Annotated in this window: 209 protein-coding genes, 9 tRNA genes and 1 pseudogene (1 of these 219 cut by a window edge); 129 read left to right on the top strand and 90 right to left on the bottom strand. The window is 59.8% G+C overall.

Annotated features, from left to right (window positions below; genetic code table 11):
• Positions 1 to 1,185: the 5' portion of a helix-turn-helix domain-containing protein gene (locus KTJ78_RS03020; protein WP_217132471.1), read on the bottom strand. It extends 399 nt beyond the left edge of the window; the window shows 1,185 of its 1,584 coding nt (coding positions 1–1,185); the start codon lies at positions 1,183 to 1,185; the stop codon falls past the left edge of the window.
• Positions 1,186 to 1,348: 163 nt separating this feature from the next.
• Here KTJ78_RS03020 and KTJ78_RS03015 point away from each other — a divergent pair, with 163 nt between their 5' ends.
• The 9 genes from KTJ78_RS03015 (at position 1,349) to KTJ78_RS02975 (ending at position 14,733) form a co-directional block, all read left to right on the top strand.
• Positions 1,349 to 2,161: a siderophore-interacting protein gene (locus tag KTJ78_RS03015; RefSeq protein WP_369807951.1), complete on the top strand. Its 813-nt coding sequence runs from the start codon at positions 1,349 to 1,351 to the stop codon at positions 2,159 to 2,161.
• A gap of 3 nt (positions 2,162 to 2,164) precedes the next feature.
• The gene (locus KTJ78_RS03010; protein WP_217132467.1) at positions 2,165 to 3,229 is read left to right on the top strand and encodes an ABC transporter substrate-binding protein; all 1,065 of its coding nucleotides are present in this window, start codon (positions 2,165 to 2,167) and stop codon (positions 3,227 to 3,229) included.
• Positions 3,230 to 3,330: 101 nt separating this feature from the next.
• Positions 3,331 to 4,422 carry a FecCD family ABC transporter permease gene (locus KTJ78_RS03005; protein WP_369807950.1) on the top strand — a complete coding sequence of 364 codons (1,092 nt, stop codon included), beginning with the start codon at positions 3,331 to 3,333 and terminating at the stop codon, positions 4,420 to 4,422.
• Positions 4,419 to 5,495, top strand: a complete 1,077-nt coding sequence (locus KTJ78_RS03000; RefSeq protein WP_217132466.1) for a FecCD family ABC transporter permease — start codon at positions 4,419 to 4,421, stop codon at positions 5,493 to 5,495. Before KTJ78_RS03005 ends, KTJ78_RS03000 begins: the two co-directional genes overlap by 4 nt.
• Positions 5,492 to 6,409, top strand: a complete 918-nt coding sequence (locus KTJ78_RS02995; RefSeq protein ID WP_217132465.1) for an ABC transporter ATP-binding protein — start codon at positions 5,492 to 5,494, stop codon at positions 6,407 to 6,409. The genes KTJ78_RS03000 and KTJ78_RS02995 overlap by 4 nt, the downstream gene beginning before the upstream one ends.
• Positions 6,406 to 8,097 (top strand): ATP-binding cassette domain-containing protein, encoded by a 1,692-nt coding sequence (locus KTJ78_RS02990; RefSeq protein ID WP_217132464.1) that lies wholly within the window; start codon positions 6,406 to 6,408, stop codon positions 8,095 to 8,097. Before KTJ78_RS02995 ends, KTJ78_RS02990 begins: the two co-directional genes overlap by 4 nt.
• Complete coding sequence (locus tag KTJ78_RS02985) at positions 8,087 to 9,709, top strand: ABC transporter ATP-binding protein (protein WP_217132463.1); 1,623 nt, start codon at positions 8,087 to 8,089, stop codon at positions 9,707 to 9,709. Before KTJ78_RS02990 ends, KTJ78_RS02985 begins: the two co-directional genes overlap by 11 nt.
• 105 nt (positions 9,710 to 9,814) lie before the next feature.
• Positions 9,815 to 12,553, top strand: a complete 2,739-nt coding sequence (locus KTJ78_RS02980; protein WP_217132462.1) for a YhgE/Pip domain-containing protein — start codon at positions 9,815 to 9,817, stop codon at positions 12,551 to 12,553.
• Entirely contained in the window at positions 12,550 to 14,733 is a 2,184-nt protein-coding gene (locus KTJ78_RS02975; protein WP_217132460.1) for a YhgE/Pip domain-containing protein, read from the top strand. Before KTJ78_RS02980 ends, KTJ78_RS02975 begins: the two co-directional genes overlap by 4 nt.
• Here the strand turns inward: KTJ78_RS02975 and KTJ78_RS02970 are convergent.
• Positions 14,726 to 15,493, bottom strand: a complete 768-nt coding sequence (locus tag KTJ78_RS02970) for a Pr6Pr family membrane protein (RefSeq protein ID WP_217132458.1) — start codon at positions 15,491 to 15,493, stop codon at positions 14,726 to 14,728. The genes KTJ78_RS02975 and KTJ78_RS02970 overlap by 8 nt on opposite strands.
• A 27-nt stretch (positions 15,494 to 15,520) precedes the next feature.
• Positions 15,521 to 16,918 (bottom strand): aminotransferase-like domain-containing protein, encoded by a 1,398-nt coding sequence (locus KTJ78_RS02965; protein ID WP_217132457.1) that lies wholly within the window; start codon positions 16,916 to 16,918, stop codon positions 15,521 to 15,523.
• Between the two features lie 157 nt (positions 16,919 to 17,075).
• Between KTJ78_RS02965 and KTJ78_RS02960 the strand changes: the two genes are divergently transcribed.
• Positions 17,076 to 17,543: a GNAT family N-acetyltransferase gene (locus tag KTJ78_RS02960; RefSeq protein WP_217132456.1), complete on the top strand. Its 468-nt coding sequence runs from the start codon at positions 17,076 to 17,078 to the stop codon at positions 17,541 to 17,543.
• Between the two features lie 52 nt (positions 17,544 to 17,595).
• On the opposite strand, the gene KTJ78_RS02955 is transcribed toward KTJ78_RS02960, so the two are convergent.
• Together KTJ78_RS02955 and KTJ78_RS02950 are read right to left on the bottom strand one after the other, a co-directional pair.
• Positions 17,596 to 17,931: a metal-sensitive transcriptional regulator gene (locus tag KTJ78_RS02955; protein ID WP_217132455.1), complete on the bottom strand. Its 336-nt coding sequence runs from the start codon at positions 17,929 to 17,931 to the stop codon at positions 17,596 to 17,598.
• Positions 17,928 to 20,120 carry a heavy metal translocating P-type ATPase gene (locus tag KTJ78_RS02950; protein WP_217132454.1) on the bottom strand — a complete coding sequence of 731 codons (2,193 nt, stop codon included), beginning with the start codon at positions 20,118 to 20,120 and terminating at the stop codon, positions 17,928 to 17,930. Before KTJ78_RS02950 ends, KTJ78_RS02955 begins: the two co-directional genes overlap by 4 nt.
• Positions 20,121 to 20,304: 184 nt before the next feature.
• Here KTJ78_RS02950 and KTJ78_RS02945 point away from each other — a divergent pair, with 184 nt between their 5' ends.
• The 3 genes from KTJ78_RS02945 (at position 20,305) to KTJ78_RS02935 (ending at position 23,008) form a co-directional block, all read left to right on the top strand.
• Positions 20,305 to 20,514 carry a heavy-metal-associated domain-containing protein gene (locus KTJ78_RS02945; RefSeq protein ID WP_217132453.1) on the top strand — a complete coding sequence of 70 codons (210 nt, stop codon included), beginning with the start codon at positions 20,305 to 20,307 and terminating at the stop codon, positions 20,512 to 20,514.
• Positions 20,514 to 20,669: a hypothetical protein gene (locus KTJ78_RS02940; protein WP_217132452.1), complete on the top strand. Its 156-nt coding sequence runs from the start codon at positions 20,514 to 20,516 to the stop codon at positions 20,667 to 20,669. Before KTJ78_RS02945 ends, KTJ78_RS02940 begins: the two co-directional genes overlap by 1 nt.
• 68 nt (positions 20,670 to 20,737) lie before the next feature.
• Positions 20,738 to 23,008 (top strand): heavy metal translocating P-type ATPase, encoded by a 2,271-nt coding sequence (locus KTJ78_RS02935; protein ID WP_217132451.1) that lies wholly within the window; start codon positions 20,738 to 20,740, stop codon positions 23,006 to 23,008.
• Here KTJ78_RS02935 and KTJ78_RS02930 read toward each other — a convergent pair.
• Positions 22,998 to 24,893 carry an anthranilate synthase family protein gene (locus KTJ78_RS02930; RefSeq protein WP_217132449.1) on the bottom strand — a complete coding sequence of 632 codons (1,896 nt, stop codon included), beginning with the start codon at positions 24,891 to 24,893 and terminating at the stop codon, positions 22,998 to 23,000. The genes KTJ78_RS02935 and KTJ78_RS02930 overlap by 11 nt on opposite strands.
• A 276-nt stretch (positions 24,894 to 25,169) precedes the next feature.
• On the opposite strand from KTJ78_RS02930, the gene KTJ78_RS02925 reads away from it, so the two are divergent.
• A complete protein-coding gene (locus KTJ78_RS02925) occupies positions 25,170 to 26,717 on the top strand; it encodes an MFS transporter (RefSeq protein ID WP_217132448.1) in 1,548 nt (515 codons plus the stop codon).
• Complete coding sequence (locus tag KTJ78_RS13845; RefSeq protein WP_217132447.1) at positions 26,714 to 27,310, top strand: TetR/AcrR family transcriptional regulator; 597 nt, start codon at positions 26,714 to 26,716, stop codon at positions 27,308 to 27,310. Before KTJ78_RS02925 ends, KTJ78_RS13845 begins: the two co-directional genes overlap by 4 nt.
• On the opposite strand, the gene KTJ78_RS02915 is transcribed toward KTJ78_RS13845, so the two are convergent.
• Positions 27,307 to 27,828: a hypothetical protein gene (locus tag KTJ78_RS02915; protein WP_217132446.1), complete on the bottom strand. Its 522-nt coding sequence runs from the start codon at positions 27,826 to 27,828 to the stop codon at positions 27,307 to 27,309. The genes KTJ78_RS13845 and KTJ78_RS02915 overlap by 4 nt on opposite strands.
• A gap of 4 nt (positions 27,829 to 27,832) precedes the next feature.
• Positions 27,833 to 29,257, bottom strand: a complete 1,425-nt coding sequence (gene glnA, locus KTJ78_RS02910) for a type I glutamate--ammonia ligase (RefSeq protein WP_217132444.1) — start codon at positions 29,255 to 29,257, stop codon at positions 27,833 to 27,835.
• Positions 29,258 to 29,396: 139 nt separating this feature from the next.
• Between glnA and KTJ78_RS02905 the strand changes: the two genes are divergently transcribed.
• Complete coding sequence (locus KTJ78_RS02905) at positions 29,397 to 29,831, top strand: RDD family protein (protein WP_217132442.1); 435 nt, start codon at positions 29,397 to 29,399, stop codon at positions 29,829 to 29,831.
• Between the two features lie 196 nt (positions 29,832 to 30,027).
• Here the strand turns inward: KTJ78_RS02905 and KTJ78_RS02900 are convergent, their stop codons facing one another.
• On the bottom strand, positions 30,028 to 30,735 hold the full coding sequence (locus tag KTJ78_RS02900) for a DUF4191 domain-containing protein (protein WP_217132441.1): 708 nt from the start codon (positions 30,733 to 30,735) through the stop codon (positions 30,028 to 30,030).
• A 125-nt stretch (positions 30,736 to 30,860) separates the two neighbouring features.
• Between KTJ78_RS02900 and KTJ78_RS02895 the strand changes: the two genes are divergently transcribed.
• Positions 30,861 to 31,412 (top strand): hypothetical protein, encoded by a 552-nt coding sequence (locus tag KTJ78_RS02895; RefSeq protein WP_217132438.1) that lies wholly within the window; start codon positions 30,861 to 30,863, stop codon positions 31,410 to 31,412.
• Here KTJ78_RS02895 and sucB read toward each other — a convergent pair.
• Positions 31,409 to 33,175 (bottom strand): 2-oxoglutarate dehydrogenase, E2 component, dihydrolipoamide succinyltransferase, encoded by a 1,767-nt coding sequence (sucB, locus tag KTJ78_RS02890; protein ID WP_217132436.1) that lies wholly within the window; start codon positions 33,173 to 33,175, stop codon positions 31,409 to 31,411. The genes KTJ78_RS02895 and sucB overlap by 4 nt on opposite strands.
• 29 nt (positions 33,176 to 33,204) lie before the next feature.
• On the bottom strand, positions 33,205 to 34,578 hold the full coding sequence (gene lpdA, locus KTJ78_RS02885) for a dihydrolipoyl dehydrogenase (protein ID WP_217132435.1): 1,374 nt from the start codon (positions 34,576 to 34,578) through the stop codon (positions 33,205 to 33,207).
• Positions 34,579 to 34,768: 190 nt separating this feature from the next.
• Between lpdA and KTJ78_RS02880 the strand changes: the two genes are divergently transcribed.
• Together KTJ78_RS02880 and KTJ78_RS02875 are read left to right on the top strand one after the other, a co-directional pair.
• Positions 34,769 to 35,731, top strand: coding sequence for a PAC2 family protein (locus KTJ78_RS02880; protein WP_369807949.1), 963 nt, complete (start codon positions 34,769 to 34,771; stop codon positions 35,729 to 35,731).
• A gap of 208 nt (positions 35,732 to 35,939) precedes the next feature.
• Complete coding sequence (locus KTJ78_RS02875) at positions 35,940 to 37,265, top strand: RNA polymerase sigma factor (protein ID WP_217132718.1); 1,326 nt, start codon at positions 35,940 to 35,942, stop codon at positions 37,263 to 37,265.
• A 95-nt stretch (positions 37,266 to 37,360) separates the two neighbouring features.
• Here KTJ78_RS02875 and KTJ78_RS02870 read toward each other — a convergent pair whose 3' ends face one another.
• Positions 37,361 to 37,585 carry a DUF7455 domain-containing protein gene (locus tag KTJ78_RS02870; RefSeq protein ID WP_217132716.1) on the bottom strand — a complete coding sequence of 75 codons (225 nt, stop codon included), beginning with the start codon at positions 37,583 to 37,585 and terminating at the stop codon, positions 37,361 to 37,363.
• 203 nt (positions 37,586 to 37,788) lie between these two features.
• On the opposite strand from KTJ78_RS02870, the gene KTJ78_RS02865 reads away from it, so the two are divergent.
• The 7 genes from KTJ78_RS02865 to KTJ78_RS02835 are packed head-to-tail and all read left to right on the top strand — an operon-like array spanning position 37,789 to position 46,199.
• Complete coding sequence (locus tag KTJ78_RS02865) at positions 37,789 to 39,864, top strand: DNA gyrase/topoisomerase IV subunit B (protein ID WP_217132430.1); 2,076 nt, start codon at positions 37,789 to 37,791, stop codon at positions 39,862 to 39,864.
• A gap of 8 nt (positions 39,865 to 39,872) precedes the next feature.
• Complete coding sequence (gene mvk / locus KTJ78_RS02860) at positions 39,873 to 40,835, top strand: mevalonate kinase (protein WP_217132429.1); 963 nt, start codon at positions 39,873 to 39,875, stop codon at positions 40,833 to 40,835.
• Complete coding sequence (gene mvaD / locus KTJ78_RS02855) at positions 40,832 to 41,806, top strand: diphosphomevalonate decarboxylase (RefSeq protein WP_217132428.1); 975 nt, start codon at positions 40,832 to 40,834, stop codon at positions 41,804 to 41,806. Before mvk ends, mvaD begins: the two co-directional genes overlap by 4 nt.
• Complete coding sequence (locus KTJ78_RS02850) at positions 41,803 to 42,891, top strand: phosphomevalonate kinase (RefSeq protein WP_217132426.1); 1,089 nt, start codon at positions 41,803 to 41,805, stop codon at positions 42,889 to 42,891. Before mvaD ends, KTJ78_RS02850 begins: the two co-directional genes overlap by 4 nt.
• Complete coding sequence (fni, locus tag KTJ78_RS02845) at positions 42,888 to 44,000, top strand: type 2 isopentenyl-diphosphate Delta-isomerase (RefSeq protein ID WP_217132424.1); 1,113 nt, start codon at positions 42,888 to 42,890, stop codon at positions 43,998 to 44,000. The genes KTJ78_RS02850 and fni overlap by 4 nt, the downstream gene beginning before the upstream one ends.
• The gene (locus KTJ78_RS02840; RefSeq protein WP_217132422.1) at positions 43,990 to 45,042 is read left to right on the top strand and encodes a hydroxymethylglutaryl-coenzyme A reductase family protein; all 1,053 of its coding nucleotides are present in this window, start codon (positions 43,990 to 43,992) and stop codon (positions 45,040 to 45,042) included. Before fni ends, KTJ78_RS02840 begins: the two co-directional genes overlap by 11 nt.
• A complete protein-coding gene (locus KTJ78_RS02835; protein ID WP_217132420.1) occupies positions 45,039 to 46,199 on the top strand; it encodes a hydroxymethylglutaryl-CoA synthase in 1,161 nt (386 codons plus the stop codon). The genes KTJ78_RS02840 and KTJ78_RS02835 overlap by 4 nt, the downstream gene beginning before the upstream one ends.
• Positions 46,200 to 46,350: 151 nt before the next feature.
• Here KTJ78_RS02835 and KTJ78_RS02830 read toward each other — a convergent pair whose 3' ends face one another.
• The gene (locus KTJ78_RS02830) at positions 46,351 to 48,834 is read right to left on the bottom strand and encodes a DNA gyrase/topoisomerase IV subunit A (RefSeq protein ID WP_369807948.1); all 2,484 of its coding nucleotides are present in this window, start codon (positions 48,832 to 48,834) and stop codon (positions 46,351 to 46,353) included.
• A gap of 40 nt (positions 48,835 to 48,874) precedes the next feature.
• Here KTJ78_RS02830 and KTJ78_RS02825 point away from each other — a divergent pair, with 40 nt between their 5' ends.
• On the top strand, positions 48,875 to 50,065 hold the full coding sequence (locus KTJ78_RS02825) for an alkaline phosphatase family protein (RefSeq protein ID WP_254259307.1): 1,191 nt from the start codon (positions 48,875 to 48,877) through the stop codon (positions 50,063 to 50,065).
• A gap of 41 nt (positions 50,066 to 50,106) precedes the next feature.
• Here the strand turns inward: KTJ78_RS02825 and sepH are convergent, their stop codons facing one another.
• Positions 50,107 to 51,309: a septation protein SepH gene (sepH, locus tag KTJ78_RS02820; protein WP_217132417.1), complete on the bottom strand. Its 1,203-nt coding sequence runs from the start codon at positions 51,307 to 51,309 to the stop codon at positions 50,107 to 50,109.
• A gap of 213 nt (positions 51,310 to 51,522) precedes the next feature.
• On the opposite strand from sepH, the gene KTJ78_RS02815 reads away from it, so the two are divergent.
• The gene (locus tag KTJ78_RS02815) at positions 51,523 to 51,816 is read left to right on the top strand and encodes a DUF4193 domain-containing protein (RefSeq protein WP_217132415.1); all 294 of its coding nucleotides are present in this window, start codon (positions 51,523 to 51,525) and stop codon (positions 51,814 to 51,816) included.
• An 82-nt stretch (positions 51,817 to 51,898) separates the two neighbouring features.
• On the opposite strand, the gene KTJ78_RS02810 is transcribed toward KTJ78_RS02815, so the two are convergent.
• Complete coding sequence (locus tag KTJ78_RS02810) at positions 51,899 to 52,372, bottom strand: DUF3093 domain-containing protein (RefSeq protein ID WP_217132414.1); 474 nt, start codon at positions 52,370 to 52,372, stop codon at positions 51,899 to 51,901.
• 90 nt (positions 52,373 to 52,462) lie between these two features.
• Between KTJ78_RS02810 and dut the strand changes: the two genes are divergently transcribed.
• From dut to acnA, 4 genes are all read left to right on the top strand, one after another.
• Positions 52,463 to 52,912, top strand: coding sequence for a dUTP diphosphatase (gene dut / locus KTJ78_RS02805; RefSeq protein WP_217132413.1), 450 nt, complete (start codon positions 52,463 to 52,465; stop codon positions 52,910 to 52,912).
• Between the two features lie 4 nt (positions 52,913 to 52,916).
• Positions 52,917 to 53,555, top strand: a complete 639-nt coding sequence (locus KTJ78_RS02800; RefSeq protein ID WP_217132412.1) for a DUF3710 domain-containing protein — start codon at positions 52,917 to 52,919, stop codon at positions 53,553 to 53,555.
• Between the two features lie 3 nt (positions 53,556 to 53,558).
• Positions 53,559 to 54,320 (top strand): DUF3159 domain-containing protein, encoded by a 762-nt coding sequence (locus tag KTJ78_RS02795; RefSeq protein ID WP_217132411.1) that lies wholly within the window; start codon positions 53,559 to 53,561, stop codon positions 54,318 to 54,320.
• 128 nt (positions 54,321 to 54,448) lie between these two features.
• Positions 54,449 to 57,118 carry an aconitate hydratase AcnA gene (gene acnA / locus KTJ78_RS02790; protein WP_217132410.1) on the top strand — a complete coding sequence of 890 codons (2,670 nt, stop codon included), beginning with the start codon at positions 54,449 to 54,451 and terminating at the stop codon, positions 57,116 to 57,118.
• A 553-nt stretch (positions 57,119 to 57,671) separates the two neighbouring features.
• Here the strand turns inward: acnA and KTJ78_RS02785 are convergent.
• The 4 genes from KTJ78_RS02785 to KTJ78_RS02770 all read right to left on the bottom strand — a co-directional run bounded on the left by KTJ78_RS02785 (position 57,672) and on the right by KTJ78_RS02770 (position 62,937).
• A complete protein-coding gene (locus KTJ78_RS02785; RefSeq protein ID WP_217132409.1) occupies positions 57,672 to 59,807 on the bottom strand; it encodes a 3-hydroxyacyl-CoA dehydrogenase NAD-binding domain-containing protein in 2,136 nt (711 codons plus the stop codon).
• Between the two features lie 2 nt (positions 59,808 to 59,809).
• Positions 59,810 to 61,003, bottom strand: a complete 1,194-nt coding sequence (locus tag KTJ78_RS02780; protein ID WP_254259335.1) for a thiolase family protein — start codon at positions 61,001 to 61,003, stop codon at positions 59,810 to 59,812.
• 124 nt (positions 61,004 to 61,127) lie between these two features.
• Positions 61,128 to 62,315 (bottom strand): HRDC domain-containing protein, encoded by a 1,188-nt coding sequence (locus tag KTJ78_RS02775; RefSeq protein WP_369807947.1) that lies wholly within the window; start codon positions 62,313 to 62,315, stop codon positions 61,128 to 61,130.
• A 22-nt stretch (positions 62,316 to 62,337) separates the two neighbouring features.
• Entirely contained in the window at positions 62,338 to 62,937 is a 600-nt protein-coding gene (locus tag KTJ78_RS02770) for a DUF3000 domain-containing protein (protein ID WP_217132402.1), read from the bottom strand.
• A 63-nt stretch (positions 62,938 to 63,000) separates the two neighbouring features.
• Here KTJ78_RS02770 and KTJ78_RS02765 point away from each other — a divergent pair, with 63 nt between their 5' ends.
• Positions 63,001 to 64,176, top strand: a complete 1,176-nt coding sequence (locus tag KTJ78_RS02765; protein WP_217132400.1) for an alpha/beta hydrolase family protein — start codon at positions 63,001 to 63,003, stop codon at positions 64,174 to 64,176.
• Between the two features lie 140 nt (positions 64,177 to 64,316).
• Here KTJ78_RS02765 and KTJ78_RS02760 read toward each other — a convergent pair whose 3' ends face one another.
• Positions 64,317 to 65,798: a dicarboxylate/amino acid:cation symporter gene (locus tag KTJ78_RS02760; RefSeq protein ID WP_217132398.1), complete on the bottom strand. Its 1,482-nt coding sequence runs from the start codon at positions 65,796 to 65,798 to the stop codon at positions 64,317 to 64,319.
• A gap of 160 nt (positions 65,799 to 65,958) precedes the next feature.
• On the opposite strand from KTJ78_RS02760, the gene zapE reads away from it, so the two are divergent.
• Both zapE and KTJ78_RS02750 read left to right on the top strand, forming a co-directional pair.
• Positions 65,959 to 67,020, top strand: coding sequence for a cell division protein ZapE (gene zapE / locus KTJ78_RS02755; RefSeq protein WP_217132396.1), 1,062 nt, complete (start codon positions 65,959 to 65,961; stop codon positions 67,018 to 67,020).
• 4 nt (positions 67,021 to 67,024) lie between these two features.
• Positions 67,025 to 67,594, top strand: coding sequence for a type II toxin-antitoxin system PemK/MazF family toxin (locus KTJ78_RS02750; RefSeq protein ID WP_217132394.1), 570 nt, complete (start codon positions 67,025 to 67,027; stop codon positions 67,592 to 67,594).
• Between the two features lie 61 nt (positions 67,595 to 67,655).
• Here KTJ78_RS02750 and KTJ78_RS02745 read toward each other — a convergent pair.
• Together KTJ78_RS02745 and KTJ78_RS02740 are read right to left on the bottom strand one after the other, a co-directional pair.
• Positions 67,656 to 67,729, bottom strand: a tRNA-Val gene (locus tag KTJ78_RS02745).
• Positions 67,730 to 67,790: 61 nt separating this feature from the next.
• A complete protein-coding gene (locus tag KTJ78_RS02740) occupies positions 67,791 to 68,795 on the bottom strand; it encodes a hypothetical protein (RefSeq protein ID WP_217132393.1) in 1,005 nt (334 codons plus the stop codon).
• Between the two features lie 177 nt (positions 68,796 to 68,972).
• Here KTJ78_RS02740 and KTJ78_RS02735 point away from each other — a divergent pair.
• The 8 genes from KTJ78_RS02735 (at position 68,973) to ruvC (ending at position 75,026) form a co-directional block, all read left to right on the top strand.
• Positions 68,973 to 69,045, top strand: a tRNA-Gly gene (locus KTJ78_RS02735).
• Positions 69,046 to 69,090: 45 nt separating this feature from the next.
• A tRNA-Cys gene (locus tag KTJ78_RS02730) sits at positions 69,091 to 69,161 on the top strand.
• Between the two features lie 18 nt (positions 69,162 to 69,179).
• Positions 69,180 to 69,256 (top strand) — tRNA-Val (locus KTJ78_RS02725).
• Between the two features lie 158 nt (positions 69,257 to 69,414).
• Complete coding sequence (locus KTJ78_RS02720; protein ID WP_217132391.1) at positions 69,415 to 70,989, top strand: fatty acyl-CoA synthetase; 1,575 nt, start codon at positions 69,415 to 69,417, stop codon at positions 70,987 to 70,989.
• Positions 70,990 to 71,096: 107 nt separating this feature from the next.
• Positions 71,097 to 73,055, top strand: a complete 1,959-nt coding sequence (gene thrS, locus KTJ78_RS02715) for a threonine--tRNA ligase (RefSeq protein WP_369807946.1) — start codon at positions 71,097 to 71,099, stop codon at positions 73,053 to 73,055.
• Positions 73,043 to 73,600, top strand: a complete 558-nt coding sequence (locus tag KTJ78_RS02710) for an HIT family protein (RefSeq protein ID WP_254259305.1) — start codon at positions 73,043 to 73,045, stop codon at positions 73,598 to 73,600. The genes thrS and KTJ78_RS02710 overlap by 13 nt, the downstream gene beginning before the upstream one ends.
• A gap of 37 nt (positions 73,601 to 73,637) precedes the next feature.
• The gene (locus tag KTJ78_RS02705; RefSeq protein WP_217132389.1) at positions 73,638 to 74,402 is read left to right on the top strand and encodes a YebC/PmpR family DNA-binding transcriptional regulator; all 765 of its coding nucleotides are present in this window, start codon (positions 73,638 to 73,640) and stop codon (positions 74,400 to 74,402) included.
• Between the two features lie 12 nt (positions 74,403 to 74,414).
• On the top strand, positions 74,415 to 75,026 hold the full coding sequence (gene ruvC / locus KTJ78_RS02700; RefSeq protein WP_217132387.1) for a crossover junction endodeoxyribonuclease RuvC: 612 nt from the start codon (positions 74,415 to 74,417) through the stop codon (positions 75,024 to 75,026).
• 412 nt (positions 75,027 to 75,438) lie between these two features.
• Here ruvC and KTJ78_RS02695 read toward each other — a convergent pair whose 3' ends face one another.
• Positions 75,439 to 76,317: a trimeric intracellular cation channel family protein gene (locus tag KTJ78_RS02695; RefSeq protein ID WP_369807945.1), complete on the bottom strand. Its 879-nt coding sequence runs from the start codon at positions 76,315 to 76,317 to the stop codon at positions 75,439 to 75,441.
• Between the two features lie 63 nt (positions 76,318 to 76,380).
• On the opposite strand from KTJ78_RS02695, the gene recO reads away from it, so the two are divergent.
• The 15 genes from recO to KTJ78_RS02620 all read left to right on the top strand — a co-directional run bounded on the left by recO (position 76,381) and on the right by KTJ78_RS02620 (position 89,273).
• Positions 76,381 to 77,112, top strand: a complete 732-nt coding sequence (recO, locus tag KTJ78_RS02690; protein WP_217132385.1) for a DNA repair protein RecO — start codon at positions 76,381 to 76,383, stop codon at positions 77,110 to 77,112.
• A gap of 15 nt (positions 77,113 to 77,127) precedes the next feature.
• The gene (locus KTJ78_RS02685; protein WP_217132382.1) at positions 77,128 to 77,982 is read left to right on the top strand and encodes an isoprenyl transferase; all 855 of its coding nucleotides are present in this window, start codon (positions 77,128 to 77,130) and stop codon (positions 77,980 to 77,982) included.
• Positions 77,979 to 79,163 carry a tRNA dihydrouridine synthase DusB gene (dusB, locus tag KTJ78_RS13490; RefSeq protein ID WP_369807944.1) on the top strand — a complete coding sequence of 395 codons (1,185 nt, stop codon included), beginning with the start codon at positions 77,979 to 77,981 and terminating at the stop codon, positions 79,161 to 79,163. The genes KTJ78_RS02685 and dusB overlap by 4 nt, the downstream gene beginning before the upstream one ends.
• Complete coding sequence (locus KTJ78_RS02680; protein WP_369807943.1) at positions 79,156 to 80,424, top strand: deoxyguanosinetriphosphate triphosphohydrolase; 1,269 nt, start codon at positions 79,156 to 79,158, stop codon at positions 80,422 to 80,424. The genes dusB and KTJ78_RS02680 overlap by 8 nt, the downstream gene beginning before the upstream one ends.
• 16 nt (positions 80,425 to 80,440) lie before the next feature.
• Positions 80,441 to 82,297, top strand: coding sequence for a DNA primase (gene dnaG / locus KTJ78_RS02675; RefSeq protein WP_217132379.1), 1,857 nt, complete (start codon positions 80,441 to 80,443; stop codon positions 82,295 to 82,297).
• A 64-nt stretch (positions 82,298 to 82,361) separates the two neighbouring features.
• Positions 82,362 to 83,207 (top strand): ATP-binding cassette domain-containing protein, encoded by an 846-nt coding sequence (locus KTJ78_RS02670; protein ID WP_217132377.1) that lies wholly within the window; start codon positions 82,362 to 82,364, stop codon positions 83,205 to 83,207.
• A 197-nt stretch (positions 83,208 to 83,404) separates the two neighbouring features.
• A tRNA-Gly gene (locus KTJ78_RS02665) sits at positions 83,405 to 83,478 on the top strand.
• A gap of 375 nt (positions 83,479 to 83,853) precedes the next feature.
• Positions 83,854 to 83,925: transfer RNA gene (locus KTJ78_RS02660), tRNA-Asn, on the top strand.
• A 636-nt stretch (positions 83,926 to 84,561) separates the two neighbouring features.
• Positions 84,562 to 84,873, top strand: a complete 312-nt coding sequence (locus KTJ78_RS02650) for a hypothetical protein (protein WP_217132375.1) — start codon at positions 84,562 to 84,564, stop codon at positions 84,871 to 84,873.
• On the top strand, positions 84,870 to 85,142 hold the full coding sequence (locus tag KTJ78_RS02645) for a hypothetical protein (protein WP_217132373.1): 273 nt from the start codon (positions 84,870 to 84,872) through the stop codon (positions 85,140 to 85,142). Before KTJ78_RS02650 ends, KTJ78_RS02645 begins: the two co-directional genes overlap by 4 nt.
• 119 nt (positions 85,143 to 85,261) lie before the next feature.
• Positions 85,262 to 86,221: a hypothetical protein gene (locus KTJ78_RS02640; protein ID WP_217132371.1), complete on the top strand. Its 960-nt coding sequence runs from the start codon at positions 85,262 to 85,264 to the stop codon at positions 86,219 to 86,221.
• Positions 86,222 to 86,569, top strand: a complete 348-nt coding sequence (locus KTJ78_RS02635) for a hypothetical protein (protein WP_217132370.1) — start codon at positions 86,222 to 86,224, stop codon at positions 86,567 to 86,569.
• Entirely contained in the window at positions 86,566 to 87,576 is a 1,011-nt protein-coding gene (locus tag KTJ78_RS02630; protein ID WP_254259304.1) for a ParB N-terminal domain-containing protein, read from the top strand. The genes KTJ78_RS02635 and KTJ78_RS02630 overlap by 4 nt, the downstream gene beginning before the upstream one ends.
• Entirely contained in the window at positions 87,512 to 88,357 is an 846-nt protein-coding gene (locus KTJ78_RS02625; protein WP_217132368.1) for a hypothetical protein, read from the top strand. Before KTJ78_RS02630 ends, KTJ78_RS02625 begins: the two co-directional genes overlap by 65 nt.
• A gap of 130 nt (positions 88,358 to 88,487) precedes the next feature.
• Positions 88,488 to 89,273: a hypothetical protein gene (locus tag KTJ78_RS02620; RefSeq protein WP_217132367.1), complete on the top strand. Its 786-nt coding sequence runs from the start codon at positions 88,488 to 88,490 to the stop codon at positions 89,271 to 89,273.
• A gap of 227 nt (positions 89,274 to 89,500) precedes the next feature.
• On the opposite strand, the gene KTJ78_RS02615 is transcribed toward KTJ78_RS02620, so the two are convergent.
• Positions 89,501 to 91,141: an FG-GAP repeat domain-containing protein gene (locus tag KTJ78_RS02615; protein WP_217132366.1), complete on the bottom strand. Its 1,641-nt coding sequence runs from the start codon at positions 91,139 to 91,141 to the stop codon at positions 89,501 to 89,503.
• Positions 91,142 to 91,255: 114 nt separating this feature from the next.
• Between KTJ78_RS02615 and KTJ78_RS02610 the strand changes: the two genes are divergently transcribed.
• Positions 91,256 to 93,214, top strand: coding sequence for a CLIPPER-2 domain-containing protein (locus KTJ78_RS02610; RefSeq protein WP_217132365.1), 1,959 nt, complete (start codon positions 91,256 to 91,258; stop codon positions 93,212 to 93,214).
• Positions 93,215 to 93,542: 328 nt separating this feature from the next.
• On the opposite strand, the gene KTJ78_RS02605 is transcribed toward KTJ78_RS02610, so the two are convergent.
• A complete protein-coding gene (locus tag KTJ78_RS02605; RefSeq protein ID WP_217132364.1) occupies positions 93,543 to 94,025 on the bottom strand; it encodes a hypothetical protein in 483 nt (160 codons plus the stop codon).
• Between the two features lie 350 nt (positions 94,026 to 94,375).
• On the opposite strand from KTJ78_RS02605, the gene KTJ78_RS02600 reads away from it, so the two are divergent.
• From KTJ78_RS02600 to KTJ78_RS02545, 12 genes are all read left to right on the top strand, one after another.
• On the top strand, positions 94,376 to 95,149 hold the full coding sequence (locus KTJ78_RS02600) for a DNA/RNA non-specific endonuclease (RefSeq protein WP_217132363.1): 774 nt from the start codon (positions 94,376 to 94,378) through the stop codon (positions 95,147 to 95,149).
• A gap of 429 nt (positions 95,150 to 95,578) precedes the next feature.
• The gene (locus KTJ78_RS02595) at positions 95,579 to 96,145 is read left to right on the top strand and encodes a hypothetical protein (RefSeq protein WP_217132362.1); all 567 of its coding nucleotides are present in this window, start codon (positions 95,579 to 95,581) and stop codon (positions 96,143 to 96,145) included.
• The gene (locus KTJ78_RS02590; protein ID WP_217132361.1) at positions 96,142 to 97,056 is read left to right on the top strand and encodes a hypothetical protein; all 915 of its coding nucleotides are present in this window, start codon (positions 96,142 to 96,144) and stop codon (positions 97,054 to 97,056) included. Before KTJ78_RS02595 ends, KTJ78_RS02590 begins: the two co-directional genes overlap by 4 nt.
• On the top strand, positions 97,041 to 97,712 hold the full coding sequence (locus KTJ78_RS02585; protein ID WP_217132360.1) for a hypothetical protein: 672 nt from the start codon (positions 97,041 to 97,043) through the stop codon (positions 97,710 to 97,712). Before KTJ78_RS02590 ends, KTJ78_RS02585 begins: the two co-directional genes overlap by 16 nt.
• Before the next feature lie 127 nt (positions 97,713 to 97,839).
• Positions 97,840 to 98,160 (top strand): hypothetical protein, encoded by a 321-nt coding sequence (locus KTJ78_RS02580; RefSeq protein WP_217132359.1) that lies wholly within the window; start codon positions 97,840 to 97,842, stop codon positions 98,158 to 98,160.
• 75 nt (positions 98,161 to 98,235) lie between these two features.
• Complete coding sequence (locus tag KTJ78_RS02575) at positions 98,236 to 99,516, top strand: hypothetical protein (protein ID WP_217132358.1); 1,281 nt, start codon at positions 98,236 to 98,238, stop codon at positions 99,514 to 99,516.
• The gene (locus KTJ78_RS02570; protein ID WP_217132357.1) at positions 99,513 to 101,015 is read left to right on the top strand and encodes an SCO6880 family protein; all 1,503 of its coding nucleotides are present in this window, start codon (positions 99,513 to 99,515) and stop codon (positions 101,013 to 101,015) included. Before KTJ78_RS02575 ends, KTJ78_RS02570 begins: the two co-directional genes overlap by 4 nt.
• A 2-nt stretch (positions 101,016 to 101,017) precedes the next feature.
• Complete coding sequence (locus KTJ78_RS02565) at positions 101,018 to 102,502, top strand: putative type IV secretion/conjugal transfer ATPase (RefSeq protein WP_217132356.1); 1,485 nt, start codon at positions 101,018 to 101,020, stop codon at positions 102,500 to 102,502.
• Entirely contained in the window at positions 102,499 to 102,993 is a 495-nt protein-coding gene (locus KTJ78_RS02560) for a hypothetical protein (protein WP_217132354.1), read from the top strand. The genes KTJ78_RS02565 and KTJ78_RS02560 overlap by 4 nt, the downstream gene beginning before the upstream one ends.
• On the top strand, positions 102,990 to 104,777 hold the full coding sequence (locus KTJ78_RS02555; protein ID WP_217132352.1) for a type IV secretory system conjugative DNA transfer family protein: 1,788 nt from the start codon (positions 102,990 to 102,992) through the stop codon (positions 104,775 to 104,777). The genes KTJ78_RS02560 and KTJ78_RS02555 overlap by 4 nt, the downstream gene beginning before the upstream one ends.
• 402 nt (positions 104,778 to 105,179) lie before the next feature.
• Positions 105,180 to 105,419, top strand: a complete 240-nt coding sequence (locus tag KTJ78_RS02550) for a hypothetical protein (RefSeq protein ID WP_217132350.1) — start codon at positions 105,180 to 105,182, stop codon at positions 105,417 to 105,419.
• Between the two features lie 42 nt (positions 105,420 to 105,461).
• A complete protein-coding gene (locus KTJ78_RS02545; RefSeq protein WP_217132348.1) occupies positions 105,462 to 106,262 on the top strand; it encodes a single-stranded DNA-binding protein in 801 nt (266 codons plus the stop codon).
• 112 nt (positions 106,263 to 106,374) lie between these two features.
• Here KTJ78_RS02545 and KTJ78_RS02540 read toward each other — a convergent pair whose 3' ends face one another.
• A complete protein-coding gene (locus tag KTJ78_RS02540) occupies positions 106,375 to 106,743 on the bottom strand; it encodes a MerR family transcriptional regulator (RefSeq protein WP_254259303.1) in 369 nt (122 codons plus the stop codon).
• A 201-nt stretch (positions 106,744 to 106,944) separates the two neighbouring features.
• Here KTJ78_RS02540 and KTJ78_RS02535 point away from each other — a divergent pair.
• The 3 genes and pseudogenes from KTJ78_RS02535 (at position 106,945) to KTJ78_RS02525 (ending at position 110,122) form a co-directional block, all read left to right on the top strand.
• Positions 106,945 to 108,457: pseudogene (locus KTJ78_RS02535) on the top strand (SulP family inorganic anion transporter).
• A 536-nt stretch (positions 108,458 to 108,993) separates the two neighbouring features.
• Positions 108,994 to 109,683 (top strand): CatA-like O-acetyltransferase, encoded by a 690-nt coding sequence (locus KTJ78_RS02530; protein WP_369807942.1) that lies wholly within the window; start codon positions 108,994 to 108,996, stop codon positions 109,681 to 109,683.
• A 1-nt stretch (position 109,684) separates the two neighbouring features.
• Positions 109,685 to 110,122 (top strand): carboxymuconolactone decarboxylase family protein, encoded by a 438-nt coding sequence (locus KTJ78_RS02525; protein WP_217132346.1) that lies wholly within the window; start codon positions 109,685 to 109,687, stop codon positions 110,120 to 110,122.
• A 158-nt stretch (positions 110,123 to 110,280) separates the two neighbouring features.
• Here KTJ78_RS02525 and mobF read toward each other — a convergent pair whose 3' ends face one another.
• Positions 110,281 to 114,210 (bottom strand): MobF family relaxase, encoded by a 3,930-nt coding sequence (gene mobF, locus KTJ78_RS02520; RefSeq protein WP_217132344.1) that lies wholly within the window; start codon positions 114,208 to 114,210, stop codon positions 110,281 to 110,283.
• Between the two features lie 1,164 nt (positions 114,211 to 115,374).
• On the opposite strand from mobF, the gene KTJ78_RS02515 reads away from it, so the two are divergent.
• From KTJ78_RS02515 to KTJ78_RS02485, 7 genes are all read left to right on the top strand, one after another.
• Entirely contained in the window at positions 115,375 to 116,349 is a 975-nt protein-coding gene (locus KTJ78_RS02515) for a hypothetical protein (protein WP_217132342.1), read from the top strand.
• Complete coding sequence (locus tag KTJ78_RS02510; RefSeq protein WP_217132340.1) at positions 116,346 to 116,837, top strand: hypothetical protein; 492 nt, start codon at positions 116,346 to 116,348, stop codon at positions 116,835 to 116,837. Before KTJ78_RS02515 ends, KTJ78_RS02510 begins: the two co-directional genes overlap by 4 nt.
• On the top strand, positions 116,837 to 117,964 hold the full coding sequence (locus KTJ78_RS02505) for a hypothetical protein (RefSeq protein ID WP_217132338.1): 1,128 nt from the start codon (positions 116,837 to 116,839) through the stop codon (positions 117,962 to 117,964). The genes KTJ78_RS02510 and KTJ78_RS02505 overlap by 1 nt, the downstream gene beginning before the upstream one ends.
• Before the next feature lie 53 nt (positions 117,965 to 118,017).
• Entirely contained in the window at positions 118,018 to 118,728 is a 711-nt protein-coding gene (locus KTJ78_RS02500; RefSeq protein WP_217132335.1) for a hypothetical protein, read from the top strand.
• A 97-nt stretch (positions 118,729 to 118,825) separates the two neighbouring features.
• Complete coding sequence (locus KTJ78_RS02495; RefSeq protein ID WP_217132334.1) at positions 118,826 to 119,176, top strand: hypothetical protein; 351 nt, start codon at positions 118,826 to 118,828, stop codon at positions 119,174 to 119,176.
• A 14-nt stretch (positions 119,177 to 119,190) separates the two neighbouring features.
• Positions 119,191 to 120,015 carry a hypothetical protein gene (locus KTJ78_RS02490; protein WP_217132332.1) on the top strand — a complete coding sequence of 275 codons (825 nt, stop codon included), beginning with the start codon at positions 119,191 to 119,193 and terminating at the stop codon, positions 120,013 to 120,015.
• Between the two features lie 56 nt (positions 120,016 to 120,071).
• On the top strand, positions 120,072 to 120,755 hold the full coding sequence (locus KTJ78_RS02485) for an SOS response-associated peptidase (protein WP_256448957.1): 684 nt from the start codon (positions 120,072 to 120,074) through the stop codon (positions 120,753 to 120,755).
• A 991-nt stretch (positions 120,756 to 121,746) separates the two neighbouring features.
• Here the strand turns inward: KTJ78_RS02485 and KTJ78_RS02480 are convergent.
• Positions 121,747 to 122,289 (bottom strand): hypothetical protein, encoded by a 543-nt coding sequence (locus tag KTJ78_RS02480; protein WP_217132328.1) that lies wholly within the window; start codon positions 122,287 to 122,289, stop codon positions 121,747 to 121,749.
• A 122-nt stretch (positions 122,290 to 122,411) separates the two neighbouring features.
• Positions 122,412 to 123,092, bottom strand: a complete 681-nt coding sequence (locus KTJ78_RS02475) for a response regulator (protein WP_217132326.1) — start codon at positions 123,090 to 123,092, stop codon at positions 122,412 to 122,414.
• 348 nt (positions 123,093 to 123,440) lie between these two features.
• On the opposite strand from KTJ78_RS02475, the gene KTJ78_RS02470 reads away from it, so the two are divergent.
• Positions 123,441 to 124,562: a sensor histidine kinase gene (locus KTJ78_RS02470; RefSeq protein ID WP_217132325.1), complete on the top strand. Its 1,122-nt coding sequence runs from the start codon at positions 123,441 to 123,443 to the stop codon at positions 124,560 to 124,562.
• Between the two features lie 103 nt (positions 124,563 to 124,665).
• Here KTJ78_RS02470 and nrdH read toward each other — a convergent pair whose 3' ends face one another.
• The 4 genes from nrdH to KTJ78_RS02450 form a co-directional block, all read right to left on the bottom strand.
• On the bottom strand, positions 124,666 to 124,896 hold the full coding sequence (gene nrdH / locus KTJ78_RS02465; protein WP_217132323.1) for a glutaredoxin-like protein NrdH: 231 nt from the start codon (positions 124,894 to 124,896) through the stop codon (positions 124,666 to 124,668).
• 209 nt (positions 124,897 to 125,105) lie between these two features.
• Positions 125,106 to 125,885 carry a tyrosine-type recombinase/integrase gene (locus tag KTJ78_RS02460; protein ID WP_217132321.1) on the bottom strand — a complete coding sequence of 260 codons (780 nt, stop codon included), beginning with the start codon at positions 125,883 to 125,885 and terminating at the stop codon, positions 125,106 to 125,108.
• A gap of 453 nt (positions 125,886 to 126,338) precedes the next feature.
• Positions 126,339 to 126,638 (bottom strand): putative quinol monooxygenase, encoded by a 300-nt coding sequence (locus KTJ78_RS02455; protein WP_217132319.1) that lies wholly within the window; start codon positions 126,636 to 126,638, stop codon positions 126,339 to 126,341.
• Between the two features lies 1 nt (position 126,639).
• Positions 126,640 to 126,903, bottom strand: a complete 264-nt coding sequence (locus KTJ78_RS02450) for a hypothetical protein (RefSeq protein WP_217132317.1) — start codon at positions 126,901 to 126,903, stop codon at positions 126,640 to 126,642.
• A 208-nt stretch (positions 126,904 to 127,111) separates the two neighbouring features.
• Here KTJ78_RS02450 and KTJ78_RS02445 point away from each other — a divergent pair, with 208 nt between their 5' ends.
• Positions 127,112 to 127,393 (top strand): hypothetical protein, encoded by a 282-nt coding sequence (locus KTJ78_RS02445; protein WP_217132315.1) that lies wholly within the window; start codon positions 127,112 to 127,114, stop codon positions 127,391 to 127,393.
• Positions 127,394 to 127,481: 88 nt separating this feature from the next.
• Here KTJ78_RS02445 and KTJ78_RS02440 read toward each other — a convergent pair whose 3' ends face one another.
• The 4 genes from KTJ78_RS02440 to KTJ78_RS13485 form a co-directional block, all read right to left on the bottom strand.
• On the bottom strand, positions 127,482 to 127,658 hold the full coding sequence (locus tag KTJ78_RS02440; protein WP_217132313.1) for a hypothetical protein: 177 nt from the start codon (positions 127,656 to 127,658) through the stop codon (positions 127,482 to 127,484).
• Between the two features lie 50 nt (positions 127,659 to 127,708).
• Positions 127,709 to 127,882 carry a hypothetical protein gene (locus tag KTJ78_RS02435; protein ID WP_217132311.1) on the bottom strand — a complete coding sequence of 58 codons (174 nt, stop codon included), beginning with the start codon at positions 127,880 to 127,882 and terminating at the stop codon, positions 127,709 to 127,711.
• Between the two features lie 117 nt (positions 127,883 to 127,999).
• Positions 128,000 to 128,311, bottom strand: coding sequence for a hypothetical protein (locus tag KTJ78_RS02430; protein WP_217132310.1), 312 nt, complete (start codon positions 128,309 to 128,311; stop codon positions 128,000 to 128,002).
• Between the two features lie 139 nt (positions 128,312 to 128,450).
• On the bottom strand, positions 128,451 to 129,149 hold the full coding sequence (locus KTJ78_RS13485; RefSeq protein ID WP_254259302.1) for an excalibur calcium-binding domain-containing protein: 699 nt from the start codon (positions 129,147 to 129,149) through the stop codon (positions 128,451 to 128,453).
• A gap of 436 nt (positions 129,150 to 129,585) precedes the next feature.
• On the opposite strand from KTJ78_RS13485, the gene KTJ78_RS02420 reads away from it, so the two are divergent.
• The 5 genes from KTJ78_RS02420 (at position 129,586) to clpX (ending at position 133,831) form a co-directional block, all read left to right on the top strand.
• Positions 129,586 to 129,660: transfer RNA gene (locus tag KTJ78_RS02420), tRNA-Pro, on the top strand.
• Between the two features lie 60 nt (positions 129,661 to 129,720).
• Positions 129,721 to 131,052: a trigger factor gene (tig, locus tag KTJ78_RS02415; protein ID WP_217132308.1), complete on the top strand. Its 1,332-nt coding sequence runs from the start codon at positions 129,721 to 129,723 to the stop codon at positions 131,050 to 131,052.
• A 141-nt stretch (positions 131,053 to 131,193) separates the two neighbouring features.
• The gene (locus KTJ78_RS02410) at positions 131,194 to 131,781 is read left to right on the top strand and encodes an ATP-dependent Clp protease proteolytic subunit (RefSeq protein ID WP_254259301.1); all 588 of its coding nucleotides are present in this window, start codon (positions 131,194 to 131,196) and stop codon (positions 131,779 to 131,781) included.
• Positions 131,782 to 131,805: 24 nt separating this feature from the next.
• A complete protein-coding gene (locus KTJ78_RS02405) occupies positions 131,806 to 132,432 on the top strand; it encodes an ATP-dependent Clp protease proteolytic subunit (RefSeq protein WP_217132304.1) in 627 nt (208 codons plus the stop codon).
• Between the two features lie 115 nt (positions 132,433 to 132,547).
• Positions 132,548 to 133,831: an ATP-dependent Clp protease ATP-binding subunit ClpX gene (gene clpX / locus KTJ78_RS02400; protein WP_217132302.1), complete on the top strand. Its 1,284-nt coding sequence runs from the start codon at positions 132,548 to 132,550 to the stop codon at positions 133,829 to 133,831.
• 51 nt (positions 133,832 to 133,882) lie between these two features.
• Here clpX and KTJ78_RS02395 read toward each other — a convergent pair whose 3' ends face one another.
• The 4 genes from KTJ78_RS02395 to mgtE form a co-directional block, all read right to left on the bottom strand.
• On the bottom strand, positions 133,883 to 134,476 hold the full coding sequence (locus KTJ78_RS02395) for a hypothetical protein (protein ID WP_217132300.1): 594 nt from the start codon (positions 134,474 to 134,476) through the stop codon (positions 133,883 to 133,885).
• Positions 134,477 to 134,743 (bottom strand): Fe-S oxidoreductase, encoded by a 267-nt coding sequence (locus KTJ78_RS02390; RefSeq protein WP_217132298.1) that lies wholly within the window; start codon positions 134,741 to 134,743, stop codon positions 134,477 to 134,479.
• A gap of 3 nt (positions 134,744 to 134,746) precedes the next feature.
• On the bottom strand, positions 134,747 to 137,332 hold the full coding sequence (gene valS, locus KTJ78_RS02385; RefSeq protein WP_217132296.1) for a valine--tRNA ligase: 2,586 nt from the start codon (positions 137,330 to 137,332) through the stop codon (positions 134,747 to 134,749).
• Between the two features lie 138 nt (positions 137,333 to 137,470).
• Positions 137,471 to 138,832: a magnesium transporter gene (mgtE, locus tag KTJ78_RS02380; RefSeq protein WP_217132293.1), complete on the bottom strand. Its 1,362-nt coding sequence runs from the start codon at positions 138,830 to 138,832 to the stop codon at positions 137,471 to 137,473.
• A gap of 590 nt (positions 138,833 to 139,422) precedes the next feature.
• Between mgtE and ileS the strand changes: the two genes are divergently transcribed.
• From ileS to uvrB, 5 genes are read left to right on the top strand one after another with little or no spacing between them, the layout of a single operon-like run.
• Complete coding sequence (gene ileS, locus KTJ78_RS02375; RefSeq protein ID WP_217132292.1) at positions 139,423 to 142,779, top strand: isoleucine--tRNA ligase; 3,357 nt, start codon at positions 139,423 to 139,425, stop codon at positions 142,777 to 142,779.
• Positions 142,779 to 144,128, top strand: coding sequence for a bifunctional folylpolyglutamate synthase/dihydrofolate synthase (locus KTJ78_RS02370; protein WP_217132291.1), 1,350 nt, complete (start codon positions 142,779 to 142,781; stop codon positions 144,126 to 144,128). The genes ileS and KTJ78_RS02370 overlap by 1 nt, the downstream gene beginning before the upstream one ends.
• The gene (locus KTJ78_RS02365; RefSeq protein ID WP_217132290.1) at positions 144,125 to 144,562 is read left to right on the top strand and encodes a DUF4233 domain-containing protein; all 438 of its coding nucleotides are present in this window, start codon (positions 144,125 to 144,127) and stop codon (positions 144,560 to 144,562) included. Before KTJ78_RS02370 ends, KTJ78_RS02365 begins: the two co-directional genes overlap by 4 nt.
• Before the next feature lie 32 nt (positions 144,563 to 144,594).
• The gene (gene ndk / locus KTJ78_RS02360; protein ID WP_369807941.1) at positions 144,595 to 145,011 is read left to right on the top strand and encodes a nucleoside-diphosphate kinase; all 417 of its coding nucleotides are present in this window, start codon (positions 144,595 to 144,597) and stop codon (positions 145,009 to 145,011) included.
• A gap of 54 nt (positions 145,012 to 145,065) precedes the next feature.
• Complete coding sequence (gene uvrB / locus KTJ78_RS02355) at positions 145,066 to 147,132, top strand: excinuclease ABC subunit UvrB (RefSeq protein WP_217132288.1); 2,067 nt, start codon at positions 145,066 to 145,068, stop codon at positions 147,130 to 147,132.
• A gap of 31 nt (positions 147,133 to 147,163) precedes the next feature.
• Here uvrB and KTJ78_RS02350 read toward each other — a convergent pair whose 3' ends face one another.
• Together KTJ78_RS02350 and KTJ78_RS02345 are read right to left on the bottom strand one after the other, a co-directional pair.
• Positions 147,164 to 147,874, bottom strand: coding sequence for a hypothetical protein (locus tag KTJ78_RS02350; RefSeq protein WP_217132286.1), 711 nt, complete (start codon positions 147,872 to 147,874; stop codon positions 147,164 to 147,166).
• A 5-nt stretch (positions 147,875 to 147,879) separates the two neighbouring features.
• Entirely contained in the window at positions 147,880 to 148,485 is a 606-nt protein-coding gene (locus tag KTJ78_RS02345) for a hypothetical protein (RefSeq protein WP_217132284.1), read from the bottom strand.
• A 127-nt stretch (positions 148,486 to 148,612) separates the two neighbouring features.
• Here KTJ78_RS02345 and uvrA point away from each other — a divergent pair, with 127 nt between their 5' ends.
• The 9 genes from uvrA (at position 148,613) to KTJ78_RS02300 (ending at position 158,790) form a co-directional block, all read left to right on the top strand.
• Positions 148,613 to 151,519, top strand: a complete 2,907-nt coding sequence (gene uvrA, locus KTJ78_RS02340) for an excinuclease ABC subunit UvrA (RefSeq protein WP_369807939.1) — start codon at positions 148,613 to 148,615, stop codon at positions 151,517 to 151,519.
• Complete coding sequence (uvrC, locus tag KTJ78_RS02335) at positions 151,519 to 153,450, top strand: excinuclease ABC subunit UvrC (protein ID WP_217132280.1); 1,932 nt, start codon at positions 151,519 to 151,521, stop codon at positions 153,448 to 153,450. Before uvrA ends, uvrC begins: the two co-directional genes overlap by 1 nt.
• Positions 153,451 to 153,454: 4 nt before the next feature.
• Complete coding sequence (rapZ, locus tag KTJ78_RS02330; RefSeq protein WP_217132279.1) at positions 153,455 to 154,327, top strand: RNase adapter RapZ; 873 nt, start codon at positions 153,455 to 153,457, stop codon at positions 154,325 to 154,327.
• A 59-nt stretch (positions 154,328 to 154,386) separates the two neighbouring features.
• The gene (gene whiA / locus KTJ78_RS02325; protein ID WP_217132277.1) at positions 154,387 to 155,361 is read left to right on the top strand and encodes a DNA-binding protein WhiA; all 975 of its coding nucleotides are present in this window, start codon (positions 154,387 to 154,389) and stop codon (positions 155,359 to 155,361) included.
• Positions 155,362 to 155,409: 48 nt separating this feature from the next.
• The gene (locus KTJ78_RS02320) at positions 155,410 to 156,027 is read left to right on the top strand and encodes a superoxide dismutase (protein ID WP_270912065.1); all 618 of its coding nucleotides are present in this window, start codon (positions 155,410 to 155,412) and stop codon (positions 156,025 to 156,027) included.
• 85 nt (positions 156,028 to 156,112) lie between these two features.
• Positions 156,113 to 157,315, top strand: coding sequence for a phosphoglycerate kinase (locus KTJ78_RS02315; protein ID WP_217132276.1), 1,203 nt, complete (start codon positions 156,113 to 156,115; stop codon positions 157,313 to 157,315).
• A complete protein-coding gene (gene tpiA, locus KTJ78_RS02310; RefSeq protein WP_217132275.1) occupies positions 157,312 to 158,106 on the top strand; it encodes a triose-phosphate isomerase in 795 nt (264 codons plus the stop codon). The genes KTJ78_RS02315 and tpiA overlap by 4 nt, the downstream gene beginning before the upstream one ends.
• 64 nt (positions 158,107 to 158,170) lie before the next feature.
• Positions 158,171 to 158,419 carry a preprotein translocase subunit SecG gene (gene secG / locus KTJ78_RS02305; protein WP_217132695.1) on the top strand — a complete coding sequence of 83 codons (249 nt, stop codon included), beginning with the start codon at positions 158,171 to 158,173 and terminating at the stop codon, positions 158,417 to 158,419.
• Positions 158,420 to 158,433: 14 nt separating this feature from the next.
• Positions 158,434 to 158,790 (top strand): RNA polymerase-binding protein RbpA, encoded by a 357-nt coding sequence (locus KTJ78_RS02300; RefSeq protein WP_217132273.1) that lies wholly within the window; start codon positions 158,434 to 158,436, stop codon positions 158,788 to 158,790.
• A 24-nt stretch (positions 158,791 to 158,814) separates the two neighbouring features.
• On the opposite strand, the gene KTJ78_RS02295 is transcribed toward KTJ78_RS02300, so the two are convergent.
• From KTJ78_RS02295 to tkt, 3 genes are read right to left on the bottom strand one after another with little or no spacing between them, the layout of a single operon-like run.
• On the bottom strand, positions 158,815 to 160,395 hold the full coding sequence (locus KTJ78_RS02295; protein ID WP_217132272.1) for a hypothetical protein: 1,581 nt from the start codon (positions 160,393 to 160,395) through the stop codon (positions 158,815 to 158,817).
• Positions 160,392 to 161,498, bottom strand: coding sequence for a transaldolase (tal, locus tag KTJ78_RS02290; RefSeq protein ID WP_217132270.1), 1,107 nt, complete (start codon positions 161,496 to 161,498; stop codon positions 160,392 to 160,394). Before tal ends, KTJ78_RS02295 begins: the two co-directional genes overlap by 4 nt.
• A complete protein-coding gene (gene tkt / locus KTJ78_RS02285; RefSeq protein WP_369807938.1) occupies positions 161,495 to 163,597 on the bottom strand; it encodes a transketolase in 2,103 nt (700 codons plus the stop codon). The genes tal and tkt overlap by 4 nt, the downstream gene beginning before the upstream one ends.
• 221 nt (positions 163,598 to 163,818) lie before the next feature.
• Between tkt and KTJ78_RS02280 the strand changes: the two genes are divergently transcribed.
• Positions 163,819 to 164,751 (top strand): heme o synthase, encoded by a 933-nt coding sequence (locus tag KTJ78_RS02280; RefSeq protein WP_217132692.1) that lies wholly within the window; start codon positions 163,819 to 163,821, stop codon positions 164,749 to 164,751.
• A gap of 23 nt (positions 164,752 to 164,774) precedes the next feature.
• Positions 164,775 to 165,149 (top strand): antibiotic biosynthesis monooxygenase family protein, encoded by a 375-nt coding sequence (locus tag KTJ78_RS02275; RefSeq protein ID WP_217132266.1) that lies wholly within the window; start codon positions 164,775 to 164,777, stop codon positions 165,147 to 165,149.
• A gap of 487 nt (positions 165,150 to 165,636) precedes the next feature.
• Here the strand turns inward: KTJ78_RS02275 and KTJ78_RS02270 are convergent, their stop codons facing one another.
• Entirely contained in the window at positions 165,637 to 166,572 is a 936-nt protein-coding gene (locus KTJ78_RS02270) for a COX15/CtaA family protein (protein WP_254259300.1), read from the bottom strand.
• Positions 166,573 to 166,835: 263 nt separating this feature from the next.
• Here KTJ78_RS02270 and sufB point away from each other — a divergent pair, with 263 nt between their 5' ends.
• From sufB to KTJ78_RS02240, 6 genes are all read left to right on the top strand, one after another.
• Positions 166,836 to 168,254, top strand: a complete 1,419-nt coding sequence (sufB, locus tag KTJ78_RS02265) for a Fe-S cluster assembly protein SufB (protein WP_217132264.1) — start codon at positions 166,836 to 166,838, stop codon at positions 168,252 to 168,254.
• Positions 168,255 to 168,256: 2 nt separating this feature from the next.
• A complete protein-coding gene (sufD, locus tag KTJ78_RS02260; RefSeq protein ID WP_217132262.1) occupies positions 168,257 to 169,435 on the top strand; it encodes a Fe-S cluster assembly protein SufD in 1,179 nt (392 codons plus the stop codon).
• Entirely contained in the window at positions 169,435 to 169,764 is a 330-nt protein-coding gene (locus tag KTJ78_RS02255; RefSeq protein WP_217132260.1) for a non-heme iron oxygenase ferredoxin subunit, read from the top strand. Before sufD ends, KTJ78_RS02255 begins: the two co-directional genes overlap by 1 nt.
• Positions 169,764 to 170,519, top strand: a complete 756-nt coding sequence (sufC, locus tag KTJ78_RS02250) for a Fe-S cluster assembly ATPase SufC (protein WP_217132258.1) — start codon at positions 169,764 to 169,766, stop codon at positions 170,517 to 170,519. The genes KTJ78_RS02255 and sufC overlap by 1 nt, the downstream gene beginning before the upstream one ends.
• Positions 170,520 to 170,539: 20 nt before the next feature.
• Positions 170,540 to 170,878, top strand: a complete 339-nt coding sequence (locus tag KTJ78_RS02245) for a metal-sulfur cluster assembly factor (RefSeq protein ID WP_217132257.1) — start codon at positions 170,540 to 170,542, stop codon at positions 170,876 to 170,878.
• A gap of 206 nt (positions 170,879 to 171,084) precedes the next feature.
• Positions 171,085 to 172,683, top strand: a complete 1,599-nt coding sequence (locus tag KTJ78_RS02240; RefSeq protein WP_217132255.1) for an ABC-F family ATP-binding cassette domain-containing protein — start codon at positions 171,085 to 171,087, stop codon at positions 172,681 to 172,683.
• An 80-nt stretch (positions 172,684 to 172,763) separates the two neighbouring features.
• Here KTJ78_RS02240 and KTJ78_RS02235 read toward each other — a convergent pair whose 3' ends face one another.
• The 5 genes from KTJ78_RS02235 to KTJ78_RS02215 all read right to left on the bottom strand — a co-directional run bounded on the left by KTJ78_RS02235 (position 172,764) and on the right by KTJ78_RS02215 (position 176,415).
• Positions 172,764 to 173,675, bottom strand: a complete 912-nt coding sequence (locus KTJ78_RS02235; RefSeq protein ID WP_217132253.1) for a hypothetical protein — start codon at positions 173,673 to 173,675, stop codon at positions 172,764 to 172,766.
• Entirely contained in the window at positions 173,672 to 174,733 is a 1,062-nt protein-coding gene (locus tag KTJ78_RS02230) for a hypothetical protein (RefSeq protein WP_217132251.1), read from the bottom strand. Before KTJ78_RS02230 ends, KTJ78_RS02235 begins: the two co-directional genes overlap by 4 nt.
• A gap of 91 nt (positions 174,734 to 174,824) precedes the next feature.
• Positions 174,825 to 175,706 carry an SURF1 family cytochrome oxidase biogenesis protein gene (locus tag KTJ78_RS02225; protein WP_369807937.1) on the bottom strand — a complete coding sequence of 294 codons (882 nt, stop codon included), beginning with the start codon at positions 175,704 to 175,706 and terminating at the stop codon, positions 174,825 to 174,827.
• A gap of 8 nt (positions 175,707 to 175,714) precedes the next feature.
• Entirely contained in the window at positions 175,715 to 175,936 is a 222-nt protein-coding gene (locus KTJ78_RS02220) for a hypothetical protein (RefSeq protein WP_369807936.1), read from the bottom strand.
• Positions 175,933 to 176,415, bottom strand: a complete 483-nt coding sequence (locus tag KTJ78_RS02215; RefSeq protein WP_369807935.1) for a DUF3099 domain-containing protein — start codon at positions 176,413 to 176,415, stop codon at positions 175,933 to 175,935. The genes KTJ78_RS02220 and KTJ78_RS02215 overlap by 4 nt, the downstream gene beginning before the upstream one ends.
• A 111-nt stretch (positions 176,416 to 176,526) precedes the next feature.
• Here KTJ78_RS02215 and fabG point away from each other — a divergent pair, with 111 nt between their 5' ends.
• Entirely contained in the window at positions 176,527 to 177,237 is a 711-nt protein-coding gene (gene fabG / locus KTJ78_RS02210) for a 3-oxoacyl-ACP reductase FabG (protein ID WP_217132249.1), read from the top strand.
• Between the two features lie 75 nt (positions 177,238 to 177,312).
• Here the strand turns inward: fabG and serB are convergent, their stop codons facing one another.
• Positions 177,313 to 177,978, bottom strand: coding sequence for a phosphoserine phosphatase SerB (gene serB, locus KTJ78_RS02205; protein WP_217132247.1), 666 nt, complete (start codon positions 177,976 to 177,978; stop codon positions 177,313 to 177,315).
• Positions 177,979 to 178,068: 90 nt separating this feature from the next.
• On the opposite strand from serB, the gene KTJ78_RS02200 reads away from it, so the two are divergent.
• Entirely contained in the window at positions 178,069 to 178,857 is a 789-nt protein-coding gene (locus tag KTJ78_RS02200; RefSeq protein ID WP_217132245.1) for an ABC transporter ATP-binding protein, read from the top strand.
• A gap of 84 nt (positions 178,858 to 178,941) precedes the next feature.
• Positions 178,942 to 179,190: a type B 50S ribosomal protein L31 gene (locus KTJ78_RS02195; RefSeq protein ID WP_217132243.1), complete on the top strand. Its 249-nt coding sequence runs from the start codon at positions 178,942 to 178,944 to the stop codon at positions 179,188 to 179,190.
• An 80-nt stretch (positions 179,191 to 179,270) separates the two neighbouring features.
• On the opposite strand, the gene KTJ78_RS02190 is transcribed toward KTJ78_RS02195, so the two are convergent.
• Entirely contained in the window at positions 179,271 to 179,969 is a 699-nt protein-coding gene (locus KTJ78_RS02190) for an exonuclease domain-containing protein (RefSeq protein WP_217132241.1), read from the bottom strand.
• A gap of 99 nt (positions 179,970 to 180,068) precedes the next feature.
• Between KTJ78_RS02190 and KTJ78_RS02185 the strand changes: the two genes are divergently transcribed.
• Positions 180,069 to 180,935 carry an alpha/beta fold hydrolase gene (locus KTJ78_RS02185; RefSeq protein ID WP_217132239.1) on the top strand — a complete coding sequence of 289 codons (867 nt, stop codon included), beginning with the start codon at positions 180,069 to 180,071 and terminating at the stop codon, positions 180,933 to 180,935.
• Position 180,936: 1 nt separating this feature from the next.
• The gene (locus KTJ78_RS02180; protein ID WP_217132236.1) at positions 180,937 to 181,782 is read left to right on the top strand and encodes a TrmH family RNA methyltransferase; all 846 of its coding nucleotides are present in this window, start codon (positions 180,937 to 180,939) and stop codon (positions 181,780 to 181,782) included.
• Between the two features lie 245 nt (positions 181,783 to 182,027).
• Here the strand turns inward: KTJ78_RS02180 and ilvD are convergent, their stop codons facing one another.
• Together ilvD and KTJ78_RS02170 are read right to left on the bottom strand one after the other, a co-directional pair.
• Positions 182,028 to 183,878 (bottom strand): dihydroxy-acid dehydratase, encoded by a 1,851-nt coding sequence (ilvD, locus tag KTJ78_RS02175; RefSeq protein WP_217132234.1) that lies wholly within the window; start codon positions 183,876 to 183,878, stop codon positions 182,028 to 182,030.
• 175 nt (positions 183,879 to 184,053) lie between these two features.
• A complete protein-coding gene (locus KTJ78_RS02170) occupies positions 184,054 to 184,812 on the bottom strand; it encodes an SDR family NAD(P)-dependent oxidoreductase (RefSeq protein WP_217132233.1) in 759 nt (252 codons plus the stop codon).
• Between the two features lie 185 nt (positions 184,813 to 184,997).
• Between KTJ78_RS02170 and KTJ78_RS02165 the strand changes: the two genes are divergently transcribed.
• Together KTJ78_RS02165 and KTJ78_RS02160 are read left to right on the top strand one after the other, a co-directional pair.
• Positions 184,998 to 185,399 (top strand): hypothetical protein, encoded by a 402-nt coding sequence (locus KTJ78_RS02165; RefSeq protein ID WP_217132232.1) that lies wholly within the window; start codon positions 184,998 to 185,000, stop codon positions 185,397 to 185,399.
• Between the two features lie 175 nt (positions 185,400 to 185,574).
• Positions 185,575 to 186,159, top strand: a complete 585-nt coding sequence (locus KTJ78_RS02160; RefSeq protein WP_217132231.1) for a hypothetical protein — start codon at positions 185,575 to 185,577, stop codon at positions 186,157 to 186,159.
• Here KTJ78_RS02160 and KTJ78_RS02155 read toward each other — a convergent pair.
• Both KTJ78_RS02155 and KTJ78_RS02150 read right to left on the bottom strand, forming a co-directional pair.
• Positions 186,141 to 186,650 (bottom strand): DUF7832 domain-containing protein, encoded by a 510-nt coding sequence (locus KTJ78_RS02155; RefSeq protein WP_217132230.1) that lies wholly within the window; start codon positions 186,648 to 186,650, stop codon positions 186,141 to 186,143. The genes KTJ78_RS02160 and KTJ78_RS02155 overlap by 19 nt on opposite strands.
• 30 nt (positions 186,651 to 186,680) lie before the next feature.
• Positions 186,681 to 186,911, bottom strand: a complete 231-nt coding sequence (locus KTJ78_RS02150) for a hypothetical protein (protein WP_217132229.1) — start codon at positions 186,909 to 186,911, stop codon at positions 186,681 to 186,683.
• Here KTJ78_RS02150 and KTJ78_RS02145 point away from each other — a divergent pair.
• Positions 186,910 to 187,179: a hypothetical protein gene (locus KTJ78_RS02145; RefSeq protein WP_217132228.1), complete on the top strand. Its 270-nt coding sequence runs from the start codon at positions 186,910 to 186,912 to the stop codon at positions 187,177 to 187,179. The two genes, KTJ78_RS02150 and KTJ78_RS02145, sit on opposite strands and share 2 nt — an antisense overlap.
• An 82-nt stretch (positions 187,180 to 187,261) precedes the next feature.
• The gene (locus KTJ78_RS02140) at positions 187,262 to 187,627 is read left to right on the top strand and encodes a LysR substrate-binding domain-containing protein (protein ID WP_217132226.1); all 366 of its coding nucleotides are present in this window, start codon (positions 187,262 to 187,264) and stop codon (positions 187,625 to 187,627) included.
• A 29-nt stretch (positions 187,628 to 187,656) separates the two neighbouring features.
• On the opposite strand, the gene KTJ78_RS02135 is transcribed toward KTJ78_RS02140, so the two are convergent.
• From KTJ78_RS02135 to KTJ78_RS02115, 5 genes are read right to left on the bottom strand one after another with little or no spacing between them, the layout of a single operon-like run.
• Positions 187,657 to 188,889 carry an alpha-hydroxy acid oxidase gene (locus KTJ78_RS02135; RefSeq protein WP_217132224.1) on the bottom strand — a complete coding sequence of 411 codons (1,233 nt, stop codon included), beginning with the start codon at positions 188,887 to 188,889 and terminating at the stop codon, positions 187,657 to 187,659.
• Positions 188,886 to 189,614 (bottom strand): ABC transporter ATP-binding protein, encoded by a 729-nt coding sequence (locus KTJ78_RS02130; protein WP_217132223.1) that lies wholly within the window; start codon positions 189,612 to 189,614, stop codon positions 188,886 to 188,888. Before KTJ78_RS02130 ends, KTJ78_RS02135 begins: the two co-directional genes overlap by 4 nt.
• The gene (locus tag KTJ78_RS02125; RefSeq protein WP_217132222.1) at positions 189,611 to 191,323 is read right to left on the bottom strand and encodes a branched-chain amino acid ABC transporter ATP-binding protein/permease; all 1,713 of its coding nucleotides are present in this window, start codon (positions 191,321 to 191,323) and stop codon (positions 189,611 to 189,613) included. Before KTJ78_RS02125 ends, KTJ78_RS02130 begins: the two co-directional genes overlap by 4 nt.
• Positions 191,323 to 192,198 (bottom strand): branched-chain amino acid ABC transporter permease, encoded by an 876-nt coding sequence (locus KTJ78_RS02120; protein WP_217132221.1) that lies wholly within the window; start codon positions 192,196 to 192,198, stop codon positions 191,323 to 191,325. Before KTJ78_RS02120 ends, KTJ78_RS02125 begins: the two co-directional genes overlap by 1 nt.
• A gap of 28 nt (positions 192,199 to 192,226) precedes the next feature.
• Positions 192,227 to 193,396, bottom strand: a complete 1,170-nt coding sequence (locus KTJ78_RS02115) for an ABC transporter substrate-binding protein (protein ID WP_254259299.1) — start codon at positions 193,394 to 193,396, stop codon at positions 192,227 to 192,229.
• 256 nt (positions 193,397 to 193,652) lie between these two features.
• Here KTJ78_RS02115 and KTJ78_RS02110 point away from each other — a divergent pair, with 256 nt between their 5' ends.
• Entirely contained in the window at positions 193,653 to 194,114 is a 462-nt protein-coding gene (locus KTJ78_RS02110) for an OsmC family protein (RefSeq protein WP_217132220.1), read from the top strand.
• Between the two features lie 32 nt (positions 194,115 to 194,146).
• Here the strand turns inward: KTJ78_RS02110 and ybaK are convergent, their stop codons facing one another.
• Together ybaK and trpD are read right to left on the bottom strand one after the other, a co-directional pair.
• Positions 194,147 to 194,638 carry a Cys-tRNA(Pro) deacylase gene (gene ybaK, locus KTJ78_RS02105; protein ID WP_217132219.1) on the bottom strand — a complete coding sequence of 164 codons (492 nt, stop codon included), beginning with the start codon at positions 194,636 to 194,638 and terminating at the stop codon, positions 194,147 to 194,149.
• 10 nt (positions 194,639 to 194,648) lie between these two features.
• A complete protein-coding gene (trpD, locus tag KTJ78_RS02100) occupies positions 194,649 to 195,710 on the bottom strand; it encodes an anthranilate phosphoribosyltransferase (protein ID WP_217132218.1) in 1,062 nt (353 codons plus the stop codon).
• Between the two features lie 203 nt (positions 195,711 to 195,913).
• Between trpD and ctaE the strand changes: the two genes are divergently transcribed.
• Genes ctaE through qcrB form a run of 4 tightly spaced genes read left to right on the top strand, consistent with a single transcriptional unit; the run spans position 195,914 to position 200,089 of the window.
• A complete protein-coding gene (gene ctaE / locus KTJ78_RS02095) occupies positions 195,914 to 196,528 on the top strand; it encodes an aa3-type cytochrome oxidase subunit III (RefSeq protein WP_217132216.1) in 615 nt (204 codons plus the stop codon).
• 17 nt (positions 196,529 to 196,545) lie between these two features.
• Entirely contained in the window at positions 196,546 to 197,364 is an 819-nt protein-coding gene (gene qcrC / locus KTJ78_RS02090; protein WP_217132214.1) for a cytochrome bc1 complex diheme cytochrome c subunit, read from the top strand.
• Between the two features lie 47 nt (positions 197,365 to 197,411).
• Positions 197,412 to 198,482 carry a cytochrome bc1 complex Rieske iron-sulfur subunit gene (gene qcrA / locus KTJ78_RS02085; protein WP_217132212.1) on the top strand — a complete coding sequence of 357 codons (1,071 nt, stop codon included), beginning with the start codon at positions 197,412 to 197,414 and terminating at the stop codon, positions 198,480 to 198,482.
• Entirely contained in the window at positions 198,479 to 200,089 is a 1,611-nt protein-coding gene (qcrB, locus tag KTJ78_RS02080) for a cytochrome bc1 complex cytochrome b subunit (protein ID WP_217132210.1), read from the top strand. Before qcrA ends, qcrB begins: the two co-directional genes overlap by 4 nt.
• A gap of 226 nt (positions 200,090 to 200,315) precedes the next feature.
• Here qcrB and KTJ78_RS02075 read toward each other — a convergent pair whose 3' ends face one another.
• From KTJ78_RS02075 to erpA, 11 genes are all read right to left on the bottom strand, one after another.
• Entirely contained in the window at positions 200,316 to 201,335 is a 1,020-nt protein-coding gene (locus KTJ78_RS02075) for a hypothetical protein (RefSeq protein WP_217132209.1), read from the bottom strand.
• A 477-nt stretch (positions 201,336 to 201,812) separates the two neighbouring features.
• On the bottom strand, positions 201,813 to 203,072 hold the full coding sequence (locus KTJ78_RS02070) for a hypothetical protein (protein ID WP_217132207.1): 1,260 nt from the start codon (positions 203,070 to 203,072) through the stop codon (positions 201,813 to 201,815).
• A gap of 5 nt (positions 203,073 to 203,077) precedes the next feature.
• On the bottom strand, positions 203,078 to 203,869 hold the full coding sequence (locus KTJ78_RS02065; protein ID WP_217132205.1) for an ABC transporter ATP-binding protein: 792 nt from the start codon (positions 203,867 to 203,869) through the stop codon (positions 203,078 to 203,080).
• Positions 203,862 to 204,776: an ABC transporter permease gene (locus KTJ78_RS02060; RefSeq protein ID WP_254259298.1), complete on the bottom strand. Its 915-nt coding sequence runs from the start codon at positions 204,774 to 204,776 to the stop codon at positions 203,862 to 203,864. Before KTJ78_RS02060 ends, KTJ78_RS02065 begins: the two co-directional genes overlap by 8 nt.
• Positions 204,773 to 206,191 carry a sugar transferase gene (locus tag KTJ78_RS02055; protein ID WP_369807961.1) on the bottom strand — a complete coding sequence of 473 codons (1,419 nt, stop codon included), beginning with the start codon at positions 206,189 to 206,191 and terminating at the stop codon, positions 204,773 to 204,775. Before KTJ78_RS02055 ends, KTJ78_RS02060 begins: the two co-directional genes overlap by 4 nt.
• A gap of 83 nt (positions 206,192 to 206,274) precedes the next feature.
• Positions 206,275 to 207,318 (bottom strand): LCP family protein, encoded by a 1,044-nt coding sequence (locus KTJ78_RS13735; RefSeq protein WP_217132202.1) that lies wholly within the window; start codon positions 207,316 to 207,318, stop codon positions 206,275 to 206,277.
• 179 nt (positions 207,319 to 207,497) lie between these two features.
• On the bottom strand, positions 207,498 to 208,004 hold the full coding sequence (locus tag KTJ78_RS02045) for a GNAT family N-acetyltransferase (RefSeq protein ID WP_217132199.1): 507 nt from the start codon (positions 208,002 to 208,004) through the stop codon (positions 207,498 to 207,500).
• A 2-nt stretch (positions 208,005 to 208,006) separates the two neighbouring features.
• Positions 208,007 to 208,429 carry an aa3-type cytochrome oxidase subunit IV gene (gene ctaF / locus KTJ78_RS02040; protein WP_217132197.1) on the bottom strand — a complete coding sequence of 141 codons (423 nt, stop codon included), beginning with the start codon at positions 208,427 to 208,429 and terminating at the stop codon, positions 208,007 to 208,009.
• A gap of 14 nt (positions 208,430 to 208,443) precedes the next feature.
• Positions 208,444 to 210,102, bottom strand: a complete 1,659-nt coding sequence (gene ctaD, locus KTJ78_RS02035; RefSeq protein ID WP_217132195.1) for an aa3-type cytochrome oxidase subunit I — start codon at positions 210,100 to 210,102, stop codon at positions 208,444 to 208,446.
• Between the two features lie 14 nt (positions 210,103 to 210,116).
• Complete coding sequence (gene ctaC, locus KTJ78_RS02030; RefSeq protein ID WP_217132194.1) at positions 210,117 to 210,974, bottom strand: aa3-type cytochrome oxidase subunit II; 858 nt, start codon at positions 210,972 to 210,974, stop codon at positions 210,117 to 210,119.
• A 167-nt stretch (positions 210,975 to 211,141) separates the two neighbouring features.
• Entirely contained in the window at positions 211,142 to 211,510 is a 369-nt protein-coding gene (gene erpA / locus KTJ78_RS02025) for an iron-sulfur cluster insertion protein ErpA (protein WP_217132192.1), read from the bottom strand.
• Between the two features lie 143 nt (positions 211,511 to 211,653).
• On the opposite strand from erpA, the gene KTJ78_RS02020 reads away from it, so the two are divergent.
• Entirely contained in the window at positions 211,654 to 212,235 is a 582-nt protein-coding gene (locus tag KTJ78_RS02020) for a DUF3043 domain-containing protein (RefSeq protein ID WP_217132190.1), read from the top strand.
• A 65-nt stretch (positions 212,236 to 212,300) separates the two neighbouring features.
• Here the strand turns inward: KTJ78_RS02020 and KTJ78_RS02015 are convergent, their stop codons facing one another.
• The 12 genes from KTJ78_RS02015 to KTJ78_RS01960 form a co-directional block, all read right to left on the bottom strand.
• Positions 212,301 to 213,344, bottom strand: coding sequence for a quinone-dependent dihydroorotate dehydrogenase (locus KTJ78_RS02015; protein WP_369807960.1), 1,044 nt, complete (start codon positions 213,342 to 213,344; stop codon positions 212,301 to 212,303).
• Between the two features lie 9 nt (positions 213,345 to 213,353).
• Positions 213,354 to 213,809: a transcriptional regulator NrdR gene (nrdR, locus tag KTJ78_RS02010; RefSeq protein ID WP_217132186.1), complete on the bottom strand. Its 456-nt coding sequence runs from the start codon at positions 213,807 to 213,809 to the stop codon at positions 213,354 to 213,356.
• 106 nt (positions 213,810 to 213,915) lie between these two features.
• Positions 213,916 to 215,460, bottom strand: a complete 1,545-nt coding sequence (locus KTJ78_RS02005) for a methyltransferase (protein WP_217132185.1) — start codon at positions 215,458 to 215,460, stop codon at positions 213,916 to 213,918.
• A gap of 4 nt (positions 215,461 to 215,464) precedes the next feature.
• A complete protein-coding gene (locus KTJ78_RS02000; RefSeq protein ID WP_217132184.1) occupies positions 215,465 to 216,235 on the bottom strand; it encodes an SDR family oxidoreductase in 771 nt (256 codons plus the stop codon).
• Positions 216,236 to 216,250: 15 nt separating this feature from the next.
• Positions 216,251 to 217,798, bottom strand: coding sequence for an apolipoprotein N-acyltransferase (lnt, locus tag KTJ78_RS01995; RefSeq protein WP_217132183.1), 1,548 nt, complete (start codon positions 217,796 to 217,798; stop codon positions 216,251 to 216,253).
• Positions 217,795 to 219,993 (bottom strand): DEAD/DEAH box helicase, encoded by a 2,199-nt coding sequence (locus KTJ78_RS01990; protein WP_217132182.1) that lies wholly within the window; start codon positions 219,991 to 219,993, stop codon positions 217,795 to 217,797. Before KTJ78_RS01990 ends, lnt begins: the two co-directional genes overlap by 4 nt.
• Entirely contained in the window at positions 219,990 to 220,742 is a 753-nt protein-coding gene (gene tatC / locus KTJ78_RS01985) for a twin-arginine translocase subunit TatC (RefSeq protein ID WP_217132181.1), read from the bottom strand. Before tatC ends, KTJ78_RS01990 begins: the two co-directional genes overlap by 4 nt.
• Before the next feature lie 46 nt (positions 220,743 to 220,788).
• The gene (locus KTJ78_RS01980; protein ID WP_217132180.1) at positions 220,789 to 221,793 is read right to left on the bottom strand and encodes a helix-turn-helix transcriptional regulator; all 1,005 of its coding nucleotides are present in this window, start codon (positions 221,791 to 221,793) and stop codon (positions 220,789 to 220,791) included.
• Positions 221,790 to 222,779 (bottom strand): helix-turn-helix transcriptional regulator, encoded by a 990-nt coding sequence (locus KTJ78_RS13840; protein WP_217132178.1) that lies wholly within the window; start codon positions 222,777 to 222,779, stop codon positions 221,790 to 221,792. The genes KTJ78_RS01980 and KTJ78_RS13840 overlap by 4 nt, the downstream gene beginning before the upstream one ends.
• A 17-nt stretch (positions 222,780 to 222,796) precedes the next feature.
• Positions 222,797 to 223,762, bottom strand: coding sequence for a hypothetical protein (locus KTJ78_RS01970; protein WP_217132176.1), 966 nt, complete (start codon positions 223,760 to 223,762; stop codon positions 222,797 to 222,799).
• Between the two features lie 60 nt (positions 223,763 to 223,822).
• Entirely contained in the window at positions 223,823 to 224,803 is a 981-nt protein-coding gene (locus tag KTJ78_RS01965; protein WP_217132679.1) for a tRNA (adenine-N1)-methyltransferase, read from the bottom strand.
• Positions 224,804 to 224,823: 20 nt separating this feature from the next.
• Positions 224,824 to 225,495 carry an HAD family hydrolase gene (locus KTJ78_RS01960; RefSeq protein WP_217132174.1) on the bottom strand — a complete coding sequence of 224 codons (672 nt, stop codon included), beginning with the start codon at positions 225,493 to 225,495 and terminating at the stop codon, positions 224,824 to 224,826.
• A gap of 38 nt (positions 225,496 to 225,533) precedes the next feature.
• Between KTJ78_RS01960 and KTJ78_RS01955 the strand changes: the two genes are divergently transcribed.
• Positions 225,534 to 226,664, top strand: coding sequence for a proteasome assembly chaperone family protein (locus KTJ78_RS01955; protein WP_217132172.1), 1,131 nt, complete (start codon positions 225,534 to 225,536; stop codon positions 226,662 to 226,664).
• On the opposite strand, the gene mshC is transcribed toward KTJ78_RS01955, so the two are convergent.
• Positions 226,661 to 227,929: a cysteine--1-D-myo-inosityl 2-amino-2-deoxy-alpha-D-glucopyranoside ligase gene (gene mshC / locus KTJ78_RS01950; RefSeq protein WP_217132171.1), complete on the bottom strand. Its 1,269-nt coding sequence runs from the start codon at positions 227,927 to 227,929 to the stop codon at positions 226,661 to 226,663. The genes KTJ78_RS01955 and mshC overlap by 4 nt on opposite strands.
• Before the next feature lie 77 nt (positions 227,930 to 228,006).
• Entirely contained in the window at positions 228,007 to 229,326 is a 1,320-nt protein-coding gene (locus KTJ78_RS01945) for a M20/M25/M40 family metallo-hydrolase (RefSeq protein WP_217132170.1), read from the bottom strand.
• Positions 229,327 to 229,431: 105 nt separating this feature from the next.
• Between KTJ78_RS01945 and KTJ78_RS01940 the strand changes: the two genes are divergently transcribed.
• The 3 genes from KTJ78_RS01940 to KTJ78_RS01930 all read left to right on the top strand — a co-directional run.
• Positions 229,432 to 229,518, top strand: a tRNA-Leu gene (locus KTJ78_RS01940).
• 436 nt (positions 229,519 to 229,954) lie between these two features.
• Positions 229,955 to 230,041, top strand: a tRNA-Leu gene (locus tag KTJ78_RS01935).
• A gap of 165 nt (positions 230,042 to 230,206) precedes the next feature.
• Positions 230,207 to 230,686: hypothetical protein (locus KTJ78_RS01930; RefSeq protein ID WP_217132169.1), on the top strand; the 480-nt coding region annotated here is incomplete at its 3' end.

The raw sequence follows: 230,686 nt of genomic DNA, 5'->3' as shown, positions 1-230,686 counted from the left end.
GAAATGCTTGGCGATGAGTGAGCGGCTGTGGTGTCGCGGGGCGAGCCTTGTGTAGTTTGCGACGATCGTGCGCAACAGCGCGGGCTCGCAGGAACGCGCAAAGCCGAGCGTCGCACCTGGCTCAATGTCGGTGCACTGTGCCGCCGGCAGCGAGCCCAGGGGGAGTACGATGGCGCCCGGTTCGAGATCAAGCGTGTTCGCGATGCCAGCCGGTAACCACACGGCTTCTCCCTCGGTGAGGCGCTGCTCTCGGCTGCCAACGGTAACGCGAGCCCCGCCCCGGTAGGCCCACAGGAGTACGTGAAAGGGGTTGATTCGGCTCCACGTTGAACAGCCCTGGTGTGGTGCGGGCGGCGGTTGTTCTGCGGGGGTGTGGAGCGTCACGCTCGGCGTGCGGGGCTGCGTTGCTTCAGCCGCTTCATCGAGGCGGGAGCGGTAGGTGCTCGGGAGCATGCCCGTACGGGCCGAAAATGCTTTCGTGAACCCGGCGAGGGTTGAGAAGCCGACCCTCGCCGCAGCGTCTTTGACGAGCAAGCCCTCGGTCATGAGCTGGGCCGCAATGCTCACGCGCGTAGCCGTGTGCCACTGACCTATCGCAAGCCCTGTCTCGTCGGCGAACTGCTGCTGCAGTGCGCGGGACGAAAGATTTGCGAGCGAGGCAAGTGAGCGCACATCGCCCTCGTGCTCAGGGTGTGCAATGAGGTGGGCGGCAATGAAGCGGGCCTCGGGCGAGAAGGGGAGCTTCGGCGAGCTGACGGCTGCCGCTGCGGTTCGTGGGTGCGGCTTCGTGGGCCGCTTGGCTCGGAGAGCCTCGAACAGGGTGTTCGTGCGGGCGGGCCCGCGCAGATAGCCGAGGCTCAGGGCGAACTGATGCAGCAGCGCCGTGTGCCACTCGGGCCCCACCGTGATGCTCAGCGTGTGGGCGAAGGGCGTCGAACCCTGCGATTCAGGGGTGAAAGCGATGGGCACGATGGTGCTTTCTGGGCCAGGGTAGATCGAGTAAGGAACCCCTGGGGGTACGAGCAGAACGGTGCCGGTGGTGAGCAGGTGCCGCTCAGTTCCAGTGCGAACGGTCGCGGTGCCCGAGTGTGCCCAGAGGGCGGCGGTGTCGTGCGCGTTGGTGAAGGTTGTTGGCCCGGCAAATTGGGTCTCGGTGCCGGGCACCGTCGTCATGGTCGTATCCAAGCCTCGCCCTCCGTTTGCTCGCAGGGTACGACTCGTGCACCCCGGGATAACTGATCTGTTGTGGGTAAGGCTAGCCTAACTCGGTGGGTTGCCGCTTGGCGCCCTGGAGCCAGCGAAGCGTGTTGCAGGAAGTGGGAAACGGGTGTCTCAAACGGGTCGACGAGTGAGCCTGATCGATGTCGCGGTGCGCGAGCTCGAGGTGGTGCGGGTGAGCGACGTGAGCCCCGCCATGAAGCGGGTGACTCTCGCGGGCAAGGCGTTGCGTGCAGAAGCGTTCCCGCCGTTTGTCTCAACGGGTTTCGACGATGACGTTCGGATGCTCTTTCCGTATCCAGGCGAGACGTTGCCGGTCTTGCCTGAAACTGACGAGAGCGGGCGAGTGCAGTTCGCTCCCGGCCGGCGACCTATTGCCAGGGCATACACGGTGCGCAAGCACGATGCCGAGGCTGGTGAGATTGATCTCGACGTTGTACTGCACGGCGACGACGGTGTGGCCTCGCAGTGGGCACAGGCAGTGCTGCCGGGCGCACCGATGCACATCGTTGGCCCAGGACAGACGAAAAGCCTGCCCGAAAGCCCAGACTGGTGGCTCATGTACGGCGATGACACGGCGCTTCCCGCGATCGCGAGACTGCTCGAAGAACTTCAGCCCGGTTCGCGTGGCCTCGCGGTCATCTCGGTCGCCGAACGGGCACACCGCATCGAGCTCACGCATCCCGACACGATCACCGTGCACTGGGTCGACCGTGCCGAGCACGTGGCTGAGCAAGGCTCGTTGCCCGAGCCGAGCGATCTCTTGCGCGTCGCCGAGTGGCCCGAGGGTGAACCCTTCGTGTGGCTCGCGGGTGAACAGTCTGAGGTGCAGGCGCTCAGAAGGTTCGTGCACCAGACGCAAGGGGTGCCGAAAACGGCCATCGACTTTACGGGCTACTGGAAACACCACCGGCACGATACCGATGCCGCAAACGAAAGGTAATCATTGACCACCACAACCAAACGACTCCTGGGCTCAGTTGGCGTCGCCCTGAGCCTCGCCCTCGTCGTGAGCGGCTGCTCGAACAACGCTGATGACGGGGCCGACACCCCAGCCGCGAGCGACCAGGCAACTGAGTCACTCCTGCCCGCCGCTGAAGGAAACACTGAATACCCGCTCACCCTCGAAACACCCTACGGCGAGACGGTGCTTGAAGAGCGGCCAGAGCGCGTGGCAGCGATTGTGCCAAACGCGATCGACACCGAACTGCTGCTCTCGCTCGGCGTCACCCCGGTGCTCAGCTCGAACTTCGTAAGCGAGGGCGGCTATCTTGCAGAGCACGGCGCCGAAGAGCTCACGACCTACGAGTACATGATGGGCGAAGACATACCGATCGAGGCGATTGCCGCGAGCGAACCCGACGTCATCATCGCGGTCGGCTGGGTGCCAGGCTTCGGCGATCTGGGCGACTACTACGACCAGCTCACGAGCATCGCGCCCGTTGCCGCGAGCCCGGCCTCAGACCAACGCATGATCCGCTGGCAGGACTCGATCGAGATCATAGGTGAGGCGCTCGACTTGAGCGACACTGCCAACTCGGTCATTGAGCAGCACGATGAGCGCTTCGCCGAGATTCGCGAAGAGCACCCCGAGTTCGCTGGCAAAACCGCGACCTGGGCCATTTACTACGGCCCCGCGAACGGTTTGCAGTACTTCTCGCAGGAGGGTTCAGCACCAGAGGGCTTTCTCACCGACCTCGGCCTCGAGAAGAATCCAGAGGCAGCATCATTCACGGGCGATACAACCGTGAGCGACGAACTCGTTGGCAAGATTGATGCCGATGTGCTGCTACTCGGTCAGAGCGCCGCGGCAAGCGATGCCGAACTCGAAGCGCTCACGGGGCGCGACCTCTTCCAAAACCTCGGGGCGGTCACCTCGGGTCGCTTCATTCAGCTACCGCCAAAAACCGACGATGGCGGCGACCTGCTCTGGGCCATCACGAGTGGTGGGCCCATTGGCAACGCCTGGGCGGCAGACCACCTCGTGCCGTTGCTTGCCGACACCCTATAGGTCGGTACAAGACCCATGACCCGCTCTGGGAGGGGCGGCGCCGCGCTCGTGCCGTCGTCCCGCCCAGAGAGGTTGCCCGAAAGCCCATTCAAGGAGAACCCGTGACCGCACTCGGTCAAGCGGGCACCTCACCAGGTGAAGTGCCCGATCACCCCCAAACCGTGAGCGCGCTCGAAAGCAGGGGCGCTCGCCGCAGTCTCGATGCACGCCGCGCTCTCGGTGCAGTCGTGCTGCTCGCGTTGCTGGCGCTCGCTATCGCGCTGAGCCTGAGTGTCGGTGCCAACCCGCTCAGCCTGAGTGAGGTATGGCGCAGTATCGCGAGCCCCGATGGCTCTGAGACCTCGCCAATTGTGTGGGGCCTGCGGGTGCCGCGAACCCTGGTAGCGGTAGTCTCGGGCGCTGCCTTTGGCGTTGCCGGCGCCCTTATTCAAGCGATGACGAGAAACCCCCTCGCCGACCCCGGCATTCTCGGGGTGAACGCGGGCGCAGGGTTCGCCGTCGTGCTCGGGGTCGGGTTCTTCGGCGTGGCCGACATCTTGGGGTACGTCTGGTGCGCGATGATCGGTGCCGTTGTCGCCACCGTTATCGTTTACCTCGTGGGGGCCGCTGGCTCATCGTCACCATCGCCGGTCACGCTCGTGCTCGCCGGTATCGCGCTCACCGCGGTGCTCATGGCCTTCACCACGTTTCTCACGCTCATCGATGAGCAAACCTTTCAATCGTTTCGCCGCTGGGGCTTGGGGTCAGTCGCCCGCACCACCGTTGCTGAGACACTCACCGTTGTGCCATTCATCGTGGTGGGGCTCATGATCGCGCTCATGATCGCGTCATCGCTCAACGCCGTCGCGCTCGGTGACGACCAAGCCGTAGCGCTCGGAGCGAACGTGATGCGCACCCGGGTGCTCGGTATCGTCGCGGTGACACTGCTCGCGGGTGCGGGAACAGCCCTGACGGGAGGCATCGCCTTCATCGGTCTTGCCGTGCCTCACCTCGTGCGCTGGTTCACGGGGCCCGATCAGCGGTGGATCATCGTCTACACAGCGCTCGCCGCGGGCGTGCTCGTTCTCGCCGCAGACGTGCTCGGAAGAATCATCGTGCGGCCAGGAGAGATGGAGGCCGGTGTCTTGACCGCGCTCGTTGGAGCACCCGTGTTGATCGCGCTCGTGCGCCGGAAGAAAGCGAGTGGCCTATGAGCGCGGCTGTTGAAACGCAGCAGCCCGTTCGCTTCGGGTACCGGGCGGCTACGCTGCGGCGTGGTTCGCTCTCACTGCGCATTGTCACGAGAAACATCGTCGTGTGCACGGTGCTCACGCTACTCGCCGTCACCATGGCGTTTCTCTCGCTTGGCTTTGGCGACTACCCGCTGAGCCCGGGGCAGGTGCTTGCAACACTGAACGGAGGGGGCGAGAGCTTTCACCGCATGGTCGTCACCGAGTGGCGGCTCCCGGTAGCGGTCGCAAGCGTGCTCTTTGGTGCACTGCTCGCAACCGGGGGAGCGGTGTTTCAATCGCTCACCAAAAACCCACTGGGCTCACCCGACGTTATCGGGTTTGACGCGGGCTCGTATACCGCGGTCGTTCTCGTGGTGCTCATCGCCGGCAAGAACAACTACTGGTCGGTGGCGCTCGCCGCAATGGTCGGCGGGCTCACCACCGCGCTCATCGTGTATGCGCTGTCGTATCGGGGTGGCACACAGAGCTTTCGCCTCATCATCGTGGGCATCGGCGTTTCAGCAATGCTCGGTTCGATCAACTCGTATCTCATTACGAGGGCCGACATCGAAGACGCGATGAGCGTTGGCTTCTGGAATGCGGGATCGCTGGGCCGGGTCAGTTGGCAGGCGCTCTTCCCGGCACTGCTGCTCGCTTGCGGGTTGCTTGTGGCGCTCGCCGCACTCGCGCCAGCCCTCAGGCAGCTTGAGCTGGGCGACGACACGGCGGTCTCGCAGGGGGTGCGCGCGGTGACCGCGAAACCGCTGCTGCTCGTCTTGGGTGTTGCCGCCACGGCGATCGTGACGGCCGCGGCTGGCCCCATTCCTTTCATCGCACTCTCTGCGCCGCAACTGGCGAAACGACTCACGAAGAGCGAGGGGGTGACGCTCGGGGCCTCGGCGTGCATGGGCGCCGCGCTGCTCGCGGCGGCACAGTTGCTCGCACTCACGATCGCCCATTTCTTTCGCACGGTGCCCGTTGGCCTCATCACCGTGTGCCTTGGCGGCCTCTACCTCATGTGGTTGCTCATTCGAGAGACAAGGAAGCACTCATGACCAACGCGCATGTAAACGGCGCACGTGTTGAAGCAGCGAGTAGTCAGACCTCGCGACTGCGCGCTGAAGCCGTGAGCATCGGCTACGACCGGGTGCTCATCAGCGAGAACCTTTCGGTGTCGATTCCCGACAACTCGTTCACCGTCATTGTCGGCCCAAACGGCTGCGGCAAGTCGACGCTTTTGCGCGCACTCGCGAGGCTCATGAAGCCGAGCCGCGGTGAGGTGTTGCTCGATGACAAGCCCCTGCGGCAGTACGCACCCAAAGAAGCGGCGAAGAAGCTCGGGCTCTTGCCACAGAGCCAGGTCACCCCCGACGGCATTCGCGTCGCCGATCTCGTCTCTCGGGGGCGCTTCGCCCATCAGGGGCTCGTGCGGCAGTGGTCGCGTGACGATGAGGGGGCGGTGCGGGAGGCAATGCGGCTCACCGGCGTGACCGAGCTGTCTGACCGCTTCGTCGCCGAGCTCTCGGGTGGCCAGCGCCAGCGGGTCTCGATCGCGATGGCCCTGGCGCAGCAAACCGACATCCTGTTGCTCGACGAACCGACCACCTTTCTTGATCTCACCCATCAGCTCGAGGTACTTGAGCTGTGCACCGACCTGCACGAACAGGGGCACACGCTCGTCGCGGTACTGCACGACCTCAACCAGGCCGCTCGGTATGCGACGCACCTCATCGTCATGAACGAGGGGTGCATCGTAGCCGAAGGCCCGCCTACCGAGATTCTGACGGTCGACCTTGTTGAGCGGGTGTTTCGAGTTCGCTGTCTCATCACCACCGACCCCGCCGTGGGCACCCCGCAGGTCGTTCCGCTTGGCCGTGAGCGAGGCCGTGAACGCGACGCCAAACACCAGCGGGCAACCGAGCAACCGCTCAATATCGAACGCATCACAACCGAGGGAGCACTGCAGTGACACGACAACGAACCTCATGCCGCGGTAGAACGGGGCGAGGCATGATCGCCCGTGCTCTGCGGCCGAGCCGTGCTGGGCTCGTGGGGGCCGTGCTCTGCGCCTCGCTTTCAGGGCTTCTTTCGCTCGCAGCACTCTGGGCACTCATCGACGTGATCGTTCAGCCAAGTACACGGCAGGTTGTTGTGGTCGCGACACTGTGGGCCGCGGCCGCGGTGAGCGCCTCGCTCGCGAGCTGGCTCGCGCACCATGCCGAGGCCAGGTTCTCGGCCAGGCTGAGCGAATCGGTGGTCGATCACCTGATGCGGCTGCCAGAGAGTGCCGTCGCGCGCTACAGCGGCAACGACCTGCGCAGGCTCGTGACCGATAACATCACGGCGCTGCACCACATGGTCGCGCACCTACCCGCAGAGATTGCCGCTCTCGTGATCGTGCCGGCGGCTTCGATCGTTGTGCTCGTCTCGGTTGCTGGCCCGCTCTCGTTGCTCGCGCTGATTCCAGGGCTCATTGCCTCGTGCTACTACCTCTGGGTCGTACCCAAAACCTCGGCAAAGCACGGGGCCGAGAGCATGCGGGTCATGGGCGACATCGTCACGGCGGTCGATGATTACACGCGCGGCATCGCGACCTGCAGGCTCTACAGTGCAGAGGCCGGTGCCCGCGCCGACTACGAACGCGAGAGCCGGGCTTTTACCAGTGGCATGGTGACGTGGATCAAACGGGTTGCGACCCTCGGCAGCGTTGCGGTGGCAGCGTTGCAGGCGGCCGCAACCTACGCGGTTGCCTATCTCGTGGGCTACGGGAGCAGCATTGAAGTGCTCTCGGTGCTGCTCATGTTCAGCCTCGCGGTCGTTACCCCCGCGCTCAGGCTCGGTCACGGTCTCGACTATGTTCGTGCGGGGCGCATCGCCGCCGACGAGCTGAACGCCTTTGCGGCGGAGGCCGAGACGCGGGGCCCAACACATTCGCAGGGTGAAGGTCTCGACGACGCGGTGATCTCGCTCGACCAGGTCTCGTTGCAGGCAGAGCAGCGTGTGCTCTGGCGCGACCTCAGCCACGGCTTTCGCCCGGCAACGATGACGGTCATTCGCGGCGCCTCAGGAACGGGCAAAACAACGCTTCTTCGCTGCATGGCCGGCCACGAAGACCCAACGTGCGGCACCGTCGTGCTGCATGGCGGCTCGCGAGGAGCAGCGGGTGAGCGCCCACTTCACGAGCGGGTGATGCTCATCACGCAGGGCTCTGACGTGCTCGCGGGAACCGTGCGTGAGAATCTCGCGGTGGCTCACCCTGACGCGAGTGATGCCTCGATGCTTGAGGCCCTTGACCGAGCCCAGCTGAAGGTTGCACTTGACGCCGATGCCGCCGTGCTCTCTGGCGGTGAGAAGCAACGGCTTGGCCTCGCGAGGGTCTTTGTGGGCGACGCGCGGGTGGTGCTGTGCGATGAACCAACGAGTGCGCTCGATCGAGACACCGCACAAAAGGTCATGCGGGAGTTACTCATTGAGTGCGAGCGCGCCGAGATCGCGCTCATCGTGGTCACTCACGATGACGAAGTCGCACGCTTGGCGCACGAGACCCTGCTGCTCGGAGACGACGCGGGGAAGAGCGAAGACGAAACTCGCGAGCTGAGCCATGGAGCGCACCCACCGCGCCTAGAGACAACAGAAGGAGCGCACGATGCTCGCTAAGACACGTAACAGATTGACCGTTATCGCACTCGGGTGGGTATTCGTCGCTCTCAGCGAGGCTGCGGCCTATACCGTTCTCGCGCTCTGCATCGTGCAGAGTCGGGGGCCGGGCATGGTGATTGCGATGAGCCTCATCGCCCTGATGATCACGGTGCTGGTGCAGCGGTCGGGGTACCTGACTGGAGCGAAACTCGCGGGCGATCTCTTCGAGAGGCTCGGTGAAGCGCTTGCTGAAACGAGGCTTTCTTGGTTTACCGAGCGCAACAGGTCGCTCGTGACCGGCGTCGCGTCGCGGGTCATTCCCTCGATGATGAGCGTTCCAGCACACACGCTCCAAACCTTTATCGTTGCCCCGCTCGTTCCGCTGCTGCTTGTCGGAGGCATCGCGTTCACTGTGCGACCGTCGGCAGCGCTTTGGGTTGGTACGGGGCTCCTTGTCGCCCTCGGCGCGCAATACGTGGCACAGCGCTCACTGGCTCGGGCCGACCGGGGGCGAGCGGCCTGCGATGAGGCGGTTGCTATGAGCGCCGCAGAGCTGCTTGAGCACCGAGAACTCCTTCGCGCGATGGCCGGGCCTGAACGCGCGAGCGAGCGGTTGCACGCCGCACAGCACGATCAGCGGGAGCTCCTGCGCCGAGTCAATCGTGCCTCGGCGCTCGCGACCGGAGCCGCAAGCGTTGCAACCGTGGTGCCGCTCGCGGCCGCGATGCTCACCCTGGTCTGGGGCCCCGACAGTAGCCCCGCCGAGGCGCTCGCCCTCGTGCTCCTCACGATGCGAGCCGCAGCCCCACTCGAAACGCTCGTGACCGCGGGACTTTCGCTGCGTGACCTCAAGACCTCGCTTGGGCAGTTCCGTGAGGTGACCCATGCTCCCGTGCTCGCTGAGCCGGAACAGCCTCGCACTCCGGCGTCGGCCGAACTCGGCATCGCGGTGCAGTCGCACCGGGGAGTGCTGGGGCCGCTCGAAGCGACAATCGGCGCGGGGGAGCGCGTCGTCATTTCAGGCCCCACCGGAAGCGGCAAGAGCACACTACTCGGGCTTCTCCTGCGGTTTGAAGACCCCGACGAGGGGTCGGTGACGCTCGGTGGGGTGCCGCTCACCGACCTGCGCTACTCTGAACTCGCCACACGCATCGCATACGTCGCGCAAGACCCCGTCATCTTCTCGACGAGCCTTGCCGACAACATTCGCCTCGGCGATCCGCTTGCGAGCGACGAAGACGTCTTGCGTGTTGCGCGTCTCGCGGCGCTTGAGGGAGTGCTCGGGCGCGATCCGCAGGGAATTCATCAGCGGGTCGGGCATCGGGGCAGCACGCTCTCGGGAGGCGAGAAGCAGCGCGTTGCGATCGCCCGCGCCATGCTCAAGGGTGCCCCCGTCATGGTGCTTGACGAGGCAACCTCGGCGCTTGATGCGGTGACCGAACAGCGCGTCGTGAACGCTCTCAGTAAACATCCAGAGACGACAATGCTGATTGTGGCCCACGGCGATGTTCAGGTATGGCGCCCCACAAGAGGGATAACATTGGAGTTTGGTCGTGAGATCGCAGAAACGCCTAATTCCCTGACGAATGGGGGTAGCGCTTCGCTAGGGGCGAGCCGCGTGCAGCACTAACGCCAGCTCCCAGAACGCTTGTAGCGGTATCAACGACAGTGGCGCGGTGAAATTGTATGTTCTCACCATGCGCATATACTCGATGATGCTAGGAAAAGGGGTGCGATGCGTAACGCTTGGCGAGTTTTTACTCGCGACTTCAAGAGAGTCGCACGCGTACCCAAAGCGTGGATCATTATTGTTGGCGTAATTGTGACTCCGTCGCTCTACGCCTGGTTCAATATCGCCGCGTTTTGGGATCCATACTCAAACACTGAAAATATCGCCGTCGCCGTGGTGAACCTCGATGAGGGGGCAACCTCAGAGGCGACGGGTGACATCAATATCGGCGAAGAACTTGAGACACAACTGCGCGATAATGACGATCTCGGGTGGCAGTTTCTCGGTGAAAAAGAGGCCCTAGAGTCAGTGCGCAAGGGCGACACGTACGCCGCGATCATCATTCCGGCCGAGTTCAGCGAAGACTTCGCGGGGCTGGCCGATGGCAAGATCGAACGCCCGACGCTGCAGTACTACGTCAACGAAAAAGAAAACGCGATCGCCCCCAAAATCACCGACGTCGGCGCATCAACGCTCGATGCCCAGGTGAATAGCGCGTTTATCGCTGAGGTTGCCAAAGCCGTCACCGAGGCGCTCAAGGGTGCCGGTGAGGATCTCACCGACAAGCTCACGAGCTCGCAGCAGGGCACGAGCGACGCGCTTCGCGAAACGGCCGACAAAGTCGATGAGACGCGCGAACGCATCGCCTCGCTGCAGGGCACGATGGACGGTTTCTCTGGCAAGATCGCCACGGCCCAGCGCACGATCGATTCGATCGACGCGACGCTTGGCGACCTGAAGAGCGCTGTCGCGCAAATTCAGACGCTCTCGGTCGAACTGCAGAGTGAGGTCGTGAAGTTCACCGACACGGTGCTCAACGCCTACGTGACCGCAACGGGCCGCATTGCCGACGCGTCATCGAAGGTGAACGACACGGTCGTGAAACTCACGACGAGTGTGCACCAGGCAAACGGTGAGGTCGCGACGGCGATCGACACCGTCGAGGCGAGCGTGGCGGCCCACGGGGCGGTGCTCCGCGACCTGCAGAGCATGCTCGACGATGCCGACCCCAGCTCAGACCTCGCCGATAAGCTTTCGAAGGCGATTGCTTCGGTCGAGGCGAGTAACGCAGCGCATCAAGACATGCTGAAGAGCCTGAAAGGCTTGAACGGTGACCTCGATTCAACGATGGCCGCGACACAGGCGACGGCCGATTCGCTGAACGACGCTGTGCAACAGGCAGCCTCATCATCGGCAAAGACCCGCGATAGTCTCGCGCAGGTGGTGCCAGACTTGAACCGTGCAATCTCGCTGTTGGGTTCGAGTGCCGAGGCTTTCTCTGCCACGATCGACGGCCAGCGCACGCAGCTCGTGCAGGTCTCGAATCTGCTCGACAACTTCGAGACGCAGCTGGGCGGCACGAATGATGCCCTCGCAGCGCTCGATAAGAACCTTGCTGCGACCCAGAAGAGCCTCGAGACGATTCGCACTGATGTGCTCGCGCTCAGCAGCGCCGACACCTGGAATAAGCTGCAAACCCTCACCGGGCTGAATGCCGAGCGCATCGCGCACTTCATGGCATCACCCGTCGAGGTCAACGAGCACGTACTCTTTCCCGTCGAGGCATACGGCGACGCTATGGCGCCGCTCTTCATGAACCTTTCGTTGTGGATCGGGGCCTTCGTGCTCATGGTTATTTTCAGGCTCGAGGTTGACCGCGATGAGGTCGGCGATATTACCGTGCGCGAAGCGTACGTTGGTCGCTGGCTGTTCCTCGCCGTGTTGAGCGTGCTGCAGGCGGTGCTCCTGTGCGTCGGCACGCTCATGCTCGGGGTGCAAACGGTCAATCCCGTCGTGTTCATAACGACGGGTGTGCTTATCGGTCTCGCCTACTTCAGCATCATCTACGCCCTCTCGGTGTCGTTTGGCTACGTGGGCAAGGGGCTCTGCATCATTCTCGTGATCATGCAGATTCCTGGCGCGGCGGGTCTCTACCCGATTGAGATGATGCCCGAGTTCTTCAAGATGTTGAACCCGTACCTGCCGTTTACCTACGGCATCGACGCCATTCGTGAAACCGTGAGCGGCTTCTACGGCGGCGAGTACTGGCGCTGCATGGGCATTCTCGCGATCTTCTTCGCGCTTGCTGGGGTGCTCGGTCTCGTCTTGCGTCAGTACCTCGGCCACTTCACCCTCTTCTTCAACCGCAATATCGCCGCGACGCACCTGCTCGTGAGCGAAGACGTGCAGGTAGTCGGCAGCCGCTACCGCTTTGGGCGGGTGATTCAGGCCCTCTCGAACCAAGAAGGCTACCGACGAGAGGTTGTTCCCAAAGCCCTCAATTTCTTACGGCGCTACCCGATGATTGTGCGCGTGGTCATTAGCGCAGGTATCGCGATTCTCGTGCTGCTCGGCTTTGCTGCGTGGCTGAACCCCGAAAATGCGGCGACCTACCTGGGTCTCTGGGTTGGCGTGTGCCTGTTCATTATCGCGAGCCTCATCATGCTTGAGTACCTGAGGCAGGCGCTTCGCTCGGCGAGCGAGCTTGGTGACATGAGCGAGGCAGAGCTTCGTGAGAAGCTCATCCTCTCGGCCCCCATGGGCGCCGGTTGGGGTGGCACGCTGCCAGACGCTGAGCCGACCGCAACAGCGGTGTTGCCGAAGCAAGATACCGCAGAGGCCACCGTCACCGATGAAGCTTACCCAGACGGGCTTGCGGTGCTTGAAGCGATGCTCGAGCGTGAGAACGAGCGAGTAGAACGTGAGCGTGAGCGCAACGATCAAGACCGGGGTGAGCGAGAATGAAAAATATCGCACAGGTTTTTCTGCAAGATATGCGACGTGTTTCGCAGAACATGACGGCCATGATCGTCGTGTTTGGTCTCATCGTCATCCCCTCACTCTTCACCTGGTTCAACGTAATTGCGAGCTGGAACCCGTTTGAGAACACGAAGGGGCTCACCGTTGCCGTTGCGAACTCTGACGAGGGGCACGAGAGCGAGCTCTTTCCGTTGCGCATCAACGTGGGTGAGCAGGTGCTCTCAGCGCTGCGTGCAAACGATGACCTCGACTGGGTGGTAACGACCGAGGAAGAGGCTATTGAGGGCACACAAACGGGCGAGTACTACGCCGCGATCGTGATGCCGAAAGACTTCAGTACCCGCATGCTCTCGTTCTATGCTCATGGCAGCGAACGAACCGAGATCGAGTACTACACGAACGAGAAGAAGAACGCGCTCGCGCCGAAGATCACCGAGCAGGGTGCTGGAACGGTCTCGCGACAAATCAACGAGGCCTTTACGAAGACTCTGAACGAGGTCGGGCTCACCGTCATCAACTCGCTCTCGTCGTACATCGACGCCGCCGACACGCAAATTGCGCTGTCGAAAATGCAAGCGCACGTGGGCGAAATCTCGGCGCAGCTTAAAGCCGGGGCAGAGACCGCGCAGATGTTCAGCACCCTCATCGGCGCGAGTACCTCGCTCGTGACGAGCGCTGCAGACATTGCTGAGGCCGCAGGCTCGTCGTTGCGGGAGGTAGCCGATGCTTCTGGCACGGCCGTGCAGGGCGCCAACGAGCTCAAGAACACGGTTGACGTGGCGCTTTCAGCGCTCGGCCAAGCCTTTACATCGAGTGCCGAGAGTTACGGCGCGGTTGCCGACAAGCTCAACACGCTCTACGGTGCTGCCGACCAGCAGGCAGGTAGCCTCGCATCGACGACCACCGCGGCTGCGAAGAGTATCGACACGCACATCGCGAACTTTACGTCGGTGCGCAACGAGCTCGTGAACACCGTCGGGCCGATCTTGCCGCCCGACAGTAAACCTGGCTTTGACGCGGTCGTCAAGAGCATGGATCGAGCGATCGATCGGCAGCAAGCTGCGAGCGACCGCCTGCATGCTGCTGCCAAGAGCATCACCGACTCGCGTGCCTCGCAGCAGCAGACGAAGCAGGACATTCTTGCCCTCGTCAATGAGGCGAAGGGCGCCGTGCAAGACGCGGCAGATGCGTACTCGAAGAGCCTCGAACCGAAACTTCAGCAGCTCGCCTCAACCCTCACCGATGTGAAGGCGGGTGTATCGAGCGTTGGTGCCGACCTTTCAAGTCTCACCAACGGACTCTCTGGTGCCGGCTCGCTCGTCGAAGCGCTCACGAGTGCCGAAGAGACGACGGCCGAGGCCGCCGAGAATCTCACCGAGGTAGCCGAGCGCTTCGACAAGCTTTCGAAGGCCCTCGAGAAGAGCCTCAACTCGGGCGATCTCACGGCTATCTCAGACGTCATCGGTGCGAACCCAGAAATGCTCGCTGCTGTGCTCTCAGAACCGGCCAGCTTCAATCGCATTCCGGTGTTCGAGGTTGCGAGCTTTGGTACGGCGATGGCTCCGCTCTACACGGTGCTCGCGCTGTGGGTCGGTGCGTTGCTTGCCGCCGTGTCGATTCGTGTTGGGGTTTCGCGCCACGGCATGAACCTCGAAACGCCGCTCACACCCACGCAAACGTATATTGGTCGCTACGGCATCTTTGCCCTCGTCGGTCTCTTCCAAAGCACGGTTCTCTGCCTGGGGCTCATGCTCTTTGTGCAGGTACAGCCCGCGCACCCATTCCTGCTCGTGTTTGCAGGCTGGGTGATCTCAACGGTCTTCACCATGCTCATCTACACGCTCGTTGTCGCCTTCGGCAACGCCGGTAAGGCGATCGCGGTGCTCTTGCTCGTGATTCAGATCTCGAGTTCTGGCGGTGCCTACCCACTGCAGCTCCTACCGCAGTGGTTCCAGAACATCAGCCCATTCCTTCCAGCAACACATGCGGTGAGTGCGTTGCGTTCAGCGCTTGCCGGCACCTACGAGGGTGACTTCTGGATCTCGATTGGTTCGCTCGCGCTGTTTATCGTACCCACGCTGCTGCTCGGGCTTGTACTGCGCAGGCCACTCATGAAGGGCAACCAGAAGCTCATCGAGGCGATCGAGTCGACCAGGCTTATGTAACGGGCTTGCCGACCCACGAGAGCAGCCGGTCGACCACGACGTACACGTAGCCGAAACCAATGAGTGCGACGCTGAGGGCAATGATCCACAGTGCAACACCACCGACGCCCAGTTCGGCGACGTTCATGAACGGGTAGGGGTAGGTCTGGCCGGGGTTAAACTCGACCCCGGCAGCGCCCGCAGTAAAAGCAAAGACGAGATACGCGTAGGGAATGAGTGCCCAGAGGGGCGGCTCGATCCAGCGAAACGACCCCTTCGGTACGAAGAGTAGCCAGTCAACGATCACGAGGCACGGGGTAATGATGTGCACGAGGTTGTCGGTGAGTGAGAACACCTCGTAGTCACCCGCCTGCTCGAAGGTCGTGGGAACGAGCACGACGAGGTAAATGAGCATCGTTACGGTGATGGCCATCATCACGGCGCCGCTCAGGCGTGCTGAGGGTGTCGAGGTGCCGTGTGCGCCAGAAGCAGCGAGATCGCTAAGCGTCACAACGATAAGGGCTGCGACCCACAGCAGGCACAGGATGTTGCTCTGCACCGTGAAAAAGAGCAGGCTGTCCCACGAGGGCGATCCGCTCAGAAGCCCGGTGATGCGCGCGATACCCATCGCGATCGCGATAATCGCCCCGGCCCGGTACGCGAGGGCGATCCAGCGGTTGGCGATCGCTCCGCGTTCGATAAACCTGCCTGAAGCATCAGGTGCCGGGCTTGGCAAACGGTGAGCGGTGGCCTGAGTCTCGTTTCGCTGCGTCACGTGCATACCCCTCACTGTATCGCGTTGCGGAGCCTACTCTGTGCTCGTGAGGCCTCTCAGCGCGGCGCCGAGCTCGCGAACGCCCTCGGCGATTTGTGCTGGTGTTGCCGCGCCGAACGAGAGCCGTACGAATGGTGCCGGGGGTTCGTTCACGAAGAAATGCCTGCCGTCGCCTACGAGGAGGCCAGCGCGATACGCGGCATCGGTGAGCTGCGAGGTGCTTGTGCCAGTCGGCAATTTCGCCCAGAGGTGCAAACCGCCAGTGGGTCTCGTGGCGACCGTGGCCTCGGGAAGCGAGGCTTCGAGGCTCGCGAGCAGTGCATTGCGTCGTTCGGTGAGCGCAGCGCGCAAGCGCCCCAGGTGCCTCGGCCAGGCTTGAGAAGTGAGCAGTGCCGCACCGATCTCCTGCGTGAGCGGAGAGACGCATAGGTCGTCGGCGGTGCGCGATGCTCGAAGCCGCTCGCCGGCCGGCCCGCGTGCGATGATCGCGCCGAGCCGCAGGCCTGGCGAAGCGGGCTTTGAAAAGGTCGTCACCGTGACGACATGGCCGTGCGGATCGTCGCCAAAGAGCGGCGGCGGAGGCTGCTGCGCGAACGCAAGATGTCTTGCCCAGTCGTCTTCGATAATGAATGCGCCGTGTGTCGCCGCGAGCTCAATGACGGCCGCCCGACGCGAGGCGCTGAGTACGGCTCCGGTCGGGTTTGCGAAGCTTGGCTGGAGATAGATAATGCGGGCCTTGGTGCGCTCGAGCTCTCCCGCGAGTCGCTCGACGATGATTCCGTCGGCGTCGGCCGGAACAGACGCGATCGAGAGCCCTGCGCTCTGGGCAGCGAGAATCGCGCCGGGGTAGCTGGGGCTCTCGGTGATGACCGTTGCGCCGGGTTCAGCGAGGGTGCGCATCGCGAACACGAGCCCTTGTTGGCCGCCAGAGACGACAAGCACATCGGCGGGGTCAGCTCGATACTGTGCAGCGATGACGCGGCGGAGCTCTGGCGAGCCCGCAGGGGCCGTCATACTCCACGAACGAGGGTTCTTTGCCGCTCTGGAGGTGATGCGTTGCAGGTCTTCTTGCGGGAGAATATCGCTCGAAAGGTAGCCCCACGAGAGAGGCAGGTGCTCGCCCGAACCGTAGCTGCCGAGCCTGCTTGCCCGCTCAGCATCGACACGAGCTGGTCCGAGCGTTTGTGACTGCCACGAATAGTCGGGCTCACTCGTGCGTTTGGGACCTGACGCGAAGGTGCCGCGGCCCGGCTCAGTGCGCACGAGCCCGTGGGAGGCGAGTCGAGCGAGCGCATCAGAAACCGTCGCCGCGCTCGCCTGAAACCGCTTTGAGAGTTCCCGTACTCCGGGAAGTCTCTCACCAGCACGCATACGAGCGACTTCATTGGCGAGAGTCGCGGCGATTGCGTCTGCTCTGTTATCGTGGATCATGAAGCTATTAGATAACGTTACTCTCTATTTTGCAAGAGCGTTACTGGGTGCTCTTCGGTGAGGGGGCGCTTTCAGGGCCGCGCCCCGCCCTCACTCGGCGCACTGGCGCGTCGCCCGAGAGGCGAGCACAATTGAACTCACCAAACGAAAGACACCCATGACTGAACAGAACACCCTTACCGTACGCCCTCTTGACATGGCCGACGAGGCCCGCTGGCGCGAACTCTTTCGCGCATACCGCGAGTTCTATGAGCTCGAGCCATCAGAAGCCGTCGTCTCGACCGCTTGGGGGTGGATGATGGACCCGACACACGAGTGCAAGGCGCTCGTCGCCGAGCAGCAGGGCACACTCCTAGGCATCGCGCACCATCGCCGACTCTCATCGCCCTACACGGCAACTACGAGCATCTTCCTTGACGACCTCTTTACCGACCCTGCAGCGCGTGGCCGCGGTGTCGGGCGGGCGCTCATCGAACGGCTCCAAACCATGGCCGCAGCCGAGGGGCGTTCAGGGGTTGAGTGGGTCACCGCCGACGACAACCTTCAGGCCCAGGCTCTCTACGACACGCTCGCGACGCGGGCGAGGTGGGTGACGTACGAGGCTGATCCGCTGCCATCGGCCTAACCTCGAGACGCGCGGTTGCTCGCAGAATGCTCGCAGGCAACCGCGCGACACCCTACGACTTCACAAGCCGCGCGATGGCGTCAGAAGCCTCTTTGAGTTTGGCCTCAGCCTCAGGGCCTCCCTGTTTCGCGGCATCGACGACGCAGTGCCCGAGATGGTCGCTGAGGAGGCCTAAAGCGACGTTTTCGAGGGCCGAGGTGATCGCGCTGATTTGCGTGAGGATGTCGATGCAGTAAGCCTCTTCATCAACCATACGATGCACGCCGCGCGCCTGTCCCTCGATGCGCTTGAGGCGCGCGAGGTAGCGGTCTTTGTCGCTAATGTATCCGTGATGTGCGTGCTCATGCTGGGGCTCTGTCGGTGGCGTTGCCTGGGGTTCGAGGGTCATGATGCGGCTCCTGATCGTGCTGGTGTGGGCGACGGGTTCTGTGAGGCAGGGCCGTCGAGAATGCGGGCGACACTCTTTTCTGGTGTGAGGTCGAGGCGCCGCAGCAGCTGTGCATTGGCGGCGACCACAATTGTAGACGCTGACATGAGTATCGCGCCGACGCTCATTGGCAAAACGAACCCTATGGGAGCGAGCACGCCCGCAGCAAGCGGGACTGAGAGCAGGTTATAGCCTGCGGCCCACCAGAGGTTCTGCGTCATCTTGAGGAACGTTGCGCGCGAGAGCTCGATGATCGACAGTATTGATCGCGGGTCAGAAGAGGCGAGGATCACGCCCGCTGATCCAATGGCCACGTCGGTTCCGGCGCCAATCGCGATGCCAACATCGGCCTGTGCGAGAGCCGGGGCGTCGTTGACGCCGTCGCCGACCATGGCGACCCGACGCCCCTCGGCCTGGAGTTCGGCGACCTTCGCGGCCTTGTCTTCAGGGCGCACGCCAGCGTAGACCCGGTCGACACCGAGCGCTTCGGCGACGGTATCGGCGACCGCCTGGGCGTCGCCCGTGATCATAACGACCTGCACGCCTGAACGGTGCAGTGCTCTGACCGTATCGAATGACTCTGCTCTGATTTCATCGGCGAGTCGCAGGGCTCCGATGACGACCCCCTCTTGCAGTACGTGCAGAATGATCGCTCCTTCAGCGCGCCACTCGTCGGCGATGGGAAGCTCGTTCGTCGAATGTTGCTCAAGCAGGTAGGGGCCGCCGACCTCGATCGTGTTGCCCGCGACCGTTGCGCGAACTCCGACTGCGGGCGATGACGAGAAATCGCTCGCGTTGGGAACGCTGAGTCCCTTCGACTCGGCAACGCTGACGATGGCCTGAGCTAAGGGGTGCTCGCTGCTGCGCTCTGCCGCCGCGGCGAGCTCAAGTATCCGCTCCTCAGTGAAGCCCCGGGCAGGCTCGACCGCGGTAACGGTTGGCTCGCCTTTCGTGAGCGTTCCGGTCTTGTCAAAGAGCACGGTGTCGACCAGGCGCATCGACTCGAGTGCGAGGCGATCTTTCACGAGCACCCCGGCGCGAGCTGCTCGTTCGGTTGCGATCGAGACGACGAGCGGAATCGCGAGACCGAGGGCGTGGGGGCAGGCAATCACGAGCACCGTGATGGTGCGCACCACGGCTGCGTCGGGTAACCCAACGAGAGACCAGGCGATCGCCGTGATGACCGCGGCAGTAAGCGCGAACCAGAAGAGCCAGCCAGCGGCGGTGTCTGCGATGCGTTGGGCACGAGAAGACGAAGCCTGAGCGGTGGCAACGAGCTGCTGAATTCCCGCGAGCGCCGTGTCGGCGCCTGTTGCGGTCACCTCGACCCGAAGGCCTGAGTCGGTCGCGATCGTGCCCGCGACAACGTGCTGGCCGACCCCACGCTGCACCGTCTGAGACTCGCCCGTAACCATTGACTCGTCCATGCTCGCTGTGCCCTCAATGATGCGGCCGTCGGCGGGCACGGCTGCTCCGGGGCGCACCACAACCGTGTCGCCAACGAAGAGATCGGATGGGGAGACGGTGATGATCTCGTCTCCCACGACCTTTTCGGCTTCGTCGGGCAGCAATGTTGCAAGCGAATCGAGTGCCGAGGTGGTTTGGGCGAGCGAGCGCATCTCAATCCAGTGCCCGAGCAACATGATGACGACGAGCAGGGCAAGTTCCCACCAGAAGTCGAGTTCGTGGCTCAAAAGGCCGAGGCTTGCGCCCCATGATGAGAGAAATGCGACGGTGATGGCGAGGCTAATGAGGAGCATCATGCCTGGCTTGTGATCCCGGAGTTCTCCTGCGGCGCCCCTCAGGAATGGCCAACCGCCAAGGGCGTACATGAGGGTGCCGATGACTGGCGAGACCCATGCGACCCAGGAGGCATTGGGGAGTGAGTAGCCGAGCAGGCTCGCAAACATGGCGTTGAAACTCACGACGGGAATGGCCAGCACGAGCATTGCCCAGAAGAGTCGCCTGAACTGGCCGACATGGTCGGCGTGCCCGCTGTGTCCGCCGTTGCCGCCGTGCTCGGTATGGCCCGCGTGGTGGTCGCTATGGTTTGCGTGCGGATCGAGCCCCGTTGGCGCTTCGTGGCTGCTGTGATCACCCATCGCTGCCTGATGGGCCTCGGGATCGTGATGATGGTGATTGCTCTGCATGTGCCCACCATATACCCCCGCGGGGTATATTTCTAGCGTGGGGTGCGAATGCTTTTGGCTGTCGGTATGGGGCAGTGCTGTGAAGCACATTGTTTGAAATTGCCATTGACGGGAATACCCCCAATGGGTATATCGTTACAGGTGAACATACCCCCTCGGGGTATCTGATGAGAGGATAAAGACAATGACAACGACCGAGTACACCGTCACCGGAATGACCTGTGGGCACTGCGAGATGTCAGTTCGTGAAGAGGTTTCAGAGATCGCTGGCGTTGAGAGTGTGCAGGTAAGTCACGCCGACGGCAAGCTGGTTGTGAACGCAACGACTGAGGTGAGCGACGAGCAGGTCTTTGCCGCCGTTACCGAAGCCGGATACTCAGCGGTGAGGGCCTAATGCGGGCCGGCACGAAGCTCGCCCTGTACGGGGCGGGGCTTGTCGTCGCCTTTGCGGCCTCATACGGCCTCGCAGGAGTGCTCGTGCCTGACTCGGTCGTGCATGACTGGAACGAGCGAGCCTCCATGACTGAAGAACACGGCGACCGCCACTAACACCACCACCCGTTGTATGCCTCACTACTGACCTGCAGAAGCGACGTTGGGGCCGAGAGGAAGACATCATGACCGCACCGGCAGAGGCCGCCGGCGTCACCGGTATCGAACTTGAGATCGGTGGCATGACATGCGCTTCGTGCGCAAACCGCATCGAGCGTAAGCTCAACAAGCTCGACGGCGTTGAAGCAACCGTGAACTATGCAACCGAAAAGGCTCGGGTCACGGTTCCGGCTGGCTATGACCCGGGGTTGCTCGTTGCCGAGGTTGAAAAAACCGGCTATACCGCGGCGCTTCCCAAGCCCCCGGAGACGCCGGGCGCGAGCTCGGCCGATGATGATGGCGAGACCACCGATGACCGCGAGCTCACTGCACTGCGGCATCGGCTGATCGGGTCGGTCTGGCTGACGGTTCCCGTCATCGCGATGGCCATGGTTCCCGCGCTGCAGTTCACCTACTGGCAGTGGGCGTCACTCGCGCTCGCTGCGCCAGTCATCGTGTGGGCCGCCTGGCCGTTCCACAAGGCTGCGTGGGTCAATCTCAAGCACGGCACCGCGACCATGGACACGCTCATCTCGATGGGAACCAGTGCCGCGTTTCTCTGGTCGCTCTACGCGCTCTTCTTCGGCACAGCGGGTGAGCCCGGGCTGACGCACGCCTTCGAGTTCACGATCGCACCTTCTGACGGGGCATCGAATATCTACCTCGAGGTTGGTGCTGGCGTCACCATGTTTATTCTCGCGGGCCGCTACTTCGAAAAACGCTCGAAACGCCAAGCCGGGGCAGCGCTACGCGCCCTGCTCGAGTTGGGGGCGAAAGAGGTGGCGGTGATCCGCAACGGGGCAGAAGTGCTCATTGCGATCGCCGAGCTGCAGGTCGGCGACGAGTTCGTCGTGCGGCCGGGCGAGAAGATTGCAACCGATGGTCTCGTTGTTTCGGGCAGTTCGGCCGTCGACGAGTCAATGCTCACGGGTGAATCAGTTCCCGTCGAGGTCGTTGAGGGCGACACCGTCACGGGAGCTACCGTGAACGCCGGGGGGCGTCTCGTCGTGCGCGCAACGCGCGTGGGAGAAGACACCCAGCTCGCGCAGATGGCGAAGCTCGTCGAAGACGCGCAAACGGGCAAGGCTGAGGTGCAGCGCCTTGCCGACCGCATCTCGGGCATCTTCGTACCCATCGTGATCGTGATTGCGGTCGTCACCCTCGGCGCGTGGCTCGGGGCAGGTTTTCCCGTCTCGGCTGCGTTCACCGCGGCGGTCGCGGTGCTCGTCATCGCCTGCCCGTGTGCGCTGGGTCTCGCGACGCCCACCGCACTGCTCGTGGGCACCGGGCGCGGCGCACAGATGGGCATTCTTATCAAGGGGCCTGAGGTGCTCGAGTCGACTCGCAAGGTCGACACCATTGTGCTTGACAAGACAGGCACCGTGACGACGGGCAAGATGTCGCTCGTCGACGTCATCACCGAGCCCGGAACCGAGCGTGCCCAGCTCTTACTGCTCGCGGGTGCCATTGAGCATGCCTCAGAGCACCCGATTGCGCAGGCGATTGCCGTAGCGGCCACCGCCGAGGTCGGTGAGCTACCCGTGCCCGAAGACTTTGCAAACGTCGTGGGCAAGGGGGTTCAGGGTGTCGTCTCGGGGCACTCGATTGTCGTTGGCCGCGAAACGTTGCTCGAAGACTGGGCGCAGCGCCTCACCCCCGAGGTTGCAGCGGCGAAGGCGAAGGCCGAGAGCGAAGGCAAGACAGCGGTCGCGGTTGGCTGGGATGGTGCGGCGCGCGGTGTGCTCGTCGTCGCTGACACTGTCAAGCCGACGAGCGCGGCCGCGATCGCAAAGCTTCGCGAGATCGGTCTCACCCCCATGTTGCTCACGGGCGATAACGAGGCCGTCGCACGTCATATCGCTCACGAGGTGGGCATCGACGAGGTGATCGCTGAGGTGCTTCCGGGTGAAAAGGTCGACGTTGTGACGAGGCTGCAGGCCGAGGGCAAGATCGTAGCGATGGTGGGTGACGGCGTGAACGACGCTCCGGCTCTCGCGCAGGCTGATCTGGGCCTGGCGATGGGAACAGGAACCGACGTCGCGATCGAAGCCTCTGACATTACCCTCGTGAGGGGCGATCTCATGGGTGCCGTTGACGCGATTCGGCTCTCGCGCAAGACGCTCAGCACCATCAAGACGAACCTGTTTTGGGCCTTCGCCTACAACACCGCAGCGATTCCTGTCGCCGCGCTCGGCATGCTGAACCCCATGCTCGCCGGTGCCGCGATGGCCTTCTCAAGCGTGTTTGTCGTGGGTAACAGCCTGCGGTTGCGCGGCTTCAAGAGCGTTACCCCCTAAGCGCGCTGTGCACGAGCCGCCCGAGGCTCTCGATCCCGTCTCGCGAGAGGATCGACTCGAGGTGCCCCTGCACTGAGGCAAAGCCAGGACCCCGCAACGCGTGCACATCGCCAGTTGCGGGGTCGCTCGCGACCTCGGGCCCGCCGAGCGGTACTCCTCCTGCCGCGATGCGCGCCGTAAACGTGTTGTAAAAACCGATCGTTGCGGGCTTCCCGAAGAGGTCTACCGTGAGCTGCACACCCTGCCTCGGCTCGGGTAGCCGTGCGAGTGAGAAGCCGTTCAGGTGCGCAAGAATCTGGTGACTGAGGCACACAGCGAGTAGCGGCAGCCCGGCCTTGATTCGCCCAGCGATGATCTCGTGCATGCGGGCGATGCGTGGGTCGGTCATATCGAGTGGATCGCCGGGCCCAGGCCCCGCAACCACGAGATCGGCTCCAAGCGATTCGGTGCTTGCGTCAACCCACGGGACCACGGTGACCGTGAAACCGAGGTGGCGCAGCTGGTGGGCAAGCATCGTCGTGAAGCGATCTTCGGCGTCGACCACCACGGCGGTCATGCCCACGTATGGTGCGCTTGGGGCGACGCTCTGCGGGTTGAGCCAGAACGGGGTGAGTCGCTCGTTGCGGGCGTGCAGCAGCGCCTGCTCGTCAGCAGTGCTGAGGCGTGGCTCGTGGTCGTCATGTGCTTGGCCGTGGTCTTCGGGCGTGCCATCGGTATGGCGACCGGCATCGTCGAGCACCCCGAGTGCCCGCAAGACCCCGGCGGCCTTGCCGTGTGTCTCGCTCACCTCGCCGGCTGGATCAGAGTGCCGCACGAGCGTTGCCCCGACCGGCACCCGAACCGTGCCGTCAGCGAAGTACGCGGTTCGAATGAGAATGGGTGCGTCAAGGTCGTGACCGCTCCCGTCTGCCGCGGGCGTGAAGAGCGCGGCGATTCCCGAATAGTAGCCTCGGGGGCGTGCCTCGTGCTTGGCAATGATCGAGCACGCGTTCTGCATGGGAGAGCCGGTCACGGTCGGGGCAAACATGGTCGCGCGAACAATGTCTCGCGGATCGAGCGAGCTCGTGCCCTGCAGCCGGTACTCGGTATGGGTGAGCTGCGACATGCGCTTCAGCGAGGGGCCGGTCACCTGGCCTCCAGAAGAGCACACCTCGGCCATCATCTTGAGCTCTTCATCGACGACCATGAAGAGCTCTTCGGTTTCTTTCGTGTTGTCGAGAAAAGCGGTGAGCGCTTGTGCCGTGGGGCCAGAGATGCCGTGCCTCAGCGTTCCCGAGATGGGGTTCATCGTCACTGTTCCGTCGTGCACGGTCACATGAGCCTCGGGGCTCGCGCCAACGGCCAAAAGGTCGGGGGTGACGATCATGAAGGTCCAGTACGCGCCGCGCTCCTGAGCGATGAGCGATGCGAAAGCGTTGCGAGCGGCCGCGAAATCGCCACCCTGTACCGTGCCGACGTAGTCGCGGCGTATGACGAAGTTCGCGCCTTGGCCGCTGCCGATCTCGTCGTTGATGACCCGGCGAACCGTCTCGGCGTATTGCTCGTCGCTCTGATCGAAGGCGCCGCCCTCGATGATCGTTGGGGTTTTCATCTGTGCGTGGGCATCAAGAAATGCTTGTGTGGTGACGGTGCTGCGGTCGGTGATGACGAGGCAGCGCAGCGGAGCACCGTCGTCGATGCACTCGAAGCCACGTTCTGTCACCTGTCGGTATGGCACGAGGCTCAGGACCTCTTGCGGGCTACCGTCGGCGGCGTTGAGCGGAATCTCTGCGATGGTCGCCACGTCTTCAAGCGTGCCCTGCAGCACCTCGATGGAGCCTGGCGCGCGGCTGATAAGCGCATACGGATGTTGCTGGGTGAGCAGCTCGGTGAGGGTAAGGGCCATGATGTTCTCTCTCTTGGCGAAGAGACGGCCCATGCTCTGGTGCAAAGAAAAAGACCGTCTCGTGCGACGGTCTGTGAAGGGTTTGCAAACACACCGCCTAGAAGGCGGGCCACCAGAAACGGATTGCAAACATAGCCGTAATCGTAGCAGGCAAAACCCTGGCAGTGCGAGCCCTCGGCGGGAATGGCGAACATTTTTTGCGACCAAACAGCCGAGTGAACAAATGTTCAGGTTCTGTTAAGCGACCAAACGGTCGGTTCAGGGTAGGCTAATCGGGTGAGTTCAGACATTCGTAAGCATGCGGGCCCCCGCGAGTGGGGTGCCCTCGTCGTATTAACCCTCGCGGTCGGGCTGATCGCCATTGACGGCACCGTACTCGGTCTCGCCGTGCCAGCGCTCTCGGCCGACCTGAAACCGACGGCAACCCAGATTCTGTGGATCGGCGACATCTATTCCTTTGTGATCGCGGGTCTGCTCGTGACGATGGGCAATGTGGCCGACCTCATCGGCCGTAAACGACTGCTGCTCATCGGCAGTGTTGGCTTTGGCCTCGCTTCGGTGCTCGCCGCGTACTCGCAAAGCGCAGAGATGCTCATTGCCGCACGCGTGCTGCTCGGCGTGAGCGGCGCGACGCTCATGCCATCGACGCTCTCGCTGATCCGCAATATTTTTACCGTGCCAAAGGAACGTACCCGGGCTATCGCGGTGTGGTCAGTCGGCGCGACCGCCGGCTCGGCGCTCGGGCCGCTCGTCGGCGGAGCGCTGCTCGAACACTTCTGGTGGGGCTCGGTGTTTCTCATCAACGTGCCGGTCATGCTCGTGCTCGTGATCTTTGGTGCGTGGCTGCTGCCCGAGTCGAAGAACCCGAACGCGCAGCCGCTCGACTTCATCTCTTCGCTGCTCTCGATCGTCGCGATCGTGCCCATCATCTACGTGATGAAGCAGCTCTTTGGCAGGGGGCTCAGCCCCGTGCTGGTGCCGCTCCTGCTCATCGGGCTGCTCGCCGGTTGGGCCTTCGTGCGCAGGCAGAAGCGGCTCCCGGTGCCGCTCGTTGACATCACGCTCTTTAAGATTCCCGCGTTCTCGGGAGCGATCTTCTCGAACATGATCGCGATCTTCGCCTTCAGCGGGCTGCTTTTCTTCTTCTCGCAGTACCTGCAGCTCGTGCGCGGCTTCTCGCCCTTGCAGGCAGGGCTTGCCGAGCTACCACTGACGATCGCCGCGATCACCGTCGTCTTTCTTATCGGGTTCTTCATGCGCTCGCTCGGGCTTGGCCGCTCGATCGCCGTTGGGCTGTGGCTCGGCGGCATCGGGCTCTTTGCCCTGGCTGTTGCTGAAGGACTCAGCGACTACGTCTGGATGGCTGCCGTGCTCGTCGTGATCGGCCTCGGCGTTGGGGTTGCCTCGACGCTCTCGACCGACGCGGTGGTGGGCTCGGTGCCGCGTGAGCGTGCGGGTGCGGCCTCGTCGGTGTCTGAAACCGCCTTCGAGCTTGGCGTAGCGCTTGGTATCGCGGTGCTCGGCTCGCTCCAAACGGTCTTCTACCGTGCCCACCTTGTAGTGCCTGAAGGGACCCCGAAGGGTGCCGCTGATGCGCTGAACGAGTCGCTCGCGACTGCTGACGGCGTACTGCACGGTCAGGGTGGCGGGGCAGAGGCACTGCTTGAGATGGCGCGCGCCGCCTTCACCGACGCGATGCAGTTCACCTCGGTCATTGCAGGAGTGATCACCCTCGTAGCCGGCTTTATCGCCTGGAAGCTTATTCCCTCGTCGGTCGATGACATCACTGGCCCCGTCGAGGTCGTCAGCGAGGAGCAAGGGTGAGCCAGGTGAATCAGGTCAGAGACGCCGAGCGCACAAAACGCCACATTCTCGACAGCACCGTTCGGCTGCTCTCGGCCGAGGGCACGGGAGTCACGCTCGCGCGCATCGCGCAAGACGCGGGAGTCTCGAAGGGCGGGCTGCTGCACCACTTCGAGAACCGCGACCACCTGCTCTACGCGGCGCTCATCGACGCGAACGAACGCTTTCGCGAAGAGGTTATGCAGTTCGTTGACCTTGCCGAGAACGTTCCCGGCAAGGTGCTGCGCGCCTACGTGCGTGCCCTCTGCGGCGGCAGCGAGTTCGTGATGCGGGCGTTCTCAAGCTCGGGCTTGTGGACCCAATTGCAGAGCTACGAGGGCGCCAAAGAGATCTTTCAGAGCGACTCGGTGCAGTGGGAGACCGACCTCGCCGCCGACGGGCTCGACGACGACGTCATTCTCATCGTTCGCCTCGCCGCTGAGGGCGCCGTGGGGGCATGGCTCGTCGAGTCAACCTTCAGCGACGATCACCTGGTGCGGGCGAGGGACCGGCTCGTTGAACTGACGTTGCCCGATGGCGACCAGCCCGCGAGCTTGAGGGCGCCCAGAAGCTAGGCGCCGCCGTGCTCGATGCGCAGCGAGACCTGCTCGCGCAGGTAGCGGTCGAAGGGCACGAGATTTGCGCCCACCATGCGTGGGTTCCAGCGAATCATGAGGGTGTCGCCCTCGGTGCTCAGGAGCGATCCGCCTGCAAATGCTTCGCCGGGTTCAAGCGTGATCGGCTCAGAATCGAAATAGATGACTTCGCCCGGCGTGAAGCCGCTCTCTGACGCGACGCGCGTGAGCTCGCGGCGTCGCTCGCGCTCGGCTGAGACGTGGCCGGGGTAGCCGGGGGCAACCGCGCGCGTCGTCTCGCCAATGGTCATGAGCGTCTGCTCGGGGGTCAGCAAAAGAACACCCAGCGGCCAGGCCCACGCAACGTCTTCGAAACGCGCCTTCTGCGTGAGCAGCAACCGTTTTCTTGGTGCGACGTACTGCGCGACCCGAACGGTTGGCAAATCGGCCTCGGTGAGCGCCTCAACGGCCCAGGCGAGTGACGCCTGGGCCGCAGCGCAGTGTTCTTCGGTGAGCAACTGGTTACACCCCGTAGTACAGATCGAACTCGTAGGGGTGCGGGCGTAGCGACATGGGTTCAAGCTCGAGCGTGCGCTTCATCTCGACCCAGCTCTCGATGAGCGCGGGCGTGAACACCTCGCCCCGCGTCAAGAACTCATGATCGGCCTCGAGACAGGTGAGCGCCTCCTCGAGATTTGCCGGCAGCATACGAATATCGCGCGCCTCTTCTGCGCTCAGCGAGTACAGATCTTTATCGACGGGGGCTGGCGGCTCGATGCGGTTTTCAATGCCGTCGATGCCAGCCATCAGCTGTGCGGCGAACGCGAGGTAGGGGTTACCCGAGGCGTCTGGCGCGCGAAATTCGATGCGCTTAGCCTTGGGGTTTGAGCCCGTGATGGGAACGCGGATCGCTGCCGAGCGGTTGCCCTCTGAATACACGAGGTTAATGGGAGCTTCGAAACCCTTCACGAGGCGGCGATAGCTGTTCGTTGTGGGGTTCGTGAAGGCGAGCAAGGCGGGCGCGTGGTGCAGAATGCCGCCAACGAACCAGCGGGCCGTGTCAGAGAGCCCTGCGTAGCCCTCGGCGTCGTAGAAGAGCGGCTCGCCACCCTTCCAGAGTGACATGTGGGTGTGCATGCCCGAACCATTGTCGCCGAAGACGGGCTTTGGCATGAATGTCGCGGTTTTGCCGTGCTGGTCGGCGGTGTTCTTGACGATGTACTTGAACTTTTGCATGTCATCGGCTGCCTGCACGAGGGTACCGAAGCGGTAGTTGATCTCGGCCTGCCCGGGCGCACCGACCTCGTGGTGCGCGCGCTCTACCGTCATGCCCGCTTCAATAAGGTGCAGAGAGATCGCGTCGCGCAGGTCGGCCTGCTTGTCCTGTGGTGAGACGGGGAAGTAGCCGCCCTTTTCGTTGATCGTGTGGGCGAGGTTGTGGCCGTCACGGGTCGCGCCTGAGTTCCAGTAGGCCTCGTTCGAGTCGATCTCGACCAGCGAGCGGCGGGGCGTTACCTCGTGGCGCACGTGATCGAAGATGTAAAACTCGGCCTCAGCGCCGAAAAATGCGGTGTCGGCGATACCCGTCTTAGTGAGGTATGACTCAGCGCGCTTCGCTACCTGGCGCGGGTCACGCTCATACATTGCTCCCGTGCGGGGGTTTCTGATGTCGCACACGACAACGAGGGTACGGGCGACGCGAAAAGGGTCGATGTACGCGCTCGTGACGTCGGGAATGAGCTGCATGTCTGACTCGTGAATACCGGCGAAGCCTCGCAACGATGACCCGTCAAACATCTGGCCGGTGTCGAAGAAGTCGTCATCAACCGTCTGCGCAGGCACATTAAAGTGGTGCTGGCCGCCAGGCAAATCTGAGAGGCGGATGTCAAGAAACTTGACGTCGGTTTCCTTGATAAAGCGAATAACTTCGGCTGGGCTGTGAAACATTGAGTTTCCTTAACTGTTTGACCGCGTACGGATCAGCGGTACAGCCATAATTCTAAGCACGAAAGGCGTGCGGGCGCTGAAAGAAACGCACGCACGCCTTTCACAAGTGGGCATCGCCGGGTTCGATAGAATCGAGCACATGGCCAACCCACGTACCCCTCAGAAGTTCGGTGACCTTGAACCCAGCGCATGGCCGGGTGAACGACTTGGGCTTCCCAACGAGGGTCAGTTCTCGATCGGTCGCGTCGGCAGGCGCGTCGGAGCGATCATTATTGACTGGGTCGCAGCCCTCATGATCACGATGCTTATTCCTGTCTCGGGCTCAGCCGAGGGCTTTGTGACTGGCGCGATTTTCGCCGTCATGCAGATCATCTTCATCCCGACCATTGGCGGATCGGTGGGACACCGCGCTATGGGCATGCGCGTCATCAAGCTCGGTGGCGGCTGGGTCGGAGTGTGGCGGCCCGCCGTGCGCACGCTGCTGCTCATGCTCATTCTGCCGGTTATCGTCTGGGATTCAGACCAGCGCGGCTTTCACGACAAGATCGCCGGCACGGTGCTCGTTCGCGCTTAAATCGCGAGGTGCCGCTGAGTGGTGGCCGCACGCCACGTTGGCGCGTTCCACGTTGGCGCGCATCGTATTACCGCGAACAACCGCTCTGAGCGTGGCCCCCTCGCGAGTACCCAAAGCGAAAGCCCCGATCTCTACGGTGAGACCGGGGCTTTCGCTTTGCCCTGCGGCCATGGGAGCCAAGCAGGGTGGGTGGTTGTTAGCGTGGGCGCTGGGCGCGCGCACGCATGGGGTCGATGCCCTTGGGAATGCCCATGGGGCCGTTCTGCTGCAGCGACATGAGTCGGTTCTGAATCTGCGTGACCTGAGCTCGCTTGAGTGTCTTCGGCATCTTCACGAGCGTGCGTGACAGACGCTCGAGCGGCACCTGGCCCTCTTCAACGCCGACGGTGAGGTGTGTGACCTTCACGTTCGGGAGAATGCGCTTGACCTTGCGCTCTTCGTCACCCCGCAGTCGCTGCATACGTGACTCTGAACCCTCGGTGATGAGCACGATGCCACCGCGGCCAACCACACGATAAATCGCTTCTTGGGTGCGCGGGTTCACGGCGACGGGCATTTCGGTGCCCTGCCAGCCGCGACGGAGGGCGTTTTGAATCACGGCCCCAACAGCGCCAGTTTGCCCAGCGATTTGGCGGTATGCGGTTCGCTCTGCGCGCCGACCAAGCACGATCATCGCGAGCAGAACGCCCACGAGAATGCCCGTGATCGGCCAGAGGATCATCGAAGCGATACCGCCCTTGAGCAGGACCGCGACGAGAACACCAGCGAGAATCGGCAGAATCAACGAGAGCAGTACGAGAGCGGTGAGTTGCTTATCGTGCTTGCGCGTGGTCTGAAAGACCTGCCACATCTGCTTAATGCGGCCCGGTTCTTTCGGCGCGCTCGTCTTCTTGTCTTTAGCCATACCTTATAGGATACCGGTTCTCACGGCCTCGTATGTTCACCGTTCACCACCGACGTAAAAACCTGTGTGGGGCTTCGCTTGTGAGTGGTGACCGCAAGAGCTTCTCGAACCGACATGCTGGCGGTATGAACAGCAAAGATTTGAGGGTAGAGAGGCTCTCGCATCTCGTCTGGCTCCTCACTGAAGTGCTCCATATTGGTGCAGTGATGCGGTCTGAAGGGAAATGCCTTGGCAACCTGCGGTTGCGACACCTGGAGGTTGCCGGTCAGCAGCTTCGCCGTGCGCGGTCGACGCCTCTCGACACCGCACGAGATTGGCTCGCTTCACGGCGTCACGAGGCGGCATTGTGGCCACGCGTGAGCCATGACATTGGCTGTGGGGTGTTGGGCGTCTCGCAACGAACGTTGCTCGGGCTCGCGAAGGCCTGCGATGGTGTGCACGGGCGGCTGCTCGTTGAAGAGGCCATCGTGCGTGGTGTTCACGATGCGGTGACCGGGGCAGAGGGACGCATCATTGCCTTTGAGCAATGGCGCAGCGTGCATGCTGAGGTTGCGGCCGAGAAACTCATCATCGATGAACTAGCGGCTGTCGTTAAGCCCCGCCCACCTCACGATACAGCGGAGCCCCGGCAGTCGAAACTGCCGGGGCTCCGTGAAGCGAAACTCGGGAGGTCTTAGATTCCCAGGTTTGCTGCGAAGTTACCCTCTTCGAGGCGGTTCTTCAGCTGGGTCAAGAACCGTGCTGCGTCTGCGCCATCGATGATGCGGTGGTCGTACGAGATCGCGAGGAACACGGTCGAGCGGATCGCGATAGCGTCGCCCTCGGGGCCGCTCACGACGGCGGGCTTCTTCACGACCGCGCCAGTGCCAAGAATGGCGGTCTGGGGCAGGAACACGAGGGGCGTGTCGAAGAGCGCGCCGCGTGAACCAGTGTTCGTGAGGGTGAAGGTGCCGCCCGCAAGCTCATCTGGGCTGAGCTTGTTGTCGCGGGTACGGGCCGCGAGGTCGGCGATCTCAACCGCGATCTCGGCGAGGTTCTTGTCACCCGCGTTGCGCAGAACGGGGGTAAGCAGGCCACGCTCGGTGTCTACCGCGATGCTGAGGTTCTCAGTCTCGGGGTACACGATGTTCGTGCCGTCTACCGTTGAATTGATGATCGGGTAGGTGCGCAAGCCCTCTGCCGCAGCCAGTGCGAAGAAGGGCAGGAACGAGAGCTTTGCGCCGGTCTTGGCGAGGAACTCGTCTTTGTGAGCCTGGCGGAAGGCCGCCACGCGAGTCACATCGACCTCAACCATGGTGGTCAGCTGAGCGGTCGTGTTGAGTGATTCAACCGCGCGCTCTGAGATCACGCGGCGAAGACGGCTCATGCGCGCCGTTGTGCCACGAAGCTCTGAAACCTCGACCTTGGTTGCCGCTGCCGGTGCTGACGCGCCAGCTGCTGCGGGAGCTGAGGTCTGTGCCGCCTGAACGTCTTCCTTGCGAATGCGGCCGCCGGTTCCGGTGCCCTTCACGGTTGAAAGGTCAACGCCGAGCTCGCGTGCAAGCTTGCGCACGATCGGGGTGACGTAGCCGGCGGTCGTGGCGGCGCCTGCGGGTGCCTGCGCTGCAGCAGGAGCAGGTGCGGCTGGAGCAGCAGGTGCGGCTGGGGCCACTGGCGCTGCGGGAACGGCAGTAGCAACGGGGGCTGCAGGGGCAGCCGGAGCTGCGGGTGCAGCGGTAGGTGCTGCCGGCACCGCCGGTGCTGGCTCTGCTGCAGGGGCGGGCTCTGACACTGGTGCTGCGGGAGCCGCTGCGGGTGCCTGGCCACTGCCAACACGGGCAAGCACGGCGCCAACCTCAGCGGTCTCGTCTTCGCCAACGAGGATCTGGGCGAGAATGCCCGCGACGGGTGAGGGGATCTCGGTGTCGACCTTGTCGGTTGAGACCTCGAGCAACGGTTCGTCGACCGCGACCTCTTCGCCTACCTGCTTGAGCCAGCGGGTAACGGTGCCCTCGGTGACGCTTTCACCCAGTGCGGGAAGAACGATGTCTTCGGCTGCGCCAGCAGCGGGTGCTGACGAAGCCGCGGGGGCAGCCGCCTCGGGGGCGGGCGCCACGGCTGGAGCCTCTGCAGCGGGCGCAGCCGCTGGCTCTGCAGCGGGCGCAGCCGCTGGCTCTGCAGCAGGTTCTGCTGCTGGAGCCGCGGGCGCAGCGCCCTGGCCTGAACCATCGCCGACAACAGCGAGCACGGCGCCAACCTCGGCGGTCTCGTCTTCGTCTACGAGAATCTGCTCAAGAACGCCTGCGACGGGTGAGGGGATCTCGGTGTCGACCTTGTCGGTTGAGACCTCGAGCAACGGTTCGTCGACCGCGACCTCTTCGCCTACCTGCTTGAGCCAGCGGGTAACGGTGCCCTCGGTGACGCTTTCACCCAGTGCGGGAAGAACAATGTTCTCACTCATAAAAATTTCTCCTAGAAAAGTGCGGCGACTTACATCGTGTGCAGGGGCTTGCCTGCAAGGTTGAGCATTGCCTCGGCGATGGCTTCGTTCTGGCTCGGGTGCGCGTGAATGAGCGGTGCCATGTCCTCTGGCGTCGCCTCCCAGTTCACAATGAGCTGTGCTTCACCAATGAGTTCACCAACGCGGCCGCCGATCATGTGCACGCCGACGACAGGGCCGTCGTTCTCGCGCACGACCTTGACGATGCCGCCGGTGCCAATGATTTCGCTTCGTGCGTTACCCGCGAGGTTGTACTCGAAAGCGGTAACGTTCTCAGCACCGTACAGCTCTTCGGCCTTCGCCTGGCTGAGGCCGACCGAGGCAACCTCGGGCTCGCAGTAGGTGATCTTCGGAATGTTGACGTCTTCGATGATGACGGGGTTCAGTCCGGCGATCTCTTCAGCGACGAAGATGCCCTGCTGGTAGCTGCGGTGCGCGAGCTGGAGGCCGGGAACAATGTCGCCGATGGCCCAGACGCCGGGAAGGTTGGTTTGCAGGCGCTCGTTCGTGAGAACAAAGCCGCGATCCATCGTGATACCGGCTTCTTCGAAACCGTTGCCCGCGGTCGCAGGGCCGCGCCCAACAGCGACGAGCAGGTAATCTGCCTCGATTGTCGTGCCGTCTTCGAGCGTGATGACAACGCCGTTCTCGTCTTGCGTAACGCCCTGGAAACGAACGCCGAGCTTGTAGTTGATCTTGCGCTTGCGGAAGGCGCGCTCGAGCTGCTTTGAGAGCGTCGCGTCTTCATTGGGGACGAGGTTGGGCAGGCCTTCGATGATCGTGACCTCTGCGCCGAATGACTTCCAAACGCTCGCGAACTCGACGCCGATAACGCCACCACCGAGAATGGCAACGCTGCCGGGAATCTCTTGCATCTGGAGCGCATGCTCACTGGTGATCACGCGGCCGCCAATTTCGAGGCCGGGGAGCGAGCGTGAGTATGAGCCAGTGGCGAGAACGACGTTCTTGCCGACGTACTGATCGTCGCCAACCTGTACGGTGTTGGGCGCGACAAGCTTGCCCTCGCCGTCAACGACGGTGATGTTGCGAGCCTTGATGAGGCCCTGCAGTCCCTTGAACTTCTTCGAGACGATGCCATCGCGAAACGCACCAACGGCTTCAATGTCAACGCCCTTGAACTCTGAAACGACGCCCCAGTGTGCGCTGTCGCGTGCAACCTCGGCGACCTCTGCAGCCTGCAGCATCGCTTTGGTGGGAACGCAGCCACGGTGAAGGCAAGTGCCTCCGAGCTTGTCCTTTTCAATAACGACAGCGGTCATGCCGAGTTCAACAGCGCGGATCGCTGTTGCGTAACCGGCGCTTCCGCCACCTAAAACAACAATGTCAAAGTTTTGAACGGCCAAGTGTGTTCTCCCTAGCTGGTGGTAGTTGCATCGAGATGCGGGTGGGTCCGTGTCGGATTGTGGTCGAACACGTTTCACTCCTTCGACAAGCCTACTACTCTGAGCAGTCCGATAGGGCACGGTAATGCGCCATGAGCGAAACTCATCCATCCCTGCATGTGAATTCAGGAGCGCTCTTTAGAATATGGGTGTGGATAAGTCACTGTACTCAGTAGTTCATGCCGAGCGGCTCGAGCGCGCGCCCAGAGGCCTACCGCTGATTATTTCACTCGAGGGTTTTAGCGACGCGGGCAACGCGGTCGATCAGCTCATGGACCATATCTTGAGCGACGAATCGATGACGCTTCTCGCAGAGTTTTCGAACGATGTCTTTCTCGATTATCGAGCGAGGCGCCCGACGATTACGTTCATCAAGGATCACCTTGCCGACTACCAGCCCAAAAAGCTTTCGCTGTATCTTGGCGAAGATGAGATCGGTGAGCCGTTCCTGTTTCTTGCCGGCTACGAACCCGATTTTCGCTGGGAGACGTTCGTACGTGAGGTCTCCTGGATCGTGCAAGAGTTCCGTGTAACCGTTACGACCTGGGTGCACGCGATTCCGATGCCTGTTCCTCACACGAGGCCCATTGGCGCAACCGTGAGCGGATCGAAGCAATCGCTCATCGACGCAACGAGCATTTGGCAGCCTACGACGCAACTTTCGGCTTCGGTGGGTCACGCGATTGAGTATGCGCTCTTTCGTGCAGGGCACGAGGTTGTGGCATTCGTGCTACTCGTCCCTCACTACCTTGCCAACACGCAGTATCCGCACACCCTCACCGCGAGCCTCAAGAACATTATGAATGCGACAGGGCTGCTCTTTTCAACGGCAGAAGTTGAAGCCAGAGAAGACGCGTTTGCTCGTCAGGTAACCGAGCAAATTCGCGAGAACGAAGAGTCACTTGAGATGGTCGAAGCGCTCGAGCAGCGGTACGACGACTTCGTGCGTGAGCGTGTTCGAGAGGCGAGCGAGACCGACGAGCCTGATTCGCTTGGAGAAGCTGAAGAGTTGCCAACCGCAGACCAATTGGCGACGCAGCTCGAAGAGTATCTGGCACGATACTGGGGTGAGAACCCACAGGAGGGCAACGGCCCCGGCATCGCAGGAATGTAGCACTCGGTCACGCTCCCTGTGAGCCGTCACGGGGTCTTCAAGCTTTCTCGGCTATAATGAAAGGGAAACCTGTGCCAACTGCTGTTGAAAAACACCAGACTTGACACGGGCTTTAGGAGTTTATGCGCGTTTCGCTGGTCTACGGTGAAGCGCTTGGCACGTACTAACACAGAGAGGCGGCTGCGTGGCCACTGAAACCTCAGCGAAGGTGTCTGAAGAGACCCCCGCCAAGAAGACCACGGCTAAGAAGACCACCACGACCGCGGCAAAGAAGACGACCGCGGCAAAGAAAACAACAGCCACCGCAACACAAAAGGCAGCCGAAGAGAAGGCAGAGAAGAAGCCTGCAGCGAAGAAACCCGCCGCAAAGAAGGCTCCTGCCGCGAAAGCGAAGCCGAAGACTACTAAGTCGAAGAAGGCTGCAGAGGCTGAAGAGTTCGAAGAGCTTGAAGATGACGCCGAAGGCACCGAGGTTGACGAAGACCTCGATGCGAGCGACGAAGAAGAAGCCGAGACTGAAGAGAAGGCAAAACCCGAGTCGGTTGAGCCGCTGCCTACCGGTGCCATTGTTCTGAAGGCATCTGATGAGGTCGATGTTCCCACCGTTACGACGGCGATCCCAGGAGCAACCGCCGACCCGGTGAAGGATTACCTCAAACAGATCGGTAAGGTCGCACTTCTGAACGCGGCTGAAGAAGTTGAGCTTGCGATGCGTATCGAAGCTGGACTCTTTGCCGAAGAGAAGCTCGCAACCGAGCCAGATCTTTCGAAGAAGCTCACGCGTGAGCTGAAGTGGGTTGCTCGTGATGGCCGCAAGGCGAAGAGCCACCTGCTCGGTGCCAACCTGCGACTCGTTGTTTCGCTCGCGAAGCGCTACACGGGCCGCGGTATGCAGTTCCTCGACCTCATTCAAGAGGGAAACCTCGGCCTCATTCGAGCGGTTGAGAAGTTTGACTACACCAAGGGCTTTAAGTTCTCGACCTACGCAACCTGGTGGATTCGTCAGGCGATTACGAGGGCAATGGCTGACCAGGCCCGCACGATTCGTATTCCTGTGCACATGGTTGAGGTCATCAACAAGCTCGCGCGCGTACAGCGCCAGATGCTCCAGGACCTTGGTCGTGAACCAACCCCTGAAGAGTTGAGCCAGGAGCTCGATATGACCCCTGAAAAGGTCATTGAGGTGCAGAAATATGGCCGCGAGCCCATTTCGCTGCACACTCCGCTTGGTGAAGACGGCGATAGCGAATTCGGCGACCTCATCGAAGACACCGAGGCGGTTGTTCCAGCCGACGCGGTTGGATTTACGATGTTGCAGCAACAGCTGGAGTCGCTGCTTGACTCGCTCTCGGAGCGTGAGGCGGGCGTGATCCGCATGCGTTTCGGCCTGGGTGACGGGATGCCGAAAACGCTCGACCAGATCGGTGACACCTTCGGAGTGACCCGTGAACGTATTCGTCAGATTGAGTCGAAGACGATGGCGAAGCTGCGCCACCCGTCACGCTCACAGCAGTTGAAAGATTACCTCGAGTAGTAACTCGGGGCACAGAGAAAGGGCCTGGTCGTTTTACCGGCCAGGCCCTTTTTGCTGATCATCGCACCGTGGCGATAACCGAGTGATGCGTCTCGTTACGATTCGAGCTTGTGCGTCTCGTCGTGCCAGAAGTCTGCAATTGATTTGAGCTTTGCTTCATGCTGTTTGGCGTGATGGCCGCAGAAGAGGAGCTCGCTTCCGCCGAGCATCGCGCGCACGTAAGCCTGCGCCCCGCAGCTGTCACAGCGATCGAGGCCACTGAGCGTGCGCGTCGCAAGCTGCGCATCATCGGTCGCAGTTTCAACGCCGGTGTGCTCCATCGTGGGTTGTTCTGTTGTAGTCATGATCGAACTCCCTCCTCTTGTGTGTGACCCTATCCAAGCACAGAAAACCTATAGATATGAGAATAACGTGGTGTATTTCGCGGGGAGCGTACTGCTTCGCGCGATACTCGCCGCTCGCCTGTGCAGAGATGTCTGGGGTGTGAAGTACGCTATGTGGATAGTCTCAGAAAGGTACTAATGTGGCTGAATCAAGCTATTCCGCGCGACACCTAACCGTGCTCGAGGGGCTCGAAGCGGTTCGCAAACGACCCGGTATGTATATCGGGTCGACCGATTCGCGCGGCCTCATGCACTGCCTCTGGGAAATTATTGATAACTCGGTTGATGAGGCGCTCGGCGGCTACGGCGATCGTATTGAGGTGCGTCTTCACGCTGATGGGAGCGTGACCGTCACCGACGAGGGGCGTGGCGTTCCCGTCGACATTGAACCCAAATCGGGGCTCTCTGGCGTCGAGCTCGTATTCACCAAGCTGCACGCCGGAGGCAAATTCGGCGGGGGTGGCTACTCGAGTTCGGGTGGTCTGCACGGCGTCGGTGCTTCGGTCGTGAACGCACTTTCCGCAAGGCTCGACGTTGAAGTTGACCGCGACGGTAAGAGTTGGGGCATGTCGTTTCGGCACGGCGAGCCGGGTACCTTCGCCGGTGACGAGCCGACGAGTGCTTTCTCACCCTTCACTGATGCATCAAAGCTCACTGCGAAGGGCAAGGTAAAGAAGGGCGTTACCGGCACCAGAGTTCGCTATTGGGCCGACCCAGAAATCTTCCTGCCGACCGCGCAGTTCGAGCTTGACGCGCTCAAAGAGCGTGCACGACAGACCGCATTTCTTGTGCCGGGGCTCGAGATTATTATCGCTGACGAGCGCGGTGAAGAACCGGTGGTTGACAGCTTCAAGTTCGATGGCGGCATCTCTGAGTTTGTCGAGTACCTCGCCGTTGACGGCCCGGTGACCGACGTCTGGCGCGTGACCGGTTCAGATACCTTCAGTGAGAAGATTCCCGTGCTCAACGAAGCGACGGGCCACATGGACCTGCAAGAGGTCGAGCGAGAGTGCGAGGTCGACATCGCACTGCGCTGGGGTACTGGCTACGAGACCGAAATTCGAAGCTTCGTGAACATTATCGCGACGCCGAAGGGCGGCACGCACCTTGCCGGTTTTGAGCAAGGCCTCGTGCGATTCTTCCGCAAAGAGATCGAGAAAAACGCTCGCCGGTTGAAAGCCGGCAGCGATAAGCCAGAAAAAGACGATCTGCTCGCGGGCCTCACCGCAGTAGTGACGGTGCGCTTTCCCGAACCCCAATTCGAAGGGCAGACGAAAGAGGTCTTGGGCACGGCAGCGATCCGTTCGATCGTGCAAAAACAGCTGACGAACCATCTCTCAACACTCTTCGAATCGGCGAAACGAACCGATAAGGCTCAGTGTGCGCTGTTGCTCGAGAAGATGGTTTCAGAGATGAAGTCGCGCATCTCGCTTCGTGCGCAGCGCGACACGCAGCGGCGCAAATCGTCGCTTGAAAGCTCGAGTTTGCCAGCCAAACTCATTGACTGCCGTTCGCGAGACGTTGAGGGCACCGAGCTCTTCATCGTCGAGGGTGACAGCGCCCTCGGTACGGCGCGCCCCGCTCGTGACAGCGAGTTTCAGGCTCTGCTGCCCATTCGCGGCAAGATTCTCAACGTGCAGAAAGCCTCACTCGCCGACATGCTGTCGAACGCTGAGTGCAGCGCGATCATCAAGGTGATCGGTGCCGGCTCTGGTCGCGACTTCGACCTTGACGCGGCCAGGTACGGGCGAGTGATCCTCATGAGCGACGCCGACGTCGACGGAGCGCACATTCGAACGCTCCTGCTCACCCTCTTCTTCCGGTACATGCGACCCATGCTCGAGGCAGGGCGTGTGTTTGCGGCGGTTCCGCCGCTTCACCGGGTGGTCGTGCAAAATAGCGGGCGTAAACCGAACGACCTTATTTACACCTACAGTGAGCGCGAACTCGAGGTGCTCTTGAAAGACCTCAAGAAGCGAGGCAAGAAGTACCAGGAGCCAATTCAGCGATACAAGGGTCTCGGTGAGATGGACGCTGATCAGCTGGCCGAGACGACCATGGATCGCGACAAGCGCACGCTGCGACGCGTTGGCGTTGCTGACGCACAGCAAGCGTCGCGCGTTTTTGAGCTCCTCATGGGCAACGAGGTGGCCCCTCGAAAAGAATTTATTATCGACCACGCCGACGACCTCGACCAAGAGCGAATCGACGCGTAGGCAGGATCATGCAAACGCACACTATTCAGGCGGCCCCTGCGGGCAGCGGCAAGACTCACGCGAAGGTCATCGTGCTTGGCGAGCACTCGGTTGTTTACGGCAAACCCGCCATCGCGTTTCCGGTGCTTTCGCTCGAGCTTGAGGCCAAGGTAACGGTCTCGGGAGAAGGGCACCGGGTGATCACCCCGTTTCACTCGCTCGACCGCGAGACGGCTCAAACCGTCGAACTTGAGCGCAAGCTTTCAGAGATCGCGCTGAGCAACACGCTCGAGTTTCTTGAAGAAGCTCCGAACGGTATTGAGGTGCGAGTGAGCGGGCTCATTCCTCCCGCTCGCGGTCTCGGGTCAAGCGCAGCGGTTGCGGGCGCGATCGCCCAGGCGGTTTCGCGTGCGTACGGACGTGAACTGAGTCGTGACGAACGTTTTGAACTCGTGCAGTCGGTCGAACGGGTAGCTCATGGTACCCCGAGCGGACTTGATGCCTACGCGACAACCGAGGCGGGGCCGATCTGGTTCGAAAAAGGCGAGGCTAAGCCCTTGCGCGTACTCAGCGAGCCGCGGCTGCTCGTCGCCGACACCGGCATCGTAGGGCACACCGCAGAAGCGGTGCGCCGTGTTCGAGCCCTGCGCGATGAGAACCCACCTCGTGTCGAAGCCCTGCTGGCCGAGGCCGCGCAACTCGCGCAAGACGCCGGAACCGATCTTGCAGAGGGCAATCATGAACGGCTCGGCGCGAAGATGGATCGCAACCACGAGATTCTGAGGGAACTCGGCGTGAGCGCTGATCCACTCGAATCACTCGTGAACGCGAGTAAAGACGCGGGCGCGCTCGGCGCCAAGCTCACCGGCGGGGGGCTTGGCGGTTGCATGGTCGCCCTCGTCGGTTCAGAACGAGACGAGCACACGGTGAGCAACGCGCTCCTGAGCGCGGGGGCGAAAAACGTCTGGCCAGTGCACAAGGAGCAAGCATGAGCACCGCAATCGCGCAGCCAAACATTGCTCTTATTAAGTACTGGGGCAAGGTTGACGAGGAGCTCATTCTTCCAGCAACCGACAGCATTTCACTGACGCTCGACGGTTTTCCGACGACCACCACGGTTGAACTGAGCGATGACGAACTCGATACCATCGTGCTCAACGGTCGACAGCTCACCGAAGCCGAAACGATGCGCATGCGCCGTGTGCTCGACCGGGCCAGAGAGCTCTCAGGAGACCGAAGAGCGGCCTCAATCACCTCGACCAACACGATCGCTACGGCAGCGGGGCTCGCTTCTTCAGCGGCGGGTTTCGCCGCACTCGCGACCGCGGTCAACAATGCGTATGCGCTCGGTCTCGACGCGACGGGCATTTCTCGTCTCGCGAGACTCGGCTCGGGCTCAGCCTCACGATCAGTATTCGGAGGCATGGTGCGCTGGCATCGGGGGCACGACGACCTCACCTCGTATGCCGAATCAATCGACTGGAACGGCCCTGAACTCGCCCTCGTTATCGTTCAGCTGAGCGCGGCGCAAAAGGCGATTTCTTCACGAGTGGGTATGACGAGAACGATCGAGACCTCACCCTTTTACGAAGGCTGGGTCACCTCGAATCAACGACTCGTCGAACAGGCCATGGCGGCCGTTGCTGAGGGCGAACTTGCTGAGCTCGGCCAGCTCACCGAACTCAGCACGATGCGCATGCACGCCTCGATGCTGGGCGCGGTGCCGCCGATTCGCTACCTCACGGGCGAAAGCTTCACCGTGCTTGACGCGGTGGCTGAACTGAGAAATGAAGGCCTGACCGCCTACGCGACCGCTGACGCGGGCCCCAACATCAAGGTACTCACGACGGTGGCCGAGCTCGACGATGTTCACGCTTGGCTGTCAGAGCGTTTTCCCCAAGCGGCAACGCTCACTTCTCGCATTGGGGCTGGCGCCCATCTCACCGAAGCTGCGGTGGCATGACCCGCTATTCGGCCCCGGGCAAGCTCTACCTCGCCGGGGAACACGCGGTGGTTACCCCAGGGCAACCCGCGCTTCTCATGGCGGTCGATCGGCTCATGCACGTCGATGTTACAGAAGTGACCACGCGAGAAGCCGGAGCGTGGGGAAGCGTACACTCGACTCACTACGCAGATCCGCTTCGCTGGGGCACGAATGACGACGGCGAGATTCACTTTGCCGATTCCGAAGCCGAGCGAATGCCAGACCTTGTTTCTGAGACGCTCGTGCGCACCGCAGAGCTCGCGCGGGCACGGAACCGCGCTCCCCGAGCGCTTGACCTCACCATTGCGAGCGAGCTCGTCGACGCGCACGGCACCAAATTCGGGCTCGGATCGAGTGGCGCCGTTACCGTGGCGCTCGTGCAGGCACTCGCTCAGGCCTGGGGCCTCGAACTCAGCGATGAAGAGCGCTACCGCGTTGCCCTTCTCATCACGCTTAGATTTTCGCCTCGCGCGTCTGGCGGTGATCTTGCAACGAGCACGCTCGGAGGCTGGGTGCGGTATGTGGCCCCAGACCGAGAAGAGCTCGCCACAATGCTCACAGAGCGCGGCCTCGTGGCAACGCTCGAGGCAGACTGGTCAGGACTCGAATTGACGAGATTGCCCGTGCCTCGATCGGTGCAGTGGGTGGTTGGCTGGACCGGCAGCCCGGCTGACACCGACACCCTCGTCGCCGAGCAGCGTTATGATGCGGCATCACGCGAGCAATTTCTCACCGAGTCACGGGCGGCGGTTGACGATCTCACCCGAGCGGTTGAACGCGATGACGCCGAAGCGATTCTTCAAGCCTATGCCGCTTCACGCGACGCGCTGCTCGGGTACGACGCCCGAGGCGGCGGGGGTATTGAGACGATGAAGCTTCGAAAACTGCGTGAAATCGCCGAGAACGAGGGGGCTATTGCCAAACCTTCGGGAGCCGGCGGCGGTGACTGCGGCGTTGTAATGTGCGAGAGGCATAGAGAACTCCATAGAATGAAGAGTGAGTGGCACAAAGCAGACATCACCGAGCTTAGCCTCTCGGCCTATCTTCAGGAGGAGTCCCGATGAATCACGCAAGTGTGACGACTTCAGCCTCCCGAAAAGACGATCACGTGCGACTCGCGACTGAACAAGCCGATGCTCGCCAGCAGCCGGGCGACTTTGACGACGTCACGTTTATGCATCATGCGCTTGCCGCGGCCGACTTCGACTCGGTGACAACCGAGACCCAGATCTTCGACAACTCATGGGCAAGTCCCATTTACATCAATGCTATGACGGGCGGATCAGCATCGACCGGCCGCATCAACGAGTCGCTCGCGCGCGTTGTCGCCGAGACCGGAACCGCAATCGCTTCGGGTTCGATGAGTCACCTCTTGAAAGACGAGACCTCGGCCTCGACCTTCACCTCGCTGCGCAAGCTCAACCCCAACGGCTTCGTGTTCGCGAACCTCAGCGCAAACGCAACCGTCGCTGATGCGCGTCGTGTGGTCGACGCGGTCGAGGCGAACGCCCTACAGATTCACGTCAACAGCGCTCAAGAGATCGTGATGCCCGAGGGCGACCGATGCTTTGGCCACTGGACCGACAACATCGCGGCGATCGTGACCGCTGTGGGCGTTCCCGTGGTCGTCAAAGAGGTCGGGTTCGGTCTGAGTGCCGAGACCGTTGCGCAGCTCGCCGCCCTTGGTGTGCGTTACGTCGACGTCAGCGGGCGAGGGGGCACGAACTTTGCCGCGATCGAAAACTCGCGCCGCGACCAGAACGACTACTCAGCCCTCCTCTCGTGGGGGCAGAGCACCGCAAACTGCCTCGTAGACGTTGCCGAGACCGCCGAGCGCGAGAGCGTCACGGTTTTGGCGTCCGGGGGAGTACGCGGCCCACTCGACGTTGCCAAGGCGCTCAGCCTGGGCAGTGTCGCCGTCGGGGTCGCGGGAGGCTTTCTTCATGTTTTGCAGCGAGAAGGTGAGGCGGCTCTCATTGCAGAGATCCACCGCTGGAATGCACAGCTCCGTGCGATTCAAGCGCTCACCGGCGCGGCGCGCCCGAGCGATTTACTGCGGAGCGACCTGCTCATCACCGGTGGTGTTGCGGAGTTCGCACGACTCAGGGGAATCGATATTACTCACTATGCCCAGCGTGGCGCGCACAAACGTAGGAGCTTGCATGACGGTTGATGAACCAGAGCAGTTATTTGCCCCGGTGCCACTTCGGTGGCTCGGGCCCATTCGTATCGGTGGCAACGTGTTTCAGGGCGAGCAAGAGGTTCCTCTCGCTACCTATGAAACCACCCTGTGGCCATCGGTGAGGCGCGGTGCACACGTTTCGACCCTCGTTGAGGGCGGCATTCAGTGCACCCTTGTTGACGAGCGTATGACCCGTTCGGTGCTCTTTGAATGCGGAACGGCTGCGGTCGCTTATGAGGCTGCTCAGCGCATCACCGCGAGCGAGGAGCAACTCGCGCAGGTTGTGACCGAGACGAGCCGCTTTGCAAAGCTCATCCGTATCAACACCGAAATCGTGGGCAACCTGCTCTTCGTGCGCTTTGAATTCACGACGGGAGACGCGGCCGGCCACAACATGGTCACGCTTGCCTCTGAGAAGCTTATGGACGCGATTCTGCGTGACCAGCCGCACCTGCACTACGGGTCGATTTCGGGCAACCTGTGCACCGATAAGAAGACCTCTGCGGTCAATGGCATCTGGGGTCGCGGCAAGAACGTCGTTGCTGAGATTCTCATTCCCAAAGAACTGCTCGAACGTCGTCTGCGTACGACCGCGCACGAGATGGAACAGCTCAACATTCGCAAGAACCTTGTCGGTGGCACGATCGCGGGAAGCCTCCGTTCGGCCAATGCCCACTACGCGAATATGCTGCTCGGCTTCTATCTCGCAACAGGGCAGGATGCCGCAAATATCGTTGAGGGGTCGCAGGGAATTACCCACGCCGAGAACCGGAACGGCGACCTCTATTTCTCATGCACGATCCCCAATCTCATTGTCGGATCTGTAGGAAACGGTAAGGGCTTAAGCCTGATTACAGAAAACCTTGAGAGACTGGGATGTCGAGAAGAGGCACACGCTGGCGAAAATGCACGTAAGCTTGCTGTGTTGTGTGCCGCCACCGTGTTATGTGGCGAGCTATCGTTGATGGCAGCCCAGACGAACCCGGGCGAACTTATGGCGGCCCATGTGAAATTTGAAAGAGAGTCAAAATGAAGATCGGGATCCACGACATCGCCGCGGCTACTGGAAGTCTGGTTCTCGATTTAGCAGAGATCGCGACGAACACCGGCACTGACCTCGCAAAGTTTCATCGCGGCATAGGCCAGTTCGAGATGAGCATCAACACGGTTGATGAAGACATCGTGACGATGGCGGCTCGCGCAGCGAAACCCATTCTTGACCGTCACGGTAGCGATAACATTCGCACGATTCTCTTTGCCACCGAGTCAGGCGTTGACCAGTCGAAGTCGGCCGGTGTCTTCCTGCACGGCCTCCTTGGCCTTCCCGGCAACTGCCGCGTCGTCGAGCTCAAAGAAGCCTGCTACTCGGCAACGGCCGCGCTGCAGTTCGCCGTTGCCATGGTTGCCCGCAAGCCCGAAGAGAAGGTGCTCGTTATCGCGAGCGACATCGCTCGGTACGAGCTCGACTCAAGCGGCGAGCCAACACAGGGTGGCGGCGCGGTCGCAATGCTTGTGAGCGCCGACCCAGCCCTCTTTGAGATTGAACCGGCAACGGGTCTCTGGACGAGCGACGTTATGGACTTCTGGCGCCCGAACGATCGCTCAACAGCGGTCGTCGACGGCCACTACTCGATGCAGGTGTACCTCGACAGCGTTGGCAAGGCGTGGAGCGACTTCCAACAGGCCGGCGGGAATAGCTTCGACGAGATCGATTACTTCTGCTACCACCAACCCTTCACCCGCATGGCAGTGAAGGCGCACCGTCGCCTCACCGAGATTTGTGAGGTCGAAGACGTTGATGCCTCGGTAGCAACCCTCGAGCCGACGATGATCTACAACCGCAGGCTCGGCAACAGCTACACCGCCTCGGTCTTCTTCGCGCTCCTGTCACTGCTCGATAACAGCGAGAACCTCGCTGGTAAGCGGGTGGGCCTCTTCAGCTATGGTTCGGGTGCGGTCGCCGAGTTCTTCACCGGTATCATTCCCGAGGGCTACGAGAAGCACCTCCGAGTCGCGCACCACGCCGAGATGCTCGACCAGCGCACGAACATCGATTACGCAGACTACCGTGCCCGTCACGCAGCCTACGACGAGCTCACCGGCAGCTACGAGACCGAGCGGCAGACCAACGGCGACTACCGTTTTGCGGGCGTCGTCGACCACAAACGCCAGTACCGCAACGCCGAGTAGTGCGTCGCGGGTAGAGCGCGCTAGAGCGGGCATCGCCCCGTAAGCGCCTCCACAACGTCAAGAGGGGCCCGACAGTGGTGAATCACTGTCGGGCCCCTCTTCGTGTTTACGACGCCGCTACGGCGCGCACAGGAGCGCTCGGAGCCGGGCTCTACTCTGCCTCGGCGGTCGGTGCACTCCCGACATAGGCGATATCACCGTCGTGTTGCAGGTAGCCTGAGCCGTCACGGCGGCCAAGTTCTTCGGGGAGATCGCGCACCTCGCCGTTCTCGCCGAGGGCACGGGGCTCGCCGGCGCCGATCCACGCCGCACACAAGCGATCTTCGCCTTTGAGGAAGCGGTGGGCTCGAACGCCACCCGTTGCGCGGCCTTTGGCGGGGAACTCCGCGAAGTCAGAGACCTTCGTGCTGCAAGAAGCGACGCCCGGCAGCGAGTCAGCCCCCTGCGCCACGGTTACGACCTGCGCCTCTGCCTCTTCGGGTAGGGCGGCGGCGAAGAGCACAGAGGCACCAGCCTTGACGTTCATGCCGTTCATGCCGCCAGCGCTGAGCCCCTGAGGCCGCACGAGCGATGCCGAGAAGCGCAGCAACTGCGCGTCAGAGGTCACCGCGGCGAACTCGGTATTGTCGGGGGCCTCGAACACGCTCACGAGCACGTCGGCGTCTTTGAGCGTGATGATCTCGAAGGTGTCCTTATTCGGCAGCGTTTCGAGCGACGTGCGTTTCACGACACCGTCGCGGGTGAACATGCCGATGGGGGTCTCTGTGCCGAGCGCAACGAAACCGACCACGCGGGGGCTCTTCTTCTCATCAAGGCCAAGGTAGCGTTCGATGGGCACACCGGCCTCAAACGAGATGCTATTTGCGGGCACGTGGGGCAATTCGACGGGGGTGAAGCGGTGCACCGTTCCATCGGCGAGCACAGCCCCAATCTCAGCGCGAGTTGTCGTGTGAATCTCGCTGTGCACGGCGCCGTGAGGTTTCGGGCGTTCGAGGGCTGCGGTGAGGGTTGACTGCCCCTCGGCTGCCTCAGGCACGTCGATGCGCAGGGCGAGGCCGGTGGCAGAGAGCAGCACGCGGCATGGGGCATCCTGTACCTCGAGCGCGGCCTTCTCTTTGCTTCGGGTGGGACGCAAGACGGCACCCGTGAGAAGCGTGCGACGCGGAGTGCCGTAACGCTCGGCTGCCTCGTCCATCTCTGAGGCGACGACCCCGTACAGGCGATCACGATCAGCGAGAATGGCTTGCAACGCTTCGATCTCGGCGATGAGCGCGGCCTGTTCAGTCTCGAGCTCGACTCGCGAAAACTTGGTGAGGCGGCGAAGTCGCAGCTCGAGAATGTACTCGGCCTGAAGATCAGAGAAGTCGTAGGCGGTCTTGAGCCGGTCTTTTGCCTGTTCGGTGTTTTCGCTCGCACGAATGATTTGAATGACCGCATCGATGTCGACGATTGCGAGCAGCATGCCCTCAACAAGGTGCAGCCGCTCTTTGCGCTTCGTGAGTCGGTGGTTGCTGCGGCGCGTAATGACGCTGATGCGGTGGTCGAGAAAAACCCGCAGCATCTCTTTGAGGCCGAGCGTCTGCGGTTGGCCGTCGACGAGCGCGACCGAGTTGATGCTGAACGAGTCTTCGAGGGGCGTTGTGCGATAGAGCTGCTCGAGCACGCCCTCGGGTGAGAATCCGCTCTTCAGCGTGATGAGCATGCGCAGGCCGTTTTTACGGTCGGTGAGATCAACGACGTCAGCGATGCCCGAGATCTTCTTGTTCTCGACGCCGATTTTGATGCGCTCGATGACCCGCTCGGGCCCGACGAGGTAGGGAAGCTCGGTCACGACGAGGCCTGTGCGGCGTGCGCTCACCTTTTCGACGGCGACCTTAGCGCGAGTCTTGAACGCGCCGCGTCCCGTCTCGTAAGCCTCTTTGATGCCGTCAAGGCCGACGATGATGCCGCCGCCAGGCAGGTCTGGGCCGGGAATGAACGACATGAGGTCTTCGGTGGTCGCCTGCGGGTTGTAGAGCAGGTGCTTCGCCCCCTCGACGACCTCGATGAGGTTGTGCGGGGCGAGGTTCGTGGCCATACCAACGGCGATACCGCTCGCGCCGTTGACGAGCAGGTTGGGCACGGCCGAGGGCAGCACGCCGGGCTGCATGAACTGGTTGTCGTAGTTTGGTACGAAGTCGACCACGTCTTCGTCGAGGTCGGCCGTCATCGCTAGGGCGGCCCCGGCGAGGCGGGCCTCGGTGTACCGCGAGGCTGCGGGGCCGTCGTCGAGCGAGCCGAAGTTGCCGTGGCCGTCGACGAGGGGCAGGCGCATCGCGAAGGGCTGTGCGAGACGCACGAGCGCGTCATAAATCGACGAGTCGCCGTGGGGGTGCAGCTTGCCCATGACCTCACCGACGACACGGGCCGACTTCACGTGGCCCTTATCGGGGCGAAGCCCCATGTCGGTCATCATGTACAGAATGCGTCGTTGAACGGGCTTCAAGCCGTCGCGGGCATCGGGCAGTGCGCGCGAGTAGATGACCGAGAGCGCGTACTCCAGAAACGAGGTCTCCATTTCGGCGAGCACATCGACATCTTCGATGCGTTCGCCGTGAAGGGGGTGCTGCTCGAGATCAAGCGAAGAATCTGACACTCGCGGGTGCGCCTTTCTCGTGACGGATACGATGGAGTTTATGCTACAGACTCCAACAGAAAACGGTGCGAGGCTTGCCGCAATTATGCCAACAGCGCTCTCGCTGCTCGAGGCAGCACCCGGGGCGGGTGAGGGCGCCGCGCTCGACTGCGTTATCGTGATTGTCGCCGACGGCCTCGGCTGGCATAACCTGCGCGCGAATGCAGGCTATGCGAGAACTCTTTCGAAGCTCACGAGCGAGCGCGTGAGCACGGTCTTTCCGAGTACCACGGGCGCGGCCCTCACCGCGATCACCACGGGAACGCTTCCGGGGCAGCACGGCCTTGTCGGGTACCGCATCATGCACCCAGAGTTCGGCCTTCGCACGACGCTTACCGAGTGGCAGGGCATCGAGCAGGTGCGCGACTGGCAGCTGCAGCCAACCGTCTTCGAACGCGCGCGTGAGGCAGGTGTTGCGGCGCACGTGATTGGCCGCGCCGCGCACGAGTCTGGAGGGCTCACGAGTGCGATCTTGACCGGCGCAGCCTATGTCGCTGAAGACGCAATGGAGGCCCGATTCGACCGTGCGATTGAGCTGGCCTTTGGCGAGGGCCCTCGCCTCGTTTATCTCTACGTCGATGAACTTGACCGTGCCGGCCACGAGCGCGGCGCGGCGAGCGACGCCTGGGTGCAACAGCTTGAACGGCTCGATAGCCAGGTTGCGGGCTTGCTGCGTCGCGTGCCCGGCAACACCGGTGTTCTGATGACGGCGGATCACGGCATGGTCGATGTGAACGCCGAAGCGCACATCGAGATTGCCGCGGGTGACGAGGTGCTAGAGGGCGTTTCGGCCGTCGGGGGAGAGCCGCGTCTCAGGTATTGGTATCTCGAAGACGATGCGCGAGCGGAAGAGATCGCTGAGCGGGCTAGAGCGTTCTTCGGCGAGCGGGCGAGCGTTGCCACGAGGCAGGAGGCGGTGCGTGCCGGCTGGTTTGGCCGTGTGGCTCCAGAGGTCGAGCAGCGTATCGGCGATGTGGTCATCGCGGCTCTGGGAGAGACCGCAATCTACGGCGCTGAAGATTCCCCCGCGAGCAGGCGCATGGTGGGGCAACACGGCAGCATCTCTGAGGTTGAACGTGACGTTCCCCTTCTCATGGCAGGTGCCATCTCGAGTGAGGAGTTCCTCGAGGCAGTCGAGCGCAACGCGCGGTCGATTGGGGCCGTACGCAAGCCACGTAAAAAGCGTCACTAGGCGGGCCACCGCGGTCGCAGCGGCCCGAAGGCGCATCGAGGTTAGTCGTCTTCGCTTCGTGTGCCGAAGAGAATCTCGTCCCAGCTCGGAATGCTCTGACGGCCCTTTTTCGAGCGCTTCTCGTCGCCGTGCGGCTCCGCTTCACTCGCTTCAGCAGGCGCTGCAGCCTCAGGTTTCACAGCCTCCGGCTTCGAAGCCGCTGCGGTCTCTCCGGTTTTGGGTTCCGAGGGTCCTGCCGGCGGTGCCCAGATATTGACGTTCGGCTTGACTTCGGCCTGTGGCTCGTCGTCAGGCGTCGATCCACTCTCATCTGCCGAATCAGCTGGCGAAGCCGCGGGGGTCACCTGAATGACCTCTTGCGTGCGGGTTTCGGGCAGATCGAGGTCGAGTTCGAGGTCTTGCGCGTCACGTTCGCTGCGGCGTTTGCGAAGTGCATCAAGCAGGTCTGAGGTCTGGCCAAGATCGCGCGGCTCTGGCTCGGTCGCGATTGTGCGCTGCTCGATAGCCTGGCGGCGTTCAAAATCGGAGTGGGGAGACAGTGGCTCTTCGGTCTCGGCTTGCGCCTCGGCCCCGTGAGTTTCGGCTGGTTCTTCGGCCACCTCGGGCTCGAAGTTCACGGCGTTGAAGCTGCCGCGCTCCTCTGGTCGGTCGACGGCACGCAAGGTGGGGATAAGTTTGTCGCCCACGTCGCCCTGCTTCGAGAGGTTGATCGCGTCGGGAGTGATCGGGGTGAGCAGGCGCTTGCGGTGCTCGAACGCCCATCGCGCCTCGTGCTCAACGTCGTGCGAGGTGAAGGTGAGCAGCACCATCCAGCCGTCTTCGGGATCGCGCCAGGTGCGCCACGCGTGCGTCGTCGCACCGAGCTTTGCGAGGCGGGCCTCGATGACGGCGCCGAAGAACTGCGGCTCGTCCTGGTCGGCCACGTCGGCGCGCACGGGAACCCCGAGGGCAAGATCAAGAATGAAGCGGAACTCTGCGTTGATGGGCTCGGCGTAGCGTTCAACGTCTTCTTCTTCGATGTTGAGGGCCACGGCAACCTCGATCACGCTGTTGCCCTCTCGCAGCATCGTCTGTACCTCGCGGGGGCTAACTTTCGTCTCGCTCGCCTTGGCCTGCTGGGCCCGGGTAATGACGTGCACGGCGGTCACGACTTCTTCGGTCACCTCGAGGGTGAACTCGGTTCCATCGATCGACTCAAGTACCAGGGTTTGATCGCGCCGCTCAATCAAGCGAAGATCTTGCATGGGTAAACACTCCTCACGGCTTTGCTAGAGAGTGTGGCACGAAGCGCCATGGTTTTGCCAGATTGACCAGGGTGTGGCATAAATCTCTTGGGCATTTCGCGAGCCGTGCGGCAGATTCACAGCCTGCCAGTTTGCGTCTTGCGCCAGCATAGACCAAACTAATGCCGCAGAGAATGCGACGCCGAAAGGCACAGGAAGCAAGAGCAGGAGAGCATGGCTACCGATTACGATGCACCACGCAAGTCTGAAGAGGACAGCGCCGACTCGATTGAGGCGCTGAAGGAGCGCGTTCCCAGCCAGTCTGGTTCAGCGATTGATGCAGAAGATGCCGATAATCCAGGGTTTGAGCTCGCGGGCGCAGACCTCTCTGATGTTGAGCTTGACGTTGTTGTCTTGCCGCAGCAGGATGACGAATTTACCTGCATGAACTGCTTCTTGGTGCGCCACCGTTCACAGGTGGATCACCAGAGCGATCTCGGCCCCATTTGCCGAGAGTGCGCTGCTTGAGTCTTCACAAAGGTTCACAGAAACACCTGAGCCCCCGTCTCTCAACCATATGAGAGCGGGGGCTCAGGCGTTCAAACGGTTCTTATGCCGCGTTCGTTGATGCTCCCTGAGCCTCGCGGATCGCTGCGGCAAGATGCTTCGGCTTGCGGCTCGTGACCACCCAGTAAGGGGTGTTGTCATCAGGATCAGTGATGGTGACGCGCACCCCGCTGTGCACCCAGCCGCTCACACACAGGTAGGCGCGAGCGTCGAGGCGGCGACCGATGGCGACGCGGAGCTGCTGTGAGTCGAGCACTTCGATCTCACCGAGGTGCTTGACGTCGATCTTGACGCCGCCGGCGTTGAACACCCCGTCTTGAACCTCGACCTTGCGGCTCGTCAGGATGAAAATAGCGCACACGAGCGCGTACGCGACGACGCCTGCGATGATGCCGGCCTGGAGCGAGTACGGGGTAAACAGCACGGTGAGCGCTGGAATGAGCAACAGCACCGCGAGAAAGAATGAGGTCGACGGGTACAGTCGCTCGGCGAATGTCCCGGGAGTGTGTTCTGCCATATTCGTATTATCGCCTGTTCACCTGAAGAAAATCCTGCGTGCTGGCGACACCACCCTGCGTGAAACAGTAAAGTTCGATACCCTCGGAAGGTGATTGAACGATGCGAAGTGCTCATCAAGGCCGACGATATTCCCGTGTATGCACACCCTGGCGATGCTGGGGCCGACCTGAAGAGCAGTGAAGCCGTGGTGCTCCAGCCAGGCGAGCGCAAGCTCGTGGGCACGGGCGTCTCGATTGCGCTGCCCGATGGCTTCGCGGCCTTCGTCGTCCCGCGCAGTGGCCTCGCGGCTAAACACGGCATCACGGTCGTGAACTCGCCCGGAACTGTCGACGCCGGATACCGCGGCGAGATTAAGGTCACGCTGCTCAACACCGATCGCGAGAACGCGTTCGAGGTCGCGGTGGGCGATCGCATTGCACAGATGATTATCATGCCCGTCACGCGCGCAACCTTTGTGCCCGTCGAAACGTTGCCCGGCAGTGACCGTGGCACCGGCGGCTTTGGGTCAACGGGCGTTCGTGACGAGGGAAGGAAATAACGAGATGACTGAACAGGGTTCTGAAGTAAACGAGCCAGAGGTAGAGGCTCAGGAGGTCGAAGAAGAGCTCGACACGACAAAGTCGGCACCCGCCGACCGTGCTGAGAACGGCCCCTTCGACATTCTCGAGGTGCCCGCAATGCGCCCCTACGTTGACCTCGGCAGCATCAAGGTGCCGCCCCGCGAGGGGTTGCAGATGCGGCTTGACGTTGACGAGCAAGCCAAGCGCATCGTCGCGGTGTCGCTCGACTTCGAGGGCTCGACCCTGCAGGTGCAGGCGTTTTCGGCGCCAAAGAGCACGGGCCTCTGGCACGAGGTACGCCGCCAGGTCGGCGCCCTGCTTACCAAGCAAAAGGCCCAGTTCACCGAGCGCGAAGGCTTCCTCGGGCAGGAGATCGTCACGAGCGTGCGCGTTCCTGAGGAGCGCGGCGGCGGAGTGACCCCGGTGCGCTTCATTGGCGTTGACGGCCCGCGCTGGCTTCTTCGCGGATCGATCACGGGTAAAGCCGCTGCCGATCCCGAAGCCGCAGCCCAGGTCGAGCAGCTCTTCCGCGAGCTCGTCGTCGTGCGCGGCGACCTCCCAATGCCTCCGAACGAGCTGCTGCCTATGAAGGTTCCCGCGGGCGTGCAAGGGAAGTCATAGGTCGTGACTGACGAAGAACGGGAGGCGACCTCGCCTTCGCCCGAGGTTTCACCCGATCCGTCTCTGGCATCAGCGTCGCAGGCTGCGCCATCAGCGTCGCTGGTGCAACGTGGCGGCCTTGCAAAGGGTATTTCTGCCGGGCTCAGCGGTGAAGAGGTGAGCGGGCAAGGGATCCTCGATGCGATCGGGGGAGCGCGCGGCATTACCGAGGCGCTCCTGCCCGGTCTTCTCTACCTCGTGATGTTCATCATCACGCAAGATGCTCGATTGAGCGTCATCGCGCCAGCTGCGATCGCCGTTGCCGCCTTTGTTTGGCGTTTGGCTCAGCGGCAGACACTCGTGACCTCGCTGTCGGGCTTGCTCGGCGTTGGCATCTGTGTTGCTACAACTCTCATGAGTGGCAAGGGCGAAGACTTCTTCTTGCCCGGGTTCTGGATCAACACGGCATGGTCGGTGGCGCTCGTTATCTCACTCGTCGTGGGCTGGCCAATTCTCGGCTTTATCGTCGGGGCACTCCAGGGTGACATCACCGGCTGGCGCCGCGTGCCGAAGATTCGGCGCACCGCAACCGTTGCGAGCCTCCTGTGGCTCACGATGTTCCTCTTGCGGCTTGCGGTTCAACTGCCGCTGTACTTCGCCGAAAACGTGGCGGCACTGGGTGTCGCTCGTCTCGTTATGGGAACACCCCTTTTTGCCCTCGTGATCCTCGCCACCTGGCTTATGTTTCGCAACATGCCGTCGCCTGAACGGACCTCTGAAAAATAACTGCTAAACTATCTTGATGTAGAGATAAATTATGCATCAATTAAGGGTCTCCTTAGGTGCAGAAGGCTCGCAAAAAAGGCACAATGGTCTCACACGAAGGCAATAATGACACGAAGAGGAGTCTGGTCATGACAGCTGTTAATAGTTATGGTGCGAAAAGCACTCTCGAGGTAGGCGGGAAATCCTACGAGGTGTTCAAGATTGACCAGGTTCCTGGAAGCAGCCGTCTTCCGTACAGCCTGAAGGTCCTTCTCGAGAACCTGCTTCGCACCGAAGACGGCGCGAACGTAACGAAGGAGCACATCGCGGCTCTCGGCAACTGGGACCCGAATGCCCAGCCCGACACCGAGATTCAGTTCACGCCAGCTCGCGTGATCATGCAGGATTTCACCGGCGTTCCATGTGTGGTTGACCTCGCAACGATGCGTGAGGCCGTGCGTGATCTCGGTGGCGAGCCCTCGCAGATCAACCCGCTTGCTCCGGCCGAGCTCGTCATTGACCACTCGGTCATTTCAGACGTTTACGGCACGCCGGCCGCGTTCGAGAAGAACGTTGAGATCGAGTACCAGCGCAACGGCGAGCGTTACCAGTTCCTCCGTTGGGGCCAGGGTGCCTTCGACGACTTCAAGGTGGTTCCTCCCGGGACCGGCATCGTGCACCAGGTGAACATTGAGTACCTGGCGCGCATCACCTTCACCCGCGAGGTCAACGGTGTGCTGCAGGCATACCCCGACACTTGCGTCGGCACCGACTCGCACACCACTATGCAGAACGGCCTCGGCGTTCTGGGCTGGGGCGTTGGCGGTATCGAGGCAGAGGCCGCAATGCTCGGCCAGCCGATCTCGATGCTCATCCCTCGCGTCGTAGGCTTCAAGCTCTCGGGCGAGATCCCCGCTGGCGTGACCGCGACCGACGTCGTGCTTACGATCACGCAGATGCTGCGCCAGCACGGCGTTGTCGGCAAGTTCGTTGAGTTCTACGGCGAGGGCGTGAGCTCAGTTCCGCTCGCAAACCGCGCAACCATCGGTAACATGAGCCCTGAGTTCGGTTCAACCGCTGCAATGTTCCCGATCGACGATGTCACGCTCGACTACATGCGCCTCACGGGCCGCCCTGAAGAGCAGATCGATCTCGTTCGCGAGTACGCACAGCAGCAGGGCATGTGGCTCAACCCAGACGAAGAGCCCGAGTTCAGCGAGTACCTCGAGCTCGACCTCTCAACCGTTGTTGCCTCAATCGCCGGCCCGAAGCGTCCCCAGGACCGCATCGAGCTCACGAACGCAAAGACCCAGTTCGAGAACGACCTCAAGAACTACGCCGAGGCTGCAAACCCGGCCAAGGTCAAGGACCCCTCGGGTACTGAGTATGAAATCGATCACGGCGCGGTGACCCTCGCTTCGATCACCTCGTGCACCAACACCTCGAACCCCTACGTGATGCTTGCCGCCGGCGTGCTCGCGAAGAACGCGAACGCTCGCGGCCTCAAGGCGAAGCCCTGGGTCAAGACCACGCTCGCTCCCGGTTCAAAGGTTGTTACCGACTACTACGAGCAGTCAGGCCTCAAGTCACACCTTGAAGATCTCGGCTTCTACCTCGTCGGTTACGGCTGCGTGACCTGTATCGGTAACTCGGGCCCGCTGAACGAAGAGGTCTCGACCGCGGTACGCGAGAACGACCTTGCTGTCTCGGCAGTGCTCTCGGGTAACCGTAACTTCGAGGGGCGCATTAACCCCGACATCAAGATGAACTACCTCGCGAGCCCTCCGCTCGTCATCGCGTACGCACTTGCTGGCTCGATGGACTTCGACTTCGATACCGAGTCGCTCGGCACCGATACCGAGGGCAACGAGGTCTTCCTGCGCGACATCTGGCCTGACCCGACTGAGGTTCAGCAGATCGTCGACAGCTCGATTGACTCGAACATGTTCATCGAGAAGTACGCGGGCGTCTTCGACGGCGACGAGCGTTGGACCTCGCTGAACACTCCCGATGGCGACATCTTCGAGTGGGATGCCGAGTCGACCTACGTGCGCAAGCCACCGTACTTCGACGGCATGACTCTTGAACTGACCCCGGTCAGCGATATCACGGGTGCACGCGTGCTCGCGAAGCTCGGCGATTCGGTCACCACCGACCACATCAGCCCCGCAGGTAACATCAAGGCCGACACTCCAGCCGGTCAGTACCTCACCGAGCACAACATCGCTCCGCGCGACTTCAACTCGTACGGCTCACGTCGTGGCAACCACGAGGTCATGATTCGCGGTACTTTCGCGAACATTCGTCTGCGCAACCAGCTGCTCACCGACGTTGAAGGCGGTTACACCCGAGACTTCACGCAGGAGGGTGCTCCTCAGGCGTTCATCTACGATGCGTCGCAGAACTACCAGGCCGCGGGCATCCCGCTCATCGTGCTCGGTGGCAAGGAGTACGGCTCGGGCTCGTCACGTGACTGGGCTGCAAAGGGCACCTCGCTGCTCGGCGTCAAGGCCGTCATCACCGAGAGCTTCGAGCGTATTCACCGCTCAAACCTCATCGGTATGGGCGTGCTGCCGCTCCAGTTCCCCGAAGGCCAGAGCGCTGATTCGCTCGGGCTCGACGGAACTGAGCACTTCGATATCACCGGTATCACCGAGCTGAACGAGGGCAAGACGCCCAAGACCGTCAAGGTGACCGCGACGAAGGCCGACGGCGAGACGATTTCATTCGACGGCGTTGTTCGCATCGACACCCCGGGTGAGGCCGATTACTACCGTAACGGTGGCATCCTGCAGTACGTGCTGCGCTCGCTCGTCTAGTACGCGCGCTGCTGCTCGCCACGCGCGAGTGAGCTCCTGAAAGGGGGCGGAACCCGAATTCGTTCGGGCTCCGCCCCCTTTGGTGTTTGGGGGCGAGCTGCCGCGTCAAACCATGGGCCAGTCCCGTGGTTTGACGAAAAGCAGGGTAAATCTGGCGAAACACCCTGCTTTTCGTCAAATGGACTGCCTCTGGTGCTTTGAGATCGCCGCGCCCGCGTTCACTTGTCACAAAGCAGGGTGTTTCGCGACAAACACCCTGCTTTTCGTCAAGTAGATGGGATGGCGTCGAAGCCCGAAGCCCGAAGCCCGAAGCCAGAAGTCCGAAGGCTGAAGCTCGACGCTCGAAGCCCGAAGCGGAAGCCGGAGGCAGAAGCCCGAAGCTCGACGCCCGAAGCTAGAAGCCAGAAGCCCGAAGCAGGAGAAGCCCGAAGTCGCGGCCTGAAGCACCGCAGAAACGCCGGAGGGGGCAGGAGCCGCTATGGCTTCCTGCCCCCTCCGGGGTAGCGGTGCTCGGGGCGCGTGGCCTCGAGCACCACCGGGGTGCGCGGTGGCGCTACTGCTTGGCCGCGACCCGTGGCTCGTGGAACGCTCCGCCGAAGGCGCGCTCGCTGGCGCCGACGCGGTCGAGGTACGGGGTTGCACCGCCGGCCTGGAAAGGCCAGCCTGCGCCGAGAATGAGGCAGAGGTCAATGTCCTCGGCCGCGGCGACAACGCCCTCGTCGAGCATGATCTTGATCTCGCTCGCGAGCTCGTTCTCGACACGCTCGAGCAGCTCGGCGCTCGTAGCGACGGTTGATCCGAAGGTCAGCTGCTTCTTCGCGGTCTTCGAGAGGTCTTCGACCTTGCCATGCTTGTTCTTGACGAGTGGCTCCTCGATGTCTGCAAGCTTGTGCAGGTTCTCAGAAGCGTAGAAACGCTCGGGGAAGGCCCCGACCATGGTGTCCTGAACGTGCGCTGCAACCTTCCAGCCGACGAGATCGATGAGCTCGAAGGGGCCCATGGGCAAACCAATGGGCGCGAAAGCCTGCTCGACGGTGGGAAGCGGGGTTCCCTCGTCGAGTGCGCGCGCAGCCTCACCCATAACCTTTGCGAGGAGGCGGTTGACGACGAAGCCCGGGCGGTCAGCCGTGATGACGGCGCTCTTGCCGAGCTTGCGTGCAACGACCATCGCGGTTGAGAGGCTCTCATCGTTCGTGCTGTCGATCTTCACAACCTCGATGAGCGGCATCACCGCGACGGGGTTGAAGAAGTGGAAGCCGACGAGGCGCTCCGGGTGCTTCAGGTTCGCGCCGATCTCGGTCACGCTGAGTGACGAGGTGTTGGTCGCAATGATCGCCTCGGGGCTGATGATTGGCTCGATCTCGGCAAAGACGGCCTGCTTGACCGAGAGCTCTTCGAAGACGGCCTCGATGACCCAGTCGCAGTCAGCGTAGAGCGACTTGTCGGTCGTGCCGGTGACGAGTGCCTTGATCTGGTTTGCGTCGTCGCCCGAGAGGCGGCCCTTCGCGTGCATCTTGTCGATCTCGCCGTAGATGTACGCGATGCCCTTGTCAACGCGGCCCTGGTCGAGGTCGGTGATGAGCACGGGAACGCGGAGCTTGCGTGCGAAGAGCAACGCGAACTGGCTTGCCATGAGGCCTGCGCCAATAATGCCGACCTTGTTGACCGGGCGAGCGAGCGCCTTGTCAGGGGCGCCAGCGGGGCGTTTCGCGCGCTTCTGCACGAGGTCGAAGGCGTAGATCGACGCGGCGAACTGGTCGCTCGCGATGAGCTCTGAGAGCATCTCGTCTTCGCGTGCGTATCCTGCCTCACGGTCGCCGTCTTTTGCTGCTGCGAGCAGCTCGAGCGCGGCGTAGGGCGAGCGGGCGGCGGTGCCGAGGCGCGCCTGCAGCGTCTCGCGTGCCATCTTGATGGCGATGGGCCACTTGGTGAGGCGTTCCATCTTGCCGGGAACGTTGGGTCGCTCGACCTTTACGGCACCCGTGAGTACCTGGTCGGCCCAGCGAATCGACTGCTCAAGGAAGCGTGCCGCGGGGTAGATCTCGTCGAAGAGGCCGAGCTCGTGAGCTTGCTTGGGCTTGAGCATACGGTTCTGCTTGACGGGGTTCGACACGACGACCTCGAGGGCGTTTTCAATGCCGATGAGGTTTGGTACGAGTGTCGCGCCACCCCAGCCGGGGATGATGCCGAGAAAGACCTCGGGAAAGGCGAGCGCGGCTGCCGAGGCATCGACCGTGCGGTAGTCGCAGTGCAGTGCGATTTCCATTGCGCCGCCGAGCGCGAGCCCGTTGACGAAGGCGAAGGTTGGCACACCGAGCTTGTGGAACTTGCCGAGTACATGGTGGCCGTACTGGGCCATGAGCAGTGCGTTGTCCTTCGTCGCCATGGTCGAGACCTTTGAGAGGTCAGCGCCCGCGGCAAAGATGAACTGCTTGCCAGTGATACCAACGGCCTTGATCTCGCCAGCGGCAGCGCGTGCCTTCTGCGCCTCGATCACGGTGTCGAGCGCCTGCAGGGTGCGGGGGCCGAGGGTGTTGGGGCGGGTGTGGTCACGACCGTTGTCGAGCGTGATGAGCGCGAGCGTACCGCCCGAGGGCAGTGCGACGTCGCGTACGAACGATTCGGTGATCACCTCATCTTCTGACGCCTCAATGATGGGAGAAAAATCGATCTTGCTGTAATCAGTCAACGTTACTTACCCTTCTTGCCGTCGAAATAGGGGTTTTCCCAAATGATGGTGCCACCCTGGCCAAGGCCAACGCACATTGCGGTCAGGCCGTAGCGCACATCAGGGCGCTCTTCGAAGTGGCGTGCGAGCTGCAGCATGAGGCGGGTGCCCGATGCGGCGAGGGGGTGGCCGAGCGCAATGGCGCCTCCCCAAGGGTTCACGCGTGGATCATCGTCAGCGATACCGAAGTGATCGGTGAACGAGAGTACCTGAACGGCGAACGCCTCGTTGAGCTCGAAGAGGCCAATGTCGGTGATCGAGAGGCCAGCGCGCTTGAGCGCCTTCTCGGTCGACGGAACCGGGCCGAGGCCCATAACCTCTGGCGCGACGCCAGCGAAAGCGAAGCTGACGAGCTTCATCTTTGTGGTGAGCCCGAGCTCCTTTGCAGTGTCGGCTCCTGCGAGCAAGCCCATGGTGGCGCCGTCGGTGAGGGGCGAAGCGTTGCCCGCTGAGACGCGGCCGTGAGGGCGGAACGGGGTCTTGAGCCCAGCGAGTGCCTCCATGGTCGTGCCGGGGCGGCGGCCCTCGTCTTCGGTTGCGAGGCCCCAGCCGGCGCTGCTCTGCGTAGCGATCGGCACGAGGTCTTTCTGAATGTCGCCGCGGTCGTATGCGGCCTGAACGAGCTCCTGGCTGCGCATGCCGAAGCGGTCAGCGCGCTCCTTCGTGAGCTCGGGGAAGCGGTCGTGCAGACGCTCCGCGGTGATGCCCATGTTCAATGCGTCAGGGCTCACGATGCGCTCTGAAACAAAGCGGGGGTTTGGGTCAGCGCCGATTCCGATGGGGTGACGCCCCATGTGCTCGACGCCACCGGCGATCGCGATGTCGTACTGGCCTGCGCCAATTGCGCCGCCCATAAAAGCGCTCGTCGTGAGGGCGCCTGCACACATGCGGTCGAGCGCGAAGCCCGGCACGGTGACGGGCAGCCCCGCGAGAATTGCAACGCTGCGGCCGAGGGTGAGCCCCTGGTCGCCCTGCTGTGTGGTGGCGGCGATACCCACATCGTCGACACGGTCCAGTGGCAGGTTGGGGTTGCGCTCGATGAGACCCTGCAGTGCTTTCACCGCAAGGTCGTCAGCACGGGTGCCCCAGTACATACCTTTTTCGCCTGCGCGTCCAAACGGGGTTCGTACCCCGTCGACAAAGACGACTTCTCTCATTGTGGCCACTCTGCCTTCCTTGGCTGAAATTTGACGGTAGTGATTGTATTTTATGAAAGCAATCCTGAGTTAGACATTCGGCATTGGATAACCGGTGAATCGCCGCCGGTGAAACCGCGAGACGTTATTGGGTCTCTACAAAACTGCGGGCAATAATCTGTGAGGTCGCATCACGCTGCCACGGCCTCGCGCCGAGCTTCTCAAGTTGCAGCGCGACGGCTTCGTCGCTGATCACCTCGGGTGGTGCCCAAGCAATTTCACGCAGCATGATGGGTTTCAGGAGGTTTTCGAGGGGAATATTGAGCCGCTCAGACTCGGCCTCGAGCGCAGCTCTGGCCGTGACGAGACGCTGGTGCGCCTCTGGTTTTTTGCGCTCCCAGTTGCGGTGATGAGGGAAAGTGGATCGCTCCGCGGTGCGCAGCGAGGGCAAATCATCGCTTTTCTTTCCACGCAAGATCGCGAGCCACCAGCGGCGTAGCTCGCTGTGGCTCGCACGCCCCTTGAAGTCTTTGTTTTTGGCGAGTTCGCTCATCGAGCGGGGCTGTTGCAGGCTCGCCGCGACGATTGCCGAGTCGGGTAGGAGACGGCCAGGCGCCGTGTCAACTGATTGGGCGAACTGGTCGCGTGCGATCCACAGTTCTCTGGCGATCGAGAGGCCCACGCGGTTTTTGACCCGGCCGAGGCCCGAGATCTTGCGCCACGGCTCGAGTGGTTTCTCCTTGGGCGGCGCATGCAACACCGCCTCGAATTCTTGCGAGGCGATGTCGAGCTTCTCGGCATCAACGAGTTTTTCGTGCATGGCGTCACGCAGGTCGGGCAGGTAGCTCACGTCGAGCGCCGCGTACTCGAGCCAGTCATGGGGCAGGGGGCGCTTCGACCAGTCTGATGCCGAGTGCGCCTTCGCGAGTTCGACGCCCAGTAGTTCGTTCACGACGGCACCGAGACCGACCCGCTCCATGCCGAGCAGCCTCGCCGAGAGCTCAGTATCGAAGAGGCTCGGGGGCGTGAGGCCGATTTCTTGGAGGCAGTCGAGATCGGCGATGGCCGAGTGCAAGATCCATTCGTCATCGTCGATAGCCTGAGCGAGCGGATCGAAGTCGTCGATGAGCGTTGGATCGAACACGAACGTTCCCGCTCCCCGGCGAGACATCTGCACGAGGTAGGCCTGTGAAAAGTAGGTGTACCCCGACGCGCGCTCGGCGTCGACGCCGACGGGCCCGAGGCCATTCGCTAGCTGATCGGCTGCCTGAAGGAGCGCTTCGGGGCTTTCGACGAGGGTCCACTCTTCGTGTGACAGCTGCGGTTGAGTCACGGTGGCAAATGCTCCTAAATGGTTATCGCTTGTGCGCATTTCTGAAGGCGTCGAGTGACACGGCGCCTTCCTGATGCGGGAAACCCGCTATAGAGCAGAGTACCTCAGCCCAGGCTTCGGCGTGAGCCGCGAAGTTTGTATCTTTGGGGCTCCACGAGGCGCGGAGCTCGAGCTGTGAGCCTTTGCCGTGGCTGCTTAACTGGCCGAAGCCTTCTGAGATGATCTTGGTTGCGGTGCCCGCGAGGTGCTCGTACTCGGCGCCGCGCAGGGTGAGGGCGTCGCGAAGCCAGGCCCATGCGACCTCGGCAATGAAGGGGTCGAGTCCGATCTCGAGTTCGAGGGGTGCTTGCACGAAGCACACCACTCGAAACGGGGAGCCCCATTCGTCAAACGACGCGGGGTCGTAGAGCAGCATGAAGCGGCCGGCACCCGATGGCGAATCGATCGATGAGGTGGCGTCTGAGCCCTGCTTGACTCCGGCCGCGAGGGCGAGCGAATGCTCGACGGTGCGCTCGGGTGAGGGGATCTCTTGCCAGTCGAGTTCTGGGCGAATCTTCGCACCACGGATCGACTCACATGCGAGGTCAAACTCGTCGTGGAATGATTCATGTATGGTCGCCACAACTTACACAGTAGAGAGCCAGCGGCGGGTTACTCCGGAGCCACGCCGCAGGAGGGATCGAAAATGAGCCCTGCACGCAAGACCTGGGGGTTCATTGCCTCGGCTACGGCGATTATTGCCAGCATCGCCGCTGGAGGCTACGGGCTCGCCGTTGCGTTTGGGCGCGCAGTCGTGACGCCAGCCCGGGTGCCAGCGGCGCCGCTTACGGTGCGCGAGGTGCGGCGCTCTGCAAATGGAGACACCATCGTGCTCACGCAGGGCGAAGACGCTGCACTCGCGGGTGATCAGTCCTTTATCTTTAGCGAGGGTAACGGCCACGCAAGGGTTGGTGCAGTCGTGCGGGAACAGTGCGGCACGGTCGAGCGCGAGTTGCTTTCGATTGAGCGGGGCAGACTCGCTGCCGGTGCGACGGGTCGCATCACTGGCTGGTGGTTTACGGGCCCTGGTGACGTGAGCGATGACTGGAGCGAAGTCACGGTTCCCGGACCGCTCGGTGACTTGCCAGCGTGGCGCATTGGTGAGGCCGGGCAGGGAAGTCGTGCGTGGGCGATCCACGTGCACGGCCGCGGCGCACGTCGGGAGGAGACGCTGCGTGGGGTCGATCCGCTCATGAGGGCTGGTTTCTCGCACCTCGTGCTCAGCTATCGCAACGACCCGGGAGCCCCGGCGGCGCCCGATGCGAAGTACGGGCTTGGGGCTACCGAGAGCGAAGACGTGTTGGCCGCGATCGCCTATGCCGTAGCCCACGGCGCCGAGACGGTGCTGCTCGTGGGCTGGTCGATGGGGGCCGCAGCGGTGCTGATCGCCGCAGAGCGCGCTGCGCAGGGACTCGTCGCTGGTATCGTGCTCGAATCGCCCGGAATCGATTGGCCCGGCATTTTGCGCCACCAGGCACGCCGCTCACGCGTTCCCGCGGCAGCCGCGAGGCTCGGTGCTCGTCTGCTTGAACGCGGATCGCGTGCCACCGGAGTGCTCGGCCCCGTACCGGTTTCGAGGCTTACGCCAGAGCGTTTCGCCAGTGAGCTGCGTGTGCCGGTGCTGCAGCTCGTGAGCAGGGAAGACACCTTTGTTCCCGCGGCCGGTGCTCTGCGTCTCGCTGAGCTGCGCCCCGAGCTTGTGCGCACCGTCGAGGTGCCTGGCGCCGAACACGTGAAACTTTGGAATCATGATCGCGGCGTCTGGGAGGCGGCGCTATACGGATTTGGGCGGCAGAGCCTGGATGATGGATCGCGAGGCTAAGCCTGTTCGTGATGAAGCGCCCATATGCGGGGCGCTCTATTATGGGTGGTCTATATATGGGTGCTCTATATATACAGCGTGCCCCGGTCATCGTGTGTGAACGATGACCGGGGCACGCTGCTGATGCAGCAGGCTCCTCGCTAGCGAGCAGCCGTGGGCTCAGCGACGACGTTCGCCTGCTGCTCTTCAACGCTTGGCTGAGAGTCGCTGGTAACTGACGGTTCCGCCGCCAGCGATACGGCACTCGCGTCGGTATTGTCGAAGGCGAGACCCTTGCGCGGCGCGTTGTAGAGTTCGTGATCGAGAATACCCTCGCGTTTTGCGACGATGGTGGGCACGAGCGCCTGGCCGGCGACGTTGACCGCGGTGCGGCCCATGTCGATGATCGGATCGACCGCGATCAAGAGGCCGACCCCCTCGAGCGGCAGGCCGAGGGTCGTGAGCGTCAGCGTGAGCATGACCGTTGCGCCCGTCGTGCCGGCGGTTGCGGCTGATCCGACGACCGAGACGAACGCGATGAGCAGGTACTGAATGAGGGTGAGCTCGATACCGAAGAACTGAGCCACGAAGATCGCCGCCACTGCCGGGTAGATTGCGGCGCAACCATCCATCTTGGTGGTGGCGCCGAGGGGAACCGCGAACGAAGCATAGCCGCTCGGCACGCCGAGGTTGCGCTCGGTGACGCGCTGCGTAAGTGGCAGCGTGCCGATCGATGAGCGGCTCACGAAGCCGAGTTGCACCGCAGGCCAGACGCCAGAGAAGTACTGCTTCACCGAGAGCCCGTGTGCCTTGATAAGAACCGGGTAGACGACAAAGAGTACGGCCGCGAGACCGATATACAGAACTGCGACGAACCAGGTGAGCGAACTCATCGTGCTCCAGCCGTACTCGACCACCGCAAAGCCGATGAGACCGAGGGTGCCGATGGGGGCGATGCGAATGATCCACCACAAAATTGTTTGGATGATGCCGAGCGCCGACTGGGTGAACGCGATAAACGGCGCCGACTTCTGGCCGAGTTTGAGGGCCGCGATACCGACGACGGCCGAGACGACGATGACCTGCAAGATGTTGAACCCGGGCGCAACATCGAGACTGCCCGTTTCGAGGTCGGCAGATCCACTCACGGTGAGACCAAGGAAGTTTGCCGGGATGATGCCGGTCAAAAAGTCGACCCAGCTGCCAACCCGATAGGGCTCTGACGGGGTGAGCTCAGCGTGCGAAGCGGTTGCGCCCGGCTGCAGTGCGACGCCCAGACCGATGCCGATCGTGACCGCGATGAGGGCGGTGATAGCAAACCAGAGCAGGGTTTGACCCGCGAGGCGTGCCGCGTTCGTGACCTGTTGCAGGCCCACGATGCTCGAGACGATGGCGGTAAAGATGAGCGGAACAACCGCCGCCCGCAAGATCTTCACGTAGCTTTGCCCGATGGTTTGGAGGGTTGCGTGAAGCCAGTTGGGTTCGTCGTTTGGGCCGCTACCGATGCTGAGCGCGACGCCGCCGAGCACGAGGCCTAAGACGAGCGCGATGAGAATCTGTGTGCCGAACGAGGTGTACCACCGGGGGCGGGCCGTTTCTGTGGTCGGAGCCTCAGCTGAGGCTGTGGCTTGTGAAGAAGACACGGTGTTCCTTTCTGCTGGCGATGTGTGCAATGCGTTATGCCAAAGCAGACCTTATCACTATTATTAGCCTCAATTATGAATTGCGTGACAAATGTGACAAATGGTGTCGGCAGCCAGCCCGGTGGCTCAGGGGTGGCAGGCCAGGGATAGAATGATCGTGATGTCTGACGATGCACAAAGAACCCCAGCCCACCTGGTCAACCGAACGCCCACTATTTCAGGGGCAGAGATTGTAGCGACGCTGGTGCCACCACCGCAGTTCGCCGAAGCGAGCTTTGACTCGTATCGAGCAGACCCCGACCACCCCTCACAGGGCGAGGCGAAGGAACTGCTGCAAACGTTTGTGACCCCACCGAAAGCTCAGCAGCGGGGAGGATTCTTCTCGTTCGGCAAGAAAAAGACTCCCGTAGAGCCACAGCCAGCCCGCATCACCCATCAGGGTGTGTACCTCGACGGTGGGTTTGGTGTGGGCAAGACCCACCTGTTGGCCTCGGCATGGCACGCAGCTCACGGGCGCAAGTATTTTGGCACCTTCATCGAGTACACCTCGCTCGTTGGCGCACTCGGTTACGCGCAAACCGTCGAGACGCTTAAGGGTGCGCAACTCATCTGCATCGATGAGTTCGAACTTGATGATCCGGGCGACACCATGATCATGACACGACTCATTGGTGAGCTCACGGCGACCGGTACGAAGTTCATCGCCACCTCGAACACGCCGCCCAACGCGCTCGGTGAAGGACGGTTTGCGGCGCAGGACTTCATGCGCGAGATTCAGGCGATGAGCGATCGCTTCGTGACGATCCGCATCGATGGTAATGACTATCGCCAGCGCGATCTCGAGGGCGAAGCAGTCGTCCTGAGCGACGAGGCCTACCGCTTCATGCTCGCCGACGGGATTAACTCGGGCGACCGCGTGACCGACGACAGCTTCGACGCGCTCATTGCGCACCTGGCCACCGTTCACCCCGCGACCTACTCTCGTCTCGTTGCGGGCGTGAACATTATCGGTGTGCGAGAGGTGACGCAGCTCACCGACCAGACCGAAGCGCTCAGGCTCGTCGCATTCATTGACCGGGTGTACGACGCGCAGATTCCGATTCGCTCAACCGGCATTCCGTTTACCGAGGTGTTCGGCGGCGGCATGCTCGACGGCGGTTACCGCAAGAAGTACCTGCGTTGCATGTCGCGACTCAACGCGCTGACCTCTGGCGTGATGTAAGCATATGAACGAGCTCCAGTCGCTCTTACAGGAGCTGCCGCAGTGGGCGCAAACCCTCGTTCTCGGGGTTATCGTTGTGGCCGGGGTGTTGCTCGGCCGCAAGGGCGGTAAAACTCGTCGGGGGAGTAAGGGGCGCGGGGCTCGCGGGGCGCAGCCGACGCTCCGAACCGACCATGCGAGCCCGCGCGATCTGAGCCCAGCTGAGGTGGGGGCGCTCAGCTTCACTTACGCTCCATCGAAAGACGGTGCGCCAGACCCCGGTGAGGTCGTCTGGGCCTGGGTGCCGTACGCAGAGCACGACGGGCGGGGCAAGGATCGTCCAGTGCTCATCATCGCGCGTATCGACTCGAGAACGGTTGCCGGGTGCTACCTTTCGACGAAGGAGCACCGCGGTTTTCTCGAGCTCGGAGCCGGGCCCTGGGACGGGCAGGGAAGGCCGAGCTACCTCAACCCAGAGCGCGTGCTCAGGGTTCCTCACGACGCGATGCGGCGCGAGGGTGCGGTTCTTGACCGGCAACGCTATCGGGTGATGACCGAGGCGATTGCTCAGTGGCACACCCCGAAAAAAGAGTAAAAAGAAGGGCTTCGCAGCAGTGCTGGCGAAGCCCTTCCACGAGCTGTCTCAATAACTCGAGTGGGCGATGCGGGACTCGAACCCACGACCTCTTCCGTGTGAAGGAAGCGCGCTAACCAACTGCGCCAAACGCCCGTGCATGTCTTTCGACTCAATCAAGTGTACACACCTTTTCGGGTGCGAGAAAACGGAGCCGTTACTCGGCGGTGGGAACGGTGCTGTCGATCTGGTTGTTGAGCTCGAGCGACAACTCGCCGAGCGATGCGAGCTCACTGCTGAGGCGTTCGTACTCATGAATGCTCTCTTGCAGGGTGTTCTTCCAGTGCTCGAGGTTTCCGCGCCGGTCATCAAAGTCACGCTTCAGACGGTTAAACTCTGCCTCGTTGTCAGAGAACTCGTATGCGTCGTTTCGGGCGACAAAGCTCTTCCAATCGGCGTTGAAGGCCTCAACATCGCTCGTGTACGAGGCCGACTCGCCCTCGAGGCTCTCGTGCATGGTATCGAGCCGCTCTTTAAGCGCTTTGGCCTCCTGCTCAACCGTCGTAAAGACCCCCTGATAGGTGTCATAAAACGTGACGACGGCATCGCGGTCGGCAAGCCATGCCGAGTAATGCTCTTCGAGCCAGTCAGGAAGATCCCGCACCTCGGTCGCGAAAATCGAATGCAACTCGTTGGCGAACTGCGACGCCGAAAGGCTCGCGTAGACCTCCATGCGCTTCTCGAAGTCGGGGTCGGTCTTAATACGCTCGCTGTAGTACCGATTGAGTTTTGTTGCGAGGGCATCGCGCTCGGCGGTTGAGAGCCTCGCGTATGCCGCGTGCATCAGTTCGTGGGCGGCCGTCACCTCGACAACGCTTTCAAGGCGTTCGTCAGTAACCGAGAAGAGGTGGATCTTCCCGTTCGCGTAGCAGCCGAGAAGGTGACCGCTATGTTCGGTCTCGGCATTGCGGCAGCGGTCATTGAACTCGTCGGCAGATTCGATTGCGGGGTGGGTAGCGAGGAATATGCGTCGCCCGGAATCGGTGAGCTCAATGTTGGTGATGACCGTTTGCATTTCTGCTGTGGGCTTGAACTCCCGACCGTCGAAGTAATCACGAATGGTCTGGCGCTCCTGGCAAGCGACAAAGGCGCCGGCAGCAAAGATGAGAACGACGATCGACCAGATGACGCGCCTGATAATGCGTGGCCCCCGTGATTCCATACTCCCTAGTATTGCGAATCTCTCGGGGCGAAAGGGGGAAAATCCTGAAACGTTACGCGGCCGAAATGTTCCCTTCGACACGCCGTAGAGGCCTCTGTTTGTCTCGTTTTTGTATGTCGATTTTGCATTCGCAATATCGTTCACTAAAGTATTACAAGTACCAAGCAGGTACGAAATGCGGATGTAGCGCAGTTGGTAGCGCATCACCTTGCCAAGGTGAGGGTCGCGAGTTCGAGTCTCGTCATCCGCTCTGGTGGATCAGTTCGTCTGATACACGCGGGCGAAATCCCGTACCGGTGGCGTGGCCGAGAGGCGAGGCAACGGCCTGCAAAGCCGTGTACACGGGTTCGAATCCCGTCGCCACCTCGCTGAAAAGCACACGATGGGCGATTGGCGCAGTTGGTTAGCGCGCTTCCCCGACACGGAAGAGGTCGCTGGTTCGAGTCCAGTATCGCCCACCAGTTCAGACAAAAAGCCAGGTTGAAAAACCTGGCTTTTTGCATTTCTGCCCTCGCTCAAAGGGTCAGGCGGGCGAATCTGCAAGGTCACAGGCGCAAGCTCTGTACTTTGAGGCGTGCTTCTCTTAGGCTTCGCAAGTAAGAACGTTGAAAGGAATTTCATGCTTGCACAGTCAATGGCGACTGAGGTTGCTGCCGCTCGATCGCTCACCCTCGGCGATACCCTTCGTCGAACCGCAGCGCGGTACCCCGCAAAGGTCGCCCTCATCGATGGCGATACGAGTCTTACCTATGAAGAGTTCAATACCCGCGTAAACCAGCTAGCGAACGCGCTCACACAGCGCGGCATCGTCAAGGGTGACCGGGTAACGATGCTCAGCAAGAACTGCTGGCAATTTCTCGTGGCCTCGTACGCGACCGCGAAGATCGGGGCGATCTTTACACCCATTAACTTCATGCTGAAGGTTGATGAGGTGAGCTACCTACTCGAAGACTCGCGGCCTGCGGCCTGCATCGCGCAAACAGGGTTCACCGAGACGATGCAGCAAGCACTCGGGCAGAGCGGCATCGCACCCGCGGTGCGCATCGAGATCACGGTGGGCCAGGCCGCTTCACCCGAGTGGCAACCGTTCGACGTCTTTTCGACCGCTGCCTCGTCTGCTGAGCCAACAGTCATGATTGCCGATGACGATGCGCTGCGCCTCATGTACACGAGCGGCACCGAATCAAAGCCGAAGGGCCTGCTGCATTCGAGCCGTTCGCTCATCGCAGAGTACGTGAGCTCGATTATCGACGGTGGCATGTCGCATGACGACATCGATCTGCACAGCCTGCCGTTCTACCACTGCGCCCAGCTCGACTGTTTCATTGGCCCCGACGTGTACCTTGGTGCGACAAGCATTATCTTGCCCGGCCCAGACCCAGCGCGGGTGCTCGCAACTATTGAGCGCTATAAGGTCACCAAATACTTTGCCCCGCCAACGGTGTGGATCGCGCTGCTGAACTCGCAGAGTTTTGCGACCGCCGACCTTTCGTCGATGAAGAAGGGCTACTACGGTGCCTCGCCGATGCCGGTCGAGGTGCTCAAGAAACTGCTCGCAGAGCTGCCAGACCTTGATTTCTGGAACTTCTACGGGCAAACGGAGCTGGCCCCTGTCGCGACGATTCTGCCGCCTCATGAGCAGGTCTCGCACGCTGGCTCGGCTGGCCGCCCTGTGCTGAACGTTGAAACGGCGATCATGGCCGAAGACGGCACCATCTTGCCGCGTGGTGAAGTCGGCGAGATCGTACACCGCGGCCCACAGATCGCCCTCGGCTACTGGAACCGTGATGAGCTCACGGCCGAGGCTTTCAAATACGGCTGGTTTCACTCGGGCGACCTTGGCGTCTTCGACGCAGAGGGCAGACTCACCGTCGTTGATCGCGTCAAAGACATGATTAAGACTGGGGGCGAGAACGTCGCCAGTCGAGAGGTCGAAGAGACGCTCTACGCGCACCCTGCGGTCGCCGAGGTCGCGGTTTTCGCGACACCTCATGAGAAGTGGATCGAGACCGTCGCAGCCGCCGTCGTTGTTCGTGAGGGTCACGAGGTGACCGGGGAAGAGCTGCAGGCGTTTGCTCGTGAGCGGCTCGCGACCTATAAAGTACCGACGGTTGTGAGGTTTTACGAGGCGCTGCCCAAAAATCCGAGCGGCAAGATCATGAAACGAGACCTGCGGGAGGCTTTCGCGAAGTAGCGCTCAGAGCACATTTCGGCACTTTCAGGGCTTCTGCGCCCGAACGCGCCCGACTGCGAGTAAAGTTGTTGCTGATATACCCGCAGTTCAAACAAGGAGCGCACACCGTGGCAGATGGCTTTTCGCTGTTCACCGACCGTTCCGTCGTCGCTATGCGCGTCGACGGCGAGCTGAAAGATCTCGCCGCAACGGTCGAAGAGGGGCAGACGGCCACGCCCGTCACAATCGATTCACCCGACGGGCTCGACATTCTGCGCCACTCCGCGGCGCACGTGCTCGCGCAGGCGGTGCAGCGCATTAATCCCGAAACCGAACTCGGCATCGGGCCTCCCATCACCGACGGCTTCTACTACGATTTTGACCCCGCCGAGGCATTTACCCCCGAAGATCTCAAAGAGATCTCGAAAGAGATGCAAAAGATCATCAAGCAGGGCCAGCGCTTCGTGCGTCGCGTCGTGAGTGAAGATGAGGCCCGTGCCGAGCTTGCGAACGAGCCGTACAAGCTCGAGCTCATCGGGCTCAAGGGGGGCGGAGACGATAACGAGAACGTCGAGGTCGGCGGGGCAGAGCTCACGATCTACGACAACGTCGACCCGAAAACCGGTGAGGTCTGCTGGAAAGACCTGTGCCGTGGGCCGCACCTTCCCAACACCCGTATGATCGGCAACGGCTGGGCGCTCATGCGCGTGGCCGGTGCGTACTGGCGTGGTAGCGAAGCAAACCCGATGCTGCAGCGCATCTACGGCACCGCTTGGCCAACGAAAGACGAGCTGCGTGAGTACCAGACCCGGCTCGAGGAGGCCGCGAAGCGCGACCACCGTAAGCTGGGCGCTGAACTCGATCTCTTCTCGTTCCCCGATGAAATTGGATCAGGGCTCGCGGTCTTTCACCCCAAGGGCGGCATCATTCGCCACGAGATTGAAAACTTCATGCGCGATGAGCTGCTGAAGAACGGCTATGAGGTCGTCAACAGCCCGCACATCACCAAGGGAACGCTCTTCGAGACCAGCCAGCACCTCAACTGGTACAAAGACGGTATGTTCCCGGCGATGCACCTCGATCACGTCGAAGACGATGAGGGTAACATCGTCAAGCCTGGCCAGGACTACTACCTGAAGCCAATGAACTGCCCGTTCCACAACCTCATCTTCCGCGCTCGTTCGCGCTCGTACCGTGAGTTGCCGCTGCGACTCGCGGAGTTCGGGACCGTGTACCGCTACGAGAAGAGTGGCACGCTCGCCGGGCTCACCCGCGTGCGTGGCCTCACGCAGGACGACGCGCACATCTACGTGACAGACGAGCAGGTGAAAGACGAGATCAAGCGCCAGCTTGAGTTCGTCTTTGCGACGCTTCGTGCCTACGGCCTTGACGACTTCTATCTCGAGCTCTCAACGCGTGACCCCGAGAAATCGGTCGGCACCGATGAGCAGTGGGCAGAGGCTGAGCAGACGCTGCGCGAGGTCGGCAACGAATCGGGCCTCGAACTTGTCGACGATCCTGCAGGCGCCGCATTCTACGGCCCGAAGATCTCGGTCCAGGCGCGCGACGCCATCGGCCGCACCTGGCAGCTCTCGACCGTGCAGCTCGACTTCAACCAGCCCGCACTGTTTGAGCTGGAATACGCTGCGGCAGACGGAACGCGCAAGCAACCGGTCATGATCCACCGCGCCCTGCTCGGCTCGATCGAGCGCTTCTTCGCGATTCTGCTTGAGCACTACGCGGGGGCGTTCCCGGTGTGGCTCTCACCAACCCAGGTCGTCGGCATTCCCGTGGCTGAAGAGTACGGTGAGTACCTCGACGGCGTCATCGAGCAGCTGCGTGCCGAGGGCGTGCGTGCCGAGGTCGATCACAGTGACGACCGCATGCAGAAGAAGATTCGCAATCACACGAAGGCGAAGACTCCGATTCAGCTCATCGCCGGTGAGCAGGATCGCGGTGCTGGTACCGTGAGCTTCCGTTTCCGTGATGGTTCACAGCTCAACGGCGTACCCGTAGCCGAGGCGGTCGAGCGCATTCGCGTCACGATTCGTGACAAGGAGCAGGTGAATACCGCATGGCAGGAGTAGACGGTATGAGCGGCGTCGAAAGCGCGGCGCACCTCGCCGGGGTTCCCGATTCGTTCCAGCGTCTCTGGACCCCGCACCGGCTTGTGTACGTGCAAGACACGACGCAGCCTGAGGAAGATACCTGCCCTTTTTGCAAGGCGCCCGAGATGAGCGATGAAGACGCTCTTATCGTGGCGAGGGGAGAGCACGCCTACGTGTTGCTCAACCTCTTCCCGTACAACACAGGGCACCTGTTGGTGTGCCCGTACCGGCATATCTCGACCTACGATCTTGCGACACGCGAAGAGGTCGCCGAGATCGCCTCGCTCACGCAAACGGCGATGCGGGTCGTGAAGCAGGTCTCGCACAATGACGGCTTCAACATCGGAATGAATCAGGGGGTGGTCGCGGGCGCTGGAATCGCGGCACACCTGCACCAGCACATCGTGCCTCGGTGGGCGCAAGACGCCAACTTCTTCCCGATCATTGCGCAGACGAAAGCGCTGCCAAAACTGCTCGGCGACACGCGGCGAGAAATCGCCGAAGCGTGGCCTGAGCTACCCTAGTTAATACATCCGTACATCTCGAGAAAGAGGACGTACCGTGGCAGGTCACTCAAAATGGGCGACAACGAAGCATAAAAAGGCCATCATCGACGCCAAGCGCGCGAAGGCCTTCGCCAAGCACATTAAGGCGATCGAGGTCGCTGCCCGCATCGGCGGGCCAGACGAATCAGGCAACCCAGCTCTCGCCGAGGTCGTGCACAAGGCGAAGAAAAACTCGGTTCCCGGCGATAACATCCAGCGCGCCATCAAGCGCGGCGCTGGCCTTACCGGTGACTCGGTTGAATACCAGACCATCATGTACGAGGGCTACGGCCCCGGGGGCGTCGCGATTCTCGTCGAGTGCCTCACCGACAACAAGAACCGCTCGGCAACCGAGGTGCGCACCGCGATGACTCGCAACCACGGCACCATGGCCGACCCGGGCAGTGTCGCCTACAACTTCGAGCGCAAGGGCGTCATCGAGGTTCCCGCCGAGGGCACCAACGAAGACGACATTCTCATGGCAGTGCTCGACGCGGGCGCCGAAGAGGTAACCCCGGCTCCCAACGGCGAGTTCTTCGAGGTCATCGTTGACACCGCACAGCTGAACGCGGCACGCACCGCGCTCGTCGACTCGGGCATCGAATACGACTCGGCAGAGTCGCAGTTCGTGCCGAACCTCAAGGTCGATATTGACCTCGAGGTCGCGAAGAAGATGTTCCAGCTCATCGACGCGCTCGAAGACAGCGACGATGTGCAGAACGTCTACGCCAACTTTGACCTCTCAGCTGAGGTGCAAGAGCAGCTCGCGAACGAAGAGTAAGCACTCTTTACCGTGCGCATTCTGGGCATTGATCCCGGCCTCACCAGGTGTGGGGTCGGGATCATTCACGTTTCAGCGCGCCGCCAGCTCTCGTTCGAACACGTCGAGGTGCTGCGTTCTGCGCCTGACGCGCCCCTGCCAAGCCGCCTCGCGTTGCTCGGCACGGGGCTCGAGGCAATCATCACGCGTGGCGATGTCGACGCCGTGTCACTCGAGCGAGTTTTCGCCCAGCAAAACCTGCCGAGCGTCATGGGGGTCGCCCAAATCTCGGGCATCGTCATGTTTCTCGCCGAGCGGGCTGGCGTTCCGGTGACGCTCTACACTCCAAACGAGGTGAAGTCGCGCGTGACCGGCTACGGCGCCGCCGATAAGAGCCAGGTCACCAACATGGTCATGAAGCACCTCGGCCTCAAGACTCCTCCGAAACCGGCCGATGCCGCCGACGCCCTGGCCCTCGCGATCACCCACGCCCTCTCGACCCCGTATGCCGGACGCAAGACGACCCCGCTCGGCTCGGCAATCGCGGCTGGGGCCGCTGCCGCGACCGGCCCACACAGCGGATCGGCCACGACTCCCGCGCAGGAAGCGTGGCTCGCGGCCGAGCGCGCAGCGAAGCGCCGCTAGCGGGGCTCGTGCGCCTCGCGCAATCCACGTGACGAAAAGCAGGGTGTTTCCGTGTAATAACCCTGCTTTCTGTCAAGTGGCGGGCTTTCGCGCGTTCCGCAAAGCGCTACCTTTGACCGGCTTCGGAGGACGGCGCAGTTCTCGTGCGCTTGTTTTCAATCGACTTGACGAAAAGCAGGGTGTTTTCGCGCCACAACCCTGCTTTTCGTCAAGTAGACGGAAAACGCGATTCTGAACTCGAGCAGCACTGGCGTTCGAAAGTCGAGCAGTGCTGGCGTTTGAAAGTCGAGCAGCACCGGGGTCCGAAACCCCGCAACGGTTTCTCCCGTGCGCCGGCACCACGAGAACGCCGTGCTACCGTGAGCTGCGCCGCGCTGCCGCGACCGGCACCGACTACCGCGACCGGCACCGACTACCGCGACCGGCGGCGGCCCCAGCGCGAACGGCCACGCGGTTGCCGGGATCGAGATCGGGCGCGGGCGCGGGCGCTGCTGGAACTGGGGCGGGGATTCGCGGCGCGATCCGCTGCGGTTTCGGGCTGCTCGCCATCGTCGGCGAGAGCGAGGCGACTCAGCTCGTCGATGTCGATGACGCCGGTGCGAAGGGCCTCGATGGTCTCGGTGACCTCGCGCATCTGGCGCTGGCGGCGCTGTTTGATGGCGCGTTGTTCAGGAAGGCTCCAGCCGAAGCGCACCGCGAGCAGGCGCACGAGGGTCGTGACGACGACGCAGACGATGCCGGCGATGGCGACGGAGGCGCCCAATAGAAGCGAGACGATGACACTCACGCTGCCCGCGAGCGCGGCTATGGCGTAGAGCGAGCCGACCTGTAAGACCGAGATCGGAATGTTGAGTAAGAGGTCGCGCAGTACGCCTCCTCCGACGGCAGCGAGGGTTCCGACGAAGAGGGAGGGCACGACGGGAAGGCCCGCTGCGAGGGCTTTGGTGGTTCCGAGGGCCGCGTACATGCCGATCGAGAGTGCGTCGAGCAAGGTGATGAGCCCGTCGACGCGCATGAGGAGCTGGTTGAGCAGCATGCCGATGAAGGATCCGAGCACGGCAACGAGCAGGTACCAGTTCGATTGGAGGGCCGCCGGGGTGACGCCGAGCATGATGTCGCGCAGGAGGCCTCCGCCGAGACCGGCGACGGTGCCGATGATCGACACGCCGAGCAAGTCAATGCGTTTGAAGCCCGCGGCAAACATGGCGCCCTGAATGCTGCCGAGCGTGACCGCCGAGAGGTCGAGCGAGAGCGGGAGCTGGAATGCGTCGACCGCGGCAAAAGCTTGCACAGGGGCCTTCTTTCGGGCGCTTGGGTTCGGCGCTTTACCAACCGAATGAGAGATACTTTTCGTATGGCAGTTTACCGCGATCAGGGAATCGTGCTGAGAACGCACAAGCTCGGCGAGGCCGATCGCATCATCACGATGTTTTTGCGTGAGCGCGGGGTTACGCGGCTCGTTGCGAAGGGGGTGCGCAAAACCTCGTCAAAGTTTGGCGGGCGGCTCGAACCCTTCATGCTCGTCGACATTCAGGCGTATGAGGGGCGCTCGCTCGACACGATCACGCAGGCGGTGACGCTGCAGGCCTACACGCAGGCGCTGGCGCACGACTACGACCGCTACAGCATCGGCAGCATTCTCGTTGAGACGAGCGAAAAGCTCGCCGAAGACGGGGGAGGGCGGGCCCATTTTAACCTGCTGCTCGGCGCCCTGCGCACGCTCGCTGAGGGTGAGATTGACCCGGAGCTCGTGCGCGACGCCTATCTTATTCGCGCGATTGCGCTCTCGGGCTGGGCCGCTGGCTTCGTCGACTGCGTCGTGTGCGAGGCGCCCGGCCCGCACCAGCGGCTCTCGGTGCAGCACGGCGGGGTGCTGTGTGAACGCTGCGGCGAAGCCGGCATCATGCGGGTCACGCAAGAAACCCCCGAGCTGCTCGCGGCACTCTTCTCGGGAGACTGGCCGACCGCGATCGCGGCGGGCGATCGAGCGAGAAAAGAGGCGGCAAGCTTTGCAGCGTCGTATACTCAATGGCATCTTGAACGCGGCCTCAAATCAATGCGGATCGCTTCGCACTCACAATGGTAGGAACCCCTTTCGCGCATGACAGATCCAGTCACTTCAGTCGCACCGAGCGGCATCGTTCCCCTCGATTGGACGGGGCAGAGCGCCCCGACGTTTCGTGGGCCGGCTCCCAAGCACATTGCCATCGTTATGGATGGCAATGGGAGGTGGGCAAACCAGCGGGGCCTGCCGAGGGTCGAAGGCCATAAGGTCGGCGAGCAGGCGTTGCTCGACGTGGTGGCGGGCGCCATTCAAGCGGGGGTCAAGCACCTCAGCGTGTATGCCTTTTCGACCGAGAACTGGCGCCGATCGCCCGACGAGGTGCGTTTTCTTATGGGCTTCAACCGTGACGTGATGCGGCGCCGCCGCGAGCAGCTACATAGCTGGAACGTGCGCGTGCGCTGGTCTGGCCGACGCCCGAAGCTCTGGCGCTCAGTCATCAACGAGCTCAAGCACACCGAGCGTGTCACCGCGAACAACACCGGGCTCACACTCACGATGTGCGTCAACTATGGCGGGCGCAACGAACTCGTCGATGCCGTGCGCGCGATCGCGGCCGAGGTTGAAGAGGGGCGGCTCACGTCGAAGGGTATCACCGAGCGAACGATCGAACGCCACCTCTACGTGCCAGAGGTTCCCGGCGTCGACCTGTTTATTCGTAGCTCGGGTGAGCAACGCCTCAGTAACTTTCTCATCTGGCAGTCGTCGTACGCCGAGATGGTCTTTCTTGACACGCTTTGGCCAGACTTTCGAAGGCACCATCTCTGGGAAGCGATCGATACGTTCCACTCACGCGATCGTCGTTTCGGTGGGGCGATTGACGGCGCCCCAAACCGCGCCCCGAGCCGTGCCCCTCAGAGTTATGGCGCAACGTCTGAGACAATAGACGAGTGAAAGAGACTGGAACCCTAGAACCGTTGCGCATCGGCAACCTCACGATCGGCTCGCCCATCGTGCTGGCACCGATGGCAGGCATCACGAACACGGCGTTCAGGAGGCTCTGCCGCGAGTATGGCGAGGGCCTCTACGTGAGCGAAATGATCACCTCGCGCGCGCTCGTCGAGCAGACCGACACCTCGCTTAGGCTCATCAAGCATCACGAGAGTGAGACGCCTCGCTCGATTCAGTTGTACGGCGTCGATCCGCACTACATGGGCGAGGCCGTGCGATACCTCGTCGAGAACGACCTCGCCGACCACATAGACATGAACTTTGGTTGCCCCGTGCCGAAGGTGACCCGAAAGGGCGGGGGAGCCGCGCTGCCATGGAAGCACGACCTCTTTACGAGCATCGTGAAGGCAGCGGTGCGCGAGGCCGGCGATATTCCTGTCACCGTGAAGATGCGCAAGGGCATTGACGACGACCACCTGACGTTCCTCGACGCGGCTAAGGCCGCCGAAGACGCTGGCGTCGCGGCGATCGCGTTGCACGGCCGCACCGCCAATCAGCACTACTCGGGAGAGGCTGACTGGGAGTCGATCCGCACCCTCAAAGAGGCGATCACGAGCGTGCCGATTCTCGGCAACGGCGACATCTGGTCGGGAGCCGACGCGGTGCGCATGGTCGAAGAGACCGGCTGCGACGGCGTCGTTGTCGGGCGCGGCTGCCAGGGGCGCCCGTGGCTGTTTGCCGACCTGAACGCGGCGTTCCAGGAGCGTGCCGGCATCATCTCGCCAGAAGAGGCGAGCGCCGCTCAGGTGAAGCCACTGCTCGGCGGCGTCATGGACACGATTCGTCGCCACACCGAACTACTCATCGAGTTTTTTGATGGCGAAGAGCTGCGGGCCTGCCGCGACATTCGCAAGCACATTGCCTGGTACCTCAAGGGGTACGGGGTTGGCGGCGACGTGCGCCGTTCGCTCGCGGGCGTTGAGACGCTCGAGCACATGGACGAGATTTTCGAGACGATGGATCGCGAGATTCCCTACCCTGAAGAAGCTGCCGAGGGGCCGCGAGGCAGGGCCGGCAGGCCCAAGCGCACCGCGTTACCCGACGGCTGGCTCGACTCGCGTGAGACAGCCTCGGTCGATTTCACCGAGCTTGAAGAAGCTGAGAGGGACGACTCGGGTGGCTAAAGCTCAGTACACGGCGCACGACGCCGAGCGGTATCTCGACGAGTCGCACGCGAGCTCGCGCAGCCCGTTTGTGCGCGATCGGGCCCGCGTGATCCACTCGGGTGGGTGGCGCAGGCTCGCCGCGAAGACGCAGGTGCTGAGCCCGACCGCCGGCATCGACTTCGCGCGCAACCGGCTCACGCACTCGCTCGAGGTCGCACAGATCGGCCGCGAACTCGCGACCTCGCTCGGCCTCGACGAAGACATCGTCGATACCGCCTGCCTCGCCCACGACCTCGGGCACCCGCCCTTTGGTCACAACGGTGAGCGCGCCCTCGACCAGTGGATGACGGGCTACGGCGGCTTCGAGGGCAACGCCCAGACGCTGCGCATTCTCGCCAGGCTCGAGCCCAAGCGGTTCACCGCTGACGGCAAGAGCGTTGGCCTGAACCTCACCCGTGCGACGCTCGACGCGAGTTGCAAGTACCCGTGGAGTCTCGACGAGGCCGTCGCAAGGCTTGCGGTGCCGCTCGATCACTCGCCAAAGTTCGGCTACTACGCCGACGACCTGCCGGTGTACGAGTGGATGCGCGAGGGTGCGACCCCCAGGACGAAGTGCGCTGAAGCTCAGGTCATGGACCTGTCAGATGACATTGCCTACTCGGTGCACGACTTCGAAGACGCCGTCGTGAGTGGCTTCATCGACCCCGAACTGTTGAACAGTCGCTCTGGACACGAAAGCCTCATCGAGCAGGTGCGAGAGTGGGCCGGCGAAGACTTCACGAACGAGCAGCTCGCACTCGCGTTTGACCGCATCGCCGCGATTGATTCGTGGCTCACCTCTTGGCGCGGATCGAACCAGGACCACGCGCAACTCAAAAACTTTACGAGTGATCTCATCGGCCGCTTCGCGCGCGCCTCGATCGATCTCACGCAAGAAGCCGCGGGATCGGCAAATATCGCCCGCTACGGGGCAAACATCGTCGTGCCACGCCACGTTGAAGAGGAGATCGCGGTGCTCAAGGGCATCGTTGCAGCCTACGTTATGGCTTCGGGGCGACGACAGCCAACGTACCGGCGCCAGCGGGATCTGCTCGAAGAGCTGCTCACAGTGCTCTGGGAGAGTGGGCCGCAGCACCTCGAGGTGCCCTTTCAGCACGAACTCATCGCGGCCGAGAGCGAGAGTGCCGCGAGGCGCGTCGTCGTCGACCAGGTCGCCTCGTTGACCGACCAAGGAGCGATCGCCTGGCATCAGCGCCTGTGTGTCGCTCCCTTGGTATAGGGCTAAAGTATTCTGCATGGCAGGGCGTATTCGGGCACAAGATATTGACGAGGTCAAAGCTCGCGTCAATATCGCTGACGTGGTGAGCGACTATGTCGCGTTGAAACCAGGCGGTGTCGATTCGATGAAGGGGCTGTGCCCCTTTCATGACGAACGCAGCCCGAGCTTTCACGTGCGGCCAGCGCTCGGCTACTACCACTGCTTCGGGTGCGGCGAATCGGGTGACGCGATCTCGTTCATTCAGAACATGGATCACCTCTCGTTCGCCGAGACCGTTGAGCGTCTCGCCGCAAAGGTCGGGTATACCCTCACCTACGAAGAGGGGGGAGCGCCGCAGCGCTCCGGCCCGAACCGCACGAGACTGTTCGCCGCCAACGACGCGGCGGCAAGGTTCTTTGCCGAGCAGCTCGCGAGTGACGAAGCGGCGATCGGCCGAGACCTGCTGCTCTCGAGGGGCTTCGACGAGGCCTCGTGGGCGAGGTTTGGCGTCGGTTACGCGCGCAACTCGTGGGAGAGCCTCAAGCAGCACCTCGGCAAGCTGGGGTTCACCGAGGAAGAGATGTCGCTCGCGGGCCTGCTCTCGCAGGGCCAGCGCGGCACCTATGACCGTTTTCGTGGCCGCCTCGTGTGGCCAATCCGCGACACAAGTGGGCAAACCCTCGGCTTCGGTGCACGTAAGCTGCGTGAAGACGACAACGGGCCCAAATACCTGAACACGCCTGAAACGCCGATCTACCACAAATCGAAGGTGCTGTACGGTCTCGACCTCGGCAAGCGGGCGATCTCGCAGAACAAACGCGTCATTGTCGTCGAGGGGTACACAGACGTCATGGCATGCCACCTCGCGGGCATCACCGAAGCCGTTGCGACCTGTGGCACGGCATTTGGCAAAGAGCACATTTCGCTTCTGCGACGGGTGATGGGCGACGACGTGTCGGCCGAGGTGATCTTCACCTTTGACCCCGACGAAGCGGGGCAGAAGGCGGCACTCAAAGCCTTCGCCGACGAGAAACAGTTCAGCGCCCAGACATACATGGCGGTTGCGCCCGACGGGCTCGACCCCTCTGACCTCAGGCAGCACCGTGGCGACGAGGCCCTCACTGCGATGTTCGAGGCGAAGAAGCCGCTCTTCGAGTTTGCGCTGCGCCAGGCCATCGGTCGTTTCGACCTCAACACCGTTGAGGGTCGCTCTTCGGCGCTGCGAGCCGCGGCACCGATTGTCGCCGATATTCGCGATGAGGGCGTGCGCAAGGGCTACGCTCGGGAGCTGTCACTCATGCTGGGTGCCGACCTCGCCGACGTGCAGCAGGCCATGCGATCTGCCCATGCGAACCAGCAGACGGTCATCGAAGAGCCCCCCGCGTGGATGCCACCGCCCGAAGAGACCGCTGTTGAACGCCAGATCACGCTGCGCATGCTGCCCAACACGCCGCCCGTGCGCGCCGAGCGTGACGCCCTCATGGCGATGCTGCAGTACCCCGAGACGGTGGGCGTCGAGATGCTCGCGCAGGCCGTCGCGGTGCAGTTTCACGAGCCGACCTTCGGCGTCGTCGCGCAATCGATTGCGCAGCAGCTCACGAGCCTTGACCAGCCGGGCTGGCTCGACCGCGTGATCACCGGGGTGCCCGAGAACATGCAGAGCGTCGCGCGCGAGCTCGCTCTCGCACCGATCCCGCAGCGCAAGGCCGAGGGCATCGCTCACTACGTGACCGCGATCGTGAGCTCGCTCATTGAACGCGACCTGCTCCTCCTCAAGCAGGAGATGCTGTCACGGCTGCAGCGCATCGAAGACCCGCAAGACGCGATGTTTCGCCAACTGCAAGAACAGATACGCATGCTCGAGCAGGCTCGACGTTCACTACGACCTGAATAGCCGCGACCGGTACGCTGGTATCGGGACGAATGCCCCGAGCCATGTCGACAGATAGGAAGAACGCATGAGAGACATCGATACGCAGGCCGATCCGGCTCTGTTCGCATCAGACCTCTCGCTCGGCTATCAAGAGCGGCCCGGAAGAGCGTTTCAGGCCGTCGAGGGTGTCTCGGTCGAAGTTGCTCGTGGTTCGTCGCTCGCGCTCCTCGGCGAGAGCGGATCGGGCAAGTCGACCCTCGCGAAATACCTCGCAGCGCGCGCCACCGATGTCGTGAGCAAAACCGACCGCATTCAGCGCATCTCGGGTGAGGGGCGCGTGCTCGGAACCTCACTCACGAAGCTTTCGAAGAAGGCGACGCGCAACCTCACGGCGCACGTCGGCTACCTGCAGCAAGACGCGGGCGCGAAACTGCCGCCTGAATACACGGTCGGCGACATCATCTTCCTGCCCATTGAGGAGCGCATTAAAGGCTTTGACCGCTCTCAGCTCGGTGAACAGATCGCTGAGATGTTCGACATCGTCTCGCTGCCGCTCACCTACCTGCAAAAGTACCCCTACGAGCTCTCAAAGGGCCAACGCCAACGCGTCGCGGTCTTGCAGTCGCTGATCCACTCGCCAAGCGTGTATATCGCCGACGAGCCGACGCTCGGAGTCGATGCCAACAACCGGCCGAAAATCGTCAACCTCATTCAGTGGTACCGCGAGCGCACGAACCCGACCATGCTCATCATCAGCCACGATATCGGGCTGCTCGAGGCGCTCATTCACGACGTGCTCATTCTCAAGGGCGGTAGCGCCGTGGGGCTCGGAAGCATCGACACGATCTTCAGGCATGCCTCGCACGAGTACGTGGTCAAGCTGGCGGAGGCGCTGCGTGCTAATGCCTACGACGAGATCGCGGGCGACTAGGGGCGGCGTGCCGGGTTTGGGGCGACTAGAGCAGTTTGCGGGCGACTAGGACGGTTTGGGGGCAGCTTGGGGCGGTTTACTGGCGACTGGGGTGGCTGGCGGGCCGCCGGGTGCCGGGCCGCAGGGCTTGGTCACATGGCCGGTTGGCGTGTTGATTTTTGTGCGAGCCCAATATGCAGTAGTATTTTGAGGTGCCCGCGGGTGTAGCTCAATGGTAGAGCCCCAGTCTTCCAAACTGGTTGTGCGAGTTCGATTCTCGTCACCCGCTCCAAATCTTTCCCTTTCTTAAGCGGTATCGGCGTCTTTGGCGGTCGTTCTTCTGTCAAGCTTGGTCTCTAGACGAAGCTTGTCTGTCTTGTCTGCCCTGTGCTCATACAAGTGGTCGTTCACGTTCGTGTCCATGTTCGCGTTCCCGTTCGCGGTCGGACTGGCTTTCGTGTTCCCGTTCGGGCTAGTGTTCGTGGTCGGGCTAGTGTTCGAGTTCTGCTTAGTGTTTAGCTAGGGCGAGCATGGCCCGTCTCCCGGCAGGCCAGCATGTGCTGCGGCGCGTCTCGGCTTGGCGTCTCAAATGTTCGTGGCTGAACCGGTGTCGATTTGCTCTCGGGTGCAAATCGTTGATATTGTTATTCCCGTTGCCAAGGCACATTCCCCTGTAGCTCAACGGCAGAGCAGCCGGCTGTTAACCGGCAGGTTGTTGGTTCGAATCCAACCGGGGGAGCGAACGGCCCTCACTCTTCGGAGTGGGGGCCGTTTCTGTTATTGGAGTAGCTGATTCGAGAGGCTCGTTGCCCACCAAGTAATCGACGCTGACTGCAAAGATCTCTGATAGAGCAAAGAGGTCCTCGATGCTCCACTTGCCATTGCCTCTCATCTTGTTGTTGAGAGTGGAGGTGCTTTGGCCCATTCTTAATGCAAGTTCTTTCTGCAGCATCGAGTTGATGAAACGCAAATGGTTTACTCGCACGGACATGTGATCGTAAAGCGTAGAAAAATTCTGAATCTCACCCATGGTCCTAACAATACTCGATAAGAGTACCTATTGGGTTTAAAACCTCTCCTTTTCGAGATTCCCAAAATTGGGATTATCGTGTTAGTGTTTGGGTATGCCACTTACAAACGATGAAGCCAGGCGGTTCTTGCAGGAGCTACTGGATCGAGAAGAGCGCGATTGCGCATGGGTTGCTCGGAAAATTGGGAAAAGCTTCCAATGGGTTCGAAGGCGCTTCAACGGGGACACTCGCATGCACATCGACGACTTCGGATTGATCTACCGAGCCCTCACCGGAACTCTCTGAACAAAAGAAAAACCCCTGGAGTTGCAGCTCCAGGGGTCCTATCCAAGAAAGGATATTGAATGTCTCAATCCATAGACATATTCTCGCGCGCAGTTGTAGCTACGCCCGAGGCCTCAATTCTCCCACACTCCATTGTCGAAGCGGCAGTGAGTATTGCTACACAGTTCGGGGTTGTGCTCCTTGTCATTGCCGTAGTGGCGTCTTTAGCGCTAGCTGGCAAGGTTGCTTCACTTGCTCCTTTAGGCACGAAGCAGCTTGCTGGTGGAACGGTGTTCTTTACGCTGCTCGGGATCGTGTTTGTTGCAGCGTATGCCACAGTGCAGCTGCGTGACCTCGCTCTAACCTACGTGGAAGTAGGTGGCGCACTGTGACCGACCAATCATTCATTGAATACCTGTCTTCGACATTCAGAGAGATTTGGGACTGGTGGAGGATGGGCTGGACAATTTTTGGGTTGTTGTCTTCAGCACTAGGCGCTGTCCTTTTAGCTGCTGGGTTGCAGCGAAGTATTTCTAATCAGAAGCCCTGGGCCGAAAAGAAATCGACCGATAATTTGTACCGCCCCGCTGCCTTGTTTCTGATCGTTGGCTTAGCGACTTTATTGAGCGGTAAGTTTATCGATTGGGTGCTGTACCTATGAATATGGAGATGCCCATCATTCGGCCTAGGCTCCATTTTGAGCAGGAATTCGGCACGCACCGTAATTGGTGGGTGCGAGACGCACGCCTTACTGGAAACCCCTTGAGTATCCTTCTGTACTTGCTCTCGCATGACCAGAACCATCGCATTACCCAAACTGAAGCACAGGCAGTTCTCGGGCTCGGTGAGTCGGCCTGGCGCACCGCGAAGCATAAGCTTATGGAAGCTGGCTTCTTGATCGAGATACGCGACCGTTACACACATGGGCAGCGTAAGGGACAGAAGCGGTTCAGGCTCGTTCTCCAAGACCCACAACCCGACACCTTTATCGACGTTGCAGACGCAATTATCGACGCTGACGAGCACCCTGAAATCGTCGAAATGATCACTGGTGAGAGCCACTCTCGAAAATCAAGAGTGGGTCAAAAAGCCACTCTTGAAAATCAAGACTGGGTCGGAAAACCCCAGGTCAGAGCCAGTCGTGAAAATCAAGACTGGGTCGGAGCCACTCTTGAAAATCAAGAGTCCTTAATAGGAAGAGAAAACCAGGTTAGGTTAGGTAATGGTTTATTAAATAACCAAACCAACCAACCTAACCAGCGCGCGAGCACCGAATCGGACGCGATCAACGCCGAGCTGGAGCAGCTCCTGCCAGGTCTCGGGCTCACTTTTGAAGTGATCGCTTCAGCGCTCAATGGCCGGGTTGATCTCGAAACGATCGATGTCGTGGCCGCGGTTCGTGACACGCTTCTCAAATCGAAGAGCCCTGTATCTCGCCCAGCGGATTACGTCGCTTCATCGATTGCGAAGAACCCGCACAAATGGGTCGTGGGGCAGAAGCTCCCCGGAACGTACCAGCCTCGCCAAACAGCAGCACCGCAAACGATTTCTGCCGTGCAGGAGTCTGCGCGACAGCGCGAAGAATGCGAAGCAGGCAGGCATGACTGGGGGCCAACCAGCTGGGCCGAACATGACCGTGCCTGGTGCGTCCGTGGAAACTGCAACACGCCAAGACGCAGCGTCGACAAAGCGTTTGCACGGTTCCAAGACAAGCACGACGCATCGGGGGTGAACGTCTAAATGGGACGCATCATCGAAAAGAAAATGATCGGCTACCGGTGCGAGGTACGCAGTTGCAGACAGCGAGTGCACACCATCCCGCAGCACACCAACACCACCTGGGAAGAACAGCTCACCGACCTCGTCAAGCTCGTTGACAAAGGCTGGGCGCTCGTCTTACTCAACCAGCTTCGGGCCTACTGCCCAGAGCACGCGGCACGAGCGTTTCAATGTACTTGCCGCACCAACAAAAACTATCAGCACACCTGTGTTGAGCACAGCGAAGAAGCATCAGCAGCCTTGTGGGTTCGGGGGGACACGCCCGCAATGGTCGCTAAAGAATTAGACCGAATTGGAGTGTTCTCATGAGTATCATCAGCCAAGACATCAAACAGGGATGGCAGCTGCTGCCCATCGACAGCGTGATCGTCGAGCATCGACTTCGTGACCTGAACGAGGATCACGTTACGGCGATCATGCGATCGTTCGCAGACCTTGGCGGGCAGCTCCAGCTACAACCCATCGTGGTTGACCAGGACTACCGCCTCGCTGATGGTGCCCACCGTCTTGAAGCCGCAAAACGATCGGGCTGGAGCCACGTCTCAGCAAACGTTATTGAGGGTGTGACCGAGCAAGACCGTCGAGTGATCGAGGTCGAAGCAAATCGGCTACGCCTCGAATTCACGATGCTTGAACTCCACGATGCATGGCAGTCATTCTACGAACCAGAGCACGAACGAAAAGCGACGGTTCGGAAGGCTGAGGGTGCTCGAGAACTTGGCCTGGCCAACGGCTTAGAGCAGAACCTTATAGGAAATTCCTATAAGGATTCGGAGCGCCCCGTTTCAAAGGAAAAAGCGGCCAAAGAGTCAGTTGGGTTGTCGATTGACACGCTCAACAAAATCAAGGACATCAAAGAAGCCGCTCAGTCAGAAAACGAAGAGCTCCGCGAAGCAGCGCTCAACGGTCTGAAAAAGCTCAACCGTCCGGGCGCAGCGGTAAACCCCGTTCACCAGAAGCTTTTATCGCTTCAATCGAGAATTAAAGCTTCCTCGATGAGCCCGGAAGAAGCACGGGAACAGTTTCTCGATAAACGGCTCTCTGCTCTTGTCGAGCAGACAACGGGTCTCTCAATCAAGCTACAGGGAGACTGGGGGAGCGAGATTGCTGAGGCTGCTTCAGGGTCGCAGCTCGCATTGGAAGACCTTCGTGCGAGCCGTAAAGCACTCACACAAGCCTTAATGCAGCTCATGGTGATCGAAGTGAAGCACACGCCAGGTAACCCCGGAGAAAGCCTGAAAAGGCTCGGGAGTGAAGTATCGAGGGTGCTTGCGGAAGAGAGCCTGCGACTTCTGGCTGGTGATGATGATGCTTGAAACGGTAGAAACTTGGACTATCGCAAGACAGAGAGAAGCATTCGCCCTGTTGCCGCAACCTGAGTTCCGTGCATCGCCGGAGTTCGTGGCCTTCTTGGAACAGCTCCATGTGAACCATGCCGAAGGTCTCGTCAAGCGCGCCAGGCGTTGGGGCTATTCGTTCGAACCCGAGGAAGCGGTGAACATGCTCATCGTGAACCTCCTCGAAGAAATCGATACTGGTCGGTTCGTGTCAGACTACGTGGCAGAATCAGAGCACCCGTTTGCTTACCTTGGCCGATGTGCTTTCCGCTCTTGGCTTCCCAAAGAGTTCGGTGTGCGTGGGAATCAACTCGAAGTTCCTGAACTGTTGCCGGACAGTGAAGCGTATGCGCAAGCCGAATACGATTCAGGGCTCACTGATATTTCTGAGGTCGTTGAGCTGTGCCTCGCAGTGCTTTTGCCCCGCACTCCGAAAATGCTGCAAGACCAGCTTGGAGAGCTCGTGGCCTTCCTCGCAGTAAACCCACCACAACGCCTTTCGTATGAGCACTTCGAACGTCAAGCCGCAGCAAAATACTGCCCAAGTTTCACAGAAGATCAGATCTCGGCAGTGATGAACATCACATGGGGAGGAAGGCCAAACCGTGCAGACACCAGTCTTATGGGGCAGTTCCTGCTCGATGAAGAATTCAAACCAGAAGACTCACCCACGCACTACCGGGCGCTGCGTTACTACCAAAAAGAAATCGCCGCCCGAACCGATGGATCACGAAGCTTGAACAAGGGGCAGGCAGCATGAACGACTTCGAACTGTACCCAGTAGAGATGACTGTTCTCGCTGTCATTCCATTACTGCTGTCGCTGATCGTAGTCACCGTCACGATTGCCGGAATCCTTCCGGTGCACGAGCCGACAGAGGAGGGCGAAGAATGAAGAAACCAGTACGTACTTGGGCGACGCTTTTAACGCTTGGTCTGCCACTGCTTATTGTGGGTCTTGCTGCCATGATGATCACCTTCGCTACGCTCATCGACGTTGCACGTGTGAACGGGCTCCCATTCCCTGAAGTGTTCCCAGTCGTGGTCGATGTTGGCATGATCGCTTCAATGATCGTGGCGGCCCAGTTCAGGCTTAAAGCTATCGACGGGAGGTGGCTCGCTTACCTCGCCTTCATTGTGCTGTCGCTTGTATCGGTTCTCGCGAATGCGAACCATGCACAGCAGACCGCAGACATGGCGTTAACAACCCCTTGGGCAGCATCGCTCATTGGTGCAGTTCCCTCGGCAACGCTGCTCGTTATTACCCATCTGGTAATGAAACTCATCCCCGATGAAAAAGAGAGACAAAGGCTCGCCACGATCAGGGAGAAGCAGCAACCCGCAGTGAAGAACGTTGCGACGCCTAGGCCGGTTATTGCATCGGATACTGCTCCGCAAAATCGCGAGACCATACCCGAAGAGCAATCAAGCGACGTAGCAGACCATTTTCCTGTTGCTGTTCTGCGCCCAGTTGAGGAGCCAGTAGCTCACTCAGACGCAGAAGTTGAGACTCTTATTCTTGACTTCATCATTGAATATGGGACTCGTCCCACAGGGAAAGTGGTTGGGGAATGGTTAGGCGGTAAATCGGCAAAAACTGGCCAACGTTTTATGCAGAAGATGGAACAGAATAATGCACTCACCGAGGGTGCGGAGCTTATCGGAAGTCATGCTTAATGTGATGCTTATTGAGCCAGTCTTCTTCGGTAAGCGGGGAGAGGGACTTGTGACACTTAACGCTAGGGCAAATTAACCGTAGAAACAGTCTTGAACGATCTTGAGGGCAAGGAACTCGAAGAGTTTCGCGGCAGCGTTGAGGGACAGCCCTCAGAGCGGGGTGAGACGAAAAGAGCAGTGGGTGTAGAAGATTCTTACACCCACTGCTCAATCATTTGTTCAAGAAGTTATTGGATCTGTTGGAGAGTGTTCCAGCCATAACCGATTTGTATACGGGCACCGACTTTCAGGCCCTTTGTTACCTCGTACAACCATAATTTTCCGGTTGCGTTTTCTCGGGCGATAATGTCTGAATTTCCTGACCCGGTGAGATCACCAATGCTGAGGAATTCATAGCCTTTCCAACCATTACCGATTTTGACTCTGGTTTTGAAACCGCCTTTACCGTCTCCGGGGTACAGGAATAGCTCTCCAGTCTTATCGTTCCTTGCGAGGATGTCAGCTCTTCCGTCACCGTTGAGATCGGCACCCGAGGCAATGCTCATGTTTTGCCAGCCGTGACCGATTTCTTTTTTTGTGAGAAAGCCTCCCTTACCATTTCCAGGCCACATGATGAGTTTCTTTGTCTTTTTGTGGACACCGACCAGGTCTGTTCTGCCGTCCCCGTTGAAGTCGCCAGGGCTCATGATGTCTCGGATAGTCGTGAACCCTTTCCCAATGCTTTTCCTGGCCGAGAACGTGCCTTTGCTGGTTCCTGGGTATAACCAAAGCTCACCCGTCTTCGCGTTTGTTGCTACCAAGTCAGCGTTGCCATCACCGTTAAAATCTCCGGCAGTGATAATCCGCATGTTCTGCCAGCCGTTACCGATTTGTTTTTTACCAGCAAGGCCTGGTGTTTTCTGTGGCTTGCCTTTGTACAGGAAAAGTTCGCCGCTACCTTTCTTCACGGCAAAGAGGTCTGGAAGACCATCACGGTTAAAATCGGTGACGCCTATGCCTGACTCCTTACCGACAGTGACCGTTGGCTTCGCAGGTTTAGGTTTCCCCTGGAACCGCCAAACATCGTAAACTCTGCCGATTCTGTCTTTCCCCGGTTTTCCTGAGGTTTGTATTGGATCGATACGCAGTGCTGGCAGGCGAGCGGAACTTGAACCTGGTTTTCCGTAGCTTGCCTCAGCTACGACATCCTTTACGCCGCCATAATCGCCGATCCACATCCAAGTGTGCCCAGTTGACGTTGAAGGGTTATCGGGGGAGTACTTGTGTAAGAACAGATCGCCAGGTTTCAGATCTTTAGGGTTGTATGTTTCCGAGGTTGCTATTTTCTTCCACCCATTAGACGGATTTTCGACATAGGCGACTTGATTGCTTACAAGGTTCCCTGGAAACGAGGCGTCGACGGTGTTTACGATGACCGTAGCGGTGAATGCTGAGCAGTTTGCAAATGCAGACTTGCTGTACGGGAGGCTACTATTTCCTGCTTTGCTAGCCTCACTTCTTGCGCGTTCTTTCGCAGCGTAGAACGCTGGTGCTGCCAAGTCACGATCAACGGGACCACCGCCTGTATATGACGCGGGGTGGGGTTTTTGACCTGCCTCAAACAGTGGGTAAGACAAGGACAAGGCAAGATTCTTCACTGATGAGTAGTTGGGTTTTGCTGCGAGACTTACCGGTGCTGCCGGAGCTTTTGCTGCGAGGGGTTCAATGAGTCCTTCACCGGCAAACATCTCTTCTTCTGCAGACTCGTTTTGGGTTGGTGGGTTCACCTGGTCTGTAGGTGTCGCGATCGCTGCATGAGCAGGGGCCAATATGCAGCCGAGCACAGCAAGAAAAGTGACTGATGTAGTCATGGGTTTTTTCATTTTCATGTTTTCCTTTCCGCTTCGCAGATCGAGAACGGGGCGCACGCTGCGCTAACGGGGGCTTCTTTGCGGTGGAGATAGCACCAACGTGGATCTCTTCAGTACTGAGAAAGGAACACTTTGAAGAACAAAACAAGAAAGATGGGGGTGGGGCTCTGCGCGCTCGCTTTGAGCGTTTCAGCCTTTACTGCGTCCCCGGCTTTTGCGAACGTGGCTGAAGGGACTGCTGTCCCTTTCGCTGCCATCGAGAAAGGCTCATTTGGTGAGATCATCACTGATCTCACCTCCGAGGGGCGCAACTATGTCGAGAACAAAGACAGCGATTACTATGGGGCTCTCGATAATATTCAGGGCATCGTCGTCGTTAAAGGCAAGCTCAATATTCCTTCTGAAGCAGTAGCGGGCGATACGTTGACGCTCACACTCGGTGAGTACCAGAGCTATCGTGCGTTTGAAGGGCTGGAGCTTCGCACTAACGGGGGAGAACTCCTGGCGACAGTCTCAGCTACCGCATCCAAGATGACGTTTACGTTTGCAGAAGGTGTTGAAACGTTGCAAGAAACGTCAGCTTCGTTTGAAGTCACATTGCGGCCTCAAGCAGACAAGGGCGCCGGAAACGTCCGGAAGGTGACGATTAACCTTGTCGCCCCCGACGGCACTGTTCTCGGCCCGAAAGATACTTATTCGGTTCGTCCAGATGCTCCAAACGTGACTGGGTTGCAGCTGAGCCCGAACAACGTGGGGAATGAGCTTGGCATTCAGACGAAACCGGTTTACTCACCTCAGGTTGAAGGGAACCTCGACCCCAAGAGCGTGAAACTTACAGTCACGCCTCTCACTAAGGGGGCTGTGCCTGTATGTAATGCTGCTGATGGGGCAAAGTTCAATCTTCAATGGATTGGTGTCGACGGGAACGTGAAAGAGTCGGATGCTGCCGCTGTCGTCGGTTCTTGCGAAGGGCAAAACCTGGTCATGAAGCTTGCCCCTGGCGTCACTGTTCCAGAGGGCATGGTTGGTGTTCGTGCCATCGGGTCGTACGTAGTCGACCGTCCTGGCACTGAGTACACGTTCGGTTACAAGATCGAGGCGAATGGAACAGTTGCCGAGGGTGAGCGTTCTGTTGTTTCGGGTCAGCTTGAAGGTGTTGGCGACGGGCAGCTGCGCCCTGCAAAAATCTCGACTGAGAAAACCGTTGTATCTAGCACTGATCGGCTGATGGTAGGCGATGAAGTAACTTACGAGATCAAAACGAGCAACGTCGAAGAGTTCCGAACAGCCTACGCCGTGAAGACTAGCGACAAGCTACCTGAAGGGCTCGAATTCGTTTCAGCATCAGGCAGCGGAAAGCTCGTGAACGGGGTCGTTTCTTGGCCGGCGAAGGATCTTGCCGCCGGTAAGTCACGCACCTACACGGTGGTGACTAAGGTCACTGATGCGGCCGCCGCTGAGATCACGAACGTTGCTACGAACAAGGGCGAGAACACTTGCTTCAAGGGTGACGATACGGGCTCGATCTGTTCTTCGAAGGCATCGCTTGCTGTAGCTCTCCCAGGTCTTGAAACCACGAAAACTGTTGCTGAAATTCGTGACGAAAACGGCAACGGTGTGGAAGGCGACCCGGGTGACGTGATCGTTTACACGATTAACGCAAAGAACATCGGGAACATTGCCGAGTCGTCGATCCTTGTAACTGACGAGCTTCTCGGTATCGAGGATCAGGAATGTCTCGCAGAAGGGACAGTGCTCGAGCCTGGCGCTTCAGCGGATTGTGTTGGCCCGTTTGAGTACACGGTTACTGAAGAGGATTTGAAGGCCTCTGAGGTTGTGAACGTGGCGACCCTCTCCGTTCCTGGCATTGATCCGGTACCAGGCACCGTCACCACTGAGGTGAAAGAGGCGCCAAAACCAGTGAAGCCTGCTGAACCGGTACAGGCTGAGGAGCCCGCTCTTGCGTTCACGGGTGGTGCTCAGAGCCCTCTACTTATCGGTTCGGGCATCACGCTTCTTCTGAGCGGTATCGGGGCTGTGGCGGCATCGCTTCTTCGGAAGAAGAAAGGACTCGCTGAAATCACAGAATAAATACCAACTCCTGAACCCCTAGCGAAGAACCCCCGTCAGTTACTAAACAAGCTGTCGGGGGTTCTTTGCATCTGAACGAGGAATTGGTGAAAGTGTTCGACAGAATCGTTAAATTAAGCATCCACTTGAGAGCAGCACACAGGCGTGGTGATTTCGAGGAGATAAGGACCTACTATGAACGACTCATAGGAGAAGCAGAACGTTTAGGCGTCGTGCTCGATCGGAGCTGCGGGAAAGCCCCTGAACGGCGACACTCTCATAATGATGAGCCGTGTTGATTCATAGGAGAACAGAAGAAGCCCTGGCGCTACGCCAGGGCTTCTTCTGTTTACTTGTGGTTTGTCATGTCGCCGATGAACATGCCCAGGTTTTCTTCCCAGCATGATGGGTGGATTCCTTGGCTGATGTGTTCGCGCTCGGTGGTCTCCATTGTGGGGAAGACTTCGTGGATCGGTGCCGCATTTTTGAGTGCTGCTTCAGCCTCAACTGGGATATTGAATGTTGAGACGAGGTGGCAGAACTGGCATTCTCTGCTGCGGTACTTCACGAGTGCTGGTGTTTCCCAGTCGGTGCATGTGGCGAACTCTACGGTTACCCATTTGTCCCAGCCTGGGTCGAGGTTGCGGTTGAAGTGTGAGGTTGCTTCGTAGGCGTTTTGATAGATGCCGTCACATGGGCAGGGCGCTTCTTCGTAGCAGCCTTGTGCTACAGGGTCATCTGCTTCATGGCAGTCTGCTTGGTGCGCGATTACTCGGGTGAGTTCGCCTTCTTCGTTGGTTTCGGCTTCTACGAATACGATCTGCTTGAACATTCTGTCTCCTTCAAAAACTCCCCTTCACGTTTTTGCCGTGAAGGCACTTTGTGCCTCGGAGGGTGTAGTGATGGAGTGCAACTAACCGTGGAATACCGGAGCGAGCGCAGCGAGTGAGGATATGCCGCGAAAGTGGTTGCGCGGAGTCGCGGAGCCCGTAGAATGCCGCAGGCTTCACGGTAAAAAGCGTCGGCGGTCTGCCGACGAAGAATAGTGTGGCCATCGGCCACTCATTATGGTGTGTTCTTCTTTGCGCTCCTTGCAGGATCTTTATGGCGTACCGGCTCAAATTATGAAAAGAAGAAAGAGCGTTCAAGTATTGACTGCTGAATGGATCGTAGGAACAGCCGATGGCTAAAGTGAAGGGTTCGTCAACGCGTAAACAAGTTCAAACCATTCTTGCCATCGGTGTCTTTTTTGCTGCCGCTTTGGCATCTTTATCGAATCCTGAATTCTTCTTGGAAGAGGCGGCGCGCGTGCCTGGCGAGAGTGGTTCCGTCGCCAAAAATAGCGATCTGAAGGAAGATTATGTGACCGATTTACGAGCATCGGAACGGCATTATGAGCCTGTAAAAGATGGAGTCGTTGAGTACTGTCCCCTTGATTCGCTTTCGCGGCCAGTTTGCGCTTATGCCGAGCTTACTTCTTCACTAAGGGAAACTGCGCGGTCGAGAGAGCGGCTTCCTATCGTGGGTGACCCTCCCGGGTGGCAAGGTAACCGTGAGGTCGTGATTCCTGGTCTAGAAGACGTTGACGGCTCTCGCGATTACCGTGGCTGGTTTTGGAACCGGTCCCATCTGATCGCTGACTCTTTGGGTGGTTCAGCTGGCCCAGAAAATCTCGTAACGGGAACCAGAATGCAAAAAGTGGGTTCCACGCAAACGGGCGGGATGGCCTTTACCGAGACGATTGCACGGGAATGGCTTGATCAGCAGCAAGATGATTCATGCCCGCTGTACTATGCGGCTACTCCTGAATACGTGGGGGAGGAACTTGTGCCCAGGTCTGTACGGGTAGATATGCGTTCATGTGATGGTGCTGTCGATATGGGTGTGACCGTGCTCAATACCGCGAATGGGTATGGCATCAATTACTCAACGGGAGAGTTCACCGCAAACCATTAAATGTGACGGTGTTTACGTAGCGAGCGTGTTGCGCTGTTCTCTTGTTCTTTTCGGTAGTTACCTATCGAGAGGACAGAGTATGAAGTGCAGATGGTGGTCTCGGAGTTATTTGCAGCGCAAGCGTGCAAGACGTGAGTTATCAACTCAGCTGAATGACCTCGACGTTGTTGGTGAGCTTCGTAGTGCAGTTCTGAGTAGAAACGATCGTTTCTCTAGTAGCGTGTTGGAGCGGTTCGAGTTTTTCCTTGAAGACGCTGTTTCAATTCCAGTGTCGGAAATTTCAAAGCTGATGGCGAACGCTTTGGGACTTTTGACTGCGCAAGACAGAATCTATGATTCACCGTCACGGTTTCTCGCTGCTGTTGATCTTGCTAACGCGGTCGGGCTTGCAGGTATTGAGCTGCCTCCTTCTGAGCTTGCGAGGATTTCGTGGCATTTGCGAGTGATAGTAGGGCTGCCGTGATTCGTGAGCGGGGGGCACGGCCGAGTGAACCAACGTTTGAAGACGGGCCGCCCGTATCGCCTGCGCCGATTGATTGGTGGGAGCTCACGGTTGAGGAACGTCAGGCCGAGCTGCAGCGGCTCGTACCCTTCGTGTTGACACTGGTCGAGCAGTTTTTGATTCCTGAGGCTGAAATTCCGAGGTGCTGGTATTTGCACCAGACGATGGTTCAGGAGCTGCTGGCGGTGAAGCAGTATCGAGAGCAACAGTTTGACCCGGTCGCGTCACCGCAAGGCCCCAACGATTTTCACTATAACTTGCATTCGATGGTGCGGCCGCGGTTGAGGTCTTTTGTGCAAGTGGTCGGGTGTAATGCTGCGAAGCACAAGCCGGATCACGAAATATATCCGAGCTGGATGGTTCCGGGCAGCACTGATGTCGCTGCGTGGCTTGCCGACTTCCAAAGTCATTTCTTTACACCTGAATTCACGAATGTCGGAGGCGTGGGTGATGATGGTGTGGGGGCTGAAATCGAAGGAGAAGAAGCTCTATGAGCGTTCAAGATAAGTGGCAGTCCTTGTCTCAAGGGAATAAACGTTTGCTCGTTGTAGCCATGGTTTTGGTGGTCATGGTTGTGGTTGCTGGTCTGATTGGTCTTGGCATGAAGATTGGTGCCGGTGAGAAGCCGAAAGCTGATCAAGGAGTAACTACCTCAGAAGAATCAACTGCTGGTGACGCTAAAGAAGGTGAACCTGCTCCAGAAGAGGACGCAGAACCGGAAGCCCAAAAAGTTGATGGGTTCGGTATCGAGGTCGATGATCGTGGTCTGGGGGTGATGCCAGTTACCAAAGACCCTGCTGAGGCTGCGGTCGCTGCGGCACAGCTCGCGTTCACGGTGAATCTTGCGAAGAACACCCGTACGGAGTTCTTTGACGAGGTGATCCAGCGTATGACGCACCCTACTCCTGAATATAAGGGAGCCGAGGGCGAGGTACATACGATGGTGGTTGCTCAACCTTTTGAAAAGACGCAACGGTACTACTGGGCGCCGGAGAAGGTGCTTCACGAGTTCGTGAAGGGCGCCGGTCTGCAAGACGACCCTGAAGCATGGTGGTGGATTCTTTCGAACTCGACTGTGTACGAGAACCTCGCGTGGATTCCCGATCTGCAAATCACGGCGAAGCCTCTCGAGGTTCTGAGCGAAGAAGAGATGCTCGAACTGTATCCAAAGGCTGTGCCGAAGATAAAAGATGAGACCGACATGACCCCGGATACTCCTGGCGCGACATTGTCGCAGTGGTGGGTGCTGCTTGAGGTCGATGGTATCCAGGGGGAAAGCGCGGCACCTCGGTACCAGTATCCCGCTCATTTCGCGATCTACTGTGATGCCCCGGAAGACGGGGGAGTGTGCGGTGTCGCGTACTCTATCGTCACTGACTTCCCACCAGAATGGCTGCGCCGGTAGCGGTTGCTGCCGCCTCGACGGTAGCTAAACATTGGAAGGCGATACTTGGCATTATCGCGGTGATTCTCCTTGTGCCGGTCATTTTGCTGGGACTTGTGATTACGAGCGTTTTCGCAGCTGAAACGTCTTCGCAAGAAAAAGAACAGGAACAGGTAGTGAATGTTTCTGGGCCAGCAGTCATTGGTTCGTGTGCACCGGATTGTGCTGGCGCTGATGGGCCACAATCACATGTCAGCGTGAAACGGATGCTTGAGGTGGCACTGAGCGAGGTCGGTACTTCAAGGCCAACAGGACATAATATGCCTGGTGAATGCATCGTGAGTGTTCGCCGTTGGGTAGGCGCTGCAGGCGGCAACTTTGGATGTTGTGGTGCTCGCGAGGGGCGTCTGACAGCGGGGCTTCTGGAAGTGTCTGATGGGTCTCTTCGCCCAGGCGATGTGGTGCAGTACGAGAGCTATGCATTCCCGAATGGATATCCGTGGGGTGTGCATACCTATATGGTGCTTGCTGTGCACGATGATGGAACGCACGACATTATCGAGTCGAATGTTCCATTCGCATCTGGACTTGTCGGTATCAGAAAGAACCAGAGACTCACCCCGCCGCCAGGATTCCGAGCGGTTGTATGGAGAATCGCTGGCCAACCCGATGTGTAAATGATGCACGATGAGAGGGGGTGTCACCTGCAAAGGTGACACCCCCTCTTTGGGTTTGGAAAGATACCCGTGCTGCGCGGTGTTGCCTTTCTTTCGGTGAACTCACTCACTGAAAGAAAGGTTCACTATGGACACCCTTGTTCTCTTATCTTCACGCGCATTTAGCCTTTTGCCGGCTGATGAGATGCCCGAAATTACGCCAGATTTCGGTTTCCCCGGTTCCACCCTTCTTAACCAGGTTGTGTCATGGACGTTGGGCGGTGGTCTCCTGCTCGGTTTTCTCGCACTTATTGTGTTGCTGCTTCTGATCGTGTTCAAGGGTTTTGGCAACCAGGGTATCCAGCAAAAAGCGAGTGGCATCATCCTTTGGGTGTTCATCGGGCTCGTCTGCCTCGGCAGTGTCACGTTGCTGTACGACTTCATTATCGGCCTGGATCTGGGGCTGTAAATGTTGAGGGCTGAGGAACAAGACGGGCTAGCGGTCAACTTTGATTGCGGGTTTGCTGACCTGTGGTGCAAGACGATGGAGAAGACCGGCAATGGTCTAGCAGACATGATCAATTGGCTTGCTGAGATCGTTCTTGTCCCCTCAGCCCTCGACCAAGAAGGCGGCTTGTGGGAGACCGCGATGAGCGAGGCGGGCGTATGGCTTGGGTTGTCCCTCATGTTGTCTCTGGCGGTGCTCATTATTGGGCTCTCTGTTGCTTTAGTGAAGCAGCGCAAAGACCTCATTCTGCGAGCAATTTTCGGGGGGTTCGGTACCTTTCCGGCAACCATGTTCGCCTGGTGGCTGGTGTATCAAGCTCTCGCTGTCGTCGATGAATTCGCGAGTCATTTCACTGATGCTTTGACCGGGGAAGAAGGGGACGGAAGTATCGGTTCACTCTTCCAAATGTTCGATGGCGAAGCGAACTGGACGAACGGGATTGTTTCGACCCTCGCGCCAGTATCGAACCCAATCTTTCGGATGCTCCTTCTGATGATCATGCTTGCTATTGGACTGATCTTTGTGTTTGTGGCACTCGCGTTCCGAGACTTTGTTCTGCTCCTCCTTATCGCATTCGCGCCGCTCGCTTTTGTCGTGTTGCCGCTCAAAAATGGTGATGTTTGGTTGAAACGGTGGGCATCTGCGGTCATTGCAATGGTGCTCGCGAAACCATTAATTCTCGGAACTTTGAAACTTGTCATCCGGGGTTTTGGGAACGTTGACTCGCTCTGGTCGCCACAAGGGATGAGCCTCGCGATCGGTTTGGTCATTGTTTCGTTTATGCCGCTTATGCTGTTCACATTCTTCAACTTTGTTGGGGGTAGCGACTCGGGTGACCAGGTTGGCAGCCGTGCGGCGCAAGGCGCGAAACAACAGGTGCAGCGGGTACCCCACATGGTGCCTGGAAGGTTCCGCGGCAGTGGCGGCGGCAGTAGTGGTGGTAACTCTGGTGGTGGTTCGCCGAAACCTGGCCCCTCTAGCTCGGGTGCGGGTGGCGGTGCGCCAAGCGGCAGTAAGCCTGGAAAGGGCAGTTCTTCTGCTCCTGACTCAGGTCAAGGGAAGAAAGACAAGCCTCAACCTGGTGGTAGCGCAGGTGGGGGCAAAGGTAATAAAGGTGCAGTCCAGCCGCCTCAGAGTCAAGGTGGGCCAGGGAGTAATCACAGGGTGCCAGAGCAGCCGAAAGGCGGGTCCGCACCAAAGACTCCACCCCAACGGCCTCAAACTCCGCCGAGTACTCCGCCAACACCTCGATCTGCACCGGAGCAGCCTAGATGGACACCTCCTGCGAACCCAAAACAGTCTGGGGGTAACCAGTGACAGAAAATTACGTGTCACAGCCAATGAGCTTTAGCCGTCTGCCCTCACAAGGTTTGGTGTACGGCATTAGCGGTGTCGGTTTTGTTGGGCTGGCAATCGCTGCTGTTTTGACAGGGATCATGGTCATTGCCAAGGGCCTTCTCGTGGCGCTGCTATTCGTGCCGTTCACAGGCGGGTTGGCGGCGTTATCACTGTTGAAAATGTATGGGGAACCGTTGCTTTCTCATGTCGGTCGTGAAGTTGGAGGCAATATGAGGAAGATGTTGGGTGCCACGAAATATCGGGCAAGACCAGAATCGAAAAAGGTTGAGCCAGAAGCGGCTCTCGATATACCAGGTCGGAAAGGCCGGCTTTTTGTGTATGAGACTGAAACTGGTGCGTGTGTGGTGTGGGATGCGCTGAAACAGACGGCGACGATCACCTGTGTTGTTGCGACTGCTGGAATGGGGCTTCCGCAGGTGGGGGTGCCTTCGACGCTTTCAGAGGGCGAACGCGATTGGCTTATTTTTGAGTGGGCGAAGGTGTTGGGTTCTTTCACGCAAAAAGAGCACATTGTTCGGGTAACGACGCTTGAGCAAACCAGGCCGGGAACGGTCGCGGCCGAGCAGAGGTATTTCGATGAACGGAATAAACAGGGTACTGCTGCGCAGGCTTCGTATTTAGAAGCGCTTGAGCTTGCTCGTGAACAGGTGGTGCTGCATCGTACGCAGTTGGCGATCACTTTGCGTCTTAAGGGGCATGTGAATGAGCTCGTGAAGGGTTACGGGGGCGGTAAACGTGGCATGTTGAAGCTTGCCGAGCTCGAAATGGAGACCGTGCACGAGGCGCTCATGCAAGCAGGATTCAGTCGTGTGGCGTGGATTACCGGACGTGAGTGGGGAGCGTGGGGGCGCAGCATTATTGACCCTGCATCTCAAGAGGCTGTCGATGTACGGCTAGGCACGGAACATGAAGGTGTAGCGCCCCACGCCGCTACTCCAATGGTGTTCGAGGAACACCGGAACTTTGTTGAAACTGACTCTGCCTGGCATCGAACGCTTTGGGTGCATGAGTGGCCGAGGTATGACACGTATCCGGGGTTTATGTCTCGGCTTGTGATGAACAGGCCACAGAATGGTAAACCAGTTCGTCACACGCTCATGCTTGCAGCTTCGCCGGTACCGATTGGGAAGGCAATGAAGCGTCTCGAAGATGAGAAACGTACCTGGATTACGAACCAAAACCTTAGGCATAAAGCAGGGAAACCAGAGTCAGCGGCTGATGAAGCTGATTGGCATGCGATTGCGGCGCACGAACGTGACCTCGTGGAAGGCCAGGGTGAGTTGCGGTTCTCGGCGTTTATTACGGTTACGGCCACCGATGAGGAATCTCTTGAACGCGAAGTTGCATCAATTGTGAGCGCGTGTGCTGCAACTGGGCTCGAGCCCCGGTTAGTGCCTTGGCAGCAGGGTGAAGCGCTGTTGAATATTGCGTATCCCTGTGGGGAAGGAATGAAGTAAGTATGGCGAAGCAAACGATTACCCTTGCTCCTGCTGGTCTGACAAAAAAGGAGCGGAAGGAGCTCGAAAAGTATTTGCGGGAGCTCTCTGAGAATCAGACTGGGAATGATAATCCTGCCTCAATAATCGTTGACCCGTTGCCGATGATCCGGAAGAAATTCCCTGCGCTTTCAGACTTTTGGACGTTTCGGATTAGACGGCCGTTCCATCGAGCGACTGGGTTTCAGATCGCAGCAGCGAACCCCTATGCTGCCGCGGATATTCATGACCCTGCTGGGCCGATTATTGGGATCGAGATGATGTCAGGCGGTGGCGCGTTCACGTTTGACCCTTGGACGCTGTATGCGTCTGGGCTTGTGAGCTCACCGAATCTCTTGATCGAGGGTTCATTGCGTCAAGGGAAAAGTTTCTGGATCAAAAGACTCGTTTCGCTCCTTGTCGAGATAGGCCACTACGCGATCAACACGTCTGATTCGAAGGGCGAGCACGGCGTGGCCGCGCACGCGCTTGGCGGTGACGTTTTCGAACTGGGCGCTTACGGGAGTGAGATACGGATTAACCCGCTTGAACGGCCTGAGCAACGCTTGGGTGAGAGCGTGATCGCGTATCAGTCGCGTGTGAGGGCAGGTCGAAACGCTGTGCTGCAGCAGATCGCGACGTTACTGAACCCTGGCGAGAGAGCTGTCACCGCCCGTGAGGCTTCATTGTTGGACTGGGCAACTGATGAGGCTATTCGCAAGACGAATGACCGTCCAACAATTCGGGACGTGTGGCAAGAACTAAGCCCAGAAAACATTGTGCGTGCTCAAGGCGGCAACCATTACGAGAAGCGAGACGCAGATGATTTGTGGGATGGGCTGCGTCGGCTCGTTGAAGGAGACCTCGGGGAAATGTTTGATACTCATTCTTCGGTGTCGCTACGGCCGGACTGCCCTTACACAGTCATTGATACTTCAGCGATCAGTCAACGAGGTGCAGGAGCGCTTTCAGTGGCGCAAGCTGTCTCGAATGCGTGGGTGCAAAACACGATCTCAAATAAATCATCAGGGCGCCGATATTTCGTGATTCGTGAAGAAGGCTGGCGTGACATGAAAAGCGTTGCCGCGCTCGAAGCTCACCAAGAACAGTTGAAACTTTCGGGTGAATACGGCATCTCGATGGTGCTCATCGTTCATGAAGGTGGAGACTTCGATGCGGTTGGTGCGGAAGGGTCAAAAGAGCGTGAGCTCGCGAAATCGCTGCTCCGTGGATACGCCAACAGGGTGTGCTTCAACCAGCCACAGTCGGCTCTCAACAATGCTGTGAAAGACGGTACGTACACGGATGCTGAAGCGACTGCGATTGGTGGGCTGCAGCGTGGCCAATTCCTCATCAAGATGCGTAACCGTTCATATGTTGTGGACGGTACACCAACGACGACGCCGTGGGAACGGGAAGTGTTCAATACTGATAAGCAGATGGTTCTGCAGGAGGAAGATGCTGCATGAATAGCGTCAATGAAATCTATTCTTCGTTTGCCCAAGGCATGGAGCTACCACCAACCCCGACCGATCTGAGTTTCGCGCAAGCATGGGAAGTGCACACTGGAGTGCTCCATATGGTGGGGTATCGGCTGCTTGATGCAGAGCTCGGGCAGCACCTCGAAGCCGCTAACGAAGTACGTCTGCAGCTTGAGCGGCATCATCGGGTCGCAAGCATGGCCGATGGGATGCCGGTAACCGTTCCTGCTGCAGCGGTACGGGGATTACGCACATTCGGGAACTACCTGGAACACAGCACGGAGCTTGAAGAGCTGAAAACCTATCTCGCACTCAATGCCGGCATCGCCGATGCGTTCAGCGAGTACGCGGTGAAGCAACGCGGCCGCGCTGCGCTCCCGGTGAAGTATGCGTTATTTGTTGTGGCGAAGTCGGCCGCCCTTATGAGCGAGTGCGTCGGCCACGAGCTGAAGATCTTCACCCATCAGGGGCTTGCATGAAACCGAAATACACCTGGTCGACGCTCCCGGCAGGCCTCGCGGTAGCGATGGTTCTTGCCACTGTGCTGAGCGTTTTGTTCATGCCACAGCTTTTCGCGATCGGCGTGACCAACCCGTCCTTTTTCAGGCAGGCAGATAAACCTTCGATACTGGTGCTGGTGAAGCTTTGGGGCACATCGACACCGACCCAGATTACTGGTGGGGCCTCTGACGTGGGCCACTGGCTTGCTGTGCTTGGATTTATTGCTGGCGTTACCGGGTTCGGAACGTTCCTTACCGTTCTACATTTCAGGAGGAAGAAAAACCCACAGCTCACTGAAGGGCTCGCGAAACCCCGAGAAGTGAATAAGCAGCTCGGTGTGAAAAACCTCCTGAAAGAAGGCGCACGATTCCGTCCAGCCGTCGACCCGGCGGTCATGAAAGCAACCGATGTTGGGTACCGGCTCGGGGTGTTCCAAGGCATTGACGTGTGGATGAAGATTGAAGACCCGATCATCGTTATTGGGCCTTCTCGGTCAGGTAAAGGCTGGCATATTGTGTTGAACTGGCTCGTCGATGCGCCAGGCGCGGTGATCACGACATCATCGAAAATGGATAACGCCACGATGACGATTGAAGAGCGTCAGCGTGGCGGCCGTCGTGTATGGGTTTTCGCGCCAGGTGTAGCTGGAGGCGACAGCCTCGGGCATGTGTTGCGGTGGAACCCGATTGAGGGGTGTGAGAATGAAGAGACCCTCATTCGCCGTATTAAAGCGTTGATCCCCTCAGACTCGTTCTCTGGATCAACCAGCAACGGCGGCCACTGGGATACGCTCGGTCAGCAGCTTGCCGCTCACTTGTTCCATGCTGCCGCTCTCGGGAACAAAACCGTTGACGATATTTGGGAATGGGTGTCGAATCCGCAAGAAGCTATGAACGCGGTGAAACTGATCCGTGAACATGAGCAAGGACTTGATGAACATGCTGCACACCTCGAGCAAATCATTACGCAGCCACCGGAGCAGCGTGTGAGCTCTTGGGGCACGCTCAGTACGGTGCTCGCGTTTCTGGAATCACGGTCTGCACGCTCGTGGATGAAACCTGGCGAACAAGATGAACGCTTTGACCCGGTACGGTTCGTATTCGAGAAAGAAACCCTCTACCTTGTGGGCGACAAACAAACCACCGGCGGTTACGTTCGCATCATCGACGGGCTGCTCGCAGAAATGGATTACGTCACGAAAGGCATCGCTGACGCGATGCCTGGCACCAGACTTGATCCGCCAGTCACGTACCTCCTTGATGAGGCCGGAAACTTTGAATATCAGGGCCTGTATGAGCTGATTACGGCTGGCGGTGGCCGTGGCCGTGTCGTTGTTGCGGTGTTTCAGTCAAAAGGTCAGCTCGCCCAGTGGGGGGCTGAAAACGCGGAAACGTTGTGGGATGCAGCGGTTGCGAAAATCATTCTCCCAGGCGGGTCAAAAGCTGACGACCTGCGAGACGTGGAACAGCTCATTGGTGAGCTGTGGGTGCAGCGGGACTCCCACAGCTGGGGCCAGGGCCACAACTCGGTCTCGGTCAGTCGGGAAAAACAAGCGATCCTCACTGGTAAGGAAATTCGAGAGCTCAAGAACAAGTACTGTCTCTTGTTTTACAAAAACCTGCCAGCAGTGATCCCCGAAATGCGGCCCTTCAATAAGCACCCCCGCTACAAGTCATGCGAGGCGAGTGCTGCTCGTTTGAGTAAACAGGTTGCATCGACGTCGCAGTTCGCTGACCAGATTATGGAGTACCGGAATGCGTGAAATGAGGCGAGGGACAGAGCGCTCGGTGAAGAGGAGCTATCGCCGCGCGAAGTACGCGAAATACATTGAATCAGCGGCCTGGTTTGCGCGCAGAGCACAGTGGGAACAGGACGAGAAACAGCGCACCGGAATTACCACGATTTTCTGTTTTGGTGGGTGCGGTAAGGAATGGTCTTTGAACGATCACGTACACCATATTTCTTATGACCGCTTAGGCAATGAAGCACACGTTGATCTTGCGGGTATGTGTGCTGAGTGCCATTACCGGTTGCATGAGATCGTGGAATCGGCCACCTACCTCCGTATGCCCCGGGCAACCGCGCAACGACAAGGAATGAGAACGTTACGGTGGGAGAATCGGAGCCAGTACGAAGCCCAGCATCAGGAAAACTCCCAGACCCGATGAGCAAGTTCGAGGAGCACACTGATCTGGAGCTGCAACCGATGCAAATCGCTGCCTTAGACGAATTAGCTAAGGCCAACAATTGTGCATGGCGAGAGCAGTTCCGTGTCAGTGAAGCATTGCCGCAAGAGGGGATTTGCCATTCACGCGTCATGATGGCTGAAACCTTCATGATGATACGTGCGTTCATTATCGACCACAGTAATAAAAACCAAAGCGAGGACTGCGCACAATTATGACTCTTCTCAGTGAGACCCAAAGCCGGGCTCGGAGAGGACACCATGGAAGCAATCAAAGGCAATATCGGTAAAGAAATCAAATTCTTCCCTCAGGATCAGGAAAATGGGAAAGATGCACTCGCGATCATTTCCCTGGCAGAGAAGAAGTTCGCGCCACCTACGTACGATATGCAGGGCAAGCCAGTGTGGGCTGAGCCTGAAACGATTTGGCACAATGATGTGATGGTTCGAGGCAGTAACGCTGTACGGTTCAACGAGACGTTTCAGGCGGGAGACCCCATCATCGTCGTTGGACAGCTGGGGAAAGAAACCCAGAAAGAACTGGCTGACGGCCGAGTCGTTACTTCTACCTCTTTCTGGGTAGATTCTTTCGGGTTCGACGGAACCAGAGTGAAAGCCCAGATTGATCGCACACCCCATCAAACGAAGGCGAACACACGCACGCAAACTGCCGAGCAAACCAACCAGCGAAGCGTAGGGGAACAACCGCGAAAAGAAACTGCTGCGGAGGCAGATATCTCAAAATATCGTAGAGCCTCCCAGAAACTGGAGCATCGACTTGGTGAACTCGTTGAAGCACAGCGAATGAGCGAGCAGACCGAGGCTGTAATCCTGGCTGCTTTCGCTGATGCGGCCACGCCGGAAGAAGCTCAAATATCAGTTAATGCAGCGGTGATGCAGGCGAGGCTTCCCATGACGGAATACCTGTACCTGACAAGTGTCATGGGTGAAGGTGTGGGTGATGGGCCCGCCCTTTCTTGGCGTGACGCTGAAAAGCTTCACAGCCCTGAGAACATGACTGTTTCGGGGCAGCAGCCAATCGCGCAGTCTTACGCGCGGTAGTGCCAGAGCACTCAAGGTGGGGGTCACCCGTTGGGACCCCCACCTTTTCTCTGTGCGCGACAAAGTAATTCTGAGTATCACCTTGACCGTGTGGTATCGCTTTCGGGCGGGATCAGGGCCTGATGTGCTCACCCAGCAGGCCAATAAACTCGTCCGCAGCGGAGAGCTGCTTCTCGAGCCTTGCTCGTCGCTGCTCGGCGTCGGTCAGGAATTCAGCGAGTAGTTGTACAGCTTCAACGCCGACAGTGTTCTCGGCTCGGGTCGCGTCCAGTGCGCGCAGCAGGTCACGCATCTGTTCCAGGGAATAGCCGAGCGGTTTCATCCTGCGAATGAGCATGAGCCGTTCGTAGTCGTCCTCGGTGTAGAGGCGAAAACCCCCTTCGGAGCGCCCTGAAGGCTCCAAAAGGCCGATCTCGTCGTAGTGGCGCAGCGTCCTCAATGACAGCTCGGTTCGCTCAGCCAATTCGCCGATCTGTATCATTCCAACTCCAGGTATAGCGCAGCTCCTTTCGGTTTGCCTGCAACACTCACGTTACGTTAGGGTTGGTTTCGTGCCTGCATGTTCTGGCGGGTTTCATCACGACTTCCGGCCCCTAGCGGGGTGCTGTCAGGCGCGCTTCGACGCGCACTCACTCTTTCGATGATGTCATATCGGACCCATTCTCTTTCTGGAGGCCTGCCCATGAGAACAGTGACCACGACCGACGACGGCCGGGGCCGGTACCGGCCAGAGCCCTCGGTGCTCACTGCGCTGAAGAGTCCGCGGATCTTCACGCGCGAGGTCCTGGCCGGTCTCGTGGTGGCGCTGGCGCTGATTCCGGAGGCGATCTCCTTCTCGATCATCGCTGGGGTCGATCCGAGGGTCGGGCTGTTCTCGTCGTTCGTCATGGCGGTGACGATCGCGTTCGTCGGCGGTCGCCCCGCCATGATCACGGCGGCGACCGGTGCGATCGCGCTGGTTATTGCCCCCGTGGCACGCGAGTACGGCATGGATTACCGTGCTGCTCGCCGGGGTCCTGCAGATCGTGCTCGCGGTGCTCGGCGTCGCGAAGCTCATGCGGTTTATCCCGCGCAGCGTCATGGTCGGCTTCGTCAATGCCTTGGCGATCCTGATCTTCACGGCGCAGCTGCCTCAGCTGCTCGGCGTTCCCTGGATGGTGTACCCGCTCGTCGCGGTCGGACTGGTGATCATGGTGTTCATGCCGAAGGTCACCAAGGTGGTCCCGGCACCGCTGGTGTCGATCGTCATCGTGACAGCCGCGGTGGTCGTGTTCGCGATCAACGTGCCGACCGTCGGTGACCAAGGCGAACTGCCGCGCAGCCTGCCGGAGCTGTTCATCCCGAACGTACCGCTCACCTGGGAGACGCTGACGATCATCGCCCCCTGCGCTCTGGCAATGGCACTCGTCGGGCTCATGGAATCGCTTATGACCGCGAAGCTCGTGGACGATGTCACCGACACTCACTCGAATAAGACCCGCGAGTCCTGGGGGCAGGGAGTCGCGAACATCGCGTCGGGCCTGTTTGGCGGCATGGGCGGATGCGCGATGATCGGCCAGACCATGATCAATGTGAAGGTGTCCGGGGCGCGCTCCCGCATCTCGACGTTCCTGGCAGGCGTGTTCCTGCTGATCCTCATCGTGGTCCTCGGCGACGTGGTCGCGATCATCCCGATGGCCGCTCTGGTCGCGGTCATGATCACAGTCTCCGTCGGCACCTTCGACTGGCACTCCATCAAGCTGTCTACCCTCAAGCGGATGCCGAAGAGCGAGACCGCCGTCATGGTCATCACCGTCGCCGTGGTCGTCGCGACCCACAACCTCGCGATCGGCGTGATCGTCGGCGTGTTCGTCGCTGCGATCATGTTCGTGCGCCGCGTCGCGCACCTCGTCGACGTCACCCGCGAGGTCACCGAACGCGACGGCGCTCAGGTCGCGCACTACACCGTCGAGGGGCAGCTGCTGTTTGCCTCGAGCAATGATCTGACCACGATGTTCGAGTACGGCGCTGACCCCGACCGGGTGGTCATCGATCTCTCGAAGTCGCATGTCTGGGATGCGTCGACCGTCGCCGCGCTCGACGCGATAGAGGCCAAGTATGAGCACTACGGCAAACGGGTCGAGTTTCTCGGCATGAACGACTACACGACTGTGTTCCATGCTCGGCTTACCGGTGGGCTAGGGGAAAGCCACTGACCAGGAGGAATCTATAGGGTCTACTGAAACTTTGCTCGACTCCTTTCCGCCAGTTATGAGGGACTGGCATGGAAGATAAGGAACATGGCTAAAAACTTGGAAGAGTTCAGAAAGGACACCGTCGCATTCGCCAGCCAGGTCCCCCAGACACATACTTGCAAGGTATCGGGGTCTCGAAAACAGCGCTCTTAAAATGGTGACCGATCCAGGGCTGAACCGAATGCGAGCTTTCAGGTGACAGAGTCTGGGGCCGGTGATTACGACGTCAACTTTTCAGTGGACGAAGAAACCCGGAAACAATCAGAGCTCACGTTGGATTTGAGTGATGACGCGCAGTTAGCCGCCGCACCTGAGGATTGGGCGTGTGACGGGACTGTTGGGACAGTGGTGTGCATTGTCTAAGAAAAGCAAAGACCGGCGGGCTATTTTTGTATTGCACCCTTTTGGGGGCCCGCTTGCACGAAGGAAACCTTCATCGTGCAGGTGCTTTCTGGACGTTTGTCTCTGAAACTCGGTGGTCCAGATAAGCTTATGGTGTGACAACCAGAGACAGGATGATGCCCGTTCCCCGATCGAGAAAGATCGACCTTGATTCATGGGCGCGCTCTGAGCATTTCGCCTTTTACCGAGATTCCTTGCCCTGCACCTACTCAGTAACAGTTGAACTGGATGTTACTCGTATGGTTGAAGCCGTGCGGCAGACCGGTGTTCGCCTATATATAGCGCAAATTTGGGCTCTGAGCACAATCGTGAACGAGCATGATGAATTCAAAATGTTTCTCGGAGAGAACAGTGAACCTCGTGTGTGGGAAACGGTGCACCCCTCTTTTACCGTGTTCAATAAAAGAACCGAAACATTCGCAAACATTTGGGCAGAGTACAATCATGATTTTTCGACATTCCACGAAGCAGCGCTCACGCGGATGAACAGTGAAAGATCTGAAACTCAAATGTTCCCGATGGGAGACCCTCCTGCAAACGTGTTTAACGTTTCTAGCCTGCCATGGACCAACTTTTCAGCCTTTAACTTGAATGTAAATACGTGGGACCATCTAAGCCCGATCGTCACCTTAGGGCGTCACGTAGAGAAAAGTACGCAGCTTTGTATGCCGCTTGCATTCCAGGTTCACCATGCAGCGGCTGATGGTTTCCACGTCGGCAGGTTCATTACAGAACTACAAACACTGTTCGACGACTGCACCTGGTTAAGTGCGAAGGAGATTTGAAATGAAAACAGTGAATCTTGGAAAAGTTCACCCTGAGCTCTATAAACAGCTTGGAGTTTTAAATGGGCAGGTTAGTGAAGCCGCAAAAGATTGCGGCTTGGAAGCCAGCCTCATTGAGCTCGTTAAAATCAGAATCTCACAAATCAACGGATGCGCCTTTTGTTTACGACTGCACACACGTGACGCGCTACGCAATGGTGAAACCAATGACAGGTTAGCTGTGCTTCCCGCATGGTGGGAGTCACAGTACTTTACAGAAAAAGAGAAAGCTGCACTATATCTTGCAGAGCAAGTTACTCAACTTCCCAAAACATCACAGACGATGGACCCAAACGTGCTTACAGCGGAACAGCTCTCAGCAGTGGCGTGGATCTCAATCCTGATGAATGCGTGGAACCGGATAGCAATTCAAAGCGGTTATGAGGTATCACCGGGCTAAAGATTTTAGGTGCCTCGACGGACCTGCTGACTGAGAATTCAATCATGAAAAAATTCCTGTTTCCGCAGCACGGACCAGGAGCTGAATTGTGCTTCTGCACGCACTCAAAAACTTACACTTTGGTTGGCGACAGAGTAAGTCAGAGCCAGGTTGATCGGCTAATACCGTAACTGGGGCGATTGTGTTGCCTCGGCTGCTGTATTTGTAACCGGATAATGTTGCTTCTGAGCGGCTTGGAGCCACTCCCGGAAAGGTGATAACGCTTCATCCCTGTGTTCTGTGCGTAGCCGGTTTTGTGGTTCCGGTGCTCCCACCGGGTGGTTACCGTCGATACCGTAGAGATCCCGATAACAAGCAACCCTTACAGCGTCTTTTCTCCACTGTGCTTCTGCACCTGGCGTTGGGGTGCCGAGCGCTTTGACCCAGGGGTGACCTTCAGCGAGTGCAGCATCGAGTATGAGTTCTGCCCGGAGCTGGATCGCGGTCTCCCTGTCCTGCAGCGCTGCAGCAAATTCGGGGTCGCTCACGTATGGTGCAACATCTACGAGCCCTGCAACCTTTCGTTGTTCTGGAGAAACTGTCCGGGCTGGGGTGACCGGTTCATGACTGCTCATGTTCCCGAGCCTGTTGATACGGGTGCTCAGATATCCGGGCAAGTTCTTGATGTTGGTACGGTCGGTGGAAAGGAGAATTTCGCGGAGTTCTTCCTCAACGTTGCGGCCAGTGTTTTCGAGCGATTCAAGTGACCTGTAGAAGCGACGCTGCTGCATCTGTGTTGCGTCTGCATCGAAATGGATATCGAACTGTTCGAGCAACGGTGCGTATCGTTGCTCGTGTGTGGTGTTCTCGGCCGTATCTGCGACGAATTGCTTGGTGCGCCAATGCAGCACCGAAAGCAGGTCTTGGCTAGAGTCGGTTTCACGCTCCCTCAATAACTGTTGCAAAGTTTCGGGCACGTCAAAACCGAGTTTCTCGATACGGCTCATATTGGCCATGAGCGGCCCGAGTGATGGAAGATCGATCGACTCATCGGTGACAATATCGAGTTGCTTCAGCACATCGAACCACTCGTCAGCAAACGCATGACTCATGAGCGTCTGGTACTCGGCGTACAGCTGTGTGATTGAACCGAGCCGTTCTGCTTCAAGCTTTTGGGTGTCGTGTGCGGCGAGGTCACCGCCTCGCTGCTGCAAGACACCGTCAAGTACTTCGCGCCAGGTTTTGACCACGCCAGTGTTCTGTTTGTCGCCAAGAGCACCGTCTTCGTCAACGATCACATACGCTTTGTTGAGTGACTTGCCTCGGGTCATTGAGACGTAGAACGTTTCGCGTGACGCGGTACTGTCCACGATGGTGTGCGCGGTGTCTACGGTGCGGCCTTGCGAACGGTGTGCCGTTGTCGCATATGCCAGTTGGACGTGGTCGCGGCAATAGGACGCGGGGAGTGTCACTGTCTCTTCGCCTGACGACACAGTGATGTCGCCAGTGTGTTGGTCGACCGACTCAACAAGCCACTCGTCGTTGTTCTTGACCCAACGGTCATGGTCGGTTTTGAGATGTCTCGCGTTTTGCCTGGTTACGATCCTGTCGCCTGGTGACGCGACACCCGACACAATGTCAGCGGTTTGTGACGCGTCAACTGCGCCGATCTTGACGCGCCATTGTCGTGCGATGTCGTTGAGTTTTTCAACCATGTCGTTGGTTGGCGCGATGAGAAGCGACGTGAGTGTCGCGTCACTGTCGCCCTTTAATGTGGTCTCGTCTTGCTTCCAAGCGTCAACGGCGGCAGTGATGATGGTTTCGTCGAGTCCCCATTCGATGCGTTCATTCTTAATGTATGCTTCGAGGCCGTCGCTTCTGCCGAGTCGTAGAAGCTTTGACGCGTCTGCTTCCCAATCTGCTGTGAACCTGTGGATCGATGAAAGCTCTGCGACGTCTGGCCGGTCTGCGGTAAGGAGCCCGAACGCGCCGCCCGCGTCGATGGCTGCGAGTTGTGCCCAGTCGCCGACAAGGAGCAGCTTTGCGCCGGCTTCTTCGGCTTGGGCCCGCAGCGCGTCAAGAGCAACGGTTCCTGCAATTGAGGCTTCGTCCACGATAAGGAGATCGCCAGCCGAAAGCGCATAGTTAAACCCGTCGCGCTCGCTCGTGCCTTGCCCTGTTTCGTAAAGCCATTTCGCTGTGTTCTCGGTTTGAATGCCGAGAGACTCGGCGAGTACCTCTGCGGCACGAGCGGTGGGCGCAAGACCGCGCACGCTCCCTGGCCCATGTTGGGTCTCCCAAACCTCGCGAAACTTTTCAAGGCTTGTGGTTTTGCCTGCACCTGCTGGCCCTACGAGCACGTCGACGAGTCTTCCAGAGCGGGAGATGTTCGTAACTGCTTCAGCTTGATCCTCAGAAAGGATGAGCTGCTCCTCACCGGTTGGCTGATTGATGAGACTCGCGAGGACGTCTTCGTCAATGGTGACCCAGTCAGTTCGTCTGCCGGCATTTAATAATCGTTCTTCTGCATCCCAAACTTCGGCTGTGGTGTAAAGGTCGTGGGCGGTTGGTTGAAAGTGAGTGGCGCCGTCTTTGGTCTGGAATCTTGTCGGTGTTCGCAGCTTGCTCTTAGGCGTTAACGCAATGGCGTTGGCGAGTACCTGGTTGGTGATACGCTTCACGGTTTCACGCCGGTCTTGGTCGGATCTGAATCGCCAATGCGCTGTCGCATCATAGACGGCTTTTTCTGCGTTCGTTCGCCGCCATGTTGAACGCTCCTCTGCCAGCACACTGAGCGCGAATGTGGCCGCCTGCAACTCATCATTTGCAGAAATATCGTCATGCCTGAAAGACCAGAGCGGATACTCTTCGAGCCGTTTTGCTCCTGCCTGCATTAGCCTGTCTGCGGCCAGGAATGAGTCACCGACGTGAGGTTTTGCTCGTTCTCGCCAACTGTGCGTGAGGTCTTTCAACGAATGGATGATCTTTGCCCGCCTGGTGCTGAGCGTTGCCTGTTGCCTGAACTTAATGATTTGCTGTGCCGAGGGTGCGTGGCCGTACTTCTGAACGTATTCGGCAATGCGTCGTTCTTTTGCTTCTTTAATCGCTTCGGAACGCTGCGAGAATTCAGCATTGAGCTCGTGCGGGATACCGGCAAGCTGCCACTTAATCGAGCCCCGTTTCGTTCCCCGGTCGAGTGAAAATTGGAAACGGCCTGCTGGAGAATCGACTCGCTGCTCACGTGCAAGCCAAGCCTGATACTCACTCGGGTGTTCGAGCACATCTTGGGTAGTCCAGTCTGCGCCGAGCCTCGCGGAGAGTTCATCCATGAGTACCGTGTCATAGTGTGCACCTGCGGTGGAGACCGCGGGATAGAGTGCCCGGGAGTCGATGGTGCGCCATTTCCCATCGGCTGCTTGCACTTTGTTCGAGACGAGCATGTGGGTGTGGAGCTGAGGGTCTCCCTCACGGGAATCCCAGTGGTCAAAGAGGGCAGCGGTAATCCCACCGGTTTCAACTTGGGCGATGCCTTGCATTCCGGTGCGGGTGCGGATCACGTCTGTTTCGAGCATGGCTACGGCTGACGCGATAGCTGCACTGTGTGCTTCTTGAATCTTTGATTTCAGTTCCGGGTCGGCGATGGCCCACCACGATGAAACGCTTTTTGGTGGGGAAAAGACGAACTCGAACCCGGCTACGGACTCCTTCTGGGGTTTTGCGAGTTCCTCATTGGTTAATGATTCAGCGAGCGCATCGACGTCGAGGTCGGTGAGGTCGCCTTTGTTTTCGTTGAGGACTTCTAATAGCCGTGCTTGGACACGCTCTTCTAGAGGGGCTGCGGTTTCGAACCCTCGACCGAGCGGCGCTTTCGTCACCGGGTGAACCCCGTCTCCGAACAGGGCTTTCAGCTCGCCTTCGGCTGCTTGATCGGCAGCAGTGAGACCGAGAGCGGTCGCGCCTTGGCCGATCCACCGGCCAGGCGGAGTTCCGTCGCCCGTGTAGTACGAGCTTTTCGACTGTGCTCTCTCTTCGCCTTGAGCATCGACGACAGTGTTGAGAAGATACCCCCATGCGTCACGGCTTGCCCCAATTCGAGTCATGGTCATCATGAGTTTCTTTCCTTCTGTGAGTTGGTTAAGGCTCGGTGTGCAGTCTTCCTGCAGTGAGTCGTGCAATATCGGTGGGAGACGCGCACTGGAGAGAACGCTGTACCGCACCATGCGCAGGGCGTAGGTGCTTGAAGATCACCTTGGTGTCGCCAGGCCGATGACCGGCATTTGGGTGAGCAGAATCTGTGAGCATGATTGACCGGGACGAACTGACGCCTACACTTCTCGTTGCCGCACCGCGTGATGAGTTGTTGGCTTATCCAGGTACTCACGGCTTTAGCGGAAGCTTCACTTTTTCGTCGGCAATTTCCTGAGCAGTACAGAGCTTGTTTTGTCCTTGTCGAGAATTCCTTCCTGCATTGAGGACACCGCTTAACCCAGTGCCCGCTCTTGAAATACAACACCTGTCCACGCGAGTGCTGATTGAGTTTTGTCGCTCTACCTGGCCGGGTATGCGACTCGGGTGCTTCTGTTTTCTTCATCGTCTTGCCTACAAGAGTTGTGACGGTGCGCAGTCATTGGGACGCGAGCGCGAACGCGCTTTCCACGAGTGCCAGTCGTGTAGGGAGAAGTTCCGGCGAAGAATGAGACGGAAGAGAGGCAGCGAAAGATGCCGATTGAGAAAGAAAGCTGGTGGAGAGATCGGGCATAGGAAGGAATAGTCGGTGTATGGGATTTGGTGAGTGGCGTGGCGGTTGGATGAGACCGCTGGTTGAAGGTGGCTGACGACCGAGGCAGGCTATTCGTCCTCCTCTCTTGCGCAGCTATCCACATCTCACTGGTGTGGAAACAACAAAACTGAGAGTCGTTGAACGCGGCTATTACTGCTCCTTTTGCGATGAGACAACCTTCGCCCCAGATGAAGCTGAAGGGGTGCTATGCCGAAACTGTGGCCTCGACACGAGTAACAGTGGCCCGGACTCGCCACGCCGCACATTGCAAACCCCTGACGAGCCAAACGAAAAATCAGAAATTGACGGGGCGGGTAGAAGCGATGCTCGCCGCCGAGCTCTCATCAAGGCAGGTGTTGCTGTCGCGACACTGACTTGCGTCACACTCGCTGGCGTCGGCGTCACCAATTTCATCAAAGCGACACCGGCCCCGTCTGTCGCGACAGCTACACCTGTGACCCGAATCTCTTTAGCGCAAGCAAACGCGCGACACATGACCGTCGACGTTGAAGGATATGACGCGACACCCGCATGGGCTATCGCCGGGGAAGCGACACAGGTTATTGCGAGCGACACCGGCGACGTGCTGCTCTTGGTGACGCCAAATGACGCGACAGTGTACTACGTAGAGACAGGCGACATGCGTGACCGGTACGCGATGTCGCCTGGCGACACGGCCCAGGTCGCGGCTGTCGCGACATCGACCGGGTTCGTGGTGAAGCGACACGACACCTTGTCCGTATGGAGTGACGACATCGGGTGGCGACATGGCGACATCGACGCGAAAGCGACACTGCTGTCGCGAGGCGGCATTGCTGTCGCCGTGTCCCCGGAGAAGGAATACTCGCTCGTCAAAGACGACGCGACACTGACGAGCGTGACGCGACCTGGGAACGACGCGACACTCATCACTGTGACGCCAACCCATGTCGTGTGGGAAGAAAAACGTCGCGTCACCGTGACCGCACGCGGTGACGCGGCACCAGGTGGACGCGACGTGCCGCTCGCTAGTGACAGCGACATGAAGCTCGACCGTGTCGTCGGTGCTGACGAGAAACATGTGTACGGGCTTTGGCGACAAGGCGACACCGCGTCACTTTCCAGTCACGACATTACGACCGGTGACCTCGTCGATAGCAGCCCAGTGACGCTGGGCGATGACGAACACCCTTTCCTCTCTACCCACGGTGAAACGTTCCATGCCTATGAAAACGTCACCATAGACGCACTGGCAGGTGCCATCACCCCAGTCCCGAACGGACAACCGATGACGATAGCAGCCGGGGAAGGGTTCGTGACAGCGACTGAAACCAGAGCAACAATCTTGCACCCAAAGAAACAGATCGTTGAAACGATCACGATCCCGAAAGGCGCGGCCGTGACGACGATCAGCAACAGGGGCTTAATTCTGAACACTCCTGAGGGTGTTATCGCTCTCACCCCTACACAGAAAGAAACGAAGAAATGACAGAGATGAAGGCGATCACCTTCGCGTGCGGACATACCGAAGACCGAGACCTCTCGAACAAAGCACCAGAAGACCGCAAGAGCTTCGCGAAATGGCTTTCTGGGCAAGACTGCGGCACCTGCTATTACGAAGCCAACAAGGGAAGACTCCAGGCTCAATCGAAGCGTGAATGGATTCGTGAACAGAACAAAGTGATCGAAGCCGACATTCAAGAGCAACGGCTCCCAGAGCTTGGTGGTTCAGAAAAACAGGTTCCGTGGGCGAAACGGATCAGGTTCGAAAAACTGCGAGCAGCCTATGAAGAAGCCGTCGAAAACGAAGGAGCGTCTGAAGACGCATTTGAGACACGATTTGTTGAGCCCGCACGACTCATCACTTCAGCGAAATGGTGGATCGATCACCGCGAAGAAGACGCAGCGGCAATTCCCGAGCTCATCGCGGAAGCTCTCGGCAATGAAGATGATGCAGTCAGTGAGAACCCGTTCTGATGAATACTGAAATCGTTGAGCAATCCAAAGAACAGCTCACCAAAGAATCCAGAACGAAAAGCATTCTCTTCATCATGGGGGGTGCCCTGATCGCTCTGGTGGTCGCAGTCATAGCAGTCGTGGTGTTGATGCGAGCTTTACCTGGTGGTGACAAAGAGGCGACACCTGAAACAGTAAAGCCCCACATCGTCAACGACACCACCTGGTCGATTGACGCGACACCTGAGGCGCGACATCTCGTGACCCCTGACGCGCTCGTCGTCGTCACTGGCGACACCGTGACGCTCCTATCAAGCAGCGACGCGACACAAGTCGCGACACTCGAAGACGCTCGTGACGCGTCAGCGGCGACAGCGTTCAACGGTGGCGTCATTGTCTTCACCGATGACGCTATATGGACGTGGACACGTGAGGCGACAAAGTTCACAAAGCGCGACATCCCCACAGGAACTCACGTCAGAGTCTTAGGCGACACCGCGTTCACCATCAGTGACGACAGAACAAAAATCAACGTCGTAGAGCATGACGCGACACTCACCGAAGTAGCGCCACCCAAAGAAGGAGCCGTACCGTTGACCGCGGTAGGCGACACGATCATGTGGGTGACCGCTGGCGACAACTCGATCATTACGCAGCGGGGAAGCGAGACAGTCTCAGAGACAAAACTCGAAGCTCCCACTGACGCGACAGGGGTGCTTCGTCGCCTCGCCGCAACTGACGCATTTGCATATGTCGTGTGGGAAGCCGGGGAAGTGGAGCTTCTTGCAATCCATGACGTTAAAACTGGGGCAGTGCATGCTGTGACCGAAGTCGTTGATGCGGCCGAGCAAACCTGGCGGCTCAGTGCTGACCGATCGCTCGCATACTTTGCTGGCGTCCTCATCGACACCAATAAGGGCGAAATGTCGTTGCTGACATCAGCGATTGCTGACCCAGTTGCTCTCAAGAAAAGCTTCAGCGGACACACTACAGAAACCGAAATTTTGACGTTCTCACCCAGTGGCGCCTCAGTGCTAAGCGGAGACGTGACCCAGGTTCTTGGACAATTCGCAAACGGTCTGTATCTCATCGAAAAGGGTAGCCAACTCCAAGCCTTAGAGACGCTGCCATATCGAGACCTGAGTTGAACTGCGCTGTAGCTCACTTCTGATGGCGCAATTGCAAAAACGAAAGGAACGTAATGTTCAAAAAGATCGCAGTCAGTGGAGCAGTCACCCTCGGGTTAACGTTCGGTGGTGGGGCTATGGCAAACGCTGCAGAGCAAACTCCCGAAATCGACCTTGAAAAAGCGTTCGTCGCGCTTTGCGAGCTCGCAGACGCTGATGGCATCACGCTCGAGACTGACGACGGAATTGTCGAGTTTAATGACGGCACCGAACTTACCGAAGCAGCAGAAGGAAACCCAGAACTCATCGATGATCTCCTCAAAGTGCAAGAGCCTGTGTTTCTGCAAGCATTGATGATGGACGAACCTACCGACCCTGTCGAGCCAGTGGAACCTGTGGAACCTTTGGAGCCCGTCGACCCGGTCGCCCCTGTAGAGCCGGTAGAGCCGGTAGAACCGGTAGAACCGGTAGAACCTATTAAGCCCGTGGAACCCGTTCAACCAGTGCCCCCTGTTGCACCGGCTCCAGCCCCAAGCCCCACGCCTGGCCCAGTAGCTCCTGCACCCGCACCTTCACCTGCGCCTGCACCTCAACCCATCTATTCGGGCGATTGGGGCGTGGCTGCACCTGTGGCCTACAGCAGTCCACGCTATGCCGGTACAGGCGACCAACTCGCGTTCACTGGTGGAGCTGGCCTAACCGGAGTCGTGGCGGCGGCTATCGCCGCTCTAGGGGCGGGTGGCCTCTTGCTCGCGCGAGGCCGCAAACCAGAGATAGAACTGTAAACGAAAGACCTGTGAAAGGGGAGCGGCATTCGAAGCTGCTCCCCTTTTTATTCACCAAGCAACAAAGTTGTTTAGTTATTCAATCGGAGACGAAAAGATGGATGAACAATGGCAAACGGTTTTCGAAGAATGGGTTCCTACCTACTCATGGCGAGTTGAGGCTGAGCGCGAACAAATCAAGCCGGGAGGCCTCCACTCATGGAAGCTCTTCTTCTGGAAAGTGTCTGATGAAAGCGAAGTGCTGATGAAGGCTGGATTGCAGTTCCTAACCAGTGAGCCTTTGCCTACTGATACATATGCCTGGGACTTTATAGCCGGTATGCAGCCGTTCTCGGACGGGGGCAGGTTAGAACTCCGAGAAGACTTTAGCCAATACGTACGGTACTGCTTGGTCTTGCTTGACTCTCCAGATGTTGCCGAGCGAATCTACGAATTAATTGGGAACTGATATATGCTCGCTGCATGATCACAGTGTGGTGTGAAAACGAGAACAGATCATTCGGTGCTGCCGCATTCCAAAATCTTGACCCCGAACAGAGGATGAGTCTCAGCTCCTCGCTTCAGTGTGAGCTCTGCGGCGCCTTTGCGTGGTTCGTGAAGGCATCTAGGAATGGTCGGGCACCCTGTTTTGCAGCGCGCCACGAAGAAGGCTGTGACAACAAGACTGAACGTGCAGAAACTCTTCTGCTGCCTGGAGAAGAGGAAACGTCGTCAATCAATGCGTTGTTCAATGAGTTCAGGTTGGTGCCAGTCCAGCAGAAGGGCCAGGTGAATGCTGAGGTTGGTGGAATAAAAGACGGGTTGAATAATCGGTCTTCACGAGTGCGCCGGCACGTTCTGGACGGAGAAAAGTCAAGTGTGCCTCAGAGGAATATGAACTCACTTCTGAACGGAGTTGTTTATAGGTTCGAAGAAGTAGCTGATGTGACACTTCGTCTTCCAGATGGGAAGAAAGGTAGCATTCGTCACTTAGTAGTGCCTTTGAACGAAGCTGAGGGAAACCACCTTCACAGAACCCGGCTTTATTGGGGAAAAATAAAACAAGTCAGAGAGAGCCACGGTAATTATTACCTCAACGTTTCGCACTTCCCAAGTGACGCATTCCATATTGAGGAGGCTCTATTTGAACAAGTACTTGCTCATTATCGTTTTTCAACCATGGACGATTTGCAAGAAGCTTATGTGATGTATTTGGGTGTGCTCTCCCTCAACTCCACAACTTCTGCTAAAAAAGTGGAGATTGAAGATTTGTCCTGGCTTGGTATTTTGCGTGGTAATGAGGAATAAGTGAACAACAATATTCCCGTTCGTATAGATGTATCAATCGTTTTGAAAGGATAGACATGTGCGGCCGGTTTGTGATGGGAATGAGCTACGAAGAAGCAGAAGAGCACTTCAAGCTTTATTCGTTCGCGCCGGAGTTGCCGATGCCTTCTTGGAATATCAAGCCCACGCAGGACGTCACTGTCTTTTTAGAGGATCACAAAGAGCCGGGGCATTTCCGTGCTGAAGCTGCGCGGTGGGCGCTCACCCCGGTCTGGTCGAAAACCCTAGCAACCAAAACGCCGCTGTTTAATGCTCGGGTTGAGACGGTGCTTGAGAAGCCGAGTTTCAAGGCGTCAGCGAAGTCGCGCCGCTGCCTGATTCCGGCGACTGGGTATTACGAATGGACTGGTGAAAAGACAGCCCGTAAGCCTCATTTCATTCACCTGGCCGAGGAACCCATTCTCTTTGCTGGACTTCATTCGTGGTGGCATGAGCCAGATGCGGGGAATGATGAGGGCTGGCATCTCACGACAACGATTCTCACGATGGATTCCTACGGGCCGATGCAGCCCATTCACCATCGCATTCCTGTGTTCATGACGCCCGAGATGCAGGCTGACTGGCTTTCACCCGCGGTTGAAGGCGTGCCGGAGCTGTTTGAGATGGTCGCCGAGACGGCACGCAGCGTGGGGGAGCTTCTGGTTGAGCATGAGGTCGCGCCTTTGAAAGGCGACGGGCCCGAACTGCTCACAGCAGTTTGATGAGTGCCCGTTTCTTGATGAAATAGGCGTGCTTTTCAATATCGCCGCGTTCGAGCATTGCTTCGAGCTCTTGAATGTCGTCGAGAATGATCTGCTGCCGTTCTGGAGTCGTGGTCTACCGTATGGCTTGCTGTGCTCGGATATTCATGGACGATGAAGGCATCGGGTTATTACTCCCCAGATTGTGAAGTCTGCAAGCGGCGTACAGCTTTAAGATTTTGGGTTGGCTGATTTCTGTAACGAACATGGCGATTCCTCGTAAGTATGTTTGATGCGATAACACTCCTGGCTGAATTCTGGGAGGTGTTATGGGGGCAATAAGGTGATCCCGAGGGATAAGCGTTACGTGAATCGTGTGGTGGTGAAAGGTCATGAGGCAGGGCGCTGATATGACGATTATGATTTTTGTGAAAAGCAGCACCCCCGGCAGTAGCGCAGTGCTATGTCGGGGGTGCTGCTGGGGAATAAATTGTAGTGTCGATTTTGTCAGACACCTAGCCGTATCGGAAAATCGTGCATGAGTAGATTATCCATCTTTGGATTTTGTGTTGAAATCCTGAAGCTCGTCTTTCGCCTGGTTGAAGACTAGAGCCCCGCCACCGATAGCGCCAATACCCATCAACAGAAGGAGTTGAGGCAAGACACCTAGATCAAGAATTAAGGTGATCAGGCCTGCGATAGCGCAGATAGCGCCCGTGTAAATAACTGAAATACCTGCCTTTCTTCTCTTACACGCGGTGTCATCTGCGAACGTCGTATTTGTGTTCCTTGACAGCAGAATTGCGAGTACGCCGAGGACGGGAAGAGCACTTCCGCAGACGAACGCAATAGTCAGAGGCTGATCTAGAAGAGCAAATAGAAGGCTACATAGAATGGCAATGCTAGATACCGTCACCATCGAGATTTTTAGTCCCCGGTTCGACCGTGACGCGTTGCTCTTTATGTTTCGCATAGGACGCATACCCTTCCACTCATTTCGCCTACAACTGACTTAGCACTTAGTCCCGACCCAAATCAGGAACCCTTCTGTGCCCACAGCGTACACAACAGCCAGAGCCACCGCTCCGGCTGCACCAGCTGCTATCAAAGCGGCAATCATCGCTCCAAGTCCGTATGTACGCAGCAAGCTCACTGCATAAAGAATCACTGAACACACAATGTTGCTGTCAGCTGCGGCTACTGCCTGTCCGTCAACCTCAAGAGCGGATCCACCGCTAGCGATCTCAGCGAGGTCAACTGTCTCGGTTACCCCACTCTCAGTAGTCACGGTCATCAACTGCGTTTCGTCGTCGATCGTCACTGTGGTGGTACTACCCTCCACAGTCATTGCAAATGAGCCGTCTTCGAATTCTTCTACTTGGACACCGTAGAAGTCTTCCGCTTGTTTAATCTGCGGACTTGCTGCCTGGGCACCGCTCTGAGGCATCATTGCTAAAGCCAGCGCCATGACTATCGTCACGACTGCGGCGATTAGGGCTTTCAAACCAGAAAACGCCTTTACTTTTTTGTCTTCACTTAGAGCCAAAACGCTCATCGTTCTCACTCTCCTCGGAGTAATGTGAAGAGATCAAAACAGTGATCTCAACTGGAAAAGCGCCGGAACCGGAGTGGCCGGCCTCCCTAGTCTTAATGCACACAACATGCCGCGGTAGAAACTTAGGTACTTGGTTTTGTTTCGTCAAAGATCTCTGCGAGTGAGATAGCTCCGATCCGCGTAGCGTAGATCAGTACCTGAACTCTGTCGCGAACATGCCATTTGGCCATAATTCGACCAAAGTTTGCCTTAACAGTTGTCTCTGCCAGGTTGAGCTCGTCCCCAATTTCAAGGTTAGACATACCTTTCGCTAACAATCGTACGATTGAGAGCTCCCGCTTCGTAAGCCCCTGTCCCTTCACTAATTGCCGGTTCTCTGGGTTCTGCACAGCAGAAACGAGAGCTCTCGATATCTGGGGTGAGAGTGCCGACCGGCCACTATGTACGTCTACGATGGCTTGGATCATCGCTTGTGGCTCCGTATCTTTTACAAGATAGCCAGCAGCCCCCGCGCGCAACATCGAAACAACGTGACGCTCGGAAGAAAATGTCGTTAGGGCCAGGACTATTGTCCCCGGATACTTTGAAACGATCTCTTCTGTCGCCTCGACACCGTTTGTGCCTGGCATTTGAATATCCATGAGAATAACATCGGGATTAGCAGACTGCATAATCCCTAAGGCGGTCAGGCCATCATGAGCCTCACCGACGAGGGTAGTCCTTGGATCGGCTTCTACAAAAATGCGCAGAGCATGTCTAACTAATGCTTCATCGTCTACGATCAGTACCCGAATAGCGTCCATCTTGAAGAGTTTAACCTGGTCGGCAAATTGCGCACAGGCACGAAAGGTCATCAATCATAGAGACTTAGGTATCTACTCTTTTGGTGACTCTACCTGGAACATGAGGGGTGACAACCTCATTTTTGACGATCGGATCGCTGCTCTATGTTCTCTGGCACTAAAATTATTGCTCCACTGCAACTTTCGTTCTTCGAGTGGCTCTGCCAAATGTTTGGAATTTGTTCCTGAACCACTTACTCAGCGCGTGACAAATCTGTTTTTGTAAGGCCCAGAGCATAATAGACAGAGAAACATCAATAGCCTTGAGCGGGGAGGTTTTCCCTGCACAGAAAGATGGGACTGTCTAACGTGGTGGCTGATGACAGGATGTCGAGTTCGGCGCGCGCCATTTTGGTCGTTGTAGTGATTATTGCTTTCCTAGCGAATTTGGTTCTTTTCCTATTTTCAGACGGTGAGCCTTCACCAACAGGCCAGTTGGACGTTCTCGTGTTTGTGGCAATTTTGCTCTTTGCCTGGCATCCGCTAAGCGCTGCAGTTTCTCTAAGTCTTCTCGCTTCAGCTGCTCTCGTGCTTAACGTAGGGGGTCCCTACGTTTTTGTTCTAGCACTTGCAACTGGACTTGTTTTCTTTTGCTGCAGGCGCTGGGTGGCTACCGTTTACAGCTCATTGACCATTGGGTTTATGGTCATTGCAGAGGTACTTGAACAAGGAATTACTCCTGGCGCTTCTCTCGGTTTGTTTGCAATTGGTGTGACTTCAGGACTTATCGGTTGGGTGTTACGTCTGCAGAGAAACAGAGTTTCTGTTCTGAATGCTGATGTCGATAGGCTGCAGCGTGAACTTGAACAAGCGGTTGCAAACGAACGCGAGAGAATTTCTGACGAATTACACGATGTAGTCGCGCACGACATAACCGTTCTTCTCATGCATACACGAGTGCTTACCCTCCCAGGCAATGAGAACGACCGAGACATCTCCGTACGAGCGATCACAGAAGCAGCTGTTCAAGCTATGACTGATGTGAAACGTATGATGCGTGTTATGGACAGTAGTCAGGACATTGCACAAACGATAATTCCCAATTCTTTTAGAATTCAAGAGCGTATTGAAAAGATTTCTGAAGATTTCCGTATTGCAGGAGTTCAAGTGGAAACTAAGAGTTTGGGCGAAGTAAGACTGTCGCGAATTGTGGAGTCCACTCTTGGTCATGTATTTAACGAATGTGTGACCAACGTCATGAAGCATGCTCCGGGGACTGAGGCAGTCCGAATTGAGTTAGAAGCCCTGGACTTTGAGGTGAGGCTCGGGGTGTGGAATGCAACAGTCACAGAAAAATCAGGTGTTGCTTCCAACTCGTCGGGATATGGACTTCGTCGAATGGAAGAGCGGGTTCAGCTCCTTGGGGGTGAATTCAAAGTGACTGTAACGAATGATGGATGGTCGGTTGAAGCCATTCTTCCCAAATCATAATGAAAAGCAGCACCCCACGGCAGGGGAAAAGCTCCTCGGAGGGTACTGCCTCTGGGATGTCGTAGACAACAGAGGGTAGTGGGGTGGTCGTCGTTCGATCAGATCAATAATTCGGGATACCCGCGATTTTGTCTGGCTGAAACCCTGACCAATGATCTGTGTTAGTTAGAACGACAGGGGCAGCTGAATATCCGAGGCTTCTAACTTTCTCCAGGGCTTCAGCATCTTGTGCGAGTTCTACAGTTTCAAATTCGATACCGCGTTTAGTTAATGCGAGTTTGGTCATGTCGCATTGTGCACATCCGGGTGTGGTGTAGATCGTTACGGTTTGCATTTAGTCCTCCAGTCTCTTGAATACGCTTTGTGCGCACTCCCTCTCCATGTTTTTGCCGGAAAGGCACTTTGTGCCTCGGAGGGTGTAGTGATGGAGTGCAACTAACCGTGGAATACCGGAGCGAGCGCAGCGAGTGAGGATATGCCGCGAAAGTGGTTGTGCGGAGTCGCGGAGCCCGTAGAATGCCGCAGGCTTTCCGGCAAAGACTTTTATGCTGCGAAGCTGAACTTAGTAGTTTGCATCTCGGTACCTAGAGCAGCGGCCCGGAGACCGCTTTCATCAATATGCAAGTAACGCTGGGTAGTAGCGAGAGATGAGTGGCCAAGCATCGCTTGGACTGACCTCAAATCTCTCGTTGAGCGGTATGCCGCTGTTGCGCCAGCATGTCTAAGGGAATGCGGGTTCCAACCTGTATGCCGCGTGATTATTTTGTTCACGCTCATTGGATGCATTGCACCTGTGAAACGTCCAGGAAAGTAGTAAACACCTGGTCGTATCTCTTCAAGCCGCACGAGTGCCCTTTGGAGCTTTGGGTGTAAGGCGACCAGTCGTTCTTTATTGCCTTTGCCAACTACACGTATGAAGTCATTCTGGCGGGCGCTTTGAGGTAGCTCGGTAAGCTCGGTTAGGCGTAAGCAGGCGTAGCGGGCAAGAAGAATCATCGCCTGTACTTCTAATGGGGCTGACCGTAATGCGGCAAGCACGTCGTCATCTTGAGCAATGCGAGGATACTTGTACGGGACTCTGACAGTGGCCATCCCAGTTGTAGGGTTATGGGGAATTCTGCCTGTTTCTTGTGCCCAGTCATAAAAAACCCTCCAAGACGCTAAAACACCTCTTCGTGTTTCGTCCGAAAGATGACTGTTTGTAGCGAGCAACCGCTCTAAATCATCGCGAGTCGCTTCGGTTAACGGGACTACTCTTGCTAAACGATCAAGATCATAAAGCCGCTTTTTAATTGTTTTCGGTGATCGTGAAGCGGCTGTCATGTGCACCTGGAAATCGCGCAGCAATGTTGCGGGTCCTTTCGTAGCTGGCCCCCAAGCTATAAAGGGTAGTCAAAGATTCAAATTGTGCTAAGCGAATAGTGGGATGATCACTGCGTCGTTGGAACGTGCAGATTTGAGATGAGTGTTTTGAAAAACGATTGCGGTTACGTTTGAAGGCAGCAAATCGGCAGGTTGTTGGTTCGAATCCAACCGGGGGAGCGAACGGCCCTCACTCTTCGGAGTGGGGGCCTTTTGTTTTCTGTAGGGGCGCGGGAATTGGCGGGCTTGAGAACGACGTGCGTCGATCCGCGCTCATCGTGTGGTCACTGTCGAGCTTCGAGTGGTCAAAAAGTGTCGAAAATCGTGACCAGTTTCGACACTTTTTGACCACTCGGCGCGGGAACGGCGCAGGAAACAGCGTGGGGAAGAACACGAGGAAGCGAAACAACCCGGTCAGAGATCGGTAAACGCCGGGGACATCTGGATATACGTGTCGGCGCTGCGCTGGAAAGCATCGATTTGAGGCACGATCCGGCGAAAGTGCTCGGTGGCACAGTGGGCGTCGAGGGCCGCACGGTCGGGCCATTCTTCGAGGAAGATGAAGTGCCCAGGGTCTTCACGGTCGATGCAGAGCTCATACGAGATGTTCAGCGGCTCTAAGCGAGTGAGCCTTACGAGTTCCTCGTAGAGCGGCATGACGGTTTCGATTGCGTCGTGCCGAATAAAGTCTTGGGCAATGACCTTCAGTGTCACGCTAGGCTGCTTCGCCGTTGAGGGCTTCACGCACAACGTTTGCGTGCTCTGCTCCAGCAACTGCCTCGAGCGCCTTCGCGAGGCCTTGGTTGGTCTTCACGACGCTGTTGAGCGTGAGCGCGATCATCGCCTTGAGCACCTCGGTGCTCGGGGTCTCAATCGAGAGCGCTTCGGCCGCCTGTGAGAGAAGCTTTGAAGCCTCTCGCGATTGCACTGCTGCCTCTTCGAGAAGACGCAATTGTTCTGCGTTTATGGACACTGTCATGCTCCTGTCAGCCGCGAGTGCGGCGTTTGAACCGCCGCATGATACGTCAGTACCGACCGTACATGACTCGACCGGCAAGAAGCATGAGACCGCCAAGAAGAAGCGCGAGGCCGCTGGCAAGAAGCGTGGGAGGACCAGCAGGAAGCATGAGGCCACGAGCAAAAACATGGGTACTCCGCGGTAGGCACCGAGCGGCTAGGGTGGAATCATGATGGCAAGGCCCGAAAACCCTAGACTCGCCCGTTGCTTCGATGACGCGCTCTCACGCGGTTACGAGATCCGCTACGTCGACGAGACGCAGGTGATCGCCGACCGCAAGAACACCTGGGGCTGTCTCGGCCTCGCGTTCCTCTTCGGTATCGGCGTGCTGACGGCATTCGTTGTGCCGATCATCCTGCTCATCCTGGGTGCTTTTGCACCACGCGGACAGGTCATCACCTACCGGTTGAAGCGCAACGGTAAGGTGTCGAAAAAGCGCCGGGCTGCCTAGAAGCGCAGACGCTACGACTGCACCAGGCAACAGCGAAGGGCGGCATGCAAGGGGCCGGGAGATGAGTGCGTCTCCCGGCCCCTTGCGCCTAGTCTGTGCCGTCGAGTGTGATGATGTCTTCGTCTTGAAGGTCATCGCGCTGGTTCTCGTCAGCGGTTTCGGCATCTTCTGGTGGTTGCAGGGCGTCTGCCGACTCAGCTGCGCCGAGATCTCGCCCTGGCCACGGTGTGTTCGTGGTCTCTGTAGTGTTTCGTGATTGCTTCATGAATGCCTCCTTGCGGGGGTGACGAAGAACGAACACGCTCTCATCGAGTGCTATCCGAAGGGATTTGCCGACTTTTTCTCGGTGTCGGGGTGCCGAATGAGAGCCGGGTCAGCGAGCCCCTTACGTGGGTCTTCATCGCCGCGAACTTCGTCGTTGGCGCCCTCCATGACCGGTTCGTCAAGCGTCTCTGCGGTTTTCTTTTCGGCTGTTTCGTTGTCTTTCATAGCGACCTCCTTATGAGCCGTACCGCCAGTGTAGAAGCTGTGGTCTGGCTAGCAAAGGGTCGTTCAGACGATCGTCAGGGGCCGTTCAGGTGTGGTTAAGCCCGCTAAAGCGGGGTGTTAGCCAATCGAGTCGAGGCACGGCTGGATGACCGACATAAATTCGTTGACCGCTTCTTCGCTGTCTTCGAGCTTGTTCTCGAGAGCGGTGTAACCGTCGATATCGTAGGTCTTCTCGAGCGTGTCGAGCGCACACTTGCAATAGCCGCCCTGGCCGTTTGAGGTTTGCTTGCAGGCGTTCATGAAGTTGGTTTTCACGTGCCTTGGCCAGTCGCTCACTGACGGTGTCGGCAGGAGGCTGCACCCTGAAAGCGCTGCCGCGAGGCTGCTTGCGGTCACCACGGTAAAGGTCATGCGTCGTAGAGTGCTCATAGAAGTACAGTGTAGTGGCATGGCAGCCCATTTCTTGGCTGAGCAGTGCGATCACGAAAGGCTGGCGGATCGCGCAGCTTCACGGCCATCTCGCGCGCCTGCCGCGCACGCGGCAACGAGCCATTCTCGCTGGAGAATGCTACTCGCAGCCGATCCCGTCGCCATCACGGTCGAGGTGTGGGCCGTATCCCGGATCGCCGCGGTAGACAGGGGCGGCACCAGCTGCCCGAGCTGCCGTGCAGTTCTGGAAGTAGGTCGGGGTTGTTGCTGCTGGCTCAGGCGTTGACGCGAACTGCTGTGGGGCGCTGTTAGCGACCGCTTCGGCTGCGGTGGCGCGCGCTGTGGCTTCGGCTTCGCGTTGCTCTGCTGCCTCTTTGAGGTCAACGGCTTCGAGCTGGGCCGCCACTGCCTGAGTTTTTTCGTCTACCGCTTTGGCGACTTCTTTTTTGGTGGTGGCGAGTTCTTTTTTGCTGGTGGCAAGTTGCTCTGCGATCTCGTCACGGTCTTCGGCGAGCTTCGCGACCGCTTCCTCGTGGGCTTCTTTCTGCTCTTTCAGCTCACTGGCCGTACTCTCAAGCTGTTGCTTGAGGTCATCATGCTCTTGAGGGTCGATTGCGTTACTGGAGCTGCCTGCGCCGATCGACACGCCCAGGAGTAGTGCCACAGTGCCGGTAGTGACGGTACCCCAGAGAGGCGCCGTTCGGCGTTTCTTCCCGTCGTCGGGTGCGGGTGCTTCTTGCTGTGCCGTTTTGGTTCGGGAGAAAGCGGCGTTCAGAAGATTGCGTAGTCGGGCACGCACTGTTGTGGTCGCGCCCTCTTTTGAGGAGGAGTCGGTCATGTCTCGGATCATGGCATAGTTTTAGCGGCCCACAGTTTTTGTGACGCATTCGTTATTTGGTGAGCCGGGTGGGCTGACTCCTTGAGGCAACGTCGTTCGACGCTGCGCTGCGAACAGGTGACGACACGCCGATCCGCCACAATTACGACTCGCGGGTGCGCGGTGGCATCTTCCGTGGCCTGATGGCCTGTGAACCCTGGCTTCGTAGGGGAGTTCTCGGGTTGCGGAATTCAGGCGACGAAAAAGTGTGTAGAATCATCGTTGTGCCTTCAGCGTCGTAGCCCGCAATATTGCGGCGAAGACTCCGGCACCTACCAACGTGCGCTTTCAGGCTCACATGAGGTAGTGTTGATCCTTGGTTCTCTGTGAATCAAACCCAGCCCGCCCAATGTGGTTGCTTGCGACAACATGGGGTAGGGTGATCTCGGTGCAAAACCGGGGTGTAGCTCAGCTTGGCTAGAGCGCCCGCTTTGGGAGCGGGAGGCCGCAGGTTCGAATCCTGTCACCCCGACTCGGCGTTAAGCCGAAGGCACCGAATGACCAACACACACCATTATGTGAGGGAAACACTTTGTCAGAAACGACCGTTGAAAAGCTCACCCCGACTCGCGCAAAGCTTACCGTCACGGTAACGCACGCCGATCTCGAGCCGCACCTCGAGGGTGCATACAAGACCATCTCAGAGCAGGTTTCTGTTCCTGGGTTCCGTAAGGGCAAGGTCCCGGCTCCAATCATCGATCAGCGCGTCGGCCGTGAAGCGGTCATCGAGCAGGCAGTGAACAACTCACTCGATCACTTCTTCCGCGAGGCGCTCGAGGGCAACGACATCGTCCCAATGGGTCGTCCCTCGGCTGACGTTGAGCAGTGGCTCGACGCGAAAGATCCCGAGAGCACCATGACGCTCGTCTTCGAGGTTGAGGTTCGCCCCGAGTTCAAGGTTCCGAAGTACGGCCAGATGAAGATCACCGTCGACGACGCCGAGGTTGACGAGGCTGCGATTGACGCTGAGCTCGATCGCCTGCGCGAGAGCTTTGGCACCCTCGTGGCCGTTGAGCGTGCCGCTGAGAAGGGCGACTTCGTCGAGCTCGACCTCGTTGCCCGTATCGATGGCAACGACGTTGACCAGGCAACCGGTGTCTCGTACGAGATCGGTGCAGGCAACCTGCTCGAGGGTATGGACGAGGCCGTTGAGACCCTCACCGCTGGTGAGTCGACGACCTTCACCTCACAGCTGCTCGGTGGCGAGTACGAGGGCCAGGACGCCGAGATCGAGGTCACGATTACTGCCGTTAAGGTACGTGAGCTTCCCGAGGCTGACGACGAGTTCGCGAAGACCGCGAGCGAGTACGACACGATCGCAGAGCTGCGCACCAGCCTCGCCGAAGAGGTTGCGAAGAGCGCCGTCTTCACGCAGGGTGCACAGGCACGCGACCTGCTCATCGAAAAGCTCCTTGAAAAGGCCGCTATTCCCGTTTCAGAAGAGCTCGTAAACGAAGAGGTTCACCGTCACCTCGAGGCTGAGGATCGCCTCGAAGACGATGAGCACCGCGCAGAGGTTGAAGAGCAGACCTCGAAGCAGCTCCAGATGCAGCTCCTGCTCGACGCGATCGTTGAGCAGGAAAAGGTTGAGCCGACTCAGGAAGAGTTCTCGCAGTACATCTTCAACTCGGCTTCGCAGTACGGCATGGAGCCACAGCAGTTCATCCAGGCGCTCTCACAGGGCGGCCAGCTGCAGCAGGTGCTCGGTGAGGTTACCCGCAACAAGGCCCTCGCGGTTGCTCTGTCGAAGGTCAAGGTTGTGACGAAGTCAGGCGATGCCGTCGATCTCAGCGAGTACACCGCTGTCGACAAGGGCGAAGACAAAGCTGACGAAAAAGACGCGAGCGAAGAGGCGGCTGAGTAGTTTCTCACCGCTTTCACTCAGGGCAGGGCTTCGGGGTTTCCCGGGGCCCTGCCCTTTTGTGTGCCGAGGGCGAACACCGCGATGTTTACGAGAATTCTTCGGTAGTCTCGATCCCAGTAGATACGTTGAATGGAGCTACACATGGTTGAAACGGCAATGCGCCCCGACAGTGTTTTTGATCGCCTCCTGAAGGACCGGATTATCTGGCTCGGCTCTGAGGTGCGAGACGAGAACGCTAATGAGATTTGTGCAAAGATGCTTCTGCTCGCGGCAGAAGATCCAGAGGCAGATATTTACCTGTACATCAACTCGCCTGGTGGATCAATCACCGCTGGCATGGCCATCTATGACACGATGCAGTTCGTGCCCAATGACATCGTGACCGTCGGTATCGGTATGGCGGCATCGATGGGGCAGTTCTTGCTCACCGCAGGCACCAAGGGCAAGCGCTACATCACCCCGAACGCTCGCGTACTCTTGCACCAGCCCCACGGTGGCTTTGGCGGCACCGCGAGTGACATTCAGACCCAGGCTGCGCTCATCGTCTCGATGAAGAACCGTCTCGCGGCGATTACCGCGGCTCAGACCGGTAAGACGGTCGAGCAGGTCAACGAAGATGGCGATCGTGACCGTTGGTTCACCGCTGAAGAAGCACTTGAGTACGGCTTTGTCGACTTCATTCGTGAGTCGGCGAGCGAGGTCGTTGGCGGCGGCGGAACGCACGCGTAAGCACTGAGTAACGGAGAACCAGACATGTCACAACTGCAAATGCCCGAATCACGGTACATTCTTCCCTCATTCGAAGAGCGCACAGCGTACGGCTTCAAGAACACCAACCCATACACCAAGCTTTTCGAAGACCGCATCATCTTTCTCGGTGTGCAGGTCGATGATGCCTCAGCCGACGATGTTATGGCCCAGCTGCTCGTGCTCGAGAGCCAGGACACCGAGCGCGACATTACGATGTACATCAACTCGCCCGGCGGATCATTCACCGCGATGACCGCTATCTATGACACGATGCAGTACATTAAGCCGCACATCCAGACCGTCTGCCTCGGCCAGGCAGCCTCGGCCGCAGCGGTTCTGCTCGCAGGAGGAACCCCGGGCAAACGCCTCGCGCTTCCGAACGCACGCATTCTGATTCACCAGCCTTCATCGGGCCAGGGCGGGCAAGGTCAGGCCTCTGATATCGAGATTCAGGCGAAAGAGATTCTGCGCATGCGTGAGTGGCTCGAAGAGACGCTCTCGAAGCACACGAACAAGTCAATTGAAGAGGTGCACCGCGATATCGACCGAGACAAGATTCTCGGCGCTCAGGAGGCGCTCGAGTACGGTCTCGTAGACCAGGTGCTGACGAGCCGTAAGAACCCACTCTAAGCAACGTATGATCGACGCGCCACGGCAGCCCCGCGGCGCGTCGATCAGCTTTGTCAGTGGTACATACTAGGCTCGAAGCAGTAAGAAACTTCACGACCAATCGGAAGGAACATTCATGGCGAAGATCGGTGAAACCGGCGATTTACTGAAGTGTTCCTTCTGCGGTAAATCGCAGAAGCAGGTCGCCCAACTCATCGCTGGCCCGCAAATCTATATTTGTGACGAGTGTGTGAACCTCTGCAATGAGATCATTGAAGAGCGCACACAAGAAGCCGACGCCGTCGAAGAAGAAGCGTTCTCGCTCTCGAAGCCCAAAGAGATAGCTGCTTTTCTTGATGAATACGTGATCGCTCAGAAAGAGGCGAAGCAGTCACTGGCCGTCGCCGTGTACAACCACTACAAACGAGTGAAGGCTCTTCAACGACTATCGCCGGCTGAAGCTGCTTCAGAAGATGTTGAGATTCAAAAATCAAACATTCTGCTCATGGGGCCAACCGGTTGCGGTAAAACGTACCTTGCCCAGTCACTCGCGCGCCAACTGAATGTTCCCTTTGCCGTTGCCGACGCGACCGCCCTGACCGAGGCTGGCTACGTTGGCGAAGACGTCGAGAACATTTTACTCAAGCTCGTGCAAGCCGCTGACTACGACGTGAAACGCGCCGAGACCGGCATTATCTACATTGACGAGATTGATAAGATCGCGCGGAAGTCTGAGAACCCCTCGATTACCCGCGATGTTTCGGGTGAGGGCGTGCAGCAGGCGCTCCTGAAAATTCTTGAGGGCACCGAAGCCTCGATTCCGCCCCAGGGCGGGCGCAAGCACCCCAATACCGAGATGATTCATCTCGACACCACCAATATTCTCTTTATCGTGGCCGGCGCATTTGCTGGCCTCGAAGAAATTATTGCTGCCCGAACGGGCAAGGGCGGGGTAGGGTTTGGCTCACCGCTCAGCACAAAGCAAGATCAAGACGATCTCTTCGCACGGGCCCTCCCTGAAGACCTCCACAAGTTTGGGCTCATTCCAGAGTTCATTGGCAGGCTTCCGGTTATTGCCACCGTCAAACAACTCGATATCGAGTCGCTTGAGCGGGTGCTTACCGAGCCAAAGAACGCGCTCGTGAAGCAGTACCAGCGAATGTTCGAACTCGACGAGGTCGACCTCGAGTTTGAGTCCGGTGCAATCACTGAGATTGCCAAGCTCGCAACCGAGCGAAAAACAGGTGCTCGTGGTCTGCGTGCGATTCTCGAATCGGTGTTGCAACCCATCATGTTCGATATTCCGAGCGACGAAGCAGTCTCGAAGGTGATCATCACCGCAGAACTTATTCGGGGCGAGGCGCCGCCACGCATGCTCGGCACGCGCCCGGCTGCAGCCGCAGAAGAACAGTCGGCCTAGGCTTAGGCTCCGCTGAACTGCACCACCAGCGGTGGCATCGCCGGTCTATCGCTAGCCAGCGTTCAGGGAGCATTCGAAGTTCACGAGCATGGCGGCATCCGCAGCCTCGCCGTCAGTAAACGCCAGCACTTCGCAGAGCCCACGGTCGCTCGTCAGCGTTTGTGCGATTTCATCGCCAGAGGTCTCTTCGCTGACCTGAGTAAAGCCGCCGTCGCCCGCAAACTGCTTCAAGAGCGAACTCGCGGCGTCCTTGTCAGAGGCTTTGACAACGATAAACCACGAGGCGACCGATCGTTCACCCGCATCATCAACGCCCTCCTGAGAGAACGGGAACACGTCGAGCGGCAGGCTTGACGGTAGCGTCGCGCTCTTCTCAACGGGAGTGGGCTTACGCCCCTCGATATCGGTGAGCGTACTGGGATCATCAACCCCGAGTGAGGCGCCGCCGTCTTCTTGCTCGCCAGGAATCTTTGAACCGGGACGGGGAGGGACACTATCGGCACCTGAGGCAGCGGAAGAGAGATTGCCGATCTGGCCAGGCTTCAAGAGAGAACCGGGTGCAACATCGTTCCCGGCACAGCCGCTCAGCGCAACGACGAGGGTTGATACAGCAGCGCCCAGAAGGATCTTCTTCGTAAGTGTCATCTACTCACTCAGCCAATCGTCGTCGTCATCACCGTCAACAGCATCACTCACGGTGCTCTCCATAGTACCGGTCACGACTGAGCCGTTTCTATCGAGCGTAATGACTGCATCGTCAGAGCGGGTACAGACGGGAAGCCCTTCGAGCCATGTTAGCGTCCAGCTGCCCTCGAGACCGTCGGCATCGAGCGCTTCGATGGCTTCGTGCAACTCGACCGGGACCGTGGGGTGCGGGCGAGTGCCTGCACCCCAACGGACTCCGATGCGCATGAACTAGCGTTCCTCGAGCTGTAGGTCAACAGCGAGAATCTCGATGTGAGCCGCTTCAGTAACGGTGTACACAAGCTCTTCAATGTGGCCCACCGAGGTGAGGTCGCCCTCGGCGGCACGAAGCTGCTCGAGCAGCGGCTGCGGGCCGCCAACCTCAACGCGGGTCGCGACCGTCTTTTGCGAGACCTTGGCCGTTGACTTTGCGCCACGAATGCCGATGAGTGCCTGGCTTACAGCGTCGAGCGTTGCCGACGTTGCCGCACCCGAGTGCTCAGTAAGTTCTTCGGCGACCGGCCAGGCGGCCTGGTGCACCGAGCCTTCGTTGAACCACGACCATACCTCTTCGGTTGCAAAGGGAATGAACGGGGCGAAGAGCCTGGCGTATACCGAGAGTGCAATGCGCAGGGCGGCAACTGCTGAGGCCTGAGCCTGGCCGATCTCACCATGAGCGCGGTCTTTGACGAGTTCAAGATAGTCGTCGCAGAAGGTCCAGAAGCTCGACTCGGTGATCTCGAGCGCACGGGCGTGATCGTACGACTCGAACGCGGCGGTCGCGTCACGGACGACGCCCGCGAGGGTCTTCAGCATGCTCTGATCGAGCAGCTCACTGAGCGTCGCACCAGGCGTCGCCTCGAACCCGAGGGTGAACTTCGATGCGTTGAGAACCTTGATCGCAAGGCGTCGGCCGATCTTGATTTGCTTGGGGTTCTGCGGGTCGAATGAGGCGTCGGTACCGAGCTTCGCTGACGCTGCCCAGTAGCGTACGGCGTCAGAGCCGTGCTGGTCGAGCATGCTCGCTGGGGTGACGACGTTACCCTTCGATTTCGACATCTTTTTGCGATCGGGGTCGAGGATCCACCCTGAAATGCCCGCGTTCTTCCAGGGGAGCGTCGAGGCCTCGAGCTCGGAGCGCAGGAGCGTCGAGAAGAGCCAGGTGCGAATGATGTCCTGACCCTGGGGGCGAAGATCGTAGGGGTACACGAGGTCGAAGAGCTCGGCATCGCGTTCCCAGCCGCCAGCAAGCTGCGGAGTGATCGATGAGGTAGCCCAAGTGTCCATGACGTCGACCTCGCCGATGAAGCCGCCTGGTTCGCCACGCTGCTGCTCGGTGTAACCAGAAGGTGCATCGCTCGATGGGTCGACAGGAAGCTGCGCTTCGCTCGGTACGATCGGTGCATCAAAGTTTGGCTCGCCAGCGTCGTTGAGCGGGTACCACACAGGAATCGGTACACCGAAGAAGCGCTGACGTGAAATGAGCCAGTCTCCCGAGAGCCCTTCAACCCAGTTCTCGTAGCGAACGCGCATGAAGTCGGGGTGCCACGAAAGTGCCTTCCCGTGAGCAAGGAGGCGCTCACGCAGGGCTTCGTCGTGGGCGCCGTTCTTGATGTACCACTGCCTCGTCGAGACGATCTCGAGTGGCTTGTCGCCCTTTTCGAAGAACTTTACGGGGTGGGTGATATTGCGGATCTCGCCAATGAGCTCGCCCGAAGCCTGAAGCGCCTCAACGACGATCTTCTTTGCACTGAAAACGGTCTTGCCGGCGATGCTCGCGTAGTGCTCGCGGCCAGCCTCGCTCGTGATGGCCTCGGGAGCTTCTGAGAGCACGCGGCCGTCGAATCCGAGAATCGCTCGGTTTGGCAGGTGGAGCTCGCGCCACCACACCACGTCAGTCACGTCGCCGAAGGTACAGACCATCGCGATGCCCGTGCCCTTATCCTGCTGAGCAAGGTGGTGGGCAACGATGGGAACCTCGACGTCGAAGAGCGGCGTGCGCACGGTCGTGCCGAAGCGGTCTTTGTAGCGCTCATCGTCGGGGTGAGCCACGAGCGCAACACAGGCGGCAAGCAGCTCTGGCCGTGTTGTGTCGATGACGATATCGTCGCTGCCGTCGGTCGGGTGGAACGCGAGGGCGTGATAAGCACTTGGCTGATCGCGGTCTTCAAGTTCTGCCTGGGCAACGGCGGTTCGGAAGGTGATGTCCCACAGCGTCGGTGCTTGTGCCTGGTAAGCCTCGCCACGCTCAATATTGCGAATAAATGCGAGCTGCGAAGCGCGGAGTGACTCGGGGCCGATCGTACGGTAGCTCTGTTTCCAGTCGACCGAGAGACCCAGGGTGCGCCAGAGGTCTTCGAAGAGCTTCTCGTCTTCGAGGGTCAGCTGCTCGCAGAGCTCGATGAAGTTGCGGCGCGACACGGGCTGCTGGTCTGCAGGCTTGATGTTCTTGCCGTCGGTGCCCTGGTGAGGGGGTTCGTAATTCTCGACGTAGGGAAGTGATGGGTCGCAGCGAACGCCGTAGTAGTTTTGCACGCGACGCTCGGTTGGCAGCCCATTGTCGTCCCAGCCCATGGGGTAGAAGACGCGCTTGCCATTCATCCGCTGGAAGCGGGCTACGACATCGGTGTGCGTGTAGCTAAAGACGTGGCCGACGTGCAGCGAACCTGAAGCGGTTGGCGGGGGAGTGTCGATGCTGTAGACGCACTCACGAGTAGCGCCCTCTCGGTTGAAGGCGTAGGTGCCCTGCGCTTCCCAGGTTTCACCCCACTTCTCTTCGAGACCTTCAAGCTTTGGCTTGTCGGGAATGGCAGTCATGACGCTCCTGGATCGTAGTAATGGGTGTGCCACCGTGAAAAACACGGTGGCACATCGTGGCTCACTGGATCATTCTAGCGGGTCTGCTCAGCGTGGCTGCTGCCCGCGATGCTTGCGTGAGAAGGGCGGGAATGGTGGTTAGATTTGCAGAATCGCTCGGGCGATCAAGAAGTAGAGCACGAGGCCGGTCGCGTCGACGAACGTCGTGATGAACGGGTTCGAGAAGACCGCTGGGTCAACCTTGATGGCCTTTGCCGCGATTGGCATTGCGCCGCCGATGGTCGCTGCCACGGTGCACACCGCGATGAGGGTGAGGCCGATGACGGCACCGATTTTGAAGTCGTAGATGAAGCCGGTGATGGTGAACCCGATAAGCCCCAGCATGCAGCCGAGTAAGAAGCCGACGCGTACCTCTCGGCCGATCACCTTCAAGATGTCTTCGGTACGCACATCGTCGAGCGCGAGGGCGCGGGTCACGGTTGTCGCTGCCTGGTTGCCGGTATTACCTCCGGTGCCGATGAGCAACGGCACGAAGAGCGCGAGTACGGTCACCTCGGCGAGGGTGTCTTCGAACACTGAAAGCACCTGCACCGTCAGTGTCGCACCAATGGCCAGTACGAGCAGCCAGACGATGCGCGAGTTAACGAGCGTCGAGATTGGGGTCGAGAGATATGGCCGACGCAGCGGCTCAACACCACCCTGGCGCGCCGCGTCTTCTGAATCTTCGAGTTCAAGAATGCGCACCGCGTCGTCAATCGTGAAGATGCCGACGAGGCGACGTTCACGGTCGACGATCGGCATCGCATTCACGGTGAGGTCGGCCATGCGGCGGGCGACGACCTCGGCTTTCTCGGTTACGACCGCGGTGTAGGGGTCTTGCATGAGCGTTCCAATGAGCGTTCCAGGCTCGGCGCCGAGCACCTGCCTGAGGCTCACCACGCCAATGACGTGGCGGCTCTCATCGATGACCGGAATGAGATAAATAGTCTCGGCCTCGTTGAGATCCCGCTTCACGCGCTCCATCGTCGTCTCGACGGTGTAGCTCTCTTTCGTCGAGATGAGCTCGGGGCTCATGCGGCGGCCGATCGAGCCGAGCGGGTAGCCCATGAGCGCAGAGGTTACCTGGCGTTCTTCGGCAGACAAGCCTTTCAGGAGCCGCGGGGCAACCTTTGACGGCAGCTCGTCGAGCAGCCAGACCCGATCGTCTGGGTCAAGCCCGGTGAAGATCTCGGCAACCTCTGAGTCTTGCAGCCCGTGCAAGAGGTCGCCCTGCAGTGCGGGATCGAGTAGTTCGAAGACGGCGAGGGCGCGATCTTTTTGGAGCAGACGGTACAGAACAGCGCGGTGCTGCTCGCTCAAGCGCTCGAGCACGAGCACGATTTCGTCGACCGAGAGCGGGGTCAGGGTGTGCGACACGGCGACAAGGTCGCGGTCGGTTACTTGCTGAACCACGGTGTCAACGATGTCGTTGATGTTAACGTCTGCTACTTCTGGGGTCATAGCGATCTCACTTTGGTGTTGGGCACGGTGCACATGCACCGCCAAGGAACGATGAATCGTTGGGCCACGTGTGGGCCCGCAAAGCGCCGGAGATCGAAAGCCCGAACCATGAAGCGCGTCGCGCTTCGATTACCGGGTGAAACCATGGAGGCGGATCTCCGGCCTCGGACTAGAACTGTCTGAAGACATCGGGACTTCTCACCTCACTTCGGTAGGGAGTGGAGCGCGGCATGCGCTGGCTGCACCCATACGTGCGCCATATCGTCAACTCTAGCAGGTGAACCTGTGCCACATAGTGGCTTGTGGATGAACGGTTTACGCTGCAAATTGCGCGATATAGAGCATATCGGAAGCCGTCTTGCGCTACGCTGTTGTGCAACGACTTTGAACCGGCAATCACCGGGGAGTTTTTGGAAGAACGGCGCGCGGCAACGCGTGCTCAGTAGAACCGAACGGTTACGGCCCGTTATCACCGAATGAAGTGACGCGTCAGTGATCCTGATACGTAAAGCGGGTGGTACCGCGGGGAACGCTCCCACAGCGATCCTCGTCCCGGCAAAGAATGTATTGCCCGGAAGCCGAAGGACCCCATGTCGTACCCCAAGCAGTCACACAGTAGCGCCGCAGCAGGCGCATCATTTGGAGTAACCCCGTCGCCGCGTTTTCCCGAGATTGAGACGCAGGTGCTCAAGTTTTGGGCCGAAGACGACACCTTTCGCGAGTCGATTCGCCAGCGCGAGGGTTGCGATCAGTGGGTCTTCAACGACGGCCCTCCCTTCGCGAACGGACTGCCGCACTACGGCCACTTGCTGACCGGCTACGCCAAAGACGTTTTTCCGCGCTTCCAGACCATGATGGGCAAGAAGGTTGAGCGCCGCTTCGGCTGGGACACCCACGGCTTGCCGGCAGAGCTTGAGGTCATGAAGCAGCTCGGCATCACCGAGAAGAGCGAGATCGAAGAGATGGGCATCGCGACATTCAACGCGAAGGCCCGTGAATCGGTGCTCATGTACACCCGTGAGTGGGAAGAGTACGTCACGCGTCAGGCCCGTTGGGTCGACTTCGAGAACGACTACCGAACGCTCAACGTCGAGTTCATGGAGAGCGTGCTCTGGGCATTCAAGCAGCTCTACGATAAGGGCCTTGCGTACGAGGGGCACCGCGTGCTGCCGTACTGCTGGCGTGACGAGACCCCGCTGTCGAACCACGAGCTTCGTATGGACGATGACGTGTACCAGATGCGTCAGGACCCGTCGGTCACGGTCGCTTTCCCATTCACGGGTGCGAAGGCTGCTGAGCTCGGCATCGAGGGCGTTCGCGCGCTTGCTTGGACGACGACCCCCTGGACGCTGCCCACGAACGCAGCTCTCGCGGTTGGCCCAGAAATCGAATACGCCGTCGTCGCGGCCGGCCCGCTTGGCGCGAGCGATGGCGGATCATCGGGCGAGGCCCGATACCTGCTCGCCCGTGAGCTCGTCGCGAACCACGCGAAAGATCTCGGCTACGAGAGCGGGGAAGCGGCGATCGAGGCTGTCGAACGCACGCTCAAGGGTGCGGAGCTCGCCGACGTGCAGTACGAGCCCGTGTTCGATTACTTTGCCGACGCCGAGGTGTGGGGCACCGAGAACTACTGGCGCGTGCTCGTCGACGATTACGTTGGGGCCTCTGACGGCACCGGCGTCGTTCATCAGTCGCCAGCGTATGGCGAAGACGATATGCGCATCACCAATGCCGCTGGCATGCCGACGATCGTGAGTCTCGACGAGGGCGGCCGCTTTATCAAGGCCGTGGGTGACGTGGCAGGCGAACTCTGGTTTGAGGCGAACCGGCCACTGATCCGCCTCTTGCGCGAATCGGGTCGCCTCTTGCGTGAGCAGAGCTACGAACACTCGTACCCGCATTGCTGGCGCTGCCGCAACCCTCTCATCTACAAGGCCGTCTCGAGCTGGTTCGTGAGCGTCACGAAGATCAAGGATCGCCTGCTCGAGGTCAACGAGGCCATCAACTGGGTGCCCGCGAACGTGAAGCACGGCCAGTTCGGCAAGTGGCTCGAGGGTGCGCGTGACTGGTCGGTGAGCCGCAACCGCTACTGGGGCAGCCCGATCCCGGTGTGGAAGAGCGACGACCCTGAGTACCCGCGCGTCGACGTCTACGGCTCGATCGAAGAGATTGAACGTGACTTCGGTCGCGTATCGCGCAACGAAGCGGGCGAGGTCGACCTGCACCGCCCGTACGTCGACGATCTCACGCGGCCGAACCCAGACGATCCGACCGGCAAATCGACGATGCGCCGCATCGAAGACGTCTTTGACGTGTGGTTCGACTCGGGCTCGATGCCGTTTGCCCAGGCCCACTACCCGTTCGAGAACCAGGAGTGGTTCGAAGAACAGCAACCCGCCGACTTCATCGTCGAGTACATCGGGCAAACGCGCGGCTGGTTCTACGTGCAGCACGTGCTCGCAACCGCGCTCTTCGACCGCCCAGCGTTCAAGAACGTCATCAGCCACGGCATCGTGCTCGGATCAGACGGCAACAAGATGTCGAAGTCGCTGCAAAACTACCCCGACGTTAACGAGGTGTTTGACCGTGACGGTTCAGACGCGATGCGCTGGTTCCTCATGGCATCACCCGTCGTGCGAGGTGGCAACCTTATCGTCACCGAAGAGGGCATTCGTGAGGGCGTGCGCCAGTTCATTCTGCCGCTCTGGAACACCTGGTACTTCTTCAGCCTCTACGCGAACGCCGACGGCTTCGAGGCGAGCTGGAGTACCGACTCGACCGATCCGCTTGATCGCTACATTCTCGCGAAAACGGGACAGCTTGTGCGCGACGTCGAGCAGCACCTTGGCGATCTCGACACGACCACCGCTGCCGAGGCGCTGCGCGACTACGCCGAGCTGCTCACGAACTGGTTCGTGCGCCGCTCTCGCGACCGCTTCTGGGAGGGCGTCAACGGGGCGAACGGCAAGCCTGAAAACGCTCAGGCATTCAACACGTTGTTCACCGTGCTTGAAACGCTCACCCGGGTGGCGGCTCCCATGGCGCCGCTCGTGACCGAGGAAATCTGGCGTGGGCTCACCGGTGGCCGCTCGGTGCACCTCACCGATTGGCCCGACGCGAGCGCGTTCCCCGTCGACAACGAGCTCGTCGCGGCGATGGACGAGGTGCGTCAGATCACCTCTCAGTCACTCGCGCTGCGCAAGGCCGAGCGCCTTCGTGTGCGCCTGCCTCTCGCCGACCTCACGGTTGTCACGAGCCGCCCAGACGCGATTGCTCCGTTCAGTGCGATTCTGCGCGACGAGCTCAACGTGAAGCACGTCTCGCTCGTGGCCCAGGACGAGAACAGCGCGGCTGAGCACGGCATTGTGCACTCACTGTCGGTGAACGCCCGTGCGGCTGGCCCGAGGCTCGGCAAAGACGTGCAGTTTGCCATCAAGGGCGCGAAGACCGGTGATTGGTCTGAAGAAAACGGCGTCGTGACGGCGGGCGGCTTTGCGCTGGAACCCGGCGAGTACGATCTCACGCTCACCGTGAGCGATGCTGCAACCGAGGGTCAGGCGGTTGGTCTCATCGCGGGTGGCGGCTTCGTGCTGCTCAGCACCGTGACGACCCCCGAACTCGAAGCCGAGGGTGTCGCTCGTGACGCGATTCGCGGTGTACAAGAAGCCCGCAAGAACGCCGGCCTCGACGTGAGTGACCGCATTGAGCTGACGCTCGGTGCTTCGCCAGAGAACGCAGCCGCGCTGAACGCCCACGCCGAGTTCATCGCGAGCGAAACCCTCTCAACCGGGCTCGCCGTCGAATCACTCGAAGCCGCGGCTCTTGAGAACGAGCCAGCCGCCGGTGCCGCAGGGGTCGTTTCACGCGCGAGCGCACTCGGCGCGGCGAAAGAACCCCTCATCATCACGATCAACGCAACCGCGGCACGCGCCGCGAAGGAGGACTAGTGGGCGCATCGAGCACCGCAGAGGTGTACGCAGAGCTGCTCTCGCGAACTGGCGAGGCGCAGCCGCGACCCAGGCTTGACCCGGTTCGCAGGCTCACCGACCTGCTCGGCCAGCCGCAAAACCTGTTTCCGGTCATTCACGTGGGCGGCACGAACGGGAAGACGACGACGGCCCGAGTTATCGAGTCGTTGCTGAGGGCCTACGGGCTGAAGACGGGGCTTTTCACGAGCCCGCACCTCGTTGACTTCACCGAGCGCATTCAGCTTGAGGGCGAGCAGATCAGTGAGGCGGCGCTCGTCGCCGCGTGGGAAGAAATGCAGCCTGCGCTCGAGATCGTCGATACTGAACTCGCGGCGAAGGGCGAGCTGCCGATTACGTACTTCGAGGCGCTTGCCGCGCTCGCATACACCGCCTTTGCCGACGCGCCCGTCGAGGTCGCCGTTGTCGAGATCGGCATTGGTGGTGAGTGGGACGCGACGAACATTACCGATGCTGAGGTCTCAGTGATCACGCCGATCGGCCTCGACCACGTGCACATTCTCGGCGATACCGTTGCTGAGATCGCGCGCACGAAGGCCTTCATCGTGAAAGAAGGGAAGACGCTCGTGACCGCGGCGCAGGAGCCCTCGGCGCTCGCTGAGCTCGAGGCGCGGGCCGAGACTGTCGGATCGCGCATGCTTGTCGCCGAGCGAGATTTCTCGCTGCGCGCAGACGTGAGTGGCGTGGGCGGGCGCATCGTCGAGATCACGGGTATCGCTGGAACCGAGTACGAAGGGCTGTTCATTCCGCTCTACGGGCCACATCAGGCCGAGAACGTGACGCTCGCGGTTGCCGCCGTCGAGGCGTTTCTCGGGGCCGAACGCCCGCTCCCAGAGGATGCGCTTGAGCAGGGCCTCGGCAGCCTCACCTCGCCCGGAAGGCTGCAGCCGATTGGCGTGCAGCCACTCGTGCTTGTTGACGCGGCGCACAACCCGCACGGCGCAAAGACACTTGCGACCGCGATGAGCGAATCGTTCAGCTTCTCAGATCTCATGCTCATCGTCGGCACGTTCGCCGATAAAGATGCACGGGGCATTCTTGAGGCGCTGCTGCCACTCACGCCAAACGTGTACGTGGTAGGGATCCAGTCAGAACGGTCCCGTGACCCTGAAGAGCTCGCGAGGCTTGCCCTCGAGGTTCGACCGGACGTCAACCTGCAGCTCTTCGACGAGCTTGAAGAAGCCGTCGAAGAGGCTCGTGGCTGGGCCGAAGAGGCTGACGGCCGCGGCGTGCTCATCGCAGGTTCAGTTTTTCTTGCGGGCGAGGCTATCTCGCTCGCCCGCCAGGCAGATTGGGGAGCTGAAGTATGACGCACAACGCTGGCCAGGACGCCGACGACCTCGTGCTCTCGCCGAGTGAGCAGCGGGCCCACAACCTAGCGCTTCGCGCGAGCGGAACGAAGAAAACCTCGACGCAAAAGTCACTCGCGTCGATCGCGCTCGGCTTCGAGCTGTTCGTCGTGTTTCTTATTGGGCTCACGCTCTTCGGGCTCGGCGTCTTCGACCCAGCCTGGGTTGGGCTCGTGATCGGTGGCGTCGCCTGCCTGCTCATTATCGTTGCCCTCGGGCTGATGCGAATGGGAAACGTCGGCATCATTCTTGGGTGGGTCGTGCACGGTCTCTATTTCGTTGGCGCCTTTTTTCTCGTGCCGATTCTGTTCGTGGGCCTCATCTTCACTGGCTTGTGGCTCTACTGCATGTGGAAAGGCGCTCAAATTGACCGCATGCGCGAAGCTAGACTGTAAGTAACCGTTTATCACAACCAAAGGGAATTATTGTGGCTGTTGAAGAAACACTCATCCTCGTCAAACCAGATGGCGTCAAGCGTAACCTCGTCGGCGAAATCTTGCGCCGGGTCGAGGCAAAGGGGTATGAAATCGCTGACCTGCGCATGGTGCACGCCTCACGTGCGCTGCTCGCTGCCCACTACGAAGAGCACGAGGGCAAGCCCTTCTATGAGCCGCTCGTAGAGTTCATGTCGTCGGGCCCCGTCGTTGCCATTCGCGCGCGCGGCGAGAGGGTCATCGAAGGATTCCGTTCACTCGCTGGCTCGACCGAGCCGACGAGCGCCGCCCCCGGGACGATCCGTGGCGACCTCGGTCGCGACTGGGGAACGAGTGTTCAGCAGAACCTCGTTCACGGCAGCGACAGCACGCTGAGTGCAGAGCGTGAGCTCGCACTCTGGTTTGTATAATATTCGAACACCCGTTCGAAGCTTATCTTGAGCTTAGGGGCGTACGCTAAGGGTATGGAAACTACCCGAAGCGTGCGCCCCTTTGAGGTTATTAGTGAGTATGAGCCGAACGGCGACCAGCCTCAGGCCATCGCCGAGCTGGCCTCCCGCATCAACGCGGGAGAGACCGATATCGTGCTCCTCGGCGCCACGGGTACTGGTAAGTCGGCAACGACCGCCTGGCTCATCGAAGAGGTGCAGCGGCCCACGCTCGTGCTCGCCCACAACAAGACGCTCGCCGCACAGCTTGCGACCGAGTTTCGGCAGCTCTTGCCGAACAACTCGGTTGAGTACTTCGTCTCGTACTACGACTACTACCAGCCAGAGGCCTACGTGCCGCAAACCGACACCTTCATTGAGAAGGACTCGTCGATTAACGACGAGGTCGAACGCCTGCGCCACTCGACGACGAACGCGCTGCTCAGCCGGCGCGACGTCGTCGTGGTGAGTACGGTCTCGTGTATTTACGGCCTGGGTAAGCCTGAAGAGTACTACGAGGCGATGGTGCCACTCGCGGTGGGCGATCAGGTCGATCGTGACGCTATCCTGCGCCGCTTCGTTGACATGCAGTATCAACGCAACGACATCGAGTTTGTGCGCGGCAACTTTCGAGTTCGGGGCGACACGGTCGAGATTATCCCGATGTACGAGGAACTCGCGATTCGCATCGAGTTCTTTGGTGACGAGATCGACGCGCTCTACTACCTGCACCCGGTCACGGGCGAGACCATCAAAGAGGTCGAGACGGTTTCGGTCTTTCCAGGTTCGCACTATGTCGCAAGCCACGACGTCATGCAGCGGGCCATGGGCGACATTGCCGACGAGCTCGACGCGCGGCTGAATGAGTTGCACGCTCAGAACAAGCTCGTTGAAGAGCAGCGGCTCAAAATGCGCACGACGTTTGACCTCGAGATGATGGAGCAGATCGGTTTTTGCTCTGGTATCGAGAACTACTCGAGGCACATTGATGGGCGCCAGCAGGGCGAGGCCCCGCACTGCCTCCTCGACTATTTTCCCGATGACTTTCTCGTCGTGATCGATGAGTCACACGTCACGGTGCCGCAAATTGGTGCGATGTACGAGGGGGACTCCTCGCGTAAGCGCACGCTCGTTGATCACGGCTTCAGGCTGCCGTCTGCCCTCGATAACCGCCCGCTCACGTTCAATGAGTTCAAAGACCGTGTTGGCCAGACGGTATACCTCTCAGCGACCCCCGGCAAGTACGAGATGGAGCTGGCCGACGGTGTGGTCGAGCAGATCATTCGCCCCACGGGCCTCATCGACCCAGAGATCGTCGTCAAGCCAACGCAGGGGCAAATTGATGACCTGCTCGAGCAGATCAAGATTCGCGCCGAGAAAGATGAGCGCGTGCTCGTCACGACGCTCACGAAGAAGATGGCCGAACAGCTCACGGCGTTTCTCGAAGAGTCTGGGGTGCGGGTACGCTACCTGCACTCAGACGTCGACACACTGCGGCGCGTCGAGCTGCTGACCGAGCTTCGCGCCGGCGTGTACGACGTGCTCGTTGGCATCAACCTGCTGCGTGAGGGCCTTGACCTTCCCGAGGTGTCGCTCGTCGCGATTCTCGACGCCGATAAAGAGGGCTTCTTGCGCTCTTCAACCTCACTTATTCAGACGATTGGTCGTGCCGCGCGTAACGTGTCGGGCGAGGTGCACATGTATGCAGACCGTATTACTCGGTCGATGCAGGAGGCCATTGACGAGACGCAGCGTCGCCGTGAGATTCAGGTGGCATACAACACCGAACACGGTATCGACCCACAGCCGCTTCGCAAGAAGATCGCTGACATTACCGAGATGCTGAACCGTGAGGCTGCCGATACGACCGAACTCATCGAGTCCTCGGCCGCGGGCAAGAAGCGTACCGGTTCGGGCGCGGCTGCGAAGCGCTCGGGCGCCGAATCAGGCGGCACCGAACTCGAGCAGCTGATCGTCGAACTCACTGACCAGATGCTGGCTGCCGCCGAAGAGCTCAAGTTTGAGCTTGCCGCGCGCCTGCGTGACGAGATCGGCGAACTGAAGCGCGAGCTTCGCGGGATGGCTTCGGCTGGCCACGCTTAGGCCCTGATGGTGGTCGCCATTTGTTTGGCTGCTAGAGCACCGAGTAGCCGTAGCGGGATGCGGTCGCCTCGATGATACCGGTGAGTTCTGGCCGATCGAGCGTGAGGAGCGCATCGGGGTGCGCCGGGAGTGCGTCTTGGCTGCGAAGCCAGAGGGCGCTGATTCTCGTGTGAGGCATGAGTGACGACGCCGAGAGCACCCCGTCGACCTCGGGGTAGCGGCGGGCTATGGCCCGTGACCACTCCCGTGAGCGCTCACGCGAGCCAGACATGACCGCTGCATTGCCGCCGGCAACGGTGAGCCAGTCGCTGTCGCTGAGGTTCAGCAGCGTCAGCTCTCGGGTCACGCTGAAAAACGCGAGCGCGGGGGTGTTGAGGCCTCTCGTGATAACCCGTTTGCGCTGAAAGCACTCGATGAGGCACGTTGCAAGCGTAGACATCGCCGCATCGCCTTCGAATGCCTCACCAACGGGCTTCGCCTGCCCTGCGGGCTGGGCGCTGAGTTCTGGGACCGCGTACATGACTCCGTACCCAGCGTGCTCCTGTGGCGGGTTTGGGTGCGGATCGAAGCGTGCGTCGACGGGCCCGTATGACCGGTATGCGTTCCAATCGCTGGGGTACGGACCCGCGGTGTTGAAGACCCGCGCAAACATGGTGCCTGCGGCAATCGTGCTGCACCATGAGTGATCGCCCGGAAGGTCGGGGAACTGTGCCGGGTTCGGAGTAGGGGCCTCTTCACTCATGGCCGTTAGAGGGCCCTGCTGAGTTCGCCCTGCATGATCTGAGCCGCAGTTTCGTGGCTGCCTCCTGCTTGAAGCCACGAAGCGATCGAGTGCTCGACGCTATCGATGGTGAGAAGGGAGGAGGGCCAGGTGAGCGCGCGCTCTACGAGCGTGAGTGGGGTGGTCGGAGGAATCTCTTTGGCAACCGTGCTCCAGCCGGGTAGCTCGCCGCCATCAAAAAACTGGAACGCGGGAAAGTGCCAGCCGTCGCTGTGGCGTCTTGCGAGGAGCGTATGGTCGGCGGCGCGTTGCCGCACCCGCGCGGTACTCACGTGGAGCAGGGAAGCGACTTCGGTTGCGCTGAGTGAGATGGTATCGACTCGGCGCTCTGTGAGCAACGACTGAGCAGTCGTGCTCAGGTGGCTCTGCTGCTCTGCCATGTTCGTCGTGACACCGAAGCGCTCGAGCGCTGAGACCTCAGCGACGGTGAGGTTGTGCGTGCTTGGCGCACTGGTCTCGGCGAGGCGTTCAAGGAGTTCTTCGGCGGTTGCAAGCTGCCTCGGGTCAAAGCTTGTGACCAGGGCAAGAACGCGATCACGAACCGGCGCTGTTTCGTGTGCCTGGGCTGACATGACCATCTCCTTACGGTTGCTTACGTCAATAGTAAGCGTAAAGAGCGCCGAGAGCAAGGGGAATGTGGGCAGCATCGATTCGTACATAGGTTCGAATATTCCCAGCTTTAGGGCCTACAATAGAGGGGTGCAAAGAGAAGAATCGACCCCATTGCGTTCATCGGCCGCCCACGCAACACTGAGCGTGAAGGGGGCACGCGAAAACAACCTCGACAATGTTGACATCGAGATTCCTCGTGACTCGATGGTCGTCTTTACGGGACTTTCTGGCTCGGGCAAGTCGAGCCTCGCGTTCGACACGATCTTCGCCGAGGGGCAACGACGCTACGTCGAGTCATTGAGCGCCTACGCTAGGCAGTTTCTCGGGCAAGTCGATCGACCTGATGTCGACCTGATTGAGGGGCTCAGCCCCGCGGTCTCTATTGATCAGAAGTCAACAAACCGCAACCCGCGCTCGACCGTCGGCACGATCACTGAGATTTACGACTACATGCGATTGCTCTGGGCACGCATTGGCACGCCGCACTGTGCGGTGTGCGGCGCAACGATTCAGGCGCAGACGGTGCAGCAAATCGCTGACCAGCTCATGGCTCTTCCCGAGGGAACGCGCTACCAGCTCCTCGCGCCAGTCGTCGTGCAGAAGAAGGGCGAGTTTGTCGACCTCTTTCAAGATCTCCACTCGCAAGGTTTCTCTCGCGCGGTTGTCGATGGTGAGGTCGTGCAGCTCGCCGATCCGCCAAAGCTCAAAAAGCAGGTGAAACACACGATTCACGTCGTTATTGACCGGCTCGTTGCGAAGCCAGACGGGCTTGGACGTCTGACTGACTCGCTTGAAACGGCGCTACGCCTCGCCGGCGGCATCGTCGAGGTCGACTTCGTCGATCGTGACGCCAAGGCCGACGACCGCAGGGCGACGTTCAGTGAGAAGATTTCGTGCCCCAACCAGCACCCCGTGACGCTCACCGAAATTGAGCCGAGAACGTTTTCGTTTAACGCGCCCTTTGGAGCGTGTTCGACCTGTCACGGTATTGGAACCTCGCAATCGGTTGATCTCGATCTCGTGCTCGGTGACCCTGAGCTCTCGATCAACGAGGGCATTCTTATCCCCTGGACGAGCCAGGGCAAAACCCTTTACAACTACTTTGAGCGCACGCTCGTGGCTCTCGCGAAAGAGCTTGACTTCTCACTGAAAACACCGTGGAAGAAGCTTCCCGAAGAGGTGCAAGAGGCCGTTCTCTACGGCAACAACTTCAATGTGGGGGTCAAGTGGCGCAACCGCTTTGGCCGTGAGGTGAAGTACACGACCGGTTTCGAGGGCGTTGTTCCGTGGGTCGAGCGCCAGTTTCAAGAGGTCGAATCAGATTCACGCCGCGACCGGCTCTCAGAGTTTTTGCGCGAAGTGCCGTGCTCGGCCTGCGGTGGCAAGCGACTCAAACCCGAGGTGCTCGCCATCACGATTAACGATTCATCGATTGCTGACGCTACCGAGCTGAGCCTTACCGACGCGCGCGCCTTCTTCGAGGGCGTCGAGCTGACCGAGCGCCAGCAGCAAATCGCGGCGCAGGTGCTCCGTGAGATTCGCCTTCGCTTCGAGTTCTTGACTGAGGTGGGCCTCGGTTACCTGACACTCGCGCGTTCAGCGGGTTCGCTCTCGGGCGGTGAGGCACAGCGCATTCGCCTCGCGACCCAGATTGGTTCTGGGCTCACGGGTGTGCTGTACGTACTCGACGAGCCGAGCATCGGCCTGCACCAGCGTGACAACCGGCGGCTCATCGAAACGCTCGTGAAGCTGCGAAACCTGGGCAATACGCTCATCGTAGTTGAGCACGACGAAGAGACCATTCAGGCGGCCGACTGGATCGTCGATATCGGCCCGGGTGCCGGTGTCGAGGGCGGTAAAGTCGTGCACTCGGGTGGCTACGAAGCGTTGCTTGCCAACACTGATTCGCTCACCGGTGATTACCTCGCAGGCAGACGCGCGATTGAGACTCCCAAGAAGCGCCGCAAGCGTGACGCGAAGCGGCAACTGAAAATTCAGGGGGCCCGATCAAACAACCTGCAGAACATCGACGTCAACGTTCCGGTCGGTATCATGACCGCGGTGACCGGGGTTAGTGGCTCGGGCAAGTCGACACTCGTCAACGATATTCTCTACCGAGTCATGGCCAACAAGCTCAACGGAGCGAGGCTCGTTCCCGGCAAGCACACCCGCGTGCAGGGGCTTGAAGAGCTCGACAAGGTCGTGCACGTTGACCAGGCCCCGATCGGGCGTACGCCACGGTCGAACCCCGCGACGTACACTGGCGTCTTTGACAAGGTGCGCACGCTCTTCGCCGAGACGCAAGAAGCGAAGGTGCGCGGCTACCTGCCGGGCCGCTTCAGCTTCAATGTCAAGGGCGGGCGCTGCGAAGCCTGCTCAGGCGACGGCACGCTCAAGATTGAGATGAACTTCTTGCCAGACGTTTACGTTGATTGCGAGGTGTGCCACGGGCAGCGCTACAACCGCGAGACGCTGCAGATTCGCTACAAGGGCAAAAATATCGCCGAGGTGCTCGACATGCCGATCGCCGAGGCCGAGGAGTTCTTTGAGCCCATTTCGTCGATCCACCGCTACCTGAAAACGCTCGTAGATGTCGGCCTCGGTTATGTGCGACTGGGGCAGAGCGCCACGACGCTCTCGGGTGGTGAGGCGCAGCGTGTCAAGCTTGCGACCGAGCTGCAGAAGCGCTCTAACGGACGTACGGCCTACGTGCTCGACGAGCCCACGACGGGCCTTCACTTCGAAGACGTTCGTCGACTGCTCGACGTGCTGAATCGCTTGGCCGACAAAGGCAACACCGTCATCATCATCGAGCACAACCTCGACATGATTCGCGCGGCCGACTGGGTCATCGATCTCGGGCCAGAGGGCGGATCGGGCGGTGGTACGCTCGTCGCGCAGGGAACCCCCGAGCAGGTAGCCAAGGTTGCCGAGAGCCATACGGGTCAGTTTCTTGCCGAGATCTTTGCTAAGGAGAAGAAAGAGCGGGCGTGATGGCGGGGTTCACTGACACTCGGGCCGAGTGGAGGCCAAAGAACTCCGAGATACCCACACAACCCGGCGTCTATCGTTTCTCTGACGCCCAGGGCCGCGTGCTGTACATCGGCAAGGCGAAGTCGTTGCGCAATAGGCTGCTCAATTATTTCGGGCAGATGGATCGCCTCGCTCCGCGAACACAGCGCATGCTGCAGCTGGCGCGCGGGGTCGACTGGACGGTGGTGGGAACCGATACCGAGTCGCTCATTCTCGAGCACACGTGGATCAACGAGTTCTCGCCGCCCTTCAATGTTCAATTTCGCGACGACAAGAGCTACCCGTATCTCGCAGTAACACTCGGTGACGAAGCACCAAGGCTCGTTATGACGCGCAACCGTCGGTACAAGGGCGCGAAGTACTACGGACCATATCCCAAAGTGTGGGCCATTAAACAGCTGATGTCGGCCCTGCAGCAGGCGTTCCCAATTCGCACCTGCAACGATGCCGACTACAACCGAGCGATGCGTTCTGGGCGTCCCTGCCTCGGCGGGCAGATCGGCCGGTGTTTCGGCCCGTGCTCAAAGCTCGTCACGGTCGAAGAGCATCGTGTGCGCATCAACCAGCTCGTGGCGTTCTTGAACGGCCAGGACAAGGGCTTCATACGCCGGCTCGAAGATGAAATGCGCACCGCGGCGCTTGAACAAGAGTACGAGCGTGCCGCCGAAGTGCGCGACCAGATCGAAGGAGCAAAACTCGCGCTCGAGCAAAACGTGATGGTGCTCGGCGAGGGCGAAGACCTTGACGTGTTCGGCTTTGCGATGGACGATCTCTCGGCGGCGGTGCACATGTTCATTGTGCGTGACGGTCGCATTCGCGGCGAGCACGCTTGGGTGGTCGATGTCGAACTTGATAACACCATGGGCCGTCTCGCAGAGTTCGCCCTGCAATCGGCTTACGACCTTGAGTCGGTTCCGCCGACGATTCTCGTTCCCGCAATTCCCGAGAGCGCGAAAGAACTCGTTACCGCGCTCAGTGATCATCGCCCGCGCGGGGGCAAGGTGAACGTTCTTGTGCCAGAACGAGGTGAGAAGAAGCAACTGCTTGACAGGGCGAACTTGAACGCCGGTGAACAGCTCATTCGCTACAACATGCGTAGGGCTGCCGACATTGTGACGAGAACCGATGCTCTCGGTGAGATACAAGCGGCGCTCGGCCTCGCGGAGGCACCCCTTCGCATCGAATGTATTGACGTCTCGCACCTGCAGGGCACAAACGTGGTCGCATCCCTCGTCGTGTTTGAAGACGGAATGCCCGCGAAAAATGAATACCGGAAGTACTCCATTGAAGAGACGACCGATGACACCGACTCGATCTATCAGGTGGTCAAACGGCGTGCAAAACGTATCGTCGAGTATCTTGAGAGCGACGGTATCGAGGGAGCCCAGGCCCGCCGACAGGTGCCCCAGCTCATCGTTGTCGATGGCGGACAGCCACAGGTGAACGCTGCGTACCGAGCACTCACCGAAGAAGGTCTCACCTCAGTTGGCGTGTGCGGGCTCGCAAAACGTATGGAGGAGCTGTGGTTGCCCGACGACCCATTCCCGGTCATCTTGCCTCGTTCGAGCGAGGCGCTGTTCTTGTTGCAGCGCCTGCGCGATGAAGCACACCGGGTTGCGATTACGTACCAGCGTGCCAAACGCAAGCGTGACATTCATACGCAGCTCTCAGAGGTGCCAGGACTCGGCCCCAAACGCACGAAACAGTTGCTCAGCCACTTCGGCTCGGTGAAGCGTCTACGGGCTGCGGGAGCGGAAGAAATCGCGACGATCCCCGGCTTTAGTGAGACGCTGGCCCGGGCAATTTCTGAGCATCTTGGCGACGTTCACAACCCGGCCGAAAGCGGTATTCTGAATGCAGCCAATAACACCCCAGGAGCGGAAGAGAAGTGATCGTATGACCGTACACTCGCCAGACCAAGAATTCTTGATCGTCACCGGCATGAGTGGGGCCGGCCGCAGTACGGTTGCCAACGCCCTCGAAGACCTCGGGTGGTACGTGGTTGATAATCTGCCCCTCGCCATGCTGCCGACCCTCGCCGACATGGCAGGTAAATCGGGTGCCTTGCCGAAGATCGCGGCGGTCATCGATATTCGAGGCAACATGGTCTATGAAGAGATTCAGGCGACCATCACTGAGCTGAGCGAATCGACGAAGGTGCGCGTCGTGTTTCTTGACGCCGCCGACGACGTGCTCGTGCGTCGCTACGAGGCCGTTCGCCGGCCTCACCCGCTGCAGCGCGATGCCTCGCTGAGCGAGGGCATTAAACGTGAGCGTGAGCACCTCCTCGAACTGCGCGCAACGAGTGATGTCGTGATCGACACCTCGCGGTACAACGTACACGATCTTTCAAACCAGACCCGCGAGCTCTTCTCAGATGAAGACACACCCGGGTTGAAACTCACGGTTCAATCTTTTGGTTTTAAATATGGGGCACCAACCGATGCCGACCTCATTGTCGATATGCGATTCATTCCCAACCCCTTCTGGGACCCTGAGCTGCGCCCGCTCACGGGGCAAGATCCAGCGGTTCAAGAATACGTTCTTGAGCAGGAGGGGGTCGCTGAATTCCTCGATCACTATGTTGCTGCACTCGCCCCGGTAACGGCCGGATTCCAGAGGGAAAATAAGCGACACGCGTCGCTTGCCGTCGGTTGTACGGGAGGAAAACATCGCAGCGTCGCAATGGCACGCGAACTTGCCGATAGACTAGCGGCTCTGCCCGGTGTCAGCGTGAGTGTTACGAACCGCGACCTGGGCCGCGAATAAGCAACGCCACGTCGCGTTGCATCTCGGGATTACTTACCTCGTTACGACAAGGAGAATCATTGGCGTCGACTGCCGACATTAAAAATGAGCTCGTGACTGTGCGCCCACAGGCCACACGCGAGCGAATTGCTGAAGTGACGACCATTCTGCGTTTTGCAGGAGGGCTGCACGTCATTTCAGGTCGAATTGCTTTAGAAGCTGAGCTGCACACCGCTCACATCGTGCAACGCGTGCGCCGCGATCTGCATGAGATTTACGGTGTGCGTGCTGAAGCAAAGCAGATGCGCCCCTCAAGTAACCGGGGGAGTGCCCCCGAGTTCTTGGTTCGTGTGCTGAACGGTGAAACGCTCGCCCGCCAGCTCGGGTTGCTCGACGCGCAACGTCGTCAGATTCGCGGTTTGCCCAACAATGTCACGACCGGCCGTCGCGAGGAGCTTGCAGCCGCATGGCGTGGAGCCTTCCTGGCTCGCGGAGCACTTATTACGCACGGCCGTTCGATGAGTCTCGAGGTGGTTGCCCCCGGGAACGAGGCCGCGATGGCTCTCGTTGGCGCGGCTGGTCGCCTCGGTATCGCTGCTAAGGCCCGCGAGATTCGTTCGCAGGTCAAGGTCATGATCAAAGACGAAGAGGCAATCGGCGAGATGTTACTCCTTATGGGGGCTCCAAAGGCTCTCGAGGAGTGGAACAACGTGCGCACCCAGCGCGAGAACCGTGCCAACGCCAACAGGCTCGTGAACTTTGATGACGCAAACCTGCGCCGCAGTGCACAGGCATCGGTACACGCGTGCGCAAGAGTGCAGCGCGCACTCGAGATTCTCGGTGACGAAGTTCCCGAACACCTGAGGTATGCGGGCGAGCTTCGCCTGGCACACCGTGAGGCCAGCCTTAACGAGCTCGGTTCGAAAGCTGACCCGGTGCTTACGAAAGACGCGGTCGCTGGCCGCATTCGTAGGCTTCTCGCGATGGCCGACAAAGAGGCAGAGGATCGTGGCATCCCAGGCACCGATATTACGCTGCCCGAGGACACACTGTGATCGTCAAGGGTCACGGTCTACACTGGATAAACACGTAACGAAAGGTGAATGATGACGTACACACTTCCCGAACTTGATTACGACTATGGTGCTCTCGAGCCGCACATCAGCGGCAAGATCATGGAGCTGCACCACTCGAAGCATCACCAGGCATACGTAACCGGCGCAAACGGCGCGGTTGAAGCGCTTGCCGCGGCTCGCGAGTCAGGCGATCTCGCGAACGTGAACAAACTTGAGAAAGATCTCGCGTTCAACCTCGGTGGTCACGTGAACCACAGCATCTTCTGGAAGAACCTGTCACCCAACGGCGGTGGCGAACCAGAAGGCGAAATTGCGGCAGCGATCACCGAGTACTTCGGTAGCTTTGACGGCTTCAAGAAGCAGTTCAACGCCGCAGCCATGGGCGTTCAGGGCTCAGGCTGGTCGGTTCTCGCGTGGGACACACTCGGCCAGCGCGCCAACGTTCAGCAGTTCTTCGACCAGCAGGGCAACCTTCCCGCTGGCACCGTTCCGCTGCTCATGCTTGACGTATGGGAGCACGCCTACTACCTCGACTACCTGAACGTGCGTGCCAATTACGTCGACGCGTTCTGGAACCTTGTGAACTGGGAAGATGTGGCCGCACGCCTTGAGCGCGCACGCACCCAGACAACGGGGCTCATCTAAATGACTCTTGTGGGGCGGGGCACTTCGGTGCTTCGCCCCACAGCTGTGTTCACCGACCTTGTCCCTTCTCGAAAGGCCTACACTCTTGCGCACGATTGAATCACTCGGCGATCTCACGTCGCGCACCGTTTTGGTGCGCGCTGACCTTAACGTTCCGCTCAATGACGGAACGGTTTCAGACGAGGGACGCATCGTTGCCTCGCTACCGACGATCCGCACCCTCAGCGCGCAGGGCGCACGGGTGATCGTCGTGAGCCACCTTGGCCGGCCAGGGGGAGAGGTGAAGCCCGAGCTGTCGTTGCGGCCGGTTGCCTCACGCCTCGGTGAACTGCTTGAAACTGACGTAACCTTCGTCGACGAGACCGTAGGTGCGAAGGCTTCGGCCGTTCGTGAAGCCATGGCCGACGGAGACGTCGTTGTGCTCGAAAACCTACGCTTCAACGCGGCTGAGACTTCAAAAGACGCGGCAGAGCGTCAGGCCTTTGCAGAGCAGCTTGCCCAGGGCGCTGACGCCTTCGTTTCAGACGGCTTCGGTGTGGTGCACCGCCAGCAGGCGAGCGTCACCGAGCTCGCCGCCCTCTTGCCGAGCGCCGCCGGTCTGCTGATCGCGGCCGAATCAGAGGTGCTCGAGCGCCTCACCGAGCGGCCAGAGCGCCCGTCGGTCGTCGTGCTTGGCGGTTCGAAGGTCTCAGACAAGCTCGGCGTTATCGCTCACCTACTCGAGCGAGTCGACACGATTCTCATTGGTGGCGGCATGATGTTCACCTTCCTCAAGGCTCAGGGGCACGACGTTGCCGCGAGCCTGCTCGAGGTTGATCAGCTCGATACCGTACGCGGGTATATGAAGAAGGCCGAAGAGCTCGGCGTAAAACTCGTGCTGCCGGTTGATGCGATTGTTGCCGAGCGCTTTGCCGCCGATGCGGCGCATGAAACGGTCGGGGTCGCCGATATCGCCAACACGGCGTTCGGCGAGAGTGGCATGGGCCTCGATATTGGGCCAGAGAGTGCGAAGCTCTTTGCCGCCGAGATTGCTCAGGCGAAAACCGTCTTCTGGAACGGGCCGATGGGTGTGTTCGAGATGCAGGCCTTTGCCCAGGGCACCCGCGAGGTCGCGCAAGCACTTGTCGACTCTGAGGCCTTTACGGTCGTTGGCGGCGGCGACTCTGCGGCCGCGGTTCGGGCGCTCGGTTTTGCAGACTCATCATTCGGCCATATTTCGACCGGCGGCGGTGCAAGCCTCGAATACCTTGAGGGCAAGTCATTGCCCGGTCTGGAGGTGCTCAAGTGAGCCTCAACACCCGCACCCCGCTTATCGCGGGCAACTGGAAAATGAACCTTGACCACCTTCACGCGATTGCCAACGTGCAAAAGCTGTCGTGGGCGCTCGAAGACGTGAAGCACTCCTACGCCGAGACCGAGGTTGCTGTTTTTCCTCCGTTCACCGACCTGCGTTCGGTGCAGACCCTCCTTGTCGCAGACAAGATGGAGCTGAAGCTCGGCGCCCAAGATCTTTCTCAGCACGACTCAGGCGCCTACACTGGTGACATTTCGGGTCAGTTTTTGCAGAAGCTCGAGGTCAGCTACGTGATCGTCGGGCACTCTGAGCGCCGTGCAATGCATGCTGAGACGAACGAGATCGTGGGGCAAAAGGCCAAAGCGGCGGTCAAACACGAACTCGTTCCCATCATTTGCGTCGGCGAAACGGCCGAGGAGCGCGAAACACGCGCCGAAGCAGAGGTGCCGCGCGAACAGTTGCGTGAAGCGCTGCGCGCACTGACAGCCGGGTCTGAGATCGTCGTTGCCTACGAGCCGGTCTGGGCAATTGGCAGTGGTCAGGCCGCGAGCCCGGCAGATGCGCAAGCCGTCATCGGTGCGCTTCGCGAGCTCATTCGCGAGGAGTGGGGCGCCGAAGCCGCAGCCCAGACGAGAATTCTGTACGGCGGATCGGTCGCGAGCGCTAACGTCGCACACTTCATGGCGCAGCCCGACATCGATGGGGTGCTCGTTGGCGGAGCGAGTCTTGACGCGACTGAATTCTCTAAGATTGCGCAGTTCAGGAAGCACGTTATCGCGGGCTGACCCTGAAGTGCGGGTATACTAAAAAAGTACTCATGTGCTCAAATCGTCGGAAGGGACGTTCACTGTGATTGTTGTCCAGGTGATTTTGCTCGTAATCCTCGTGATCACGAGTCTGCTCCTGACGCTCTTTATCCTCCTGCATAAGGGCCGCGGTGGCGGTCTCTCTGACATGTTTGGTGGTGGGGTGACGTCAAGCCTCGGTTCTTCTGGGGTTGCAGAACGAAACCTCAACAGAATCACGGTCGTCGTTTCGATCGTTTGGTTCTTGAGCATTATTGCATTGGGTCTCTTGACCCGATTCGCGCTCATTTAAGGAGTGATGGAACCATGGCAATTGGAAACAACGCCATTCGCGGGGCTCGAGTAGGCTCGGGCCCAATGGGCGAAAAAGACTACGGTATTCGTGCAGAGCGCACGGCAATCTCGTACTGGGACGCGATGGGCAACGAAACGATTCGTTACTTTGCCTCTGACGTTTCAGAAGACGATATTCCCGAGCAGATTGACTCGCCTCAGTCGGGTCTTCCTGCCGGTCGTGACAAGAACAACCCACCGGTTCTCGAAAAGCCTGAACCGTACAAGACGCACCTCGCGTACGTCAAAGAACGTCGCACGCCCGAAGAAGCAGAAGAGCTTTTGGAGCAGGCACTCCAGAAGCTCCGCAAGCGTCGCGGCACCGCATAAGCGGTAAGCGACACGAAACAACACTTACAGGTGCTGGGCCAAAAGGCTCAGCACCTTTGTGTTTGCTACCCGCAACGCCATGAGCTGACGGTCGAGCCCACGCAGCACCTTCTGATCAGCCATTGCTGCGGTCTCGCAGAGCCAGCCGAGACTCGTAATGGTGCCGGGAACCCGAACATCGTGAGCGGCCTTCTGGTACACGCTCAAGAAGAGCCCACCGGGCTGGCCACCCTTGTGTAGCTGGCCGGTCGAGTGCAGGTAGCTCGGGCCGTAACTCACGGTGGCGGGGGTACCGCTTCGCAATTCGACGGTCTTCGCGAGCGTCTCGAGCGCTTCGCTCCGCTCGGGCAAGAACGCTTGAATGACGACATACGCTGCACCATTGGCCGCACCGATGAACTCGGTGAGTAGGGCATCAAGCGTTTCAGGCTTTGCTTTACTGAGCCCGACTGTCACTTCGAGCCCTTCGCATGGCTCGGTGACATTTGCTGAGAGCAGATCGCCTGGCTTCATGCCACGTGCTGCACGCTTGGTGCGTTCGACGTCTGGCTGGTCAAAGGGGTTCACCTCAAGCAGCATGCACAGGAGCGAGGTCACAACCTCCCAGAAGTAAAAGTGCACTCCAAGGGGTCCGGTAACGGTCATCTCGGCGTCGGCGTCGGCATCAAGGCCAGAAGCCGAGGTCTCGTGCTCACGAAGATGCACGACCATGCCGCCCGTCTGCGTGACGGTCTTGCTCGTGCGCGCGATGGGCAGCAGCCCACGCCCGTCTTTGCCGGTTGACTCGGCGACGAGCTGCTCGATCCACGCGGGAAGCCCTGGAAGCTCGGGTGAGAAGAACTGGGCTGTTCCAGAGCGCTCGACAGCGATCTTCAGTGCGCTTGCGACGCGGATCGCGGGGTTATCGGCGCTATCACGTGAGAGCGCGCGAACGGTCTGAAAGACGCTCGGGGCCACCTCGTCGAGCTTGGCACCGGCAACCATGGCGGGAATCATGCCGAAGACGGTGAGCGCTGAGTAACGCCCGCCCACGTGGGGGTGTCCAAGAATGGTCTTGTAGCCGCGCAAACGCGCGTGCTCTTCGAGCTCAGAGTCGGGGTCGGTAATGACGATGATGCGTTCAGCAGCGTTGATGCCGGCCTTGCTCATGCGGTCTTCGCAAATCGCGAGCTGCGTTCTCGTTTCGCTCGTACCACCTGATTTCGAGCTTACGATCACGACCGATTGCGCGAGCGACTCTGGGCTCATAGTGGCATCGATGAAGTCGGGGTGAATCGAATCGATGGCGATGAGAGGAATGGGGGAGTCGTTCGTCATGACCTGCGGGGCGAGGCTTGAACCGCCCATACCGCACAGCAGCACTCGTGAGTAGTCGATGGTGCTGAGCTTTGTGCAGAGCTCCTCACCCTGTGCAATCACGTCGACGATGTCGCTTGCGGCCGAGACCCAGCCGAGTCGTTCACTGGCTTCTGCTGCTGCGGCTTTGCCCCACAGCGTTGCGTCGCCTTCGCGAAGGCGAGATGCAGCCTTTGACGCGACGAGGTAGTCAATCGAGGCCTCGGCGAGTGCGGCATCGTCAATATCAGCCTTGATGAAAGAACTCATCGTGCGGCCCCCAACTGCTCGGTAACATTTGCGACGAGTTCGTTCCAGGCGTCGTCAAACTTTTCGAGGCCCTCGCGCTCAAGGGTTTCGCTCACCGCGCTGTAGTCGAGGCCAACGGCTGGCAGCTTCGCGATGTTGAGGGCGGCTTCTCGGAGGTGCGTTGCGAGACGGTCTGGCACGATCTCGTCGAGCTCGCTTGCGGCCTGCAGCGTCGCCTCTGGCATCGTGTTCACGGTGTTTGCCGCGACGAGCTCGGTGACGTAGTGCGTTGCTGCGAGGCGCGGATCTTTGACCCCTGTCGAGGCCCAGAGCAAGCGCTGCGGTTGCATACCGACCGAAGTGAGAAACTGTGCACGCTCGGTGCTCGACTGCTCTTCGAAGATCTCGTACGCGACGCTCGCGTTGGCGATCGCAAGCGAACCGCTGAGGGCTTGCACCGAGGCGTCGTTGCTTGCGTCGAGTGCTGGATCAACCGCCGTGTCAAAACGCGAAATGAAGAACGAGGCAACCGACTGAATGCGGGCGATGTCATGGCCGTTGGCGCGCGCCTGCTCAATTCCTGTGAAGTAGGCGTTGAGCACCTCGCGATAGCGGCTGAGGCTGAAGATGAGCGTGACGTTCACACTGATGCCCTTGGCGAGCGTCGCAGTGATCGCGGGCAGCCCCTCGGTCGTCGCGGGAATCTTGATCATCGCGTTCGGACGATCGACGATCGCCCAGAGCTGTTCGGCCCGTTCGACCGTGCGCTCGGCATCGTGTGCGAGTTCTGGCTCGACCTCGATTGAGACCCTGCCGTCGACTCCACCGCTACGCTCGTACACCGGCGCAAAGAGGTCGCACGCCTGGCGCACGTCGTCTGTCGTGAGCCGCGTGAGCGTGTCGGCCGGCGAGAGACCCTCGCTCGCGCAGGCCGCGAGGGCCTCGCCGTAGCTGTGATCATTGCGGATCGCGGCCGAGAAAATGGCGGGGTTTGTCGTCACGCCGACGACGCTGTGGCTCTCGATGAGCGAGGCGAGGTTGCCCGAGTTGAGACGCTCTCGTGAGAGGTCATCGAGCCAGATGCTCACGCCTGCGCTGCGGAGGGCCTCGGTTGCGTGAGTCATGCGCTCACCTCTGCGAGGCTCTCGCGTGCCGCAGCGACCACGGCCTCGGTCGTGATGCCAAACTTCGTGAAGAGGGTCTGGTAATCGGCCGACGCGCCGAAGTGTTCGATCGAGACTGAGCGGCCAGCGTCGCCGACGTACTCGCGCCAGCCGAGTGAGAGGGCCGCCTCGACGCTTACGCGGGCACGAACCTCTTTCGGGAGAACCGAAGCGCGGTACTCTTCGCTCTGCTCGGCGAACCACTCAAGGCACGGAGCCGAGACGACGCGCACGCCGATGCCCTCGGCGCTCAACGTTTCACGAGCTTCGAGTGCCAGCTGCACCTCTGAGCCGGTCGCGATGAGAATGAGATCGAGCGAGTCGGTCGTGGTCTCAGCGAGCACGTATGCACCCTTTCGCACGCCCTCAGCCGACGCGAGGGTCTGGCCGTTTGCTTCTGCAGTGCCGCGTTCGAAGACGGGCACGTTCTGGCGTGTGAGCGCGAGGCCTGTGGGGCCCTCGTGGCGTGAAAGCGTCTCATGCCAGGCGATCGCAACCTCGTTGGCGTCGGCGGGGCGCACAACCGAGAGCTGGGGAATCGCGCGCAGGGTCGCGAGCTGTTCGATGGGTTGGTGCGTCGGGCCGTCTTCGCCGAGCGCAATCGAGTCGTGGGTCCAGACGAAAATGCTTGGCACATTCATGAGTGCAGCGAGTCGCACCGCCGGGCGCATGTAGTCGCTGAAGATGAGGAAGGTGCCGCCGTATGAGCGGGTCTTGCCGTGCAACTGGATGCCGTTCAAGATCGAGCCCATGGCGTGCTCACGAATACCGAAGTGCAGTACACGACCGTAGTCGTTGCCCTGGTAAGCACGGGTCGACCACTCGGCGGGAATAAACGATGCTGCGCCGGGGATCGTGGTGTTGTTTGAATCGGCGAGGTCTGCCGAGCCGCCCCAGAGTTCTGGCATCTTCTCGGCCAGAGCCGCAATGGTCTTGCCGCTCGCCGAACGCGTCGAGACCGAGGTGCCGCCCTCGAAGGTCGGCAGAACCGCTTCAATGCCCTCTGGCAGCTCGTCGCTCTGCAGGCGATCGAAGAGCGCCTTTTTCTCGGGATTTGCAGCCGCCCACTCGTCGAAAGCCGCGTTCCACTCGCTGCGTCGATCCGCACCCCTCGAAAGAGCCTTACGGGTGTGCTCGATAACCTCGGGTGCGACCTCGAACGATGCCTCGGGGTCGAAGCCGAGCGCGGTCTTCAGCCCAGCGAGCTCCTCGCCGCCAAGCTTCGAACCGTGGATGCCGCCGGTGTTCTGTTTGCCGGGTGAGGGCCAACCGATGATCGTCTTGAGAATGATGAGGGTCGGGCGGCCGGTCTCGGCCTTGCCAGCCTCGATCGCCGAGAAGAGGGCAGGCACGTCTTCGACGTAGGCGCCGCTCTCGTTCCAGTCAACCTCGAGCACCTGCCAACCGTAAGACTCGTAGCGCTTTGCGACATCTTCGGTGAACGAGATGTCGGTATCGTCTTCGATGGAGATCTTGTTGCTGTCGTAGATGGCGATGAGGTTGCCAAGCTTCTGGTGGCCCGCGAGTGACGAGGCCTCGGCGGTGACGCCCTCTTGCAGGTCGCCATCGCCGGCCAGCACGTAGATGTGATGGTCGAACACGCTCGTGCCTGGCGCTGCCTCGGGGTCAAAGAGGCCACGCTCGTAGCGCGCGGCGTATGCCATGCCGACGGCCGAGGCGAGACCTTGGCCAAGCGGGCCGGTCGTGATCTCGACACCGTCGGTGTGACCGTACTCGGGGTGGCCGGGGGTGAGCGAGCCCCAGGTGCGCAGCGCCTTAAGATCGTCAAGCTCGAGACCGTAGCCGCCGAGGTAGAGCTGCACGTACTGCGTCAGTGATGAGTGACCGATCGAGAGCACGAAGCGGTCGCGGCCAACCCAGTTGCAATCGCTCGGATCGTGGCGAAACACCTTCTGGTGCAGCAGGTACGAAACGGGGGCGAGGCTGATCGCTGTGCCAGGGTGGCCGTTACCAACTTTCTCGACAGCGTCTGCTGCGAGTACGCGCGCGGTGTTGACCGCGAGATCGTCAATGTCGTTCCACTCAAGGTTGTTCGTCACAGGGGGCCTCTCAGATGCTGAAGTGTCGTGGGCTTGAACGCCATAATCCGTCACCAACTCTACCGGGTTTGCTCGGCTGCTTTTCGCGCCGCAGCGGGGTTTCAGTAATCTCTGTGCGGCTTCACACCGAGGGCTTGATGAACGGCGGCGAAGAGTGTGCAGCATCGCCTGAGATTTCGCTCACATCGAGCACAGCGACTTTCGCGTAGGATCCTTAAGTGATGAATGCTTCAGCCTATGCTCAGTCATCGGGACAGCCGCTCGGGGCCCCGAAGAGTTTTTCGCGCACCCTCAAGGCCTACGTCTCGCTGACGAAGCCCCGGGTGGTTGAGCTTTTGCTCGTTGTTACCGTGCCAGCCATGATTCTCGCAGAGAGGGCACTGCCGAGCTTCTGGCTCGTACTTGCAACGCTCATCGGCGGCGCGATGAGCGCCGGCTCAGCTGGTGCCTTCAACTGCTACATCGATCGCGACATGGATCGCAAGATGAACCGCACGAAGAATCGCCCCTTGGTCACCGGCGAGATCAGCGACCGCAACGCCCTTATCTTTTCGTGGGTGCTCGGTCTCGTCTCGATCGCTTGGCTCTACTTCACGACGAACTGGCTCGCGGCCCTCTTCTCGGCCCTCGCAATCTTCTTCTACGTCGTGGTCTACACCCTGCTGCTCAAGCGCTACAGCGAGCAGAACATTATCTGGGGCGGCATCGCCGGCTGCTTCCCGGTGCTCATCGGCTGGGCAGCGGTGACCGAGAGCGTCTCGTGGGCTCCCATGGTGCTCTTCCTCATCATCTTCCTCTGGACCCCGCCGCACTACTGGCCGCTCTCGATGAAGTACCGCGACGACTACGCAGCCGCCGGTGTGCCGATGCTCGGCGTCGTTCGTGGTCGCATCACGGTTGGCCTGCAGATCATTCTGTACACCTGGGCAACCGTCGCCTCAACGCTGCTGCTCATCCCGGTTGCGGGCATGGGCTGGGTCTACTCGGTCGTCGCGGTAGTCGCCGGAGCCATGTTCATCATCGAGGCTCACCGCCTCTACGGCAGCGCGATTCGCGGCCAGGAGGGCAAGCCCATGAAGCTCTTCACCGGATCGATCACGTACCTCTCGGTGCTTTTCGTCGCGATCGCTGTTGATCCGCTCTTGCCGTTCTAATAATCAACACCCAAGGAGTACCCATGTCGTACGTCGTGATCAACGCCCTCAGCGTTCCCGAGGGCCAGGGAGCAGAACTCGAAGCACGCTTTGCCGCCCGCAAACACTCATTCGACGCTGAGCCTGGCTACGTTGGCTTCCAGCTGCTGCGTCCAACCGCTGGCGAATCACGCTACTTCGTCGTGACGACGTGGGAGACCCGCGAAGACTTCACCGCGTGGCAGGAGCGTCGCGCCTCGGGGGCAGACGCGCATGGCCACGGCCGCCCCGCTGGTGCTCACGGCGCTGCCGCTGGTACTCACGGCGCTGGCGATGGCGCGCCCGCCAAGAAGCCCGTCGCAACCGGCTCAGAGCTGCTCGAGTTCGAGGCTGTCGACCTCGAGGCGTTCGGCGCCTAGCGCTTCCTCGCCCCGACGCTGCTGCAGCCCGGGCTCACCTTATGGCGGGCTTGGGCTGTTCTGTTGGTTGGGTCGGTCGGGGTGTGCTTGTGGTTTCGGGGTGCGCTGCTTTCGTGATTTTCTGGCCCATACGCTGTCTTCTATGCTTCCGGCCTGTGCTTGAGGCCCTTTCGCGCCGCTTTCCTGCGTTTGCCTGGTGATTTCGCGTTTACTTGACGAAAAGCAGGGTGTGTGGTCGACCAACACCCTGCTTTTCGTCAAACTGCGGCCAAAAACGCAAACAAGCACAAACAAACGCAACGCAAGCACACGCAAGCACAACGCAAGCACGAGCAAGCGCCAACAAGCGCGAACGCCCGCCGCGCCGGGCCACGAGGCGAGAAGCCTCGAGCCCCGCACAGCGGGCGTTTACGTGAGAGCGTCAGCGCCGCGACCCGCGCACGCGAGTCGTGAGACGGGCGCGAGTCGAGGCGAAGGCGCGGATCCGCTAGCGAGTCTTGGGAGCCGCGGCCGCGGCGTCGAGCGCGACCGGCTTCTTCAGCTTCATGATCGTGACCGTCATGGTGGCCGCGGTGAGTGAGGCAAGCACCATGTGCACGCCGACGGCGACCGGGGGGAGCCCAGAGCGCGCCTGGAAGACGCCGACCAAGATCTGCACGACCATCACGATCAGCAGGGTCAGTAGCCACTTGAGGGGGCGCAGGTCGCGCTGGAACGCCCAGGCGATGAGCACGACGAGCAATGCAAGCGTGATGTAGCCGGGCCATGCGTGCAGGTGGCTGAGCAGCGTCGCGTCGAAGCCGTCGCGAATGACGTTTTCATCGCCCGAGTGAGGCCCGTTGCCCGTGGTGATGACGCCCATGACGATCACGATGGCCATGAAGAGGGTCATGACGTGTGAGGTGATGGCGAAGCCCTTGGGTACGTCGCGAACGTAGGGGCCGGGGCCGTTGTAGGCGCGCACGAGATAGGCAGCCGCGATGCAGACGATGATGAGTGAGACGGTGTAGTGGAAGCCGACGAGAACGGCCTTCAGGCCTTCCCACACGACGAAGCCGCCGACGACGGCCTGCAAGAGGATCAGTGCGGTGATGACGATCGACAGCACAAAGAGGTCTTTACGCTCTTTGCGAATTTTGATGCTCAGAATGAGCACGATGAGGGCCGCGATGAGCAGGGGGCCGCTGATCGTGCGGTTGCCGAACTCGATGATGCCGTGAATGCCGAGCTCTTCGGTCGGCACGAACGAGTCTGGGGTGCACAGGGGCCACTCGCTACAGCCGAGGCCAGAGCCCGTCAGGCGTACAGCGCCACCGGTTGCGATGATGAGAACGTTGAGCACAAACGAGATCCACGCGGCCGGTATAAGAAACCGGGGAAGTGGCGAGGTCGTACGGCTCTGAGAGCTGGGCTGTGAAGACAAAATGATCCTCTCAAACAAGGGGTGTGTCCCGTAACACGCGCCCTCCCATTTTACCGGGAGACCTTGTAGACTAGATCTCGTTGGCGGCGAAGGGGCGCCGGGTTCGTGTGCAATCGACCCGGTGACTGCCTGAGTCCAACTTTACTGCACTGTCTCAGGGAACTCTGTGAAGCTGGCTGAGTGGGGTACACAGCGCCCGCGCAACGAATGATGAGCGCGCGGGGCAGCCTGTAGACAGTACAAATTTTGAGGAGTTGAGAGAGATGTCAGAAGTGTTAATCGACCGACCTGAGCTCGAGGGTTTGGGTCAATACGAATTTGGCTGGCACGATAACGACCCCGCCGGCGAAACCGCAGAACGCGGGCTGAGCGAAGCGGTCGTGCGCAATATTTCGGCGTTGAAAGACGAACCCGAGTGGATGCTTGAGCGCCGATTGAAAGCCCTCAAGATTTTTGATCGAAAACAGATGCCGACCTGGGGTGCTGACCTCTCGGGAATCGACTTCGACAACATCAAGTACTTCGTTCGCTCGACCGAGAAGCAGGCGACGAGCTGGGAAGAGCTGCCAGAAGAGATTAAAGAGACCTACGAGCGCCTCGGCATTCCCGAGGCTGAGCGTCAGCGTCTCGTCGCGGGTGTTGCCGCGCAGTACGAGTCAGAGGTCGTGTACCACCAGATTCGTGAAGACCTCGAGGCGCAAGGCGTTCTGTTTCTCGACACCGATACCGCGCTGAAAGAACACCCTGAAATCTTCAAGGAGTACTTCGGCACGGTTATCCCGTCGGGTGACAACAAGTTTGCCGCGCTGAACACCGCCGTATGGTCGGGTGGCTCATTCGTGTACGTGCCCAAGGGCGTGCACGTTGAGATTCCGCTGCAGGCATACTTCCGTATCAACACCGAGAACATGGGTCAGTTCGAGCGCACGCTCATCATCGCTGACGAGGGTTCGTACGTGCACTACATCGAGGGCTGCACGGCTCCGATCTACAAGTCTGACTCGCTGCACTCGGCGGTTGTCGAGATCATCGTGAAGAAGAACGCTCGCGTTCGCTACACGACGATTCAGAACTGGTCAAACAACGTGTACAACCTCGTGACCAAGCGCGCGATTGCCGAAGAAGGCGCCCTCATGGAGTGGGTCGATGGCAACATCGGTTCAAAGGTCACCATGAAGTACCCATCAATCTTCCTGACGGGCGAGCACGCCAAGGGTGAGACGCTCTCGGTTGCGTTTGCAGGCCCCGGCCAGCACCAGGATGCTGGCGCGAAGATGATTCACCTCGCTCCTCACACCACCTCTTCGATTCTCTCGAAGTCGATTGCCCGTGGCGGTGGCCGTACCGGTTACCGTGGCGAGGTTCGTGTTGAATCGAACGCCCACCACGCGGCCAACTCGGTCGTGTGTGACGCGCTGCTCGTTGACACCATTTCGCGAAGCGATACGTACCCGGCCATCGATATTCGTACCGATGATGCGACGCTCGCCCACGAGGCGACGGTGACCCGCGTGAGCGAAGACCAGCTCTTCTACCTCATGAGCCGCGGTCTTTCAGAAGAGGAATCGATGGCGATGATCGTGCGTGGCTTCATTGAGCCGATCGCGCGCGAGCTCCCCATGGAATACGCGCTTGAACTCAATAAGCTCATCGAGATGAGCATGGAAGGATCAGTCGGTTAAACATGTCACAGCTTGAAACAGAACAGCACGGTTTTCGCGCGCACAGCGACGGGGACTGGGATCATGCCGTACCGGTTCAGACTCGTTCAGACCGTTTTAAGTCGACCAACGTTGCTGACTTTCCCGAGGTAAAGGGCCGCGAGGTCAACTGGAAGTTCACGCCGATCGACACCATTAGCGAGCTGCTCACCGGTGAGCTCACCGGTGGAGAGTTCGCCGTCGAGGTCTCAGAGGCCGAGGGCCTTCGCACCGAGTGGATCCCGATGGAATCAGAGCTCGTCGGGCGCGCAGGTATTCCTGAGGATCGCGCTGCAGCGAACGCGTGGGGCTCGGCGAAGGTCGCGCACCACCTGCTGCTCACGAGCGAGGAGCACCAGACGGTCACGGTGAAGCGCTCGGCGCTCACCAACACCCCGACCGCGGCGCACGTTGTCATTGAGGCAGCACCGCACGCACGTGGCCTCGTGATTCTCGAGAACACCGGTGCCGCGAACCTCAGCGAGAGCGTTGAGATCGTCGTCGGTGATGCAGCAAACCTCACTGTCGTGTCGATTCAGGAGTGGGACGACGAGGCAATTCACCTCGCAAGCCACCACGCGACGGTCGGCCGCGACGCTGAGCTGCAGCACATCGTTGTTTCGCTCGGCGGCAAGGTCGTTCGCGTGAACCCTTCGATTCACCTCGACAATCAGGGCGCAAACGGCGAGAGCTACGGCGCATACTTCGCCGATGCGGGTCAGCACCTCGAGCACCAGGTCTACATGGACCACAATGCTCCGAACACTCGCAGCCGCGTTGCCTACAAGGGCGCGCTGCAGGGCGAGGGCGCACACGCCGTATGGATCGGCGACGTGCTCATTCGTCGCGTTGCAAGTGGAACCGACAGCTACGAAGAGAACCGTAACCTCACGTTGACCGAGGGCACCCGTGCCGACTCGATCCCTAACCTGGAAATCCAGACCGGTGACATCGCCGGCGCTGGCCACGCATCAACCACCGGCCGTTTTGACGAAGAGCACATCTTCTACCTGCAGAGCCGTGGCATCTCTGAAGACGAGGCACGCAAGCTCGTTGTACGCGGGTTCCTCTTTGAGGTTATCCAGCGTATCGGCAACGAGCAGGTCGAGGCTCGCCTGCAGCAGGCGATTGATGCCGAGCTTGAGCAGAGTGTGCTTGCGTAATGGCTCGCGAATTTGCCATTGCAGTAGATGAGCTACAGCAAGATCAAGCGGTGCGCGTCGTACTCGACGGCGTACCGGTAGCCATCGTCAAAGACGGGCAGGGAGAGATCCACGCTATCGGCGACACCTGCAGTCACGGCGCGGTCAGCCTGGCAGAGGGATTTGTAGAGGGTGACACCCTTGAATGCTGGGCACACGGCTCAGCCTTCTCCCTGAAGACCGGTATTCCAGAAAACCTTCCGGCGTTCGAGCCGGTGCCAGTTTTCGTCGTAGAGATCGAAGACGGCAACGTATACATTGACCCCACAGTTACGAAAGTAGTGAAGTAATGAGTTCAGTTCTTGAAATCAAAGATCTGCGCGTCAGCGTAGATACCGAGCAGGGCACCAAGCAGATTCTCAAGGGTGTAGACCTCACGCTCAAGCAGGGTGAGACTCACGCAATCATGGGCCCCAACGGTTCGGGCAAGTCGACCCTCGCGTACGCAATCGCGGGTCACCCACGCTACAACATTGAAGGCGGATCGGTTCTTCTCGACGGCGAAGAGGTTCTCGAGATGGACGTCGACGAGCGCGCACAGGCTGGCCTGTTCCTCGCGATGCAGTACCCCATCGAGATTCCTGGCGTGACCAACGCCAACTTCCTGCGCACCGCGAAGACCGCCATTGACGGCGAAGCACCCTCGATCCGCACCTGGATGAAAGAGGTTCAGGGCGCGATGGAGAACCTGCGCATGGACCCCTCGTTCGCGCAGCGTAACGTTAACGAAGGCTTCTCGGGCGGCGAGAAGAAGCGCAACGAGGTTCTGCAGATGGAACTTCTGAAGCCGAAGTTCGCCGTTCTTGACGAGACCGACTCGGGCCTCGACGTTGACGCACTGAAAATTGTTTCAGAGGGTGTCAACCGCGCAAAGGCAAACACGGGTGTTGGCATCATGCTCATCACCCACTACACGCGCATTCTGCAGTACATCAAGCCAGACTTCGTGCACGTGTTCGTGAATGGCCGCGTTGCAGAGCAGGGTGGCCCAGAACTCGCGAACCAGCTCGAAGCAGAAGGCTACGATCGCTTCGTTAACGCCTAGTCATCAGGTAGGTTAGAACTATGAGTACGAACATCACTTCGCTTGAACCCGATTTTCGCGACCAAGCTATTGAAGCGCTGAAGAACGTCAGTGACCCCGAGCTCGGGGTCAACATCTACGACCTCGGACTCATTTATGACCTTGGCTTTGATGAAGAAAACGATGCGCTCGTGATCAGCATGACCCTCACGAGCGCCGGCTGCCCACTCACCGACGTGATCGAGAACGACATCGCCGAATCGCTTGACGGTTTGGTGACGGCGTTCCGCATCAACTGGGTGTGGATGCCGCCGTGGACCCCGGAGCGCATTACCGACGATGGTCGTGACATGATGCGCGCCCTCGGGTTCAGCATCTAAGGTTCGAGCCGAAATATTCGGATCACAACCGCGTTCTGGTCATGTAAATCCTTGAAGGGAAGCGTGACCGCCTCACAGGAGAGCGGGTGGCATCGTCCACCCGCTCTCCTTGCGTTTACACGGCCTCTGCACCTTTGTTTGCGGGCGAGCGACTAGACTAGTGAGGTTGCCTAGAACGCGATCGATACATATTCAGGAGAATCCACATGATCACCGTGCAAGACCTCGCCATTGACGTCGGCGCGCGCAGACTCATGGAGGGTGTGACCTTTCAGGTCTCAGCCGGCGACAAGATCGGCCTTGTCGGGCGAAATGGCGCTGGAAAAACCACGCTCACCCGCACGCTCTCTGGCGAGCTTCAGCCGGCAGAGGGCAACATCACGGTGCGAGGCGAACTCGGGTTCCTGCCGCAGGATCCGCGAACCGGCGACCCCGAGCAGCTCGCAAGGCACCGCATTCTCGATGCGAGAGATCTTGGCACGCTCACGAAGAACATTGAGCGCGCGAGTGAAGAAATGTCGTCAGACGACCCCAAGCGCGCCGAACGTGCCATGAAGAAGTTTGCCAACTTGAGCGACCGCTTTCAGACGCTCGGTGGCTACGCGGCCGAGGCCGAGGCCGCTTCAATTGCGCACAACCTCGGGTTGCCCGACCGCATTCTTGACCAGCCGCTCAAAACGCTCTCTGGCGGTCAGCGTCGTCGCATCGAGCTCGCACGCATTCTCTTCTCTGATGCCGAGACCATGATTCTCGATGAGCCAACGAACCACCTCGATGCCGATTCAATCACTTGGCTTCGAGAGTTCCTGAAGACGTATAAGGGCGGGCTCATCGTCATCTCGCACGATATCGACCTCGTGGGCGAGACTGTAAACAAGGTCTTTTACCTCGATGCAAACCGCCAGGTCATCGATGTCTATAACATGGGCTGGAAACTGTACCTCAGGCAGCGCGCCGCAGACGAGGAGCGCCGCCGCAAGGAACGCACAAACGTTGAAAAGAAGGCCTCGCAGTTGAAGGAGCAGGCCGCTCGCTTTGGCGCGAAGGCCACGAAGGCCGCGGCTGCCCACCAGATGGTCGCCCGTGCCGACAAGATGCTCTCGGGGCTCGAAGAGGTACGTCAAGTCGACCGGGTCGCAAAGCTGCGTTTCCCAGATCCATCGCCGTGCGGCAAGACTCCACTCATGGCCGAGGGGCTCTCGAAATCGTTCGGCTCACTCGAGATCTTTGCGGGCGTTGATCTGGCCATTGATCGCGGATCAAAGGTGGTCGTTCTGGGCCTCAACGGTGCAGGTAAGACGACGCTCCTGCGGCTTCTCGCTGGCGTCGACGAGCCCGATGCTGGTCACCTCATCAAGGGGCATGGCCTGAAGGTCGGGTACTATGCCCAGGAGCACGAGACGCTGGACGTCAAGGCCAGTGTGTTGCAAAACATGGTTTCGGTATCGCAGCACCTCACTGAAACTGAGGCTAGGAAAATTCTCGGCTCGTTCCTCTTCACGGGCGATGATGTCTATAAGCCGGCTGGCGTGCTCTCGGGCGGCGAGAAGACCCGTCTCGCGCTCGCGAAGCTCGTCGTCTCGAGCGCAAACGTGCTGCTGCTCGATGAGCCGACAAACAACCTCGACCCTGCGAGCCGTGAAGAGATTCTTGACGCGCTCGCGCACTTCTCAGGTGCCGTTGTGCTTGTTTCTCACGACCCCGGTGCCGTCGAAGCGCTCAACCCTGAGCGTGTGCTCATCATGCCCGAGGGTACCGAAGACCACTGGTCGAAGGAGTACCTCGAGCTGATTGAGCTGGCGTAATCTCACGTTCTCGGCCATTGACGTTGTGGGGTCAGGGCGCGTTGCCCTGACCCCACGCTGAGCAATCAAGCACTGGCAGCTTAGGGGCGTGCAATCTCGATCTCGTGCAGAGCCTCGTCAAGCGTGCACGTTTCGATCGCGCCTGCTTCGATGCGGCGGCATTCGACGCCCGAATCGGTTGTGACGAGAAACCAGTCTCCGCCAAAGAGCAGAGCCGGCATCGTGAAGTCGCTTCCTGCTACCCGCTCAACCCGCTGCTCATCTACGCTGTAGACAGTAAGCTCGACTTCGCCGTTAGCAGGGTACTTACCGAAGAGGTCGAGCGGGATCTTACCGCTCTCACCAGGGCCGAGGTTGAAGCTCACCGGAACCTCGGGGTTGCGCTGCGCCGCAGCGTCGCCCTTCACGTTGACGTTCGTTGCGACGAGGTCGGGGCGGTCTGCCACGAGCTTGCCGTAGAAGAGATCACGTGCGGGAAAGCCCGTCGGGTCGCAGACCACACGCATGAAAAGCTCACCCCGTTCGGGCGCCTCGGGCGCCGTGGAACGGATGTCGTTGATCGCAAGCATGGCCCCGCTCGACGCGGTGTTTCGGAGAGAGAGCATGTAGTGGCGGTTGAGCGCTATCGCGTTGGCTTCCAGCCAGTCGAGCTGATCGCCTGTGCACCTCGCGCCGGCGGGAAACGCATGCTCGCTCAGCTGAGCTGCCGTAACAGCCCACTCGCTGGTCTCATCGGTGACGGGTTCAAACGACATCTCGAGGTGCGAGAAGTTTGTACTGTCGCGGGTTACTATCTCAACAGCCGTGATGGTGCCGGTGATCGCGCCAACAACGGCGATCACCGCGCCAAGCACCTTGTTGGTGGTACTCCACCCACGCCTAGCTTTCTTCTTCGGCTCTTGGCGAGGTGTTCCGGGCTGGGGGAGCCCTGGGTTAGCTTCTGCATCTGGTAGAGCGATGCCGCCCTGCTCGTCTGGGTCGTTATGCGTCACAAGGCCTCCTGCTCGGCGATCGCTGCCGCCTCGGCGAGCATTTCTGCCACCTCGGCTGTGCTGCAAGCGCTTCGGTCGCTCTCATCGAAGAAACCCTGTTCATTCGGCTCGCCAACGGGGCGTATGCAAAGCATCGAGCCGGCTTCGCCTTCGGGGGCATAATCGACACCGATGTAGTGAATCTTGTAGCCCAAAACCCTTTGCCGTTGGAACACGACATCGTTCGCGAGAATGACGGTGTCATCGCTCCCGTCGAGCACGTCAGCAAGAAAACGCCCTGTATAGGTGCGTTGAGTATTGACGTTTCGGTCGCGAGTCAAAACGAGTTCTGTGATCTCACCCGGTGCGAGGTTAACCGTGACGGGAGAGCCTTCCGGTTGCGCATCTTCAGCGTACGATGAGAGCACCTCACCGTACACAGCCTCGCTTCCATCAATGTCAATGTACATCGGTTGCGCGCCACCCGCAGCACCGCGTCCTCCAATCGAGCACTCCAACGCAACCCATGCCACGCTCTCGGCTTCGGTGCCCTCGAAGCGTAGGTTGCCAAGGGGCAGTGATCCGCCGGTATTTGCCGAATTGCGGAGAGAGAGGTTGAACGCGTTGCTATCTGACATCGAGTCAAAGGGCTCGGCGTGTTCTTTCAGCCAGGCGAACTGTTCGTCGCTGCACTCAAGCCAGACCGATTCAGAGCTTTCAGGCTGAATGAAATTCGTTGGGAAGGTCTCGAACGGGGCATCGACCGGCACTTTCCAGTCGATCGGATTGGAGTGCGAAGGCCTCTCAGGGCGTTCGATCTCGCCGACCACGATCGCGTCTGCATACGGGTCAGCGGGTGCGGCGGCCTCGACTGCAAGGGTTTCGCTTCGCGACTCGACGCGCGTCGAGCGGTCGGCAAGATCAAGAGCAACCGATGCTCCGGCGATAACCACGCCAACGGTTGCAAGAGTTGCGACGGTGAGCGTGATGACGCGGGTTCGACGCGATGGCGGTTGCACCCCAAAGGGCGCCGCAACGTCTTGCTGTTCGTCGCGCAAAGGGGGTGGGGCATCGCTCATGGGTGCTCGCTCTTTCGTCATCAAATGTCGACTACGAGACGAAGAGTATCACACGCAGAAGCCCTCGGCGAGCGGGGAAGGAAGGCGTACCTTAAGCGTCGAGCAACGCGTCTTCTTCTTCGGCGTCGGTGAGCTTGCCGGGCTTTTTTGACCCCTTGGTTTCTTTGCGCGGGTTTGGCTTGCGCTGTGCGTACCGCTGCTCGTGCGTTTCGGGGTTGAGCGAGCGATGCTCGAGGGTCGCGGCATACCACGCGCCACAAATCGCAATGAGGATAAAGACGTACCACTGCAGGGCGTACGAGAGGTGAGGGCCTTCGTCGCGCTCGGGGCGGGTGGGCAGCTCGCCGGTTTCTCCTGCGGGGCTTTCGCTCACCACCTGACCGTATGCGCCGGTATAGGCGGGCTCAGAGAACTCTTTCGCGAGTTCACCAAGGTCGAGCGACCCGAGGGTGCGACCTTCGTTGCTGCGGTTCTCGAGTTGTGTTTCGCTTTGCCTGAGCCGAACCGTCACCTCGACGTGGCCTTCGTGGGGCAACGGGAGCACCTCAGGGATGCCCTCGCTCGCGTTCACCGGGATCCACCCGCGGTCGACAAAGAAGAGGGTACCGTCGTCGAGTTTGAACGGGTGCACGAGAAGCGAGCCAACACCGTCTGAGCCTGCGCGGTTGCGCGCGAGGTAGGGTTCACCAAGGTACTCGCCAGACATCGTGACCTGCTGCCACTTGTTGTCGTCAATGTCGAATGCGTCGAGGTCATCGAGCGCCTCGGTGAGCATGACCGGTGCGGCGTCGTAGTTCGTGTCGATGCGGTTAATCTCGGCGCGCGCCTGGTCCCTTCGGTCGAACTGCCAGTTCCCGAGCAAAACGCAGGCAATCGAAAAGGCAATGATGAGTGCGTAGTAGCCGAGCCAGCGTCGGGAGGTCAGAAACGACCAGCCTGCTGGTTCTAACTCAGGGTTCATCTTCTGGGTCACCGTGCTCCTCAGGCTCCCGTGAACGGTTCGGTTGCAACGGGAAAATTTCTTGCTCGGAGAAACTCAGCAAGGTAGCCCTCGTGCTCGGCGCAGGCGAGCCACACCTTCGTTCGGGTTTCATCGTGAATCTTGGGGTTGCGCCACATGATGCGGGTCTCTGCCGGTAACGTGCAGCCAGCTCGTGAACACTGAACGGTCGCCTCGGGATCGCCGAGCATCGAGAGAATCACGACTCGTGCTCCTCGTCGGTGCGAGGTTCGTCGTTCACAGAGTCCCGTGCGTGATCGTCAGCAGTGCCGACCTCCTGGTCGGTTGTTTCATCGCCCTGGTCGGCCAATGCGCCTTCGGTATCGCTTTGCGCGGAATGTTCTGGAGGGGTCGAGTGGCCGCGACGATCCGCTGGCTGATCAACGACGATGAGCCGGGGGATCACGGGCTCATCGGGCTCTTCTTGCCCGGTGAGCTGTAGCTGGTCGGGCTGCTCTGGCTGCTTACCGCGAGTGTTCGCGGCTTCATTCGCGATGAGCACGGCAAAGTAGGGCAAGAAAATGGCACCGACGGCGACGAGCAGAACCCACCAACCGCGCACCCAGATGAGCGAGAGCACGCACGCGAGACGAATCGCCATCATAATGAAGTAGACCTTCATTCGATGGTTTCGATCTTGCTCAGCAGAGACCCCGGCTGACGTTACGTCAAAATCGCGCACCAGGGCCGCCTTTCAGAGCAGAGAAGTAAGGGGATAAACATTCCTCTCTCAACTCTACGCCGATAGGCTGGGCGTGCGCTTATGACCACACCACCAAGGAGTAAAAGCCCTATGACTACACCCCGCACCGTTCTTGTTACGGGAGGCAACCGAGGTATCGGCTACGCCATCGCTGAGCGCATGCTCGCCGAGGGACACCGTGTCGCCGTCACCGTGCGCAGCGGCGAAGGCCCAGCAGGCGCACTGACCGTGACAGCCGACATGGGCGATGCCGATTCGATCGACGCCGCCTTCACGAAGGTTGAGGCCGAGTACGGCCCGGTTGAGGTTGTCGTCGCTAACGCCGGCATCACGAAAGACACGCTCCTGCTGCGCATGTCAGAAGAAGAATTCACGAGCGTGATCGATACGAACTTGACGGGTACGTTCCGTGTCGTGAAGCGCGCCTCGAAGGGGCTCCTAAAGCAGCGCTTCGGGCGCGTCATTCTGCTCTCGAGCGTCGTCGGCCTGTACGGCTCTGCTGGGCAGATCAACTATTCGTCGTCGAAGGCGGCTCTCGTGGGCTTTGCCCGCTCACTCACCCGTGAACTCGGGGGCAGGGGCATCACGGCGAACGTCATTGCTCCGGGCTTCATCGAGACCGACATGACCGCCGCTCTCCCAGAGGCACAGCAGAAACAGTACCTCTCATCGATTCCCGCAGCGCGCTTTGGCCAGGTTGAAGAGATCGCGGGCGTTGCCGCATGGCTCGCTGGCGATGACGCCGGCTACATCTCGGGCGCCGTCATTCCCGTCGATGGTGGCCTTGGCATGGGGCACTAACCCGTCGCGACCCAAACGCATGAGGCGTCCCGCATCTGTCTACGATGCGGGACGCCTCATGCGTTGTGTGCTCGGTTACACGCGAGGCAAACGTTCAATAACCTTCGAGAGATCATCGTCGATCTCGATATCGGCAAACTCACGGACCTTCGGCTTGGCGTTAAAAGCGACCGAGAGGCCCGCGACGCCCATCATAGGAATATCGTTTGCGCCATCGCCGATTGCGACGGTGTTTTCGAGCGCCACACCGTGCGCCTCGGCCCACCGGGTGAGGTAGGCGGCCTTCGCGTTGCCGTCGATGATTTCATCCTTGGTTTCACCCGTGAGCACGCCATCTTCAACGACGAGGCGATTCGCGCGCCACTCGTCGAGGCCGAGACGTTCGGCAAGCCCGTCGAGCACCTCGTGAAAGCCGCCGGAAACGACACCGACCATGCCACCCTGCTCGTGCACATGAGCGATGAGCTGCTCGACGCCGGGGGTGAGCCGCACCTGGTCGAGCACCCTCGCGAAAATGCTCTCGTCAACGCCACGCAACGTAGCAACGCGGTGTGTGAGGCTCTCGGCAAAGTCCAGCTCTCCACGCATCGCTCGCTCGGTCACCGCGGCAACCTCGTCACGCGTGCCAGCCGCGTCGGCGATGAGCTCAATAACCTCGTCTTGAATGAGCGTCGAATCGCAGTCGAGTACAACGAGCATCGTGGCGGCGGGCGTAGAAAAGCCCTCTGAAGAAACGTTCATGCCATAAGCCTACTTCTCGGGCGAGCGCTTCTGCGCCACGCCATGAATGTCGAGCGTGCAGAGCCCGAGAGAGGGGGTAGTCTTGAAGTCATGAGTACAGTGCTGCAGTTTGACAACGTATCGTTTGTTCGAGACGGTCGCCCGATTCTCGACGAGGTCAACTGGAAGGTTGATGACTCTGAGCGCTGGGTCGTGCTCGGCTCGAATGGTGCGGGCAAAACGACGGCACTGAAGCTCGCAACCGGCCACGAATACCCCACGAAGGGAACCGTCGACATTCTCGATCAGCGGCTCGGTCGCGTCGATGTCTTCGAGCTTCGCACTCGTATTGGCTTCGCCGCCTCAGCTCAGGCCAGGCGCATTCCTGCTGGCGAGACGGTGCTCAACACGGTGCTCACGGCCGCCTACGCGGTCGAGGGACGCTGGAACGAGGAGTACGACGACCTCGACGTGCGTCAGGCACGTCGCGTGCTCGGCGAGTGGAATCTCGACCACCTCGCCGACCGCACCTTCGGCACGCTGAGTGACGGTGAGCGTAAGCGCGTACTCATCGCTCGTGCAACCATGACCGACCCGGAGCTCCTGCTGCTTGACGAGCCGAGCGCGAGCCTCGACCTTGGTTCACGCGAGAATCTCATCTCGATGCTCTCGGGCTACGCGCAGTCGCCCGTGTCGCCCGCGATGATCATGGTGACGCACCACGTCGAAGAGGTTCCGCCCGGCTTTACACACGTGCTCATGCTCAACGAGGGCAAGGTGACGGCCCAGGGGCCGATCGCCGAAACGCTCACGGCCGAGAATCTCGAGGCCACTTTCGGCATGCCATTCCTGCTTGCCGAGCTCCACGGTCGATACCACGCCGTGGCAAAGCCGCATTAATGCAAGAAATCTGCTAGAGTAGGTTTTTGGCGAAATCGCAAGAGACTTTCTGCGCTCAGCAGTGACCAACTATTGAGGATCAAAATGAAGACCGAAATCCACCCAGAGTACAAGGCAATCGTGTTCCGCGACCTCGCGTCAGGCACGACCTTTCTGACCCGCTCAACCCTGTCGAGCGACAAGACCATCGAGCTTGACGGCGCAACCTACCCGGTCATCGACGTTGAGATCTCGAGCGAGTCACACCCGTTCTACACGGGCAAGCAGCGCATTCTCGACTCGGCTGGCCGCGTCGAGAAGTTCAACAAGCGCTTCAAGGGCTTCGGCGCGTAAGTCACGCCCTCTGCGATACGAAAGGGGCCCGATCCATTGCGGATCGGGCCCCTTTCGTCTACTCTCGAGCCGGTCTCTGGCTATCGCTGAAGCGGCCAGCGGCGGTCGGCGGTAAAGCTTGGGTCGCGCTTTGAACGCATGAACTGCTCGAAGTTCTCGGCCTGCGCGGCTGCCCACGAAACCTGATTCTGGTGCAGCGTGTCGAGATCGTCGGGCAGGGAAGAGGCGTACTTCGACGCGATAGCCTGCAGCACTTTGCCCGCCGCGATCGCGTCGGCGCCGGCATCGTGGGCCTGCGAGAGATCAACGCCATAGTGCTCGCTTGTGGCGATAAGCGTGCGCTTGCCCTTTCGGTAGCGGTCGAGTTGCTTATCGAGAATGAGCGGATCGAGTACGGGAGTGATCGCCTCGGGAAACGCGATGCCGTAGCGCTCTGCCTCGTACGAGAGCAACGTCAGATCGTAGGGTGCGTTGAAAATGACGAGCGGAATGCCGCGTGAGAGCATCGCCTGGAGCTGCTCAATGATCTGGCGCACGCCAACGTCGGCCTGCGTGCCGCTTTCGCGCGCCATCTCGGTCGAGATGCCGTGCACCTGAAACGCCGGGTCGGGAATCTCGACACCAGGGTCAAGCATCCAGTCGTAGCGCTCGACGACGTCATCGCCGTTCAGAAGCCCGATGCTCGCGGTGACGATGCGCGAGTGCTGGGTAGAAACGCCAGTCGTCTCGGTGTCGAAAACGGCAATCTGTTCGGCCCAGAGGGGCAGGGAGTCGCGCATGGCAGCCTTTCATGAGTGTGTCTCTAACGATGGTACAAGCAACGGGTGACAGACAGCGCTCACGGGTGTGGTTCGTGCGCGGCTTGTACAATAATGAGCATGCTTTCTGGTGTGCGACACGACGTGACTCTGCGGGGGGTTGCGAGTGACCCTCGCACCACCGCCTACTGGGAGTACGGCGATCCCGACGGCGTGCCGCTTCTGCTCGTGCACGGCTTTCGTGGCGACCACCACGGGCTCGAGGGCATCGCCAAGGCGATCACCGGGGCCCGGGTTATCGTGCCCGACCTTCCTGGCTTCGGCGAGAGCGAGCGACTCCCCGTCGAACACGACCTTGCTGGCTACTCGCTCTGGCTGCGTGAGTTTCAGCGCGAGGTACTGCCAGGCCCATTCGCGTTGCTCGGCCACTCGTTCGGCTCACTCGTCGTTTCCCGTGCCGTATCTGACGGGCTCGACCCCCAAACGCTCACCCTCGTGAACCCGATTAGTGCGCCAGCGCTCGAGGGGCCGCGAGGCGTTCTCACGAAGCTTGCGATTTTCTACTACAAGGCGGGGGCAAAACTGCCGGCACCCATCGCCGACCAGCTCCTGCGCAACCCCATCATTGTTCGGGTTATGAGCGAGGCTATGGCGAAGACTCGCGATCGCGAGCTGCGAGCGTGGATCCACGACCAGCACGCCCGCTACTTCAGCACCTACACCGATCGCGACTCGCTGCTCGAGTCGTTCACGGCCTCGGTGAGCAACACCGTGACCGCAATGAGCGCCGCTTTTACCATGCCGACCCAAATCATTGCGGGCGAGATCGACGACATCACGCCACTCGAAGAGCAGTTGCGACTCGCGAACTCGGTTGGGGCACGCGAGTTCCACGTCATCGCCAGAAGTGGGCACCTTGTGCACTACGAGGCGACGCAAGAAACCGCCGACCTCGTGTCGCGCTTCGTCGCGGGGGAGGCGGCATAACATGCTCATTCACATTGACGACGCGAGCGATGAGCGGCTCAACGACTACACCTCGCTCACCGATGTCGAGCTGCGCAAGTCGCGCGAGGCTGACGAGGGACTCTACCTGGCCGAGTCGCCCAAGGTGATTCGGCGCGCGATCGCGGCGGGCCATCGGCCCCGCTCATTTCTCGTGACCGAGGCGTGGATCGACACGCTTTCCGACGAGATCGCCTTATTTCCTGACGTGCCCGTATACCTGGCGAACGAGGCAACGATCGAGACGCTCACCGGGTTCCATTTGCACCGCGGCGCGATGGTCTCGATGCATCGACCGGTGCCGCGCGATCCGCTCGAGGTCATGCGCGATGCCCGCACGGTCGTCGTGCTCGACGGCCTCGCTGACCACACGAACGTCGGAGCGATTTTTCGCTCGTGTGCATCGCTCGGTGCCGACGCGGTGCTGCTCTCGCCGTCGTGCGCCGATCCGCTGTATCGCCGCGCCGTGCGCGTGAGCATGGGGGCCGTGCTGCAGGTTCCGTGGGCGCGGCTGCCGCGCTGGCAGGAGGCGGGCCCGATGCTGCGCGAGGCGGGCTTTCACATCGCGGCGCTTGGGCTCAACAACGATGCCGTCGACCTCAAAGACTTTTGCCAGGATCGGCCTGAGAAGCTTGCGCTCGTGTTCGGCGCCGAAGGGCCCGGGCTCAGCCGCCAGGCGCTTGGCGCGTCAGAGAGCGTCGTAACGATTCCGATGGATCATGGTGTCGATTCGCTGAACGTTGCGACGGCGGCCGCGATCACGCTGTGGGCGGTTCGCTCGGCGTCTGGCGGCGAGAGTGGCGAGGATGGCGAGCCCCGGGCGCTGTAAGGGTCGCCGCTTCGGCGCCTTCTTGGGGCTTCGCCGGCGTTCGCTTGCTACTTGACCGACGTTTTGGGCTTCGTCGACGTTCGTGTCTGCTTTTCCGGCGTTCACTTGACGAAAAGCAGGGTGCTGGAACGAAAACACCCTGCTTTTCGTCAAGTAGAGCTGAAATTCACGAACAACGGCGGGGAACCGGCAGCAGCGACCGGGCACAGACGGCAACGGCTGGGAACCGGCCGCAGCACACCCGCCTAGGGAACGATGCGCACCGCACCCTTGTCGGCCGACTGCGCGAAGTGCGCGTAGGCGCGGAGCGCGTCGGTGACGGGACGCTGGCGGTTCGCGGGCTTGTACCCACCCGAGGCTTCGAGCTCGGCGCGGCGGCGCTCGAGCTCAGCGTCATCGACGTCGAGCGTGAGCGAGCGGGTCGGAATGTCGATCGAGACGGTATCGCCGTCCTGCACAAGCGCGATGAGTCCGCCAGCCGCAGCCTCGGGCGAGATGTGCCCGATCGAGAGCCCTGAGGTTCCGCCCGAGAAGCGTCCGTCGGTGATGAGCGCGCACTTCTTTCCGAGGCCGCGGCCCTTGAGGAACGAGGTCGGGTGCAGCATCTCTTGCATGCCGGGGCCGCCCTTGGGACCCTCGTAGCGAATGACGACGACGTCGCCCTCGCCGACCTGCTTGTTGAGGATCTTCTCGACCGCCTCTTCCTGCGAGTCACACACGACAGCCGGGCCAGAGAAGTTCCAGATCGATTCGTCGACGCCGGCGGTCTTCACGACCGCACCGTCGACGGCGATGTTGCCGCGCAGCACGGCGAGGCCGCCGTCTTTCGAGTAGGCGTGCTCGACGTCGTGAATGCAGCCGCCTGCGACATCGGTGTCGAGGGTCTCCCAGCGCTCAGACTGCGAGAATGCGGTCGATGAGCGAATGCCGCCGGGAGCGGCGTGCCAGAGGTCGATGGCTTCTTCTGAGGCCGTGCCACCACGCACATCCCACTCGTCAAGCCACTCACCGAGTGTTTTTGAGTGGATCGTGTGCACGCCCTCGTTGAGCAGGCCTCCGCGACGCAACTCACCAAGCAGTGCGGGAATGCCTCCCGCACGGTGCACGTCTTCCATGTAGTAGGTGCGACCGTTGGCAACGTTCGGGGCGACCTTCGCGAGGCAGGGAACGCGCCGCGAGACAGCATCGATCTCGTCGAGACCGAAGGGAACCCCGGCCTCGTGCGCCGCTGCGAGCAGGTGCAGAATGGTGTTCGTTGATCCGCCCATGGCTATGTCGAGGGCCATCGCGTTCTCGAAGGCCTCCTGCGTCGCGATGTTACGGGGAAGGAGTGAGTAGTCGTCGTCATCATAGTGGCGGCGCGTGATGTCGACGATGAGCTCGCCGGCCTTCTCGTAGAGGGCGCGGCGGGCCGTGTGGGTCGCGAGCACCGAGCCGTTGCCGGGCAGCGCGAGACCGATCGCCTCAACGAGGCAGTTCATCGAGTTCGCGGTGAACATGCCAGAGCATGAGCCGCACGTGGGGCAGGCCGACTCTTCGATGCGCAAGAGATCTTCGTCAGAGATGTTGTCGTTGACCGCGTCTGAGATCGCGTCGACGAGGTCGAGGGTGCGCACCATGCCGTTTGCGAGCGTTGCACGGCCCGACTCCATGGGGCCGCCCGAGACGAACACCACGGGAATGTTGAGGCGCAACGCCGCGAGCAGCATGCCCGGCGTGATCTTGTCGCAGTTTGAGATGCACACGATTGCGTCGGCGCAGTGCGCGTTAACCATGTATTCGACCGAATCGGCAATGATATCGCGTGAGGGCAGTGAGTACAGCATGCCGCCGTGACCCATTGCGATGCCGTCGTCGACCGCGATCGTGTTGAACTCGCGGGGAATACCGCCAGCCTTCGTGATCGCGTCAGAGACGATGCGGCCGACGGGGGCCAGGTGGGTGTGGCCGGGCACGAACTCGGTGAACGAGTTGGCGACGGCGATGATCGGCTTGCGGCCGATGTCGGCGCCGGGAACACCGGCGGCGCGCAGCAGTGCGCGGGCGCCAGCCATATTGCGGCCATGGGTAACGGTAAATGAGCGGTATGCAGGCATGCCACCTATTTAATCACCGAAATGGGCGCGAGAAGTGCAGCAACGCGCACTTCTCAGACAAGTTGCAGAGTGGATGCCGGAGTGGATCGGCCAAGTTGCAGAGTGGATGCCGGAGTGGATCGGCCAAGTTGCAGAGTAGATCCATAGCGGATCGGCGGGCAGGTCGACCGCCCAATTACCTGCCGCCGGTCACACCGATCGTCGTGCCGCTCACAAAACTCGCGCCGGGGGAGAGCGCGAATGCGACGGCGGCCGCGACCTCATCGGGCTCGCCAACCCGACCCATCGGGTGTCGTCCGGCTGCACGTTCAAGGCGTCCCGGGTCGCCGGCATCTGCGTGAATGCGAGTGTTGACGGTTCCGGGCGAGACGCCGACAACACGCACGCCGTGGGGTGCAAGCTCTGCGGCGAGGCCTTTGGTGAGGGCATCAACGCCGGCCTTTGCCGCGGCGTAGTGCACGTATTCGCTCGGGGCGCCGCTGCCCGCGGCTGCCGATGAAAGGTTCACGAGCACGCCGCCCTGGGTGAGCACCTGGGCTGCACGTTTCGCGACGAGCAATGCCGACGTCAGATTGAGGTCAACAACCCGTCGAATCACGTCGGCCGGGGTGCCGGCGAGCGGGCCAATGTGCAGCGTTGCACCAGCATTACTCACGACGGCGTCGATGGGGTTGCCGCTCGCTGCGCCAGCCGTTTCGGCCGCCGTAAAGAGTGTCTCGATACCGGCGTCGCTCGTGACGTCAGCGCTCACCGTCACACACGCTGCGCCAAGCGCTTCGACCTCGCGTTTCGTTGCCGCTGCAGCCTCGTCGTCACCGGCATAACCGAGAACGAGGGTTCTGCCGGGTTCTGCGACGCGCAATGCAACGGCACGGCCAATGCCTCGGGTGCCGCCGGTGATGATGATGGTGCGTGGCGCAAGATGCTGAGTCATAGTGACGAGTTTACGGGCACCACTGCTCACAAAGCGGTGATGGTGAACCCGATCTGTACAAACTTGAGGTGTGGGTTTATGCTCGTAACGCTAGTGTGACATAACGCTACTGACCAGAACGGGGAAGCCGCCACCATCACGGCATCACCGCGAAGACACGAGCACCAGCTCACAAAGGAACACCGATGCCAGTTGCTGTACGCCGTCACTTCGCCACGCTCAAAACGTGCGCACTCTACATCGCCGCGGGTCTCATGACCGGCCTCGTCATCACGGGAATCGTCTGGATCACTGAACCGAGCGGCTTTATTGTCTGGGTCGCGTTCATGCTTTCGGGCATCGGAGCATTGTCGCTCGGGCTCGGTTGGATCTGTGGCAGCGTCATGTCTTGGGTGTCAACGAAACTTGCTTCCAGCCTTCAAATGGTTCTGGTTGCGCTCACGAGCGTCGCGGTTGCGGCCGGTACCGCTTTTGCGCTGCTCAGCGGAATTCCGTCGAGTCATACGGTATCGCTCGTGGCCGCGTACGGTGTTATCGCAATGGCATTGACTGTCCTGGTGATCGCGCAAAGTCGCCGGGCCGAGTAGCGCGGTTAACTGGTGGATGTGGGTGTAGCCCTCAATCGCCATATTCGTTGATAATATATATTATGTCAGCTTGAGCGGATCGGCCAGCCCGCCCCGCGGCACCGGCCCGCCGATCCGCACCCGTCTTGTCCCGTTGTTCACCAACCCGAAACGTTGCCCCTGTACCGTGTGCCCCATGGAAGCAGCAATTCAACTCGGCCTGCAGGCAGCGACCGAACGGCAAACGCCTCCCGGCGTGGTTCCTGGCGACACGGCCCGTAACGCGGCCCGCGAAGCTGCCGCGGCACCAGCTGGCGTGTCGCAGCCCACGAACGATGTGCAGTATCTGCACAAGCAATCAAGCCCAGCGTTCCCGCGGCCCAAAAGCGGCTTCGCGCCATATGTCGCACTCACGATCGTTGGCTGCACGGTCGCCGCATTCCTGTGGCTGCGCAACACCGATTCTGGCAGTGTGTGGCTCGCGTCGCTCATGGTGCCCGTCGTGCTCGGAGTTGCGAGCGCCTTCCTTGTTTCTCGGCTTCGCGGTTCACTCGATCGGGGTGGCCGCTACCGCGGGCTCGGTACGGTGCTCATGACCGATCGTGCCGGTGTTGTGCTCGGTGAAGACGCGCAGCAACGCGCCCTCATTGAGGTCGAGGCTGGCAGCGAACGTTTTCTGCTCGTCGCGACGCAGCTCGGTTTGGCGCTTTCGCCCGGCATGCGTGTTGAAGTCAGCTGGTCACGCGAGAAATCAGAGACCTGCTACGTACACGGCGCCTGAATGCTGCTGTGCTGTGCCCGCCACTCACCGAGCCGGCGCGTGAGCAGCGGCGTGATGCGGGCGTAATTCTGCCAGGTGTCGGCGACGTGGTAGATCGTCTCACCGTCGTCCCAGAACACATCGATGTAGTCATCGAGGTATGAAGGCCGGGTCTCGTCACCATCGTTGTCGTAGTACGACAGGGTGAACGCCGCACCCTCGGCGGTGAGCACCGCCGTCTCAACCGCTTCGTTGCCGGCGTTTTCGGCAAATGCCGCCGGAGTGAGACGACGCTCGGCAAGATCGCGGGCTGTCTCCCCCGCCAGCGGCTTGCTGAGCCCGTGCTCTGCGCACCACGCGAGATACATGCCGATGTGCGTAGCCGCGCGCTCGGGTGCGAGGTCGTCAGGGTAATCGCCCTCACTGTGCCACAGAGCTCTGTCGAAGATCGTCATGAGACGAGCCTGACCGCTGAAACTGTCGACGCGGTTACGGGAAAGTAACGGGTTCATGGCGTTTGCGTGGCGTGCAACTCCCGCCGACTAGCGAGTGGATCGTCTCGTTGCCAACGAAATGATGCCTCTCACGGTGACCACGATGACAACGAGGCCCCAGAGTGCCTGAAATGCCGCGAAGGCCCATGGTGCGATGACCGGAGCGGTCAGAAACGTGGCAAAGGAGCCTACGAGCGCGAGGGCCCCCATGGTGAAGCGAGTGTTGGCGGTCGCTGCCATGCCCGTTGACCCCGGGCTCATGATGAGCCAGAGATTCATGACGAATAGAAACCCCCACGGCGATGCCCCAGCCTGCGGTGAGTGGCCATCGCACGAGGCGTTGCGGTATTCGGTGCCCCTGGTTCGACCAGTTGTACGCGTCGCGGCGGCCGAGCGTGACGAGCGCCATGGCGAGCAAGGACGCACTCGAGAGCGCAAGCAACACGACACTCAACGAGAGCAGCGGCGCCCCGCTCTGGTCCTGCCACAGCAACGCATGCGTGACTTCGCCAAGGCCCGCGAGGGCGAGTGTGAGGCACGTGAGTGACAGCAATACCCACGAGGTCAGGTCGCGATCGCGGGCCGTGAGGGTCATTCTGCTATTTTACGGTGCTCTCTGAGGCGCGCGGTTGCTGGCAACGCTTCACGATGAAGCGATATGCGAGACCACAGGCGCTCAAGACAACGGCACCGAGCAGCACGGGAACGAAGAGGTAGCTCCACCCCTCGTGCGGCCAGCCCTCGAACTCGCGAGCAATACCGCGGTGCTCGAGTCGGCAGCGGCGAACGTTGCGCCTGCGGTCATCAGCACTTGCACCACGGTTGGGTACCTTGAGAAAGGCCGGCTCGTACGGGTGCGTGTCGATCGGGTGAGCTTTCGGCGACAGCTCGGCGCGATCTGGAAGCAGGGTTCGCAGCCACCGGGCTTTGCCGCCCGCGCCTTTCTCGAAACCGCCCGTAACATCGAAAAAGCCCCGGCTGCTCACACTCGGTGAAACAAGCCGGGGCTTCCTCGGTACATCGTTTACGGCAGCGTGACCCTGCCGCGCAGTTCTGAGACGTTTTGGGCGCCCATGAGCTGCATGGTGCGAACCGCCTCTGCGCGCATGATGTCGAACATCTTGTCGACCCCGCGCTCTCCCCCGGCCATGAGCCCGTAGAGGTAGGCACGACCGACCATCGCGGCGGTTGCCCCAAGGCCCACCGCTGCAAGCACGTCGGCGCCAGAAAGAATGCCGGTGTCGATGTAGATCTCAGCACGTTCGTTGACCGCCTCTGCGACGTGTGGCAGCAACTCGAGCGGTGTTGGTGCGCGGTCGAGCTGGCGCCCGCCATGGTTCGAGACAACCATGCCGTCAACACCTAGGTCGAGAACGCGACGTGCGTCTTCGACCGACTGGATGCCCTTGATGACGAGCTTGCCCTCCCACTCGTCACGTAGCCACTGAACGTCGTTCATGCTGAGCGCGGGGTCGAACATCTGCCCCACGAGCTCAGCGACGGTGCCGTCGAATGAACGGAACGAAGCAAACTCAATCGGTTCGGTTGTGAGCACGTTACCCCACCACTGCGGGTAGAGCGCGAAGTCGATCATCGTCTTGAGGCTGAGCGTCGGCGGAATCGTGAGGCCGTTACGCTCGTCACGCAGGCGGTTGCCGGCGACGGGGGTATCGACGGTGAGCACGAGTGTGTCGTAGCCCGCCTTTCGCACCTCGTCGATGAGCTGGCGCGACGCGTCGCGATCTTTCCAGAGGTAGAGCTGGAACCAATTGTTGCCGTCGGGCACCTCGGTGACGAGCTCGGCCGGTGAGGTCGTGCCCATCGTCGAGAGCGAGTACGGAACCCCTGCCCTGGCCGCCGACCGAGCGACCGCGACCTCTCCCTCGTGCTGCATCATGCGGGTGAACCCGGTCGGTGCGAGAAGGAGCGGGAACGCGGCAGGCTTGCCGAGAATGGTCGTCTCGGTGCTCACGTCAGAGACGTCGTGCAGCACCCGCGGCATAAACTCGACTTTTTGAAACGTGGATCGGGCGCGAGCAATACTGACCTCGCCCTCGGCAGCGCCGTGCACGTAATCGAATACTGAGCGCGGCGTGCGACGGCGGGCAATTTTTGCGAGGTCTTTGACCGTGAGCGCCTGGCTCAGGCGACGCTCGGTCGCGTTGAACTTCGGCTTCTTGAACTCGAGATACGACGAGATGTCGCTCCACTTGGGAACGCTTCGGCGAATGTTGCGTGGAGACTGGCTGCCAGTCATGATGCGGTGGTACCTCCCGTACCGAGATATGCCTGAATGATGCTGTCGTCGGCGAGCAGGTCACGGGCCGAGCCCGAACGAACGACCTCGCCGTTTTGCAAAATGTGGCCGTCGTTTGCTGCCTGCAGCGCCCTGCGGGCGTTCTGCTCGACGAGCACCACGGTCGAGCCCGACGCGCGAATCTCTTCGATGACCTTGAACACCTCGTCGACGATCTTTGGGGCGAGGCCCATCGAGGGCTCGTCCATGAGAATGAGGTGCGGTTTCGTGAGCATGGCGCGCGCGATCGCGAGCATCTGCTGCTCGCCGCCCGAGAGCGAACCGGCAGCGAGGTGACGGCGTTCGCCGAGCACCGGGAAGCGCTCGTACATCTCTGCGATGGCCTGAGCAGACCCCTTGCGGTGGTTCTTCGCGCCAAGCTGCATGTTCTCTTCGATCGTGAGGGTGCTGAGAATCTGACGACCCTCTGGTACCTGCACGAGCCCCTGCTTCACGAGCTTGTGGGCCGAGGTGCGAGTGATGTTGCGCCCCTCGAAGGTGATGCTGCCACCCGAGGGCTTCAGCATGCCGGTGATGGCGTTAATGATTGACGACTTGCCGGCGCCGTTGGCACCAACGAGCGTCACGAGGGTGCCCTCGGTTACGTCGAACGAAACGCCGCGTACGGCCTGCACCTTGCCGTACGAAACGGCGAGGTCTTTCACACTGAGAATCGGTTCGCTCATTCTGAGACCGCCTCCCCACTTTCCTGCTTAGCGTCATCGTCTTCGGTTGCTGCGCCGAGGTAAGCCTCGATCACACGCTCGTCGGCGGCGATCTCTTCTGGAGTACCGCTCGCGAGCATCTTGCCGAAGTTGAGCACGGCGATGTGGTTACAGGTGCCGAGCACCATGCCCACGTTGTGCTCGATGAAGATGACCGTGAGACCGTCGGCCGCAAGCTGCGTGATGAGCGCCGAGAGTCCCTCAGCCTCAACGTGGTTCATGCCTGCGGCGGGCTCGTCAAGAATGAGCACCGATGGATCGGCCGCGAGAGCCCTGGCGATCTCGAGGCGGCGCTGATCGCCGTACGAGAGGGCTCCGGCCTCAACATTGGCCTTATCGAGCAACCCAACCTTGTCGAGGCAGCGAGCTGCGTGAGCGAGCGCAATCTGCTCGTCGCGCTTCGCCGACGGCAGCCAGATGAGGCGGCGCAGGAAGGTAGGTTTGGCGATCAGGTGTGTGCCAATGAGCACGTTCTCGAGAGCACTCAGCCGGTTGAAGAGCTTCGAATGCTGGAACGTGCGTGTGAGGCCAGCGGCGGCAACTTTGTGAACCGGGGTCTTCGAGATATCGACACCGAGCACCGTGGCCGTACCCGAGGTCGGCGGAATGAGGCCCGAGATCATGTTCACGAGTGTCGTCTTGCCGGCACCGTTCGGCCCGATAAGGCCTACGACGTCGCCACTTCGTACCGTGAGATCAACACCTTGCACAGCGTGCACGCCGCCGTACTCCTTGGCGAGCCCCTTGAGCTCGATAACGGTCTCGCCAGCTTTCGGGTGCTCGCGCAATGCGAGGCCTTCGGCGTTGATGTTCTTGAGCGCCTCGACGTCGATCTTCTGCTTGCGGCGGGGTACGAGACTCGCGATGCCGCCGGGCAGGTACAAAATGACGATGAGCAGGAGCAAGCCCGAGATAAACGGCCTGATCCACCCAGCATCGATGCCGATCATGCGCTGCACCTCTGGCAGCATCGTCTGGAAACCGCTGCCGAGCAGCGGACCGAAGAAGTTTGTGGTGCCGCCAACGACCGCGGTTACGAGGCCGTCGATGGCCGTGCTAAAACCGAAGTCTTCTGGTGCGACGAGTCGCATGTAGAAGGCCCAGAGTACGCCATACAGGCCAGCGATGGCGCCTGCAGCGATGAACGCTGAGAGGCGGTGACGGCCAACGTCGATGCCGATGGCACGGGCAGCGAGTTCGTCTTCGCGAATCGCCTCAAGCGCACGACCGTAGCGTGAGCGCCCCTGGCGCCAGAACCAGTATGCGACGAGCGCGAGAATAACCCACGCAATGGTCGGGGTAAGAATCTTGGGCACCTGAATGCCCTGTGCCCCACCCGTCCACTCCTGGTTGAGGATGAAGATGCGAATGGCCTCGGCAAAGCCGAGCGTCGCGATCGCGAGGAAGACCCCGCGCAAGTGCATCGTGGGAAGACCGAGAATCGTCGCCGCGAGTGCGCCGACCACCATGCCCACGGCGATGGCAAAGAGCAGCGTCGGGATGGTCCCCCAAGCTGTGGGAGCCGGGGTAATCGCGGCCGCAGTGAAGGCGGCGATGCCCGCGAAGCCCGCCTGGCCGAGACTCAGCTGGCCTGCAACGAGTACGGCATAGAAAGAAAAGGCAAAGATCGCGTTGAGCGCGATGAAAACGAGAACTGATTCGCTAATCATTAGACTTCACGCACCTTCTTCTTGCCGAAGAGCCCCTGCGGGCGCAGGAGAAGAATAATGAAGAGCAGCGCGAACGCAATGAGATCCCGCCAGCTCGAGCCGAAGTACTGAATTGCAAACACCTCGGCGATGCCGAGAATGAGGCCACCGGCGAGTGCGCCGGGCAGCGAGCCCATGCCTCCGAGAATGATAACGGCGAGGCCTTTGAGCTCGATCGAGCTGCCCATCGACAGCTGAGCACTGTTGACGTTGAGGGCGAAAAGCACACCCGCAACCGCACCGAGCGCCGATGAAATGGCGAAGGTGGTTGCGGTGACGCGGTCAACGCTGATGCCGAGCACGCGTGCCGCGGTCGGGTTCTCGGCGACCGCGCGCATTGAACGCCCGAGCGATGAACGCTGCACGAGAATCGTGAGCGCGATCACCAGACCAATCGAGATCGCAAGGATCGCGATCTGAAGGTAGGTCGCGTTCGCCCCAAACACCTCGATGCTGCCCTCAGGAACAGTGCCCTGAGGAAAGCGCCGGGTGTTTGGGCCGAACACGGCCTGCAGCAGTGCGACGATCATGCCGCTCATGGCGATAGAAGCGATGAGGCCAGCGAAGTGGGCGTCGGCTCGGTTTTTGAGCGGTCGAAACGCGAAGCGTTCAATGATGAGGCCGAGAATGGCGCCGAACACGAACACGATAAGCATGATTACCCAAATTGAGAGTTCAAGCTTTTCGGCGATACCGATGCCCACAAATGCCGAGGCGGCAAAGACGGCTGGGTGTGCCAGGTTCAGTCGATCCAGGATGCCAAACACCAGGGTAAACCCGATGGCAAAGAGCGCATAGATCGAGCCGATAAACACACCGTTTAACAGCTGCTGCATGAGAAGTAGATTCCTAGGTAGTGAAGGGTTAGTTCAACACCGCAAACGTGCCGTCTTTGACGATCTGCACGACGGCCGGGTGCTCTGCATCGCGATTCGCGTTGAAGCTCACCTCACCGAGAGGGGTTGAAACGTTCTTGAGTGCGCCGAGGCTCTGCTGAAGAGTGTCGCGCTCGGCCGAGCACTCGCTACGAATTGCAGCGTCGTAGAGCTTCAGGCCGGTGTATGCCTGTGCCGCAAACTGGTCTGGCTGGTGGCCAAACTTTGCTTCGAACGCTGCGAGAAACTCTTGGTTTTCAGGGGTGTCTGAAGCCGAGTTCCAAGCCGCACCAACAATAACACCCTCGGCAGCGTCGCCGCCGTCTTGCATGAGCAGCGGGTTGTTGAAGCCGTTGCCGCCAACGATCGGAGCGTCGATACCAGCCTCGCGTGCCTGGGTGACGAGCGGAATCGCAGCCTCAATGAGGGCTGAAACGATGAGCGCGTCGGGCTTCTCGCTCTGAGCAGCGGTGAGCAGGCTCCTGAAGTCGGTGTCGTTTGCCGAGAACGTGAGGGTGTCGAGCACCTCAATGCCCTGGTCTTCGAGCGCCTCTGCCATGACCTTGTAACCCGACTCAGTGAAGGCATCGTCGTTGCTGTACATGACAACGACCTTCTTGATGTCGTTCTCGGCAACCGCAGCCTCGATGGTCTGTGGAATAACCTGTGCCTCGGTGAGCGAGTCACGGAACACGTACTCACCCATGTCGGTCACGCCCGAGGCGGTGGTCGAGATACCCATAACCGGCATGCCGGCGTCCTGAGCTACCGGCATCGCCTGGAAGGCCGTGTTCGAGAGGGTTGGGCCGAGAACGCCGCTGGCGCCCTTCTTGACGAGATCTTCCATGACGCTAATCGCCTGGCGCGGTTCGCTCGCATCGTCTTCAATTTCAAGCTTGTAATCGATGCCACCCTGCTCGGTGAGCTCTTCGAGGGCGAGTTCGATGCCCTTCTTCTGCGACTCGCCGTAGCTCGCTGCTCCGCCGGTGAGGCTGAGTGCTGCGCCAAGGGTCACGGGAGATTCAATCGTGCACTGGTCTCCACTGCCGCTTCCAACGAGTTCGCCTGAGCCGGCCGTGTCGTTTGAGCTGCTGCAACCAGAAAGCACGAGCGCTGCGGCTGAAGCCAGAGCGACCGTGCGAAGGGTGTTTTTCATCATAGTGATCTCCGTTGAAATGGGTTTCTTTTGTGGATCTTCGTTGGTCCTCAGACAAATTGTTCCACAGTTGTGCACCACTCACAATTTCTCTTTTCGGTCATTGGCGCGTCGCGTGAATCACGCGGCGGGCGCGAAGCCGTGCGAGTATGGTGTCGAATAAGCGGCAGAATGGCCGTTACCGTCACCTTTGAGAAGGGCCAACGTGATCGCACAGCAGCACTCATTCACGACCGAAGTTCGTTGGCAGGGCTCCCCAATGCAAGCTTCTGAACGGCGATTCTCTCGCAAACACGTCATCGAGGCCGAGGGGCTGCACCCCATCGAGGCTTCAGCTGCGCGGGTGTTTCACGGCGATGCTGATCGCTGGAACCCTGAGTTGTTGCTCATCTCGGCCGTGGCCGAGTGCCACATGATGACCTTCTTGTTTCTCGCGAAACGCGAAGGGCTCGAGATTCTCGACTATCGATGCCGCGCTGAGGGCACACTCGCGCTCGATGCCGATGGTGTGGGCGGTGAGTTCGCCGGGATCAGCCTCTTCCCCGTTGTGACCTTCCGGGCTCGCGAAGAGGCCGGGCTGCACGAAGAAACCTGCCTGCACGATGAAGCAACGATCATCGCGCTGCACGACGAGGTTGGCAAGTACTGTTTCATCGCACGCTCAGTAACGGCACCCATTACGGTCGAACCAGCACAGCGAGCGGTCACCCTAGAGAACTGACGCTCACCCCCGAGGGGCTTTGCTCCCCGGTTTCAACTCGTGAGAGGAGCGCTCACTGCCCCGGCGGCTTCGCTGAGCGCACCGGGAGCAATCTCGAGGTCGAGGCCTCTCCTGCCTGCCGAGACAAAAACGGTCGACCAGTCGTTTGCGGTCTCGTCAACGACGACCCGCATCGGTTGGCGATGCCCGAAGGGGCTTACGCCGCCGAGCACGTACCCGCTTCGACGTTCGGCATCAGCGGCCGCTGCGAGATCCGCCTTCTTCGCGCCTAGCGCAGCGGCGACCTTCTTGAAGACGGCTTTGTGCGAGACCGGAATAATCACGACGGCAAACTCGCCATCGACCTGCACCACGAGTGTTTTGAACACGCGTGCCTCATCAACCCCGAGCTGCTCGGCACACTCCCGCCCAAAGTCAGTATTGCGCGGGTCGTGGTCGTACTCGTGCAGCGTGTACTCCACCCCCGCGGCGTCGAGTGCCTGCGTCGCGGGCGTCGTGACGACCTTCGCCTTCTTCTTGGCCACCCTGCCCCGCCTATGCTCCGGCCGGGTGCGTCGCCTTCGACCAGCGTGCGAGCTGATCGAGTGCCCGGCCGGAGTCGACAGCGTCTGCTGCAATCTCGATCTTTGACTGCAGGCGCTGGTGCATGCCGAGTTCAGCCGTCGCCGGGTCCTTGTAGAGGTCATAGGCGACCATGCCCGCTGCGGCATTGAGCAGCGCGATATCGCGAGCTGGCCCTTGCTCCCCCTCGAGAATGCGGCGGATCGTCACCGCGTTCTCAGCCGGCGTTCCCCCGATAAGATCGGCGATCTTTGCCACCGGAAGCCCTACATCACGGGGGTCGATGTCGTGCTCGGTGATTGAGCCACGGCTCACCTCCCAGATGTGTGAGTGGCCGGTCGTCGAGAGTTCGTCGAGCCCGTCATCGCCTCGAAAGACGAGTGCCGAAGCGCCCCTGAACTGGAAGACGCCAGCGAGCAGCGGTGCCTGGCGAAGATCGGCGACACCGACGGCGTTGGCCTCGGGGCGCACCGGGTTGCAGAGGGGGCCGAGGAAATTGAAGACCGTGGGAATGCCGAGATCGGCCCTCGCCTTCGCAACGTGCCTGAAACCGCTCAAGAACTTGGCCGCCCAGACGAACGAAATATTCGTTTGCTCAAATACTGAGGTGATGTGGTCTGACTGGTAGTCGAGATCGACGCCCAGTTCGGTGAGTACATCAGACGCTCCTGATTTTGAGCTCACCGCCCTGTTTCCGTGCTTGACGACGGGCACCCCGGTTGCGGCGGTAATAATCGACGCGGTCGTCGAGACGTTGAAGGTACCGAAACGATCACCGCCGGTGCCGACAATGTCGACGCAGTCGGGGCCGAGGCCAACCGGCATTGCCGTGTCGAGAATCGCGTCGCGAAAGCCAACGATCTCGTTGACCGAAACACCCTTAGCCGCGAGCAGCGTCAAAAAGCCACCAATCTGCGCGTCAGATGCGTTGCCAGTGATGATTTCGTTCATCGCCCACGCCGCCTGCGCCATGCTGAGCTCTTCGGCTCCGAGCAGTTGATCAAGGACATTCGGCCAGGTGTGCGTAATTTCCATGACCTCAAGTCTAGTCTTCGCGGTTTTTGACAAACAACACGCCGTGAAAAACGCCAAATACGGCGCGCGCTCACAGCTTGTCATCAGGATTCAAAAAGTGAGGTAAAGTGGAGGAGATATTGGTCAAATTTGTGCCACGCCGAGAGCAGTTGGAAAACACACACCAAATTTTCAGCCATAATGGAGGAGTGACGAAGAGCACTATGAATACCAAAACAGCAGCGGCTTCCGTGAAGAGGCCTAATACCGTTGCCGTAGGCACCATCGTGTGGCTTGGCAGCGAGGTGATGTTCTTCGCGGGTCTTTTTGCCATTTACTTCACCCTCCGCGCCATGGCGCCAGAGTTGTGGGAGTACCAGACCGCGAAGCACAACTTCCCGTTCTCGCTGACCATTACGGCCATCCTCGTTCTGTCTTCATTCACCTGCCAGGCAGGTGTGTTTGCCGCAGAGCGGATGCAGCCACGACGCACGAGCTGGGCTCTGAAGGACTGGGGTGCCATCGAATGGTTTTACCTCACCTTTGCACTCGGCGCGATCTTCGTGGCCGGGCAGACCTGGGAGTACGCACAGTTCGTTGAGCACGGCATCACCCTTCCTGCCGACGCATACGGTGCAGCCTTCTACATGACCACAGGGTTCCACGGCATTCACGTTGCCCTCGGTCTCGTAGCATTCTTGTTCGTTATTGGCCGCATGTACGCCGTGAAGAACTTCACCCACAAAGAAGCGACCAGCGCCATGGCAGTCTCGTACTACTGGCACTTCGTCGACGTCGTGTGGGTCGGCCTGTTCTTTGTCATTTACATCTTGAAGTAGCTCAGGAGATATTGATTATGGCTCGCGCCAATAAAAACGTACGCAAATCAGGGCGTAGGCACCCACTTGCAACAGCCGCTCTGGTGATCACCGGTTTGTTGATCACCGGTGCTGCCTACACGGGTTTCACCTCAACCGCTGCAACCGCAGAGGTCTCGCTTGACTCGCAAGAGGCGATCGATGAGGGTCAGAAGCTCTTTGCAGCAAACTGTGCAACATGCCACGGTATGAACGCCGAGGGCATCCAGGAATCATCTGGCAAAATGAGCGGCCCTTCACTCATCGGTGCTGGTGCCGCCTCGGTTCACTTCCAGGTTGGTACCGGCCGTATGCCGCTCGCCTTCCAGGGCCCCCAGGGCATCGTGAAGCCGAAGCAGTTCACCGAGGAGCAAACGCTGCAGCTTGCTGCCTTCGTTGCATCGCTGGCCCCCGGGCCCGCACTGCCAGACCAGAAGTACCTTCAGGCCGACGGTGACGCAGCAAACGGTGGCGTTCTCTTCCGCATTAACTGCGCAATGTGCCACAACGTTTCAGCAGCCGGTGGCGCGCTGACGCAGGGCAAGTACGCTCCCCCACTCGGTGGCGTGCCCGAGACGCACATTTACTCAGCAATGGTCACGGGCCCTCAGAACATGCCCGTCTTCAACGATGCGAACCTCACCCCTCAGGACAAAGCTGACATCATCACGTACCTGAAGCTCATTGAGAACGAGCCCGCTGTCGGCGGTCTTTCACTCGGCTCAATTGGCCCGGTTTCAGAGGGTCTCTTCATCTGGATCATTGGTCTTGGCAGCATCATCGCGCTCACCGTTTGGGTGACCGCGAAGTCAAACTAACTCGGTCTGCTCACTTAGACGACATCAGTCATTAATCAAGGAGAAACATGGCGAAGGAAGCGAACAGCGGCAACGATAATGCCGTTATCGCAGCTCAGGGCCAGCAATCGTCGGAGCTCGTCGGCACAGCCGTCATTGCGCCTGACGCAGTGCAAAACCCTGGGTTACCACCTCATGGTCGTCGAGTCACAGACCTCGACGAGAAGAAAAACAAGTCTGCTGAGCGAGTTGTCTACTCACTCTTCTACGTGTCGCTCGCCGGAAGCCTCGCTGCCGTGCTTGCCTACATGTACTTCCCCATCGAGTCTGGCGATGCAATGGACATTCGTCTGCACACCATGTTCGTGGGTGCTGCGATGGCCCTCGCACTGCTGTCACTCGGCATCGGAGCGGTTCACTGGGGCAAGGCCCTCATGTCAGACCACGAGTCGATTGACGTGCGCCACCCGATTCCAAGCAGCCCAGAGGTGCGTCAGGACGCAGCTGAGATCTTCGAGATCGCTGACGAAGAGTCAGGCTTCAGCCGTCGTACGCTCGTGCGCAACAGCCTCATTGGTGCGCTCGTAGCATTCCCGCTGCCCGGCATTGTCTTGCTGCGCGGTCTCGGCCCCCAGGACGTTGATCCGGTTGAGGTCTTCGGCCACACGATGTGGGAGAAGGGCACGCGTCTTGCTCGCGACCCATCCGGCGTTGCGATCAAGGCCACTGACGTTCAGATCGGCTCGGTTTTCCACGTGATTCCCGAGAACCTCCATGAGGCTGAGAACCACCTCAACGAAAAAGCGAAGGCTATTGTTCTTCTCATGCGCCTTGATCCCAAGGAGCTCATCGAAGAAGAGCACCGCAAGTCGTGGTCATACGACGGCATCGTCGCTTACTCGAAGGTCTGCACCCACGTTGGTTGCCCCGTTGCTCTCTACGAGCAGCACACGCACCACCTCCTCTGCCCCTGCCACCAGTCGCAGTTCGACGTTTCTGATGGAGCGAAGGTTGTCTTCGGCCCCGCTAAGCGCCCGCTGCCGCAGCTTCCGATTACGGTCGATGATGAGGGCTACCTCATCGCGCAGAGCGACTTTACTGAACCTGTTGGACCGAGCTACTGGGAGCGTCTCAAGTGAGTACAAAGGTAAGCCAAGAAACTACCTCAGCTGCCGGCGCAAGCACCTTCACGTCGCGTGCAGCCACGTACCTCGACGACCGTACCAAGGTAGGCGTCGTCGTCAAGGAATTCGGCCGTAAGGTCTTCCCCGACCACTGGTCATTCCTCCTCGGCGAAGTTGCTCTGTACAGCTTCGTCGTCATCCTGCTCTCAGGTACCTTCCTGACCCTGTTCTTCCAGGCGTCAATGGCAGAGGTTATCTACGACGGCCCGTACGTGCCGATGAAGGGCATCGAAATGTCGGCGGCTATGGCCTCGACAATGGACATCTCGTTCTCGGTTCGCGGCGGCCTGCTCATGCGCCACGTGCACCACTGGGCTGCCCTGCTCTTCGTTGCCTCAATCGGTCTGCACATGCTTCGCATCTTCTTCACCGGTGCGTTCCGCAAGCCTCGCGAGCTCAACTGGGTTATCGGCTTCCTCCTCTTCATCCTCGCGATGGCCGAGGGCTTCACCGGTTACTCACTTCCTGACGATGTTCTCTCGGGCAACGGCCTTCGCATTATCGACGGCCTCATGAAGTCGTTCCCTGTTGTGGGCACGTATACCTCATGGTTGTTCTTCGGTGGCGAGTTCCCGGGCACAGACATTGTCGGTCGCCTCTACATGCTGCACATCATGGTTCTGCCAGCACTCGTAATTCTGTTCGTCGCGCTGCACCTCGTATTCGTCGTCGTGCACAAGCACGCACAGTTCCCCGGTGCAGGCCGCACTCAGCAGAACGTTGTTGGCTACCCCATCCTTCCTGTGTACGCAGCGAAGGCCGGCGGTTTCTTCTTCATCGTCTTCGGTGTCATCATGCTCATCGCTTCATTCGTCGGTATTAACGGCGTCTGGGCATACGGCCCGTACGATCCCTCACCGGTTTCTGCTGGTACCCAGCCTGACTGGTACATCGGCTTCGCCGACGGCATGCTGCGCCTCATCCCACCGGGTTGGGAGACCGAATGGTTTGGCTACACCTGGTCGTGGAACATGCTTGTTCCCGTGATCATCATGGGTGGCTTCCTCGTTCTCGTTGCGATCTACCCCTTCATTGAAGCTTGGGTGACCGGCGACAAGCGCGAACACCACATCCTTGACCGCCCACGTAACGCTCCTACTCGTACCGCTATCGGTGCTGCTGGTGTGACGTTCTACGCGGTCATGTGGGCAGGCGCAAGCTCTGACCTCATGGCAACCCACTTCCAGCTCTCGATGGAAGGCGTGATTCACGCACTGCAGTTCTGCCTCATCGTTGCTCCGATCGTTGCTTACAACGTGACGAAGCGCATCGCGATTGCTCTTCAGAAGAAGGACAAGTCGATCGCACTGCACGGCTACGAGACAGGTCGCATCGTCCGCCTCCAGGGCGGCGAGTTCGTCGAGGTACACAAGCCCGTCGACGAGTACGAGCTCTGGAACCTCGTGAGCTACCACGATTACGCGCCGCTCATGCTGCGCCCCGATGCCGATGGGCGCATCCCGTTCTCGAAGCGCCTGCGTGCTGGTTTCAGCCGCTGGTTCTACGAAGACCGCGTTGTTCCTCCGACGCAGAAGGAAATCGAGTCGGCCGAAGACCACTAGTCTTCCCCACTCAGTCTTAAGCCCCGCATCACTTCGGTGATGCGGGGCTTTTGCGCTCACCCCCAGCCTGCTTGTTGCAGGCGGGTCTCTTCTTAGATTCGTTGCTTCGCGTGACCATGGCTTCTCTTGCAACACGAGCAGGAGAAGGCCTCGCATACAGTGTTGAAGGCGGGCACCTTTAGGCGCCCGCCTTCAACACTGTACAGAAGAAAAAGTCTAGCCCGCTTTACTCAGCCGCTACCTTCGCTGTTTCTGGAAAGAACGTGTCAACAACATTTGCTGCAACGTTGCGTGCTTCGCCTTCCCACGGAAAATGGTGAATGGAGAGTTGTGGGCTGGTGTTCACCTCGAGCACGACGGTTTGACTGGGCTGGCCCTCAACATTGAACATGAGGTCAATGCCACCGAGCTTCATCCCGGGTAGTGCAGAAATGACTTCTTGTACACGCTCTTGCTGTTCTTCGCTCAGGGTTCCGGTCGCATCGATTGAATCACCGCCGCGTTGAAGGTTTGAAATATTAGAAATGAATACCCGTTCGCCCTCTGCTGGAATTGATGCTTTTGAAAGGCCCTGCGTCGCAAGAAAGCTTTCTTCAATATCGGTGAGCAGTAATGGTTCGTGCGACTCATGATTTTTGCGCTCTTTGTTCTTCATGCGAACGAGCTTAGAGATTTTCGATTTTCCGTCACCGACGACGCTTGCCGGCCGCATCCAAGAAACGGCCACAACTTTACCGTTCACTGCAAGACACCGGTACTGGTCACCGGCAAAGTAGGGCTCGATGATGACTTTACCGCCGTAACGCGCAGCGATGTACTCAAATTTTTGAGCGAAATCTTTTTCTTCGCTGACGCCAACGAAAACATCGCTGCCGCCCTGCCCCGCGTCGGGTTTAAGAACGACTGAACCGTACTTTTGCGCCCACAGCCATGCAACAGCGAGGTCATCCGATTCAAACAGCTGGCTGTTGGCCGTGTTGATTCCTTGTGCACGAAGTAGTGCATTTGTTGCGCTCTTGTAGAGTGAGACCCGCTTCATCAGGTTCGTGTTCAGGGAGCAGTTTCCACCCCTCCACCAGTGCTTTCTGTTTCCGTTTTTCAACGTAATGGACCTGCCCGTGGCAGACTTCTGAACAGTTATCCCCCGGTCTAGGGCTTCCTGGACCAAGACTAAATTAGAGTAAACCATTTTATGGAATCCAAGATGCCTAAGGTGCATCATGGCATCATCTAAATTAGTTGACATTGCTTAAGCCTTTCAACGCTCACTCGCAGATTTTACATAACACAAAGACGTCAGCAACCACTAGTTCCACCGCGAAAAGAGCTGCCCCAAAGGAATAACTTTTCTTTTTCTGGTGAACGACCGTCAGATAGGCCGGTGAATAACAATATCGTGCGTTGGTAATTATTATACATTTGCAGGACATGTACGGCAGAAGCAAGGTTACCCTCAGCACAGAGAAAAGATATAACGTTTCATACCGACCGCGAACCACTCATCGCTGAGTCTGAGTAACAACCAAGTATCCTCCGCTTGAGTAACTCCGTATGCTTACCGCAGTGAACACGAGGCGGAGACCTGAAACGGCTCAGTGACCGCGAAGCCTAACCTGCAAGGACCAGGAGTAAGCCATGCTGCTGAGACACTTCCCCGGTTATGTCGATAGGGCTCACTGATTGCCTGAATCGCAAGCCACGATAATCACTTCAGACAGGCGCTTTAATCGCTGACTGAGTCTGTCTCGGCCGGTGGTGTCTCTGTTACTGGAGGCTGTGGCTCGGGATCAGGTTCTGGTTGCGGTTCTTCAACCGGAGGCGGCGTTGGCGTTGGAGTCGGCGTAGCTGGCTGCTCAGTCTCTTCTTGCTGTTGGCGTTCCCGTTCAGCTTGCTCTGCTGCTTCACGCTCTTGCTGTTCAGCAAGAAGCCTTCGCTGCTCAGCAGCAGCCGCAGCCTCCTCTTCATGCTCAAGCACTGTTCCAGAGATGTCAGCCCAAGCTTTCAGAAAACTGCGTGCCTCATAAGAAACGACCATGAGTCGGCGTGTCTCACCAATAGGCATTGCCGTGTCACCCTCTTTTGAAGCAGAGCCTGCGGCCACCGGAGAGAGCTTGCCGTCTTTGGAACGGGTAAACATCTCTGCAGTTTGGCTGTCAGCTAATTTCGCAGCCATGGTTTGCAAAGGTTCAACATCGAGTTCGTAGTACTCTGCCTGAGCAATAAACTCTTCAGAAAGTTCAGGGAGCGCTTTGAGGAAAGGCTCCAAATCTTTCATGAAGCTCTCACTCCCGACCGTCTGCATTGCAGAGAAGTCGTCAAGCAGTTCGGTGTGCCGTTTGGAAAGTTTGCGCAGTTGCTGCTCGCTGTCAGCAATCTCTTCTTTGAGCTCTGCAAACTCCGCATTGGTCATTTTGTCTACATTCGTTGCGACTTTCAGCTGTTCACCCTGTTTGACGTCAAAAAGGTAGGCGATCTGATCGGTTGGGGCCAGGAACCAAGATGCAGAGCGCACCGTTAAGACCTCATGCTGAGCATCGGTTTTCTTCTCTCTGATGGCGCGCTCTACGATTTTCTTGGCCTCGCGCAGCTCAGGAGTCGAAACATACTCCTCATATGTGGTGACCGAAGCATTGACCTTGGTGACGACTGCCTCAAGACTTTGTTTAGCCTCAGCGGGAATTTCTTCGCTCGTCGCAACAACGGCGCTCAGTTGTTTCAGTTCTTGCGCCAGACGCTGCAATTCGAGCGCTTGCAAGCCCAAGTGCACCGTAAGGGCACTATTTTCGTACTCGAGAGTTGACAGTTCGCGTGCGTTCGTTGCCATCTGTGCAACGTAATCGCCGCGTGAATCGAACTCGATGCCCTGGACGATTTGTGGGGTCATGAAACCGACGATGAGCAGTGCTGAGCCCAAGGCTGCCAGAGCAACCCGAATACGCTTTTCGAAGATGCGTTTATTACTTGACGTGCCATTCATGCGCATACCCATCAACTGTTTACTGCTCTCGCTGCCGCTGGGTTCTTCGGCTCAGCTATAGCACCCAACCCTTTGCTGAGTACCTGAAGCGCCTTTTCAGAAGGGCCATCAAAAATCACTTTTCCTCGTTCAAGGACGATGCCGCGCTCGCAGAGCTGTTTCACCTGTGAAGCGTTGTGCGTCACGATAAACATCGTTTTGCCTTGGGCTTTCATCTCGTTGATGCGTTTATGGCATTTCTTTCTGAACTGGGCATCGCCAACTGACAGTGCCTCGTCGACGAGGAGAACGTCAAGGTCGGTGTGAACCGCTACTGCGAACCCTAGCCTCGCGCGCATACCAGAGGAATATCGTTTGATCTCAGTATCAAGAAAATCACCGAGTTCGGCAAACTCGACAATTGAGTCGTAACGCTCGTTGATTTGTGCCTGCGACATACCTAAAATCGAACCGTTGAGGTAAATGTTTTGCTTGCCGGTGAGGTTAGGGTCGAAACCAGCGCCCACTTCGAGAAGGCCACCGACTTTGCCTCTAATGCGCACGTGCCCGCTATCAGGGCGCAAGACACCAGTGAGTAGTTTGAGCGTGGTCGATTTGCCCGAGCCGTTTCGTCCCATAACCGCGACCGCTTCGCCTTCATACACCTCGAAGGTCACGTTGTGAAGCGCCGTGAAGTTAGTCGTGGCTTTCCTTCGTTTTACAAGGTCAACTGCAACTTGCTTGAGCGAACGCCCATGCTGAATTTTGAAGTGCTTCGTCACGTTATACAGCCCGATGCGAGGCTTTTCGATCGAGTTAGACATACTGCGCAAAGTCTGCCTCCTTGGAACGGAAAATAACCTGACCAACAATGAGCGTGCCAATCGCGATGCAAGAACTCGCGAAGGTAAACATTAAGAGGTGATCGGGAACCGTGGCACCGTCAATGAGCGGTACCCAGAAAGCAGCGTGAAAGAGTTCTACCGCAGTCGTCACCGGGTTGATCAGGTAGACGTTATAGAGCCACGAAGGGAGTACCCCGCGAATCATCTCCCATGAATACAAGACTGGCGACGACCAGACAGCAAACATGAGGAACACATCGACAATGCTCTTAGCATCGCGAAAAGTCACGTTGATAGCGCTAAAGATGAGCCCCAGGCCCGTGACAAAGGTGAGCACGATGAGAAGCCCGAGCACGAAGAGTCCAAGGGCTGCAAACGTAAACTTCCAGCCCACAATAACCAGCACGATCAAGAGCACCAAAACCTGCGGCCCAAAGTGAATGAGCGACGAAAAGACTGCTGTCACCGGAAAGAGCTCACGAGGCAAGAAGACTTTCTTGATGAGCTCGCCGTTTGAAGTAATCGAAACGGTCGTGCTTTGCAGCGCCTCTCGAAAGAGGTTGATCACAATAAGGCCGCTGAACAGATAAATTGGGAAGAGCTCGATGCCACGGTTCACACCGAGCACAATGCCGATCACAAAGAAGTACATAAAGAACTGCATTGCAGGTCGAATGTACGACCACAGCCAGCCGAGTACCGAGCCGTAGTACCGCGTGGCCGTACTCTTCTTCAAGAGCAGTCGAAAAAGCTCTCGATGTGTGAACACATCGAGGATCCACCGGCTCTCACCTGGTGTCGTAAACTCGGGATCTTCGATGGGCGTGATCCGCTCTTCTGAAGCCAGCCTACGACGGTCTCGTCGTGAGATCGTTTCGCTACTCAATATGCCCCCACACCCTTGACGACAACCCTGATGGTGCGCCACATGATCAGCAAGTCACCAATAAATGACCAATTCTCGACGTAAAAAAGATCAAGCCTCACGCTCTCTTCCCAAGGAAGATCGCTGCGGCCATTAATTTGCCAGAGACCACTAATGCCGGGTTTGACAAGCATACGCCTGTGCACCCACTCGGTGTATTGCTGCACCTCGTTGGGCAACGGAGGCCGTGGGCCCACGAGCGACATATCGCCTCGAAAGACGTTCCACAGTTGAGGCAGCTCATCGATGCTGTGCCGGCGCAGAAAACGCCCGACGCGTGTTACCCGTGGATCATTCTTGAGTTTAAAGAGTGGGCCGAAGCCGTCAGTGCGGTCAAGAAGACCAAGCTGCTGATTAGGTGAGCCCTCGAGCATGGTGCGGAACTTGTACATCGTAAAGATCGAGCCGTTCAGACCATTACGTTCTTGCGCGAAGAAACCTGGACCTTTGCTGTCGCAACGAACAAGAATATATGTCACGAGAAAAACCGGGCTTAGCAACAACAGAGCGAAGCCCGAGACGATGACGTCAAATAGACGCTTCGTAAGATACCGTTTGCCGTTGAACTCGGGGTACTCGACGTGCAAGAGCGGAAAGCCCGAAACCGGTCTCATGTGTAGCCGGGGGCCGGTGATGTCAGTGAGTGAGGTAGCCACGATCAGGTCAGTATTGCTTCCCTCAAGGTACCAGCCGATCTCACGAATGCGTTGCGGGGTGAGTTGGTCAGAACCTGTCAAGATCACAGCGTCAGGCAGGTGCTCATCAATGACCGTTTCGATGTCATCGAGGTTACCGAGCCTCTCGGTAGCCTTCAGCTCCTTGTCCTTGGTTGTGATTGCACCAACGACGTGAAAACCGGCAATCTTGTTGACCTGAAGCTGACGCACGGTGTGGTCGCACTTCTCGGCCTCCCCCGCGATCAAGGTACGGTAAACATTTCTTCCCCGTTTGCGCTGCTGTTGCAGGCGTTTACGCCAGGCCCAACGGCCGCACAGCAACAGAAAAAGCCCACAGGGAAAAGCAATGAAGAGGTGCCCTCGACCAGTCGAGAAATTCATGGCAAACATGATGATAGAGAAAATGCCGAATGTCGTGAGCGTCGCATTGATGACACGTTTATACTCGTCAGGACCGGTAGCGAACACCCGCACGTCGCGAGTGTCAAAAACGACCAGCGAAACAGCCCAGCCATATGCAAGCAATAACGAAATCAGCGTGTAGTCACGAATGAGTGCGAATTGCTGTGGCTCATTCCAAGCGAGATCACTGAAGCGGTGACTCAGCCTGATCCACTCCGAAATACCGAGCGAGAGAACGATGATCAGAGTATCGGTATAAAAGAGCTTGCGCGAATAGCGCAGCTGCCAACCAGGCACCCCTGCCAAACCCTAGTTCCCTTCTCCAATTCCCCCTGCATTATTCTACACGCAACGGTTAGCGCGTGTGGCACCCAAGTCTGTTACATCCGCGTGTCTGGATTCCAATCACGCACGGTGTCGTTCTTAAAACGCTCTGCGAGCCTCTCCCACGCCTCCCAATCAGGAACAACGATTGACTGACCGTCGGCAGAAGTGCCGGTTCCGTTCGTCGGAGAAGTGAAGAACGTCACGTCTTTGCCCCGAACATCCCGCAGCTCAAGTGCTTCCCCTGCCAGGTAACTCGAAGTGAATCCGGCATCTGCTGTCACAAACGGCGCGAGTGCGCTTACTGCGTCTTGGAGACGCATTGGATTCGTGAGTGTTTCTTTGCTCATGAGTTCGTTAAGAACGGCCTTCATGTATAGCTGCTGGTTGCGAACGCGTGAGTAATCGCCATCGGAGAACGCATACCGTGCACGCACAAACTTCAACGCGTCTTCACCGTTCAGCGTGATCTTGCCTTCGGCAAAGTCGGCGCCGCGGTCAGAGAAAGCGATGGGGTTATTGAGCGTCACTCCCCCGAGAGCGTCAGTGAGTCCTTCGAAGCCAGTAAAGTCGATGACGACCACGTGGTCAATCTGGTCTTGAATGAGACCTTCGACGCTTTCAACAAGCATGGGGACACCGCCGACAGCGAGTGCCGCGTTAATTTTTGCTTCTTGGCCATTTGGCAGTTCAACCCAGTTGTCTCGCATGATCGACATAATCTGCACCGACTTTGAATTTGCCGGAATATGGGCCACCATGATCGTGTCAGAACGCTGCCCTGAGATGTCGTCGATGTCATCGCCAATTTCACCACGGGTGTCGGAGCCGAGTAACAGAATATTGCGTGGCCCTTCGACATCAGCGACACGGTTCTCGCTCGTAGGGAACGGATTATCGATGAGCTCTATCTGATTGAACGATTTGTTGAGCTTCAGCAGGTACCAGCCAACAACCCCTGCTAACGCAACCAGTACCACGAGAATGATGATGATGGTGTTGCGCAGCCACCGGCGTTTCTTCTTAACGGGTCCGGGCGCTTCTTCAGCCACCTCGAGCTCATCAAAGATGCTCAGTGGGTTATTTTCTGAACTATTCACAAAGCTATATTGCCAGACAATTGCTGATTTGTGCGAATTACCATGCAAATCGCGCCATCCCGTTGCAACGGAACACCGAGCGTGTTAGGCCTCGACAGGGACAGCTATGGGGAGGCTAAGGCGTATAAACAGTGGTGGGCCCTCTCATTCGAGAGGGCCCACCGAAAAAACACGGAGCACTAGCCGTGGCCAAGTACCTTTCGGTAATGCTCGCCAACTGGCTCGTAGCCGATGTGATTAAAGAACGAACCAATGCGTGCGGTCGACGCAGAGATCTGTTGAACTCCACGCACATTACAGTACCGCTCGTTCACCTGCATCAGACGCTCACCGACACCCTGTCCGCGAACACTCTCGTCAACGACGATCTCTTGAATGTGAGCGGTAAGGCCCGAGGCGTGCAAGAGCCGCGAAACCGTCATCAAGGTGTACCCGACAACTTTGTTACGCACATCAGGTTCGTCGCTCTTCTCCACCAAGCCGTCGAGTGAACGAACCGTTACCTTCTCATCTGAATACGCCACAAAAAGAACGTTCGTCTCTTGGTCGCGGTACTTGAGAACGTTATCGAGCGTAACGATGAAATCGTCTTTGCTGATGGCTGTTCTTCCGGTCGTGTACTGACGCGCGAGCGCGAAGAGCTCGTAAGCATCTTCGCGCTCGGCACGTCTGGTGTGAATAATCATGCTTAGCGAGCGTGCAATCCACGGTAGTGTTCGTACACCCACCCGATAGCGCCGACTACAAGAATTGGCGCTGCGAAGAAGATGACGAAGAAGTTACCGTTGAGCGCGAAGCCGAACACAACTGCCGAGCCACCGAAGGCGAAGACGATGGGCCACCAGCTCCAAGGAGCAAAGTGACCAATCTCTGGGTCGCCGTCGTCGATGTCAGCATCGTCGAGATCTTCGTGCAAGGTGCCGCCCTGGTTTTTTACAACCAGACCGAGGTAGAACGCAATCATTGCCGAGAGCGCACCCGAGAGAATGAGGGCGGTGGTACCGACCCACTCGAGGCTGTCGTGGTCAATGAAGTTCCAGACCGAGTACACGACTGCGAGCACCCAGCAGTAAGTCGCGAGCGACCAGAAGATGATGATATTACTCTTCATGTGTGAGCCCTTCCCTACTTACTATCGCCAGCAAGTTCATGCTGTTCTTTGACGGGGTATTCGACCTGCTTCACGCCGGTGACCTCGGGGTGGTTGAGGTCGAAGGCGGGAGATTCCGAGCGAATGCGAGGAATCGAGGTGAAGTTGTGACGTGGCGGCGGGCAGCTCGTTGCCCACTCGAGTGAGCGGCTGAAGCCCCACGGGTCGTTGACCGTAACCTTCGGCGCGTTGCGGTGCGTCAGGTATACGTTCAGCAGGAACGGAAGCATCGAAGCACCGAGAATCATCGAACCAACGGTCGAGATCTGGTTCATCCAGGTGATGCCATCCTCGGGCAGGTAGGTGTGGTAACGACGTGGCATCGCGACAACACCGATCCAGTGCTGGATGAGGAAGGTCATGTGGAAACCGATGAACAGCGTCCAGAAGTGGATCTTGCCGAGGCTCTCGTTGAGCATCTTGCCAGTCCACTTCGGCCACCAGAAGTAGAAGCCTGCGAACATGGCGAACACCACGGTACCGAACACAACGTAGTGGAAGTGCGCGATCACGAAGTACGTGTCTGAGATGTGGAAGTCGAGTGCCGGTGAAGCAAGGATTACGCCGGTGAGGCCACCGAAGACGAAGGTCACGAGGAAGCCGAGTGACCAGAGCATCGGGGTTTCAAAGGTGATAGAACCGCGCCACATCGTACCGAGCCAGTTGTAGATCTTCACGCCAGTGGGCACGGCGATGAGCATCGTCATGAGGGCGAAGAACGGCAACAGCACTGAACCGGTGACGTACATGTGGTGAGCCCACACCGTCATCGAGAGTGCAGCAATCGAAATCGTTGCGATAACGAGCGTCTTGTACCCGAAGATCGGCTTACGGCTGAACACTGGGAAGATCTCTGAAACGATGCCGAAGAACGGAAGCGCGATGACGTACACCTCTGGGTGTCCGAAGAACCAGAAGAGGTGCTGCCAGAGAATCGGACCACCTGTTTCAACCCCGTAGACGTGCGCACCAAAGATACGGTCTGCTGCGAGGCCAAAGAAGGCCGCTGCGAGGATCGGGAAGATCAGGATCACGATGATCGAGGTGATCAGGGTGTTCCAGGTGAAGATCGACATGCGCCACATGGTCATGCCAGGAGCACGCATCGTCAGGATCGTGGTGATGAAGTTTACGCCACCAAGAATCGTGCCGAAGCCACCGATACCGAGACCGAGTACCCAGAGGTTACCGCCAACACCGGGCGAGAAGGTCTGGTCAGAAAGTGGCGTGTAAGCGAACCAGCCAAACGATGCTGCACCCTGCGGGGTGAGGAAGCCTGCAACCGCAATGGTTGAGCCGAAGGTGTAGAGCCAGAATGCGAACGCATTGAGGCGCGGGAACGCAACGTCAGGAGCACCGATCTGCAGTGGCATCAGGACGTTCGCGAAGCCTGCGAAGAGTGGCGTCGCAAACATCAGCAGCATGATCGTGCCGTGCATCGTAAAGAGCTGGTTGTACTGCTCACGCGTGGCGACGATTTCGAGGCCAGGCTGGAACAGCTGTGCGCGGATGATCAGGGCCATGAGGCCACCGATCAAGAACCACGCAAACGAGCTGATCAGGTACATGTACCCAATCACCTTGTGGTCGGTGGAGGTGATCCACGAAACGACCATATTACCTTTTTTAGACATAGATATCTCTCGCCTTAACCTTCTTGGCTCACTTCGTCAGCTGGCACGCCAGCGCCAGGCAGGTTCTGGTTCGGGTTGTAATCGACGCCCAAGAAGCCGTGGTTATCTGGATCCTTCTTGAGGTCGGCGATGTACGCGTCGTACTCGTCTTGCTCAACAACACGCAGTTCGAAGAGCATCATCGAGTGGTACTCGCCACAGAGCTCGGCACACTTACCCATGTAGGTGCCAGTCTTCTCTGGAGTGAAGCTCATGTAGTTGCTCTTGCCAGGGATCATGTCCTTCTTGTAGAGGTACTCAACAACCCAGAACGAGTGAATCACGTCGCGTGACTCAAGCTTGATCTCAGTGGTCTTGCCGACTGGCAAGTAGAGCACTGGCATGGTCTCGGGGAGGGCCGAGCCATTCTCATCGGTCTGCACCTGCACACCTGAGAAGTGGACTCCCTCATCGAGGTAGTTAAAGTCCCACGCCCAACGCTTGCCAACGACCTCGATCCTGGTTTCAGGCGCATCGTAGCGGGCTTCAATCTTGGCCTGCTCCTGTGCGGTGAAGGCGAAGAACCCTAGTACGAGCATCACTGGAACCGCAGTGAAGAACGTCTCAATTGGCATGTTGTAACGGATTTGGGCTGGAACACCCGTCTGCCCCTTACGGCGACGGTACGCGATGGTTGCCCAGATAATGAGCCCCCATGTAATCGCGCCAACCAGGAGCAAGACGATCCATGAGGTCACCCAGAGACCGGCAATGCCATCCCAGTGGTTCGTGACACCCGACTCTCCAGGGAGAAACCCCTGTTTTTGCTCTTGTGTGCAGGCAGAGAGCACCAGCACGGAAGCCAGAGCTACCGGGGCTGCTACCCACTTCATTCGACGATTGGAACGCACCGCATACCTTTCGAAAGTGAATTATTTGTAATGTCGTAAAGCTGATTACTCCCTGATAGCTTAGCGTGAATCTGCTGATGCTCGTGACACACGCCGTGCTTTTAGGGTAATCATGACGATTTGATGCTTATTTAACGGTTTTTGAAGGATTAGCTGAAGCTATCGCCGCAGGCGCAGCTTCCGGCGGCATTCGGATTGTCGATCGTGAACCCCTGCTTCTCAATGGTGTCTGAGAAGTCGATCGATGCTCCGTTGAGATACGGAACACTCATGTTGTCAACCACGACGTCTACACCATCGAAATCGACAATCGCATCATTCTCGAGTTCACGCTCATCAAAAAAGAGCTGGTAAATGAGACCTGAGCACCCACCCGGCTGAACCGCGATGCGAAGCCGCAAATCATCTCGGCCCTCTTGGCGTAGCAAGGCTTTGACCTTCTGCTGTGCTTCGTCGCTCAGAGTGACCCCGTGAGCCGGGGTGTTCGTGGCCTCTGCCACTGCTTGTTCGACAGACATAATGCTGCACACTCCTCACACGCGTTTTTGGCAAACGCAATCACCTTCCAGTGTACTCCACCTTTAAGCTCATGCCAGACTTGGTAGGCTTACCGGGTACTAATTTCTTGACGACTCTGTAATGAATATGTGAGGCAGGAACAGTGGCAGAACCCGCTGACAAGGGCGAAAGCACCCAGAAAGAACAGCGCGAGTCGAAGCAGACCGCGCCGAAGGGGCGCCCCACCCCATCGCGAAAGGCTGCTCAGGCAGCGAACGCAAGGCCGTTGGTGCCAGGCAAGATGGACAAAGACGCCCAGCGCCAAGCAAAGCTCGCCGAGCGCGAGGCCCGCGAGAAGGCCCGTGTCGGCGCGATGATGGGTGACGAGAAGTACCTCCCCGCGCGCGATCAAGGCCCGCAGCGCAAGCTGGTGCGCGATTTCGTCGACTCGCGACTGAACTTTGGTGAGTGGATGATTCCGCTCATGGTTGTCGTGTTGCTGCTCACACTCATTCCGAACGACGGCCTGCAGCTCATCTTCCTGAGCGCCATCTGGGGCTACGTTGCTCTCTCGGTCATTGACGCGTGGTTGTGCGGCCGCAAGGCCTACAAGCTCGTCGCAGAGCGATTTGGTGCGGATCGGGTCCAGTCTGGAACCAAGATGTACGCTGCCATGCGTTCACTGCAGATGCGCATGTTGCGCATGCCAAAGGCCCAGGTTAAGCGCGGCCACAAGCTCCAGTAAACGTACTCAGCAAATAACAACTCGGCCCCCTCTCTCACTGAGACGAGGGGGCCGAGTTGTTTGCGCTAGCGCTTGGTGCTTGGCTGCCGCCAGCCTCGTTTGCGAAGACCACGGTTAATGTTTCGAGCCCAGAGCGGCCCCTCATAAAGGAACGCGGTGAATCCCTGCACAAGGGTTGCTCCCGCGTCGAGCCGCTCGATGACATCGTCTGCGGTGGTGATGCCGCCGACAGAGATGACGCAGAGCTCTTCGGGTGCTCGGGAGCGAATGCGCTTCAGTACCTCGAGGGCACGTTCTGCGAGTGGTTCTCCTGAGAGCCCGCCATCGCCGATTCGCGTAAGCTCCTGCGGAGCGGCCTTGAGTCCTTCCCTTGCGATGGTTGTGTTCGTCGCAATAATGCCGTCGAGACCGAGCTTGACGATGAGGTCAACGATCGCGTCAATCTGTTCATCGCCCATGTCGGGAGCAATTTTCACGAGCACCGGGGTGCCCGCGGCCTGTTCAAGAACGCTTGCGAGCAATGGTTCGAGAGACTCGAGCTCTTGCAGACCACGGAGTCCTGGTGTGTTTGGCGAACTCACGTTGACTGCTAGGTAGTCGGCCACGGGAGCGAGACGCTGTGTGCTGATGACGTAGTCGTCAGTCGCCTGTTCGACCGGAGTTGAGCGGTTCTTGCCAATGTTTGCACCGATGATTGGGCGCTTGGTGCGTTTGACTGCCTGCGAGATGCGCGTTTCGGCAAGCCACGAGCCTTTATTATTGAAGCCCATCCGGTTGACGACGCCTCGGTCATCGACGAGCCTGAAGAGGCGCGGCTTTGGGTTTCCAGGCTGCCCCACCGGGGTCACCGTGCCGATCTCAACGTGTCCGAAGCCGATGGCACCAAGGCCGTCAATGCCCTCGGCGTTTTTATCGAAGCCGGCAGCGATACCGAATGGACTCTCAAAGGTGAGGCCGAGGGTTTCGACCTTGAGGCTCGAGTCAGGCTTGCAGAGCCAACGCACGGGCGAACGGAAGACGCCGAACACCTTAATCGCCGCGAATGCGAGGTGGTGCGCCGTCTCAGGGTCCATACGGCAGAAGACGTGCTTGAACAGTGTCGGGTACAGGCGCATGGCTTAGCTTTCTGAGGTGGTTTGACGAAGGTCGGCGATCGCTGCCTCGAAGTCATCGAGCGAATCAAAACCCTGGTAGACACTCGCGAAGCGGAGATACGCGACTTCGTCAAGGGTACGCAAGTGTGGCAGTACTGCGAGACCGATATCGTTGGCGTCGAACTGTGAGCTTCCGCTCTGTCGCAGGTTTTCTTCAACGTTTTGCGCGAGCTTTGCGAGGTCGGTGTCGGTGACGGGCCTTCCCTGACACGCCTTACGCACGCCCGTTACGACCTTGTCGCGGCTGAAGGCCTCAATGACCCCACTGCGCTTAATCACCATGAGGCTGGCCGACTCGAGCGTGTTGAACCGCCCGCCGCACTTCGGGCACTGCCTACGGCGACGAATCGAAGCGCCATCATCAGAGGTGCGTGAATCGATAACGCGCGAGTCTGAGTTGCGACAGAACGGACAGTGCACAGGGTGCTCCTTGGGTTTCAGGGTACGACTTCACCGAGGTCGGCGCTCACGCAGAGGGTACCGTCTCACGAATGCGAACACCCTACCCCATGAGCGACCTCTCTCGTTACGTCAATTCTAGCTGGTGCTGAGGGGCCGAGGCTTCGAGGAGACCCCGCGCAATGAAGTCTCGCGCTACTCTTGCCGCTTCGAGACGTGCGTCATCGGTCGCGACACCGAGTAACTCGGCGAGAGCACCGGCAATTTCACCGAGCGTGAGGTCGCCATCGCAGGCTCCCAGCATTGCGCTCGTGAAGGTGTCGACCGACTCGAAGCGTTCGATACCGTCACGCAACACAAATGAGATGCTCGTGATTTCTTCGGTGCCAGGCACAAGCGTGCGCACCTCTTCAACACCATCGCAAAGCGAGTAGTGCTTATCGAGCAGTGCGTCGTCGCTCAGTTGCGTCGCGGCTGCGTGCTCAGCGAAGGCTGCAGACCAAGCCGAACCAAAATGCGTCTCGCCGCCCAGCTGCCCCGCGACGCGCTCAGCGTGCACGAACGCGCGTTCGCCGCTTGCCACCATGCGCAACATCACGTAACCAAAGCACACTCGTGAAACGTTACGGCTGGCGAGATCGGCGATCCACTCTGATAAACGGGTGTGGTATCGAGTCTCGTGCTCGCGCAGCCCGCCGTCGCGCAACCACAGCGAGGCGTACTCGAGCGGGGTCTGCCTGCCGCGCTCGATGAGCCATGCCGAGCAGGTGTCACCCGCCTCAGGAACGAGCGAGGCGAGCGCCTGCTCACCGTCTTCGCCGCCCCACACGAACTCCCAGTTCGCGAGGGTGACGAGGTATGCACCTTCGTTGAGCACGGCAGGAACCTCAGCGAGCAGCCGCCTGAGCAGCCGATCACCCGGTTCGTTTGACGAGCGGTAGACAAACTGTTTCGCCGCATCTTCGTGTTGTGGCGAGATCACGAATGGCGGGTTGGTGACCACGAGATCGAAGGTTTCGCCCGTGACCGGGACGAAGAGATCGCCGAGGCGTAGCTCGATGTTTTCGACCTCATTGAGCACCGCATTAGCGCGAGCAAACATAATGGCACGCTCTGAGACGTCGGTTGCGACGACGTGGTCTGCGTACTGAGCCACCATGAGGGCCACAACTCCGCAACCGGTGCCGATCTCAAGCGCCCGGGCAACGGGATTTTGCGGGATGGCTTCAATGAGCGAGCGAGTCGCGCCCCCAACACCCATGACGTGGTCGGAACGAGCTTCGGCCTGTCGCAGATGGTCGTCAAGATCGGAAAGAATAAACCATGATTCGAAGGGGGTCAGGCTCAGGGCAGCACGTACGGTTGAGTCGTTGTGACCGGTGCTCACAAGCCCGAGCCTCTCAGCTCCCTCAAGCCCGAGTGAAGCGAAAGCCTGTGAAGCTTCAGTGCGCGGTACGTCGAGCCCAAGCGCGAATAAACGCATGAGTGTGAGCGTCGCGGCATCGATCTGACCCGCACGCTCGCGATCTGCGAGTTCGCGCTGCGCAGGAAAAACGACTCCCCTGCGCAACGCTTCGCGAGCGTCGGCAGCGACAAACGCTTCGAACTGCTCTGTCGTGTACGAAGACCGCAGAAGGTCTTCGCGAAGACGGTTCAGCGCTGCGGGCTGCACGAGGCTACTTCGCGACGGGAGCGAAGCCCGAGATGTCGCCGACGTAGCGGGTGTTGTTCTCGGCGATGGGCTCAACGGCCGCGAGAGCGACCTCGGCGGCGAACTCGGCAACGTTGTAGAGCTTGCCAGCCGACTCGCGGCGCTCAGAGATCGCACCCGGGTTTGAACGCTCGAGCAGGGTCGCGGTGATCGTACCCTCGATCATGTCGCCTGAGACAACAACGAACTCGATGCCGCGCTCGGTGAGACCGGGAATGCGCTCGCGCAGCGCGTCTTCGCCGGCACGCTTCGAGAGCGCGACGGGCTCGTACTCGGGCATCGTCGGAGTCGTGTGAATGAAGTGTGCCTGGTGGCTCGTCACGAACACGACACGTGAACCCTCTTGCATGAGCGGCAGTGCCGCGTCGAGCATTGCGAGCTGTGCGTCGCGGTTGAGCTTCAGTGCATAGTCTTCAGCCATGCCGCCCTCCATGCCGCCTGATGCGTTGAGCACGAGCACGTCAAGCTGACCGTACTGAGCCTTAACCTCGGCCATCATGCCGCCAACCGACTCGGGGTCAGTGAGATCGGCACCAATGACGAGCGCCTCGACGCCCTTCTCGCGAAGGCCCGTTGCGAGCTTCTCTGCGCGGGCTGCTTTGTTGCGGTAGTTTATGACCACGTTCGCGCCGGCCTCGGCAAAGTAGGTGGTCGTGTCGGCGCCGATGCCACGCGATGAACCGGTTACAAGAACGTTTTTACCGGCGAGCTGGCCAGGCGCGAGAGGGTTAGTCACAGTTGTCTCCTGAGGTTATTTCGAATTCTTCAATCGTACCAGCGTGCATGCCAGCGAGAGCATGCCAAGGGCGATGAGCAGGCCGGCGATGGGTGTGCCGAAGCGCACGGCGGGGGTCGTGCCGGTTACAAGCGGGACCTCGGCCTCCATCGCACCGGGCTGCCAGGGCTCGACCGATGCCAAGACGCTGCCGTCGGGCGCGATGATCTCGCTCGTCGCGACGGTCGAGATGTTCACGATGGCGCGTCCCGTCTCAACGGCACGCAGGCGTGCAATAAACACCTGCTGCTCGCTCTGGTCGGTCGTGCCGAAGTCAGCGTTGTTCGTTTGCGCGAAGATGACCTGGGCTCCCTCGCCCACCATCATTCGTGCCATGTCGTCAAAGACAATGTCAAAACAGATCGCGATGCCTGCCTGCAGCTGCCCCACGGGCAACACCGTTTCGGTTGCACCATGCTGATATTCGAGCTGCACCATATCGACGAGGTCGGGAACGATCGCGTGATAAAACGCCCGGTTCGGCATGTATTCGGCGAAGGGTACGGGGTGACGTTTGTCGAACCGTGGCATGGCTCGCGAGTCAGGTTCAACGACGAGCGACGAGTTCGTGTAGGTACGCTCACCCTCTGGCCCCTCACCGAGAATCGTTCCAGTGACAATCGGTGCATCAGCGAGGCGTGCAAGAGCGCGAACGCGCTGCAGGTTTCGGGGGTTGTCGATGAGTCCGTATTCAGCGCTGTTCTCGGGCCACACCACCGCGTCAACCGGCTCGTTCGAGCCGTCAAGCCAACGCTGCGTCTCACGAATGTGATCGGCGATGACGTCGCCGTTCTCACGGTCGTCGAACACGCCTGAGCGGGAATTGCCCTGAATGCCCACGATGCGCGCCGTGTCGGTCACCTCAAGCGCGGCTAGCGGCACGAACGATGCCACACCAATGGTGGCCGCCACGGCCACGAGAGACACGGGAGCATGGAAAACGCGGGGCTTCGCGAAGAACACCGCTACGGGAACCGCCATGAGCATGACGATAAGCCCGGTGAGCCCGGCAAAGCCGAGATACGAGACGAGCGAGAGCAACGGCCCCTCTGCTTGCGTGTGCGCGAGGCGGCCCCACGCGAAGCCGCCGTACGGAAAGGTCGACTGCACACCTTCGCGAGCGACCCAGAGACCGGCAACGCTCACCACCTGCAGCGTCACCGTAATGAGCACGCTAAAGCCGCGTTGCGAAAGACTGCTCGTGACCCGCGAGATCGCTCCTCCCATGAGCACGAACCAGAGCACCATCGCACCGCTCAGCGCCGCCCAGGGAATAAGCCCCAGGTACAGTGTGAGCCAATCGATGAGCGGCAGCCACAGGGCTGCTCCGGCGATGAGGCCGAGCCACAGCCCGTGGCGACCCTTCTGATTCCAGAGGGCGGTGAGAATCGCGAGTACGCCTGCGAAGGCGCTGATCCACAACGATTGGCCAGGGTAAGCGAGCATGACGAGCAGCCCGCCCAGGGCCGCGAGTGGCGCGGCAAAGATGAGCGGTACCCGGCGAAGGGTGGGCTTTTCGGTCACGCCGTGGCCTTTGACGAGGCGATGATGCCCCGGTCGATGAGGTTTCTGGCTTCGCGTGCGCGCTCTGCGAGCGGGTGATCGAGGCCGGCAATCTGATCGAGCAGGTCGATGGTCTGTTTCGTCACGCGAACCATGTCACCAGGGATCAGGTGGGTGCGCTCGAGCGTCTCTTCCATCGTGCGACCCGAGGCCCAGACATGCATGGCCTGCATGAGGCCAGGGTGCGGTCGCTCTTTCAGCGGCAAGTGATGCTGCTCTTCGAGGCCGTCGAGCCTCGCCCAGTGATCGAGCGTGTCAGCATAGGCGTTGCGCAGGGCCTCACCAGGAATGCGCGGCTCCCATCCCTCGTCTTCGCGGCGCGGCTCGTACACGACGCCTGCGGCGAGTGAGGCGAGCTGCGGCGGCGTGAGCGCGTTCCACACGCCATAGCGCAGGCACTCGGCAACGAGCAGGTCGCGCTCGCCATAGAGGCGACGTAACAGCTCGCCGTGCTGCGTCGGCTTCAGTGTTTCGCCCGTGTCGGCGAGATAGCCGAGGCTCTCGAGCACGAGGGTCACACGGTCGAACACCCGTGCAATCGTGCTCGTTCGGCGGCTCACCTGGCGCACCTTGCGGTCGGTCTCACGCTTGAGTTTCGCATAACGGCGCTTCCACCGTTCTCGGTCGGCACCCTTGGCCCGCTGCATCGCCCGCTCGTAGCCCGCGAGCGACTTCTGCTGGTCCTGCGCCGCTTGCGCGAGGGTCACCATATCTTTGTCGGCCTGGAACTGCGCGAACGAGCGCTCCAGTGTCTCGCGCACCTGTTCGACCGTGTCGCGTTCGAGCAGGTTGACCGCCATGTTGTAGGTGGGCCGAAAGCTCGACTTCAGTGGGTAGAGGCGCTTCGAAGCGAGACCCGCGATCACGTCGAGGTCTTGCCTGCTCTCCCACGAGATGATCGCGTGGCCCTCGGTGTCGATGCCGCGTCGGCCTGCACGCCCCGTGAGCTGCGTGTACTCACCCGGTGTGAGTGGAACGCGCGTCTCGCCGTTGAACTTGTCGAGCTGCTCGATCGTGACGCTCTTCGCCGGCATATTGATACCGAGCGCGAGGGTCTCGGTCGCAAAGACGAGCTTTACGAGCCGCGACTGGAAAAGTGTTTCAACGATCGACTTAAATTGCGGAATGAGCCCCGCGTGGTGCGCTGCGACGCCACGCTCAAGGCCAGAGAGCCAAGCGTTGTATCCGAGCACCGCGAGATCGTCGCGCGAGAAGCCACGCAGCTCGTGCTTGACGATGCGGCGGATCGCGTCGCGCTCCTCCTTCGTCGTGAGCCTCACGCCGTCTTGTAGACAGCGCATGACCGCCATGTCGCAGCCTTTGCGGCTGAAGATGAAGACGATGCCCGGCAAGAGTTTTGCCTCATCGAGCATGTGGGCGAGCCTGCCGTGCTGAATACGGTTGCGCCTCGTGAAACCGCCCCGGCCTCCCCCACGACGATCGCTTTCGCTGCCACGTTCCATGCGCACGAGCTCACGGTTGAGCTTTCCACGTTGGGCGAGCTCGCCGTCGCGGTCGACAAAGAGCGGGTACATCGTGTCTTTGACCATGACGTGCTGAAAGAGCGGAACGGGCCGGTGTTCAGACACGATGACCTCGGTGTTACCGCGCACGGTGTGCAACCAGTCGCCAAACTCTTCGGCGTTCGAAACCGTCGCCGAGAGCGAGACCAGCTTCACGTGCGAGGGCAGGTGCAAAATGACCTCTTCCCATACCGCGCCACGAAAACGGTCGGCGAGGTAGTGCACCTCATCGAGAATCACGTATGCGAGATCGTCGAGGTCTTTCGATCCCTCATAGATCATGTTGCGCAGCACCTCGGTCGTCATGACCGTAATGGGCGCGTTGCCGCGCAGATTCGTGTCGCCCGTGAGCAGGCCTACCTCGTCGTCGCCGTACTCGGCACGAAGCTCATGGAATTTCTGGTTCGACAGCGCCTTAATCGGGGCGGTATAGAACACGCGCCCCTGTTCCCTGCCCCGAGCAAGCCAGATCGCGAACTCGGCGATGGTCGTTTTACCGGCACCGGTCGGCGCCGCGACGAGCACGCTCTTGCCGCGGTCGAGCGACTCGCAAGCGGCGAGCTGGAAGGCATCGAGCGGGTACTTCAGTCGTTCTTGGAACTCGGTGAGGTCTTGGCTCAATGGTTCAGTCATAGGTCGTACTCGGCAAACTCTTCGGTCATGCGCTTCTCGTGCCTTCGATCGTGAATGTACGCGATCAACGCAGCGATAAAGTACAGCAAGATCATGGGAACAGCGAGCAAGAACATGCTCACGAGGTCGGCGGCCGGCGTCGTGATACCGGCGAAGAGAATGATCGCGAGAATCGCGACTCGCCACGACTTAATGATCGACTTGGCCGAAAACACGCCAATGAAGTTCAGGAGCACGATGAACACGGGCATGACGAAACCAATACCCACCGCGAGCATGAGCTTGAAAGCAAGGTCAAGGTACGATCGCGCCGTCAACAGCGCGGGATCTTCGGCGGGCGCAAAGCTGATGAGCAGGCGCACAATGTTCGGGAACACGAGCCAGCCCGCGTAAATGCCAGCGAGAAAGAGCGGAATGGCCGAGCCGAAGAAGCCCACGGTGTAGAGCTTCTCACGTTTGGTGAGACCTGGCGCGAAGAACGCCCAGATCTGATAGAGCCACACCGGTGAGGCAATGATGACCGCGATGAAAAGCGCGATCTGCACCTGTAGGTCGAAGGCGCTCGTCACGTCACCGTAGTTGATCGCGGCGAGCCTTCCGGTCGATTCCTCGATATCTTTGATCGGCCGGCGCAGCACGTCCCAGACATACATCTTGAGGAACCACCCAGCGACCAGGCCCACCATGATCGCGATCGCCGAAATGAGCAGCCGTTTGCGAAGCTCTAAAAAGTGCTCGGCAAGGCTCATGCGGGCTTCCCCGCGCCCCCTTTTTCGTTTCGTTTTGGCCACCGGTTTAGTGTACCGAATCTTTTGCAGTGCCAGCCTGAGGCCACGCTCCGTTGGCGGCACGAGCGGCCTGGGCGGCCCAGTCAGCGACAAGTCTGCGCAGGTGCGGGGGCTGCGTGAGTTCGATGAGGCCAGGGGCGAGGCTCACGAGCGTGATCGCCCTCGCCTCGTGCATGAGCGCGACCCGCACGCGGGCCCTACCGTCGGCTTCGGTGCCGAGCACCTCGGGATCCCACGGACCCAAGCGATACATCACCGTCTCGTCAACGAGTGCCTCTGCATCGATGCCAGTCTCACTCGCCTCACGGTTGAGATTTTCGTGCTCGGCCGGGTGCGTCTGCGCGGCCTCGAGCACAGCAAGCCCCCTCGCAAGATCGACGCGAAATGTGCGCATTGCCTCACGGTCGTGGCACCAGCCCTCGAAACACCATGCGCCCTGCAGTTGGAACAGTCGATGTACGTCGACAACGCGTTCAGATGCAATATCATTTGCGCCACGGTACGAAAACGTGAGCTGTTTGCCAGCCGCGATCGCTTCGTCGGCGACCGCGAGCCGATCAGCAAGCGGATCATCGCCGGTGCTCACCGAGAGCGTCGTCGGCTCGGCGGTGGTCGCGAGCCGCAGTTTTGCCTCCGCAGAACTGGCAACGGTACGCTGCTCTGGCGTGAGCAGCGCCTTCATCGAGTGCAGGCCTGCCAAAATCGCAGATGCCTGCGTCGAGGTGAATCGTGGCGTTCCATCAACGCCTACGACGTGTTTCAGGTGCACAATGCCGTCGAGTTCAAGAGCGTCCCAATCAAGGTCGTAGAGATCCTGGTGCTGGTAGGTCGCCGATTCACCGGGCACTCCCGCGGTGCCGATGAACTCGACGAGCCTCCGCACCTGCTTCTCAGGCACACCGAAGTGCTGCGCGAGGTCGCTGAGCTCGGTCGGGCCGTTCGCCCTGAGATACGCGATGAGGTTCAGCAGCAGCGAAACCTTCTCTGGGGTGGTCCATGCGGTGTTCGTCACGATGCGTTCCCCCCGTGAAGCGTAGCGACCGCCGATGCCAGCCGTTGCACATGCTCGATAAGATCGCTCGGTTCGACCACACTCACGTCGGCTCCATACCCAATGAGTTCTTCGGCAAGGGCAACGTAATCGAGGGTGTTGAGCGTGAGCGAGCCGGTGGCCTCGTCGCGACGTACGGCACGGGCGCTTAGTGCGTGGTCGGCCCGTGATCCTGGCGTCACGACGAGCGTTGCTTCTCGTGACGCCTCGAGCTCTGCGAGTTCGCGCTCAACGGCTGAAGCGCCCTCGCCGAGCGCCTCGTCAAAGGAGTTCGGCAGTATGGTGACCTCGCCCACGATCCGTGAAAGCAGGAAGGTTCGGTAGTCATCACGATCGTGGTCATAGGCGATGAGGTGCCATCGCCGGTCGGCGCGGTGCAGCCTCAGCGGCGCCACCGTTCGCTGCTTCCCCGCTTCGCCGGGCTTGCGGTACATGAACGCGATGTCTCGCCCGGCGACCATCGCCTCGCGAACGCCCGCAACCGAGGGCTCGGCGATCGTCAACACCGGCCCAACCGTCACTGGCTCGTTCACGAGCGGGCCCGAGAGCGAGCCCAGCTTCATGATCGCCCTGCGCGATTCAACGCTCAGGCTGCCCTCTTGCCACACGAGGGCCGCAGCGTTGAGCATGCGCAGCTCGTCGTCACTAAAGGTCAGGGTGTCAGGAATCTGAAGCACCTGCTTGCGAATGCGGTAGTGCGTTTCTTGGTTGTTACCGCTCGAATCGTAGGGTGTGAACGTCTCGAGTGGAATCCCGAGATCGCGAAGCTGATCTTTATCTCGTTCGAACTTTCGTTCAAGCGAGGCGTTATCGCCGCCCCGTCGGTAGCTCTCGGCGTAGCCGTACACCGTCGAGAGCAGCGCCTGCTTTGTCGACCCGCGATCGCCCGTGGTTAAGAGAGCGAGAATCAGACTCAACACACGCTGCTCAGCGCTTGCCTCAGCCACGAAAACGCCCTCCTTGACTAAACCCCTGAAAGAATATCGACGACGTAAATGGTTGCGCCGTACTCGTCATCGGGAACGATAACGACGACCTGTGAGCCGACCTTCGCTCCGGTCAATGCCGCACGAACGGGCTCCTGGTTCTGTGCTTCAGAACCGATCTCAACCGGTCCCTGCTCGGCGAAGGTATTGACGAGCGGGGTACGAGTTCGCGATCCGCCCTCATCACGCCAACCGTCCCACGTCACCTGCATCATGTTGACGACAGCCGAGGTTTCTGCGGTGATCTCTTCACCGTCACCCTCGATGCGAGTCGCCTTGCGCACCTCGGTAGGCGCTTCTGCAGGCGTTGCGATGACACCGGGCTGACCGTCAGCGTTCGAGACGACTCCGGGGAACCCTGCGGGCAGGTCTTTTGCTTTGCCATCGAGCGCGATGGGCTGAACGTCATGCACGTCAACGAGCACAGCGTACGCCGCATCGGGGTTGCCCGCCTGACCAGTCTGACCGCCCGAAAGCATCTCGGCCTCTTCTGGTGAGAGCGTCAGGACGACACGGTCACCTGGGGCCGCGCAGATGAGTCCGCCTGGCAGAACCGCCTGCTCGGCATCGGGCACAACCGCCATCAGCTCGTAGCCGCGGTCATCGGTGAACGACTGGCTCTTCATGAGCGGCTCAGGATTGCCCGCTTCAAACACCGCATAGTTCAGCGAAACGAACGAAGGTTCGGTGACTGCGTTCTCACGGTTCTTGGCCTTATGCACCGTGTACGACTGAGCCGAGCTATAGGTGAAGCCCTCGGGTACGTTCACCACGGGGTCAGAGCCGAAATCGCCAAGCACCGAAACATTCTTTGAGAGTGCTCCCGATGCGTACGGAGCCTCACAGGTTTCGGCGGCCGAGGCCTGCTGCGAGCAGCCGGTAAGCAAACCAGCCCCGAGAAGTGCGGCCCCTGCGAGGGCGATCTGAGCCTTGGTGGTACGCATGAAATCCTTTCGAGCCGCGACTCGCGCGTCAGTGGTGAACCGCTTCATATTCTATGTCACTCAGTCAGGTAGATTGCTGAGCTTGGCATCGCGAATGCGACCCGCCTCGCGGGCCTTTTTGCGAAGAATCTTATCGCTCTTCTCGCGCTGCCCAATGTGACCTGGGGTCCAAGCCTCAACGTCTTCATCACTGAAGTCACTCTTCGAGGCGCGGCGCTTGAGGTCTGGCAAAACCGCGCCGTCTGCGAGGCGCCGCGCGGTGACCAGAAAACCGGTATGACCGACCATCCGGTGGTCAGGGCGCACCGCGAGCCCCTCGACGTGCCAGCCTCGCACGAGGGTTTCTGATGGCTTCGGGTGCGTGAAGCGGCCCGTCGCACGAGTCTCTTCAACGACGCGTGAGAGCTGTGTCACGGTTGCCACGTAGCAAATGATGACCCCGCCAGGCTTCAGCGCGTCGGCAGCCATATCGATGCATTCCCAGGGGGCAAGCATGTCGAGCACGACGCGATCGACGCTTCCTGGGGCACAGGTCGCGGGCAGCGCCTCTTGCAAGTCGCCCACCGTGACGGTCCAGTTCTCGGGGTCTTTACCGTGAAAGGCCGCCACGTTCGCGGTCGCGATGTCGGCGAACTCCTCACGCCGCTCGAACGAGAACAACGACCCTTCGTCGCCAATCGCACGCAAGAGATGCAGTGACAGCGCGCCAGAACCAACGCCGGCCTCAACGACGGTTGCGCCGGGAAAGATATCGCAGAGAGAAACGATTTGGGCCGCGTCTTTCGGGTAGACGATCGCGGCGCCACGCGGCATCGACATGACAAAGTCGCTCAGCAGTGGGCGCAACGCGAGATACTCCTCGCCGGCAGAGTTCGTGATGACCGATCCGTCTGGCAGGCCGATGATCTCGTCGTGGCTCAGCATACCGTGGTGGCTATGAAACGCACCGCCCGCCTCGAGCGTCACGGTGTTCATGCGCCCCTTTGGGCCTGTGAGCTGCACTCTGTCACCCTCGGTAAATGGACCGCTCATCTGCGGCATTGCGTTCGTCGCCTGCTCAGTCAATTCGTTCCCTTCGTCTGAAACAGTGTAACGATCTTGCGGGCATCGAGCGCTTCGAGCGATTTCACGGTGTGGTGAACCGGCGCTTCGCTGAGGTCAACAAGATTTGGCACGCCAATAACGAAAGCCCCTGCCCTACTCGCTGAGGTTGCTCCCGTGACCGAGTCTTCGATCGCAACGCACTGCGAAGGCTCAAGCCCCAGAAGCGCCGCGCCCCGTTCGTAGGGCTCGGGGTGAGGCTTCGGCTCGGAGACGTCATCGCCCGCGATGATGCCCGAGAACGTACCCTCTGGCAGCCGAGCAATCACCTGGGTCGCTTGCTCGCGCGTCGCCATGGTGACGAGCACGTTCGGGATGCCCACACGCGCGGCGTCAGCGGCAAGCTCGCGGGCGCCAGGCATCCAGTCAAGTTCACCGGCGAAGAGTTCGGCATTCACCGACGCGGTGAGCGTGCGCACGATCGTGTCAGCATCGAGGTCGACCCCGCGCTCTTGAAAGATCGCGGCCAGTCTCCAGAGCCCAATGCCTACCCAGTCGTCGTCATCGCTCGGATGCTTCTTCGCACCCCAAGCGTTCAGGAGTTCGTGCTCGGCACGAACCCAGGCGGGCTCGGTGTTCACTATCGTGCCGTCCATATCCCAAAGAATCGCGGCGGGTGCGTCAAGAGTCATTGCTCAGATGATACCGCCAACCGAGGGGGTAGTCTTGAATGATGGACATTTCTGAGAACTCGGCAAGCGACGACCCTCGCATTCTCGTCGTCGCGTTCAACGGGTGGAGCGATGCTGGCAACGCAGCGACTCACGCGCTGAAGCATCTCCAGTCGTATCTCAAACTCGAGCCCGTGCACACGATCAGTGCCGAGGGCTACATCGACCTGCAAATGTACCGCCCCACCGTCACGAAGCTTCCCACGGGCGAGCGCATGATCGAGTGGCCCGACGCGCAACTTTATGCGCCGCTCGTACAGCCAGAAAAGAACCCGCAGCTGCCCGAAACCGAGATACGGCTTGCGGATCACGCGGCTGAGTCTGCGCCGTTCCCCGAGGGGGCCGAGGCCATTTCTCCAGCCGAGCCGCTATCTCCAGCCGAGTCTCTCTCTCCAGCCGAGTCTCTCTCTCCAGCCGAGGCCGACGACGCAAACCCCGCACCAGCGACCGTCACGAACCTGCAGGGCGTTCCCGTCAACAACATCTTCCTGCTCGACGCGACCGAACCCGCCCACCACTGGCTCAGCTACGCCGACGAGGTGCTCGAGCTCATCGACGTGTGGCAAATCGACCTCGTCGTCTTCCTCGGGTCGATGTTCTCTGATGCACCGCACACGCGCCCGATTCAGGTTCGCGTGACCAGCGAAGACCCAGAGATCCGCTCAGAATTTGAGGCAGAAGACAACAACTACGAGGGCCCCATCGGCATTACCGGGGTGCTCAATCACCACCTCACAGCGGCAGACATTCCGAGCGTTTCGCTCTGGGCGCAGGTGCCGCACTACGTGCACAGTGCGCCTTCGCCCAAGGCCACGCTCGCGATCATCGACCGCTGCGAAGAGCTGCTCGACATCGTCGTGCCCCGTGGCGAACTCCTCGACGAGGCCAGCACGTGGGAAGACAGCATTAACCATCTCGCGAGTCAAGACGATGAGATGACCCGGTACATCGAGCGACTCGAAGAGGCGCGTGACAGCGTCGAAGGGCCAGGATCGACCGGCGAGGCGATCGCGCACGAGTTCGAAAAATTCTTGCAGCTGCCCCACGACGAGCCAGGCGATGATCAGCAATCAGCCGATCACCGCGACAAGCCCGACGAGGGCAGCGAAGGCGACGATTCAGACCGCTAGCGGTTCTGCCCCGCTTCGAGCGGGCGCACCGTGACCCCGAGCAGAGCCTCGGTCGCGTCGGCGAGCAGCTGCGGGTCATCGACACCGCGATCCCACGCAGCGTCGAGCGTCGCGAGCATGACTGGCGTGTTGAGATCGTTCGCGATCTCCTGACGCAACTGATTCACGACGGTCTTCGCCGAAAGCGGATCGTCGCTCTGCCTGCTGAAGCCCGTCTGCCACGCAGCGATGCGTCGCTTCGCAAGGTCGAGATCGGCGTCAAACCACTCCCACTCGGTTCGGTAGTGGTGGGCAAGCAACGCAAGGCGGAGCACGCCGGGTGCGACTCCCGAGTCGAGCAGCTCAGAGACGAAGACGAGGTTGCCACGCGACTTCGACATCTTGTGGCCCTGGTACGAGACGAGAGCGACATGACAGTAGTGGTGCGCCATGGGCATGTTCGTGAGCGCGGTCGCGTGAGCGGCGCTGAACTCGTGGTGCGGGAACCTCAGGTCTTCGCCACCACCCTGCACGGTGAACGCCGAACCGAGCGCCGAAACCGCGATCTCAGAGCACTCGATGTGCCAACCGGGGCGCCCCTCACCAACGACGGTCTCCCAGCTCGGCTCTCCCTCGCGCTTGCCGCGCCAGAGCAGCGGATCGAGCGGATCGCGCTTGCCCGCGCGCTCTGGATCGCCGCCTCGCTCCTTCGAGAGCAAGAGCATGAGGTCACGGTCGTACTGCGAGATATCGCCGAGCTGCCATTCAGACGAGCCCGAGGCCTTTTGCGTGTCGAAGTAGATGTCGGCCGCGCCGTCGGGCGAGGGCACCTTGTATGCGAAGCCGAGCTGGTGCAGCTTGTGCACGGCTTCGGCAATCTCGTCGATGCGCTCGGTCACCGCGACGAAGTGCTCGGGCGGAATCATGCCGAGACGATGCATGTCAGAGCGGTACAGCGCAATCTGGTTTGCGGCGAGGTCGCGCCAGTCGACCCCGGTCGCGTTCGCACGCTCAAGCAGCGGATCATCGACGTCGGTAATGTTTTGCGCGTACTCGGTACGCACTCCGCCGTCGAGCCATGCGCGCTGCATGAGATCGAACGCGAGGTAGGTGAAAGCATGACCAATGTGCGTCGCGTCGTACGGGGTGATGCCGCACACATACAGCGTCGCGACTCCCTCTTCGACCGAGACGAACTGTTGTTTATTCGTGGCCGTGTTGAACAGTTTCAGGGTCGGGGCGTTGCCCTCTACCTCTGGAATCTCGGGGGGCGTCCACGTTCTCATTTCGTCCTAGCTTCCCTTCACACACGTAAGCCCGCGGAGGCGCGGGCGGCAAACCTTTACCCTACCGCAGGCACTGCTTAATAAGTCTTGAGCAAATCGACGAGCACGCTGTGCCCGAAGTCGATGGCTTCGAGCGGTACACGCTCGTCGACGCCGTGGAACATGCCGGGAAAATCGAGGTCAGCGGGCAGCTTGAGCGGCGCAAATCCAAAGCCGCGAATGCCGAGCCTGCTGAGCGCCTTATTGTCGGTGCCGCCAGAGAGCAGGTACGGGAGCACGCGCGCCTCGGGGTCATACTTTTTCAGGCTCGCGATCATCGCGTCAACGAGCTCGCCCTCGAACGGAACCTCGAGGCCAACATCGCTGTGCACCGTTTCGATCTCGATGTCGGGCCCGATGATCTCCTGAATCTTCGCGAGAATCGTCGGCTGATCCTTCGGCAGTGAGCGCACATCAACGAGCGCCTCGGCCGTGTCAGGAATGACGTTGTGCTTGTAGCCGGCGTCGAGCACCGTTGCGTTCGCGGTCGTCGTGATGCTCGAACGCAGGAAGCCCGAACCGAGCCCGGCCCGGGCCACGAGCTCACGCGGATCGGTGTCGGCTGGCGCGCCCACGAGGTCTGCGATGCGCTCAAGCAGATCGCTCGTCGTGTCGCAGAGCGCGATCGGCCACTCGTGTCGGCCGAGACGAACGAGCCCCTCGGCAAGTTTGGTGAGGGGGTTATCGGCCGGAATGCTCGAGCCGTGCTGTGCCAGCCCACGGGCGCGCAGCTTGATCCAGTCGAGTGATTTTTCGCCCGTTTGCACGAGGTACGCGCGGGTGTCGCCGAAGTGCACCGAATAGCCGCCGACCTCGCTAATCGCGGTGCCCGCTCCTACGAAGAGCTCGGGGTGTTTCGCGACGAGGTAGTGCGCGCCAAAAATGCCACCGTTCTCTTCGTCAGCGAAGAACGCCAGAATGACGGTGCGGCGTGGCCGCTCGCCAGCCCGCAAGAGCTCGGCGATCGCGGTCATGATCATCGCGTCCATGTTCTTCATATCGACCGCGCCACGCCCCCACAGCATGCCGTCGCGAATAACTCCCGCGAAAGGATCAACGCTCCAGTTCGCTGGGTCGGCTGGAACCACGTCGAGGTGACCGTGCAGCACGAGCGCTGGCAGCTCAGGGTTCTCGCCCTCGACGCGTGCCACAACGCTCGCACGCCCTGGTGCCGATTCGATCGTCACGGGATCGAGCCCCAGATCACGCAGATAGTGGCTGACGTATTCGGCTGCTGGGGCCTCAGGCTCAGCGTCTCCCCCGCCCCTATTTGAAGTGTCAATCATGATGAGATCACGGGCGATACGCACCGTTTCAGAGAGCGATTCGAGGGGCACATCGGTGAGCGTTTCAGTCATAAAACCAGGCTAGCTGAAATCGATGTGCTTCTCGATTAGCGCGTCACTGAAATCTGTGTTAAGTTATTCTCTGTTGCCTGAACGGCCAGGCAGCGAACATTACTCGCGCGGGTGGCGGAATTGGTAGACGCGCTAGCTTGAGGTGCTAGTGCCCATATATCGGGCGTGGGGGTTCAAGTCCCCCTTCGCGCACGTGAGTAAATAGCCCTCGGTCTTCGGACCGGGGGTTATTTTATTTGTGCCGCCCTCGGCCCCCTTCTTGGGCAACCCCGTGTCCTCCGACCGCGCCCCCCTCCCAGCGCCCCCTCCCATCGTCGAAAGGTCAAAAAGTGTCGAAATTTCCGGCAAAATCGACACTTTTTGACCTTTCGACGATCCCGGGTGACGATCCCGGGTGACGATCCCGGGTGACGATCCCGGGTGACGATCCCGGGTGACAATCCCGGGTGACCGGGCGAGTTGGTATGGGACGCGGGCCCGAACGGGCGCCGTACCCGAAAACCAAGGGGGCGCGGCACCCAACACGAACACTTTCTTTTCGCGCGACACGGTGTGTTGTTTTTTCGCAGGCCATTTACGTGTAAGATAAATACCTGTTGCCCGGATGATCTGGCAGCACACATTACTCGCGCGGGTGGCGGAATTGGTAGACGCGCTAGCTTGAGGTGCTAGTGCCCATATATCGGGCGTGGGGGTTCAAGTCCCCCTTCGCGCACGCGAGTGAACGGCCCCTGGTCTTCGGATCATGGGCCGTTTCTGTTTCTGGGGCAAACCCTCCCGCAACGCCAAGGTTCGCCACACACTTGCACCAGTGTCATTCGCGTCATGTCCCGCCCCGAGGGCTCCCGCTACCCCACCCACCGCTGCTAGGGTCAGAGCCATGAAGCTCTGGGCGAGATACTGGAAAACCGCTATCGCGGGATTGACCATTGCCCTTCCCCTCGGCCTCATCATCCAACTCTGTCTCGCCGACCTAGTGGTCCTCGAGAGCAACGGCTGGGTTGCGGTCGTAACGACCGCTTTCTTCGCATCTGTCGTGCTGTGGGTGTGCGCCACGGTGGGAGCCTTCATCGCGCTGTACGCTCGCGACAGAAACCTCACCCGCTCCTCAGATGACCGGGTGCGCATCGCCTCGATTGGAGCATCCCTCGGGGTGTTCGCTCCGTGGCTTGCCTTGGCGCTCGTTTCAGGTTGGGCAGCCATCATCGCAATCGCGCTTGGCGTCGTCAGTTCGGTCGCAGCACTCATTGCGACCATCGTGCTCGTCTCACTCGCCGAGCGCGAGGCCAACGCGGTCACCAAAACCGACGCGACTACCGAGAGCGACCAAGCCGACAAGGCCGACGTGACCAACAACGCC

Source organism: Leucobacter chinensis (assembly GCF_019049105.1).
Classification (GTDB): domain Bacteria; phylum Actinomycetota; class Actinomycetes; order Actinomycetales; family Microbacteriaceae; genus Leucobacter_A; species Leucobacter_A chinensis.
Note: the sequence above shows the minus strand (reverse complement) of the source record. Positions and strands in the feature narration are given on the sequence as shown.

Coding starts and splice junctions, on each gene's coding strand:
- KTJ78_RS02230 (WP_217132251.1), bottom strand. CDS start 174,733: ATGAGCGATGCCCCACCCCCTTTGCGCGACGAACAGCAAGACGTTGCG.
- KTJ78_RS02125 (WP_217132222.1), bottom strand. CDS start 191,323: ATGATTAGCGAATCAGTTCTCGTTTTCATCGCGCTCAACGCGATCTTT.
- KTJ78_RS02615 (WP_217132366.1), bottom strand. CDS start 91,141: ATGAAAATGAAAAAACCCATGACTACATCAGTCACTTTTCTTGCTGTG.
- KTJ78_RS02685 (WP_217132382.1), top strand. CDS start 77,128: ATGACAGATCCAGTCACTTCAGTCGCACCGAGCGGCATCGTTCCCCTC.
- KTJ78_RS02405 (WP_217132304.1), top strand. CDS start 131,806: ATGTCACAACTGCAAATGCCCGAATCACGGTACATTCTTCCCTCATTC.
- fni (WP_217132424.1), top strand. CDS start 42,888: ATGAATCACGCAAGTGTGACGACTTCAGCCTCCCGAAAAGACGATCAC.
- rapZ (WP_217132279.1), top strand. CDS start 153,455: ATGACCGTACACTCGCCAGACCAAGAATTCTTGATCGTCACCGGCATG.
- KTJ78_RS02170 (WP_217132233.1), bottom strand. CDS start 184,812: ATGACTCAGCATCTTGCGCCACGCACCATCATCATCACCGGCGGCACC.
- sufC (WP_217132258.1), top strand. CDS start 169,764: ATGAGTTCAGTTCTTGAAATCAAAGATCTGCGCGTCAGCGTAGATACC.
- KTJ78_RS02765 (WP_217132400.1), top strand. CDS start 63,001: ATGAGCCCTGCACGCAAGACCTGGGGGTTCATTGCCTCGGCTACGGCG.
- KTJ78_RS02810 (WP_217132414.1), bottom strand. CDS start 52,372: ATGGCAGAACACACTCCCGGGACATTCGCCGAGCGACTGTACCCGTCG.
- qcrC (WP_217132214.1), top strand. CDS start 196,546: ATGGCTCGCGCCAATAAAAACGTACGCAAATCAGGGCGTAGGCACCCA.
- serB (WP_217132247.1), bottom strand. CDS start 177,978: ATGAACGTTTCTTCAGAGGGCTTTTCTACGCCCGCCGCCACGATGCTC.
- KTJ78_RS01960 (WP_217132174.1), bottom strand. CDS start 225,495: ATGACTCTTGACGCACCCGCCGCGATTCTTTGGGATATGGACGGCACG.
- KTJ78_RS02255 (WP_217132260.1), top strand. CDS start 169,435: ATGGCTCGCGAATTTGCCATTGCAGTAGATGAGCTACAGCAAGATCAA.
- tal (WP_217132270.1), bottom strand. CDS start 161,498: ATGACTCACGCAACCGAGGCCCTCCGCAGCGCAGGCGTGAGCATCTGG.
- KTJ78_RS01945 (WP_217132170.1), bottom strand. CDS start 229,326: ATGACTGAAACGCTCACCGATGTGCCCCTCGAATCGCTCTCTGAAACG.
- KTJ78_RS02950 (WP_217132454.1), bottom strand. CDS start 20,120: ATGCAGAGCAATCACCATCATCACGATCCCGAGGCCCATCAGGCAGCG.
- KTJ78_RS02960 (WP_217132456.1), top strand. CDS start 17,076: ATGACTGAACAGAACACCCTTACCGTACGCCCTCTTGACATGGCCGAC.
- KTJ78_RS02995 (WP_217132465.1), top strand. CDS start 5,492: ATGACCAACGCGCATGTAAACGGCGCACGTGTTGAAGCAGCGAGTAGT.
- KTJ78_RS02545 (WP_217132348.1), top strand. CDS start 105,462: ATGGAAGCAATCAAAGGCAATATCGGTAAAGAAATCAAATTCTTCCCT.
- clpX (WP_217132302.1), top strand. CDS start 132,548: ATGGCGAAGATCGGTGAAACCGGCGATTTACTGAAGTGTTCCTTCTGC.
- KTJ78_RS02295 (WP_217132272.1), bottom strand. CDS start 160,395: ATGAGTTCTTTCATCAAGGCTGATATTGACGATGCCGCACTCGCCGAG.
- KTJ78_RS02510 (WP_217132340.1), top strand. CDS start 116,346: ATGACAGAGATGAAGGCGATCACCTTCGCGTGCGGACATACCGAAGAC.
- KTJ78_RS02980 (WP_217132462.1), top strand. CDS start 9,815: ATGCGTAACGCTTGGCGAGTTTTTACTCGCGACTTCAAGAGAGTCGCA.
- ctaC (WP_217132194.1), bottom strand. CDS start 210,974: ATGAAGTGGGTAGCAGCCCCGGTAGCTCTGGCTTCCGTGCTGGTGCTC.
- KTJ78_RS02895 (WP_217132438.1), top strand. CDS start 30,861: ATGAACAGCAAAGATTTGAGGGTAGAGAGGCTCTCGCATCTCGTCTGG.
- KTJ78_RS02395 (WP_217132300.1), bottom strand. CDS start 134,476: ATGACACTTACGAAGAAGATCCTTCTGGGCGCTGCTGTATCAACCCTC.
- KTJ78_RS02200 (WP_217132245.1), top strand. CDS start 178,069: ATGAGTACAGTGCTGCAGTTTGACAACGTATCGTTTGTTCGAGACGGT.
- KTJ78_RS02935 (WP_217132451.1), top strand. CDS start 20,738: ATGACCGCACCGGCAGAGGCCGCCGGCGTCACCGGTATCGAACTTGAG.
- KTJ78_RS02780 (WP_254259335.1), bottom strand. CDS start 61,003: ATGAGAGAAGTCGTCTTTGTCGACGGGGTACGAACCCCGTTTGGACGC.
- ctaD (WP_217132195.1), bottom strand. CDS start 210,102: ATGTCTAAAAAAGGTAATATGGTCGTTTCGTGGATCACCTCCACCGAC.
- KTJ78_RS02075 (WP_217132209.1), bottom strand. CDS start 201,335: ATGTCAACTAATTTAGATGATGCCATGATGCACCTTAGGCATCTTGGA.
- KTJ78_RS02560 (WP_217132354.1), top strand. CDS start 102,499: ATGAATAGCGTCAATGAAATCTATTCTTCGTTTGCCCAAGGCATGGAG.
- ileS (WP_217132292.1), top strand. CDS start 139,423: ATGTCGTACCCCAAGCAGTCACACAGTAGCGCCGCAGCAGGCGCATCA.
- KTJ78_RS02165 (WP_217132232.1), top strand. CDS start 184,998: ATGCCAGTTGCTGTACGCCGTCACTTCGCCACGCTCAAAACGTGCGCA.
- KTJ78_RS02120 (WP_217132221.1), bottom strand. CDS start 192,198: ATGCAGCAGCTGTTAAACGGTGTGTTTATCGGCTCGATCTATGCGCTC.
- KTJ78_RS02320 (WP_270912065.1), top strand. CDS start 155,410: ATGATGACGTACACACTTCCCGAACTTGATTACGACTATGGTGCTCTC.
- KTJ78_RS02550 (WP_217132350.1), top strand. CDS start 105,180: ATGAGCAAGTTCGAGGAGCACACTGATCTGGAGCTGCAACCGATGCAA.
- sucB (WP_217132436.1), bottom strand. CDS start 33,175: ATGAGTGAGAACATTGTTCTTCCCGCACTGGGTGAAAGCGTCACCGAG.
- KTJ78_RS02600 (WP_217132363.1), top strand. CDS start 94,376: ATGGCTAAAGTGAAGGGTTCGTCAACGCGTAAACAAGTTCAAACCATT.
- KTJ78_RS02815 (WP_217132415.1), top strand. CDS start 51,523: ATGGCTACCGATTACGATGCACCACGCAAGTCTGAAGAGGACAGCGCC.
- tatC (WP_217132181.1), bottom strand. CDS start 220,742: ATGAGCCTTGCCGAGCACTTTTTAGAGCTTCGCAAACGGCTGCTCATT.
- KTJ78_RS02155 (WP_217132230.1), bottom strand. CDS start 186,650: ATGAACCCGTTACTTTCCCGTAACCGCGTCGACAGTTTCAGCGGTCAG.
- KTJ78_RS02825 (WP_254259307.1), top strand. CDS start 48,875: ATGCTACAGACTCCAACAGAAAACGGTGCGAGGCTTGCCGCAATTATG.
- uvrC (WP_217132280.1), top strand. CDS start 151,519: ATGGCGGGGTTCACTGACACTCGGGCCGAGTGGAGGCCAAAGAACTCC.
- KTJ78_RS02195 (WP_217132243.1), top strand. CDS start 178,942: ATGAAGACCGAAATCCACCCAGAGTACAAGGCAATCGTGTTCCGCGAC.
- uvrB (WP_217132288.1), top strand. CDS start 145,066: ATGGAAACTACCCGAAGCGTGCGCCCCTTTGAGGTTATTAGTGAGTAT.
- KTJ78_RS02710 (WP_254259305.1), top strand. CDS start 73,043: ATGGCAGGAGTAGACGGTATGAGCGGCGTCGAAAGCGCGGCGCACCTC.
- KTJ78_RS02525 (WP_217132346.1), top strand. CDS start 109,685: ATGAAAACAGTGAATCTTGGAAAAGTTCACCCTGAGCTCTATAAACAG.
- KTJ78_RS02565 (WP_217132356.1), top strand. CDS start 101,018: ATGGCGAAGCAAACGATTACCCTTGCTCCTGCTGGTCTGACAAAAAAG.
- KTJ78_RS02850 (WP_217132426.1), top strand. CDS start 41,803: ATGACCCGCTATTCGGCCCCGGGCAAGCTCTACCTCGCCGGGGAACAC.
- qcrA (WP_217132212.1), top strand. CDS start 197,412: ATGGCGAAGGAAGCGAACAGCGGCAACGATAATGCCGTTATCGCAGCT.
- KTJ78_RS02180 (WP_217132236.1), top strand. CDS start 180,937: ATGCTCATTCACATTGACGACGCGAGCGATGAGCGGCTCAACGACTAC.
- KTJ78_RS01970 (WP_217132176.1), bottom strand. CDS start 223,762: ATGCGTACCACCAAGGCTCAGATCGCCCTCGCAGGGGCCGCACTTCTC.
- KTJ78_RS02365 (WP_217132290.1), top strand. CDS start 144,125: ATGACGCACAACGCTGGCCAGGACGCCGACGACCTCGTGCTCTCGCCG.
- KTJ78_RS02585 (WP_217132360.1), top strand. CDS start 97,041: ATGGCTGCGCCGGTAGCGGTTGCTGCCGCCTCGACGGTAGCTAAACAT.
- KTJ78_RS01955 (WP_217132172.1), top strand. CDS start 225,534: ATGATGGACATTTCTGAGAACTCGGCAAGCGACGACCCTCGCATTCTC.
- KTJ78_RS02940 (WP_217132452.1), top strand. CDS start 20,514: ATGCGGGCCGGCACGAAGCTCGCCCTGTACGGGGCGGGGCTTGTCGTC.
- KTJ78_RS02150 (WP_217132229.1), bottom strand. CDS start 186,911: ATGAATCTCTGGCTCATCATGAGCCCGGGGTCAACGGGCATGGCAGCG.
- KTJ78_RS02840 (WP_217132422.1), top strand. CDS start 43,990: ATGACGGTTGATGAACCAGAGCAGTTATTTGCCCCGGTGCCACTTCGG.
- KTJ78_RS02130 (WP_217132223.1), bottom strand. CDS start 189,614: ATGAGCGAACCGATTCTCAGTGTGAAAGACCTCGCCGTTTCGTACGGC.
- KTJ78_RS02275 (WP_217132266.1), top strand. CDS start 164,775: ATGTCGTACGTCGTGATCAACGCCCTCAGCGTTCCCGAGGGCCAGGGA.
- nrdH (WP_217132323.1), bottom strand. CDS start 124,896: ATGCAAACCGTAACGATCTACACCACACCCGGATGTGCACAATGCGAC.
- recO (WP_217132385.1), top strand. CDS start 76,381: ATGGCAGTTTACCGCGATCAGGGAATCGTGCTGAGAACGCACAAGCTC.
- KTJ78_RS02670 (WP_217132377.1), top strand. CDS start 82,362: ATGAGAGACATCGATACGCAGGCCGATCCGGCTCTGTTCGCATCAGAC.
- KTJ78_RS02490 (WP_217132332.1), top strand. CDS start 119,191: ATGATCACAGTGTGGTGTGAAAACGAGAACAGATCATTCGGTGCTGCC.
- mvaD (WP_217132428.1), top strand. CDS start 40,832: ATGAGCACCGCAATCGCGCAGCCAAACATTGCTCTTATTAAGTACTGG.
- KTJ78_RS02115 (WP_254259299.1), bottom strand. CDS start 193,396: ATGATGAAAAACACCCTTCGCACGGTCGCTCTGGCTTCAGCCGCAGCG.
- KTJ78_RS02970 (WP_217132458.1), bottom strand. CDS start 15,493: ATGCACGTGACGCAGCGAAACGAGACTCAGGCCACCGCTCACCGTTTG.
- KTJ78_RS02630 (WP_254259304.1), top strand. CDS start 86,566: ATGAGTATCATCAGCCAAGACATCAAACAGGGATGGCAGCTGCTGCCC.
- ctaE (WP_217132216.1), top strand. CDS start 195,914: ATGAATACCAAAACAGCAGCGGCTTCCGTGAAGAGGCCTAATACCGTT.
- KTJ78_RS02505 (WP_217132338.1), top strand. CDS start 116,837: ATGAATACTGAAATCGTTGAGCAATCCAAAGAACAGCTCACCAAAGAA.
- KTJ78_RS01965 (WP_217132679.1), bottom strand. CDS start 224,803: ATGCCGCAGATGAGCGGTCCATTTACCGAGGGTGACAGAGTGCAGCTC.
- KTJ78_RS02605 (WP_217132364.1), bottom strand. CDS start 94,025: ATGTTCAAGCAGATCGTATTCGTAGAAGCCGAAACCAACGAAGAAGGC.
- acnA (WP_217132410.1), top strand. CDS start 54,449: ATGACAGCTGTTAATAGTTATGGTGCGAAAAGCACTCTCGAGGTAGGC.
- KTJ78_RS02070 (WP_217132207.1), bottom strand. CDS start 203,072: ATGCGCATGAATGGCACGTCAAGTAATAAACGCATCTTCGAAAAGCGT.
- KTJ78_RS02185 (WP_217132239.1), top strand. CDS start 180,069: ATGCTTTCTGGTGTGCGACACGACGTGACTCTGCGGGGGGTTGCGAGT.
- KTJ78_RS02495 (WP_217132334.1), top strand. CDS start 118,826: ATGGATGAACAATGGCAAACGGTTTTCGAAGAATGGGTTCCTACCTAC.
- KTJ78_RS02985 (WP_217132463.1), top strand. CDS start 8,087: ATGCTCGCTAAGACACGTAACAGATTGACCGTTATCGCACTCGGGTGG.
- KTJ78_RS02345 (WP_217132284.1), bottom strand. CDS start 148,485: ATGTCAGCCCAGGCACACGAAACAGCGCCGGTTCGTGATCGCGTTCTT.
- KTJ78_RS02410 (WP_254259301.1), top strand. CDS start 131,194: ATGGTTGAAACGGCAATGCGCCCCGACAGTGTTTTTGATCGCCTCCTG.
- KTJ78_RS02515 (WP_217132342.1), top strand. CDS start 115,375: ATGACCGTCGACGTTGAAGGATATGACGCGACACCCGCATGGGCTATC.
- KTJ78_RS02945 (WP_217132453.1), top strand. CDS start 20,305: ATGACAACGACCGAGTACACCGTCACCGGAATGACCTGTGGGCACTGC.
- KTJ78_RS02430 (WP_217132310.1), bottom strand. CDS start 128,311: ATGAGCACTCTACGACGCATGACCTTTACCGTGGTGACCGCAAGCAGC.
- trpD (WP_217132218.1), bottom strand. CDS start 195,710: ATGGAAATTACGCACACCTGGCCGAATGTCCTTGATCAACTGCTCGGA.
- KTJ78_RS02145 (WP_217132228.1), top strand. CDS start 186,910: ATGACGAATAGAAACCCCCACGGCGATGCCCCAGCCTGCGGTGAGTGG.
- KTJ78_RS02575 (WP_217132358.1), top strand. CDS start 98,236: ATGGAGAAGACCGGCAATGGTCTAGCAGACATGATCAATTGGCTTGCT.
- KTJ78_RS02590 (WP_217132361.1), top strand. CDS start 96,142: ATGAGCGTTCAAGATAAGTGGCAGTCCTTGTCTCAAGGGAATAAACGT.
- KTJ78_RS02580 (WP_217132359.1), top strand. CDS start 97,840: ATGGACACCCTTGTTCTCTTATCTTCACGCGCATTTAGCCTTTTGCCG.
- KTJ78_RS02300 (WP_217132273.1), top strand. CDS start 158,434: ATGGCAATTGGAAACAACGCCATTCGCGGGGCTCGAGTAGGCTCGGGC.
- KTJ78_RS02350 (WP_217132286.1), bottom strand. CDS start 147,874: ATGAGTGAAGAGGCCCCTACTCCGAACCCGGCACAGTTCCCCGACCTT.
- mobF (WP_217132344.1), bottom strand. CDS start 114,210: ATGATGACCATGACTCGAATTGGGGCAAGCCGTGACGCATGGGGGTAT.
- mshC (WP_217132171.1), bottom strand. CDS start 227,929: ATGAGAACGTGGACGCCCCCCGAGATTCCAGAGGTAGAGGGCAACGCC.
- KTJ78_RS02280 (WP_217132692.1), top strand. CDS start 163,819: ATGAATGCTTCAGCCTATGCTCAGTCATCGGGACAGCCGCTCGGGGCC.
- KTJ78_RS01990 (WP_217132182.1), bottom strand. CDS start 219,993: ATGACTGAACCATTGAGCCAAGACCTCACCGAGTTCCAAGAACGACTG.
- KTJ78_RS03000 (WP_217132466.1), top strand. CDS start 4,419: ATGAGCGCGGCTGTTGAAACGCAGCAGCCCGTTCGCTTCGGGTACCGG.
- KTJ78_RS02245 (WP_217132257.1), top strand. CDS start 170,540: ATGAGTACGAACATCACTTCGCTTGAACCCGATTTTCGCGACCAAGCT.
- KTJ78_RS02460 (WP_217132321.1), bottom strand. CDS start 125,885: ATGACAGCCGCTTCACGATCACCGAAAACAATTAAAAAGCGGCTTTAT.
- dnaG (WP_217132379.1), top strand. CDS start 80,441: ATGGCAGGGCGTATTCGGGCACAAGATATTGACGAGGTCAAAGCTCGC.
- KTJ78_RS02480 (WP_217132328.1), bottom strand. CDS start 122,289: ATGAGCGTTTTGGCTCTAAGTGAAGACAAAAAAGTAAAGGCGTTTTCT.
- KTJ78_RS02475 (WP_217132326.1), bottom strand. CDS start 123,092: ATGGACGCTATTCGGGTACTGATCGTAGACGATGAAGCATTAGTTAGA.
- sepH (WP_217132417.1), bottom strand. CDS start 51,309: ATGCAAGATCTTCGCTTGATTGAGCGGCGCGATCAAACCCTGGTACTT.
- KTJ78_RS02835 (WP_217132420.1), top strand. CDS start 45,039: ATGAAGATCGGGATCCACGACATCGCCGCGGCTACTGGAAGTCTGGTT.
- KTJ78_RS02190 (WP_217132241.1), bottom strand. CDS start 179,969: ATGCGCGACTCCCTGCCCCTCTGGGCCGAACAGATTGCCGTTTTCGAC.
- KTJ78_RS02135 (WP_217132224.1), bottom strand. CDS start 188,889: ATGACTGGCAGCCAGTCTCCACGCAACATTCGCCGAAGCGTTCCCAAG.
- KTJ78_RS13485 (WP_254259302.1), bottom strand. CDS start 129,149: ATGACCGACTCCTCCTCAAAAGAGGGCGCGACCACAACAGTGCGTGCC.
- KTJ78_RS02555 (WP_217132352.1), top strand. CDS start 102,990: ATGAAACCGAAATACACCTGGTCGACGCTCCCGGCAGGCCTCGCGGTA.
- KTJ78_RS02240 (WP_217132255.1), top strand. CDS start 171,085: ATGATCACCGTGCAAGACCTCGCCATTGACGTCGGCGCGCGCAGACTC.
- KTJ78_RS02450 (WP_217132317.1), bottom strand. CDS start 126,903: ATGACAGTGTCCATAAACGCAGAACAATTGCGTCTTCTCGAAGAGGCA.
- KTJ78_RS02870 (WP_217132716.1), bottom strand. CDS start 37,585: ATGGAGCACACCGGCGTTGAAACTGCGACCGATGATGCGCAGCTTGCG.
- KTJ78_RS02635 (WP_217132370.1), top strand. CDS start 86,222: ATGGGACGCATCATCGAAAAGAAAATGATCGGCTACCGGTGCGAGGTA.
- KTJ78_RS02955 (WP_217132455.1), bottom strand. CDS start 17,931: ATGACCCTCGAACCCCAGGCAACGCCACCGACAGAGCCCCAGCATGAG.
- KTJ78_RS02900 (WP_217132441.1), bottom strand. CDS start 30,735: ATGGCTAAAGACAAGAAGACGAGCGCGCCGAAAGAACCGGGCCGCATT.
- KTJ78_RS02390 (WP_217132298.1), bottom strand. CDS start 134,743: ATGCGCATCGGAGTCCGTTGGGGTGCAGGCACTCGCCCGCACCCCACG.
- KTJ78_RS02905 (WP_217132442.1), top strand. CDS start 29,397: ATGGCCAACCCACGTACCCCTCAGAAGTTCGGTGACCTTGAACCCAGC.
- KTJ78_RS02110 (WP_217132220.1), top strand. CDS start 193,653: ATGCAAGCTTCTGAACGGCGATTCTCTCGCAAACACGTCATCGAGGCC.
- fabG (WP_217132249.1), top strand. CDS start 176,527: ATGACTACACCCCGCACCGTTCTTGTTACGGGAGGCAACCGAGGTATC.
- KTJ78_RS02160 (WP_217132231.1), top strand. CDS start 185,575: ATGGAAGCAGCAATTCAACTCGGCCTGCAGGCAGCGACCGAACGGCAA.
- KTJ78_RS02540 (WP_254259303.1), bottom strand. CDS start 106,743: ATGATACAGATCGGCGAATTGGCTGAGCGAACCGAGCTGTCATTGAGG.
- KTJ78_RS02435 (WP_217132311.1), bottom strand. CDS start 127,882: ATGAAAGACAACGAAACAGCCGAAAAGAAAACCGCAGAGACGCTTGAC.
- zapE (WP_217132396.1), top strand. CDS start 65,959: ATGTCTGACGATGCACAAAGAACCCCAGCCCACCTGGTCAACCGAACG.
- ctaF (WP_217132197.1), bottom strand. CDS start 208,429: ATGAAGAGTAATATCATCATCTTCTGGTCGCTCGCGACTTACTGCTGG.
- sufB (WP_217132264.1), top strand. CDS start 166,836: ATGTCAGAAGTGTTAATCGACCGACCTGAGCTCGAGGGTTTGGGTCAA.
- KTJ78_RS02740 (WP_217132393.1), bottom strand. CDS start 68,795: ATGGAATCACGGGGGCCACGCATTATCAGGCGCGTCATCTGGTCGATC.
- ilvD (WP_217132234.1), bottom strand. CDS start 183,878: ATGCCTGCATACCGCTCATTTACCGTTACCCATGGCCGCAATATGGCT.
- erpA (WP_217132192.1), bottom strand. CDS start 211,510: ATGTCTGTCGAACAAGCAGTGGCAGAGGCCACGAACACCCCGGCTCAC.
- mvk (WP_217132429.1), top strand. CDS start 39,873: ATGCAAACGCACACTATTCAGGCGGCCCCTGCGGGCAGCGGCAAGACT.
- glnA (WP_217132444.1), bottom strand. CDS start 29,257: ATGTTTCACAGCCCAGCCGAAGTTATTCGCTTTATCAAGGAAACCGAC.
- KTJ78_RS02800 (WP_217132412.1), top strand. CDS start 52,917: ATGACTGAACAGGGTTCTGAAGTAAACGAGCCAGAGGTAGAGGCTCAG.
- KTJ78_RS02750 (WP_217132394.1), top strand. CDS start 67,025: ATGAACGAGCTCCAGTCGCTCTTACAGGAGCTGCCGCAGTGGGCGCAA.
- KTJ78_RS02620 (WP_217132367.1), top strand. CDS start 88,488: ATGAAGAAACCAGTACGTACTTGGGCGACGCTTTTAACGCTTGGTCTG.
- KTJ78_RS02440 (WP_217132313.1), bottom strand. CDS start 127,658: ATGAAGCAATCACGAAACACTACAGAGACCACGAACACACCGTGGCCA.
- mgtE (WP_217132293.1), bottom strand. CDS start 138,832: ATGACCCCAGAAGTAGCAGACGTTAACATCAACGACATCGTTGACACC.
- KTJ78_RS02500 (WP_217132335.1), top strand. CDS start 118,018: ATGTTCAAAAAGATCGCAGTCAGTGGAGCAGTCACCCTCGGGTTAACG.
- KTJ78_RS02965 (WP_217132457.1), bottom strand. CDS start 16,918: ATGATCCACGATAACAGAGCAGACGCAATCGCCGCGACTCTCGCCAAT.
- KTJ78_RS02045 (WP_217132199.1), bottom strand. CDS start 208,004: ATGATTATTCACACCAGACGTGCCGAGCGCGAAGATGCTTACGAGCTC.
- KTJ78_RS02485 (WP_256448957.1), top strand. CDS start 120,072: ATGTGCGGCCGGTTTGTGATGGGAATGAGCTACGAAGAAGCAGAAGAG.
- valS (WP_217132296.1), bottom strand. CDS start 137,332: ATGACTGCCATTCCCGACAAGCCAAAGCTTGAAGGTCTCGAAGAGAAG.
- KTJ78_RS02650 (WP_217132375.1), top strand. CDS start 84,562: ATGTCTCAATCCATAGACATATTCTCGCGCGCAGTTGTAGCTACGCCC.
- KTJ78_RS02065 (WP_217132205.1), bottom strand. CDS start 203,869: ATGTCTAACTCGATCGAAAAGCCTCGCATCGGGCTGTATAACGTGACG.
- KTJ78_RS02445 (WP_217132315.1), top strand. CDS start 127,112: ATGATGGCAAGGCCCGAAAACCCTAGACTCGCCCGTTGCTTCGATGAC.
- KTJ78_RS02930 (WP_217132449.1), bottom strand. CDS start 24,893: ATGGCCCTTACCCTCACCGAGCTGCTCACCCAGCAACATCCGTATGCG.
- KTJ78_RS02975 (WP_217132460.1), top strand. CDS start 12,550: ATGAAAAATATCGCACAGGTTTTTCTGCAAGATATGCGACGTGTTTCG.
- KTJ78_RS02720 (WP_217132391.1), top strand. CDS start 69,415: ATGCTTGCACAGTCAATGGCGACTGAGGTTGCTGCCGCTCGATCGCTC.
- sufD (WP_217132262.1), top strand. CDS start 168,257: ATGTCACAGCTTGAAACAGAACAGCACGGTTTTCGCGCGCACAGCGAC.